Origin of the sequence: Kocuria flava (assembly GCF_001482365.1) — a bacterium.
Lineage (GTDB): Bacteria > Actinomycetota > Actinomycetes > Actinomycetales > Micrococcaceae > Kocuria > Kocuria flava.
On sequence record NZ_CP013254.1, the window covers coordinates 3254254 to 3484445 of the forward strand.

The window sequence follows — 230192 nt, forward strand, 5'->3', positions numbered from 1 at the left end:
AGGTCGTCATCGCGGCGGTGCCAGGGTGGGCCGCCGGCGGCGGGCACTCCCTGCACGTGGTCTGCGACCTCACGATCGCCTCGCGCGAGCACGGGATGTTCAAGCAGACCGACGCGACCGTGGGCTCCTTCGACGCCGGCTACGGCTCGGCGCTGCTGGCCCGCCAGGTCGGGCAGAAGTTCGCCCGCGAGATCTTCTTCCTCGCCCGCGAGCACGACGCCGAGGCGATGCACCGGATGGGCGCCGTCAACGCGGTCGTCCCCCACGCCGAGCTCGAGACCACGGCGCTCGAGTGGGCCCGGGACGTCACGGCCCAGTCCCCGCAGGCGGTCCGGATGCTGAAGTTCGCCTTCAACCTGCCCGACGACGGCATGGTCGGCCAGCAGGTCTTCGCCGGCGAGGCCACCCGCCTGGCGTACATGACCGACGAGGCCGTCGAGGGCCGCGACGCCTTCCTCGGCAAGCGGGAGCCCGACTGGTCGGCCTTCCCCTACCACTTCTAGGAGCGGACGTGGACGGACCGGCCGTGCCCGGCGACGCCGTGGTCCTCGACGGCCCCGTGGCCGGGGACCCGCTGCGGCTGCTGCCCGACCTGACCCGGGCGCTGGGGCGGCCGGGGCCCGCCGTCGTCGTGCGCACCTCCGGGTCCACCGGCCGGGCGAAGGCGACCGTGCTGTCCACGGACGCCCTGGCCGCGTCCTCCATGGCCACCGCCCGGCGCACCGGTGCCGTGGGCCAGTGGCTGCTGGCGCTGCCGGCCCACCACGTCGCCGGGCTGCAGGTGCTCGTGCGCTCCCTGTACGCGAGCACGACCCCCGTGGTCCTGGACCCGGCCGCCCGCTTCACCCCCGCGGCCTTCGCCGCGGCGGCCGCGGAGCTGGAGGACCCCGAGCGCCTCACGTCCCTGGTGCCCACGCAGCTGCAGCGGATCCTCGAGCCCGCCTCCGGGGTGCGCGACGGGGACGCCGTGGCCGCGCTGAGGAGCTTCCGGGCGGTCCTGCTCGGCGGCTCGGCCGCCCCGCCCCGGCTGCTCGCCGCCGCGCGGGAGGCCGGCGTGCGGGTCGTGACCACCTACGGGATGTCCGAGACCTGCGGCGGGTGCGTCTACGACGGCCTGCCGCTGGAGGGGGTGCGGGTCCACCTCGAGCGCACCCCCGGCGACGTCCCCGGCGAGGGGCCCGGCGGGGGTCCCGCGCGCGGGACGGGACCGGGGCGGATCTGGCTGGGCGGCGGCGTCGTCGCCGAGGGCTACGCGGACGACCCCGGGCTGACGGCCCGGCACTTCCGCACCGCCGGCGGGGTGCGCTGGTACCGCACCGACGACCTCGGGCAGCTCACCCCCGAGGGCGGGCTGCGGGTCCACGGCCGGGTCGACGACGTCGTGAACACCGGCGGGGTCAAGGTCTCCGCGGGCCTGGTCGCCGCGGTCCTCACGGCCAACCCCGGCGTGCGGCAGGCGCTCGTGCTCGGCGTGCCCGACCCCGAGTGGGGGCAGGCGGTCGGCGCGGTGGTGGAGCCCGCCCCCGGGGCGGACCCCGCCCTGCTGCGCGCCGAGCTCACCGGCGCCGTGCGCGCCGCCCACGGGCCCGCGGCGGTCCCCCGGCGCTGGGCGTGGCCCGCGGAGCTGCCGCTGCTGGCGACCGGCAAGCCCGACCGGGCCGCCGCCGCCCGGCTGCTGGAGGGCCGCGGCTGACCGGTCCCTGCCTCCGCCGGGGCGCGTCCGCCGCGCCGGCGGGTGCGTGAGACAATGACCGGCGGCCCGCCGCTCGGACGGGCCGCGCCCCGTGCGCGTCCCGCCCCGACCGGAGGTAGTTCCGTGGCCACGCCCGCCCAGTGGATCGAGGGGGCCCGGCTGCGGACCCTGCCCATGGCCCTCGCGCCGGTGCTCGCCGGCTCGGCCGCCGCCCAGGCGCTGCACTCCTTCGACCTGCTCCGCGCCCTCCTGGCCCTGCTCGTGGCCCTCCTGCTGCAGGTCGGGGTGAACTACGCCAACGACTACTCCGACGGGATCCGCGGCACCGACGACGACCGCGTCGGCCCCCTGCGGCTCACCGGCTCCGGCGCCGCGCGGCCCCAGCACGTGAAGGCCGCGGCGCTGCTGTGCTTCGGCCTCGCCGCCGTGGCCGGGGCCGTGCTCGTGGTGCTCAGCCGGCAGTGGTGGTTCGTCCCGGTCGGGCTCTCCGCCGTGCTCGCCGCCTGGGGCTACACCGGTGGGCGGATGCCCTACGGCTACCTGGGCCTGGGCGACCTGTTCGTCCTCGTCTACTTCGGCCTCGTCGCCGTGCTCGGCACGACCCTCACCCAGGCGGGGACCCTCAACGCCGAGGCGTGGGTCGCCGCGGCGGCCACGGGACTGATCGCGTGCGCGCTGCTGATGGCCAACAACGTCCGGGACCTGCCCACGGACCGCGAGGCCGGCAAGCGCACCCTCGCCGTGCGGCTGGGCGACCGCAGGGCCCGCGCGGTCTTCGCCGCCGAGATCGCGGTGGCCTTCGCCCTGGTCCTGCTGCTGGTGCCGGCCAACCCCTGGATGCTGCTGGTGCTGCTGCTCGTCCCGGCGGCGGTGCCGCCGGTGGCCACCGTGCTGCGGGCCGGGGACCGGCGCCTGCTCGTGCCGGTGCTCAAGCAGTGCGGGGTGCTCAACGTGGGGTGGGCGCTGCTGTTCCTGCTCGCGGTGCTGCTGCGGCAGTGGGTGTGACCGGGTCCGGTCAGGACTCGCGGCCCTCCTCGCGCAGCCGCCGGTCCACGTAGGCGTCCTCGACCTCCTGGTCCTCCAGCGCCACGCGGTTGCGCGGCCTCGGGGTGCGGGAGATCCAGCCGCGGAACTCGTCGCCGGCCGCGGCGTGCAACCGGGGGAAGAAGAGGTAGGAGACCGCGAAGGAGATCGCCACGGCGGCGATCCCGGAGAGGATCAGGCCCACCCCCAGCCACATGCTCAGCAGGAACACGGCCACGAGCACGGCGAGGCGGAGCAGGGAGTACGTCAGGAAGTGCACCCGCCCAGTCTACCGAGCCCGCCTGGGAGCCCGCGTGGAGCCGGTGCCCAGGCTGCTCCCCTAGGATTGTCGGCATGGGCCGAGCGATCCTCATCATCGGCGCCGCCGCCCTCGCGGTCGGCGTCATCGTCTACTCCCTCATCGAGTGCGCGCGCACCGACAGCGTCGCGATGCGGGGCCTGCGCAAGGGCGGCTGGATCGCCGTGATCCTGCTGCTGCCGCTCGTGGGCGCCCTGCTGTGGCTGTTCCTGGGCCGGCCCAGGGCGGCCCAGGAGACCGGCGGCCCGGCGCGCGCCAAGGGGCCCGACGACGACCCCCAGTTCCTGCGCAACCTCGAGGAGCGCCGCCGCCAGCAGCAGCAGGCGGAGAAGCTGCGCCGCTGGGAGGAGGAGCTGCGCCGCAAGGGCGGCCCGGCCGCCGGCGACGGCTCCGCGCCTCCCCCGGGCGGGCGGAGCCCCGCCCCCGGTGCGCCGGCGGACGGGGGCGGCTCCTCGGCCGCGGACCCCCGGGACTCCGGGGACGGGACCGGCGGCGCCGGGCACGGCGAGGACCGGGACGCCGGCGGCCGCCCTGGCCGCCCGCCGCGCCACGACTGACCCCGCCCCGCAGCGGCACACCGTCCCCACGCGGGGACCGTCGCCGCCCCACGACCGTCCCCGCCCCACGACCGTCCCCGCCCCACGACCGTCCCCGCCGCGGGACACCGCCCTCGTGAGACCCCACGGCGACGACGAGACCCCGTGCTGCACGCGCGGGCGGCACGGGGTCTCGTCGTCGTGATGGGATCTCGCGGGAGGGGCGGGTCGTGCGTCCCGCGGGCGGGTCAGAGGCCCGAGTAGGAGTGCAGGCCCGGGAAGACCGTGTTGACCACCGTGAAGTTGAAGACCACGCACAGGTAGCCGACGATCGACAGCCACGCCGAGCGGCTGCCGGTCCAGCCGCGGGTGGCGCGCGCGTGCATGTAGGCCGCGTAGACGACCCAGATCACGAACGTCCACACCTCCTTGGTGTCCCAGCCCCAGTAGCGGCCCCAGGCCTGCTCGGCCCAGATCGCGCCGGCGGCGAGGGTGAAGGTCCAGAACGCGAAGCCGACCGCGTTGAGCCGGAAGGACAGGTCCTCGAGCGCCCGGGCCGAGGGCACCGTGCGCAGGAACGCCGCGCCGGGCCGCTCCCCGGCCAGCAGGGCCCGCTCGCGCCGGGTCTGCAGCAGCTGCAGCACCGCCATCGCGAAGGTGAGGGTGAACACCCCGGAGGCGGCCACGGCGATGGACACGTGGATCACGAGCCACCAGGACTGCAGGGCCGGCTGCAGCGGGCCGACCGGGGTCGGGAAGCCGATGGTCGCCGCGCACAGCATGATGATCACGAGGCCGGTGACGAGGGTGCCGACGAAGCGCAGGTCGCGGCGCACCAGCGCCACGAGGTACACGCCGGCGACCACGAGGGCGCCGGTGGTGCAGAACTCGTACATGTTGCCCCACGGCACGCGCCCGGCCGCGACGGCCCGGGCGAGGACCGCGGCGGCGTGCACCACGAAGGCGAGGGCCATCACGGCCACGGCCACCCGGGCGGCGGGGCGGCGGCCGCCGGTGTAGCGCATCTCGTCATCGGCGACCTCGCCGGCCAGCGCGGCGCGCTCCGTCCCGCGGCCGGCGGCGGGGGGCGCGCCGGCACCCACGAGGGCCGGCTCGCGGTCCCGGGCCTGCCGGGCCCCGAGGACCCGGGAGTGGGCGGCCATGTCCCACGCGAAGGCCACGAAGCTCACCAGGTAGGTCATGGCGGCCAGGAGCATGAACAGCTGGCTCCAGGTGCCGAGGGTGTCGTTGACGGGCATGGGCCCTATCCTCTCACTCGTTGCCGGGCCGGTCGTCGGCCCGGGTCGTGCGCTGCGGGGCGCCGGCGGCCCGCGGGTCCTCGCCGGCCCAGTGCCCGGTCCACAGCTCCTGCAGGCGCTCGGCCTCGGTGCGGAGGCGGGGGTCCTCCCCGCGCGCCAGCAGCCCGTACTCGAGCACGGTCGCGGCGCGCCCGTCGTCGTCGGTCCCGGCCGTGGCGCGCACCCACACGCGGCGGCGCGCGATGAACATCGACATCAGCAGACCGGTGAACGCGGCCACGAAGGAGACGAACGCGGCGGTCTTGCCCGGGTCGTAGTGGACGTCCAGGCCCACGTAGCGCTTGACGTCGAGGAACTCGACGGCGCCCTTCCCGCCGGGCAGCTCGTGGCGCGGGTTCGCGGCGTCGAGCACGATCGCCCCGTTGGGGTTGTTCATGGCGTTGAGCTCGGTGAGCCCATCGACGTCGAGGACGAACACGTTCTGCGGCTCGCCGGTGTCCAGGCCGAGGTCCCCGTGGTAGGCGGAGAGGATCAGCCGCGGATTGGCGAGGCCGGGGTCCACGGACCGGGGCATCTCGCCCTCCCCGCCGACGGCCGTGGGCAGCAGCAGGCCCACGAAGCCGAGCTGGTCGGGGCGGGCGTCCGGGACCTTGAGCACCATCGAGGAGGTGTAGACCCCGTCGCTGGGGATGGTGACCACGGGGCCCTCGTAGGCGACCTCGCCGTCGCCGTCGGTGACCCGCACGACCGGGGCGTAGCCGTTGCCCACGAGGTAGGCCTTCGTCCCGCCCACGTCGAGCGGCTTGTTGACCTTCAGCACCTCCTCGCGGGGCTCCGCGCCGGGCTCGTCCCGGACGGTGACCTCGGCGGTGAAGTCCAGCGGGGCCCCGTAGTTCTCCGGCACGGCGGTGTCCCGGTTGAACTCCGCGTCGAAGCTGTCCAGGCGGACCGAGAACGGCTCGAGCCAGTCGGCGTCGTAGTTGGTCCCGGGGGTGAAGGAGTCGTAGCCGATGAGGGTGTTCACGAAGGACTCGCCCTCCACCACCACGCGCTGGCCCTTGTAGCCGAACAGGGAGCCCACGGCCACGGAGACGAGCACGCCCAGCAGCGCCAGGTGGAAGACGACGTTGCCGACCTCCTTCCACATCCCGCGCTCGGCGGCCACGGACGGGGCGCCGGAGCCCGCGTCGCGCACGGCGACGCGGTAGCCGCGCCGGCGCAGCAGCCGGGCGGCGTCGGCGACGACCTCGTCGGGCGCCGGCGCGTCCCCGCCGGCGGCCCCGAGGGCCAGCCGCCCGTGCTCGGGCAGCCGCTCGAGCCGGCGCGGGGTGCGCGGGGGCTCGGCCCGCCACGCCCGCCAGTGCTTCGCGGCGCGCGGCAGCACGCACCCGACGAGGGAGACGAACAGCAGGATGTAGACGGCCGAGAACCAGGCCGAGGCGAAGACGTCGAAGAACTGCAGCCGGTCCAGCCACTCCCCCAGGACGGGGCGGGAGTCGATGTAGTCCTGCACGGCCGCCGGGTCCTGGATGCGCTGGGGGAAGATCGAGCCCGGCACCGCCGCGACCGCGAGCAGCAGCAGCAGGAACAGGGCGGTGTTCATCTTCGTCAGCTGGGTCCACGCCCAGCGGGCCGTGCCCAGGGGCCCGAGGGCGGGCAGCTCGGGGTCCCCCCGCCCGGAGGGGCCCGGGGAGGCGGTGGAGGAGCCCGACGACGGGGGCGCTGGGGTGCTCATGCCGGCCTTTCGGTTGTCGGTGCGGGGGGCGCGGGCGCTCAGATCGGCATCACCCAGTCGGTGACGAGCTCGGCCTGCACCCAGGAGACGAAGGCGGTCCAGGCGCCGGTCATCATGAGCAGGCCCACGGCCACGAGCAGCCCGCCGCCGGCGCGCTGCAGGGCCAGGCGGTGCCGGCGGAAGAAGGCGGTGGCGCCCATGCCGCGGCGCAGCGCGAGGGCCAGCAGCAGGAACGGCACGCCGAGGCCGAGGCAGTAGGCGACCGTGAGCACCGCGGCCTTGCCGGTCGAGGCGCCGTCCACGTAGACGAGGGCCTGCACCGCGGCGAAGGTCGGGCCGATGCAGGGCGCCCAGCCGAGGCCGAAGGTGACCCCCAGCAGCGGGGCGCCCCACAGCCCGGGCGGGGGGCGGTGCTCGATCTTGCGGTCGCGCTGGAAGAAGGGGATCCCGCCGAGGAACACGACGCCCATCACCAGCACGAGGGCGCCGAGGACCACGGTCAGCCACCCCTGGCCCAGGAACCAGGCGTAGGCGCCCAGCTGGGCCAGCAGCACCGACATCAGCAGGAACACGGCCGAGAAGCCGAGGACGAACAGGCTGATCCCCGCGAGCACCCGCCCGCGGCGCTGCTCGCGCAGGTCCGCGCCGGTGAGCCCGGTGACGTAGCCGAGGTAGCCGGGCACGAGCGGGAGCACGCACGGGGAGGCGAAGGAGACCAGCCCCGCCAGCAGCGCCACGGGCAGCGCGGCGAGCAGGGACCCGTCGAGCACGATCTCGGCGAAGGGGTTGCCGCCGCTCATGCCGACGCGGCCACCGTGTCCTCGAGGAGCGTCCCGAGCACGGAGGGGTCGGCGATGCCGAGGATGCGGGCGGCGACCCGGCCCTCGGCGTCGAGCACGAGGGTCGTGGGCACCGCCTGCGGGGGCACGTACTCGCTCAGGGCCAGGAGCACGCCACCGTCCTTGTCCCGCACCGAGGGGTAGGGGATCTCGAAGGTGCGCTCGAAGGCCTCGGCGGTGGCCCGCTCGTCGCGCAGGTTCACCCCGTAGAACGCGACCCGGCCCTCGTAGCGCTCGGCGAACTCCTTGAGGTCCGGGGCCTCGACCCGGCAGGGGGCGCACCCGGCGTACCAGAAGTTCAGCAGCGCCGGCTTCCCGCGCAGGTCCTCGGCGCTGACCGTGGTGCCGTCGAAGAGCTCCCCGGTGAACTGCACGGGCTCCCCGCGCTCGCCGGCCGGGTACTCGGTCACGGAGCCGTCCCCGGCGATGTAGCCCTTCTGGTCCCCCGAGTTGGCCTGCTCGGCCAGGGAGTCCTCCTCGGCGCAGCCGGCGAGGGCGAGCCCGAGCACGCCCGCGGCGGCCAGGGACAGCACGCTGCGGCGCGACGGGCGGGCGGAGGAGTACGGGGAGGGCACGAGGAGATCACCTGGGAGGTCAAGGGGACGGACGACGGCGGGGCCCGGCCATTATGAACCGGGAAGCTGGTTGACCCCTGGGTAGTAGCGGGCGGCGGGCTCGCTGTAGCTCACCCGGGGCGGGCGCCCGGCGTCGAGGTCCTCGAAGACGAGCGAGGTCAGGGACGCGAGGTTGCACTGGCGCCGCCGCGGGTCGTGCGGCAGGGGCCGGCCCTCGGCGGCGAGGCGGGTCAGCCAGATGGGCAGCTGGTGGGAGACGAGCACGGCCTCGGCCCCGTCCCCGCCGGCGGCCACCGCCGCGCGACCGGCGTCGAGCACGGCCTCCGCCATGCGCGCGACCTGCCGCCGGTAGGGCTCGCCCCACGAGGGGCGCAGGGGGTTGAGCAGGTGCGGCCAGTGCCGGGGGCGCAGCAGCTGCGCGGCGTCCACGTGCAGGCCCTCGAAGTGGTTGTGCGCCTCGATGATCCGCTCGTCCGGGTGCACGGCCAGCCCGAGCTCCCGGGCGACGGGCTCGGCGGTCTCCCGGGCCCGCTGCAGCGGCGAGGAGACGAGGTGGACGATCCGCGCGCCGTCCCGCACCCGCCCGGCGAGCTCGTCCGCCGCCGCCTCGGCCATGCGGGCGCCCAGCTCGGTGAGGCCGTAGCCGGACATCCGCCCGTAGACGATGCGGTCGGGGTTGCGCACCTGGCCGTGGCGCAGCAGGTGGACGGTCGTGGAGGGCATGGCCCCCATGATCCCAGACGGGCGGGGCGGGCCCAAAAGCGGGCCGGCTCAGCCCGCGAGGCGCTCGCGCAGCAGCCGGGTCAGGCGCCGCTCGTCGATCTGCCAGAAGTCGCGGGGGACGCCGTCGACGAGCACCACGGGGATCTCCTCGGCGTGGCGGCGGGCGAGCTCGGGGTCCTGGTCGACGTCGAGCTCCGTCCACCCCAGGCCCAGGTCCCCGGTGACGCGGGCCACGGCCGCGCGGGCGGCCTCGCACAGGTGGCAGCCGGGGCGGGTCAGCAGGGTCACGGCGGGGCCGGCGGGAAGCGTGCTCATGGGCCCATGCTACGGCCGGGCACGCACCGGGGCCGCCGTCCTCGGGGAGGAGGTCGGCGGCCCCGGTGCTGCGCTCAGCGCGCGGTCACTTCTTGTTGCGGCGCTGGTGGCGGGTCTTGCGCAGCAGCTTGCGGTGCTTCTTCTTGGACATCCGCTTGCGGCGCTTCTTGATCACTGAACCCATAGGGATCCCTCGCATCTCGGTGTGTCGGTGGTGGCCCGGCCGCTGACGCGCGGCGAGCGGGGCCGGTGCCGGCCCCGGGAGGGGGCACGGCAGATGTTCAGGGAACACCCTACCGTCTCGAGCCCGCCGGACGGCAACCGGCGGCCCGGGCGGCGGGGCGGGCCCCGGTGTCCGGGCGGCTCAGGCGATGCGCGGGACGTCGCGCTGGTCCGGCCCGCCGGCCGGGTCCTCCTGCCCGGGGGCGGGCTCGAAGGCGTCCTCGGGCAGGGCGGTCGGCAGCTCGGTCGGGGCGTCCGGGGCCGGGCCCGGGGTGCGCTGCTCCTGGTCCGGGTCCACCCCGGCCTCCTGGTACTGGTACTCGACGTGCTCGGCGACGAGCCGGGCGGCGAGCGTGCGGTCCCCGGCCTCGAGGGCCGAGTAGATCGCCCGGTGCTCGGCGCGCAGCCGCTCGGAGGTCGCGCTCCACAGCGGGACGTGGCCCACGAGCGCCATCGTGTACTCGTAGATGGAGTCGCGCAGCGAGGACATCAGCGCGGAGACCACCGAGTTGCCGGCGGTCTTGCACAGGGCGATGTGGAAGCTGACCTCCAGGTGGTGGAACTCCTTGAGGGAGAGGTCCTCCCGGGCCATCTGCTCGAGCAGCCCGCGCAGCTCGGCCATCGCCGGGTGCTGCGGGTCGGCGCGCTCCAGCGCCCAGGTCTCGAGCAGCACCCGCGTCTGGACGATGTCGCGCAGCGGGTAGTCGGAGGTCGCCATGTGCAGCTGCAGGGCCGGGCCGGCGGAGGCCGCGGGCTCGCGCACGAGCATGGGCAGGATCGACTTGCGCGGCCCGTCGAAGAGCCGCACGATGCCCTGCGCCTCCAGCGTCTTCAGCGCCTCGCGCATGGTCGCGCGGGAGACGCGGTGGATCGCGGCGAGGTCGCGGTCCGACGGCAGTTGCTGCCCCAGCACGAGGTTGCCGTCGAACAGCTCGTTCTCCAGCCACTGCAGGACCTGTCGATGCGTTGCCATAGTCTCCAGGGTAGGACCTCGGGGACGGGTCGGGGAACCTCCGCCGCGCCGTCCGTGTGGCGGGTGCGCCTCCGCCCCCGCCGCGGCGGGGGCGGAGGCGGTGCGGGCACGGGGCCCGCGGGGATCAGATCAGGCCCTGGGCCACCATGGCCCCGGCGACCTTCATGAACCCGGCGATGTTGGCGCCGGCCACGTAGTTGCCCGGCATGCCGTAGTCCTCGGCCGTCTCGGCGCAGCTGTCGTGGATCGAGCGCATGATCTGCTCGAGCCGCTCCTCGGTGTACTCGAAGGTCCACGAGTCGCGCGACGCGTTCTGCTGCATCTCGAGCGCGGAGGTCGCCACGCCGCCGGCGTTGGCCGCCTTGCCCGGGCCGAAGAGCACGTCCGCCTCGCGGAACAGCCGGATCGCCTCGCCGGTGGAGGGCATGTTCGCGCCCTCGGCCACGGCCAGCACGCCGTGGCCCACGAGCTTCTTGGCGTGGGAGCCGTCCAGCTCGTTCTGGGTGGCGCACGGCAGCGCGACCGTGCCGGGGACGTCCCACACGGAGCCCTTGGCGATGAAGCGGGCCCGGCCGCCGCGGCGCTCGGCGTACTCGGCGATGCGGCCGCGCTCGACCTCCTTGATCTCGCGCAGCAGGTCCAGCTCGATGCCGTCGGGGTCGACCACGTAGCCGCTGGAGTCGGAGGCGGTGACCACGGTCGCGCCGAGGGCCTGGGCCCGGGCGATCGCGTAGATGGCCACGTTGCCGGAGCCCGAGACGAGCACGGTCTGGCCGTCGAAGGACTGCCCGCGGGTGCGCAGCATCTCCTCGGCGAACATCACGGTGCCGAAGCCCGTGGCCTCGGTGCGCACCAGCGACCCGCCCCAGGTCAGCCCCTTGCCGGTGAGGACCCCGGACTCGTAGCGGTTGGTGATGCGCTTGTACTGCCCGAAGAGGTAGCCGATCTCGCGCCCGCCCACGCCGATGTCACCGGCGGGGACGTCCGTGTACTCGCCGATGTGGCGGTAGAGCTCGGTCATGAAGGACTGGCAGAAGCGCATGATCTCGGCGTCGGAGCGCCCGCTCGGGTTGAAGTCCGACCCGCCCTTGCCGCCGCCGATGGGCATGCCGGTCAGGGCGTTCTTGAAGATCTGCTCGAAGCCCAGGAACTTCACGATCCCCAGGTAGACCGAGGGGTGGAAGCGCAGCCCGCCCTTGTAGGGGCCCAGGGCCGAGTTGAACTCGACGCGGAAGCCGCGGTTGATGTGGACGTTGCCCTGGTCGTCGGTCCACGGCACCCGGAAGATGATCTGGCGCTCGGGCTCGCAGACGCGCTCGAGCACGGCGGCGTCGAGCAGCTCGGGGTGGCGGGCGACGACGGGGCCGAGGGACTCGAAGACCTCGTCCACCGCCTGGTGGAACTCGTCTTCTCCGGGGTTGCGGGCGAGTACCGCCTGGCGGATCGGGATCAGGTCCTCGTGCATGGTGCTCCTCGTTCGGGTGTTCGGTCGGGCCGGTCACCTCCGCGCGTGCTTGCCGCGGCGGCGCAGGCCGGTCAGGGTGGAGAGCAGTCCCCCCGCGCCCCGGCCGGGGCGGACGGGTGCCGCCGCGGCCGGCAGCTCGGGGCCGGGCTCCGGGGCGGCCGCGGGTCCGGCCGCCGCGGGGACGGCGGGCGCCGCGGACTCCGGGGCGAAGGGCGCCACCGGCTCCGCGGGCACGGTCTCCGGGGGCACCGGCACGGTCCCGGTCCCCGGGTCCGGTCCGGCCCCGGGGGCCGTCCCGGTCCCCGCCGGGGTCCCGGTGGTCTCCGGGCTCGGCCGGGCCGCGCGCTCCACGCCGTCGGTCCCCGGGGTCCGCGGCCGGTCGGCCTGGCCCCCCACGACGTCCTGGACCCACTCGGTGACCACGGTCAGCGGCCCGGGCTCCACGGCGTAGAGACGCCGCTGGCCCTGCGCCTCCATGGACACCATACCGGCCTCGCGGAGGATCTTCAGATGCTTGGAGACGGTCGGCTGGGCGACCCCGAGCTCGGCGACGAGCTCCCCCACGGGTCGTTCGCCGTCCTTGAGCGCGGTGAGGATCGCCCGACGGGTCTTGTCGGCGATCACCGCGAACACGTCGGTGCTGCCCATACGATCACTGCCCATCCGATCACTGTAGACGCGGTGCGCGCCGGGTCCCCGCAGCGGCGCGGCTCCCTCCCCCGAGGCCCGGGGCCCGGGCGCTCAGTCGAACCAGGGGTCCAGGCCCCAGGTCGGGAAGACCTCCTTGCGGGTGGCCATGACGGTCCGGTCCGTCTCGTCGTTGGGGTCGAAACCGACCTCCCAGGACCGCCACCACAGGTCGACGTCGTCGCCCATCGTCCGGGGCGCCTCCACCCCGTAGGTCGCGAGCACGTGCTCCCGCCACGGCTGGGGCACGGCGGCGCCGACGGCCACCGGGTGCCCGGCGACGATCCCCACGAGGTGGGTCCAGGAGCGCGGGACCACGTCGTGGCAGTTGTAGCCGCCCCCGCCCGTGGCCAGCCAGCGGCCCTCGCACAGCTCGTCGGCGAGGCCCGCCAGGGACAGGGCCGCCTGCCGCTGCCCGTCGACGCTGACCCGCAGGTGGCTCAGCTCGTCGGCGAAGTGGGAGTCGCAGCCGTGCTGGGTGACGAGCACCTCGGGGCGGAACTGCCGCAGCAGCGGGGGGACCACGGCGTCGAAGGCCCGCAGCCACATGGCGTCGTCGGCCCGGGAGGGCAGGGCCACATTGACCGCGGTGCCCTCGGCCTCGCCACGTCCCGTCTCGTTGGCGAAGCCCGTGCCGGGGAAGAGGGTCATCCCCGTCTCGTGCAGGGAGATCGTCATCACCCGCGGGTCGTCGTAGAAGATCGACTGCGTCCCGTCCCCGTGGTGGCCGTCGACGTCGACGTAGGCGACCCGCCGCACCCCCTGGTCGAGCAGGTGCCGGACCGCGACGGCGCAGTCGTTGTAGATGCAGAAGCCGCTGGCCCGGTCGGCGTGGGCGTGGTGCATCCCGCCGCCGAAGTTCACCGCGCGCACGGCCTCCCCGGAGAGGATCGCGGCGGCGCCCTGGTAGCTGCCGCCGACCAGCCGGGCGCTGGCCTCGTGGGCGCGCGGGTAGGCGGGGGTGTCCTCCGTGCCGAGCCCGCTGCCGGGGCGCTCGGCGGTGGGGTCGGCACTGACGGCGCGCACGGCGTCGACGTAGGACTGCGGGTGGACGAGGTTGAGGACCGCGTCCGGGACCACCTCGGGGGCCTCGACGACGACGTTGTCCCGCCGGTCCAGCCCGAACTGCTGGACCAGGCGGTAGGTGACGTCCAGGCGCGAGGGGTGCATGGGGTGGTGGTCGCCGAAGTTGTACTCGAGCAGGGCCGGGTCCCAGTACAGTCGGGTGGGCCGGGAGCCACCGGTTGTCGCAGAGGTCACACGGCCATTAGACCACTTCCGGGCCCGGGAGCCCGGGCCGGGCCGGCCGCGCCGGGACCGTGTGACACCCTGCGGCCCGGGGCGGCAGTGGGATACTGTCAGCGGTCGCGGCACCCGCCGCCCCCGTCCCCGGCCGCGGGACGGCCCGCCGGCCAGGGAGGAGGCAGGGGCGTTGACCCTCTCGCAGCACCGCCCCTGGATGCCGCCCGGCGAGCGCGGGCGCTTCTGGCCGCTGACCGCGCTGCGCGACCTCGTCGACCGGATCGCGGCCGGCTCCCCCGCCCGTCTCGCGGTCTTCTCCTTCGCCGTGGTCGTCACCGCCTTCACCCTGCTCCTGCTGCTGCCGGTGGCCTCGGCACCGGGGGTCTCGACCACGCTCGAGGACGCGGCGTTCACCGCGACCTCGGCGGTGACGGTCACGGGGCTGACCTCGGTGTCCACCGCCGCGAACTGGTCCTTCTTCGGCCACGTGGTGATCGTCGTGGCGATGCAGATCGGCGGTCTCGGCACGCTGACCATGACCTCGATCCTGGCGCTGGCGATCGGGCGGAAGCTGGGACTGAAGTCGCGGCTGATCACGCAGGAGGCGCTGAACATCGGGCGGCTGGGCGAGGTCGGCTCGCTGCTGCAGATCATCGTGGTGATGTCCGTGACGATCGAGGCGGTGCTGGCCGCGGTGCTCACCGTGGGCTTCCTCGCGGCCGGGGAGCCGCTTCCGACCGCCCTGTGGCACGGGGTCTTCTACGCCGTCTCGGCGTACAACAACGGCGGCTTCACCCCGCACACGGACGGGCTCGTCCCCTACGACGACGCCCCGCTGATCCTGTTCCCCATCGCCCTGGGCGTGTTCCTGGGCTCGCTGGGCTTCCCCGTGGTGCTCGTGCTGCGCCAGGCGGGGCTGCGCTTCTCCCGCTGGAACCTCAACACCAAGCTCACGCTCGTAACGACCACGGTGCTGCTGGTCGTGGGCTGGGCGCTGTTCCTGGCCTTCGAGTGGGCCAACCCGCGCACGATCCGGGACATGGACGGCAGCCAGAAGGTCTTCGAGGGCTTCTTCCACTCCGTGATGGTGCGCTCGGGCGGGTTCAACCTCGTGGACATGAACGAGCTCGAGCCGGTGACGCTGCTGATGACCGACGCGCTGATGTTCGCCGGCGGCGGCCCCGCGTCCGTGGCGGGCGGGATCAAGGTGACGACGCTGGCCGTGGTGTTCCTCGCGATCCTCGCCGAGGCCCGCGGCGACCGCTCCGTGATCGCGTTCTACCGCACCATCCCCGAGGACGCGCTGCGGATCGCGATCTCGGTGATCATGATGGGGGCGACCGTGGTGCTCGTGGCCTCGGGGCTGCTGCTCTCGCTCACCGACGCCCCGCTGGACCGGGTGCTGTTCGAGGTGATCTCCGCCTACGCCACGTGCGGGCTGAGCGTGGGGCTGTCCGGGGAGCTGCCGCCGGCGGGCAAGTACGTGCTCGTGGCGACCATGCTCATCGGGCGCATCGGCACCACCACGGTCGCCGCGGCCCTCGCGCTGCGCTCCCGCCGCCGGCTGTACAACTACCCCGAGGAAAGGCCCATCATTGGCTGACCGTCCCGCCCACAACGTCCCGGTCATGGTGATCGGGCTCGGCCGCTTCGGCACCGCCACGGCCCTGCAGCTGGCCCGGCAGGGCCGCGAGGTGCTCGGCGTGGAGCGCGATGCGCAGCTCGTGCAGAAGCTCTCCGGCCAGCTCACCCACGTGGTCGAGGCCGAGGCCACCGACATTGACGCCCTGCGCCAGCTGGGGGCCGCCGAGTTCAGCGCCGCCGTGGTGGGGGTGGGCACCTCCATCGAGTCGAGCGTGCTGATCACCGCGAACCTGGTGGACCTGGGGGTGAGCCGGATCTGGGCGAAGGCGATCACCCCGGCCCACGGCAAGATCCTCTCCCGGATCGGCGCCCACCACGTGATCTTCCCGGAGGCCGACGCCGGGCGGCGCACCGCGCACCTGGTCTCGGGGCGGCTGCTGGACTACATCGAGTTCGACGACGACTTCGCGATCGTCAAGATGCACCCGCCGCGGGAGGTGCAGGGCTTCACCCTCGGGGAGTCCCACGTGCGCTCGAAGTACGGGGTGACGATCGTGGGCGTGAAGTCCCCGGGCGAGGACTTCACCTACGCCCGCCCGGAGACGAAGGTCACCTCGCGGGACCTGCTGATCGTCTCGGGCCACACGGACCTGCTGGAGCGCTTCGCGGCCCGGCCCTGAGGTCCCTGCGGGGGTCGGTGCGGACACCGTGCCGGCGCAGGGCCGCCCGCGTCCGGGTCCCGGCGCTCACCCGCCGCTGAGCTCCCGGGTCAGCTCCGCGGAGCGCTCGGCCGAGGCCCGGGCGGCCCGGGCGACGAGCTCCTCGAAGCCGTTGTCCTGGAAGGTGCGGATCGCGCGGTCGGTGGTGCCCTTGGGGCTGGTGACGGCCCGGCGCAGCGCGGCGGGGTCGGCCTCGGCCGGGCGCAGCAGCTCCCCGGCCCCGGAGACGGTCTCGCGGGCGAGCACGCGGGCGGTCTCCGCCGGCAGGCCCATCCGCTCCCCCGCCTGCTGGAGCGCCTCGGCGAGCAGGAACACGTAGGCGGGCCCGGAGCCGGAGACGCCCGTGACGGCGTCGACCTGCTCCTCGGGGACCTCGACGACGGTCCCGACGGCCTCGAGCACCCGGCGCACCGCGGCCGTCTGCTCGGGGGTGGTGGCGGAGCCGGGGGTCACGGAGACGACCCCGCGCCGCACGCTCGAAGGCGTGTTGGGCATGGTCCGCACGACCGGCTGCCCCTCGGGCAGGGCCCGCTCGAGGGCGCCCACGGAGATGCCGGCGGCGACCGAGGCCACGACCGTGCCGGGGCGCACCGCGGGGGCGATCTCGCGGGCGAGCTCGACGATGCCGACGGGCTTGACGCCCAGCAGCACGACGTCGGCCTCGGCGGCGGCGCGGCGGTTGGCCTCGGGGTCCTCCCCGGTGACGTAGGCGCGCACCCCGGTCTCCTCCTGGAGCCGGCGGGCGCTCCCGGCGGAGCGGACGGTGGCGCGGACCTGCTCGACGGGCACGCCGGAGGCCAGCACCCCCCGCAGGATCGAGCCGTTCATGGAGCCGCAGCCGAGGAAGGCGAGCACGGGGGTCATGGGGTCCTCTCGGGATCGGGGATCGGGTCCTGGGCGCCGGTGCCCGGGCGGGGGTCCTCCGGCGCGGTGGTGTGGCGGCGGGCGAACTCGAGGGACTCGGCCAGCCAGGCCGTGCGCTCCTCGGGGGTCTTCGCCCGGCGGGTGGAGACCTCCACGCCGATGACGCCCTGCCACCGAGTGGCGGCGAGGTGGTGGAGGGACTCGGCGACCGGCTGCACGCCGTGGCCGGGCAGCAGGTGCTCGTCGGCGGTGGTCTCCCCCGAGCCGTCGGTCAGGTGCACGTGCCCCAGCCGGGGGCCGAGCTCCCTGATCGCGGCCAGGGAGTCCATGCGGGCGGTCGCGGCGTGGGAGAAGTCCCACGTCACCCAGTCGTAGTCCTGGCCCAGCGGGCTGTAGTGGGGTGCGTAGACCACCGTGTCGCGGCCGCGGACCCGCCAGGGGTACATGTTCTCGACGGAGATCTTCACCCCGGTGGCCCGGGAGACCACGCGCACGCCCTCCACGAAGTTCGCGGCGTACTTGCGCTGCCACCGGAACGGCGGGTGGACGACCACGACCTCGGCGCCCACCTGCTCGGTGAGGGCCGCGGCCATCTGGATCTTCGTCCACGACTTGCCCCAGACCTGCTGGGTCAGCAGCAGGGTCGGGGCGTGGATCGTGGAGATCGGGAGCTGGTGGCGCTGCACGAGGTCCTGCAGCTGGTGGGTCAGCTGGCTCATCCGCTCGTGGGTGACGAGCACCTCGATGCTGTCGTAGCCCAGCTCCACGGCCGCCTCGAAGGTCTCGGGCACCCCGAGCGGGTACAGCGAGCTCGTGGACAGCGCCACGTGCGCCCGGTAGGGCCCCGCGGCGTCCGCCGGGGCCGAGGGCCCGGCGGACGGGTCCGGGGCCGCGGCCCCGTCCGGGGCGGTCTCCCCGGGCCGCCCGGGGTCGCGGGGGGCGCTCACGCGGCACCGACCAGCTGCTTGGGGTCCACGGTGCGGGTCTCGGCCCCGGTGCTGAGCCGGTCGAGGCGGCGCAGGATCAGCCCCTCGCGCAGGGCCCAGGGGCAGATGTAGAGCTTCTCCACCCCCCAGGCGTCCATCGCGGCCTCGGCGACGACCGAGCCGGCGAGGATCTGGCGGGCCCGGGCGGGCGAGACCCCCGGCAGCTGCGCGCGCTCGGAGACCGTCATCGCCTCCATCCGCCGGCTCCACAGCCGCAGGTCCTCGACGTGCAGGGTGCGCGGGACGTGCAGGCCCATCGCGTACGGGGCCGCCCCGCAGATCCGGGCCAGGGAGCGGAAGGCCTTGGAGGTCCCGACCACGAAGTCCGGCGTCCCGGCGGCGCGCACCCGCTCGACGGCGGGGCCCAGCGTGGTGCGCACGTGCTTGCGCATCGCCTTGACCTCCTTCGGGGTGGCGACGTCCCCGGCCACGAAGGCACGGGTGAGCCGCCCGGCGCCCAGCGGCACGGAGGTCGCGGCCGTGGGCAGGGCGTTGGGCCCGAGGGCCATCTCGAAGGACCCGCCGCCGATGTCGAGGTCGAGGACCGTGCCGGCGCCCCAGCCGAACCAGCGGCGCACGGCGAAGAAGGTGATCGCCGCCTCCTGGTCGCCCGCGAGCTCGGTGAGGGTGACCCCGGAGCGGGACTGGACGTGGTCGAGGACCGCCGCGCCGTTGCCGGCCTCGCGGATCGCGGAGGTCGCGAAGGCCAGCAGGTCCTCGGCGCCGTGCTCGACGGCGAAGTCCCGGGCCTCCACCACGAACGCCGTCAGGGCGTCCCGCCCGGCGTCGGTGATCCGGCCCTGCTCGTCCTGGTGCTGGACGAGCTGCAGCGGCATCTTGTGGGAGGCGTAGGGCTCCGGGCGCGAGCCCGGGTAGACGTCGAGCAGGAGGAGGTGGACCGTGTTCGATCCGACGTCGAGGACTCCGAGCCGCATGCTGTGGTGCTCCTTCGCGTTGCGCCGTCCGGCCCGCGGCCGAACGGTCCTCACTTCCCGGCGCGGGTCGGCTTCCGGGCCGGGGACTTCTTCGCGGTGGAGGACGTGGCCTTCGCCGCCGAGCGCGCCGCCGTCTTCTTGGGCGCCGGACCCTTGGCCCGCTTCTCCGCGAGCAGCTGGCTGGCGCGGGCGGCGGTGATCTGCTCGACCGTCTCCCCGCGCGGGACCGTCACGTTGGTCTCCCCGTCGGTGACGTAGGGGCCGAAGCGGCCGTCCTTGATCACCATGGGCCGCTCCGTGATGGGGTCGGCCCCGAGGTCGGCCAGCGGCGGCTTGGCCGCGCCGCGGCCGCGCTGCTTGGGCTGGGCGTAGATCGCCAGGGCCTCCTCGAGCGTGACCGTGAACAGCTGCTCCTCGGACTGCAGCGACCGGGAGTCCGAGCCCTTCTTGAGGTAGGGGCCGAAGCGGCCGTTCTGGACGGTGATCTCCTCGCCGTCCGGGGCGGTGCCCAGCGAGCGCGGCAGGGAGAGGATCTTCAGGGCGTCCTCGAGGGTGACGTCCTGGAGGGTCATCGAGGAGAGCAGGGAGCCCGTGCGCGGCTTCTGCTTGGCCGGCTTCTTCGGGGGCTTGGGCTTGCCGTTCTTGTAGTACTCGACGGGCTGGGCGGCGAGCTCCTCGGCGGTCGGCTCGGGGATCACCTCGGTGACGTAGGGGCCGTAGCGGCCGTCCTTGGCCACGATCGTGCGCCCGGTGCCCGGATCGGTGCCGAGCTCCCGGCCGTCGGCCTTGCCCACCTCGATGAGCTCCCGCGCCTTCTCGGGGGTGAGCTCGTCGGGGGCGAGGTCCTCGGGGACGTTGGCGCGCACCGGGTCGGTGAGCTCGCCGGTCTCCGGGTCCACGGACCCGGCCTGCTCGAGGTAGGGGCCGAACTTGCCCACGCGCAGGGTGATGTCCTCGGTGACGGGGATCGAGTTCACCGCGCGGGCGTCGATCTCCCCGAGGTCGTCGACGATGGGCTTGAGGCCGTGGTCCTGCTCGCCGGCGCCGAAGTAGAAGCCCTGCAGCCAGCCGGTGGAGTCCTCCTCGCCGCGGGCGATGCGGTCCAGGCCCTCCTCCATCTCCGCGGTGAAGTCGTAGTCCACGTAGTCGGAGAAGTGCTCCTCGAGCAGGCGCACCACGGAGAACGCGGTCCAGGACGGGATCAGCGCGGACCCGCGCACCCGCACGTAGCCGCGGTCCATGATCGTGGAGATCACGGCGGCGTAGGTGGAGGGGCGGCCGATGCCCAGCTCGTCGAGGGTCTTCACGAGCGAGGCCTCGGTGTAGCGCGGCGGCGGGGAGGTCCGGTGGCCGTCCGCGGCGACGCCGTCGGCCTCGAGCCGGTCGCCCTCCGCCATGCGCGGCAGCCGCTTGTCCCCGTCCTTGCTCTCGGCCGGCTCCTCGTCGCGGCCCTCCTCGTAGGCGGCGAGGAAGCCGCGGAAGGTGATGACGGTGCCGGACGCGGAGAACTCGGCGTCGTGCCCGGTGGACGAGGTCGCCCCGAGCCGCACGGTGGCCGTGGAGCCCTTGGCGTCGGCCATCTGGGAGGCGACGGTGCGCTTCCAGATCAGCTCGTAGAGCCGGTAGGCGTCCGCGGAGAGCTCCCCGCGGACCTGGTTCGGCGTCCGGAAGGAGTCCCCGGCGGGGCGCACGGCCTCGTGGGCCTCCTGGGCGTTCTTCGACTTCGAGCTGTACACGCGCGGGGAGCCAGGCACGGAGTCGGAGCCGTAGAGCTCCGCGGCCTGCCGCCGGGCGGCCGAGACCGCCTGGTCGGACAGCGCCACGGAGTCGGTGCGCATGTAGGTGATGTAGCCGTTCTCGTAGAGCTTCTGGGCCACCTGCATGGTGGTGCGCGAGGTGAACCGCAGCTTGCGGGCGGCCTCCTGCTGCAGCGTGGACGTGGTGAACGGCGCGGCCGGGCGGCGGGTGTAGGGCTTGGTCTCCAGCGACCGGACCGCGAACTCGGCGTCCTCGAGCCCGGCGGCCAGCTCCCGGGCGGCCGTCTCGTCCAGGTGCACGAGCTTGCCGGTGGCGCCCTTGAGCACGCCGTCGTCGCCGAAGTCCCGGCCCCCGGCCACCCGCTTGCCGTCCACGGTGGACAGCCGGGCGGCGAAGGCGGCGCCTGCGTCCTCGCCGTCGGTGCGGGCGAAGGTCCCGCTGAGGTCCCAGTAGTCGGCGGGCACGAAGGCCATGCGCTGGCGCTCGCGCTCCACGACCAGGCGCGTGGCCACGGACTGGACGCGGCCCGCGGACAGGCCGGAGGCGATCTTGCGCCACAGCACCGGGGAGATCTCGTAGCCGTAGAGCCGGTCCAGGATGCGGCGGGTCTCCTGCGCGTCGACCAGGTCCTGGTCCAGCTCGCGCAGCTCGCCGAAGGCGCGCTCGATGGCCTCGCGGGTGATCTCCGGGAAGGTCAGCCGGTAGACGGGGACCTTCGGCTTGAGCACCTCGAGCAGGTGCCACGCGATGGCCTCGCCCTCGCGGTCGCCGTCGGTGGCGAGGTAGAGGGCGTCGGCGTCCTTGAGCTTGCGCTTGAGCTCGGTGACCTTCTTCTTCTTGTCCGGGTTGACCACGTAGTAGGGCTCGAAGCCGTGCTCGACGTCCACGGCGAACTTGCCGTAGGGGCCCTTCTTCAGCTCGGCGGGCAGCTCGGAGGGCTGGGGCAGGTCCCGGATGTGCCCCATCGAGGACTCCACCTCGTAGGCGTCACCGAGGTACCCCGCGATGGTCTTGACCTTGGAGGGGGACTCCACGATGAGCAGGCTCTTGCCCGTTCCCGAGCTCTTGGGGGCCTTGGTTGGCACGGTACTCCTTGATGCGGTCCGCTGGCGGCCGCGGCGCTGCTGGACGTCGGTCCGGCGGGCCGGGCGCCCGCCGCTGCGCTCCACCATAACGCGTCGCCGCGGCGGGGCACCGCCCTCGTGCACCGCCGCGGCGGCCCCGGCCCCTGCCCGCCGCGGCGGCGGGGACCCGGGCCGGGGGCCGCACGGTCACACCGGGTAGCGCTCGGGCTCCTCCCCGATCGTGAACTCGCGGCCGGTGGCGGACTCGACGTCGATGACCACGAAGTTGTACTTCAGCGTGGGGGCCCACGGCTTCAGCGGCAGCTCCTCGGCGGCCTCGATCTCGGCGCGGGTCTCGAGCCGGCGGGCCCTGCCGTGGACGACCACCGAGCGCACGACGCTCTCCGGGCTGACCTCGTCGATCTCGAAGGCCACCTGGTCGTTGACCACGAGGCTCGAGAGCTTCGAGCCCTGGGCGGTGCGGAAGTAGAGCTTGTTCTGGTGGGCCACGTAGTTGACGGGGAAGATGTCGACGAGGCCCGCCGCTTCGGTCGCGAGCCGGCCGTAGGGGTGCTTCTCGAGCAGCTCCCACACGGCGGCCTTGTCGAGGGTCCTGACGGGGTGGACGGTTCCATCGGTGCTCATGGTCCCATTCTCCCACCTGCCGGCCCTGCGGCGCGCGCGCTCATCCGCCCACACGGGCCGCGCTCAGCCGGCGGTCCCGTCCTGCGCCGGGACCAGGAAGCCGTCGCGCACGAGGGCGCGGACCTCCTCCGTGAGCCGCTGCGCCTCGTCGCCGGTCCAGCCCAGCAGGCCCGCGAGCGCGGCGAGGACCTGCGCGGTGCTCAGCTCGCCGTCGCAGGCGCCCACGAGGCCGGCGGCCTCGCTCGTGAGCACGACCGTGCGGCGCAGCCCGGCCCCCTGCCGCAGGAGGATCACCCCGGGGTGCTCGGCGCCGGGGCGCTGGTGGCGCTCCTCGGTGACGTCCTCGGGGACCACGAGGTGCGCGCCGGTCCAGTCCCCGGCGCGGTCCTCGAGCCAGTCGGCGCGCCGCTCGGCGGCGGCGAGCACGGGGGCCAGGGGCTGCTGGACGGGGTGCGGGAGGTGCTCGAAGCGGCGCCGGCCCTCCCCCGCGGGACGCTCCGGCCCGGGGCGGCGCAGCCGGACCATGCCGAAGCCGACGGCCTCGACCCCGCGTGCGGCGAAGTCGTCGAGGTAGTCGCGGTAGGCCCGCTCGTAGCCCTCCGGGTCGCGGGACTCGGCGGCGTCGCGCAGCCAGGTCTCGGCGTACTCCTCGGGGGAGACGAGCTCGCGCTGGATCACCCACGCGTCCGTGCCCGGGGCCACCCAGGCCGCGGGCCGCTCGGCCCACCGGTCGGCGGCGGGCGTGCCGTCCCCGGAGCGGGGCACCTCCCAGTTGCCCAGCAGGTGGGCGGTGGCCCCGGGGGCCATCACCTGCGGCAGCGCGCCCACGAGGTCGGCGACGAGGCGGTCCCCGGGCAGGCCGCCGTCGCGGTAGGTCCAGCGCTGCTCCGCGGTCTCGCCGGGCCGGCGAGGGGTGATGACGAACGGGGGGTTGGAGACGACCAGGTCGAAGCGCTCCCCGGCCACGGGCTCGAGCAGCGAGCCCCGGCACAGGTCCACCCGGTCCTCGAGCCGCTCCGGGTCCAGGTCCAGGGCCGCGGCGTTGAGCACGAGGTTGAAGCGGGTGAAGCCCAGGGCCCGGTCGGAGACGTCCGTGGCGGTGACGTGGCGGGCGTGGGCGAGCAGGTGGAAGGTCTGGATGCCGCAGCCGGTGCCGAGGTCCAGGGCGCGGTCCACGGCCCGCCGGTCGGTGGTCTGGGCGAGGGTCAGGGAGGCCTGGCCGATGCCGAGCACGTGATCGCGGCGCAGCACGCCGGGGCGCTGGGAGGCGCCGAGGTCGCTGGCGACCCACAGCTCCGTGCCGTCGTCGGCGGCGTGCGGGCGCAGGTCCACGAGGGCGCGCAGCCCGCCGGGCACGGTCTCGGCCAGCCCCAGCCCCACGAGCTCGGCCGGGCCCAGCGGGGCCAGGGCCTGCGCCAGGGCGGCGGCGGGCGCGGTGCGCCCGAGGAGGAAGAGGACGACGACGGCGGCCAGGCCGCGCCCCGGCGCCGCCTCGTCGGCGAGCACGGGCTCGAGCACGCGCAGCGCGGGCACGGCCTGGTCGCGCTCGAGGGCGGACGTGGCGCCGGGGCCGAGCAGCCGGGCCACCCCGTCGTGGGTGAAGCCGCTGCGCCGCAGGGCGGCGGCCAGCCGGGCGAGCAGGGCGGCGTCGTCGGAGGCGGGGACGCCGGGGACGCGGGCGAAGGCCGGCACGGTCAGTGGCCGAGGCGGAAGAGCCGGCCGGTGACCTTCGTGGGCACGACCTCGACGTACTCGAGCTTCACGGTGTCCAGCCACGGCCGCAGCGGCAGCTCGTCCACGCGGCGGGTCTCCTCCGGGTCGGTGAGCAGCCGGGCGGTGCCGCGCACGATCACCGACCACGCCTCCCCGCCCTGGGCGTGGTCGACCTGCACGGCCACGCGGTCGTGCAGCAGCAGGTGGAGCAGCTTGGTGCCGGGGGCGGTGCGGAAGTAGATCCGCCCGTCGTCGGCCACGAGGTTGATCGGGGTGATCTCGATCTCGTCCCCGTCCATCGTGGCGATCCGCCCGAAGCGCGCGCTCGCGAGGTGGTCCCAGCACTGCTCCTGGGTCAGCTCCGTGACGGGCGGGCGTCCGGCCCGCTGCGCCTTCTCGGGGTTGTGCCCGGAGATGTTCATGGGGTTGCTCATGGCGTCATTCTGGCACGGGGGGCCCGGGCGGGCCCGGGTGCGCGGGGTTTCGTGACCGCCGCCCGCGCGGCGGCGCACCGCGCCCCCGGCGCACCCCGGTCCCGCCCGGCGCGACCGGCCGGGCGCTCCCCTCCCCGACCGGCCGGCCCGCTGACCGGGCGCGCCCCGTCCGCCCCGTGCCGGTGCGCACCCGGTCAGCGCACCCGGCCGGCGCCGTCCCCGGGGACCACGGTGAACGCGGCCGGGCGGCGCAGGCCGGCCGCGGCGAAGGCGCGCTCCACCGCGGCGGCGACCGCCCCGGCCCGCTCCGCCGGGACCAGGGCGATCGCCGAGCCGCCGAAGCCGCCGCCGGTCATCCGCGCCCCCAGGGCCCCGGCCGCCAGGGCGGTGTCCACGGCGAGGTCGAGCTCGGGGCAGGAGACCTCGTAGTCGTCGCGCAGGGAGGCGTGGGAGGCGGTGAGCAGCTCGCCCACGGACCGCACGTCCCCGGCGCGCAGCCGGGCGACCGCCGCGAGCACGCGGCGGTTCTCGGTGCGCACGTGGCGCACCCGCCGGGCGGTCTCCGGGTCGAGGACCCCCAGGTCGGCGTCGTCGGGGACCTCCCGCAGGGAGCCCGCCCCGAGGGCGGCGGCCCCGCGCTCGCAGGCGGCGCGGCGGGCGGCGTAGCCGCCGTCGGCGTGGGAGTGGGCGACCTTCGTGTCGACCACGACCACGGCCAGGCCCTGCTCGGCCAGGGGCAGGGGCACGGACTCGGCGGCGAGGTCGCTGCAGTCGAGGAACAGTGCGGCCCCGGCCCGGCCCAGCAGGGAGGCGGACTGGTCCATGATGCCCGTGGGCGCGCCCACGAACTCGTTCTCGGCCCGCTGGGTCAGCCGGGCCATGGCGGGCCGGTCCAGGCCCAGGCCCAGCAGCTCGTCCAGGGCCACGACCGTGGCGACCTCGACCGCGTGGGACGAGGACAGGCCCGCGCCGACCGGCACGGTCGAGTCGAGCAGCAGCTCGAAGCCGGGGACCTCGACGCCGCCGGAACCCGCGAGCACGTGCACGACCCCGGCCGGGTACGCCCCCCAGCCCGGCACGGCGCCGGGGGCCAGGCCGCCGGCGCGGAAGCGGACCCGGGAGAGCTCCTCCCCCGCGGGGGCCCAGGTGGAGGCCAGGTCGACGACGTCGCCCTCCGGGCCGCCGCCGCGGCGCAGCCGGACGGCCACGAGGGCCGAGCGGTCGATCGCGAAGGGCAGCACGAGCCCGTCGTTGTAGTCGGTGTGCTCCCCGATGAGGTTCACCCGGCCCGGGGCCCGCCACACGCCGTCCGGGGCGTGCCCGAAGACCTCGGCGAAGCGGGCCGCGAGCGCCCCGGCCCGGTCGTGCTCCCGCTGGTCCTGCGCGCTCATCGTGCGGCCTCCCTCAGGCGTGCGGCGGTCTGCTCGGCGGGCACGTCGTTGACGAACGCGCCCATGGCGGCCTCGGAGCCGGCCAGGAACTTCAGCTTGTCCTCCGACCGGCGGGGACTGGTCAGCTGCAGGTGCAGCCAGCCCGCCTCCCGGTCGGCGGCCGTGACCGGGGTCTGGTGCCAGGCGGCGATGTAGGGGGTGGGGGTGGTGTAGAGCCGGTCCACCCGCTGCACCAGATCGCGGTGGAGCACCGCCAGCTCGTCCCGCTCGGCCCCGGTGAGCCCCGCCAGGTCCGGGACCTGGCGGTGCGGGACCAGGTGGACCTCCAGGGGCCAGCGCGCGGCGTAGGGGACGTAGGCGGAGAAGTGCTCGCCCGCCAGCACCATGCGGTCCCCGGCGGCGGTCTCGTCGGCGAGGACCTCGCCCATCAGGGCCCGTCCCGTCTCCTGCAGGTGCGCTCTCGAGCGGGCCGCGAGCCGGGCGGCGTGCGGGGCCGGGTAGGGGTAGGCGTAGATCTGCCCGTGCGGGTGGTGCAGCGTCACCCCGATCTGCTCCCCGCGGTTCTCGAAGGGGAACACGTGGCGGATCCCCGCCATCGCGGACAGGGCCTCGGTGCGCTGGGCCCAGGCCTCCACCACGGTGCGGGCCCGCTCGAGGGGCAGAGAGGCGAAGGAGCCGCGGTGCTCGGGGGTGAACACCACCACCTCGCAGCGCCCGTACGCGGGGGACGGTGCGCCCCACAGCCTCCGCTCCGCCGCCGGTCCGGGTGCCGGGAGCTCCCCGAGCTCGGGGCCCAGGGAGGGGAAGCGGTTCTCGAAGACGACGACGTCGAAGTCCTCGGCGGGGATCTCGGACTCCCGGCCGCCCGCGGACGGGCACAGCGGGCACTGGTCGGCCGGGGGCAGGTAGGTGCGGGTCTGGCGGTGGGCGGCCACGGCCACCCACTCCCCCGTGAGGCGGTCGAAGCGCACCTCCCCGTGCCCCGAGCGGGGATCGAGGGGGCGCGGATCGCTCACCCGCTCGACCGGCGCGGCACCGCGGTCGGAGAAGAACACGGCCTCCCGCCCGTCGGCCAGGTGGTGGGTGCGGTGCGCGGGCACGGGCGTGGTCACGCGTTCGGCGGGGGCGGGAGGGGTCATCGGACGGGCTCCAGTCGCAGATCGGAGATGCATTGGCTCAAGGCGTCGCGGGCCGTGCCGTCGAGCCCGTCATCGGTCACGACGGTGTCGATCTCGTCCAGTCCGGCGATGCGGTAGAGGCCGGCCAGGCCCCACTTGGTGGAGTCGGCCAGCACCACGCTGCGGTCGCAACGCTCCAGGAAGAGGCGGTTGACCTCGGCCTCCATCATGTTCGGGGTGGTCAGCCCGTCCCGTTCGCTGATCCCGTGCACGCCCAGGAAGCACAGGTCCACGTGCAGGGTGCGCAGGGCGGCGGTGGCCAGCGGGCCCACCAGGGCGTCGGAGGGCGTGCGCACCCCGCCGAGGAGCACCACGGTCTGCCCCGGGGCGGGGGCGTCCTGGAGCACGTCGGCGATGCGCGGGGAGTTGGTGACGACGGTGATCCCCGGGACCCCGCGCAGGGCCCGGGCCAGCGCGAACGTCGTGGTCCCCGAGTTCAGCGACACCGACATCCCCGGCTCCACCATGGCTTCTGCGGCGGCGGCGATCGCCGCCTTCTCCGGCAGCTGCAGCTCCGACTTGTGCGCGAACCCCGGCTCGGCCGACGAGGAGCCGGGAGGAAGTCTGGCTCCACCGTGCACCTTCTGCAGCTCCCCGTCCCGGGCCAGCCGGTCCAGGTCCCGCCGCACGGTCATGTCCGAGACCTGCAGCTCCTGGGCCAGGTCGGCCACCCGCACCGCGCCGGCCGCCCGGACACGGTCGAGGATCTCGCGGCGCCGGCGGTCGGGCATCATCTCGGACATTCGGCTCTCCTGACTCGATGACAGGCCTCTGCGGCCACTGGGGAGTGACTGGGACCACAATACGAACATGTCGGTGTTATTTTCAACAGGGTTGATGTTCTCTTCTGTCGCTTCTAGTATGACATGCAACACATCGACCGCCGAGCCGGATCGAGTGCCCGGATCGCCCCCTCCCGATGACCGCCTAGGAGCCGACGTGACTGCTGTGACCCTCGAGCCGACGATCGTCCTCGACCCGACCGGACCGTGCCGCGTGCACCTGAGCGCCGGAGGCGTGTCGTTGCTGGTCGACCTCTCCGAGTCCCTGCTGCCCTCGGTGGTGCACTGGGGTGCGGCGCTGCCCGGTCTCGACGCAGCCGAGGCCGCCGTGCTGGTGGAGGCAGCGGTGGCCCACCGCACGGCCAACGGGCAGGACCTCCCGATGCGTCCCGACGTGCTGGGCAGTCAGCACACCGGATGGAGCGGGCGGCCGGGACTCGCCGGGGACCGGGACGGCACCGCGTGGACCCCGTTCCTGCGGGTGACGCAGGCCCGCCTGGAGGCGCTGGACGCCCAGGAGGTCCGCACCGACGGCGCCCTGGTGAGCGCCGGCGCGGCCCGCCTGCACGCGGCGGCGGAGGACACCGGCGCGGGTCTGCGCGTGGCGATCGAGCTGGAGCTCACGTCCTCGGGCCTGCTGCGGGCCCGCGCCACGCTGACGAACACCGCCGCCGGGTCCTACCGGGTGCAGGAGCTGGGCCTGATCCTCCCGCTGCCCACCCATGCCCGGGAGATCCTGGACTTCGCCGGGCACTGGGGCAAGGAACGGACCCCGCAACGCCGGGAGCTCACCGTGGGCACGCACCTGCGGGAGGGCCGCAAGGGACGCACCGGCGCCGACGCCGCCCACGTCCTGTCCGTGGGCGCACCGGGCTTCGGCTTCGCCGCCGGCGAGGTCTGGGGCCTGCACACCGGTTTCTCCGGCAACCACCGCACCTGGGCGGAGCGGCTCTACGACGGCCAGCAGGTCGTGGGCGGCTCCGAGCTGCTGCTGCCGGGCGAGGTCTCGCTCGGGCAGGGCGAGAGCTACTCCACCCCGTGGCTGTACGGCGCCTACGGGCGAGGACTCGACGAGCAGGCCGGCCGGTTCCACGACTGGCTGCGGGCCCGTCCCCAGCACCCGGCACGCCCCCGCCCGGTGACGCTGAACGTGTGGGAGGCCGTCTACTTCGACCACCGCCTGGAGAAGCTGATCGCCCTGGCCGACGAGGCGGCCGCCGCCGGCGTGGAGCGCTACGTCCTCGACGACGGGTGGTTCGGCGCCCGCCGCGACGACACCGCCGGCCTGGGCGACTGGGTGGTCTCCCCCGAGGTGTGGCCGGAGGGCCTGTCCCCGCTGATCGACCACGTCAACGACCTCGGCATGGAGTTCGGGCTGTGGTTCGAGCCCGAGATGGTCAACCCCGACTCCGACGTGGCCCGCGCCCACCCCGAGTGGATCATGGGCCCGGGCGGCCGCCTGCCGATCGAGTCCCGCCGCCAGCAGGTGCTCAACCTGGGCATCCCGGAGGCCTACGCGCACGTGCGCGACCAGATGGTGGCGCTGCTGGAGCAGCACCCGATCGCCTACATCAAGTGGGACCACAACCGCGACCTGCTCGAGGCCGGCTCCCACCCCGACGGCCGCCCCGGGGTGCACGCCCAGACCCTGGCCACCTACCGGCTGATGGCCGAGCTCAAGGAGCGGTTCCCGGACCTGGAGATCGAGTCCTGCTCCTCCGGCGGGGCCCGCGTGGACCTCGGAGTCCTGGAGCACACCGACCGGGTGTGGACCTCCGACGACATCGACCCCTTCGAGCGCCAGCAGATGCACCGCTGGACCCAGCAGCTGATCACTCCCGAGCTGATGGGCTCCCACATCGCCTCCGGCGCCTCGCACACCACCGGGCGGATGCACACCCTGCACTTCCGCGCCGGCACCGCCGTGTGGGGCCACCTGGGCATCGAGTGGGACCTCACCGAAGCCACCGAGCAGGAGACGGCCGAGCTCGCCGAGTGGGTGACCTTCCACAAGGACCACCGCCGGCTGCTCCACACGGGCCGCCTGGTCCGCCTGGACGCCTTCGACCCGGCCCTGCAGATCCACGGCGTGGTCAGCACCGACCGCTCCGAGGCCCTCTTCGCCGTCGTCGGCGCCGCCCTGCCCGACGTCGAGCCGGTGGGCCGGTTCCGCCTGCGCGGCCTGGACCCGAAACGCCGCTACCGGGTGCGCGACGTGACCCCCGGGGCCGCCCCGCACGGATTCCGCCGCCCGCCGTGGTGGCCCGGGGACGAGGGCGTGGTCCTGTCCGGCCGGGCCCTGCAGACCGTGGGCGTCCACGCGCCGTGGCTGGCCCCGGACACGCTGCGCATCCTGCGGCTCGAAGCCCAGGACACCACCCAGCTCGCGCCCCAGGATTGAGGTCATCCCATGTCGACCAGCACCCTCCCCCACGGGCGGGAGACGTCCACCGGCTCCGGACCCGCCCGGCGACCGCGTCGCACCGGCCGGCAGGACACCCGGACCGCGATGCTGTTCATCGCCCCGGCGGCCCTGGGCTTCCTCGTCTTCCTCGCCTGGCCCACCCTGCGCGGGATCTGGCTGAGCTTCACCAGCTTCAACCTGCTCACCCCCTCCGAGTTCGTCGGCCTGGCCAACTACCGGCGCCTGGTGCAGGACCCCATCTTCTGGGACTCCCTGCTGGTCACGGTCCAGTACGTCCTGCTCAACATCGGCATCCAGACAGCCCTGGCCCTGCTCATCGCGCTGATGATGCACCACCTGACCCAGTCGACCTTCCTGCGCGGGGTCGTGCTGGCCCCGTACCTGGTCTCCAACGTGGTCGCCGCGATCGTGTGGCTGTGGATCCTCGACACCCAGTTCGGGGTGGCCAACCAGGTCATCTCCTGGATCGGGCTGGACCGGATCGGCTTCCTCTCCGACGAGACCTGGGCCGTCCCCACGATCGCGCTCATCAACGTCTGGCGGCACATGGGCTACACCGCGCTGCTGATCTTCGCCGGCCTGCAGACGCTGCCGCAGTCCGTCTACGAGGCCGCGCGCATCGACGGGGCGAGCGAGGTCCGCACCTTCTTCACCATCACCCTGCCCCTGCTGCGCCCGATCCTGGCGCTGGTGCTGATCATGACCGTGATCGGGTCCTTCCAGGTCTTCGACACCGTCGCCGTGACCACCGCCGGCGGTCCGGCCAACGCCACCAACGTCCTCCAGCTCTACATCTACGACATGGCCTTCGGGCGCTTCCAGTTCGGCTACGCCTCGGCGATGTCCGTCGCCCTGCTCGTGGTCCTGGCCGTCATCACCTTCCTCCAGTTCCGCCTGACCCGCGCCGGGTCCACGGACCTGGCCTGAGCCCGAGGAGCTCCGATGAACCCGACACCCGCTCCCGCCCAGCCCGGAAGCGCCGCCCCCAGCCCCGCCGGTGCCGCAGCCCCGGTGGCCGCGGACCCGCGGGACACCGGCCCCGCCCGCCCGGGCGCCTCCCGCCGGCGGATCACCCCCGGCAGGATCCTCGCCTGGGCCTTCCTGCTCGCCGTCGTGCTGGTGACGCTGTTCCCGTTCTACTGGATGCTGCGCACCGCGCTGTCCACCAACCCCGGGCTGCAGGCCGAGCCCACCTCCTGGCTTCCCCCGGAGTTCACCTGGGGCGCCTTCGAGCGGGTCCTCGGGATGCAGTCCACCGAGGACGCCCTGGCCGAAGGAGGCTCCGGCACGGCCCTGAACTTCTGGCGCTACCTGCTCAACTCCGTGGTGGTGGCCACGCTCATCACCGCCGGCCAGCTGCTGTTCTCGGCCATGGCCGCCTACGCCTTCTCCCGGCTGACGTGGCCCGGCCGGGACAAGGTGTTCGCGCTGTTCCTGGCCGGGCTGATGGTGCCCACCATCTTCACCCTGCTGCCCAACTTCGTGCTCATCAAGGAGCTCGGACTCGTGGACACCATGCTCGGCATCGCCCTGCCGACGATGTTCATGACCCCGTTCGCGGTCTTCTTCCTGCGCCAGTTCTTCATGAACGTCCCGGCCGAGATCGAGGAGGCCGCCCTGCTGGACGGGGTCTCCAAGGTCGGCGTGTTCTTCCGGGTGATCCTGCCGATGTCGGCGGCCCCGATGGCCACCCTGGGCATCCTCACCTACATGACGGCGTGGAACGACTACTTCTGGCCGCTGATGGTCTCCTACACGGACGCCTCGCGGGTTCTCACGGTCGCCCTGGGCGTCTTCCGGGCCCAGTCGCCGCAGACCGGCACCGACTGGGCCGGCCTGATGGCCGCCACCCTCATCGCCGCGCTGCCGATGATGCTGCTCTTCGCAGTCTTCGCCAAGCGCGTCGTCAACTCCATCGGCTTCAGCGGCATCAAGTAGGAGCGCACCATGACACCCACCCCCGCACGAGACCGCCGCCACCGGCCCACCACCGGTGCCCGGGCACGCCTGGCCCTGGCCGCCTCCACCGTCCCGCTGCTGGTCCTCACCGGCTGCGCGAGCGACGCCGGCGCCGAAGCCGCGGCCACCGGGGTCGTCGACTACTGGATGTGGGACACCAACCAGCTGCCCGCCTACCAGAAGTGCGCCGAGATGTTCGAGGCCGAGCACCCCGACCAGGACGTGCGGATCACCCAGATCGGGTGGGGCGACTACTGGACCAAGCTCACCGCCGGGTTCATCGCCGGAACCGGCCCGGACGTGTTCACCAACCACGTCTCCAAGTACCCCCAGTTCGCCGAGCTCGAGGTCCTCGCACCCCTGGAGGAGCACCCCGCCACCGCGGCGCTGGAGCCCGCGGACTACCAGGACGGCCTGGTGGATCTGTGGACCGGCCCGGACGGGCACCAGTACGGCGTGCCCAAGGACTGGGACACCGTCGCGGTGCTCTACAACGAGGAGCTGGTGGCCGAGGCCGGCCTCTCACCCGAGGACCTCGAGGGCTGGCGCTGGAACCCCGAGGACGGCGGCAGCTTCGAAGACCTCGTCGCCCACCTGACCATCGACGAGAACGGCGTGCGCGGCGACGAACCCGGTTTCGACAAGGACCACGTCGCCGTCTACGGCCTCGGCATCTCCGAGGCCGGCGGGAGCACCGCCGGGCAGGGACAGTGGTCGGCCTTCGCCGCCTCCAACGGCTGGCGGGTCACCGACGAGCCGCTGTGGGGTGACCACTACAACGTCGACGACCCCGCCCTGCACGAGACCCTCGACTGGTACTTCGGGCTCACCGACAAGGGCTACATGCCCGCCTACGGACAGTTCAACGCCGCCGAGGGCGTCAACGCCCAGCTGGCCTCGGGATCAGCGGCCATGGTCCTGGACGGGGCCTGGATGATCAGCACCTACGCCGCCATGGACGACATCTCCGTGGGCACCGCCCGCACCCCGGTGGGTCCCGACGGCACCTCGACGTCCATGATGAACGGCCTGGCCGACTCCATCGTCAAGGACACCGACAACCCCGAGGGCGCAGCCCAGTGGGCGGCCTTCCTGGGCTCCGCGCAGTGCCAGCAGGAGGTCGCCCGCGCCGGCGTGGTCTTCCCCGCCCGCCAGGACGCCACCCCCATCGCCGCCGACGCCTACCGGCAGATGGGCATCGACCCCGAACCGTTCATCGCCCCGGTCGAGGAGGGCAGTACCGTCTACTTCCCCGTCACCAAGTTCGGCGCGGACGTCTCGGCCCTGATGACCCCGGCCCTGGAGGACATCTACGCCAACCGGGTACCGGCCTCGACCCTCACCGGGATCAACGACGCCATCAACGTCCTCTTCGAGACCGACGAGACCGAGGGCTCCTGACCCCGCACCGGACCCGGGGCACGTCCCGGGCCCCGGCACCCTCCCCGGTGCCGGCCCACCGCCACCACCTGCAGCCAGCCCGAGAGGAAACACCCACCATGTCCGCCGTGCGCTACGCCAACGTCACCTGCCAGTACCCCGGGGCCGAGCGCCCCTCGGTCACCGAGCTGAACCTCGAGGTCGCCGACGGGGAGTTCCTCGTGCTCGTCGGCCCGTCCGGGTGCGGGAAGTCCACCACCCTGCGGATGCTGGCCGGGCTGGAGGAGGTCACCGACGGGCAGATCTTCATCGGCGACCGCGACGTCACCGACGTCCCCTCCCGGGACCGCGACATCGCCATGGTCTTCCAGAACTACGCCCTCTACCCCCACATGAGCGTGGCCGAGAACATGGGCTTCGCCCTGAAGATCGCCAAGGTCCCCGCGGCCGAGCGCCGGGCGAGGGTGGAGGAGGCGGCCAAGATCCTGGACCTGACCGACTACCTCGACCGCAAGCCCAAGGCCCTCTCCGGCGGGCAGCGCCAGCGGGTGGCCATGGGCCGGGCCATCGTGCGCTCCCCCCAGGTGTTCCTGATGGACGAGCCGCTGTCCAACCTCGACGCGAAGCTGCGGGTGCAGACCCGCACCCAGATCGCCTCCCTGACCCGCCGGCTGGGAGTGACCACCGTCTACGTCACCCACGACCAGGTCGAGGCGATGACCATGGGCGACCGGGTCGCGGTCCTCAAGGACGGGGTGCTCATGCAGGTCGACACCCCCCGGGCGCTCTACGACCGCCCGGCCACGGAGTTCGTGGCCGGGTTCATCGGCTCCCCGGCGATGAACCTCTTCCGCGTGCCCGTCACCGAGGCCGGGGCCCAGCTGGGCACGGTGCGGGTCCCGCTGAGCCCCGCCCAGCGCTCCGCCCTGCGGGGGCCCCAGGTCACGGTCGGGATCCGCCCCGAGGACCTCGCCCCGGCCGGCGAGGGCACCGGGCTGCCGATCGTGGCCGACGTCGTCGAGGAGCTCGGCGCCGACGCCTTCGTCTACGGCCACCTCGCCCCGGTCACCGCGGCGAACACCGTGGTGCCCGTCGACGCCACCACAGGCGCCGCCGACGACCCGACCACCCACGAGTTCGTCGTGCGCGTGGAGGGCCGCACCCCGCCGCAGGCCGGGTCCACGGTCTGGGTGGCCCCCGATCTGGAGCACGTCCACCTCTTCGACACCACCTCCGGGACCCGCCTCCCCGACTGACCTGCAGGGCGCCGCCGCCCGCACGAGCCCACCCGACCCGACCCGGAGCACCCAGGCCCATGCACCCCAGCACCACCGCCCTCCACGCCGACCCCTGGTGGTTCACGCATCCCGACGGATCCCGCGGGTCGCTCCCCCCGCGGGCGCACCTCGATTCCGACCGGCCGGAGCTCTCCCTGGCCGGGGAGTGGGACTTCCGCTGGTTCCCCTCGGCGGCCGACGCCGTCGCGGACTGTCCCGACCCGACGGCGCCGGAGGCCGGCTGGCCGCACACGCTCCCCGTGCCCGGGCACTGGGTGCTCGAGCACCTCGACGGCGACCGCCGCTTCGGCACCCCCTGGTACACCAACGTCGTCTACCCCTTCCCCGTGGACCCGCCGCACGTGCCGGACGCCAACCCGACCGCCGACCACCGGACCACCTTCGACCTGGGCGAGCTCACGGACGACCGGGCCGGCCCGGGACTGCGCGCCGTGCTGCTGCGCTTCGAAGGGGTCGAGTCCGCCTTCCGGGTGTGGGTGAACGGGCGGTGGGCCGGGCAGGCGATGGGCTCCCGGCTCACCCACGAGTTCGACATCACCGGCCTCGTCCACGCAGGGGAGAACACCGTGGTGGTGCGGGTCCACCAGTTCAGCGCCGGCTCCTACCTCGAGGACCAGGATCAGTGGTGGCTGCCCGGGATCTTCCGCGACGTCCGGGTGATCGGCGAGCCGCACGGCGGGGTCGACGACGTCCACCTCACCGCCGACCGCGACCCCGCCACCGGCGGAGGAGTCCTCACCTGCCGCATCACGGCCCCGGCCGCGGCGTTCCCCGTCCGGGTGGACCTGCCCGCGCTCGGCTTCTCCGCCGTCGTGGACGGCCCGGAGACGGTCGAACTGCGCGTCGGGACGGTGCGCGCCTGGACCGCCGAGGACCCGCACCTCTACGACGTGCACCTGCACGCCCGGGGGCAGACGGTGACCCACCGCGCCGGGTTCCGCCGCGTGGCGATCTCCGCCGAGGGCGTTCTGCGGATCGACGGCGCCCCGGTGCGCTTCCGCGGCGTCAACCGGCACGAGTTCCACCCGCACCGAGGCCGCGCCGTGGACGCCGGCTCCACCCGCGACGGGTACCGCCGCATGCAGGAGCACCACATCAACGCGGTCCGCACCAGCCACTACCCCCCGGCCCACCACGCCCTCGACCTCGCCGACGAGATGGGGCTGTGGGTCATGCTCGAGGGCGACCTCGAGACCCACGGCTTCGTCCACCAGGGATGGGCGGGCAACCCCTCCGACGACCCCGCGTGGCGGGACGTCTACCTCGACCGCACCGCCCGGATGTGGCACCGGGACAAGAACCACGCCAGCGTCGTGGTGCTGTCCCTGGGCAACGAGTCCGGCACCGGGGCGAACCTGGCCGCGGCCGCCGAGTGGCTGCGCCGGCACGACGACCGCCCGGTGCACTACGAGGGCGACCACGACGCCGCCTACACCGACGTCCACTCCCGGATGTACCCCACTCCGCGCGAGACCCGCAGCATCGCCGCCGGTGAGCCGGTGCCCTCCACGGACGCCGCCGGTGCCGCGCGCATCGCCCGGATGCCGTTCGTGCTGTGCGAGTACGCGCACGCCATGGGCACCGGCCCCGGCGGACTGGCCGAGTACGAGGAGATCTTCCGGGCCCACCCCCGGTCCTGCGGCGGCTTCGTGTGGGAGTGGAAGGACCACGGGATCGCTTCCGCGGCACCGGACGGAACCCTCTTCACCGCCTACGGCGGCGACTTCGGCGAACCCGTCCACGACGGCACCTTCGTGCTGGACGGGCTGTGCACCGCCGACGGGACGCCGAAACCGGGTCTGCCCGAGTACGCGTCCGTGGTCGACCCGCTGCGCCTGGACGTGACACCGGGCACCGCCGTGGTGGGCAACGGCCACGACCACACCGTGCTCACCGGTCTCCGGCTGCGGTGGGCCGTGCGCACGTCCGCGGGGGAGGCGGTGCACACCGGCGGCGCCGTTCTCGACGACCTCCCCCCGCGCACGGAGCACCGGGTGCCGCTGCCCGGCGCTCCCGGGCCGGGGCAGCACCTGCTCGTGACGGTGGCGGCCCACGGACCCGCCGGGGCCCGGCGCACGCGCGACGTCCACCTCGACGGGCCGCCCGAGGACCTGCGCGGGCCGGCCGGCCCGCCGTCGTCCCCTCCCCCCGGCATCGGCGGTCCGGTGCTCGCCGTCCTCCGGGCCCCCACGGACAACGACGCCGGGTTCTACGAACCGACGCACGAGCTGTGGCGGGAGCCCCCGGCGGCGGGTGCGCCCGGGGCGGCCGACCGGTACCGCTGGACCGGCACGGATCCCCGCGACGCCACGGACCGTCCGGGCGTCGTCGTGCCCACGTCCCGTCGCTGGTCCGACCACGGCCTGCACCTCCTCGTGCCCCGCACGACCGCCCCCGCTCCCGGGGCCCCGCCGGGAGCGGTCCGCACGGTGTGGGCCGTCCCCGGCGCCGACGCCCGGCAGGTCCGGTTCGTCCTCACCCACCGGTGGAGCCGGACCGGCACGCCGGGCATTCGACGGCTGGACCTGGCCTGGGAGCTGCCCGCACTGCCCGTCCCGCTCGCGCGCATCGGCTGCGTCCTGACCGTTCCCGTGGACGCCGCCGGGGAGGTCTGCTTCGACGGCGACGGCCCGCACCCCTCCTACCCCGACGCCTGCGCCGCGGCCCGCCCCGGCCGGCACCGGCTCCCGGCGACAGCGCTGGCCCCGCCCGGCGCCCACCCCCAGGCCTCGGGCAACCGGTCCCGTGCGCACCGGATCGAGATCCCGCTGGCCGACGGGACCCGCCTGCGGCTGCGGACCCTGCACGTCGAGCTGGACGGGACGGCCGCACCGCGCGGGCTCCAGTGGACGCTGAGCCCGTACTCGGACGCGGAGCTCGCCGCCGCGGCCCATCCCCACGAGCTGCCGGACACCGCGGGACGCGACTGGCACCTGCACCTGGACGCCGGCCACCACGGGCTCGGCAGCCGCTCCTGCGGCGTCGACGTCGCGCCCGCGGCGCGGCTGCGCGCCAGCACGGCCGGGCTGTCCCTGCTGCTCGACCGGACGGGCGCGGACGGGACCGTCCTGCTGTGAGCCCGCGCGGGGGCGGCTGGGGCAGGATGGGGACGGAGCCCCCGCACCGGCCGGCGCGGGCCGGGTGGTCGGGCCCCGTCCGGCACGAGAGGAGCAGCCCCATGAGCAGCACGGACCAGCACCCGCGGGCGGACGCCCGCACGGCCCCCGCCTGGTGGACGGACGCGGTCGTCTACCAGATCTACCCCCGCTCCTTCGCCGACTCGGACGGCGACGGGATCGGCGACCTCGGCGGCGTCACCGCCCACCTGGACCACCTGCAGGAGCTGGGGGTGGACGTCCTCTGGCTCTCCCCCGTCTACCGGTCCCCCCAGGACGACAACGGCTACGACATCAGCGACTACCAGGACATCGACCCCGCCTTCGGCACCCTCGAGCAGTTCGACGAGCTGCTCGCGGCCGTCCACGCCCGCGGCATGAAGCTGGTGATGGACCTGGTGGTCAACCACACCTCCGACGAGCACCCCTGGTTCGTGGAGGCCCGTTCCTCCCCCGACTCCCCGAAGCGGGACTGGTACTGGTGGCGGCCCCCGCGCCGGGGCATGGCGGCCGGCGCACCCGGGGCGGAGCCGACGAACTGGGTCAGCTTCTTCTCCGGCCCCGCCTGGGAGCTCGATCCGGCCTCCGGCGAGTACTACCTGCACCTGTTCTCCCGCAAGCAGCCGGACCTCAACTGGGAGAACCCCGCGGTGCGGGCGGCCGTGCACGCCATGATGCGCTGGTGGCTGGACCGCGGGGTGGACGGCTTCCGCATGGACGTGATCAACATGATCAGCAAGGCCATCGACGACGACGGGGCCCTGCACGACGGGCCGCCGGTGGCCGGCACCCCGTACGGCGACGGGTCCGGGTCCTACCTCTGCGGCCCCCGCATCCACGAGTTCCTCCAGGAGATGCACCGGGAGGTCTTCGCCGGGCGGGACGCCGAGCTGATCACGGTGGGCGAGATGCCCGGGGTCACCGTCGAGCAGGCCCGGCTGTTCACCGACCCGGCCCGGGCGGAGGTGGACATGGTCTTCCAGTTCGAGCACGTCGGCCTCGACCACGGCCCCGGCGGGAAGTTCGACCCGCGCCCGCTGCGCCTGACGGACCTGAAGGCCTCCCTGGGCCGGTGGCAGGAGGGGCTGGAGGACGTGGGCTGGAACTCCCTGTACTGGAACAACCACGACCAGCCCCGCGCGGTCTCCCGCTTCGGCGACGACTCCCCCGAGCACCGGGTCGCCTCGGCCACGTGCCTGGCCACGCTGCTGCACCTGCACCGCGGCACGCCCTACGTGTACCAGGGCGAGGAGCTGGGCATGGCCAACGCCCCCTTCGGGTCGATCGAGGACTTCCGCGACATCGAGTCGGTCAACCACTTCCGCCACGCCGTGGCCGCCGGCGCCGACCCCGGCACGGTGCTGGACGGGCTGCGCCGGGCCGGCCGGGACAACGCCCGCACCCCGGTCCAGTGGACCGGCGGCGAGCACGCCGGGTTCACCACGGGCACCCCCTGGATCGGGGTCAACCCGGACCACGTCACGGTCAACGCCGAGGCCCAGCGCGCCGATCCCTCCTCGGTGCTGCACCACTACCGGCGCCTGATCGCGCTGCGCCACACCGAGCCCGTCGTCGCCCTGGGCGACTTCACGATGCTCGTGCCCGGCCACGAGCAGGTCTACGCCTTCACCCGCCGCCTCGGCGACGTGGAGCTGCTGGTCCTGTGCAACGTCTCCGGGCAGGAGGTCCGTCTCGACCTGCCCGGCGCCGACGGCTGGGCCGGCACCGAGATGGTGCTCGGCAACCGCGCCGGCGTCGTCGCCCCCGGCGACGAGGGGCGGCTGCAGTCGTGGGAGGCCCGCGTGCACCGGCGGGTCCTGGGCGGCCCGGACGGATGCTGAGCCGCCACCGCGGCCCCGCCCCGGGAGGGGCCGCGGTGGCACAATGATCCGGTGCCGTCCTCCGACCACGCCTCCCTGATCCCCCTGCTCGGCCGCGGCGACGCGCCCGAGCAGGTGCGCCACGTCCGGGAGCTGCCGGAGCGCGAGGCCGTGACGGCGCCCTGGCCGGAGCACCTGCACCCGGACGTGGTCGCGGCCTGGGAGCGGCTCGGCGTGCACCGGCCCTACCTGCACCAGGTCCAGGCGATGCTGGCGCCCCGCCACGTCGTCGTCGCCACCGGCACCGCCTCGGGCAAGTCCCTGGCCTACCAGGCCCCGGTCGCCGACGCGGTGCACCGCGGGCGCCTCGCCGCCCTCGCCCACCCCGGGGTCGTCCACCACCCCGACGAGGCGACCGCCCTGTACCTGTCCCCCACCAAGGCGCTGGCCGCCGACCAGCTCGGCGGGCTGCGCGCCCTCGGCCTGCCGGGGCTGCGCGCGGCGACCTACGACGGCGACACCGACCCCGCCGAGCGCCGGTGGGTGCGGGAGCACGCGGACGTTGTGCTGTGCAACCCGGACATGCTCCACCACGGGGTGCTGCCCAACCACGCCCGCTGGTCCCGGTTCTTCCGGCGGCTGCGCTACGTGGTCGTCGACGAGGCCCACTCCTACCGCGGGGTCTTCGGCTCGCACGTGGCGCTGCTGATGCGCCGGCTGCGCCGGGTCTGCCGCCGCTACGGGGCGGATCCCGTGTTCGTCGGCGCCTCCGCGACCTCCGCGGCACCGCACGCGTCCTTCGCCCGGCTGATCGGCGCCCCGGAGGCCGAGGTGACCCCGGTGACCGAGGACTTCTCCCCGCACGGGCCCGTGACCGTGGTGCTGTGGGAGCCCGAGCACACCGGCGGGGTCGGGGAGAACGACGCCCCCGTCCGGCGCACGGCCGTGGCCGAGGCCGCCGACATGCTCACCGACCTCGTGCTGCACCGGGTGCGCACCATCGCGTTCATCACGTCCCGGCGCGGGGCGGAGACGATCGCCCAGATCGCCCACCGCCAGCTCGAGGAGATGGACCCCTCGCTCGCCCACCGGGTCGCCGCCTACCGCTCCGGGTTCCTGCCCGAGGAGCGCCGGGCCCTCGAGCAGGCGCTGCGCGACGGGCGGCTGCTGGGGATCGCCAGCACCTCCGCGCTCGAGCTGGGCATCGACGTGGCGGGGCTGGACGCCGTCGTCGTCGCGGGCTGGCCGGGCACGCGGGCGTCCTTCTTCCAGCAGATCGGGCGGGCCGGCCGGGCCGGCCAGGAGGCGCTGGCGGCGTTCGTGGCCGGGGACGACCCGCTCGACACCTACCTGGTCAACCACCCGGAGGCGATCTTCGACACCGACGTCGAGGCGACCGTCCTGGACCCGACGAACCCCTACGTGCTGGCCCCCCACCTGTGCGCGGCCGCCGCGGAGCAGCCGCTGCGCGCCGAGGAGGTCGCCGCCTTCGGGCCGACGGCCCCGGAGGTCCTGTCCTCCCTCGAGCGCAGCGGCCACCTGCGCCGCCGCCCGACGGGGTGGTTCTGGACGGCCGCGGAGTCGGCCGCGGGGCTGGTCTCGCTGCGCTCGGGGGCCGGCGGCCCGGTCCGGATCGTCGAGACGGGCACGGGCACGGTCCTCGGCACGGTCGACGCGGGCCAGGCCCACTACCAGGCCCACCCGGGGGCGGTGTACGTGCACCAGGGCCGCACCTACGTCGTCGACGACCTCGACGAGGAGGGGGCCGTCGCGGCCGTCACCCGGGCGCACCCGGACTACTACACGACGGCCCGGGACCTCACCCAGGTCACCGTGGTCGCCGAGGAGCAGGCGCAGCGGTGGGGCGCCGTCACCGTCCACCTCGGCCGGGTGCAGGTGACCACGAAGGTGGTCTCCTTCCAGCGCAAGGCGGTCGTCTCCAACGAGGTGCTCGGCGAGGAGCCCCTCGACCTCGAGGCCCGCGACCTGTTCACCCGCTCGGTGTGGTTCACGGTGCCGCCGGCGGTGCTCGCGGGCGCGGGCGTCGAGGAGCCCGACGTCCCCGGGTCCCTGCACGCCGCCGAGCACGCCGCGATCGGGCTGCTGCCGCTCCTGGCCTCGTGCGACCGGTGGGACGTGGGCGGGCTCTCGACCGCCCTGCACGCGGACACGGAGCTGCCCACGGTCTTCGTCTACGACGGCCACCCCGGGGGCGCGGGCTTCGCCGAGCGCGGCTACGACACGGCCGCCACCTGGCTGCGGGCCACCCGGGACGCGATCTCCTCGTGCGAGTGCGAGCACGGCTGCCCCTCCTGCGTGCAGTCGCCCAAGTGCGGCAACCGCAACAACCCGCTCGACAAGCAGGGCGCGGTGCGCCTGATCGACGCCCTGCTGGCGGACGCCCCGGCCTGACCGCCGCGCGCCCCCGCCGGCGGTCACGGGAGGTGCTCCGGCGGGCCGGCGCGGGCCAGGCCGGTGGCCGGGCCGAGGGCCGCGGCGGGACCGCGCAGGGCCACGGTCGTGCGGACGTCGACGACGACGCGCTCCGGCTCGACCAGCCGGCACAGCACGAGCTCCGCGCCGTTCTGCCGGGCCACCCGCTGGGCGGTGCCGCAGGGGTCGCCCGGGGCGAGCCCGCGGGCGGTGTCGGCGGCCGCGAGCGCGGCGAGGTCCGCCGCCCGCCCGGCGCGGTGGGCGGCGGCGCCGGCCTGGGCCAGCAGGAGCACCGCGAGCAGCAGCACGGCGAGCACGGCGGTCAGGCCCAGGACGTGCACGGTGCCGCTGCCGCGGTCGTGCCGGCCGCGGCCCCGTCCGGCGCGACGTCCCGGGCGCGGGTCAGCCACCGGGGCTCCCGGCCGGGGGTGCGGTCTCGGTCGCGGCGGAGGCCTCGGCGCTGAGCCGCCACCCGCCCCACTGCCCGAGCACGCCGGGGGCCGGCCCGGAGACGGTGACGGTGGTGGTCCGGGCGTCCCGGGCGACGGCCACGGCGGCGCCGTCCCCGGCCAGGCGCAGGGCGGTGGTGCGGACCACCGCGGTGGACTCCCCGCGCGCGGCGGCGCGGGCGGAGGCCCGGGCGGCCTCCTCGTAGCGGATCAGGTCCACCCCGGCTGCCGCCGCCGCCAGGAGGACGGCCAGCAGCAGCACGAGCGCGGGCAGCAGCACGGCGGTCTCGGCCGTGACGGCGCCGGCCTCGGACCGCGCGCGGTGGGACCGGGCGCGGCGGAGGGGCGCACCGTCGGCCGGTGTACGGCGGGACGGGGCACGGCGGGACGGGACGCGGCGGAGGGGCGCGCACGGGGACGGCGCACGGCAGGGCCGCGCGCGGCGGGAGGCCGGCCGGGCGGGGCCGGCGGCGGGACGGGGACGGGCCACGGGAAGCTCCTCGGGGTGGGTTCGGCGGGTCGCCCGGACGGGAACCGCGCCCGGGGGCGGGTCCCCGTCCGGACGGGCTCAGACGCCCAGCGCCTTGGTGATCAGGGCGGTCAGCAGCTCGCGGACCTGGCCCGAGGCGAGCACGGCGGCCATGACGCCGCCGAAGGCCGCCGCGGCCAGGACGACCATGGCGTACTCCACGGTGCTGGCCCCGAGGTCGGGATCGGCCGCGCGCAGGGCGCGTCCGTGCGGCCGGTGCGGGTCGGGCCCGCCCCGGCCGGCCGGGGCCGCCGGAGGGGCCGGAGGACGGGAGGTGCGGGGGCTGAGGGACGTGGTGCGGGACATGACGGGTCCTTCCGGGAGGTGGTCGGCGGTGGCCGCGGTCGGTGCGGGCACCGGTGGTGCGGGTCGGCGGGCAGGTCGGTCGGTGCGCTCCGGACGGGGACGGCGGTCCCCGGCTCCGGGGCGCGGGGCGGGGCGGGCTCACCGGAGCACCTCCGGGACCAGCCCGAGCAGGACGGGCAGCACGCCCCAGCAGACGAACGCCGGCAGGGAGCACAGCCCGAGCGGGAGCACGAGGCGCACCGCCAGGGTCTCGGCGGCCCGCTCGGCGCGGCGGTAGGCCGCCCGGCGCACCTGGGCGCCCTGGGCCCGCAGCCCGCGGGCCGAGGGCGCCCCCGAGGTCGCGGCGAAGGCGAGGGCCCGGCGGTAGTCCTCGAGGTGCGGCGGCAGCTCCCCCGCGGCGGCCCACGCCGTCTCCCAGGGCAGGCCAAGGCGCAGCCCGGCGCCGGCGGCGCGCAGCGCGGCCCGGTCCGCCGGCCCGCCGGCGAGCACGTCCACGGCCTCGGCCAGCGGCAGCCCGGCGTCGAGCATCGCGGCGGTCAGCTCGACGAGCACGCCCGCGGACACGTGGGGCTGCGGGCCGCGGCCCGGCCCGCCCGTGCCGCGGTCCAGGCCGGGCAGGCGCGGGCGGGGCGGCAGCAGGGCCACGGCCGCGGCGGCGAGCAGCAGCGCTCCGGCGGCGGGGGCGGCGAGGGCGCTCACCGGGCCTCCACCGCCTCGGCGCGGACGATCAGGGCCCGGGTCCAGACCCGGCCGGCGGCGGTCAGCGCAGCACCGGCAACCAGCGCGGCCAGGCCCCACGGGGTGGTCAGCAGCGTCACGAGGGGGTCGGCACCCATCAGCGTGCCCAGGCCGAGGCCCAGCACGGGCAGCCAGGCCAGGATCCGCACGGTCGAGCGCGGCCCGGCCAGGGCGCTGGTGCGGGCGGCTTCGGCGTCGATCTCCGCCTCGAGGGCGCCGGCCAGCCCGCCGAGCAGCTGCGTGAGCGGGGCGCCGGTGCGCTCGGCGACGTCCCAGCACAGGGCGAGCTCGGCGGTGGCCGCGACCGCCCGCCGGTCGAGGTCGTGACGACCCAGTGCCGGGGCGGGAGCGGCGGCCAGGGCCGCCGAGACGGTCAGGCCCAGCCGGGCCGCGGCGGCGACGGCCGTGCACAGGCCGCCGACGTGCCGGGCGGTGGCCGTGGCCGCGGCGAGGGGTCCCGCGGCCTCGAACGCGGCGGCCGGGGAGCGCCCGGCCTCGAGCAGGGCCGCGAGCCGGCGCAGCAGCGCGGGCCACTCGGCGGCCTCGGCGGCCGGGTCCCGCAGCAGCCGGGCCCGCAGCCGGCGGACGGGCCCGGGCTCCCCCGCCGCGGCCGGGGCGGGGCGGAGCCTGCGCCGGGACGGACCGGCGAGCACGGCGGCGCCCAGGCAGCAGCCCAGCACGGCGCAGCCCAGCAGCACGGCGCTCACGACCGCGGCCCCCGGTCGGGCGGGGCGGGCTCGGCGGCGTCCCGGAGGGGCCGGTCCAGCAGCCGGCACAGGGCGTCCCACCCGGGGCCCGGCTCCAGCCGGGCCCCGGTCTGCACGGCCGCGGGCACCGTGCCCAGCACGCCGTCGCGCTCCCGCAGCAGCTCCAGGGAGCGCACCTCGCGCCGCCCGCCGGTGCGCTCGACGTGCACGACGAGGTCGAGGGCGCTGGCGGCCTGCAGGGCCACGGCCTCCCGGCTCATCCCGGCCAGCGCGCCCAGGGCCGCGAGGCGGGCGGGGACCGCGGCGGCGGAGTTGGCGTGGACGGTCCCCGCCCCCGCGTGGCCGGTGTTCAGCGCCGTGAGCAGCTCCCGGACCTCGGCCCCGCGGCACTCGCCGACGACCAGCCGGTCGGGGCGCATGCGCAGCGCCTCGCGCACGAGGTCGGCGAGGTCGATCCGCCCGGCCCCCTCCGCGTTGGCGTGCCGGGCCTGCAGCCCGACCACGTGGGGGTGGGCGGGGCGCAGCTCGGCGGCGTCCTCGATGAGCACGATCCGCTCGTGGGCGGGGCAGGCCGAGAGCAGGGCGTCGAGCACGGTGGTCTTGCCCGCCCCGGTCGCGCCGCTGACCAGGAAGCCGGCCCGGCAGCGCAGGGCCCCGAGCAGCAGCTCGGCGGTGCGGGGGTGGAGCGTCCCGGCGGCCACGAGGTCCTCGAGGCCCAGCCCGGCGGGGCTGCGGAAGCGCACGGAGAGCAGGGTGCCGCCGGTGGAGACGGGCGGGAGCACGGCGTGGACCCGGTACCCGGCGGCGGACTGGACGTCGGCGCAGGGGTGGGCGGCGTCGAGCCGGCGCCCGGCGGCGGTCACGAGGCGCACGGCCAGGGCCCGGACCTCGGCGTCGTCGGCGAAGGGCGAGGGCACCTGCCGGGTGCCCTCGGCGGTCTCGACCCAGACGCGGTCGGGGCCGTTGACGTAGACGTCGGTGAGGCCGCGGGCGGGCAGCAGCGGCTCGAGGGGGCCGAGGCCCGTGAGCTCCGCCCGCACCGCGCGGACGGCCCGCAGCGTCCCGGCGGCGCCGAGCACCCGCCCGCCGGCGCGCACGGCCGCGGCGATGTCGGCGTCCGTGACCGGTCCGGGCCGGGCGAGCAGGCGGTCGCGGACGTCGGCCAGGAGCGCGTCGTCCCCGGCGCTCACGCGAGCACCCCCGTCGCGCGCAGCAGGCGTGCGACGTCCCGGGCGGTGCGCCGGGCGCGGCCGGCCTCGAGCAGCCGTCCCGTCTCGGCGGCCCCGGGCACGGAGCCGGCGAAGCGCAGCGGCCCGGCGACCGCCAGCCCGGTCGTCGCGGCGGCGAAGGCGTCGTCGACGTCGGCGACGTCGAGCCCGGCGGGCACGAGCCGGGCGGGGACGGGGCCCAGCAGGGCCGCGGCGCGCCGGGCGGCGAGGACCCCGCGCACGGTGCGGGGCGCGACGACGAGCACCTCGTCGCACAGCGCCGCGGTGGCCGCGGCCTCCGGGGCGCACCGGCCCAGGTCGACGACGACGAGGCCCGCCGCCCGGCGCAGCGCCTCGAGGACGCCCGGGTAGGGGGCGGGGCCGTCCCCGGGGAGGGAGCGGTCCCACGAGAGCCAGCGCAGCGGCCCGGTCCGGGCCAGGGCCGGCCACAGCTGCTCGGCGTGCACGGGCCCGGCCACGCGCAGCAGGTCCGGCCAGCGCAGGCCGTCCTGCTCCTCCGTGCCCAGCAGCACGTCGATCCCGCAGCCCTCGCGGTCGGCGTCGACGAGCACGGCCGGGCGGGCCCCGCCCGCGGCGCCGTCCGCCAGCCAGCAGGCCAGGGTGGAGGTCCCCGCCCCGCCGACCGCGCCCAGCACCCCCAGGACGCGCCCGCCGCCGGGCCCGCCGCCCGCCCCGGGGTCGGCCCCGGCCACGCGCTCGGCGAGCCACCCCGCGGCCTCGGGCAGCACGGCCACGGGGCACCCGCCGAGCTCGGCCGCCCGGTCCCACAGCCCGGGGTCCTCGGACCGGCCCACCAGCACGGTGCCGGGTCGGGCCGGGCCCGCGGCGGCGCGGACGTCCAGCAGCTCCAGGTCCGCGGCCGGGCCGCCCTCCGGCGGGGCGCCCCCGGCCCCGGGGGCCGGCAGCAGCCGGGCCCCGGCGGCGGCGCAGACGTGCTCGACGACGCCGCGCAGGGCCTCGTCGTCGCCGGTCAGCCGGACGGTGCGGACCCGGTCGGGGCCCGCGGGACGGGACGGGGAGGCGGTGGCGGCGCTCGTGCTCATGGGGCCACTGTCCGGCCGCGGGCCGGGAGCCGGTGCGGGCCCGGACCCGGCTGTGGACGGGCGCCGGGAGCGCCCCGGGCCCGGGAACCGTGTGCAGTCCGGCCCCCGGGGCGCGCGCCTGTGATGACGGACCCGTGCAGGACAATGGGCGGATGCACATCGTGGTGGCGGCGGACGAGGCCGCCGGCGGGCACCGGCTCCAGGTGCTGACCGGCTCGGGCGAGCCGGACGGCGCCGAGCTCACCGTGCCCGCCGGCGGGCTGCCGGGCGTCGTCGCGCAGCACGAGGCGGCCGCCCGGCAGGCGGGCACGACCCCGCCGCGCTGGACCTGGGAGCGCACCGCGGCCGTCTACCCGGGGCTGCTGGCCGCCGGGGTGCGCGTGGAGCGCTGCCACGACCTGCGCCTGGTCCAGGCCGTCCTGGCCACCGCGGCCACGGCCCACGGCTCCGGGGCCGGCGGGCCGCTGCCCTACCTCCCCGTCCTCGGGCCGCTGCCCGCGGACGAGGCGCCGGGGCTGCTGCCGCCCCCGCGCCCGGGCCCCGAGCAGGCGGGGCTCTTCGACCTGCCCCGGGCCGCCGGGCCCGGGACCGCGGTGCTGGCCGCGGAGCTGCGGGCCCAGCTCGGGGCCGTGGCCGGGGCCGCCGACCCCCGCGGGCTGACCGTGCTGCTGGCCGCCGAGTCGCAGGGGGCGCTGGTCGCCGCCGAGATGCAGCACGAGGGCCTCCCGTGGCGGGAGGACGTGCACCGGCGGATCCTCGCCGAGGCCCTCGGCCCCGAGCCGGCCCCGGGGCGGCGGCCCGAGCGGATGGAGCGCACCGTCGAGCGGGTGCGCGAGGTCCTGCACGCCCCCGGGCTCAACCCGGACTCCCCGCAGGAGCTGCTGCGGGCCCTGCGCGCGGCCGGGGTCGACGTCGCGAGCACCCGCCAGTGGGAGCTGGTCGAGTGGGCCCGGTCGGTCCCGTCGCTGGCGGCCCGGCGGCAGGCGCTGATCGAGCCCGTCCTCGAGCACAAGAAGCAGGCCCGGCTGCTCGGGGCCAACGGCTGGCACTGGCTGGAGACCTGGGTGCACGAGGGCCGGTTCCACCCCGAGTACGTCGTCGGCGGGGTCGTCACCGGCCGCTGGGCCGCCCGCGGCGGCGGCGCCCTGCAGATTCCCCATGTGGTGCGCGACGCCGTGCGCGCCGATCCCGGCCGGGTGCTCGTCGTCGCCGACGCCGCCCAGCTCGAGCCCCGGGTGCTGGCGGCCCTCGCCGGGGACGACGCCCTCGCGGCGGCCTCCCGCGGGCGCGACCTCTACCAGGCGATCGCCGACCTCGGCGAGGAGCGCGGCTCGGAGCTCACCGAGCGCCCGCAGGCCAAGCTGGCGATGCTCGGGGCGATGTACGGGGCCACCACCGGGCAGTCCGGGCGGCTGATGCCCCACCTGGCCCGGATGTTCCCGCGCGCCGTGGACTACGTGGAGCGCGCCGCCCGGGTCGGGGAGACCGGCGGGCAGGTCCGCACCCACCTGGGCCGGTGGTCCCCGCCCCCGGGCCCGGAGTGGGACGCCGCCCAGCGGGAGACGGGCACCGCCGAGGGCGAGCGCCGCGCCGGGGCGCTGGCGCGCGCGCAGGGCCGGTTCACCCGCAACTTCGTGGTCCAGGGCACGGCCGCGGAGTGGGCGCTGTGCTGGCTGGGGAGCCTGCGCACGGCCCTGGTGCGGGAGGGCCTGGACGCGCGGCTCGTGTTCTTCCTGCACGACGAGATCGTGCTGCACTGCGCGCAGGCCGACGCCGACCGGGCCGCGCGGCTCGTGCGGGAGGCCGCCGCGCAGGCCGGCCGGATCGTCTTCGGCCGGATCCCGGTGGAGTTCCCGGTGACGGTCGCGGTCGTGTGCTCCTACGCCGAGGCGAAGTGAGCCCGGCGCCTCAGCACAGCGCCCGCGGGTCGGCGCCGGGGACGTGGCGGCGCCACTCCTCGTCGGTGATCGGGTCCCCGCGCGTGGCGCAGATGTGCTCGGCGGCCCGCTGCACGCCGAAGATCCAGCCGCGCACCGCGCCGTCGTCACCGGTGGCCAGCAGCCGGTCGCCGAGGAACTCGACGTCGTTCATCCGGTCCCCGGAGGCCGAGAGGGCGCCCACGACCTCGAGGCCGCCGTCCTGCCCCGGGCGCCACAGCCACACGTAGCGGTCCGCGGCCGCCCCGGCCAGCACCTCGCCGTCGGGCGAGAAGCGCAGCCCCTTCACGGAGGACAGCGCGTCCGCGGACGAGGACACCCGCCGCGGTGCGTCGGGGTCGGCGAGGTCCCACAGCTCGACGCCGCCGCTCTCGGTGCCCACGGCCACGCGCTCCCCGGAGGGGGCGAAGGCCAGGGCCGTGACGATGGAGTCCAGCTCGAGCGTCGCCGCCCGCCGGGGCTCCGGCCCGGTGAGGTCCCACAGCACGACGTCCCCGGTGCCGTCGGCGGTGGCCAGCACCCGGCCCGAGGCGGAGAAGCCGGCGGCCTCGGTCCCGGCCACGGGCAGCTGCGCGGTACGGCGCACGGCCCCGGAGGGCTCGCGCTCGAGCAGCGCGATGCGGGTGCCGACCTCGGACCAGACCACGATCGTGGTGCCGTCCTGGGTGGTGCGGGCACCGGTGACCCCGGCGTCCACGGCCGGGACGCGCACGGGCTCCCCGGGCCGGCCCTCCCGCAGCGGCCACACGAGCGCGTCGCCGTCCTCCGTGCCGCCGACCAGGAAGGAGGCGTCGGGGGCGAGCGCGCCGGCGAACCACAGCCGCTCCCCCTCGGGGGCCCGCGGGGCGGGCAGCTCGCGGGGCCGGTGCCCGGTGAGGTCCAGCAGCGTGATGACGTCCTCCCCGATCCCGACCACGCTCAGCAGCGTGTCGTCCTCGTCGGCGGAGAGCTGGTAGACCGGCTCGTCGCGGCGGTGGACCACGGGGCCGTGCCGGTCCCAGGCGCGCGTCGCCCCGTCCTGGGAGGCGGTGACCACGGTGTCGCCGCGGCCCACCGCGCTGGTGACGCGGGCCGGGGTCGGGTAGACCTCCACTCGGGTCCGGTCCGGGAGGCGGTGGACGTAGGCGCTCTGGTCGTAGCTGGCGGAGACGATGCGCTCGCCGCCGGGCACGAGGTCGACGTCGCTGACCCAGCTGTCGAAGCCGTCGAGGGAGCCGGCCGGCTCCGCCCGGCCGTCCTCCTCCAGCGTGAACAGCCGCACCTCGCGGGCGGCCAGGCCCGCGGCGAGCCGGTCGGCGTCGACGTCGAGGGAGAGCACGGGCCGCCCGGTGGGCAGGGGCTCCAGCCGCCGCACCTCGTCGCCGCCGGTCGCGAAGCGCTCGACGGCCTCGCCCGGCCCGGCCGCGTAGACGGTGCCGTCGGCCCCCGCGGCCAGGGCGGGGACGGCGCCGTCGCCGGCGAGCTCGAGGGGCGGCAGCCGGACGGGGGCGCGGGGGTCCTCGACGGCGAAGCGCAGCACCTGCCCCGCGCCGCCGGCCAGCAGCTGCTCCCCGTCCGGGGAGAGCACGACCGCCTCCACGGGGGTGCCGGCGCCGACCTCGAGCGCGGCCAGGCGCCGGGCCGGGGCCTGCGTGACGTCCCAGAGGCTCAGGTGGCCCTCCCCGCCGACGGCGGCGAGCACCCGCTCCCCCTGCCGGGCCAGGTCCACGTCCCGCAGTCCGGGCCGCCCCTCCACCACGGCGAGCTCCTCCCGGTCCTCCGCGAGCCGCCCGGCGCCCCGCCACACGGACAGCGTCCCGTCCTCGGCGGCGCGGGCCAGCACGGACCCGTCGTCGAGCGCGGCCAGGCGGGAGGCGCCCTCCGGGCCCAGCAGCCGCTCGGGGACGGCCACGGCGGTCGAGTCCAGCAGCGCGGAGGCCCCCTCCCGGGTGGGGGCCAGCCGGGAGGCCAGCAGCCCGAGCTGTGCGGCGAGGTTCGGCGACTCGGCCCGGATCCGGGAGGCCTCCAGGGCGGTCTGGCGCGAGAGCGCCTCGTCGCGGGCGGTCTCGGCCAGGTGCTGGAAGTTCTCGGCGCGCAGGAACAGGGCCCCGGCGACCACGGCCGCGCACATGGCCAGGGCCAGCAGGACCAGCCCGATCCGGCCGCTGCGCTCGATCTGGCGGGCGCTGCGCCGCTCCCGCTCGAGGGCGTCGTCGTAGTGGCGCTCGCTCTCCTCGAGGTACTCGCGCTCGGCCGGGCTCAGCAGCGCCTGCTGGCGCGGGTCCCCGGTCCAGTCGCGGAAGGACGCGAGCTGCCCGAGGGGGATCAGGGCCAGGGGGTCGCGGTCGTTGGCCAGCCACATGCGGGTCGCGCGCTGGAGCTGCTGGCGGACGTAGAGGTCGCGGCGGCTGTCCTCGATCCAGCGCCGCAGCCGCGCCCAGTGCTCGAGCAGCGCCTCGTGGGCGAGCTGGATCTCGTCCCGGTCCAGGGTCAGCAGCCGGGCCCGGGCGAAGTGCTCGACCACGGCCTCCCCGCCCACGGGCAGCTGGTCGCGCGGCACCGGGGTGCGCACCACCGTGCTGCGCGCGGAGCCCTCGCCCACGATCCGCACGAGCCCCAGGAACACGGCCCGGGCCGCCTCCAGCCCGTCGGGGCCCAGCCCCGCGAGCACCTCCTCGGCGCGCCGGTCCACGGCCTCGGTGATCCCGCCGGCCGCGTGGTAGTCGGCGACCGTCAGCTCCCGGCTGCGGGCGTGCTCCCACGTGCTCAGCAGCGCCTGGGAGAGCATCGGCAGCAGCCCGACGTCGGGGCCGGTCCCGCGCGGGGCGACGTCGCGCAGGATGACCTCGACGAGGTCCGGGGACACGCGCGCGCCCACGGCCTCGGCGGGGCCGACGACGATCCGGCGCAGCTGTTCCCGGTCCAGCGCCCCGAGCAGCAGAGGCCGCTCCAGGGCCGCGCGCAGCCCGGCGTGGCGGCTCGCCCGGCCGTAGAAGTCGGCGCGCAGGCCCACCACGACCACCCGGTCGCGGGCCGCCCCGGCCAGCCGGTCCAGGACCCGCCCGGGCCGTTGCGGGTCCTGGGAGTCCGTCCACAGCTCCTCGAGCTGGTCCACGACCAGCAGCCGCGGGTCCTGGTCGAGCGCCCGGTCCAGGCGCCCCTCCGGGTCCCGGCCCGGGGTGGTCGCCGTCGCGGTCCACCCGTGCAGGGGCCCGCCCGGGGCGCGCAGCCGGCCGAGCAGCCCGGCGCCCAGCAGCGAGGACTTCCCCGCCCCGGAGGCGCCCACCACGGCGAGCAGCCGCGGCCCCGGGGCGCCGGCCAGGGCCAGCACGCGCTCCCCGAGCTCGGCGACCTCGGCGGTGCGGCCGAAGAAGTGGGCCTCGTCCTCGGGGCGGTAGGCGCGCAGGCCCACGTAGGGGGTCGTCGCCGGCTGGGCCGGGGTGCGGGCGCGGGCCACGTCCGCCCACCACTGCTCGGCGGGGCGCTCCTCCGTCAGCCCCAGGGCCTCGAGCAGGGCGGTGAACTCGCGGCGCAGGCCCGGGCCGGGCAGGTGCGCGCCGCTGAGCCAGCCCTGGATCGTGCTGGCCGGCAGCCCCGAGGCGGCGGCCAGGGCACGCACCGACAGCCCGCGGCGGCGGCGGGCCGCGCTGAGCTGCTCGGCCAGCGGGGGCCGGCCGGGGTCGGACGGGCTCACCGGGCACCTCCTCGGATCGGTCGGGGGAGCTCCCACGGTAGTGGCCGCGGGCCCCCCGGTCGTGCCGGGGCCCGGCGCGCCGCCCGGCCGGTGGTGGCGGTGGAGGCCCTGGTCACAGCGGGGCCGGCAGCACCCGCCGGGTGTCCCACGGCACCGCCCAGCCCAGGGCGGTGAGCACCCGGTCCAGGAGCACGCCGGTGAAGCCCCAGACGGTGACCGTGCCGGAGGTGCCCGGCACCGGGACGGTGAACGCCGGCGAGCGGTAGGTCTGCGACCCGCGGGTCACCCCGGCGTAGTGGCGGTTGGCGGGGTCGAGCAGGTCCAGGACCGGCACCCGGAAGACCAGCGAGCTCTCGGCGTGGTCGACCACGTCCACCGGGGAGCTCTCGTGCCACCACGCGAGCACCGGGGTCACGAGGTGGTTGGAGACGGGCAGCGGGACGGGGGCCAGGGCGCCGAGCACCTCCACGCCCCGCGGGTCCAGGCCGGTCTCCTCCTCGGCCTCGCGCAGGGCGGCGCGCACGTGGGCGGCGCTGACCGTCCCGCCGGGCAGGTCCAGGCGCTCCTCCGGGTCGCCGTCCTCCGGGTCCAGGCGCCCGCCCGGGAAGGCCACCTGGCCGGGGTGGGAGCGCAGCGTCGCGGCCCGCTGCACGAGCAGCACGTCGAGGTCGCGGCCCACGCCCTCGGTCCCGCCCCGGGCCCGGGAGGGCAGCTCGTCGAGGGCACCGAAGAGGATGAGCACGGCCGAGCGGCGGTAGTCGGGCTCGATCCGCCCGATCCGCCAGGGCTCCCGGTCCTCCATGGTCAGCAGGTGGCCGCCGCGGGCCACCCGCAGCAGGTCCTGGTAGGCGTCGTGGGCGGGGCTCACGGGGCGAGCTCCCAGCCCTCGGCCCGCAGCTGCGCCCGGGTGCGCCCCGCGAGGTAGCCCTCGAGCAGCGCCTCGCGGCCGGGGGCGAACTCGTACTTCAGCAGCGCGGCCGCCTCGGCCGTGCCCGTGGGGCCCTCCCCGTAGGAGGGGCACAGGTCGGCGACCGGGCAGACCCCGCAGGCCGGGCGGCGGGCGTGGCAGACCCGGCGCCCGTGGTAGACGAGCCGCTGCGAGAGGTCCGTCCAGTCGCGGGGCTCGAACAGCTCCGCGACGTCGCGCTCGACCTTGACCGGGTCCTCCTCCCCGGTCCAGCCGAAGCGGCGGGCGAGCCGGCCGAAGTGGGTGTCGACCGTGAGGCCCGGCACCCCGAAGGCGTTGCCGAGCACCACGTTGGCGGTCTTGCGCCCGACCCCGGGCAGAGTCACCAGGTCTTCCAGCCGGCCGGGGACCTCGCCGTCGAAGTCGTCGACGATGCGCTGGGCGAGGGCGCGGATCGCCCGGGTCTTGGCCCGGTAGAACCCCAGGGGGCGCACGATCTGCTCCACCTGCGCCTCGTCGGCCTCGGCGAGCGCGCGCGGGGTGGGGCAGGCGGCGAACAGCCGGGGCGTGGTGGCGTTGACGCGCACGTCGGTGGTCTGGGCGGAGAGCACCGTGGCCACGAGCAGCTGGTAGGGGTTCTCGAAGTCGAGCTCGGCGACCGCGTAGGGGTAGGCCTCGGCGAGGACCGCGTTGATCCGGCGGGCCCGGCGCTTGCGCGCCAGCGGGGTCTCCGCGGCGCCGGTCCGCCGCCGCCGCGCGGCCCCGGCCCGGGCCCGGGCGGGGTCCACGGCGCGCAGGTGGGCGGGCGGGGGGACGGGGGTCGCGGCGGCCATGCCCCCGATTCTAGGCGGGGTGTGCCGGGCGGCTTCCGTGACCCCGTGCGGCGTGGCCGCTGTGGAAGCGCCCCGGTCCATCGTCTAGGGTGAAAAGCGACATTCTGTGAGCTGCGACACGGAGCCGGGGACCGTTCCGGCCCGTGCGCGGCGCGCCACGACGAAGGGACGCCAGATGGCATCGGAGACCGCTCCTGTCGAGACCACGACCTTTGCCCCCAGCCGCGAGTTCGCCGCGCAGGCCAACGCCGGCGCGGAGCTCTACGAGCAGGCCGAGGCGGAGGGCACCGAATTCTGGGCCCGCCAGGCCCGCGAGCTGCTGACCTGGTCCAAGGACTTCACCGAGGTCCTCGACTGGTCGAACCCCCCGTTCGCGAAGTGGTTCCAGGACGGCACCCTCAACGCCTGCTACAACGCCGTGGACCGCCACGTCGAGGCCGGCAACGGCGACCGGGTCGCCATCCACTTCGAGGGCGAGCCCGGCGACAGCCGCAGCTACACCTACGCCGAGCTCAAGGACGAGGTCTCGAAGGCCGCCAACGCGATGGCGGACCTCGGCGTGGTCAAGGGCGACCGCGTGGCCCTGTACCTGCCGATGATCCCCGAGGCCGTCATCGCGATGCTGGCCTGCGCCCGGATCGGCGCGATCCACTCCGTGGTCTTCGGCGGCTTCTCCGCCGACGCGCTGCGCTCGCGGGTGGAGGACGGGCAGGCGAAGCTGGTCGTCACCGCCGACGGCTCCTTCCGCCGCGGCAAGCCCTCGATGCTCAAGCCCGCCGTCGACGACGCCCTCTCCCGGGGCGGCTCCTCGGTGGAGCACGTGCTCGTGGTGCGCCGCAACGAGGCGGAGGTCGGGATGACCGAGGGCCGCGACGTGTGGTGGCACGACGTCGTCGACGCCGCCTCGACCGAGCACACCCCGTCCGAGCAGGGCGCCGAGGACCCGCTGTTCGTCCTCTACACCTCCGGCACCACCGGCAAGCCCAAGGGCATCATGCACACCACGGGCGGCTACCTCACCCAGGGTGCCTTCACCCACAAGTACGTCTTCGACCTCAAGCCGAAGACGGACGTCTACTGGTGCACCGCGGACGTCGGCTGGGTCACCGGCCACTCCTACGTGGCCTACGCGCCGCTGGTCAACGGCTCGACGCAGGTGATCTACGAGGGCACCCCCGACTCCCCGCACCGCGGCCGGTTCTGGGAGATCGTGCAGAAGTACAAGGTGTCGATCATGTACACCTCCCCCACCGCGATCCGCACCATGATGAAGTGGGGCGAGGAGATCCCGGCCGAGTACGACCTCTCGTCGCTGCGCGTGCTGGGCACCGTGGGCGAGGCCATCAACCCGGAGGCCTGGACCTGGTTCCACCGCGTCATCGGCGGCGGCCGCTGCCCGATCGTGGACACCTGGTGGCAGACCGAGACCGGCGCGATCATGATCTCCCAGCTGCCCGGGGTCACCGTCGCCAAGCCGGGCTCCGCGCAGGTGCCGATGCCCGGGATCAAGGTCGACGTGGTCGACGACGAGGGCAAGCCGCTGGGCAACGAGCAGTCGGGCCTGCTGGTGGTCCGGGAGCCGTGGCCGGCGATGCTGCGCACCATCTGGGGCGACGACGACCGCTACGTGGACACCTACTGGTCCCGCTTCGGCGACATGTACTTCGCCGGGGACGGTGCCAAGCGCGACGCCGACGGCGACGTCTGGATCCTGGGCCGCGTGGACGACGTCATGAACGTCTCGGGCCACCGCCTCTCCACCCCGGAGATCGAGTCGGCGCTGGTCTCCCACTCGTCGGTCGCCGAGGCCGCGGTCGTGGGCGCGACCGACGAGACCACCGGCCAGGCGGTCATCGCGTTCGTCATCCTCTCCGACCAGGCCGAGGCCGAGGGACGGGACAAGGCCGAGCTCGCCGAGGAGATGCGCGCGCACGTGGGCAAGGAGATCTCCCCGATCGCCAAGCCCAAGAAGGTCCTCATCGTCCCCGAGCTGCCCAAGACCCGCTCGGGCAAGATCATGCGCCGCCTGCTCAAGGACGTGGCCGAGGAGCGCGAGGTCGGCGACGTCTCGACCCTCGCCGACCAGACGGTGATGCAGCAGATCGTGGACTCGCTGGCCGAGTAGGCCCCGCGGGACCGCGCGGAGGGCGGGGAACCGGCCGGTTCCCCGCCCTCCGGCGCGTCCGGGGCGGGGCTCTGGCAGGATCGGGGGCATGCGCAGACCCATCTACGTGCTCAACGGCCCCAACCTGAACCTGCTCGGCACTCGCCGCCCGGAGGTCTACGGGACGACGACGCTGGCCGACATCGAGGCCGCCGTGCGCGCCCGGGCGGGCGCCGCCGGGTGGGACGTCGCCTTCCACCAGACCAACCACGAGGGGGTGCTCGTGGACCTGATCCAGGAGGCCCGCACGGCGGGGGCCGCGATCGTGATCAACCCGGCGGCCCTCACCCACTACTCGATCGCCGTCCACGACGCCCTCGAGGCCGCCGAGCTGCCCGTCGTGGAGGTGCACCTGTCCAACGTGCACCGGCGGGAGGCGTTCCGGCACACCTCCTACGTGTCGCTGCAGGCGGACGCCGTCATCGCCGGCGCCGGGGCGCAGGGCTACGAGCTGGCCCTGGACTGGCTGCTGCGCACCCTCGGGGAGCCCGCCGGGACCTGAGCCGCCGGTGTCCGGGCCTCCGCGGGCCGAGCCGGGCGGGCCGGAACGGGCCGCGGGATCAGGCGGCGCAGGTGCCGGGGACCACGGCCTGGGTCCGCCCAGCGGCGGCGTCGAGGGCGGCGCGCAGCTCCCCGAGGGTCAGGGCGTAGCCGACCTGCCCCTCGAGGGCCTTGGCGAAGACGACCCCGGCCACGGTGCCGTCCTGGGCGACGAGCGGCCCGCCGGAGTTGCCCTGCTGGACGTGCCCGGCGACCTGGATGATCTCCATGGTCCCGCCGCCGGCGCCGTCCTGCAGCGGGGCGAGGGCGGTGCCCTGCACCGTGGCGGAGCCGGCGCTGAACGGCCCGCCCAGGGGGTAGCCCATGAACGCGACGAGGTCGCCCGGGGCGGGGTCCTGGCCCAGCGGCAGCGGGCGCACGTCCAGGGTCGGGACGGAGAGCACCGCGAGGTCCGCGGCGGGGTCGTAATGGACGACCGAGGCGGTGTGCACGGTGCCGTCGCGGGTCTGCACGACCGGCTCCTGCACCCCGGCGACCACGTGGGCGTTGGTGACCACCTGGCCCGGCGCGGTGGGGAACCCGGAGCCCGTCTGGTTCTGCCGGCACTCCACGGCGGTGCCGTAGACCTGCACCACGGAGCGGCCCGCCTCCTGGAGGGCGGGGCCGTCCGCGCTCTGCTCGGGGGCCTCCTGGGCGGGGAAGAGCAGGGCGTCGAGCTCCCGGATGCCGGTGGCCCCGTCCACGGCCTCCCGGGCCTCGGTCACCGCCGAGCGCACGGGGCCGGGCGTGTGCTCGTCGATGGCCCGCAGCACGGCGGAGGAGGCGATCTGCTGGGACACGGACGGGATCCCGAGCTGGGCCACGAACGAGGCCAGCAGGGACAGCACGAGGGCGGCCACCGAGACGTCCAGCAGCGCCCCGGCCACCCGATTGAGCGGGCCCAGCCGCATCCGCTCGGTCACGGCCGACAGCGCCCGTCCCACGAGCCCGCCCAGCACCTGCCCGAGCACGAGCAGCACGAGCACCGCGGCCAGCACCGCGCCCACCCGGTACTGCGGGTCGACCTGGGCGCTGACCCACGGGGCCGTGGTGAAGGCCGCCACGGCCCCGACCACGAAGCCGGCCAGGGAGCCGAGGGAGTTGAAGAAGCCCCGGCGGAACCCGAAGACGAGGTAGCCCAAAAGCACGACGGCCAGCAGGACGTCGAGCAGGTTGAGGGTCGGGGACATCGGCTTCCTCCGCGGGAGGGGACGGACGGGACGGGACCCCAGCATAGGGAGCACCTCTGGGAGAACCGTGGACCGTCCCTGCCCCCCGTTCCGGGGGCTGCCCGGCCCGGGTGCCGCGGCGGCCCGCGGGCCCGGTCCTTGGGAATCGTGCGCCGGAGACACTACAGTGAACCGCAGGACAGTCAGGCCGCTCACACTCCCGTGCGGGGCGGCCCCGCCGCACACCTGCCCGCCGGCACCGCCCGGGGCGGGCGAGATCTTGAGGAGAACCATGGACATCGACGTCCTCCGCCGCGCCCCGCTCTTCGCGTCCCTGGACGACCAGGCCTTTTCCGCGCTGACCGAGGAGCTCACCGAGGTCGAGCTCACCCGCGGCTCGACCCTGTTCCACGAGGGCGACCCGGGCGACCAGCTCTACTTCATCGTCTCCGGCAAGATCAAGCTCGGGCGCACCGCGGCCGACGGCCGCGAGAGCCTCGTGGCGATCATGGGCCCGGGCGAGCTGTTCGGCGAGATGGCGCTGTTCGACCCCAGCCCCCGCTCCACCTCCGCGACCGCCGTCTCGGAGACCCGCCTGATGGGGCTCAAGCACGCGAACCTCAAGAAGGTCATCGAGCGCTCCCCCGACGTCTCGGCCCAGCTGCTCCAGGCCCTGGCCCGCCGCCTCCGCCGGACCAACGAGTCCCTGGCCGACCTCGTCTTCTCCGACGTCCCGGGGCGCGTGGCCAAGGCCCTGCTCGACCTCGCGGACCGCTTCGGCCGCCCGGCCACCGACGGCATCCTGGTCGCTCACGAGCTGACCCAGGAGGAGCTGGCCCAGCTGGTCGGCGCCTCCCGCGAGACCGTCAACAAGGCCCTCGCCGAGTTCGTCCAGCGCGGCTGGATCCGCCTCGAGGCCCGGGCCGTGGTGATCCTCGACCTCCAGCGACTCAAGCAGCGCAGCCGCTGACCGAGCGCACCGCAACGGCCCGGCCGTCCCGCGAGGGACGGCCGGGCCGTTCTCGTGCACGGGCCGCTTGCCGCGCCGATGCGGGCGCGCCGGGACCGGCGCGGAGGGGCAGGGCTCAGCCCAGGTCCAGACGCAGGACCGGCCTCCCCCCGTGCTCCTCGAGCACGGGGTTGAGGGTGGCGATCCGCCGTTTCTTCGCCAGGAACGCGATCGCGGAGGAGCACTCGGCCAGCGACTCGAGCGCGACCAGGCTGCCGGGGGCCAGCAGCTCGGCCGGGGGCCGCCCGAGGGTGTCCGGCCGGCCGACGAGGTCGCCCAGCCAGGTGCCGTGCGGGTCCGCCACGGCGCGGGCCGCGTCCACCCACCCGCACCACGTCCCGCGGGAGCCGAGCAGGGACGCCGTCTGGCCGTCGGGGACCACGGCGGTGAAGTAGTGCACGTCGTGGCGGCGGTGCACGAAGTCCGAGCTGACCCAGTGGGCCAGCGGCCGCAGCAGGTCCGAGCGCAGCACGAGCCGGCGCCGGCCGAGGACGTCCGCGAGGGACACGTCCCCCAGGGCGAGGGCCTCCCGGGAGCGCAGCCACTCGGCGCCCTCGACGGACTCGACGGTGCTCATCGGATCGGGGCCGGCCAGCAGCACCCCGACCTCCTCGAAGGCCTTGCGGGCGGCGGCGACGACGGCCCGGCGGGCCCGGCCGACGTCGTCGGTGCCCAGCCGCCGCGTCCACTCCAGGGGCGTGGGCCCGGCCCAGTCGAGGGGGTCGTCGTCGTGGGCCTCGACGGGCCCGCCGGGGAACCCGACGGGGCCCAGCGAGGAGCTGCCGGTGCGGTGGGTGAGCAGGGTCTCGACCCCGTGCTCGCCGTCGCGCACGAACACCACCGCGGCCGCCGGCACGGGGGTGCTGCCGGGGATGCCGGCGCCGCGCTCGAGCCAGGCCCGGGCGGCCTCGCGGTGGCGTTCGGGGACCTCGAAGAAGCGGACGGCGGGCAGCCGCCCGGTGCGCGGCGCGCGCTCAGGCGAGCTCGGCAACCAGTTCCACCTCGACCGGCGCGTCCAGCGGCAGCACGGCCACGCCCACGGCGGAGCGGGCGTGCACGCCGGCGTCGCCGAAGATCCGGCCCAGCAGCTCGGAGGCGCCGTTGACGACCCCGGGCTGGCCGGTGAAGGAGGGGTCGGAGGCCACGAAGCCCACGACCTTGACGATGCGCCGGACCCGGTCCAGGTTCCCGACGGCCTCGCGCAGGGCGGCGACCGCGTTGAGGGCGGCGCGCCCGGCCAGCTCCTGGGCCTGCTCGGGGGACACGGTGCCCGCCGCGCCCGAGGCGCTCACCTTGCCGGTGGCCGGCAGGGCCCCGTCCACGAACGGCAGCTGCCCCGAGGTCCAGGCCCAGGTCCCGGCCACCACGGCCGGCACGTAGGCGGCCACGGGGGCGGCGACGGGGGGCAGCTCGAGGCCGAGCTGGGCGAGACGGGCCTCGACGGCGCCGGTGCGGGGGTCGTTGCTCATGGTCTCCTCCGGGTCGGGGGCGCCGTCAGTTCTTGGGGCGCTTGAAGTAGGCGATCGGGTTGGTCTGCACGGGGGCGGTGACGTTGCCCGCGGGGACGTCGGCGGGGGTCGAGCCGGGCAGCACGGTCACGAGCTCCCAGCCGTCCTCCCCCCAGTTGTCGAGGATCTGCTTGGTGGCGTGGATCATCAGCGGCACGGTGGCGTATTCCCAGGTGGTCATGGCCCCAGCGTAGCCACCCGCGGGCCCGGACGCGGCACGGGTGACGGAGCGCACGGCCCGGGAGGCGGGGGTCCCGCTTGTAGACTGGCCCAATGGCCTCCCGCAAGAACCCTGCCACGCAGGCACCGTCGGCCCTGGGCAACGTCGTGGCGTTCATCGCCACCAGCATCGTTGCCGGCATCGTGGCCGCCGGACTCCTCGTGCCCCCCGCAGCCGCCACGGGTCTCGCCGCCAACGCCTCCATCGGGTGGTTCAAGGACCTCCCCGCCCAGATGGAGGCGGGGCCGATGTCCCGTGCCTCGACGGTGCTGACCCGTGACGGCACCGAGATCGCGACCTTCTACGCGCAGAACCGCACGCCCGTGGAGCTGGAGCAGATCTCCCCGCACATGAAGGACGCGCTGCTGGCCATCGAGGACCGCGACTTCTACGAGCACGGCGGCGTGGACCTCGGCGGCATCGTGCGCGCGCTGGGCAACAACATCGTCAACCCCTCGGCCCGCCAGGGCGCCTCGACGATCACGCAGCAGTACGTGAACAACCTGATCATCGACTCGCAGGTGCGCGCCGGCGAGGAGGCCACGACGATCGGCGGGGACAAGGGCTACGCCGACAAGATCAAGGAGATCAAGCTGGCCCTGTCCATGGAGCAGGAGCTGTCCAAGGACGAGATCCTCGAGGGCTACCTGAACATGGTGCTCTTCGGCGGGCAGAACTACGGCGTCGAGGCCGCCGCACAGTACTTCTGGGGCATCCCCGCCTCCGACCTGAGCATCTCCCAGTCCGCGGTGCTCGCGGGCATGGTGCAGTCCCCCAACTACTACGACCCCGCCGTGAACCCGGAGGCCGCCGAGGAGCGGCGCAACGTCGTGCTCGACACGATGCTGCTGACCGGGGCGATCACGGAGCAGGAGCACGCCGCGGCGGTCGCCGAGCCGATCCGGCTGGACCTGCACCCCACGAACTCCGGCTGCACCGCCGCGGAGGTCGCCCCCTACTTCTGCGACTACGTGCAGAACACCGTGCTGCAGAGCTCCGCCTTCGGCGACACGCCCGAGGAGCGGCTCAAGACCCTGCAGCTGGGCGGGCTCGAGATCACCACCACCCTGGACCTCGAGGCCCAGCGCAAGGCCGAGGAGGAGGTCAACCGCACGCAGCCGCGCGACGACAACCCCGACGGGGTCTCGACCGCGCTGGTCTCCCTCGAGCCCTCCAACGGCGACATCGTGGCGATGGCCCAGAACACCTACTACTCCACGGCCGAGGGCGACTCGAACACGACCTACAACTTCAACGTGGACTCGTGGATGGGCGGGGCCGGCGGCTTCCAGGTCGGCTCGACCTACAAGCCCCTGACCCTCGCCGCGTGGATCGACGCCGGCAACGGCGTCAAGGACGAGATCGACGCCTCCCAGACGAAGTGGCCGGCCGACCACCGCTGGCGCGCCTCCTGCCTGGAGAACGGGTACAAGATCGAGCCCGGCGACAACGGCGGGGGCTTCGAGATCCAGAACGCCTCCCCCGGCTACGAGCGGAGGATGCCCGTGGACTACGGGCTGTACAACTCCATCAACACCGCGATCTACGCGATGGCCGAGGAGATGGACCTGTGCAACATCGGGAAGATCTCCGAGTCCCTGGGCATCGTCAGCGGCAAGACCGGCGAGCCGGTGGACACCACGGTCCTGTCCTCGCTGCTGGGCGGCTCCGTGGACATCTCCCCCATGACCATGGCCCGGGCCTACTCGGCCTTCGCCAACCGCGGCGTGATGTGCGAGCCGCGCGCCCTGGAGAAGGTCACGGACTACACCGGCAAGGTCTACGACATCCCCGAGACCTCGTGCGAGCGGGTGATCAGCGAGGACGTGGCCGACGGCGTGAACTACACCCTCGAGCAGGTGTTGGTGCGCGGCTCCGGCTACAAGCGCGGCATCGACCTGCCCGGGGCCTCGGCGGCCAAGACGGGCACGACCGACAACTCCACCCAGACGTGGATGCTCGGCTACACCCGCGGCCTGGCCACCGCCTCGTGGGTGGGCAACTACGAGCTCGGCTCCCGCTCCCTCAACGACCTGAACATCGGCGGACGCACCGGCGGCTCCGACACCGACTGGGTCGACGGCTCGACCTACGCCGGTGAGCAGTGGCAGCGCTTCATGCGGGAGATCGCCCCGGACTACGACACCGACGACTTCGCGAAGCCCTCGGAGGACGTGCTCGAGGGTGAGAACGGCACCACGGAGATCGGCTAGGTGGCCGCCGCGGACCGGCCCGGCACCCCCGGCCGGGTGCCCGGACCGCTGCGCGCCGCCGCGGCCCTGGCCGGGGCCGGGCTCGCCGCGGGCGCGGGACTGGGCGCGTGGGGCGTCGTCGTCGAGCGCCGCCGCTTCCAGCTGCGCACCGAGCACCTGCGGCTGCTGCCGCCGGGCAGCGCCCCGCTGCGGATCCTGCACCTGTCCGACCTGCACGTGTGGCCCGGCCAGCGCGCGGTGCGCGAGTTCGTGCACTCGCTGGCCGCGCTGCGCCCGGACCTCGTGGTGGACACCGGCGACAACCTCTCCCACCCGGAGGCGCTGCCGGCGCTGCTGGAGATCCTCGAGCCGCTGCTGGCGTTCCGGGGCGCCTACGTGCCCGGATCGAACTGCTACTTCGGTCCGCGGCCGAAGAACCCCTTCCGCTACTTGTGGCGGGACACCTCCGGGGAGGGCCGCGACGAGGCCCCGCGGCTGCCCACCGGGGCCATGCACGCGGCCTTCGACGCCGCGGGGTGGACCCCCCTGATCAACCGGGCCGCGCGCCTGGAGGTCGCCGGGCACGTGCTGGACCTCTCCGGGGTGGACGACCCGCACCTGGGCTACGACCGTCACCCCGGCTTCCTGGACACCCCCGGGGCCGCGCTGCGCCTGGGCGTCGCCCACGCCCCGTACCTGCGCACCCTCGACCGGTTCGCGGCCGACGGCGCCGACCTCGTGCTCGCCGGCCACACCCACGGCGGGCAGGTCTGCCTGCCGGGCGGGCGGGCGCTCGTGAGCAACTGCGACCTCGAGCCCCGCCGCTGCAAGGGCCTGATCACCCAGGGCGGGGTCCCGGTCAACGTCTCGGCCGGCCTGGGCACCTCCCGCTTCGCCCCGATCCGGCTGTTCTGCCCGCCGGAGGCCGTCCTGCTCACGCTCACCGACTGAGTCCCGCGGGCACCGCGCGCCCCCGCGCACCGGGTCGGGTCAGGCGCCCGCCCCGCCGCGCGGACGCGGGACCAGGGCCTCGAGCACGGCGGGCAGCCGGAGCACCCCGTCCTCGGCGCAGAAGTGCCCCGCCCCCGGGACCACCTGCAGCCGGGCGCCCAGCCGCGCGGCGAGCTCCTCGGTGGCCGCCGCCGGGACGGTGGGGTCGTCGTCGGAGCGCAGGACAAGTCGGCGGCGGGTGCTCGCGCGCACGGCCGTGAGGTCGGTGTCCCCGGCAAGGAAGCCGTCCAGCAGCGGCACGGCCGCGAGCCGGCCCGTGAACCCCGCCACGAGCACGAGCCCGCCCAGCTCCCAGGGCCGCGGCAGCCGGGCGAGGTGGCGCAGCACGGTGACGCACCCGAGGCTGTGGGCCACCACGTGCGTGTGCGCGTCGACCGCGCCGACGGCCCGGCCCACCGCTTCCTGCCACGCCCCCGCCTCGGGGTACGAGGGCTCCGGCAGCTCGGCCGGGACCGTGCGGACGCCGTCGGCCTCCAGCCGCTCGCACAGCCAGGGGAACCAGTGGCTGCCGGGGGCGGCGTCGTAGCCGTGCACGACGACGACCCGCCGCACCTCCGGCTCCGCGGACCCGCTCACGCGCTGATCTCGGGCACCGCCACGATGATCCGGTGGTTGGTGCGCTCGCACAGGTACATCTCCACGGTGCCCTCGGGCACGGGCCCGCCCTCGGGCCACTGGTCCTCCGGCAGCCGGCGCAGCGTGCCGCCGCAGGACGGGCAGATGGGGTCCATGGTCTTCCTCCTCGCTTCGGCGCGGGCCCCGGCGTCCCCGGGCCCGTCCCGCCAGCATCCCGCAGATCCGCGCCCGTCACCATCCCCGCCCGGCCCCACCCCGCGACCGTGTGGTCATACCATAGGATGTGACCTGCGCCGCTCCGGCCAGACCCGTCCACCCGAGGAGGACCCATGACCGCTCCCGCCGCGCCGCGCCCGCACGAGGCGCTCCTTGAGGACCTGCGCACCCGTTGCGGGCGCACGGTGGTGGTCGACTCCGAGCTCGAGCACCGGGCCCTGGCCCACGACGCCTCCCACTACCTGCTCCAGCCGTCCGCGGTGGTCCGCCCGGGCACGGCCGAGGACGTCGCCGCGGTGCTGCGCACGGTCGCCCGGCACGGGGCGGGACTGACCTTCCGCTCCGGCGGGACGTCGCTGTCCGGGCAGGCGGTCACCGACCAGGTCCTCGTGGACGTGCGCCGGAACTTCCGGGCGGTCGAGGTCCTCGACGGCGGCCGGCGGGTGCGCGTGCAGCCGGGGGCGACCGTGCGCCAGGTCAACGCCCGCCTCGCCCCGCACGGGCGCCGGCTGGGGCCCGACCCCGCGAGCGAGAGCGCGTGCACGATCGGCGGGGTCGTGGCCAACAACTCCTCCGGCATGGCCTGCGGCACCGAGGCCAACACCTACCGCACCCTCGAGTCGATGGTCCTCGTGCTGGCCTCGGGCACCACGGTGGACACCGGCGCCGCCGACGCCGACCGGCGGCTGCGCGCCCTGGAGCCGGAGCTGCACGAGGGGCTGCTGCGGCTGCGCGACCGGGTGCGGGCGGACCCGGCCTCGGTGCGCACGATCGAGCAGCAGTTCGCCATGAAGAACACGATGGGCTACGGCCTGAACTCCTTCCTGGACCACGACGAGCCGGTGCGCATCCTCGAGCACCTGGTGATCGGCAGCGAGGGCACCCTGGGCTTCGTGGCGGAGGCGACCTTCCGCACCGTGGAGATCCTCCCCCACGTCTCGACCGGTCTGCTGGTCTTCCCGGACCTCTCCGCCGCGACCCGGTCGGTGCCGCAGCTCGTGGCGGCCGGCTCGGCCACGGTCGAGCTGCTGGACGCGACGTCCCTGCGGGTCTCCCAGCGCACCGGCACCGCGCCCGCCCGGATCCGGGACCTCGCCGTGGCCGGGCACGCGGCGCTGCTCGTGGAGTACCAGGGCCGCACCCGCGAGGAGGAGCAGGAGCGCTCCGCGGCCGCCGCCGGGGTCTTCCGCGGGCTCGAGCTCGCCGCCCCCGCCGAGCTCACCGACGACCCGGCGGAGCGGGCCGCGCTGTGGACCGTGCGCAAGGGCCTCTACACCGCCGTGGCCGGCAACCGCCCCTCCGGGGCCAACGCGCTGCTCGAGGACGTCGTCGTCCCCGTGCCCGCCCTGGGCGAGACCTGCGAGCAGCTCACGGAGCTGTTCGCCGCCCACGGCTACCGCGACTCGGTGATCTTCGGCCACGCCAAGGACGGCAACGTCCACTTCATGCTCAACGAGCAGTTCGGGGACCCCGCGCAGCTGGCCCGCTACGAGCGCTTCACCGAGGAGATGGTCGCCCTCGTCCTGGGCCACCGCGGGTCCCTGAAGGCCGAGCACGGCACGGGCCGGAACATGGCGCCCTTCGTGCGCCGCCAGTACGGCGACGAGCTCTACGACGTGATGGTGGCCCTCAAGCGCCTGGCCGACCCCCGGGGCGTGCTCAACCCCGGGGTGCTGCTCAACGAGGACCCCACCGTCCACGTGCGCGACCTCAAGACAGCCCCGGCCGTCGAGGAGGAGGTCGACCGGTGCGTGGAGTGCGGCTACTGCGAGCCGGTCTGCCCCTCGAAGGACCTGACCCTCACCCCGCGCCAGCGCATCGTGGGCCGCCGCGAGATCGCCGCGGCCGAGGCGCGCGGGGACGGGGCGCTCGCCGCGCGCCTGCGGGCCGAGTACGACTACGAGGGCCTGCAGACCTGCGCCGTGGACGGGATGTGCGTGACCGCCTGCCCCGTGCTGATCAACACGGGCGACCTCGTGCGCCGGCTGCGCGCCGAGGACCCGCACCCGGTCGCGGACGCGGGCTGGGGCCTCGCGGCCCGGGCGTGGGGGGCGACGACGACGGGGGCCGGGCTCGGGCTGACCGCCGCGAAGGCGCTGCCCCCGGCGCTGCCGCGGGCCGCCACGACCGCGGCGCGGGCCGTGCTGGGCGCCGAGCACGTGCCCCAATACAAGGACGCGCTGCCGGCCGGCGGCCCCGCGCGTCCGCGGCGCCACGACGAGCAGGCCGAGGCGGTGTTCTTCCCGGCGTGCATCAACACGATGTTCGGCCCCGCCGAGCCCGGCGGGCGCACCGCCTCCCAGGCGTTCCTCGCCCTGTGCGACCGGGCCGGTGTGCACGTCACCGTGCCCGAGGACATCGGCAGCCTGTGCTGCGGCACCCCGTGGAAGTCCAAGGGGCTGCGGACCGGCTACGCCACGATGTCCGAGCGGACGCTGGCGGCCCTGTGGGAGGCCTCCCGGCACGGGCGGCTGCCGGTGGTCTGCGACGCCGCCTCCTGCACGGAGGGCCTCGAGACCATGCGGGAGCTGGCCGCGGCCTCGCCGGCCCACCGCGGGCTGCGGTTCGTGGACGCGGTCGAGTTCACCGCCGAGCGCCTGCTCGGGCGCCTGCCCGTGACCCGGCCGGTCGGGTCGATGGCCCTGCACCCCACGTGCTCGAGCACCCACCTCGGGATCACCGGCGCCCTCGAGACCATCGCGCGGGCGATCAGCGACGACGTCGTCGTGCCCGTGGACTGGGGCTGCTGCGCCTACGCCGGGGACCGCGGGATGCTCCACCCGGAGTTCACCGCCTCGGCCACCGCCGCCGAGGCCCGGGAGGTGACCTCCCGCCGCTTCGACGCCTACGCCTCCCTGAACCGCACGTGCGAGCAGGGCCTGACGGAGGCCACCGGCCACCCCTACCGCCACGTCCTGGAGCACCTCGAGGAGGCGACCCGCTGAGCGCCCCGGGCCGGTGCGGGGCGCTCCGCAGCACCGGCCCGGGTCCGGGCAGCGCCCCACCGATTCAGGTTGTGCACAACCGGATTGCGTGCCACCATGGTTGACGTGCCCGCAGACCTCCGCCTCGACGCCCAGCTGTGCTTCGCCCTGCACGCGGCCTCGCGCGCCACGACGGCGGCCTACCGCGCCCCGCTGGCCGAGCTCGGCCTGACCTACCCGCAGTACCTCGTGCTGCTGGCCCTGTGGGAGGAGGACGGCCAGAGCGTCTCCGCCCTCGGGACCCGCCTGCGCCTGGACAGCGGCACCCTCTCCCCGCTGCTCAAGCGGATGGAGTCCGCCGGGCTGCTCGAGCGCCGCCGCGGCCACGCCGACGAGCGCCGGGTCACCGTCCACCTCACGGCGACCGGCGCCGGGCTGCACGAGCGCGCCCCGGCGGTCCAGCGCCGGGTGCTCGAGGCCTCCGGACTGGACCCGCAGGAGATGGCCGAGCTGCACCGGCTCGCCCGGAAGGTCGCCGCCGGCCCGGCGGCCGGCACCGGCTGAGCCGCGGCTGCCCCACGGCGGGCCCCGGCCGGGCCGCGCCGGCCCCCACCGCTTCCCGCCCCACCCCGACGTCCCGCCGGAACGACCGTCGGCACGACCCCTTCTCCACCGACCCGATCGGAGCACCGCATGAGCCAGAGCACCACCACCCGCCGCATCGTCCTGGCCTCCCGCCCGCAGGGCGCCCCCGCGCCCGGGAACTTCCGCCTCGAGGAGGCCGAGCTGCCGGCCCCGGAACCCGGGCAGGTCCTGGTCGCCAACCGCTGGATGTCCGTGGACCCGTACATGCGGGGCCGGATGAACGACGCGAAGTCCTACGTCCCGCCGTTCCGGGTGGACCACCCGCTCGACGGCGGCGCCGTGGGCGAGGTCATCGCCTCGGCCGCCCCGGAGGTGCCGGTGGGCACCACGGTGCTGCACGGGTCGGGCTGGCGCGAGCACGCCCTGCTCGAGGCCTCCGCGGTGACCCCGGTGGACCCGGACGCCGCACCGGCCTCCGCCTACCTGGGGGTGCTCGGGATGCCCGGGCTCACCGCCTACGCGGGGCTGCTGGGCGCGGCCCGCTTCACCCCCGGGGACACGGTCTTCGTCTCGGGGGCCGCCGGGGCCGTGGGCTCGCTCGTCGGACAGATCGCCCGGCTCTCCGGCGCCGCCCGGGTGATCGGCAGCGCCGGCTCCCCGGAGAAGGTCGCCCGCCTGCTCGAGCTCGGCTTCGACGCGGCCTTCGACTACCACGACGGCCCGGTGGTCGAGCAGCTGAGGGCGGCCGCCCCCGAGGGCATCGACGTCTACTTCGACAACGTGGGCGGCGAGCACCTCGAGGCCGCGATCTCCGTGCTGAACACCCGCGGCCGGGTGTGCCTGTGCGGGGCGATCGCCCAGTACAACGCGACCGAGCCGCCGGCGGCACCGCGCAACCTGGCGCTGGCGATCGGCAAGATGCTGACCCTGCAGGGCTTCCTGGTCGGCGGCTGGCAGGACATGGCCCCGGAGTTCCGGGAGCGGATGACCGGCTGGCTGGCCGCGGGCGAGATCCGCTGGGACCAGACGGTGCGCGAGGGCCTCGAGAACGCCCCGCAGGCGTTCATCGACCTGCTCGAGGGCGCCAACACCGGCAAGATGGTCGTCGCGCTCTGAGGCCCCCCGTGCGCGTCGTCGACCTCAGCCGCCCGGTGACCGCGGGGATGCCGGTGTTCCCCGGCGATCCCCCGGTGGAGACCCGTCCCGCGGCGACCGTGGCCGCCGACGGCTTCCGCGTCACGGCCCTGCACCTGGGCACGCACACGGGCACGCACGTGGACGCCCCCGCGCACCTGTTCGAGGGCGGGGCCGCGGTGGACGAGCTCGACCCCGCCGCCCTGGTCGGCCCCGCACGGGTCGTGGACGCGACCGGCCGCGCCCCGGGGGCCGTGATCGGCTGGGACGAGGTCGCGGAGCAGCTGGCGGACCTCGCCGCCGGGGAGGTCGTGCTCGTGCGCACGGGATGGGACGCGTGCTTCGGCACCGACCGCTACCTGGCCCCGCCCGTCCTGGACCCCGGGCTGGCCCGGCGGCTGGTCGCCGCCGGGGTGCGCGTGCTCGGCACCGACACCCTCAGCCCGGACCCCGTCCCGGACGCCGCCGGACCGGGGGCCCTGCCCGTGCACGAGGTCGTCCTCGGCGCGGGCGGGGTGATCGTGGAGAACCTCGCGGGCCTCGCGGCGGTGGACCGGCCGGGGGCGCTGTTCGTGGCGCTGCCGCTGCCGCTCACCGGTCTGGACGCCTCTCCGGTGCGGGCGGTCGCCCTGTGGCCGGGCACCGCCTGAGGCAGGCCCGGGCGGCTCAGGCGGCGCGGCGGGCGAGCGGGCTGCCGTCGAAGGCCTCGAGCAGGGCCTGCGGGTCGGCGTAGTACTCCACGGCGCCGGCCTCGCGCAGCTCGGCCTCGCTGATCCCGCCGCTGCCCAGCCCGACCGTGTCCATCCCGAGCCGGCGGGCGGCCACGACGTCCCAGCGGGCGTCGCCGACCACGACCGTCTCCTCGGCGCGCAGCCCGCCGGCCTCGAGCGCGGCGGCGAAGATGTCCGGCTCGGGCTTGCTGTGCTCGGCGTCGGTGGCCGTGGTGACGGCGGTGAGGACGTCGTCGACGTCGAGGGCCGTGCGCATCGCGGCGACCTCGGCGGCGTTCGACGACGACGCGAGCACGACGGCGAGGCCCTCCTCGGCGCAGCGGCGCAGCAGCTCGACCGCGCCGCGGGTGGGCGTGAGCCCGGGCCAGTGCACGGAGAACAGGCTGCCGTGGGCGTCCCCGATGGAGGCGTCCTGGTCCCGGTCGCGGTCGGCGGGCAGCAGCTCGTCGATCAGCTGCTCGGAGCCCATGCCGATCAGCCGGTGGATGCGGGACATCGGCACGTCCCAGCCCTTCTGGTTGAAGGCGTGCCACCACGCGACCGTGTGCAGGTAGCTGGAGTCGATGAGGGTGCCGTCGACGTCGAAGAGGACGCCGCGCGGGGATCCGGGGGTGCTCATGGTCCCCAGCATGCCACCGCGGACGGCTCAGCGGCCGGTGCGGCGCCCCCGGCGCAGGACGAGGAGGGTGAGCGCGGCGATCGCCCCGACGGCCAGGAGCCCGGTGCCGAGCGGCGCCAGCACGGCCCCGGCGGTGCGGCCGGTGAGCGCGTCGAGGTCGAGGACGTGCACGCGCCCGTCGTGGCCGCCGGCGAGCACGGCGTCATCGACGACGACGGGCCCGGCCGGGGCCAGGGGCTGGTCCGAGACCTGCTGCCGGCCCCGGGGCAGCCCGGTCGCGGCGTCGAGGGCGCCCACCGCGCCCGTGGTCGTCGAGTAGACGACCGCGCCGTCGACCACCGCCGGCGCGGCCTTGACGGGCCCGGAGCCGTGGGCCCAGCGCTGCCGGCCCGTGCGCAGATCCAGGGCGTGCAGCCGCTCGGTCGTGGGGCTGCCGACGTAGACGGTGCCGTCGGCGACCACCGGCGCCCCGGACTTGTTGTCGACCACGAAGGGCCCGTCCCCGAGCCGGGTCTCCCACAGCAGCTCCCCGGTCGCCGCGTCGAAGCCGTGCGCCCAGTGCTCGAGGTGCTCGAGCGGGCCGAGGTCGCGGTGGGAGGTCGTGACCACGATCCCCTCGGACACGGCCGGCGGCACGTCGTCGAGCCCGGAGTCCGCCTGCGGCACCGGGGTCTGCCACGCCGTCGTGCGGGCGGCCATGTCGTAGGCGACCACGCGGGGCTCGTCGTAGAGGCCCGCGGTGTAGAGGATCCCGTCCTCGGCCGCCGGGGCGGCCATGCTGACCACGGCCCCGATCTCGACGCGCTCGAGCAGCTCGCCCGTCGCGGCGTCGAGCACGTGCAGGTGCCGGTCGCCGGCTGCGGCGTGGATCCGGCCCCCGTGCAGGACGGGGGTGGGCATGACGTGGCCGTCCACGGCGTGCTGCCACCTCCGCTCGCCCGTGGCGGCGTCGAGGGCCAGGACCCCGCCGGGGCCGTCGCCGCGGATGCCGTCCGCGCGCTCCTCGCCGCGGTCGCCGTAGCCGACCCACACCGTGCCGTCCGCGACGATCATCTCGGAGTGGATCCAGTTGGGCGCCTGCGCCTGCCACAGCTGCTCGCCCGTGGCGAGGTCGAACGCGTGCAGCGTGCCGCTGCCGTGGGTGCCCACGTACAGCCGGTCGCCCACGACCACCGGGGTCGAGCGGACCTCGTCCGGCAGGGCGAAGCCGCCCGGGAACGGCTCGACCGACCCGTCCGTGGTGAGCACCGGGTTCTTCTCGGGGGTCAGGCGGTACTGCGTCCACTCCTGCGGGTCCTCGACGGGGGCCCGGTCGGCCGGCGCGGCGGTCGCGGCCGGGAGCGGGCCGAGCGCCAGGGCGGCGCCGAGGAGCAGGGTGGCGCGGGCGGTGTCCATGGCAGACCATTGTCCACCGCCGCGCCGTCGTCGTCCCCGGTCCGGGGACATTCACCCGATCCTCCCGGGAACGGCGGAACGACCCCGCCCGGACGCGGTGCGTCCGGGCGGGGCCGTGCGGTACGGGACCGGGTCAGCCGCTCAGGCGGTCGCCCTGTCGTGCCCGTGGCCGCGGCCGTGCTCGGAGTGCGGGCCGTGGCCGCGGTCCTTGCCCTGCGGGTGGCCCAGCGCGCCCTGGCCCTTCTGCTTGTAGGGCTCGCCCACGCCGTTGACGTCGTGGGTCGTGGTCGCGTAGCGCAGGACGACGGCGGCCGCCGCGTCCGCCATCTGCTCCATGCCCTCGAGGTTGACGTTGGAGAGGTCGTCGCACGCGGTGTGGTAGCACTCGTCGTAGGCGACCCCGGCCTGGCCGCCGAACAGCGCGGCCTGCTCCTCGGTCTTCACGCCCTCGGCTCCGGTGAACAGCCCGCCGGAGGGGACGTCCGCGGCGATGAAGGGCCCGTAGTCGCTGCGGCCGCTGAACTCCGTCTCCCCGGAGGTCAGGCCCACCTGGGCGAAGTGCTCGTGGAAGGCGGCCTCGATCGCCCCGGACCCCTCGGGGACGTTCGTGTCACCGGGGTCGAAGGCGGAGGCGTCGCCGTCGTAGACGAAGCGGCCGTAGTTTGGCGAGCCGATCATGTCGAAGTTCAGGTACAGCGCGATGTCCTCGAGGCCCTCGGGGTCGTTGTCCTGGAGGTCGCCCACGTAGTGCTCGGCGCCCAGCAGGCCCAGCTCCTCGGCGCCCCACCAGGCGAAGCGGACCTGGTTCTCCGTCCTCGTCTTGGCCATGGCCTCGGCGATCGCCAGGATGCCGGCGGAGCCGGTGCCGTTGTCGCTGATGCCCGCGCCCTCGGTCACGCCGTCGAGGTGGGCGCCGACCACGACCGTGTTCTCGGGGTCGCCGGTGCGGGTCTCGGCGAGCACGTTGGCGGTGGTGCGCAGCTCGGAGACGGTCTCGGTGCGCACGGTGACCGTGCCGGCGTCGAGCAGCCCGACGCCGGCCGCGTAGCTCAGCCCGACCGTCGGCAGGGTCGTGGCCTCCGGGGAGCCGAGGGTGCCGATGACGACGCCCTCGTTGCCGGGGGCGCCGCCGTTGAAGATCAGCACGGCGGTGGCGCCGGCGGCCTCGGCGTTGGCGGCCTTGTCCCCGAAGGGGCAGGTGCCGCGCTGGATCAGGGCGATGTTCCCGGGCACGAACCCGGCGAAGTCGCTCGCCTCGCAGCCGCTGGAGGAGGAACCCGCGGTGCCGTCGGTGTCCACGGCCTGGACCGTCCCGGTGACGGTCCCGGAGCCGGAGTAGGACATCACGGCGACGTCCTCGGCGGCGAGCGCGGTGCCGTCGGCGGTGACGGTCGCGGGGCTGAGCTCCTCGAAGTACGGGAACCGGAACTCCTGGACCCGGGGCTCGTAGCCGGCCGCGCGCAGCCGCTCGACGACGTAGTCGACGCTGGCCTGGTAGCCGGGCTGCCCGGAGGCGCGGTTGCCGCCGTTGGCGTCGGCGATCCGCTGGAACGCCTCGAGGTGGGTGGTGAGCGCGGCCTGCGAGACGGCCTGGGTGAGCTTGGCCGTGGTGTTGTTGTTGCTGTTCTCGCGCGTGGGTGCGGCCACGGCGGAGGTCGCCGTGAGGGTGAGGGCGCCGGCGAGGGCGGCCGAGGTGATCCAGCGACTGGGCATGCGGGGGGACATGGAACCTCCTGGGCAGGGGCCGGACGGAGGGATGCCCCTGCGCGGCCCGATTCACAGCTCCGCGCGGATGACGCGGATTTGCACATGCTCACAGCAGGGTTACTGAGGGGTCAACGACTTTCGTCCAGAGTTCGTGATCTGCCTCACAGGGCGGCGACACGCCCCGTGCATCCCGCCCGGATTTCGCGACGGCGGGAGGCCGTGGCTATGATGGAGCAGTTGTTTCCGGCCGAGGCCGGGGACCACGGGATGTGGCGCAGCTTGGTAGCGCGCGTCGTTCGGGACGACGAGGTCGCAGGTTCAAATCCTGTCATCCCGACCAGCTGTGAAAGGCCCCGGACCGCTTCGGTCCGGGGCCTTTCGCGTGCCCGCGCCCGCACGTCCGACGACGGGTACGGGCCGCGGCGGACTGTCCCCGCAAGAATCGACACCCCCCGCCCACAAAGTCGCAAATGCATGAATTAGACTCGCGGCAACGGGTCCGACCGCCCGGCAGCAGGGGGATCCGGGCGATCCACCGCTCCCCTGCCCCGCGGTCGCCGAGCCCGTGGCACGGGCGCCGGGGGCGTCCGGGAACCGATCGCTCCGGGGGGAGAACTTCATGGATACCGACATCGACCGCGTCCTCGACGCGACGGGCGACGGCGTGCTGGGCGCCGCGCTGCAGCTGTTCACGGACTGGTCCCTGTGGCTGGGCGTCGCCCTGATCGTGGCGGCCGTGGTCAGCTCCGCGCTGACGAAGAAGGTCCCGTGGACCCGCGAGGCCTCCGTGTGGCTGTACTCGATGGCCGCCACCGCCTGCTTCGCCGTGCACTGGGCGACCGGCTCCGTCTGAGCCGCGCACGCCGAGGGGCCGGGCCCCGCCGCACCCGGTGCGGCGGGGCCCGGCCCTTTCCCGTCCGTCCCTCGACCCCGGTCCGCCCCGACGGGTCCGGCCGGGGCGCGGGCTACTTCGCGCGGGCCGGGGCGAGGACCAGCGTCTCGTCCCCACCCTCGACGTCCCGGTCGGCCAGGGTCCACCCGGAGCGCAGGAGCTGCTCGGCGAGGTCCCCGGTGAGCACCGTGTCCGCGCCGGCCCGGCCCAGCTCCTCCTCGAGGGCGCGGGTGAGCGCCTCCTCGGAGAAGGGCCCGTCCGGTCCGGCCAGCTCCGGGTCCGCCAGGTCCTCGAGCACGCACAGCCCCTCGCAGGAGAGCTCGATCATCAGCCCGGCCTCGAGCCGGGTGGAGGTGGTCGTGGTGGTCGACGTCGTGGTCCGCTCCGTCAGCTGCCCGGAGAACTCCCCCGCGGCCGGTGCCGCCGGGGCCTGCACGGGCGCCTGCACCGGGACCTGGACGGGGGCCGCCACGGGAGCCGGGGCCGGGGCCGCCACGGCACTCGCCCCCTGGGACGAGCCGCCGCCGGACGCGGCGGGCGCGCCGCCGGAGCCGCCGGAGCCGCCGGCGGCCGCTCCACCGCCGCCCCCGGAGCCGGACGCCGGGGCCTCCGTGTCCGGGGCGGGCCGCGAGGTGGGCTGCGGCTCCGGGTCCGGGGACGGGGTCGCCGTGGTCAGGGGCGGGAGCGGCTCGTAGGTGTGCGCGGACCGGGCCTCGGCGGCGGCGCCGCCGCAGCCGGTGAGCGCCGCGAGCGAGAGCGCGGCCAGGGCGAGGATGCGGGTTCGCTGGGTCATCGGGTTCTCCAGGAGCGAGGGGGTCGGGACGCGGTCAGGAGGCCGGGTCGGGATCGGCGGGCCGGCGGCGGCGCAGCGCCCAGGACCCGAGGCCGGCGCCCACGGCGAGCAGCGCCAGGAGCCCGGTGGTCAGCTGCTGCGGGGCGGCGGCGGCCCGGACGCCCCCGGTGCCGGTGTCCGCCGTGACGGCCTCGGCGTAGGCGGCGCCGTAGCCCGCGCCGTACCCGGCGCCGGCGCTGCCGGCGACGGTCGTGGTCGTCTCGGTGACGGTTTCGGTGTGCGTGCTCGTCGACTCCTCGAAGAGCACGAAGGCCTCCAGGCTCGCCTGCACGCGCTGCGCGGCCTCGGGGGCGATCACCACGACCGGCACGGACCGCTCGGGCGCTGTACTACCCCCGTCTTCGGGGCCCGGCCGCACCGCGCCGTCCCCGGACGTCCCCTCCCGGGGTGCGTCGGCGCCGTCGGTGGTGTCCGGGTCCTCGGGGGTGCCCCCCTCCCCCGGAGTGGGGTCGGCGCCGGCGGTCGGCTGCGCCCCGTCGTCGTCGGCCCCGTCCCCGGCGGGCGCGTCGGGTGCCGCCGCGATCTCGAAGGCCGTGCGCGCGGACCAGCTCAGCTCGCGGTCTTGACCGGCGATGAACAGGTCGCGGTAGTCCTCGTCGGCGAGGACGGTGAGCTCGGTCGTGGGCGTCGTGGCGGTCACGGTCACGGCGAGCTCGCCCGCGGTGGTGCCGGCAGGGACGGCCAGGTCGAGCACCTGCCGGCCGCTCTCCGCGCGGAACGTCCGCTCGCGGGTCCCGTCGGCGAAGGCGACCGGCCCGTCGAGGGTCACGGTCGTGGCGTAGGCGATCTCCGGCAGCTCGACGAGCAGACGCTCGGGGCTGCCGTCGGGAGCGGTGTCCACCGAGATCGCCCCGTCCTCCTGGGCCTGGAGGACGGGCACGACGCGGCGGGCCTGCTCGAGCATCGCGGCGGCGCGCTCGAGGTGGGAGTCCTCGAGCCCGGACAGCTCCGGGTTCGGAGCCTCGGCCGTCGCCAGGGAGCGCACGGCCCAGTGGACGGCCCGCGCCTCGTGCGCGTCGTCGGTCGCGCCGAAGACGGAGAGCAGGTACCCGGCCAGGGCGGCACTGTCCCGCTCCCAGTAGACGGGGGTGCCGCCGGCCCTCTCGCCGACGACCTGCGTCCAGCCGCCGTCGGGGTCGTCGACGGGCTGGGTCACGGCGTAGTGCTCGTCGTCGAGCACCTCCTCGTCCAGCGGGGCCAGGGGCTGGTCCTCGTCGAGGCCGTAGCCGGTGTCCCCGTTGCTCAAAGAGACGGGGGTGAAGTAGTGCTCCGGCCCGGTGGCCGGGGTGCCCTCGGGGAGCTCCACCGCGGTGCCGTCGATCGCCACGGGCGCGGCGGCGGCCGGGGCCGCGGTCAGCAGCGGGCCGGCGACCGCGGTGGTGCCGGCGAGCACCGCGGCGGCGAGCAGCCGGGGGCGGCGGGCGGGCAGGGTGGAGGGCATGGAGGTCTCCTGGGGAGGGGCGGGAGGGGTGGTGCGCCGGGCGCTCCACCGTCGTTTACCAATGTAATTGCATGAGTTGCCGGCGTCTCGCGGAAGACGCCGTGCGACGGGCGGTGTACCCGCAAGAGCGGACAGTCCCGCGTCGCGGGCCGTCACGGGACCGGGGCCGTCTCGGGGTCGAGGGCGAGGTCGACCACGAGGTTGTTCGTGTAGGACCACGTGGGCGAGCCGTCGGGGCGGACGTAGTCGCCCGAGCACGTGACCAGGGACAGCCCGGGCTCGCCGGTGAGCTCGAAGACGTCCTGCGGCAGGGTCAAGCCCCCGGGAGTGGTGTAGCGATCCTTCGTGCGGGGATCAGGCGGTGAGGGCGGTCAGGGGGTCGGGGCTCACCTCGCTTCCGGTGTCGGCGACGGTGGTGAGCCGGCAGCGGGTGAGGACCTCCAGGCCGAGGTAGCGGCGGCCCTCGGCCCATTCGTCGGTCTGCTCGGCCAGCACCGCGCCGACGAGGCGGACGATGGCTGCGCGGTTGGGGAAGATCCCGACCGCGTCGGTGCGGCGCCGGATCTCCTTGTTCAACCTCTCGGCAGGGTTGTTGGACCAGATCTGCGCCCAGACGTCCTTGGGGAAGCTCGTGAAGGCGAGGATGTCCTCCCGGGCATTGGCCAGGTGCTCGGCCACCGCCGGGAGCTTCTCGGTGACGTAGTCGATGAGGCGGTCGAACTGGGCGTTCACGGCGGTGGCGTCGGGCTGGTCGTAGACGCTGTGCAGCATGGCTTTGACGGCCGGCCACATGCTCTTCGGGCAGATCGACATGAGATTGGCCGCGTAGTGGGTGCGGCACCGTTGCCAGGCGGCACCGGGCAGGTTCGCGGCGATCGCGTCCTTGAGCCCGGCATGGGCATCAGAGGTGACCAGCCGGACCCCGCCCAGTCCCCGGGCGACGAGGTCGGCGAAGAACTCGTTCCAGGCCGCCCCGGTCTCGGCCGTGGCCACCCGCATCCCGAGGACCTCCCGGTGGCCGTCGCCGTTGACCCCGGTGGCCAGCAGCACGACCGCGTTGACCACCCGCCCGCCCTCGCGGACCTTCATGGTCAGTGCGTCGGCGGCCACGAAGGTGAACGGCCCGGCCTCGCCCAGGGGCCGGTGGCGGAAGGACTCCACGTGCTCGTCGAGGTCGGTGGCCATTCGGGAGACCTGGGACTTCGACAGGGAGTTGATGCCCAGGGTCTTCACCAGCTTGTCCATCCGGCGGGTCGAGACCCCGGCGAGGTAGCAGTCGGCGACCACGGTGATCAGGGCGGATTCGGCCCGCTTGCGGCGCTCGAGCAGCCATTCCGGGAAGTAGGTGCCAGCGCGCAGCTTCGGGACGGCCACGTCGATCGTACCCATCCGGGTGTCGAGGTCGCGGTGCCGGTACCCGTTGCGCTGGGTCACCCGCTCGGGAGCGGGTCTGCCCCACTCGGCGCCGACCACCGCGTCCGCGTCGGCGGAGAGCAGCGCGTTGATCACTGTCTGCAGCAGGGTCCGCATCAAGTCCGGGGAGGCTTCGGTCAGGGCTTCGCCGAGCAGGCCGGCAGGGTCGACAATATGAGGAGCGGTCATCGTGATGATGTCCTTTCGAGGGTGCTGTGAGAGGTGAACTCGAAAGATCTCACGGTGGCCGCGCTCTCGTCCGGGACGACGAGCAGGGCCACCGCGCTACACCACTATCGGGGGCTCAACTTGCGGCAGAGCCTCACGCGGCGTGGGTTCCCGCACGGCGACCACCGTGTAGGAGTGCACCGCCCCGGCGCCGTCGGAGACCCACAGCTTCTGTCCCGGCCGCGCGGTGTGCAAGGTGCCCAGGGCGGGGGCCCCGGCGGGGTGGTCGACGTGGCCCGCCAGCACGGCGTTGCCCTGCGCGGCGCCGACCGGGGCCGACTCCTCGTACCAGCCGATCGCCGCCCGGTCCGCGTGGGTGGGCACGACCATGGCGCCGGCGCCGTCCGTGCCGACCGGCTCGAGGGCCGCGTCCACCCCGATCGACGGGGAGCACACCCGCGCCCGGGTGGTCAGGTCGCCGCAGGTCTCCGGGCCGGTGATCCCGGTGTGCGGGCCGGGGTCACCGGCCGCCCGGGCGTCGTCCGCCGACAGCGACGCGGCCCGGAGCGGACCGGGGGCGCTCACCGCGGCGGGGTCCGCGTGCTGGACGTCCCCGCCGACGACGACGGTCCCGCCCAGCTGCTGCTGCACGAGCAGGCCGGCCGCGGCGAGGGAGACGAGGGCGAGAAAAGTCGAAACAGACGACTTGCCAAATTTCATCCATTTAGTCTGCTTCATAATATTAGAGGAATGTATTCAAGACATTAATGACCGTCGGACCCAGAACAGCAATGAACAATACCGGCAGAATGAAAAGCATGAGAGGCAGAAGAATCTTGGTCGGAATTTTTTGAGCAGCCTCCTCAGCGCGCTGCTTACGTTTGATGCGCATTTCATTCGCCTGAGTCCGTAGCACAGAGGCGATAGAGATACCATAGGCGTCGGCCTGGATGACGGCGCGGGTGAACTGCCGCAGGTCGGGCACGTCGGTGCGCTGCTCGAGCGCCAAGTAGGCGTCGCGGCGCGGGATGCCCACGCGCATCTCTTGGAGGGTGCGCACGAGCTCCTCCGCGAGCGGGCCCTTGCCGTTGTGCCCGGCCCGGGCCATCGCGGACTCGAAGCCAAGGCCGGCCTCCACCGCGATCATCATCTGGTCGAGGGTGTCGGCGAGCTCGAGGCCGATCGCCTTCTGCCGCTCGATACCGCGGGAGTACAGCAGCAGCTCCGGCAGGAAGTAGCCCACCGGCACCATGACCACGGTCATCAGCAGGATCATGCCGTTGCCGCCGGTCAGGCTCAGCAGCAGCAGGCCCACGAGCAGCGCGGCGCCGAGGGCGTAGGTCTTGTACGCCAGGAGCCTCGGAATGGGCCAGCCGGCGGGCCGGCCGGCCTTGGAGTAGAGGGTCTCGAGCCGCTCCCGTCCCTTGCCGGTGGTGAGGCGCTGAGCCCAGCCGAAGTCCGGGGCTTCGCGAACGTCGGTCGAGGTAGCACTCAGGAGGCCGATGCGGAGATTCTCACGCACCATCCGATCCCCACCCCAACGGACACCGACAGCAAGCCAGATGGCCATGGCGGCGGCAGCAGCCAGAAGCAGTGGGCCGAGAAGCAGTGCAGTCATTGCATGTCCTTCACCAACAATTGAATCTTCCTAAAATTTTATTTTTACAACCTTCGACATCCAGAACCCGCCGATCGCGAACATAATCAGAGAAATTGCGATCATTCCGTAACCTAAAATCCCACTGGTGAAGAACAGCGAGACGTAATCCGGTCCTTCGGATTTAAGCGGGGGCGGCGCTGTTTCGCCAGGGCCGGTGGCCACCGGCGGCGAGCAGTGCTCGTAGCCGATAGTTGTCGAAGTTCCGGAACCCTCGGGCGACCCGTCGCATCGTCTCGATCACCCCGTTCACGGCTTCGACGGGCCCGTTCGAGGCTCCGGCGGTGTCGAAATAGGCCAGAATCGCCGCCCTCCACCGCCGTAGCGTTCTTCCGAGCCGGGCGATTTCCGGGATCGGGCAGGACGGGAACGAGGCGAGGACCTCGGCCACGAGCCGGCGCCCTTGCTCGGGGCGAGCATGGTAGACGGCTCGGAGCTTCTGATAGCAGTGCCAGGCCACAGTGACCTCGTGGTGCGGGTCCCCGGCCACCAGCTTCGCGTTCAGACGGGTGATCTGCTTGGGCGTGAGATGCTCGGCGCCGATCTGCAGGGTGCGCCGGATGCCGTAGAGCGGGTCCCCTGCCCTGCCGCGGTGGCCCAGGGTGTCCTGCTGCACGCGGCGACGCACCTCATCGACGACCTGCCCGCCGAGCTTGACCACATGGAACGCGTCGAGCACCGTGATCGCCTCCGGCAACTCGTCGCGGATCGCGTTGGCGTAGCCGTGGAACGGGTCCAGTGTGGCCGTGCGAATCCCGCTCGTGAACCCCAGGCCCTGGGTGGTGAGCCAGTCGGCGTAGACGGTTCCGGTGCGGCCCTTCACCAGGTCGAGCAGTCGCGCTCTGGGGCGGCCGTTCTCGTCGCGGGAGTGGTCCACGATCCCGGTGATGAGCCCGGTCCCGGGTGGACCCACATGGGACCAGACGTGCTCATCAACCCCCAGTGCGTCCACCCCTGCCAGCCGATCGGGCCGCTCGAGGGCTTCCTCGATCAGCGGCTTGGCGGCGTCCCACAGGGTGTGCCAGTCCACCCCAAGCATCTCGGCCAGGGCCGAGACGGCGATGTCGTGGGAACGCAGCTGCGCCACGGCCCAGGTGATGGCCCGGCGAGTCAGTTTCGCCCGCGGGGAGGCCAGCTCGTGGACCTCGCTGAACGTCATCACCTCGCAGGCGTCCTCCGGGCACCGGTAGATCCGCTTGCGCCAGAGCAGACGCACCGGCGCCCCGAAGCAGGGCAGATCGTGGACGAGGACCGACCGGCGACCCTTGGAAGCGGCTACGACCCCACACTGCGGGCATCCGGTCGGGCCCGGGGCGGTGGCCACGCCCAGCAGCAGCCCGTCCTCGGTCCTCACGACGGACTCGACGTGGATGCCGTCCACGCCCAGCATCGCGTCCGCGCGGACGCACCACCGCTCGGTGCAAGCAGACACGGCAAGGTCAGGGTCGGTACTCTCAGGCATGTCGGGGCTTTCTTCGGACGGGTTTGCTTGGTCGCTTCCCATCCAAGGAAGCCCTGACGCCTACCCGGTTCCCGACACGCCGAGAGCCCTGCTCACGGTGACGAGCCCAGCCCCCTCACCCCGCTCAAATCCGAAGGGCCCGTAATCCGGTGAGATAAACATCAGAAGGGCTGAGATGAATAGGGGCAAAGCCATCAGAATGTAGGCCGACAACTTGCCTTCCGCCGACAATGTTCTGACCTGTCGCCGTATCTGGTTTCTTTCACGAATCGTTCCAGCCACGCGGTCTAGAACCTCCGCCAGATCGCCGCCCACCTCACGGTGGATGCCAATGGCTTGGGCAACCCAGGAAAAATCCTCGGACCCCATGCGCTTGGCAACTTGACTCATGGAGGTGTCGAGGTCCATGCCGAGCCGAGTTTCGTTGACGATCCGAGTCAGCTCCTCGGAGGTTGGCACCTCGGACTCCTTCGCCACCGCGTCGACCGCGCGCAGGAGCGAGTGGCCGGCGCGGAGGGATCCGGAGAACAGCTGGAGCGTGTTGTCGAGTTGATCGGCGAAGACCCGTTTGCGCCGATTCGTCAGAAATCCGACCACGACCTTCGCGACAACCGGCGCGGCCAGCAGGAACAGGACGCCCAGCAGAAAGCCCCCGGCGATCGTGCCGATCGCCGCGGCCGCGGCCGCCCCTGCGGCGACCAGGACGAGGAAGTCGGCCGGCGAGGCCTTGATGCCGGCGTTCTCCAGGGCGGCGGCGATGCGCCGGGTCCACCCGCGCTCCTCCAGGAACTCGGAGACCGCCTCGGTGGTCACCCCGGTGAGCCGGGACAGCTGCGAGGTCTCCTGCTCCCGAGGGCTCCGCGGGGGCCGGCGGCGGTCCATGGGCAGGCGCGGGGTACGGGAGCGGAAGACCACGAAGAGCCCGAGCAGCCCCGCGAGGACGAGCAGCCCGAACCCGGTCAGCAGCGGCGCCATCAGTGCCGCCCCGGATCGAAGACGGAGGGGTGGAGCTTGATGCCGTAGTCCTCGAACTTGTCCACGAAGCGCGGGCGCACCCCGGTGGACCGGGTCGTGCCGCGGAACCGGCCGGTGCGCGGGTCCACGCCGGCGTCCCAGTCGAAGAGGAACGCGTCCTGCAGCGTCACGGTCTCGCCCTCCATGCCCTGGATCTCGGTGATGTGGGTGACCCGGCGGGTGCCGTCGCGCAGGCGCGAAAGCTGGACGACCACGTGAATGGCCGAGGCGATCTGCTCGCGGATCGCCCGCTGGGGCAGGTCCATGCCGGCCATCATCACGAGGGTCTCGAGGCGCGAGATGGTGTCGCGCGGGGAGTTGGCGTGGATGGTCGAGAGCGACCCGTCGTGGCCGGTGTTCATGGCCTGGAGCATGTCCAGGGCCTCACCGCCGCGGCACTCCCCCACCACGATCCGGTCGGGGCGCATGCGCAGGGAGTTCTTGAGCAGGTCCCGGATAGAGATCTCGCCCTTGCCCTCGATGTTGGCCGGCCGGGACTCGAGCTGGACGACGTGCTCCTGCTGCAGCTGCAGCTCCACGGCGTCCTCGATGGTCACGATGCGCTCGCCGTGCGGGATGAAGGAGGAGATGACGTTGAGCATCGTCGTCTTGCCGGTGCCCGTGCCGCCGGCCACGAGGATGTTCAGGTGCGCCTCGACGCAGGCCCGCAGCAGGTCGGCCATCTGTGGGGAGACCGAGCCGAAGCGGATGAGGTCCTCGATGGTCAGCGGGTCCTTGGCGAACTTGCGGATCGTCAGGGACGAGCCCTTGACCGCGAGCGGCGGGATGACGGCGTTGACGCGCGAGCCGTCGGGCAGGCGTGCGTCGACCAGGGGCGAGGACTCGTCGATGCGCCGGCCGACCTGGGTGACGATCTTCTCGATGACGTGGCGCAGGTCCTGCTCGGTGGCGAAGGTCGCCTCGGAGAGGAACACCTTGCCCTTCTGCTCCACGAAGATCTGGTTGGGCCCGTTGACCATGATCTCGGTGACGGAGTCGTCGTCGAGCAGCTCCTGGAGCGGGCCGTAGCCGAGCACGTCGTCGCTGACCGAGCGGATCAGCCGGATCCGCTCCTCGGAGGACATCGGCACCTGCTCCTCGGCGACGATGCGCGTGAGCTCCTTGGTGGCGAAGTCCTTGAGCTGGACGTCAGTAAGGCTCGAGTCGGACTGACGGGAGCCGATGCGGTCGAGCAGCTCCTGCTTGACCCGGTGCTTGAGCCCGGCGAGGGCGTCGAACTTCCCGACCTGCACCCGCGGGGCAGGCTCGGCCGGGGCCTCCCGCGCCGGGAGCACGAGAGCGCTGAGGTCCGGTCCGTCGTCGGCTATGTGGGAAAAACCTTCGGCGCCTGCGGGTACGGACTCCGGCGCGGGCGGCTGAGCGAAGTCATCTCCGGGCGCCGCCGCGGGAGCGTCCGAAGTCGGGGGGATGATCTCGCCGCGGGCGGCGGCGAGGCGTTCGGCGAGCTTCATGAGCGGACCAGAGCCTTCCGGCGCAGACCGCGCCGGGGGGTGGGGCGGTCGGGGGCGAAGGAGTCGATGAGGGTCTGCAGCTGCCGCGCGGCCTTGTCCTTGGGCGCGTGCAGCAACAAGGGTTCCCCGCGGTTGGTGGCGTACGGGGCCAGACGGGACCGGGGCACCACGAGGTCGACCGAGGCGCGGATCGTGGCCTCGATGTCCTGCACCGACAGTCCGGAGTTCCGGTCGGCGGCGTTGACCACGACCTGCGCACTGGGCGGGACGAGGTCGATCTCGCCGAGCAGGTCCATCTGCTTGCGCAGCCCGCGCACGCCGGGGACGTCCATGCCGGTGAGGAAGACGACGTCGGTGGCCGCCTCGAGCGCGGCGAGCGCGTGCTCGCCCATGCCCGGGGCGGTGTCGACGACGACGTACTGGAACTGTCCCGAGAGCTGCTCGAGCAGGTGGGCGACCTGGGCGCCGCCCACGAGCTCGCCCTCGGCCGGGTTGGCCGGGGTGCACAGGGCGTAGATCGAGGCGGGGTGGACGGTGAGGAAGGTCTTGAGCACCAGGGCGTCGTCGACGGCAGGGCCCGTCACAGCCTCGGTCAGCGAGTGCTCGGGAGCCAGCCGCAGCGCGGCGGCGACGTCGCCGAACTGGACGTCCAGGTCCACGATGACCGTGTTCATGGGCGCAATCCGCCCCAGGCCCACGGCGAGGTTCGTGGCGACCGTGGTCTTGCCGACCCCACCTTTGGGCGAGGTCACCACGATCGTGCGGGAGTCGTCGCGCGGAGCCGCCGGCACCGCGGGCAGCACCCCGGTCGCGGGGCCGCCGTGCGGCAGCACGCGGCGCCGGGACTCCGCGGCGTCGAGGACGCGGGAGAGCGTGGCGAGGATGCCGTCGGCGTCGGCGTCGAGGTCGAGCACGTCGCGGAACCCGGCGCGCATCGCGGCCACGGCGAGCGACATGTCCGGCGGCACGACCAGGATGAGAGCGACCTCGGGCCGTTGGATGTCGAAGACACCACCCAGGTGCAGGGCGTCGTGGAGGTCGAGGCCGGGCCCGAGCACCACCACGGTGGGCAGCTCGCCGACGGAGCGGCCGAGCAGCTCGTCCGGGGTGGCGGGCAGCGCGGTGCCGAGAACGGTCTGCACCTCGCCGGGCAGCCGGCCCTGGACGGCCTGGCGGAAACGGGAGTCATAGGCGGGGTCGCCGGTGACGAGCAGCAGGCGGCTCATGAGAAGTCCTCTCTGGTGGCGCCGTTGGCGTTCTCCTCGGCGTCCTCGGGCTCGAGCGAGAGCCAGATCCGGCCGAACTCGGAGGCGTAGACGATCTTCTCGGCGGTGTCGGCGTTGACGGCAAAGGTGACGAGCATGGTCCCCTCCGGTACGGCAGGGGTCTCGGACCCCGTGGTCTCGGCTCCGCCCTCACTCTCGGCCGATGTCGCCGTGGAGGGTGCACCCTGCACCGCGGTGACGAGGACCTTGTCCAGGTCCTTGGCGGTCCGGGAGACCCGGGCGTCGTCGCCCTCGAAGGAGACGAAGAACCCGACCCGGTCCCCGGCGGCCAGCTGGCCGCCGATCACGCGAGGCGCCTCGAGCTGGATGGTCACCTCTTGGAGACCCGCCGGGACTGGGACGGTGCCGGGCGCCTCGAGAGCCTGGCGGTCGACCAGCCTAGAGCTGAGCAACTGCTCCCCCGGCTGCAGGTCGACGCCGGCGACCTTGCCGCTCTGGCCGTCGAAGGAGGACAGCGCGCCGTCGGGCACCACGGCGGCGGGCACCGTGTGCAGGGCGACGGACTCGCCGAACTCGCCGACGGGCGTGCCCTCGGGGATCGGCGCGGTGACGAGGTAGACCTCTCGCGGCTCCTGGTCGTCGAGGGCGCGGGCGTCGGCTGTGCCGACGTAGGTGGTGACGAGGACCAGGCCGGCGATGGCCAGGACTGCCATCACGAAGCCGGCGAGAATTCGGGTCTTCACGGGAGTGTCATCCTCACGGGGTGAGCAGAGCAGGATCGGTGGAAATAAAGAGATTCAGTCGGTGAGCTCGACGACGGCCAGACCGTTGGACGGCGGCTGCGTCGAGAGCTCGTAGTCGTCGAGGGTCACGTACTCGACGAAGCGGCCGTAGATGCCCTTGTTGCAGTAGTTCGAGGACCCGGTGCAGGCCGGGTAGTTGTACTCCTCGTTCGAGGTGAACTTCCAGCCCAGGACCTCGAAGGCCACCCACGCCGTGATGGTGTACTCGGCGTTGGCGCCGGTGCCGCTGACGTTCTGGTACACGGGGAAGAGGAGGATGTTGTCGAGTGCACCGCTCTTGATCTGGGCCAGGATTTCGTCGCACACGCTCGGCAGGTTGGAACCTGTGTCGGCGGCCACGACCACCGAGACCGAGACGTCGGCGCCGCAGGCAGGATCGCTGTCGTTCTTGGCGAGCTTGTACCAGCCGAAGCCGCCGGCGGAGCCGGCCGTCCCAGAGGGGCATCCCGCCGAGTTCGAGTTGTCCTGCATGCCGATGACCACCGGTCCGTCGTCGAACTTTGCGTCGACCTCGCACTGGGCGAAGGCGATGGACAGCTGCGCCGGCCCCTTCTGCACCGCACCCCACTGTGCCCCCGAGGAAGCGCCCACGGTCGCAGTGTCCTGCCCGAGAAATCGGGCGAAGGCGAGCGACAGCGACCCCACACCGCTCTCGTCGCCTGTTGCGAGGCGGACAGCGACGCTCTGCGCCGCCATGTCGACGGAGGCCTCGGCGACGGCAGCCGCCTCGTCCTTCGCGTTGGCGTTGGCCAGCGCTTGGGCGGTGTCGGTCGGAGTCGCGCAGTCGGCACGATTCACCGCACAATCCTGCGCGATGGCCAGCGCCGCGGCATCGGCTCCCGACTGCAACTCGGCGCGCTCCTCGTAGAGCATGCCGACGTCGATGGCGAGTGCTGCGAAGCCGAGAATTACAACGAGAGAGACGGCTGTCATGACGGATACGGCTCCGCGCTCGCCATTCTCGCGATGCATCGCCCGGGCGTCGAGAAGGTGATCGATCAGCCGCCGCATCGCATGGCCGCCTCTCCGGTCAGGGTCAGACCGCCCGCGATACCGGTGAGCGTCTCGAGTTCGTGGGAGACGGTGACCGAAATCTGCTGGCCAGGAGCGCAGGTCGCCGGCGCTGCGGCAAAATTGGTTGCCTCGAGGTCGACGGCCGGGGCGGCTGTCGTTCCGCGGCTCACGGCGTCGGCCCACACGTTGCCGACCGCCATGGTTCGAGCAGTCTCCCGGGCGGCGTGAGTGAGGCTGATCTGCACGTTGTACGCCCGGCCGAACTCGATGATGCCCAGCAGAAGGGCTATGAGGATCGGCACAATGAGCGCGAACTCTACGGCAGCTGCACCACGCTCGGACCTCCATGCGTTCATGAGCCAAACCTTCCGCCACAGGACTTACGACTACGTGTTCTCCAAGCAAAGCGCCGCGGCCTCCCAGTGGGACGCCGCGGCGCTTCAGCGTTTCGGCGAGACCGATCAGGTCGCGGGGGTCTCCTCGCCGCCACCGAGCTGGCCGACCACGCCCTGGATCATTTCGCGCAGCGGATCGTTCAGCAGCGTGAGCGCGCCGATGACGACAATGGCGAGAAGGCCGACGATCAGGCCGTACTCCACGGCGGTGGCGCCCTTCTCGTCCTTCTTGAGGCGCTCGCCGGCGGCGAAGAAGACGTTCTGGATGGTGATGAGCAGAGGCAGCATGGCAGGATCCTTTGAGAGAAGGGGGTAAGAGCTCGCGCGGATAGGAGGACAGGCCCGGAGGCAACGATTCCCCGCTGCTAGCATGTGCAGCATGTCAGGCGCTTCGAGCTCGGCCGCTTGCGCGGCAGTGACCAGGACGTCCCGCTAGCGGCGGGACGTCCGGCACACAGCAACACCTCACCTGGAACGTCCAGCCGCTTCGTGATCAGACCGGAGCGGCCCTTCGTGCTACTCGGTAACTCTTCAGAGCGACGGAGCAATTGATGCTTTCAGGCACTTCCACCACTTCACGCGGGACCGGTCCCGCCCCCGTGCGCGCATGGCTCGTGCTGTGCGCGATGTCGATGCTGCAGTTCTTCATCGCGGTCGACGTGACCGTGGTCAACATCGCGCTGCCCTCGATCGGCGCGGACCTCGGCGTCGCGGGACACTCCCTCACCTGGGTCGTGGTCGGCTACACCATCACCGGCGGCGGGCTGCTGATGCTCGGCGGCCGGATCGGTGACCTTCTCGGCCGCCGCCGCACCCTCCTGGTCGGCACGAGCGTCTTCGGCGCGGCCTCCCTGCTAGCGGGCCTGGCCCCGTCCTTCCCGGTCCTGGTCGCAGCCCGCCTGCTCCAGGGTGCGGGCGAGGCCGTCGCGCTGCCAGCGGCGATGGCGACCATCGTGCTGCTCTTCCCCGAGGGGCCGCGCCGGTCGCGGGCCCTGAGCGTGTGGGCGGCCGTGGCCAGCTGCGGCCTGGTTCTCGGGTTCGCCCTGTCAGGGATCATCACCGCCCACCTGGGCTGGCGCTGGGTCTTCCTGGTCTCGGTGCCCTTCATCCTGGTCGTGATCGTGACCGCGCTGCTCCTGGTCCCAGCCGACCGGCCCGCGTCTGGCGGACGGGTCCGCCTGGACCTTCCCGGTTCACTCCTGCTGACCGCGTGCCCGCTGCTGTTCGTCTACGCCGCGGTCGAGGCGGGCGAGCCTGCCACCGGCCTGTGGGTCAGCGGGGTCGCGCTGCTGTGCGCGGTGCTGGCTGCCGCCGGGTTCGTGAGGGTCGAGTCGAGGTCGCCGAACCCGCTGGTCCCGCTGACCTTCTTCGCCGACCGCGCCCGGCTGCGGGCGAACCTGACGACGATGCTGCTCAGCGGTGCGTTGTCGACGTCGTTCCTGCTGTTCACGTTCTACCTGCAGGACAGGCTCGGCATCGGGCCTCTGGGGGCAGGCCTGACGATGCTGCCCCTCGCCGTGGCACTGATCGTGGCCTCGGTGCTCGTGCCCCGGCTGCTGGGACGCTGGGGCGCACGCGCCTGCGTGCTGGTCGGCCTGGGGGCTGCTGCCGGCGCAATGGGCGTGGTCGCGCTCGTGGCCGTCCTGGGCAGCGGAGCGACGTGGCTGCTCCCGGCGATGCTTCTGATCGCAGCGGGCATGGGCTTCGGGCTCGTGGGTCTGCAGTACATCGCCGTCAGCGGTACCACCGAGGAGGACGCCGGGATCGCCTCCGGCGTCCAGCGAGCATCCGACCAGCTCGGTGGAGCAGCCGGTGTAGCCGTCTACGTCGGCCTAGGGTTCGCACCGGCCCTGCACGCCGACGCCGGGGACCCGTTTGTGGTCGCTGCGGTGCTCGCCGTCGTCGGGCTGGTCGTCGGTGCCGTGGTCATCTCCCGCTCGCCGTCCACCGCGGCGGGGCAGCCGCAGGCCGGGTAGCAGGACCGGGGCTGCCGCGCCGCGCCCAGACGGGTACGCCGCGGCAGCCCCGCCCGTCTCCCGACGACGACGATCACAAGATCACGTGCCCGTCCTGCCCGGCTTCATCGCCGACCCTCTGTGGGAGCAGTTCCAAGCCCTGCTACCCGAACGCAACATCAACCACCCTCTGGGGTGCCACCGCCCGCGCATCCCAGACCGGGTCGTCTTCGACAAGCTTCTGGCCCGCCTCGTCCTGGGCGGCACCTACCAGCAGCACGCCGACGAGACCTGCTCGGCGACCACGATGCGAGCCCGCCGAGACGAGTGGATCCGTGCCGACGTGTTCGAACAGCTCCACCACCTGGCGCTGGAGGCCTACGACCAGGCTGTCGGCCTCGACCTGAACAACCTCGTGGTCGACGGATGCATCGTCAAGGCACCATGCGGAGGAGATAACACCGGCCACAGCCCTGTCGACCGCGGCAAATCGGGTCTCAAGAGATCGGTGCTCGTGGACGGCGGCGGGATTCCGGTCGGATGGGTGCTGGCCGGGGCCAACAGGAACGACTCTCCGCTCCTGCGACCGACGCTAGAAACCCTCGCCGTGCTCGGATTCAGGCTTCCTGAGGTCATCACAGTCCACCTGGATGCAGGCTATGACTCGGCTCGGACCCGGGATCTGCTCTCCGAGCTGGGCTGCACCCCGAACATCACTCCCAAGGGGGCCTTCCTACCTATCAGCCACACTCGTCGATGGGTCGTCGAGCGGACCAACTCATGGCACAACAGAGGGTTCTCGGCGCTGGCAAGGGTGACCGACCGGCAAGGGTGCGTGCAGAACGCCTGGGTGGCGCTGGCCAGCGCGATCATCATCATCCGCCGTCTGGTCCGGCAGTCCTGGAAGCGCTACCGGTGGGACTCTCGCCCTGCCCGGTGCCCCTGACCCATACGCGGTCCTATCCGCGCAACCTCTAAGGAAAATGGGTCCGTCAGCTCTGTCGGTATGTGCCTCGCGGCTCTCCCCGTACCGGGCTACTGACCTGCAAGAAGATTAGACTTTGCTCCAGCAAAGACACAACCATTCGTATGCATGCTCTTTGGGGGACGTCAAAGTCCGACGTAATACCTGGTCGGAGACTCCATGCATGCGCATCGAGGCGTCCGCGGACGATCCTGTCCCCCGAACGGGGTCAGTACAGGCCCGGCAGAAGGTGGTTGCGTGCGATCTGCTCGCCCCAGACCACGGCCACGAGGGCGCCGGCGAGCATCGACGGCCCGAACGACACGTCGCTGCGCAGCCCGCCCCGCCGGCTCGCCAGGACGGCCAGTCCCACGAGCGCGCCGACCACCGAGGCGAGGACCGCACCCACGAAGAGCGCACCCCAGCCCTGGTAGCCGAGGAACAGGCCCAGCACGGCGGCGAGCTTGACGTCGCCCATGCCGAGTCCGGCCGGCGAGATGAGGGCCAGCACGAGGTAGAGCGCGAAGAGCACCACGGCGCCCAGCACGGCCCGGACCAGCGCTCCCCAGATGCCGTCCACCGCGGCAGCACAGGCCAGCAGCACGAACCCGAAGCCCAGGGCGGGCAGGACGACAGCGTTGGGCAGAAGGTGGTGGCGCAGGTCGATCACGGTGAGCACGACCGCGGTCGCGGCGAGGAACAGGTGCGCCGGCAGCTGCCAGGACAGGCCGAAGACGAAGGCTGCGGCCGTGAAGAGCACCGCAGTGACCACCGCGAGGAGCGCTGAAGAATCGACACTGGAAGCAGGGGATTCAGCATCGGACGCGGAACCGTCGGGCAGCACGGGGGCGGGGCTGTGACGGCGGATCACCCGGGGCAGGAAGGCCCCCACGAGCGCCCCGGCGAGAGCGGCGACCAGCAGCAGCCAGAGGGGGGCGGCGCCCACGACGGTCTCCACGCATCAGCTCCTGCGGGACGGGGGCGCATCGGGGGACGCCCGGGGTCGGAGCCGTCCCCACTCCTGGGGGACGAACGGCACCGACACTAGCCGAAGGACCGGACCCGAAAGTGTCGCGGCACGTCGGACGGCATTTTGGAAGTGTCTCGGAAAGGTCCACCAAAAAGCACTGTCAAATCCTTCCTCACCATTGTGATTTCCGGAATACCGAGTTCCGTCATTCCACGGCGAAAGGCGGCACAATCAGCAGAATTGTCCTTTCCCGGACATGCCGGAGACGTGCGGCTGACCACGAGACGCGGGCCCTGGCCGGCACCTCTCCGGCCGGCGGTTCAGGCGGCGGCGAGCGCTGCGTCGTCGAGGACGGTGTCCTGCTCGGTCCAGCCGGTCTCCGGCGGATGCGCCAGGTGCCAGCGGACGGACTCGGCCACCCGTTCCGCCGGGTCGCCGGGCGCCCAGCCGAGGACCTCCTGCGCCCGGTGCACGGAGGACAGCAGGTGCTGGGCAGGCGCGCCGGTGAGCACGAGCTCGGGCGGCAGCGCCGCGTCGGGCACCCGGACCAGCTCGAGGGACGCGCCGGCGGCCTCGACGATCTGCTCGAACCATGCCCGGATCGGCAGGACGGCCGGCTCGGCGAGGTTGAACGTCGCCCCGGCCGCGGCGGGGGTGTCCAGGGCGGCGAGCACGCCGGTGGCGACGTCGTCGACGTGGGCGCGCGACCACAGCAGGTTCCCGGCTCCGATCGGCATGCGGGTGCGCCCGGCGCGGATCCGCCGCAGCACCACGTCCTCGCGGTGCTGCGCGTCGTGCGGGCCGTAGACCATGGGCAGGCGCAGGACCACGGCCCCGCGCCCGGCCCAGGCCTCCTCGACGTCGAGCTTCTCGTAGTCCTCCGGGATCCCCGGCAGGCCGGCACCGCGGTACGGGCAGCGCTCGGCGCGCAGCGGGGCCTGCTCGTCGAGCGGCACCGCCGCGGTGCAGCGGCCGGTGCGCAGCCCGGTGTAGGCCTCGTAGACGTCGTGGCTGGAGAGCACCACGGTGGGCACCTCGGGGAGCGCGTCGAGCACCGCGGTCACGTCGGCGCGGGTCAGGGCGTAGGCGTCCACGACGGCCGTGGGCGCGAACTCGCGGATCCGGTCGGTGTGCCGGGCGAGATCGCGCCGGTCGGTGTGCAGGTGGCCCACCGGCACCCAGGGGCGCGGTTCGTGCCCGCCGCGGTGCACGACGAGCACGCGGTCCCCCCGCGCGTGCAGCCGCTCGACCACCCGGCGGCCGATGAAGGTCGTCCCGCCCAGCACCAGCACCCGCATGCCCACGCCTCCCGCGCTCCGCTCCGGTCCTGCTGTGCGCCAGTGTCCCAGAGGAGCGGGCGGGCCGTCACGGGTGCGCCGGCAGGTCCTCCAGCACCGCGAGCGCCGCGGCGAGCCCGTCCTCCTGACGGATCCGCTCCCCCACCTCCTGGGCCCTGCGGCGGCAGCCGAGCGCCTCGCCGACGGCCGCGGTGAGCGCCGTCGTCGTCAGCCTGCGCCGCGACAGGGGCGCGGGGCCGAGGCCCCGCGCGTGGACCTGCCGCCCCCAGAACGGCTGGTCGGCCAGGAAGGGGACGACGACGGCGGGCACGCCCGCCCGCGCCACCGCGTGCACGGTGCCGGCGCCGCCGTGGTGGACGGCCGCCGCGGCGTGCGGGGCCAGCAGGTCCAGCGGCGCCCCGGCCCGCACGAGCACGTCCGGGCCGGCGCAGTCCTCGGACAGGGCGAGCCCGCCCCAGCCGGTGAGCAGCAGCGTGCGCAGCCCGTGGGCCCGGGCGGCCCCGACCACGGCACGTCCCCGGGCGAGCGGGTCCCCGGCGGCCATCGAGCCGAAGATCGCGAGCAGGAAGGGCCCGCTGCGGGCGAAGTCCTCGACGGCGGGCTCCAGCGCCGCTCCGGGCGAGGAGTCGTGCCAGGCGCCGGTGAGGTGGACGCTCGCCGGCCAGTCGGCGGGCCGGGCCAGCAGCTGGGGGCTCGCGGCCACGAGCGTCGCGGTCGGCGGCGCCAGGGCGGCCGCCACGGCGCCGGTGTTCCCGCCCGGCAGCGAGGCGCACGCGCGGAGGAGATCGCGGCGGAACATCCGGGTGGCGCCGCGGCCCACGGCGTAGGTGGACCGGTTGAGAGGCCCGAGGTCCCGGTGCACCACGCCGGGCGCGGGGAACTCGCCGGTCGGGGTGAGCACGGGCACCGCCTCGACGAGCACGTGCGGCACCCCGAGGGCCCGGGCCGCGGCGGGTGCGGTGAGGACCTTGGCGTGGTGGACCACCGCGTCGGGCCGGAAGGCGAGGGTCTCGCGCACCGCGGCGGCCAGCATCCGCCGCATGCCCGGGCCCACCTCGCGGCGGAAGTACCGCACGGCCGTCCACGGGGAGATGCCGTGCTCGGCGACCAGCCGGTGGAAGTCGACGTCGAGGCCGACCGCGTCCAGCCCGGCGAGGTCCACCCCCGGGTTCTCGGGGACGCCGAGGCGGACCTCGTGGCCGGCGGCGGTCGCGCGGTGGGCCAGCGCCGCGAAGGGCTCGACGTCCCCGCGGGTGCCCGAGGTCAGCAGCAGCAGTCGCACGGTCCCAGTGTGCTCCTCCCCCTCCGCCGCGGCACGGAACGTCCGCGCCGGGATGTGACGGAGCCGCCGTTAGCGCGTCCGGGGCGCTTCCTAGCATGAGGAGTGTCGGGGGTCACACCGGCCGGCGCGGCCTCCCGGCACATCCATCCCGAACGTGAGCAGCACTGCGGAGGACGATCGTCATGACCACGCACTCGAACCCCTGGCCCGCCGGCACGCCCTGCTGGGTGGACCTGATGGCCACCGACCTGGAGCGGACCCAGGCCTTCTACCGCGACGTCCTCGGCTGGGACTACACCGCGTCCCAGCCCGAGTACGGCGGCTACTGCAACGCCCAGGTCGGCGGCGAGATGGTCGCGGGCCTCTCCCCCACGATGGAGGGCATGGAGTCCGCCCCGCACGCGTGGTCGGTCTACCTCGCGACCGGCGACATCGCCGCCCACGCCACGACGGCCGTGGAGGCTGGCGCCACGCAGGTCTACGAGCCGATGGAGGTCGGGCCCTTCGGCTCGATGGCGATACTCACGGACCCCACCGGGGCGACCTTCGGGCTGTGGCAGGCCAAGGAGCACGTCGGCTTCACTCGCACCGAGGAGCCGGGCGCGGTGGCCTGGTGCGACCTGATGACCGCCGACCCGGCCGCGGCCCGGGACTTCTACGGCCGGCTCTTCGGCTACGAGTACCAGGACATCGGCGGCGAGTCGATGCCCTACGCCCTGTTCACGGTCCCCGGCGGGGACCGGCCGGCCGGCGGGATCGGCGGCCCGGACCCGAACGCCGGGGCCGCCCAGCCCGGGTGGGGCGTGGCCTTCCAGGTCGAGGACGTCGACGCCGCCGCCGAGCGGGTGCGCACCGCCGGGGGCACGGTCAGCTCGGAGCCCTCGGACTTCGAGTACGGGCGCATGGCGGTGGCGGCCGGCCCGGACGGCGAGGTCTTCGTCATCATGACCCCGTCGGAGTCGATGTAGCCGCCCGGGGACGGCCGCCGGCGGGCCGGGGCGAGGCGCCCCGGCCCGTTCGGCCGGGCTCAGCCGAGCAGGATCACGTCCAGCCGGCGCGGGCCGTGGACGCCCTCGACGCGCTCGAGCTCGATGTCCGAGGTCGCCGAGGGGCCGGAGATCATCGTGACCGGCGCGGTCGGCTCGATCCGGGCCAGGGCCTCGGGGATCAGCTCCACCACCGTCTCCAGCGGGACGATGCAGATGTGGTGGTCGGGCACGAGGCTGATCGCCCGCCGGCCCTCGTCGGGGCGGCCGGTGAGGAAGATCGTGCCGGTCTCGGCGCACGAGACGGTGGAGGAGGTGACCACGGCGTCGACCGCGTTGAGCTCGCGCACCCCCAGGGCCGAGGGCGTGCGGGCGTCGTTGGGGTCGGCGATCGCCCGGCGGGCGGCGGTCTCCTCGGGCAGCCACGCCGTGTCGATCCCGGCGGGGACCACGTAGCGGGCCGAGGCGCCGAGCAGCTCCGCGATCCGCCCGGGCAGGGACTCGGGCGTCTCGCGGTGGACCCCGGCCTTGTAGTCGACCAGCCGGTCCTCGAGCATCTCGATGACCTCGGCGCCCGCCCGCCCGGAGGTCCTCCGGTAGGTGCGGGCCGCCGGGGCGGGCGCCGGGGCGTCGTGCAGGGCCCCGCGGATGCGCGCCAGGATCTCGGCCTTGGCCTCGGTGTGCGCGGTGCTCATCGGTCCTCCTCCGGGCGGTCGTGCGGGGCGTCCACGGGCTGGGCATCCCCGGGGCGGTCGTGCGGGACGTCCGCGGGGCCTGCCGCCCCGTCGGCGGCCAGGCGCTGGTCGGTCTCGCCGGCGTGGCCGGCCCACCAGTTGCGGAAGGACTCCCTGGGCGGGGCGGGGATGTCCCGCTCGTCGGTCCAGCCGCCCACCACCCCGGGCAGCCAGGAGATCGCCCGGTCCTTCCCGGCGACGACCCGCCCCAGGGGCAGGCCCTTCTCGGCGAGCGCCATCCGCCGGCCGGAGGACATGACGAAGGAGGCGCCCTTCATCAGGAGGTCCATCTGGGACGGGGCCTTGGGGGTGCGCCGGGTCCGGGCCGGTGCGGCTGCGGCGCCGTCGTCGGAGCGCTCCCCGTGCTGGGTGCGCACGTCCTCGTCGCGCAGGTGGACGAGGATCTCGGGGATGTTGATCTTCACCGGGCACACGTCGTAGCAGGCCCCGCACAGCGAGGACGCATAGGGCAGGGAGGCGTTCTGCTCGGAGGTGATGCCGGTCAGCTGCGGGGAGAGGATCGCGCCGATGGGCCCCGGGTAGGTCGAGCCGTAGGCGTGACCGCCGGCCTGCTCGTAGACCGGGCAGACGTTCAGGCACGCCGAGCAGCGGATGCAGTGCAGCGCCGAGCGGCCCTTCGGGTCGGAGAGCACCGCGGAGCGGCCGTTGTCCAGCAGCACCACGTGCACGTCCTGCGGCCCGTCCCCGGGGGTGACCCCGGTCCACATCGAGGTGTAGGGGTTCATCCGCTCCCCCGTGGAGGAGCGCGGGAGCAGCTGCAGGAACACCTCGAGGTCCTCGAAGGTGGGCACGATCTTCTCGATGCCCATCACGGTGATCAGGGTCTCGGGCAGGGTCAGGCACATGCGTCCGTTGCCCTCGGACTCGACCACGGTCAGCGTCCCCGTCTCGGCCACGCCGAAGTTCGCCCCGGAGATCGCCACGGAGGTCGAGAGGAACTTCTCGCGCAGGTGCTTGCGGGCCGCCTCGGCGAGGTCGCGCGGCTCGGCCGTGAGGCTCTCGTCGGTCTCGGGCATCTGCTCGAGGAAGATGTCGCGGATCTCGTGGCGGTTCTTGTGGATCGCCGGCACGAGGATGTGCGAGGGCCGGTCGTGGCCCAGCTGGACGATCAGCTCCGCCAGGTCGGTCTCGGTCGCGGTGATCCCGTGGGCCTCGAGGTGGTCGTCGAGGGCGATCTCCTGGGTGGCCATGGACTTGATCTTGATGACGTCCGTGGAGCCGGTGGCCTGGACGAGCCCGGTGATGATCCGGTTGGCCTCCTCGGCGTCGCGGGCCCAGTGCACGGTGCCGCCGCGGGCGGTGACGTTGGCCTCGAACTGCTCGAGCAGCTCGGGCAGGTGCGCCATCACCTGCTCCTTGATCGCCGAGCCGGCGCTGCGCAGCTCCTCCCAGTCGGGCAGCTCCTCCACGACCCGGGCGCGCTTGCCGCGGATCGTGTGGGTGGCGTGGCGGATGTTCGCCCGCATCTGCGTGTTGCCCAGCTCGGCCTCGGCGGCCTCGGGGAACGGGACGGCGGTGTGCAGCCGGCCGTGCCCGTGCACGGGCCTCACGGCGGGCATGCCCAGGGCGGTGCGGCTCATCGGGGACCTCCTGCGGTCTGGGTCGGGACGGACGACGACGGGCGCGCCGGCCGCCGCGGGATGGACAGCTCCACCGGCCCGGAGACCTCCAGCGGGTTCCGGCGGGTGGAGGCGAGGATCTCGGCGAAGTGGACGGTGCCCACCCCGGTGCCCCGGCGGGCCATGGCCCCGCCCAGGTGCATCAGGCAGGAGGCGTCCCCGCCGGTGCACAGCTCGGCGCCGGTGGCCTCGATGTTGCCGATCTTCTCCTCGGCCATCGCCGCGGAGACGTCCGGGTTCTTGAAGGAGAAGGTCCCGCCGAACCCGCAGCACTCCTCGGCGTCGGGCAGCTCGACGAGCTCGACCCCGGCCACCGAGGCCACCAGGTCCTTCTGCCGGTCGCCCAGGCGCAGCAGGCGCATCCCGTGGCAGGAGGGGTGGTAGGTCACCGTGTGCGGGAACCACGAGCCCAGCTGGGCCGCGGCGTCGGTGACGCCCAGGACGTCGGTGAGCAGCTGGGAGAGCTCGTAGGTGTTCCCCGCGACGGCCTCGGCGGCGGCCGCGAGCTCCTCGTCCCCGCCGGCGCGGGCGACCATCGGCTGCTGGTGGCCCAGCGAGGCCACGCAGGACCCGGAGGGGGCCACGGCGACGTCGTAGTCGGCGGCCGTGAAGGCCTTCACGTGGTTGCGCACCACGGGCAGGGCATCGGCCAGGTACCCGCTGTTGACGTGCATCTGCGAGCAGCACCCCTGGCCGGGCGGGAAGACGACCTCGTGGCCCAGGCGCTCGAGCACCCGCACGGTGGCCAGGGCCACGCGGGGGTACATCGCGTCCACGATGCACGTGGCGAACAGGGCGATTCTCATGCGACCTCCGGGTCCGGGACGACGACGGCGGGGCGCACCGGCCCCTGTGGTCTGACCATAGTAGACCAGTGAGATCCACCCCACAATCGCCCCTCCGGGAGGCGGCGCAACGGACCGGCACGGAGTTGCCCTGTGATGCAGGTCATGTATCCTACGTGGTCAGACCACTGTGGTCCGACCATAACGGACCGCGCCCTCCTGTCCACCCCGAACCCCGGGAGTCCGAGTGACCACCTTCACCTCGACGACGGACGCCGTCGGCGGGAGCGTCGCGCTCTCCGCCCTCGTCGGCACCGTCCCCCTGCTCACCTTTTTCGTCATGCTCCTCGGCGTGAAGGCCCGCGCCTACCTCTCCGGCGCGACCGCGCTCGTGGTGGCCGTCGTCGTCGCCGTCCTGGCCTTCGGCATGCCGCTGGGACTGGCGGTGCTCTCCGCGACCCAGGGCGCGGTCTTCGGCTTCTTCCCGATCGTGTGGATCGTGGTCATGGCGCTGTGGTTCTACCAGGTGACCGTGCTCAGCGGCCGCTTCGAGGACATGCGCACGATCTTCGACACCATCGGCGGCGGGGACCTGCGGATCCAGGCGATCCTCATCGCCTTCTGCTTCGGCGGCCTGCTCGAGGCCCTCGCCGGCTTCGGCGCCCCGGTGGCGATCACCGCGACCATGATCCTGGCCCTGGGGCTGAAGCCCCTGAAGACCGCGACCGTGGTGCTCATCGCCAACACCGCGCCCGTGGCCTTCGGCGCGGTGGCCATCCCGATCACCACCGCCGGCGTGCTCACCGGCCTGGACCCCGCCCGGATCGGCGCGGTCGTGGGCCACCAGGCGCCGTTCTTCGCGCTGCTGGTGCCCTTCATCCTGCTGCTCATCATCGACGGCGCCCGCGGGCTCAAGGAGGCCTGGCCGGCCGCCCTCGTGATCGGCGGCTCCTTCGCGATCGCCCAGTGGTGGTGCGCCACGTACTTCTCCTACGAGCTCACCGACGTCGTCGCCTCCCTCGTGGGCCTGGCCTCGGCCGTGGTGCTGCTGCGCTTCTGGCGACCCAAGGGCGCCGAGGGCGTGCGCACCCGCCTGGGCGTCGAGAAGCCGCCCGCACCCGAGGGGCTGACCCCGGCGCGCGTGTGGATGGCCGTGCTGCCCTACGTGCTCGTCGTGGCCGTGTTCGGCATCGCCAAGCTGTGGACCCTCGGCGCCGACGTCCCCGCCGCCCTGGCCGCCACCGACGTGGCCGTGCCCTGGCCCGGGCTCGACGGGCGCCTCGTCGACGGCGCCGGCGAGCCGATCACCAGCACGGTCTACAAGTTCCAGTGGCTCTCCAGCCCCGGCACGCTGCTGCTGATCACCGGTCTGCTCGTGGCCGTGATCTACTCCGTGTTCACCGCCAACGGCCGCTTCAAGCTCTCGGTCGGCAACGCCGTGGCGGAGATCGGCCGGTCCTTCTGGAAGATGCGCTTCTCGGCACTGACCATCATGAGTGTGCTCGCCCTGGCCTACGTCATGAACTTCTCCGGCCAGACCATCGCGATCGGCACCTGGGTCGCCGGCCTCGGCGCGGCCTTCGCCTTCTTCTCCCCCGTGCTCGGCTGGCTCGGCACCGCCGTGACCGGCTCGGACACCTCGGCCAACGCGCTGTTCTCCAACCTGCAGAAGACCGCCGCCGAGGGCACGGGCCTGGACCCGCACCTGATGACCGCCGCCAACACCTCCGGCGGCGTGGTCGGCAAGATGATCTCCCCGCAGTCCCTGGCCATCGCCGCGACGGCCGTGGGCATGGAGGGCAAGGAGTCCGCCATCTTCCGCTCGGTGATCTGGTGGTCGGTGGGCCTGCTCGTGCTGCTGTGCACCCTGGTGTTCCTGCAGTCCAACGTGCTGGCCTGGATGCTCCCGACCTCCTGACCCGCCGCCTCCCCTCATCCCCTCGCAACCCGCGAGATCCCCTCGACCGCACGAGCCCCCACGCCCCGGCGCATCCGGCGTGGGGGCTCGTCGCCACCGTGGGTTCCCGCGGGGACCCTGCGGACGCCTCGCGGACGGGCGGCCGCGGGGTTCCTAGAATGGACCGTTGACCCCCGACCCCAGGAGCGGCCCGTGCCCGCGCCATCGCGCACCTACACCGTCGTCCTCGACTGGCTCGAGGACCGCCTGCGCTCCGGGGGGATCGCCGTGGGCGACAAGCTGCCGGGCGAGCGGGCCCTCGCCGAGGAGTTCGGCATCTCGCGGGCCTCGGTCCGCGAGGCCATCCGCATCCTCGACGCCATGGGCCTGGTCCGCTCCTCGACCGGCTCCGGCCCGAACGCCGGGGCGATCGTGATCTCCGAGCCCTCGGCCGCGCTGGCCTGGGCGCTGCGGATGCACGTGGCAACCCGGTCCCTGCCCGTGCGCGACCTGGTGCAGACCCGCCTGCTGCTCGAGACCCAGTCCGCCCACGAGGCCACCGCCGTGCCCGACGGGCCCGAGCGCGATGCCGCGCTCGGGCGGGCCGCGGAGCTGGTGGCGGCCATGGACGACCCCGGGCTGCCCGACGAGGACTTCCACGCCCGCGACGCCGAGTTCCACGTGGTGCTCGCCTCCCTCGCCGGCAACGTCGTCGTCGGCACGATCATGGCCTCGCTGCGCCAGGCGATGATCGGCTACGTGCAGGAGACGGTCGCCGGCCTCGACGACTGGCCGGCCGTGCGCCGCACCCTCCAGGAGCACCACGAGGCCATCCTCGCGGCGTTCCGGGACCGCCGGGGCGAGGACGCCGCGGCCGCCCTGCGGGAGCACATCACGTGGTTCTTCGGCCTGCGCGTGGAGCAGGAGGAGCAGCAGCGGCAGGGGCGCGCGGCACGCGAGGTGCGGGTCCGGCCGAGCGCCGGCACGCCCTCCGCCTCCGGCGGCTCCTGACCCAGCGCCCGCGCCCCGGCCGCGGACAGCACGACGGCGGCCCCACCGGACTCCGGTGGGGCCGCCGTTCTCGCCACGAGGTGCACGCGGGGGGTCGTGCCGGGCAGATGCACGGTAGGGGGCCCTGGGCCGAGGGGGGGGGTGCAAGGTGATCCAGGCCTTGCGCGGCCGTTCCGGGACCGGGGGGACGGGTCCGGGGCGGCCCCCTACCGTGAGCAGGTCGGTGGACCATCCGGTCCTGCGCGCAGCCGTTCGTGGGGGGACTCGGGCCGCGCGCCGGGCGGATGTCTCTCACCCATCCACCGACGTTCTTTCTCTGCTCGCACTGACGAGTCTGCCCCAGTGCACGATGTGTTTGAATGCACTTTCGTCTACACCTCCGCTGGACGCAGGTCCAGGGGCGGCGACCGGCGGCACCGCCTCAGACGTCGCGCAGCTGCGGCTCCACGAGACCGCTCTGATAGGCCTTGATCAGCGCCTGGACCCGGTCGCGGACCCCGAACTTCTCACAGACCCGCCCGAGGTAGGCCTTCACGCTCCCCTCGGAGACGTGCATCTGCGCGGCGATCTCCCGGTTGCTCAGGCCCTGGGCCAGGAGGGTGACCGTCTCCATCTCCCGGTCGGTCAGCAGGGACCGCAGGTTGTCGTCGGCGGGACGCGACTGGGTGTCCGGGACCGAGATGACGTTGTCGGCCAGCGCCCGGGCGATCGCCGGCGAGAGCGCGATCTCGTTGTCCATGACCTGGTGGACAGCGGTGATGATCTCCTCCGGCCGGGCGTCCTTGACGAGGTAGCCGGCGGCGCCGGCGCGCAGCGCGGGGACCACGAACTCCAGGGTGGAGAAGGTGGTCAGCGCCAGCACCTTCGAGCGCGGGCTGTGCCGGGTGATGAGGCTCGTGGCCTCGATGCCGTCCATCACGGGCATCTTCATGTCCATCAGCACCACGTCGGGGTCCAGGGCCGCGCAGCGGTCGACCCCCTCCTTGCCGTTCGAGGCCGTGCCGATCACCTCGAACCCCGGCTCGGCGGAGAAGAAGGACTTGAGGGCCTCCAGCATCAGGGGTTGGTCGTCCACGACCAGGACTCTGCAATCACTCACGCCGACCAGTCTCTTTTCCATGCAGGGTCATGCGCAAGGGGTAACTTTCGACAATAGTCACGCGAGCACTGGACAAAGGTGGCTGGATGAAGGTAGTTCGCGTTGGCAAAGTAGTGGACATCAGGGCAGCACACCCCCCCTGGCGGCAGGAACGACTCTCCCCCGACGGTTCCCGCCGCTCCCCCCGATCCGGTGCTGCACTGCCGATCCACAGGAGCCCCCCATGAACATGAAGAAGCTGACCACCGCTCTCGCCTCCGCCGCTCTCGCCGCGTCCTTCATCGTGGCGCCGGTCGCCCCCGCGAACGCCGCCGGCGTGATCATCCCCATGGGCCCCCGCGCCACGATCTGCTACTACGTTCCGTTCTGGTGCTGAGCCACGGTGACCGTGTGCTAGACCTCTCCTAGTGAGCACGACAGCCGAGCGACAAGCACAAGCGCCGCGCGCAGCCCGGAAGATCCCCTTCTTCCACTCCGAGCCCCTGGCTCGGTGGCTGCGCACGGTGCTTTTGCTTATTGCGACGTTTGCAGTGCTCGACGACCTGCGTGACATCTTCCAGGCGTGGCTGGACGGAAGCATCGACGCGGACCACATCGAGTCCGCGATCGACAGTGTCCTCGCCTACGTCGCGATCGGGATGCTGGCCAGCCGTCCGACATGGGCAGCAGTGGTGTCCCTCGGGTGCCTGGCCTTCTCACTCCACATCGACCAGTACCCCATGGCCGCGCTCACGGCGACGGTCATCACCACGGCGGTCGTGGCGACGGCGACGCGGCGCTTCGTCACCGTTCACCTGTCGGTGTACGGCGCGTGGATCCTTTTCGCCGCGGTGAAGCACCCGGACGAATCCATCATCTTCTGGAGTCTGAGCGCGGTGACCATCGTCGGCGCGCTGATCGGTTCCGCGATCCGCTACTTCGGGGCCCAGCGTCGGCGCGCGGAGGAGCGGGTCCGGGACCTCGAGATCCTCAACGAGCGGCTGCGGGAGGACGAGCGCCAGGCGCTGGCCCGGGACCTGCACGACGTCGTCGCCCACGAGCTGACCCTCATCACGATGCAGACGATGAGCCGGCGCCGCTCGGAGGACCTCCAGGAGCTGCACGGCGTGCTCGAGACGGTCGAGGGCGCGGCGCGCTCGGCGCTGTACGAGCTGCGGGTGCTCCTGCGGCTGCTGCGCAACGAGAACGACGGCGAGCACCCCCGCGACGTCACGGGCGCCGGCTTGGCCATCGGCAGCCTCGAGCACGTGGTCACCTCGCTCGCGGCGAGCCTGACCGACCTGCGCTTCGCGCCGCAGGTGGTCATCACGGGCGACCTCGAGGCGATGCCGACCACGGCCCGCGGCACCGCGGCACGGATCCTGCAGGAGGCGGTCACCAACATCATCAAGTACGCCCCGCGCGGCGCCGACTGCCGGATCGAGGTCACGGCCGCCGACCACGAGCTGCACCTGCGCGTCACCAACCCGCTCCCCCGCACGGGAACCAAGACCCGGGGCGGCGAGCTGTCCTCGGGCCTGGGCCTGCGCGGGATCACCGAGCGCGTCTCGCTGCTCGGCGGCCGGGCCGAGGCCGGCCCGGAGGACGGCCGGTGGGTCGTGGACGTGGTCCTGCCCGGGGACGGGCCCGACGCGCTGTGACGGCACCGGGCGAGCTCGCCGTCCGGGTCGCACGGATCGTCGCGGCGATCCCGGCCGGGCACGTGCTGACCTACGGGGACGTCGCCGAGCTCGCGGAGTGCCGCTCCGCGCGCCTCGTGGGCACGCTGATGGCCCGCAACCCCACCGGCGCGGACCTGCCCTGGTGGCGGGTGGTCACGGCGCAGGGCACGCTGCCGCCCCACCTGCGCCCCGAGGCCCGCGAGCGCTGGCGGGACGAGGGCACGCCCGTGCGGGGCTCCGGGGACGGGGACGTGCGCGTGGACCTGGCCCGCGCCCGCTGGACCCCGGAGGACGGTGTGCCCGAGCCCGGGCAGGACCCCGGTGCCGACGGCTTGGGCGCCGACCGGCCGGACCGCGACGACCCGGACGGCAGCTGAGCGCCGGCACCCGCCGGGGACGGGCCGCCGGCGGCGCCGTGCGGGTCAGAACTCCGCGGGTCCGGAGACCTCGAAGAACCCGCCCGCGGGGTCGAACGTGCGGCCGGTGAGCCGCTCGAAGGCCTCGACGTAGCGGGCCCGGGTCTTCTCGACCACGTCCTCGGGCAGCTGCGGCACGGGGCCGGCGCCGTCCCAGCCCGAGGCGTCGGAGCGCAGCCAGTCGCGCACGTACTGCTTGTCGAAGGAGGGCTGGGGCCGTCCCGGCTCCCAGGTCCCGGCGTCCCAGAACCGGGAGGAGTCGGGGGTGAGGACCTCGTCGCCGAGGGTGATGGCCCCGCGGTAGGAGTCGAGACCGAACTCGACCTTGGTGTCGGCCACGATGATCCCACGGTCCCGGGCGATCTCCTCGGCCGCGGTGTAGATCTGCAGGGTGAGCTCGCGCAGCCGGTCCGCCACGGCGTGGCCGACCACGTTCGCCATCTCCGGGAAGGTGATCGGCAGGTCGTGCTCGCCGACGTCGGCCTTGCCGGTGGGGGTGAAGATCGGCGGCTCGAGCCGGGAGCCGTCCACGAGCCCCGGCGGCAGCCGCAGCCCGGAGACTTCCCCGGACTCCCGGTAGTCCTTCAGCCCGGAGCCGGTGAGGTAGCCGCGGGCGATGCACTCGACGGGGAACATCGAGAGGTTCTTGCAGATCACGGCCCGCCCCCGCACGGACTCGTGGACGTCCGTGCTGAGCACGTGGTTGGGCACCGCGGCCAGCTGCTCGAACCACCACAGGGACAGCTGGGTGAGGATCGTGCCCTTGTCGGGGATCTCGGTCGGCAGGATCTCGTCGAAGGCGCTGATCCGGTCGGTGGCGAGCACGAGCACGGACCCGGCGCGGTACTCGGCGTTGTCGGTGATCGCGACCCCGGTCGCGCGCAGGCTCGACTCGTCGGGCACGTAGAGCTCCCGGACCTTGCCGGAGTAGACGTGGGTCCACCCGGGGATCTCGGGCGGGCGTCGGGTGCTCTGCTCGGTCATGCCTGCTCCTGGGGGGACGCGGGGACGGTGGGGACGGCGACCTCGCCGCGGGCGGCCCGCAGCGCGATGTCGGTGCGGTGCTGGGAGCCGGCCAGGCGCACGAGCCCGACCCCGCGGTAGGCGCGCTCGCGGGCGGCGTCGAGGTCCGCGCCGAGGCCGACGACGGCGAGCACCCGCCCGCCGGCCGAGACGGTCGCCCCGGCGTGCCCGGCGCCCTCGGGGGCCACGGCGGTGCCGGCGTGGACCACGTGCACGCCCTCGAGGGCCTCGGCCTCGGCGAGCCCCTCGAGGGGGTCGCCCGTGCGGGGGGCGTCGGGGTAGCCCTGCGCGGCGACGACGACGGTCACCGCCGACTCCGGGCGCCAGCGCAGCCGCTCGGCCTCGTCGAGCCGGCCGGTGGCGGCGTCCAGCAGCAGCCGCCCCAGCGGGGTGGTCAGCCGGGCCAGGACGGCCTGGGTCTCGGGGTCCCCGAAGCGGGCGTTGAACTCGATCACGCGCAGCCCGCGGGAGGTCATGGCGAGCCCGCAGTAGAGCACGCCCACGAACGGGGTGCCGCGCCGGCGCAGCTCGTCGACGGTGGGGCGGGCCACGCGCTCGAGGACCTCGTCGACGAAGCCGGCGGGCAGCCAGGGCAGCGGCGTGTAGGCGCCCATGCCGCCGGTGTTGGGGCCCTCGTCGCCGTCGAAGATGCGCTTGAAGTCCTGGGCGGGGCTCAGCGGCACCACGCGGGTGCCGTCGGTGAGCACGAACAGGGAGACCTCGGGGCCGTCGAGGTACTCCTCGACCACCACGGACCCGCCGGCGGCGAAGCAGGCCTCGGCGTGGGCGAGGGCTGCGGCGCGGTCCGCGGTGACCACGACGCCCTTGCCGGCGGCCAGCCCGTCGTCCTTGACCACGTAGGGGGCGCCGAAGGCGTCGAGGGCGTCGGCGGCCTGGCCCGCGTCGGTGGCCACGCGGGCCATCGCGGTGGGCACGCCCGCGGCGGCCATCACCTCCTTGGCGAAGGCCTTGGAGCCCTCGAGGCGGGCGGCCTCGCGGGAGGGCCCGAACACGGCGAAGCCGGCCTCGCGCAGAGCGTCGGCCACCCCGGCCACGAGCGGGGCCTCGGGGCCGACGACGACGAGGTCGACCGCGAGCTCGCGCGCCAGCCCGGTGGCCGCCGCCGGGTCGTTGGCGTCCACGGCGTGGACCGGGACGAGCTCGGCGATCCCGGCGTTGCCCGGCGCGCTGTGCACCTGCTCCACCTCCGGGTCGGCCAGCAGAGCGCGGATGATGGCGTGTTCGCGGCCGCCGGGGCCCAGTACGAGAACCTTCACGAGCCCCAGGCTAGTTCTCGGCGGGCGGGATTGGCACATCAGCCCCCGCGCGCACCCGCGCGGGCGGGCCGGGGCGGGCCCGGTCCGGGGGTGCCCGGCTGACATACTGGGGCCCATGCAGACCTTCACCTCCGAGCGCGCCGTGGACCTCGCCGTGGTCGAGCGCAGCGGCTTCGTCGAGTCCCGCCACCGCGGCTCCGCCGTCGTCCTCGACCCGGACGGGCGCACGGTCGCGGCCCTCGGGGACGTCGAGGCGCCGACCTTCCCGCGCTCCACGCTCAAGCCGTTCCAGGCGATCGCGGCCATGAAGGCCGGGGTCCCGCTGCGCGGGGCGCAGGTCGCCATCGCCGCGGCCTCCCACACCGGCGCCGCGGAGCACCTCGCCGCGGTGCGCTCGATCCTGGCCGCGGCCGGGTTGGACGAGGACGCGCTGCGCTGCCCGCCGGACTGGCCCGAGGACGAGGACACCCGCACGGAGCTGGTGCGCGGGGGGCGGGGCCGGCAGCGGATCTGCATGAACTGCTCGGGCAAGCACGCGGCGTTCCTGTGGGCGTGCACCGAGAACGACTGGCCCACGGCGACCTACCTCGACCCGGAGCACCCGCTGCAGCGCACCGTCCTGGAGACGGTCGCCGAGTTCGCCGGCGAGCCGGTCGCCCACGTGGGCGTGGACGGGTGCGGGGCGCCGCTGGCGGCGATCTCCCTGACCGGCCTCGCCCGGGCCTACTCGACCCTGGGCCGGGCCGCCGGCAACCTCGACGCCGACGCCCGCGCCGCGACCGTGGCCCAGTGCATGCTCGACTACCCCGAGTACGTCCAGGGCCGCGGGAAGTACAACACCGTGGTGATGGAGGAGCTGGACGTGGTCGCCAAGCTCGGCGCCGAGGGCGTGCTCGCGCTCGGCACCCGCGACGGGTGGGCCGTGGCCCTGAAGGTCCTCGACGGCGGCTCCCGCGCCAACGCGCTGATCGGGCTGAGCCTGCTCGCCCACGCCGGGGCCGTCCCGGACGCGGCCGCCGCGGCCGTCCTCGACCGGGTCGTGCGCCCGGTCATGGGCGGGTCCGAGCCCGTGGGCCGGCTGCGGCTGGCCGAGCCCGTGGTGGAGCTGCTGGGCCCCGAGCGCGCCGCCGCCCTCGGGCAGGCCTGAGGCCGTGGCCCGCCGCCGCATCGACCCCGCCGAGGGCGCCCGCGCCCTGGACGCCTGGCGCGCCGCCCCGGAGGAGACCCCCCGGCCGGTGCTCGCCACCGCCGTGCGCCACGCCCTCGAGGAGCTCGCCGAGCGCGCCCCCGGCAACAGCGTGGAGGTGCGCGTCCCGCCCTTCGGCGTCACCCAGTGCGTGGCCGGGCCCCGGCACACCCGCGGCACCCCGCCCAACGTCGTCGAGACCGACCCCGCCACCTGGCTGGGCCTGGTCACCGGTGCTGTGGCCTGGCCGGAGGCGGTCGCCGCGGGGCGGGTTGTGGCCTCGGGCACACGCACCGACCTCGCGCAGGTGCTGCCCCTCTTTCCCCGGTAACCTGGACGCCATGAGCTCCGCCCCCTCGCCCTCCTCCCCGCGCCCGCCCCGGCGGACGTCCCGGCGCCGGCAGGAGGCCGCGTCCCCCGCCCTCGCCGGGTCCGGCACCCAGCCCATGCTGCTGCGCCGGGCGCCCAACGTGTGGGCCTTCGTCGTCCTCGGCGGCCTGCTGGGCGCGGCGGCCGGGCTCGCCGCGGGCCTGCTCGGCGCCGGCAGCGCGCAGTACACGCAGGGCGCCGTCGTCCTGTTCATGGTCTCGGTCGGCGTCGTCGTCGGCCTGGCCCTCGGAGCGGTCGTGGCCCTGGTCCTCGACCGGATCTCCGTGGCCCGCGCCCGGGCCGTCACCACCGAGGTCGTGGCCGGGGAGACCCCCGCCGGACCCCCGAGCACGAGAGAAGGCTGATCCGAGTGGTCCGACCCGACGGCACCCTCAGCCACGACCTGCTCCCCGGCGAGAAGGGCCCCCAGGACGCGTGCGGCGTCTTCGGCGTCTGGGCCCCCGGCGAGGACGTCGCGAAGCTGGCCTACTACGGCCTCTACGCCCTCCAGCACCGCGGGCAGGAGTCCGCCGGCATCGCCGCCTCCAACGGCGAGCGCATCGCCGTGTACAAGGACATGGGCCTCGTCTCCCAGGTCTTCGACGAGACGACGCTCACCACCCTCACCGGCCACCTGGCCGTGGGCCACTGCCGGTACTCCACGACCGGGGGCTCCTCGTGGGCCAACGCGCAGCCGACCCTGGGGGCGACCCCGCACGGGACCGTGGCGCTCGCGCACAACGGCAACCTGACCAACTCCGCGGAGCTCTTCGACCAGCTCGTGGACAAGTCCGGCTTCCCCTCCAGCGGCGAGATGGCCCAGGGCAACACGACCGACACCGCGCTGGTCACCGCGCTGCTGGCCGAGCACCCGCACGGCTCCCTCGAGGAGGCGGCCATGCACCTGCTGCCGCAGCTGGTGGGCTCCTTCTGCCTGGCGTTCATGGACGAGCACACCCTCTACGCCGCCCGCGACCCGCAGGGCATCCGCCCGCTGGTGCTGGGCCGGCTCGACCGCGGCTGGGTCGTGGCCTCCGAGACCGCCGCCCTGGACATCGTCGGGGCGTCGCTGGTGCGGGAGATCGAGCCCGGGGAGTTCGTGGCCATCGACGAGAACGGCCTGCGCACCCAGCGCTTCGCCGAGACCCGCCGGGCCGCGTGCGTGTTCGAGTACGTCTACCTGGCCCGCCCGGACACGACCATCAACGGCCGCTCGGTCTACGAGTCCCGGGTCGAGATGGGCCGCCGGCTCGCCCGCGAGCACGTGGTCGAGGCCGACCTCGTGATGCCGACCCCCGAGTCCGGCACGCCCGCGGCGATCGGCTACGCCGAGGAGTCCGGGATCCCCTTCGGCAACGGCCTCGTGAAGAACGCCTACGTGGGCCGGACCTTCATCCAGCCCTCGGACACCATCCGCCAGCTCGGCATCCGGCTCAAGCTCAACCCGCTGCGCTCGGTCGTGGCCGGCAAGCGGCTGATCGTCATCGACGACTCGATCGTGCGCGGCAACACCCAGCGGGCCCTGATCCGCATGCTCCGGGAGGCCGGGGCCGCGGAGATCCACGTGCGGATCTCGTCCCCGCCCATCAAGTGGCCGTGCTTCTACGGCATCGACTTCGCCTCCCGGGCGGAGCTGATCGCCAACGGCCTGGGCGTCGAGGAGATCCGGGCGTCCCTGGGGGCCGACAGCCTCGGCTACATCTCCGAGGAGGGCATGGTCGCCGCGACCCGCCAGGAGCGCGGCGAGCTGTGCACCGCGTGCTTCTCGGGCTCCTACCCCACCCGCCTGCCCGACGCCGACAAGCTCGGCAAGGACGTGGTCGAGTCCCGCCGCCGCGCCTCCGGCGGGCCGGCCCGTCCCCCGCGGCGGCCCGAGCACGCCTCGGCCGTGTCGATCGACACCCACCCCTCCGCCGCGGAGGGCCTGGCCCCCGGCGTGCACGAGGACGCGTGCATCTCCGACGCCGACCCGGGCGTGCACCAGGGCTCGACCGGGTGCGACCCCGGCCCGGACGCCGACCTCGAGGACGTCCTGCTGCCCGAGGACCGCGAGCCGGCCCGCGCCGCGACGGGCCCGTCCGCCGCGGGCACCCGCGCCCCCGCCACCGATCCCGCCGCCGAGACCCCGAAGGACGCCTGACCCATGGCCCAGCAGCCCGCCCCCGAGAACCGCACCGTCACCTACGCCAGCGCGGGCGTGGACGTCGAGGCGGGCGACCGCGCCGTCGAGCTTCGGCGGGGTGGGCGGGTTCGCCGGCCTCTACGACGTCTCGGAGCTGCTGTCCTACCGCCGGCCCTACCTGGCGACCTCCACCGACGGGGTCGGCACGAAGGTCGCCATCGCCCAGACCCTCGACGTCCACGACACCATCGGCTACGACCTCGTGGGCATGGTCGTCGACGACATCGTGGTCGTCGGGGCCCGCCCGCTGTTCATGACCGACTACATCGCCACCGGCAAGGTCGTGCCCGAGCGCATCGCCGACATCGTGCGCGGCATCGCGGGCGCCTGCGAGCAGGCGGGCACCGCGCTCGTGGGCGGGGAGACCGCCGAGCACCCGGGGCTGCTGCGCCCCGACGAGTACGACGTCGCGGGCGCGGCCACCGGCGTCGTGGAGGCCGACGAGCTGCTGGGCCCCGACCGGGTGCGCGCCGGTGACGTCGTGATCGGCATGGCCTCCTCCGGGCTGCACTCCAACGGCTACTCCCTGGTGCGCAAGGTCGTCAACGTGGCCGGCTGGTCCCTGGACCGCCAGGTCTCCGAGCTGGGCCGGACCCTGGGCGAGGAGCTGCTCGAGCCGACCCGCGTCTACGCCGCCGACGTCCTCGACCTCGCCGCCGCCTTCCCCGTCAACGGCCCCGACGGCACGACCGGCCACGGGGTGCGCGGGTTCAGCCACGTCACCGGCGGCGGGCTCGCCGCGAACCTCGCCCGCGTGCTGCCGGCCGGGCTCGAGGCCACGGTCGAGCGCTCCACCTGGGAGCTGCCGGCGGTCTTCCAGCTCGTGGCGCAGCTGGGCAGCGTCCCGCTGCCCGACCTCGAGCGCACCCTCAACCTCGGCGTGGGCATGGTCGCGGTCGTGGACCCCGCCGTGGCCGACGACGCCGTCGCCCGCCTCACCGACCGCGGCGTGAGCTCGTGGGTCATGGGCGAGGTGGGCCCGCTCGATCCCGACGCCGACCCCGCGGACCCCGACCGGGTCCAGGGCGCCAAGGGCGTGGACGGCGGCGCGGTGCGCATGACCGGCGCCTACGCCGGCTGAGGGACCCGCTCCCCCGCGCGCCCGCCCCGGCCCTGACGGGTCCGGGGCGGGCGCGCGGGAACGGGCACGACGAACGCCCCGCCGACCGGTGGTCGGCGGGGCGTTCGCGCGCTCCCACGAAGAAGGTGCCCGACCTGCGTGGGCACCCCGTGCGGCTGGAGCCGGTGGAGACGGGCGGAGGGACCGGCCGCGTCAGCGGCGGTCGTCGCCGTAGTCGTCGGCGTACTTGTCGAGGTAGACGGAGTAGTCGTCCTCGTCCGCCGCGAAGCGCTCCTCGGCGGGTTCCTCCAGGGCCGGGCTGCGCTCGCCGCCCCGGAGCTCCTTCTGCAGTGCGGTCAGGTCCGTCTGCGGGCTGAAGTACTTCATCTCCCGCGCCTGCCGTGTCGCCTTAGCCTTCTGACGGCCGCGCCCCATGGCGTGACCCCCTCTGTCTCTTGGTCCGGGCGGCGGTACGTAGGCACACAGTACGGCCCCGGAATGTCATGGAAATGGTTCGTGGGTCCAGGGTACATGCTTTGCCCGGGCGGCGCGCTCCGCGGCCGCTCTGCACAGGCGGCTGTCGCCGATCTCACGGCCGGCGCCCGGGAAGCGCCCGGGCAGTGCCCCGGAACCGGGGACACCGCCCGCGCCCGGCGGCGCGCCCCTCCCCGGCTCCACGTCCGGCGGGCGGGCCCGGTGTCCCCGGACCCGCCCGCCGCCCTCGGCCCGGTCAGCCGGCCGTGGGCTGGGGCTCGCGCACCGCGGTGACGGTCAGCCCGTCGGCCACGACGTCGGCGTTGACGTCCACCCGCACGGCGTCCCCGTCCACGACCGCCCCGGAGAGGATCGCCTTGGCGAGCTTGTCCCCGATCTCGCGCTGGACGAGCCGGCGCAGCGGGCGGGCGCCGAAGGCGGGGTCGTAGCCGGTGATGCCCAGCCACTCGGTCGCCGCCGGGGTGACCTCCAGGCTCAGTCGGCGCTGGCCCAGCCGCTCGGCGAGGTGCGCGACCTGGATGTCGACGATCCGCGCGAGGTCGGCCGTGGACAGCGGGTCGAAGAGGATGACGTCGTCGAGCCGGTTGAGGAACTCGGGCTTGAACGAGGCGTTGACCACGTTCATGACGGCCTCCCGCTTGGCCTCCTGGTCGATCGTCTGGTCCACGAGGAACTGGCTGCCCAGGTTCGAGGTGAGGATCAGGATGACGTTGCGGAAGTCCACGGTGCGGCCCTGCCCGTCGGTGAGCCGGCCGTCGTCGAGCACCTGCAGGAGGATGTCGAAGACGTCCGGGTGGGCCTTCTCGATCTCGTCGAGCAGGACCACCGAGTAGGGCCGGCGCCGGACCGCCTCGGTGAGCTGGCCGCCCTCCTCGTAGCCGACGTAGCCCGGAGGGGCGCCGACGAGCCGGGAGACGGTGTGCTTCTCCCCGTACTCCGACATGTCGATGCGCACCAGGGCGCGCTCGTCGTCGAACTGGAACTCGGCCAGCGACTTCGCGAGCTCGGTCTTGCCCACGCCGGTGGGGCCGAGGAACAGGAACGAGCCGATCGGCCGGTCCGGGTCGGCGATCCCGGCCCGGGAGCGGCGCACGGCGTCCGCGACCGCCTGCACGGCCCGGTGCTGGCCGATCAGGCGCCGGCCGAGCACCTCCTCCATGTGCAGCAGCTTCTCGGTCTCGCCCTGGAGCATGCGCCCGGCGGGGATGCCCGTCCAGGCGGAGACCACCTCGGCGACGTCGTCGGCCGTGACCTCCTCGGAGACCATGGTGTCGTGCACCTCGGAGGCGTCCTCCTGCTCCTGGGCGGCGTCGAGCTCCTTCTGCAGCGCCGGGATCTCGCCGTAGAGCAGGCGGGAGGCCTCGGCGAGGTCGCCCTGGCGCTGGGCCATCTCCGCCTGCGAGCGCAGGTCGTCGATGCGGGCCTTGAGGTCGCCGACCCGGTTCAGGCCGGCCTTCTCGGCCTCCCACCGGGCATTGAGGGCGTCGAGCTCGGCCCTGCGGTCGGCCAGCTCGGCGCGCAGGGCCTCGAGCCGCTCGACCGAGGCGGGGTCGCTCTCGCCCTGCAGGGCGAGCTCCTCCATGGTCAGGCGGTCGACGACGCGGCGCAGCTGGTCGATCTCCTCCGGGGCGGAGTCGATCTCCATGCGCAGCCGGGACGCCGCCTCGTCGACGAGGTCGATGGCCTTGTCCGGCAGCTGCCGGCCCGGGATGTAGCGGTGGGACAGGGTCGCGGCCGCGACGAGGGCGGCGTCGGCGATCTGGACCTTGTGGTGGGCCTCGTAGCGCTCCTTGAGCCCGCGCAGGATCGCGACGGTGTCCTCCACGGAGGGCTCGCCGACGTAGACCTGCTGGAAGCGGCGCTCGAGGGCGGCGTCCTTCTCGATGTTCTCGCGGTACTCGTCGAGGGTGGTCGCGCCGATCAGGCGCAGCTCGCCGCGGGCGAGCATGGGCTTGAGCATGTTGCCCGCGTCCATGGAGCCCTCGGCGGCGCCGGCGCCCACGACCGTGTGGAGCTCGTCGATGAAGGTCACGATCCGGCCCTCGGAGGAGCGGATCTCCTCGAGCACGGCCTTGAGCCGCTCCTCGAACTCGCCGCGGTACTTCGCCCCGGCCACCATGGAGCCGAGGTCGAGGGAGATCAGGGCCTTGTCCCGCAGGGACTCGGGGACGTCCCCGGCGACCATGCGCTGGGCCAGGCCCTCGACGACGGCAGTCTTGCCGACGCCGGGCTCGCCGATGAGCACGGGGTTGTTCTTGGTGCGCCGGGACAGCACCTGGACCACGCGCCGGATCTCGGAGTCGCGGCCGATGACCGGGTCGAGCCTGCCCTCGCGGGCGCGGGCGGTGAGGTCGGTGCCGTACTTCTCGAGCGCCTGGAAGGTGCCCTCGGGGTCGGGGGTGGTCACCCTGCGGTCTCCTCTCACGGACGGGACGGTGGTCTTCAGCTGCTCGGGCCCGGCGCCGGCGGAGCGCAGGATCTCGCCGGTCCTGCCGTCGAGCTGGGCGAGGCCGTAGAGCAGGTGCTCGGTGGAGATGTACTCGTCGCCCAGGGACGTCGCGAACTGCTCGGCGGCCTGGATGACCTGCAGGGAGCCGCGGTCGAACTGCGCCTGGGCGGTGGAGGCCCCCGAGGCCGAGGGCAGGGCCTTGATGGCGGCGGAGGCCTGGGCCGAGACGGCGTCGACGTCGGCGCCGGTGGCCTTCAGCACGGCGACGGCGACGCCCTCGCGCTGGTCCATGAGGGCCTTGAGGAGGTGGGCGGGCTCGACCTGGGGGTTGCCGGCGGTCGAGGCGTTGGTCGAGGCCGCGGCGAGCGCCTCCTGCGACTTGGTGGTGAACTTGGTCTCCACGGGAGCTCCTTGTGGTTCGGGACGAAGCGGGTGGAACAGGCCGGACCCGGCCGGCACACTCTTGGTGCGCACCGGCACGTCAGCTAACCTGAGTCTATCCCACTCAACCCGAGAGGACCAGGGATTGTTCCCACGAACGGGCGGCGCCCCCGCGGGCGGCCCCTGTAGGTTCCGGGATAACTTGTCCGATTCCAGGTTTCTTGTCACCCCTGTGTCACACTTCCTGATTTCTTGTCGCCGGAGGACCATGAGGGGATGGACCTGACCCACTTCCAGGTGCAGTACCGCCGGGAAGCTGAGAGTGAGCTCGTCACGACAACGCTGGCTGAGGTGAACAGCGCCGAAGTGTTGCGCGGTGTCGCGGTGCGGGTACCTCCCTCATTTGTGTCGCAACGTCACTACCCCGGCGACTTCTGGTCGGCCACGACCGGCCGGACACACGTCTACGAGAGTCTGCTGGAGCTGGACCGCCTCTGGTTGGCGGACTTCGATACGCACACCACAGCTCTGCTGACCCAGCCGTTCCGAGTCACCGGTCCAGACGGCAGCAGGTTACGCCGGCATGTTCCAGACCTCCTGCTGGCTACCGACAACGGCGGAACTGTACTCGTGGACGTGAAGTCGAAGTCGATGCTCGAGAAACCGGAGGTCCAGGAGCAGTTCGCGTGGACGGCCCGGTGGTGCCGGGCAATGAGTTGGCGCTACGAAGTGTTCAGCGGTGGGGATCCTGTAGTGCTGCGCAACATCAAGTACCTCAGCGAGGGTCGGCGCCTCGGCCTCATCCCTCACGGCGCGGTTAAGCAGGTCCACGAGGTCGGTTCCTCGGGCATGACACTCGGCGCGTTGGAGACGACAGGCAGTTTGGCATCACTGCCCGGTCCGGCCCTCCGTCAGGCGTGCTTCTGCCTGTTGTGGTTTGGGAGGTGGCGCACCGATCTTCGCCGTCCCATCGGGCCCGGCTCCGTCATCCACTGTGGGGATGCCCTATGAACGAGCACGTACTCGACCTCAGCGTCAGTGCCACCGTGTGGTTCGAGGGACAGGTGTGGCAGGTCGTGGAGCACCAAGCCAACGCGGTGATCCTCCAATGCGGGACGGAACTGCGCAAGATCCATGCCCCCTCGCTACTGGGCCGGGCGGAGTCCGTGGTGTCGCACGATCGGGATCGTCCTGCCGACGATGAGCTCGGCGCGATCGTCCTCAGCGCCCTGACGCCCAACCAGAGGGCCAAGGTCGAGGCGCATGCCAAAGTTGTCCGACGACTGTTGGAGCCCGACATAGGGTTCCCGCACGTCCGGGAGCAGTACACGGCTGCGGCTGCGGAGCTTGGTGCCGACCTCAGAACCTTGCAACGAATGCTGAACCGCTACCGCGCCCAAGGGGTGGCCGGGCTGGTCGACGCCCGCCTTCTGAAGTCCACCCGCCGGTCCGTGGACCCGCGGTGGGACGCCTTCTGCGTCTCAGTGCTGGCGTCCTACCGCAATGCGTCGAATCCCACTATCAAGGCCGTTATCGCTCGCACCAACGCTCTGTACTCCTCCGCTCACCCTGGTCTTCCCCTGCCGTCCCAGTCGGTGGCGTACGAGCGAGTGCACGAGCTCGACAAGGGCCGCCACACGTTCGACTCGGCGAAGACGCGCAGAACCAGCACCAGTGCTTCGCAGGAGCAGTTGGGACGTCTCCGAGCGGACCGCCCGGGGCAGTACGTGGTGCTGGACACCACGCGGCTGGACGTGTTCGCGATGGAGCCCGTGACGCTGCGGTGGCTCAACGTCGAGTTGACCGTGGCCATGGATCTGTACTCCCGGTGTATCATGGGCGCGACCCTGCGCGCCGTTGCCGCCGCCTCCCCCGACGTTGCGGCCGTGCTGTACCAGACCATGACTCCCCAGCGGTGGGGCCCGGCAGAGGACACTCCTGACGGGCCGTACGCCGGTGTTCCGGAGGCCTTGGTGGTGAAAGAGACGGGCGCGGTGCCGGACACCATCGTGGTCGACCACGGCAAAATCTACATGTCCCAGCATGTGCGGGGCTTGTGCCACCGGTTCGGCATCAACATCCAGCCGGCCCGGCCCGGAGTCGGTTCCGACAAGCCGACCGTGGAACGGTTCTTCCGCACCCTCCGGCAGCAGCTCCTGGAACACCTGCCCGCCTACAAAGGCCCTGATGTGCACTCCCGGGGCAAGGACGTGGAGAAGCAGGCGTTCCTCTACGTCGCCGAGCTGGAGCAGATCATCCGGGAATGGATCGGCATCTATCACCACACCCCGCATGATGGGCTCCGGGATCCCCGGCTCCCCGAGGTGGACTTGTCGCCGATCGAGATGTTCTCCCGCGGGAGGGCTACCTCCGGCGTTTTGCTCCTTCCCGCTTCCGAAGATCTCGTCAGGGAGTTCCTGCAGGTCGAATGGCGGACCATCCAGCACTACGGAGTGGAGATCCATGGCCGGCGGTACGACGGCCCGGGCTTGAACCTGCATCGAGGCCGCAAGTCCCACTACGGGGGCGCTCATGCGAGCAAGTGGCCCTTCATGGTCGACCCCGATGACGTGCGCTGGGTCTACTTCAAGGACCCCGACACCGCCTCATGGCATCGCTTGGAGTGGGAGCATGCCCACTACATCGATGCTCCGTTCTCCCAGGACGCCGCGGAGTACACCCGTCGGCTGAGCGTGCAGGCGAACCGGCACGTCGATCCGGCCCAGGCTCTGCAGGATCTGCTGCGGGACTGGTCGGAGCAGCAGGTCACCGACCGGCGCGCCAAGAACCTCGCCCTGCGGTTGAGCACCCAACGAACTGTTGTCGGGCCGGACACCGACCGCTCCGCCCGTGAGATCGCCTCCGACCCCGGCGTCATCGACTTCTTCTCCCACCGGAAAAGCCGGATGGACGCGGCGGAGCTGACCGATGACCTGGACGTGTTCGACAAGTACTACGCTGAGCACCCTGACGCCGAGGGCCTGGAGGTGTTCGACGAGTGAGCAACCTTGGGGCCGCCTGGCTACAGGCCAACGACACCCAGCCTTACCAGCTGTCCCGCAAACAAGGTTGGGACGCCTTCGTCAACAGCATTCCGCGCACCGAGTTGGAGGTCCTCTCCCGCGCCCAGATGGACCGGCTGAGCGAGGAGGAGCTGGCCGACTACAACGAGGCGCGGATCGTATGGCACGCCAATCCCCCCACGGTCAAGACGCCCCAATTGGCCAGGGCGTACCAGGTCATCGACGAGGTCATGGCTTCCAGCCGCCGCGATGGCAGCAAGCTGCGGGGCTCCGTGGTGATCGATGCACAACCTGGTCTGGGCAAGACCACGATCGCCACCCGCTACGCCCGGGACTTCCACCTCCGCACCTACCGGCGGCACGGCCCGTTGACCGAGCAAGGACACCAGCGCCTGCCGGTGGCCTTTGTGCCGTTGAGCGCCGGCACCACCCTGAAGGGTTTGAACGAGAAGATCCTGGAGTTTTTCGGGCATCCGGCTACTGGCCGGGCTACCAGAACCGACCTCACCCGACTGGTCGTCGACTGCGTCACCAGCTGTGAGACGAAGCTGATCGTGATCGATGACCTCCACTTCGTCGACTTCCGGCACCGCAACGGAGTCGAGGTTTCCAACCACTTGAAGGGTCTCGCCAACGAGCTGCCCGCCACCTTCATCTACATCGGTGTCAACCTGGCAGACAAGCAGTTCTTCGACGAAGGATTGATCGGCGAGCAAGCCGTCTACTCCCAGACCAGCCGCCGAGCGACCCGATGCCCCGTCGCGCCGTTCCAGATCAACACCGACGCCAGTATGCGCGCATGGCTTGAGCTGTTGACCACCATGGAGCGCCATTTGAAGCTCGCCGACGCGCGTCCAGGAATGCTGGTCGATCACAGCAAGGAGATCTTCCGACGTACCCAGGGTTACATCGCCTCCCTGACCACTCTCATCGACCGTGTGAGCTATCGGGCCATCACCAGCGGCGCGGAGACGATCACCAAAGAGATCATCGACGACGTGGTCATCGACAATGCGGCCGAACTGTCACAGCCTTCCGAGTGATCCGTGGCAGCAAGGCGGCCGGCGCAGACGCCTTCAGGAGGTCTTCTCCGGATACGACATCGAACGCTGGCCCATTTCCGTGCCCCCGCACCCGGATGAGCCTCTGCGCAGCTGGGTCAGACGGCTGAGCTACCGCTACGGTCTTACCCCTCGTCAGCTCAACCAGGCGCTAGGACTCCCGCAGGACTCCCAACGAAATCCCCTGACCGTTCTTCTGGAAGGCGCCCAGGACGCCAGTGCGGCTCTCGGGGTAGACCCGCGAGACATCGCCCAGAACTTGCCGGCCGACAACAAGTGGCGTCCCGATCTCGCCGCCTGCTTCTACCCAGACGCCGGCTTCTACCCGGACACCGGCCGGTTCTGCCCTCAGTGTCTGGCAGAAGACAGCACCTGGCGTCTGGAATGGGAAAGTCGATGGTCTCTGGCCTGCCCCCGGCACCACACGCTCTACCAGAGCCGGTGCCCGTCGTGTGGTCAGCGCCCCTGGCGATCACGTTCGTGGTACAGCCAGTCGGCCGCCTCGCACCAGTGCACCGAACGCCAACGCACCGATCCATCCCCGGCCCGGCGGCGGGTCCGTTCATGGTGTCTCGGCGACCTCCGGCTCGCCCCCGAAGTGCCGGCGTCGCCCGACCTCCTGGCCGCGCAGGACACCATTCGCGACAGGTTCGCCGACACCTCCACACACCAAGGAGGCACGGAGTCCTTCGGTCCGTTCACGCTCGACCCGACCTCGGCAAACGACCTGTTGGCCACACTGCTGCGAGAGGCCATCCGTTACTACGAGCCCCAGCGCGGTGGGGTTGGACTACCGGAGCGGGTGCTGCTGGCCTACCACGCTTTCCTCGACCTCCACGTCTGGGAAGACGAGGCCCCAGCGCTCGACGAGCTACTAGGGTCTGATAACGTGCACCGGCTCCTGCACCCCTCCACTTGCACTGATGCTGCGCTGGGCGAGCCCGTGATCTTGGCCTGGTACATCAACCGCCATCGCGGACGCCTGTCCTACCGGATGCAACTGGCGTGCCGGACGGAGCGTGCGGCCCCCTCCCTGCCCGCCCAGTCACGAGAGGCCTGGGAACCCCTACCGGCTACGCTGGTCGAGCACGGCAGCGAACCGGCTCGGCCCCCCGCGGAGTGGATCCCTCAACTCATGCCCCCGCAGGTCCTCGCCCTCCCCTGGGCTTCAGACCCGCTAGGACGAGCCCTGGGCTCGATGTGCTTCTTGAACCTGGGCCGAGGCAATCCCTGGTCTCACGCCGCCGTCGAGCTCGGCCTCCCCCGCCGGCTCCAGCACCATGTTGCAGGACGACTCAGACGCGTCCACCAACGACAGTGGAGCGACCTCCTGAGGTCCATGGAGGACTACTTCAACCAGCTCCTCCACGACCCACCGCCCATCAACTACCGAGCCCGACGACTGGTCGCCAACGACCCGCTCCTGCTACAGACCCTGCTGGCCGAGCAGCTCGGCACAGAGACAAACACCCCGCTGGCCGTCCTGCGCCTGGTGTTCTGGGAACAGTACACGGGGGGCCACGCGCTCTTCGCGCCACCCCGGATTGCCATAGGACAGAACGCAGATCCCGGCCCGGCTTACCCCAACCTGCGAGAAGACGCCCTGCAACAGTGCCACGAGGGCTTCGAACACTTGGCAGAGGAGCTGGACCAGCGTGCGGAAATCCTTCTCGCGCCAGGAACGAGGGTAGAACCCCCATGAGGAGACGCGTCCCATTTCAAATCCGCTGAAATGGCGCCCCACAACATCGGCCAGGCGTACCACCTGCTCGATCTGCTGCTGCCCAACGACATCCGGATGGCGCGCCCATTGTGGGGGTCCATGACGCCTGGGCAGCAAATGAGACACCAGCTTGAGCAGGCACGGCCCTGCACGAAGCGGCTCCTGGCCGCCGCAGGCATCGACACCTCACCCGACTCCCTCAGATGGAAGGACTTCGCTGAGCTCGGGTGGTGTGCAGATCCGGCGCTCAACCAGCCCGCCAAGATGTCCTCAGCGCGGGACAGCATGGAATAGCGAAATTCTCTCACCACGTCACGTGCCGGTTGAAACCCTGAACTTCCTCACGAGCTTGCTGCACCGACAGCGGCGGCCATGACCACCGGCCGTACCAGCGGGCGGCACGGCTCCCCAGGCCAAGTGCGTCCTGCGGTGGTACCGCGACGCCACCCGCGCGGTGAACTGGGCCACGCGATCACGGCCTCTCCTGTCGGTTCCGCTCGAAGTTTGAGCTGTTTGTCCGTGTGAAAAGTGAGCACCTCTTGGGGTTGTTCTAGTCTGCCGGTCCGGTCTCGGTGACGGAAGGCAGGGTCTCGATGCTGGTGTGCCGGATGCGGTAGCTGGTGCCCTTGGTGGTGATGATCTCGGCGTGGTGGACGATGCGGTCGATCATCGCCGCGGCGATCGTGGTGTCGCCGAAGACCTCGCCCCATCTCGAGAAGGGCAGGTTCGAGGTGATGATCAGCGAGGCCTTCTCGTAGCGGGTCGAGACCAGCTGGAAGAACAGATTCGCGACCTCGGCCTCGATCGGAACGTAGCCCAGCTCGTCGATGATGACCAGCGGGATCCGGGCGATCTTGGCCAGTTCCGCTTCCAGGCGCCCGGTGGCGTGGGCGGTGTGCAGGCGGGTGATCCAGCCGGTGGCGGAGTTGAACGCGACTCGGTGCCCGGTCTGGGCCGCGGCGATCCCCAACCCGGTGGCCACATGGGTCTTGCCGGTGCCCGGGGGCCCGAGCAGCACCACATTGCCGGCCTGCACCAGGTACGCCCCGGCTTCCAGGCGCGCGATCACACCGCGGTCCAGGGAGGGCTGGGCGGTGAAGTCGAAGTCGGTGAGCGTCTTGATCGCCTCGAATCCGGCGGCCTTGATCCGCAGTGCGGCCCCCGAGGCGGCCCTCGCGGCGGCCTCGGTCCCCAGTACCGCGGCGAGGTACTCCTCCAAACTCCACTGCTGGGCCCGGGCGGTGTCAGCGATCCGGGCGTAGTCGGCAGCGATCCTGGGGGCCTTGAGTTGACGGGCGTGGTGGAGGATCTGCTTGTCCGCATCCGTCAGCGTCCGCCCAGCGGGCTCGGTGGCCGGTCGCATCAGGCGACCTCGATCCCGAAGAGCCGGTCGTAGACCCCGAGATCGGCGACCTCGACCTGCCCGCCGGCAGCGCCCTCGGTACGGGGCTGCTGGTGAGTCCGGCGCATGAGGGCCGCGGCGGCCACGTGGACCGGGTCCGTGACGGTGGCCCCGGATCCCCAGGCCCGCTGGTGGGTGGCCACCGTGCGCCCAGCACAGGTCACGGTGACGGTGTGCAGGTCCACGACCACCTCGACCAGGCGCCCGATCACGCCCGGGTGCACGGAGTAGGCGGCCCCGGCGGCGGTGACGTAGTAGTCCCGGGGCAGGCGCGTGGTGAAGCGGTGCCCGATCACCGGGTCCACCGGCGGCAGGGGCCCCATCGCCTCCCGCTCGGTGGTCATGGCCTCAACCGGGCGGGTGCGGGTGGTGCGGTGGGTGCGCTGGTTGGCGGTGATCAGCCAGTCGGTGAGCTGGGCCTGGAAGTCGACCGGGGCGGTGAAGGTGCGCCCGGGCAGGAACGAGGTGGCCAGGTACCCGTTGAACCGCTCGACCACACCCTTGGTCTCGGGATCGTAGGGGCGGGCCTGCACCAGGCGCACCCCGAGTGCCCCGCAGAAGGCGGCCACGCCCTCGGCGAGCTTGCCGCCGCGGCCGATGCCGGCCTCGTTGTCCCACAACAGCTGCCGCGGTACCGCCCCGAAACCCTCGGCCACACACCACCACATCCCCGCCAGCAGGTCCCCGGTCCTCCGGCTGGGCAGCACCGCGGCCACCGCGTAGCGGGAGTGAGAGGCGACCATCACCAGCACCGGGAAGTCCCGCACCACCCCGGCATGATCCGGGATCAGCCGGCCCGGGAACCACAGATCGCACTGGATCTGCTCCCCGGCATGATGCACCAGCCGGTCCGCCGGATCCGCCACCCGGTAGCCCGGGCGCAACCGGGCCACGTTGGCGTAGAACCACGACCTCGACCCCTCCCAGCCGACCCGCTCGGCGAGCACCGCGGTGGGCATCGACGGGAACCGGCCCAGCAGATCCCGCACCGCGGCCTCGACCTCGCTGAACGCCCCCTCCACCGGCGGACGCGGTGAATAGGACGGCGGGTCCGTGGAACGGAGCGCCTTCGCCACCGTGTTCCGCGACAGCGACAACCTCCTGGCAATCGCCGCCTGCGACAAGCCCTCCACCCGATGCAGCTGACGGATCAGCGCCCAATCCTCCACAGTGATCACTCTCCAATCGTTGGACGAGCTGCTCACTTTTCGACCGGAACTTCAGCTACCTATTCGACCGGAACCGACATCTCCCCACCCACCGCCTACCGATACCTCACCGAGGGAATCGAGGTGATGGTCGGGGGAATTGTCGCTCCAACTGTGTAAGAGGCAGTTTCCATTCTCAGTGGTTCTTCGCCGCGGGTAAGTAGCTCGGCGACGGTGATGGTGAAGGCGTTCAGCGCCGGTGTCGGTTCCGGTCGAATAGGCACGAACTCCGCCCACGTACTGCGCCCCCCCGGGGGGGGATGATCGCCGGGTACCGAAAACCCCACTTCTCCTCCAGTGCCTTCAGGGCGGCCTCGGTGGCAGCCGCGGTCGGGGTGGTCCTCACGCCTCAGTGCCCTACGTATCAATGGTCAGGAGCTCGTCTCACAGGACTTGCGGGCGATGAAGCGAAGTACTCGACCGCCGAAGGAGTACTTCAGGCTGAGCGTCTCGAGACCGACTTGTCGTAGGACCGGTTCGAGGGCCTCTGGTTCAATGAGTCGGTGTGGAGAACGGTCGATCCGGTGCAACCACCATGTTGTGCGGGAGGCCATCAGGTCGTATCCCACGAAGGACCCGCCCGGTCGCAAGACGCGCGCCACCTCGCCCACCGCATGTTCCCAGGCGATCACGTGATGAAGCATCAGGAAGCTCACAACCGCGTCGAAGGAGGCGTCCTCGAAGGACAGATGCCTGGCATCGGCCTGGCGCGCCTCAGCCCGCGAAAACCCGGCAAGTCGTTGACGGGCGGCGCTGACCATCGCGGGATCGGGGTCGGTGGTGGTCATCCGGACCTGATGGTTGGTCCGCACGATTTCTTCGGCTATTGCCCCGCTGCCACCGCCGATCTCGAGTACGTCTCCCGTGAGCGCGAATCCCTGCGTCGCCCAGGAGACGATTCGACGCGCCAGGAGATTCCACGGTGCGCTGCGACAGAACGACGCTTCCAGGTAAGACATCGGCGGCATGGTCCCAACCTCTCGGGCCTGCTCGGGGCTCAGGCGAGCCTTGTGGCGGGATGGATAGCTTGGTGGACACGGACCTGATCCACCACGGCGGGTCTGGTGCGCTCTCGATCGACCCGCCCCGGTGGCTCAGGTCTGCGGAGATGTCGCGTCCGACCGAACAGAATTTGGGCGGAGCAGCCCGCGAATGACGGCCGGGCGGTTGGCGAGTCGGGTCGAGTACCAAGGATCGGTGGGCGCCCTTACTGGTCCCAGAGCAGCCAAGGGGACGTTCACCGGGGTTCAGTGCGCGTGTTCTTCCATTTGATCCATCTTCTGGGTGGCTGCTCCTGAGGGCTCCGGGATGTCGAGCGCTATGGAGGGTGCGTTCGCTTCGGCCGGTGGGCGGGAGGAGAAGCTGACGCCGTTGGGCATGTCTCCCACCGGCACAGTCTCCAACACCTCGAGGGCGTCGAGGTCGACGACGGAGACGGTGTCGTCGTAGATGTTCGTGACCCAGGCCTTGGCCCCCGTGGTGTCGATGACGACGCCATGGGGCCCGGAGCCGGTGCGCACCGTGCCGCGGACGGTCATGTCGGTCGGGTCGATCACGGACAGGGTGTTCCCGGGCTCGGCCTCGGTGCCCTGGTCGGCCGAGAGCAGGGTGCGACCGTCGGGTGCCAGATACACCTGGACGGGCGGGGCCGAGACCGCGACAGTGCCCACCACTTCTTGTGCGGCGAGGTCGATCTTCACCACCGAGGCCGGCTCGGTGATGCTGGCGTAGGCGTAGGTCCCGTCGGCGTCGACGGCGACCTGGACAGGGGGACATCCGACGGGCACCGAGGCGGTCTTGGTGTCGGTGGCCGGATCGATCAGATCCACCGCACCGGACTCGGTGTTGGCGACCGCGATGATCGATCCGTCGGCTGCTGGGCGCAGACCGTGGGGCATCCCCCCGAGGTCGACGGTCCCGGTCGGCTCCAGACCGGGTGCACTGTAGACCGAGACGGTGCCGTCACCGGCGTTGGTGGTGTACACCTTGGTGCCGTCGGCGGTGTCGATCACGTGCGCGGGAGCCGGTCCACTGGGGGCGGCGGCGGACACCTGGTAGTTTTCCGCGTCGATGGCGATGGTCGTGTTGTCGTGGCCGCTGACGGCGTATCCGACCGCACCGTCGGCCCCGGCCTGCACGTTGTGCGGGGACTCCACCCCGGTCAACGTCGTGACCACCTCGTTCGTGGCCGCATCCAGGACAGTGAGGCTGTTGCCCTCCTCGTTGGCCACCCACACCGTCCCGGCGATGCCCTGGCGGGCAGACGATGAGGGCGCCGTCGCCGTGACGCCCTGAGGCGTGTCACTGGAGCAGGCTGCCAAACCGGCCGTCGTCAAGACTGCGAGGCTGGTGACGGCGAGCCGTCGTTTCATCGAGATCATCGTCAGACCTTTCGGTGTGAACCGTAGAGGAAGACCCGCTACGACCAGCTCCGTTCCACGAGAGGGTGCCGGCTGCGGGATTCAGCGCAGTTCCATGGTGGTCGGTTCCCAGCCCTGATTCACCGCCACGGGCCCATTTCGCCGCGGATCTTCGCCGAATCTTCACGAGCTTCCCTCTCCGAGCCCGGTGACCAGCACAGAATGCGCGGCCTTCCACGACGACCTGCCCGCCGTCCAGCTTCATGAAAACTTCACCGTTACCCTGCTGGCACTCGTGTTCGTCCAACCTAGACTGGCCTCATACCCGTCGGGGGTATGGAGGAGGCGGAGTGATGACTGTCCAGGATTGGGTGTTGGTGGCAGCGGCGGTAGTCGTGAGTGTCGCGCTGCTGTGGTTCTTCTTCGGCCCGAAGAAGACTCGCCGGGCCGAGCTGGAGGCCGGGGTGCAGACGGTCACGGTGACCGTCAAGGGCGGGTACAGCCCCGACCTGATCCAGGTGGCCCCCGGGGTGCCGGTCCGGCTGGTGTTCAACCGGCAGGAGACCGGGGACTGCTCCTCCCGGGTGGTCATCCCGGATTTCCAGATCAACCAGCCGTTGCCCGCCTATGCACGCACGGCCGTGGAGTTCACTCCCACCGAGCCGGGCGAGTACGGCTTCGCGTGCGGGATGAACATGCTGCACGGCCGCCTACGCGTCGTCGACGAGCACGACAGCGCCTCGCCGGCCCCGATCTCGTCGGCGCCGGCTCACGCCGCGGGCACGGCCAACCCCGGCGACGCCGCTGCCACGGGGTCGGCGCGCGCCGCCGTGGCGGAGGTGACCCACGCCCGGATGGACCACGGTGCGCAGACCGCGCAGCTGAGCATCCGCGGGGGCTACCACCCCCAGCTGCTGCGCGTGGCGGCCGAGGTGCCGCTGCGGCTGGAGCTGCTGCGACAGGAGGACGGCGCGTGCTCGGAACGGTTCGTGGTGCCCGCTGCCGGGGTGGACACCGCGGTCCCGGCCTTCGGCAGCACCGTGGTCGAGATCCCCGGGCTACCGGCCGGGCGCCATGAGGTCAGCTGCGGGATGAACATGTTGCACGGCACCCTCGAGGCCGTCGAGGGCTCAGCCGACGTCGAAGGCTCTGCTGGCGGGGCTGGTGAGCACTCCCACGACCATGTCGTGGTCCAGGAGGATACCCGAACCTCCACGGCCCCACTGCCGGGGCAGGAGCCTCCGCGCGGACACGGCCCGGTGGAGGAGCCGGAGGACACCGAGGCGAAGGAGCGGGCGGCGGAGATCGCCGATCTGCGCCGCCGGGTGATCGTCGGGGCCGTGCTGAGCCTGCCGGTGGTGGTGGCGGTGATGGCCATGGAGCTGTTCGGCATGGCCTGGGTGCCGCCGGTGCTGATGAATCCGTGGCTGCAGCTGGCGCTGATCACCCCGGTGATGCTCTACACCGGTTGGCCCATCCACAAGACCGGGTGGTTGGCGCTGTCCCACCGCACCGCGGACATGAACTCTCTGATCACCCTGGGCACGATCGCTGCCTACGGCTACAGCCTGGTCGTCACCATCGCCCCCGGCCTCGTGCCGGCCGAGGCCCGGTACGTCTACTACGAGGCGGTCGGGGTGATCATCACCTTGATCCTGCTCGGGCGCCTGCTGGAGACCAAGGCCAAGGCCGGGACCGGGGAGGCCATCCGCACCCTGATCGGGCTCCAGCCGCACACCGCCCGGGTGGTGCGCGACGGGCAGGAGCGGGAGATCCCCCTGGGAGAGGTCGTGGTCGGCGACGTCGTCGTGGTGCGCCCCGGGGAGAAGCTGGCCGTGGACGGGCAGGTGCTGGAGGGCACCTCGGCGGTGGACGAGTCGATGGTCACCGGTGAGCCCATCCCGGTGACCAAGACCGCCGGGGACACCGTGATCGGCGCGACCATCAACCAGACCGGGTCCTTCCGCTACACCGCCACCAAAGTCGGCTCGGACACCATGCTGGCTCAGATCATCTCCCTGGTCCGGCAGGCCCAGGGCTCCAGGGCGCCGATCCAGCGGCTGGCCGATCAGGTCTCCAGCTACTTCGTGCCCGCGGTGATCCTCATCGCCCTGTGGACCTTCGTGGTCTGGGCGCTGGTCGGTCCGCCGCCTGCGGTGGTCTTCGCCCTGGTGGCCGCGGTGTCGGTGCTGATCATCGCCTGCCCGTGCGCGCTGGGGCTGGCCACTCCGCTGTCGATCACCGTGGGCACCGGCAAGGGGGCCACCGCCGGGATCCTCATCCGCTCGGCCGAGGCCCTGGAGACGGCCCACAAGCTGGACACCATCGTGCTGGACAAGACCGGCACGATCACCAAGGGGGCTCCCGCCCTGACCGACGTGCTGCCCGCCCCGGGCTTCACCGACGCCGAGGTGCTGGCTCTGGTGGCGGCGGTGGAACGCTCCTCGGAGCACCCGCTGGCCACCGCCATCGTCGCCGGGGCGCAGGAGCGCGGGGTGGCCGCGCCCGAGGCCACCGCCTTCGACTCCGTCACCGGCCAAGGGGTCCGCGCCCTGGTGGGCGGACGGGAGGTGCTGGTGGGCAACCGGCGCCTGCTCACCGGGGCGGGCATCGACGCCGAGGGGCTCACCGCCCCCGCCCAGGAGCTGGCCGCGGACGGGAAGAGCCCGATGCTGGCCGCCGTCGACGGGCGCCCGGCCGGGGTGATCGGGGTGGCCGACACCCTCAAGGAGGGGTCCGTGGGGGCCGTCGCCGCCCTGCGCGACCGCGGCATCGAGGTGGTGATGATGACCGGGGACAACCGGGCCACCGCCGCGGCCATCGCCCGCCAGGTCGGCATCGACCGGGTGGTGGCCGAGGTGCTGCCCGAGCACAAGGCCAGCGAGGTCAAGCGCCTGCAGGAGGAGGGGCGCGTGGTGGGGATGGTCGGGGACGGCATCAACGACGCCCCCGCCCTGGCCCAGGCCGACGTGGGCTCGGCCATCGGCACCGGCACCGACGTGGCCATCGAGGCCTCTGACATCACCTTGATCTCCGGGGCGCTGTCCGGGGTGGTCACCGCCGTGGACCTGTCCCGGGCCACCATGCGCAACATCCGCCAGAACCTCGTCTTCGCGTTCGTCTACAACGGCATTGGCATCCCCATCGCCGCCGGTGTGCTGTACCCGTCCCTGGGCTGGACGCTGAGCCCGATGATCGCCGCCGCCGCGATGGCCCTGTCCTCCCTGTCGGTGGTGGCCAACGCCAACCGGCTGCGCGCCTTCACCCCCCGCCCCGTCCCCGATCTCGCCCACGCCCCCACTGCCACCGACCCGGTGGTGGAGGTCGGACGCGAGGACGCCGCAGACCCCGGAACACCCCCTCAGGAGGAAGCCGTGTCCGAGAACGCCACGACGGTCGTCGATCCGGTCTGCGGGATGAGCATCGACCCGGCCACCGCGGCCACCAGCGCCGAGCACGAGGGCCGCACCTACTACTTCTGCTCGACCCGCTGCGCCGAGTCCTTCCGGGACGACCCGGCCAAATACATCAGCTCCACGTGAAGCAGGTTGCGCCCGCCCTCCTGGGCCGCGGACGCAGCCTGGGTTCATCACCCACCAGGAATCGCTATGGAAATCACCACCGACACGGCAGCTGTGGTGCGGCGCCTGAACCGCATCGAGGGACAAGTCCGCGGCATCACCCGGATGGTCGAGCAAGACCGGTACTGCATTGATGTTCTCACCCAGGTCGCTGCGGTGTCCGGGGCGCTGCACGAGGTGGCGCTGGCCTTGCTGAAGGGCCACGTGAGCCGCTGTCTCGTCCAGGCCGCCGGCACCGGTGGCCCCGAGCAGGAAGCCAAGCTCCAAGAAGCAGTGGAGGCCATCGCCCGGCTGGTCCGTCGCTGAGGAAGGACCACTGATGAGGGTCGAAGACGAGGCTCCAGGCCGGTATGCGCCCGTGGCACCACGCAGGAGGCGGCCACTGGTCGCGGAACTGGACCCCGACGCCCTGCAGAGATGGCCGCGTCCGCAAAAGCGCCGGCCAGAGCCTTCCGGAGCGGCCCGGCCCGGGCGATCGACCCAAAGCTCAGCTTGACTGCTCCGGCGTAGACCACCTGGGGAGGACGCCCACAGACAACGAGATATAGAACACCCCGCAACGATTCGGACTTCGAGAGGAAAGCACAGGATGAGCGAGCACGAGACCACGGCCGTCATGGAGGTGAAGGGGGTGCGCTGGGCCTCGTCGAAGGCCGTCGCTGAAGCCGCGCTGTCGCGCCGACCGGGGGTGCTGCGGGTGGAGGCCAATCCTGTCTCCCAGACCGCCAATGTCACCTACGATCCTGGTCGGACCTCGATCAAGGATCTGACCGGGTGGGTGCGCGAGTGCGGCTATCACTGCGCCGGCCAGTCGGTGCCCGACCACGTGTGCGACCCGCTCCAGGAGGACGGAACCGCCGCTGGGCGGACCGGTCACCGGGGCACCGGCGACCGGTCCGGGTCGGGGCTGGATCCTGCCGACCATGGCACCAGGGTAGTGAAGGCCTCACCGGCCCCCGCTCATGCCGAGGGCACACATGGTGACACCCCGGCGCGTCCTGGTCAGGACGCTCCCGCCGGGCACGGGCAGCACGGTGTTCGTGACGCCCAGGAGGTCATGGGTCATGGCGGCGGGGGCATGTCGATGGAGGCGATGATCCGCGACATGCGCAATCGGTTCCTGGTGGCGGCGATCCTGTCGGTGCCGATCACCTTGTGGTCCCCGATCGGGCGGGAGGTCTTGGGGTTCACGGTCCCGGCCCCGTTCGGATTACGCGATGACGTCTTCGCGCTGATCCTCTCCCTGCCGGTGATCTTCTACTCGGCCTGGATCTTCTTCGACGGCGCCTACCGGGCGCTGAAGGCCCGCACCCTGGACATGATGGTCTTGGTGGCCGTGGGGGTCGGCGCCGGCTGGGTCTACAGCCTGATCGTGACGTTGACCGGTGGCGGGGAGGTGTTCTACGAGGCCGCCACCGTGCTGGCCACCTTCGTGCTGTTGGGGCACTGGGTGGAGATGCGGGCCCGGGGCGGGGCCAACGACGCGGTCCGCACCCTGCTGGAGCTGGCACCGTCCAAGGCGCTGGTGATCCGCGACGGGGATACCGTGGAAATCCCCACCGCCGAGGTCATGCCCGGGGATCTGATGCTGGTACGCCCCGGTTCGAAGGTCCCCACCGACGGTGTGGTCGAGGACGGCGAGTCGGAGATCGACGAGTCCATGGTCACCGGCGAAAGCCTGCCGGTGGCCAAGTCCGCTGGCTCGGAGGTCATCGGGGCCTCGGTGAACACCACCGGGACCTTACGGGTGCGGGCGACGAAGGTCGGGGCGGACACCGCCCTGGCGCAGATCGTGGCGCTGGTCCAGGAAGCCCAGAACTCCAAGGCACCCGGGCAACGTCTGGCGGACCGGGCCGCGTTTTGGCTGGTGTTCGTGGCGCTGATCGGCGGATCCGGCACCTTCCTCGTCTGGTGGTTGGCCGGGGCCAGCATTGCCCAGGCGATCCTGTTCGCCATCACCGTGGTGGTCATCACCTGCCCCGATGCCCTGGGGCTGGCCACCCCCACCGCGATCATGGTGGGAACGGGGTTGGGCGCCAAACGAGGCGTGCTGTTCAAGAACGCCACCGCCTTGGAAACGGCCGCACGGATCGACACGGTCGTGATCGACAAGACCGGGACCCTGACCAAGGGCGAGCCGGAGGTCACGGACTTCATTACCCACGGGATCGGCGAGGACGAACTCCTGGGCCTGGTGGCGGCCGTCGAACGCGAATCTGAGCACCCGTTGGCCGCCGCGGTCGTGAACTACGCCGAGGACCGCGGCGTCCCGGCCCTGACTGCCAGCAATTTCCGCAACGTCCCGGGCCACGGCGCCGGGGCCACCGTGAACGGGCGGCAGGTTTTCGTGGGCAACCGCAAGCTGATGGTGGCCGAGAGCGTCGACATCACCCCGGTGGCCGAACAGCGCGAGGCCCTGGCCTCGACCGGGCGCACCGCGGTGCTGGTGGCCGTGGACGGGGCGGCCGCTGGGGTGATCGCCCTGGCTGATGCCGCCCGGGAGACCGCCGCTCCCGCGGTGGCCGCGATGCACGAGGCAGGGGTCGAAGTCGTCATGCTGACCGGTGACAACGAGGCGACCGCGAAGCGGATCGCCGCCCAGCTGGGCATCGACACCGTTATCGCCGAAGTCCTACCCGAGGACAAATCCGCCAAAGTGGCGGAACTGCAGGCGGCGGGCAAACGGGTCGCCATGGTCGGGGACGGCGTCAACGACGCCCCGGCCCTGGCCAAGGCCGACCTGGGCATCGCCATCGGCGCCGGCACCGATGTGGCCATCGAGACCGCCGACGTGGTGCTGATGCGCTCCGATCCGTTGGACGTGCCGATCGCCCTGCGGATCGGCGCTGGCACCGTGCGCAAAATGCGCCAGAACCTCACCTGGGCCATCGGCTACAACGTGGTCGCCCTGCCGATCGCCGCCGGGGTCTTCTACCCGGCCTACGGCATCATGCTCAGTCCGGAAATCGCGGCGATCTCGATGTCGGGCTCCAGCGTCATCGTGGCGGTGAATGCCTTGCTGTTGAAGCGGCTGCGGCTGCCGGAACCGCCGGAGTCGACGTCGGCAGCCCGGGTCCAACCGGACCTGGCCCCCGCGGGAAGCCGGTAGGACAGCTCCGGCGCCTGGCGATGACCATGCACTGTTCGTGCGAGAGGAAGAGGAAGAACCTGATGACGACTCCTAAGACAACGCTCCCTCCCCCGGTGGCACGGGCACCGCTGAGCGAGGAGGAACTGGACCGGCTGGACGCGTGGTGGCGGGCGGCGAACTACCTGTCGGTGGGGCAGATCTACCTTCTGGACAACCCGCTGCTCAAGGAGCCGCTGGCCCTGGAGCACATCAAACCCCGGCTGCTGGGCCACTGGGGGACCACCCCGGGGCTGAATCTGATCTACGCGCACCTGAACCGGGTGATCAAGGCCCGGGCCCTGAACGCGATGTACGTGACCGGACCCGGCCACGGGGGCCCGGGGCTGGTGGCCTGCGCGTACCTGGACGGGACCTACAGCGAGGTCTACCCGGACATCGGCCGGGACGCCGACGGGCTGCGGCGCCTGTTCCGGCAGTTCTCCTTCCCCGGGGGGATCCCCAGCCACGTGGCCCCGGAGACCCCCGGGTCCATCCACGAGGGCGGGGAGCTGGGCTACTCGCTGATGCACGCCTACGGGGCGGCCTTCGACAACCCGGATCTGCTGGTGGCCTGCGTCATCGGCGACGGGGAAGCCGAGACCGGGCCGCTGGCGGCCAGCTGGCACTCCAACAAGTTCCTCGACCCCGTCCACGACGGAGCCGTCCTGCCGATCCTGCACCTGAACGGCTACAAGATCGCCAACCCGACCGTGCTGGCCCGCATCCCCGAGGAGGAGCTGATGAGCCTGCTGCGCGGATACGGGCACGAACCGTACCTGGTCAGTGGGAGCGATCCGGCCCAGGTGCACCAGCAGTTCGCGGCCGTGCTCGACGAGGTCCTCGAGAACATCAGTGACATCCAGGACCAGGCCCGGGGGGGCACCGCCACGGACCGCCCGCGGTGGCCGCTGATCGTGCTGCGCACCCCCAAGGGCTGGACCGGCCCGGCAGAGGTGGACGGGTTGCCCACCGAGAACACTTGGCGTTCCCACCAGGTGCCCCTGGCCGGCCTGCGGGAGAACCCGCAGCACCTGCGCCAGCTGGAGGAGTGGTTGCGTTCCTACCGGCCTGAGGAACTTTTCGACGCCGACGGGGCGCTGGTCCCGGAACTGGCCCAGCTGGCCCCGGCGGGGGCCCGCCGGATGAGCGCGAACCCGGTCACCAACGGCGGCACCGTGCTGGAGCCCCTGCGCCTGCCCGATGTCCGGGACTACGCCGTCGACGTCCTGTCCCCGGGTACGACGGTGCACGAAGCCACCCGGGTGCTGGGCACCTGGTTGCGGGACGTGATCCGGAACAACCCGCGCACCTTCCGCCTGATGGGACCCGACGAGACGGCCAGCAACCGGCTCAGCGCGGTCTTCGAGGCCACCGACCGGGTCTGGGAGGCGCAGATGCTGCCCACCGACGAGGGGCTGGGGCGCTCCGGGAGGGTCATGGAGGTGCTCTCCGAGCACCTGTGCCAGGGCTGGCTGGAGGGATATCTGCTCACCGGTCGGCACGGATTGTTCTCCTGCTACGAGGCGTTCATCCACATCGTGGACTCCATGGTGAATCAGCACGCCAAGTGGTTGAAGGTCGCCGGGGAGATCCCGTGGCGCCGGCCGATCGCCTCGCTGAACTACCTGCTGACCTCGCACGTGTGGCGCCAGGACCACAACGGCTTCTCCCACCAGGACCCCGGCTTCATCGACCACCTGGTCAACAAGAAAGCCGAGATCGTGCGCGTTTACCTGCCCCCGGACGCCAACACGCTGCTGTCGGTGGCCGACCACTGCCTGCGCAGCCGCGACTACATCAACCTCATCGTCGCCGGCAAGCAACCGGCCCTGTCCTATCTGTCCGTGGACGAGGCCGCATTGCACTGCCGACGTGGTGTGGGCATCTGGGAGTGGGCCGGCAACGAAGCGTCAACCTCTCCCGGCACCGCCCCATCCGCAGGCAACCAGCCGGGCAGCGCCCCGGTGCTGCCCGATGTGGTGATGGCCTGCGCCGGGGACATCCCGACCTTGGAGACTCTCGCAGCCGTGGACCTGCTGCGCCAGCACCTGCCGCAGCTGAGCGTGCGCGTGGTCAACGTGGTGGATCTGATGCGCCTGCAACCGGCCAGCCAGCACCCGCACGGGCTGCCCGAGGCGGAGTTCGACGCGATCTTCACCACCAGCCGCCCGGTGGTCTTCGCCTATCACGGCTACCCGTCGCTGATCCACCGGCTGACCTACCGCCGGAGCAACCACGGCAACTTCCACGTGCGCGGCTTCCAGGAGGAAGGAACGACGACCACCCCCTTCGACGTGGTCATGCTCAACGACCTGGACCGGTTCCACCTGGTCATCGACGTCATCGACCGCGTCCCGGGCCTGGCCGAAGCCGCCGCCCCGCTGCGGCAACGCATGGTCGAGGAACGGCTGCGGGCCCGCGCCTACACCCGGGCCCACGGAGAGGACGACCCCAGGATCAGCAACTGGCGCTGGCCCTACGCCCCGGCCAGCTCCAGCGCCTTGTCCGCGGAGAGGGACAACTGATGCATCTGGAGCACCTTCCCCCGGCCCCGGCGCGCACGGACGAGGGATACCGCGCGGTCATCTTCGACATGGACGGGGTCATCACGGACACCGCCGGGGTGCACGCCCGCGCCTGGAAGGCCCTCTTCGACGAGGTCCTTCCCGTCCTCTCCCCCACGGGGCAGGCGCCCTTCGACGTGGACGGGGACTACCGGGCCTTCGTCGACGGGCGGCCCCGCCAGGACGGGGTGCGCACGTTCTTGGCCGCCCGCGGGATCAGCGTGCCCGAGGGCGGGCCCGGTGACGGTGCGCAGCTGCGCACCGTCCACGGGTTGTCCGCCCGCAAACAGGAGCTCTTCGACGCGGAGCTGGCCCGTCACGGGGTGTCGGTGTTCCCGGATGCCCTGCTGGTCCTGCGCGCCCTGGTGTCCCGGGGCGTGGCCACGGCTCTGGTGACCTCCAGCACCAACAGTGCCGCGGTGCTGGAGGCGGCCGGGGTGGGACACCTGTTCACGGTGCGCGTCGATGGAACCGATGCGCAGCAGCTGGGGTTGCCGGGCAAACCGGATCCGGGCGTCTTCCTGGAGGCGGCCCGCCGTCTGGAGGTGGCACCGGCCGAGGCCGTGGTGATCGAGGACTCCACCGTCGGGGTCACGGCAGCCGTCGCCGGGGGGTTCGGCCAGGTGGTGGGGGTGGATCGCGCCGGGGTGGGGGCCGAGCTGGTGTCCGCCGGCGCCCACCCCGTGGTCAGAGACCTCAGGGAGGTGCCACTGGCCTCCCCTCCCGAGGAGGATCTCGAGGCGACACGGCCTGGTTCCTGGTGCGGCGGGGCGGTCACCGCCGCGACCGACGGGTGGCGACTGGTCTACGACCGGTTCGACCCCGCCGAGGAAGGCACCCGGGAGGCCCTGTGCACGCTGGGTAACGGATATTGGGCCACCCGCGGGGCGGTGCCGGGCAGCACCATTGATGGGGTCCACTACCCCGGCACCTACCTCGCCGGCGTCTACAACCGCCTCACCACCGATCTGGCAGGACGCAGCACCGAGGTGGAACACCTGGTCAACGCCCCCGACTGGACGTACCTGAGGGTGCGCCCGGCGGACGGTGCCCCCTTGCACCCCGGTGGCCCGGAGATGCTCCGTCACCAGCAGGTCCTGGATCTGCGCCACGGGGTGCTGACCCGCACCAACCGGTACCGTGACGCCGCTGGGCGCACGACCCGGGTCACCTCGCGGCAGCTGCACCTCCTGGCCGACCCGCAGGTGGCCGCTGTGGAGGTCACCGTGGAGGCCGAGGACTGGTCCGGGGAGTTGCTCGTCGAATCCGCCGTCAACGGCGCGGTGGCCAACCGCAACGTGATCGCCGATCGTGGGCTGGCCAGCGAGCACTGGGCTTCGGTCGAGTCCAGGGAGCTGGACGCGGAAACGGTGCTGCACGAGGCGGTCACCACCCAGTCCGGGATCCGGGTGGCCACGGCCGCCCGCACCCGGGTTGGTCCCCGGCACGTGCAGGCCGGCCGGCGGCTGGTGACCGACCACGGCCTCGGCCACGAGATCACCGTGGTGGTGCGCCCCGGGCACCCGGTGACGTTCGAGAAGACCGCGGTCGTGGCCACCTCCCGGGACCGCGCCATCTCCACCCCCGCCCTGGACGCCGCACAGCGCATCAGGGAGGTCCCCGCGTTCTCCTCCCTGTTGGTGGCGCAGGAGAGGGCCTGGGCGCAGCTGTGGGATCGCTTCGGCGTCGACCTGGACGCCGGGGCCACCCAGGAGCTGGCGCTGAACCTGCACATCTTTCACGTGCTGCAAACGGTCGCAGCAGCGGGCCCGGACCTGGATGCGGGTCTGCCCGCCCGTGGCCTGCACGGCGAGGGATACCGCGGCCACATCTTCTGGGATGAGCTCTTCGTCTACCCCATGCTCACCCTGCGCCGACCCGAACTGACCCGGGCCTTCCTGCTCTACCGCCACCGACGCCTCGGGGCGGCCCGGACCGCGGCCCGTCAAGCAGGGCTGGAGGGGGCGCTGTTCCCGTGGCAGTCCGGCAGCGACGGCCGAGAAGAGACCCCGGAGGCGTTGCTCAACCTCCGCAACGGGCAGTGGATGCCGGACAACTCCCATCGACAGCGCCACGTCGGGCTGGCCGTGGCCTACAGCGTGTGGCAGTACTACCAGGCCACCGCCGACATCGGCTTCCTCACCGACTACGGCGCGGAGCTGATCATCGAGGTGGCCCGGCTGTTCAGCAGCCTGGCCGTCCACGACCCCGTCGATGATCGGTTCGACATCACCGGGGTGATGGGCCCGGACGAATACCACGACGGCTACCCCGACGCCCCGGGCCAAGGGCTGCGCAACAACACCTACACCAACGTCCTGGCCGCCTGGGTCCTGGCTCGCGCCGGGGAGATCGTCGAGCTGCTGGCCGGCCACGACTGCGACCCGTTGTGGCGCCAGCTGCACCTGCAGCACCAGGAGATCGACCGCTGGGACCGGATCAGCCGCCGCGTGCGCATCCCCTGGCACGCGGACGGGATCATCAGCCAGTTCGAGGGCTACGAGGACCTGGAAGAGTTCGACTGGCAGACCTACCGTGCCCGCTACGGCAACATCGGCCGGCTGGACCTCATCCTCCAGGCCGAGGGCGACTCCACCAACCGCTACAAGCTCTCCAAGCAGGCCGACGTGCTGATGCTCTTCTACCTGTTCTCCGCCGAGGAGCTGCGCGGTCTCTTCGCGCGCCTGGGCTACGACCTGCCCCCAGAACTCATTCCCCGCACCATCCGCTACTACCTGGCCCGCACCAGCCACGGGTCGACCCTGAGCCGGCTGGCCCATGGCTGGGTGCTGGCCCGCACCGATCGGGCCCGGTCCTGGGCCCTGTTCGCACAAGCCCTGCAAGCTGACCTCGCCGACACGCAGGGCGGGACCACCCGCGAAGGCATTCACCTCGGGGCCATGGCCGGGACCGCCGACATGGTGATCCGCTGCTACGGGGGCGTGGAGACCCGGGCGGATGCCCTGTGGCTGCACCCGGTGCTGCCCGAGGGGCTGACCGCGGCCTCCTTCCAGCTCAGGTACCGGGGTCAGCCGATCAGCATCAGCCTCAGCCGGCACACCATGGCCATGCGCCTTCATCCCTGCTCGGCGGCACCCATCCGGGTGTGCGCCGAAGGCCTGGAGAGGACGCTGCGCCCCGGCCAGCTCTGGAAGGTTCCACTCACCCCAGCTCCGTCCCCGGCCCAGCCTGGCGGTTCCAGCGGGCGCACCACCTCTCCTAGTAAGGAGCTGAGGCCATGACCGACCATCGCGTCGAGCGGTACCGGCAGATCACCGAGATCTTGGCTCGTCACGGACTGGGCTTCCTGGTGGGGGCGGCGGGCCTGCAACGGTGGGTGCCTTTCGAGCGCGGTCTGCTGGGGCACGACCAGCGCGCGGAACCGTACACGAATCCCGAGCACCTGCGCCTGGCCCTGGAACAACTGGGGCCGGTGTTCGTCAAGCTCGGGCAGGTGCTGTCGACCCGCCCTGATCTGCTGCCCGAACCGTACCGGCAGCAACTGTCCCTGCTACAAGACTCGACCCCGCCGGTGCCCGGGCGGATCATCACGGAGGTGATCGCGGGCGAGCTCGGCGCCGCCCCGTCGGAGGTGTTCGCCGCCTTCGATGAGGATCCTCTGGCCACTGCCTCACTGGGACAAGCGCATGCTGCCCGGCTGGCCGACGGCACCGAGGTCGTGGTCAAGGTGCGCCGGCCCGGGGTCACCGCCCAGGTCCGAGAAGACCTGGAGATCCTGCAGAACGTGGCCGCACGCGCCAGCCGCCAGTGGGCGGCCGCCGCCGACTACGACCTGACGGGCATCGCCGAGGAGTTCGCCGCCACGTTGCGCGCGGAACTGGACTACCTCACCGAGGGGCGCAACACCGAACGCTTCGCGGCGAACTTCGCCGACAACGACGACATCCACGTCCCGCGGGTCTTCTGGGAGACCACCACCTCCCGGGTACTGACCCTGGAACGGATGCACGGGCTGAAGATCAACGACCTGACGGGACTGGATGCCGCCGGGATCGACCGTGCGGCCCTGGCGGCGCGCGCAACCGGTGCGGTGGCCCAGATGGTGTTCCGGGACGGCTTCTTCCACGCCGACCCGCACCCGGGCAACCTCTTCGTGGAACCCGACGGGCGCATCGGCCTGATCGATTTCGGCATGGTCGGGACCATCGACGAGCAGCTGCGTGACCGCCTCGGGGCCCTGCTGCTGGCCCTGGTACGCCAAAATCCCCGGCGGATCGCCGCCGCCCTGGCCGAGCTGGCCACCTCCCGCCACCGCGTTGACCTCCCCGCCCTGGCCAGGGATCTGGGCCCCGTGGTGGCCCTCTACGCTGGCCGGGCGTTGGGCGAGGTCCAGGTCGGGGAGCTCATCAAGGTAGTTCTCGCGGTCCTGCGCCGCCATCACCTGCAGTTGCCGCGGGAGTTCTCCTTGTTGCTGAAGATGCTGTTGATGGCCGAGGGCATGGGAACGATGCTGGACCCCCGGTTCCAGCTGGGTGTAGTCCTCCGGCCGTACGCCCACGGGTTGCTGCTGGAGCGCTACTCCCCCTCCGCAGTGGCCGGACGCCTCTCCCAGACAGGGACCGGGTTCCTGGATCTGGCCGCCGAGCTCCCCGACCAGGTGCGCCGCGTCCACGCCATGCTCGAGGCCGGGGGCCCCGAACTGCACCTGCGCACCGCGGAACTGGACCCCCTCGTCGACCGCATCGAATCGGCCGCCCAACGCCTGGGCCTGACGATCCTGGCGGCCGCGTTCGTGCGCGGCCTCGGGGATGTGGCCGCCACGGACCCGGCGCGGCGCCGAGCCTGGCAGCTACCGCTGCTGAGCACGGGCCTGGGCGCGACCGGCTCCCTGGGCGCCTACCTGGCCTGGTCGGCGCACCGGACACGACGGCGCCGCCCCTGACCCCGGACCAGTACCTCTCCACACCACCGACCACCAGCAATCCCTTCCCTGAAAGGAACGATCATGGACCAGACCATACGAGTGGGCGTCAACGGCTACGGGGTCATCGGCAAACGCGTGGCCGATGCGGTCACCGCCCAACAGGACATGGAACTGGTCGGGGTCAGTGACGTGATCTCCGACTACCGGCTCACCACCGCCGTCTGCCGCGGCATCCCCGTCTACGCCTCCACCACCGAAGGGGCCGCGGCGATGCGCTCAGCAGGCATCACCCTGGCGGGGGAACTGCACCAGCTCCTCGACGCCGTGGACGTGATCGTGGACTGCACCCCGGCCAAGATCGGGGCGAGCAACCTCGAGCACTACCGGGCCCACGGGGTCAAGGCCATCTTCCAGGGCGGGGAGAAGCACGCCCTCACCGGCCACTCCTTCGTCGCCCACGCCAACTACGCCACGGCCCTGGGCCGGGACACCACCCGGGTGGTCTCCTGCAACACCACCGCCACCGTCCGGACCCTCACGGCGCTGAAGGACGCGGGGCTGCTGGCCAAGGCGCGCGGGGTGCTCATCCGCCGGGCCACCGACCCCTGGGAGTCCGATCACTCCGGGATCATGAACACCGTCGTGCCCGAAGCGGCCATCCCCAGCCATCAGGGACCGGACGCCCAGACCGTCGTCCCGGATCTCGACGTCGTCACCATGGCCGCGAAAGGCTCGCACACCCAGAACCACCTGCACTACTGGACCGTCGAACTCACCCGGCCCGCCGCCCAGGAGGAAATCCTCGACGCCTTGGAGGCCATGCCCCGGATCGCCCTGGTTCGCCGGGCCGATGGGATCGTGGCGCTCAACAGCACCATCGAGCTGATGCGGGATCTGGGCCGGCCCCGCGGGGACATGTACGAGGTCGCCGTGTGGGCCGATATCCTCACCGTCCACGGCACCGAACTGTTCTACACCTACACCGTCGACAACCAGGCGGTGGTCATCCCGGAGAACATCGACGCGATCCGCGCCCTGACCGGCACCGTGCGTGACGGGGCCGAATCCATCCGCCGCACCGACGCCGCCCTGGGAGTGCGCGCCGAGTTCCTGACGCCCGCCCAGCGCCCTGTCGGAGCCCAGACCACGGCCCACGCTTTTGAAGGGCCACGGTCGTGACCGCCGCAGAGGCCTTCCGCATCGTGGTCGGGGTGGACGGCTCCCCCGAATCGCGGAGGGCTCTGGAGTGGGCCGCCACCGAGGCCCGGTTGCGACACGGGACGGTGCACGTGGTGACCGCCTGGCAGCACCCGGCCGTGGTGGTCGGATACAACGACGACCTGGACCGGGATCCGGACACGTACCGGTCCAGGGCCCAGCGCCTCCAGGACGACGCGCTCCGGGCCGTGCGCGTCGAGGACGTGGACATCACCGGCGAGGTGGTCCAGGGGCACCCGGCCGCCGTGCTGCTGGAGGCCTCCCACGAGGCCGATCTGCTGGTCGTGGGCGCCCACGGCTACGGAGGCTTCACCGGCCTGCTGCTGGGCTCCATCTCCAACCAGGTCGTCCACCACGCCCATTGCCCCGTCCTGGTCGTCAAACCCAGGCACCAGGCCCGCCTGTAGAGCCCGGCGCCGCCCCATGGCCGTCTCCGATGGTCGCCCCCGGGTGCTCAGAGGCGGTGAGGGATCCTGGCTGGCGTTCGGCGTCCACGGTGTGGCCGGTCACGGTCCCGGGTGAATCTCCCCGGGACCGTGACCAGCGCCCTCGACGCCACACGATCACCGTTCCCAGCGCGGCTCACCCGATGGACTGCGGCGGCGACGACGCCTTGGGTGTCCTCCGCGCTGTGGGCGCCGACCGCGATCCCACTCGCCACACCGGCTGACATCGCGGTGACGATCGCCCCAAGAGCTACAACATGCCGGGGTGGGCGGCCACCGGATCACGGCACCGTCGGGGCGGTGATGACCGGGCGGTGGTCGGGGTGGACAGCATGGGCAGTTGCCCACTGATCCTCTCCGTCCCTGGGGAGCCCGTCCTCGACGCTTTTCCTTGGGTACCGGCGGATGCCCTCGATCGAGCTGCATAACGTGGTGCAGCCCGTGCAACTGAGCTAGGGTCTGTCCGGTGACGTGGGCCAGGAAGCAGGCGGTGACCACATCGTGCTGGCCCATCACCTTGCGCCGACACAGCCCCCCGGCCCGTGATGCTGTCGCTCCGAGCGGCCATCCAGGGAAGCCGGTGGTGGGGCCGATCGGCCCGGTCGGTGCCTGAAGCTACTGCTCAGCCGGGTGGGCCGGTTCCTCGCCGGGGCGGGACGCGACGTGCTCGGGTCCGGCGGCCACGTCCTTGACCGCGTGGCCGCCGAACTGGTTGCGCATCGCCGCGATCATCCGCATCGCCGGGGACTCGTCCTGCCGGGAGACAAAACGGGCGAACAGGGCGTTGGCGATGTTCGGCACCGGCACCGCCAGATCGAGGGCGGCCTCGACCGTCCACCGGCCCTCCCCGGAGTCCTCGGCGTAGCCGGCGAGCCGCTCCAGGTGCTCGTCCTCGTTCAGGGCGTTCACCGCCAGGTCCAGCAGCCACGACTTGATCACCGAGCCCTCGCGCCAGGAATTGAAAGTCTCCCGCACCGAGCTCACGTGGCCGGCGGCCTCCAGCAGCTCCCAGCCCTCGGCGTAGGCTTCCATGATCGCGTACTCGATGCCGTTGTGCACCATCTTGGCGAAGTGCCCGGCCCCGTGCCCGCCGGCGTGCACGAAGCCGAACTCACCCGCCGGCTTGAGGGAGTCGAAGATCGGCCGGACCTTGACCACGGTTCCTTCCTCACCTCCGACCATCAGCGCGTAGCCCTGGGTGATGCCCCAGACGCCCCCGGAGACCCCACAGTCGAGGTACTCGATGCCCGCCCGCGCCAGCATCTGCGCCCGCGGGCCGTCATGGGTCCACTTCGAGTTACCGCCGTCGATGATCACGTCGCCGGTCCCCAGCAGTCCGGCCAGCTCGGCGACCACGGCGTCGACGACCCGGTCCGGCACCATGACCCACACGACCCGGGGACCGGTGTCGAGCCGCTCCACCATGTCCGCGAGGCTCTCGGCATCGGAGAGCTCAGGATCAGTGTCGAACCCGATCACGGTGTGACCGGCCAGGCGCAGACGTGCGCGCATGTTCCCGCCCATCTTGCCCAGCCCTACCAGTCCCATCTGCATGGTGCGCTCCATCGTCGGTCCTGCGCCGTTCCGGGGCAACGGCTGGTTGTTCGTCCTGGAGAGGAGACTACCCGGCAGAAGCAGTCGCATCCGGTGGGGGGGCCAGCAGGAGATCACGGACGTGATGGTCAACCGCACGGTGCCGGAGCACAGTAACAACTTGCTGGGGTGGGCCCGCCGCAGGGGCGTCCCGGCGTGCCTGTCTCCGATCCCCGGGAACAGGGGGCCGCCGCAGGTGCCCATCTCACTACCGGGCCTGCACGGAGACCCCGGTGGCCAGGACCGGCGTCCCGCCCTGGGCTAGCTCCGGCTCAGCGACGACCGGGATCCGCCGAGGCGCCGACCACCGCTCGTCCAGCCGCGCGAGAGGCCATGGCCACCACACGTTCCAGAGGTCCCTGCCCGGCGGCGCGCTGCCAGGCCATCGCGAAGACGGCGGCCGCCACCAGATAGGCGAGGAACCACAGTTCGGGCTGGTCGTAGTGCAGCTCGAAGGAGAGCAGCACCAGCTGGGTGGAATAGAGGGTCAGGGTCATCGCCCCCATCGCCGACAGGGGCAGCAGCCACGGACCGACCTTGCGGGCCAGCAGCAGGAACGCCCCGAGCACGGCCAGGCTCACCCCCAGACTCCAGGCGATGGCCAGGGGCATGTTGGTGTGCGGGGTGGTGATGGCCAGCCACCACCAGGAGCCCGCGGGCAGCGCGTCGTCGGGGCCCCAGATCAGGATCCCGTCCAGGGTCTCCTCGTCCAAGGACGCGGCGTGGGTGAGCTGGTGGTAGCCGCCGAAGATGTAGAGCACCAACCAAGAGGCCAGCTGGGCTGTGACCGCCAGGCCCGCCCCGATCGCCAGCAGACGGGTTTGGATCTCGATGTGGTGCAGGTGCAGGCGTCCGATGCCCAGTCCCACCAGCAGGTAGGTCAGGTAGGGCAGGGCCGGGTAGGTGCCGGTGAGCAGCAATTGGGCGAGGGTGGCGCCGGGGTCGGTGAGCACGTCGATGACGGTGGGATTGCCGGAGGAGAATTCCGGGACCTGGTCGCCCAGCTCCAGCATCAGGACCGGGGCCGCCACCGCGAAACCCGCAGCGCTGAGGAACAGCGTCCGGGCGGGCAGGTGCAGGAAGGGGATGGTCAGCACGAAGAAGACGCCGTAGTAGGTGAGGATGTTGAACGCCGGTGGGTCCTCGGGCATCAGGGAGTTGATCGCCACCCCGAGGGCGAAGATCAGCAGGGCCCGCACCGCCACGCCCACCCGCGCTCCCGTCATCCGTCGGCCTGTTCGGGGGTGTCGGCCACCGGTGGAGAAGGCCAGGCCCACCCCTGCCAGCAGGGCGAACAGGGCGGCGGAGTCTCCGGAGAACAGGGTCCAGCTCAGCGTCGCCTCGTGGGTCTGTTCGTTCTCGGCGGGCAGGAAATGGATGGCGGTCAGCCCGATCAGCGCCAGCCCGCGCGCCGCGTCGATGCCGGGCAGCCGTTTCCGCGGGACACGTCCGGCTTCCACCGGCACCGCGGCATGGGCGGCTTTCTGATGTCCAGGATCGTCGCTCATGGTGTCCCCCCTAATCCTCTGGTCCATGGCATGTTCTCCACCGTGGGTTCTCATCGGTCGTGTCGTTTCGAACAGTCGTGTTCACAGCAGTTGCTCCGTCGTGGCTCCACCGTCCAGGCTCCGCAGCACCCGGGTGCCCTCCACCAGCAGCGCCTCGACCTCCCCGCCGTCGGTCAGACCTGCTCCCAGGGCTACGACCTCGCCGACCGGGTCCCGACTGGCTGTCCAGGTGTCCCCGGCGTCACGGCTGGTCAGCAGGCGCCCGTCGATGCCGGCGCCCACCATCGTTTCGTCGTCGGCCCAGGCCACCCGGGATATCAGCTGCGGGGTGTCCACCGTCGTCCACGTCGTGCCGTTGTCGGAGGAGCGCAGCAGGCCGTCCTCGGTGGTGGCCAGCACTGTGCCCGTACCCGGGGCGACCGCCAGAGAAGCGGGGGCGGAGGGGATGGCGGCGGTGTCCCAGTTGCGGCCGTCGGCGCTGATGCGCAGCTGCCCGTCGAAGCCGATGACCCCGTTCGGGCCGGCGGCCAGGGCGTGGAAGTCCGATTCCCCGGCCCGCGAGAGCACTCTCCAGCTCTCACCGGCGTCGGTGGACTCGATCAGTCCGACCGGTTCGGGCAGGTCCACGCCCAGACCCGGGTGGCCGGAGGCGAGGTAGCGCCCCTCGCCGGTGGTGGTGAAGCCCATCAGGTCCACCACCGGGCCGACCTGGGTCAGGTCCTGGTCGTCCAGGCGGAACAGGCCTTCGTGGGTGGCCAGCAGGATCGTCCCGGCCGCATCGCGGGTGATGGCGTGGACGTGGGTGATGGCGGTGCCCGTGCTGGAGGCCGGGGCGGTGGAGTTCCCGGACTGTGGGGAGCAGGCGGTGACGGCCAGTCCGGTGCCGGCGACCAGGCCGAAGGTGAGCAGGGAACGGCGGGAGAGGGTGGTCATGGGCGGTATCTCAGTTCGGTCGTCATGCCGGCTTCGGCGTGGTAGATGTTGTGGCAGTGGATCAGCCAGTTCCCGGGGTTGTCCGCCTGCACGTCGATGGCCATCGACTGCATCGGGGCGATCAGGACGGTGTCCTTGCGCAGGCCGTTGGGCAGCGCGAAGGTGTGCCCGTGCAGGTGCAAGGGGTGGGCCATCATCGTGTGGTTGGCCACGGTCAGCCGCACCCGCTGTCCCTCCTGGATCTGCACAGGATCGTGCTGCCCGTAGGGTGCCCCGTTGAATCCCCACTCGTAAGGGTTCATCTGCCCGGTCATGGCCAGGTCCAGGGACACGTCGGGGTCCCGGGCCTCCAGCCGGGCGCTGTCCGCTGGTGTCAGGTCGGCGCCGATGAGCACGGATCTGTCCAGTTCCGCCGGTCGTACTGACGACGGCGGTGGATTGCCGGCCCCGGTGCGCACCAGGGCCATGGCCTGCCCGTCCTTGCCCAGCGGGGCGGCCACGAAGGGGAAGACCCCTTCGGCCAGGGTGACGGTCGCGTCGTAGCGTTCTCCCATGCCCAGGTAGAGGGCATCGGTGTCCTGCGGCTGCACCGGGAACCCGTCGGTGTGCGTGACGGTCATGCGGTGCCCGCCCAGGGCGACCGTGAAGATGGTGTCCGCGGCGGCGTTGATGATCCGCAACCGCACTTTCTGGCCCGGCTTCGCCGTGAGCACCTCCGGGTCCGCGGGAACTCGCCCGTTGACCAGGTAGTGCGGGTAGGCCACGTCTCCGGCGTCATCGCCGTACGGGGAGTCCCCGGCGCTCATCGCCCCGTGGTCCATCCCAGCCATGCCCTCCGAGGAGCCGGAGGACATGTCCATGCCCTCCATACCACCCATGCTGCCGTGGTCCATCCCGGGCATCCCGCCGTTGTCCCGGGAGGAGGTCAGGGCGGCCAGGACCTCATCGGGGGTACGGCCGGTGCCGTCGACCCAGTCGTCGAGGACGAGGATCCACTCGTGGTCGTAGGCGCCGGGTTCCCGGGGGTCGTCGATGATCAGCGGGGCGTACAGACCGCGGTCCAGCTGCACCCCGACGTGCGGGTGGTAGAAGTAGGTCCCCGGGTCCGGGGCGGTGAAGTCGTAGGTGTAGGTCGCCTCGGCGGCGATCGGATCCTGGGTCACCCCGGGCACCCCATCGGCGCCATTGGCCAGGGCGATGCCGTGCCAGTGCACGGTGGTGTCCGCCGGCAGGCGGTTCTCGACCCGGATGCGCAGCCGGTCCCCGGCGGTTGCGCGGATGAGCGGACCGGGGAGACTGTCGCCGTAGGCCCACGTCGCCACCGTCGATCCGCCCAGATCGAGCGTGACCGGCCGGGCGGTGAGCGCCGTGTCCACGATGCGCTGACCGGCTCCGGCGGAGGCCGTCCCGGCCCCCACCCCTGCTGGGAGGGACGGGGCAGGTGAGGAGCAAGCCGCCAGGGCGCCGGAGCCGAGCAGGCCGAATCCGGCGACGAGCAGGCTTCTACGGGAAAGGGTGTCCATGATTCCTTTTCGGGTCACCAGAAAATGCGGGGGTTGAGAACCATTCTGGGCGGGCCACCGGCAGGCGGGAGCCCAGATTCCTTGAAGGTTTGGCGAAGATTGCGGATCATCCGGCCCTCGAGTGGCTTCTACGTCGGGACGGCGGGACACACTGGGATCATGGTGATCTCCGCAGACAGGGATGCGTCCTCGGCCGGGCGGGTGCTGGTGGTCGACGACGAAAAGCCTCTGGCGCAGATGGTCGCCACCTACCTGTCCCGCGCCGGCTACGCCGTCGCCCAGGCGCACACCGGCCCCGCCGCCCTCGAGACCGCCCGCACGGAGCACCCGGACGTCGTGGTCCTGGATCTGGGGCTGCCGGGGCTGGACGGGGTCGAGGTGTGCCGGCGGCTGCGGGCCTTCTCGGAGTGCTACGTGCTGATGCTCACCGCCCGCGGGGACGAGGAGGACAAGCTGGCCGGGCTGGCCGCCGGGGCCGATGACTACCTCACCAAGCCCTTCAGCGTGCGCGAGCTCGTCGCCCGGGTGGCCGCGGTGCTGCGCCGGCCCCGCACCACCGTGGCCCCGGCCGAACCGGCGCGGGTGTTCGGGGACCTCGTCATCGACCTGACCGCCCACGAGGTGCGGGTGGGCGGGGATCCGGTGGCGCTCACCCGCACCGAGTTCGACCTGCTGGCGGCCCTGTCGGCCCGCCCACACCAGGCGTTCTCCCGTCGTCAGCTCATCGACATCGTGTGGGACCCGGCCTGGGTGGGCGACGAGCGGATCGTGGACGTGCACATCGGCCACCTGCGCCGCAAGCTGGGCGAGGAACCGACCGCCCATATCGACACGGTGCGCGGGGTCGGCTACCGGATGGGGGCCCGATGACCCGACGCCCCCGGGGGCTGGTCTCCCGGTTCCTGCTCGCCCAGCTGCTGGTGGTGGCCGCCAGCCTGCTCGCCGCGGTCGTGGTGGCCTCGGTGGCCGGCCCGGCGATCTTCCACGAGCACCTGATCATGGCCGGGCACCCCGAGAACTCCCCGGAATTGCTGCACGTGGAGCAGGCCTACCGCGACACCAACCTCATCACCCTGGGCGTGGCCCTGGGCACCGCCCTGGTCTGCGCCCTGCTGGTCAGCGCCTGGTGCTCCCGTCGTATCCGGGGGCCGTTGGAACGATTGACCGAGGCGGCCCAGGGCATGGCCCACGGCCGCTACGACACCCGGGTCCCGGCGATGGGCGCCGGGGCGGAGGTCGAGGCCCTTGCCTCCTCGTTCAACACCATGGCCGCCCGTCTGCAGAGCACCGAGGACACCCGCCGGCGAATGCTCTCGGACCTGGCCCATGAGATGCGCACCCCCATCGCGGTGCTCACCGTCTACTGCGAGGCCCTCCAGGACGGGGTCACCCACTGGGATGAGACCACCAGTGAGCTCATGAGCGAGCAACTGGCCCGACTGACCCGGCTGGTGGACGACATCAACGACGTCTCCCGCGCCGAGGAGGGCCGGATCGACCTGGACCGCACCGAGCAGCCCGTCGGTGAGCTCCTCCGGAGTGCCGTGGAGGCCCACCGGGAGGGCTACGCCGCCAAGGGCGTAGCCCTGGAGCTCGACGTCGACGAGTCGGCCGGGACCGTGGACGTGGACCGGCAACGGATGGGCCAGGTACTGGGCAACCTGCTCACCAACGCCCTGCGCCACACCCCGCTGGGCGGAAAGGTGATCCTGATGGCGGCCCGGCAGGGTCCCGGGCGGATCGCCATCCACGTGGCCGACACCGGTGATGGCATCAGCGCCGAGCACCTGTCCCACGTCTTCGAACGCTTCTACCGCGGGGACACCGCCCGCGACCGCGACCACGGCGGCTCCGGGATCGGCCTGACCATCTCCCGCGCCCTGGTCGAGGCCCACGGCGGGTCCCTCACCGCCACCTCCCCCGGACCCGGTCAGGGTGCGGTGTTCACCATGGAGCTGCCCACCTGTCACCGCGTGGGTTACCCGGCAGCAGAGGTCACCGGATGACCCACTTGCTTTATACCCCCATGGGGTATATACCCTAGAGCGGTAGGGATCCTTTGGGTCCCTGCGGTATCGCATGACCCGATCGAAGGAGCTCCAGATGACCCCCGAGACCCGTCAGCCGTTGCCGATGGCTTCCACCGGCTGCGCCTGCTGCACCCCCGCCCCGGCCTCCGACCAGACGGCTCCCGCCGCCGAAGCGGCCCCCTCGGCCGGCACGTCCGCCACGTATCAGGTGGAGGGCATGACCTGCGGCCACTGCGCGACCAGCGTCACCGAGGAGATCACCGCCCTGGAGGGTGTGACCGATGTGCGCATCGACCTGGTGGCCGGTGGCCTCTCCACTGTGACTGTGAGCGGTATGGCAACCCCGGAGGCCGTGCGGGCCGCGGTCGAGGCGGCCGGTTACGCCGTCGTCGCGGCCTGAGTAACCCCACCGCCGTACCGACCAGCCAACCATCTTCGCGGAAGGAGCATCATGAGCACCCCGCATCATGACCACGGCCACCCGCACGCCGACCCCGACGCCGTGCAACCCATGGACCACAGCGGCCACGCCGGTCACGGGCAGCACGGCGATGCCGATACCCACGGGCAGGCCATGCCGCACGGGCACGCCCACTCCGCCCTCGACGAGGACCACACCGTCCACACCCACGGCGAACATGCCGGGCACTCCACGGCGATGTTCAAGAACAAGTTCTGGTTCTCCTTGGTGCTGGCGGTCCCGGTGGTGGTGTTCAGCCCCATGGTCGGGCACCTGCTGGGCTACCACATCCCCGAGTTCCCCGGGTCGGCTTGGATCGCTCCGGTGCTGGGCACGGTCATCTACTTCTACGGCGGGATGCCGTTCCTCAAGGGCGGGCTCACCGAGCTCAAGAGCCGGCAGCCGGGGATGATGCTGCTGATCAGCATGGCCATCACGGTCGCGTTCGTGGCCTCCTGGGTGACCACCCTGGGGATCGGCGGGTTCGAGCTGGACTTCTGGTGGGAGCTGGCGCTGCTGGTGGTGATCATGCTGCTGGGGCACTGGATGGAGATGCGGGCGCTGGGGGCGGCCTCCTCCGCCCTGGACGCCCTGGCGGAACTGCTGCCCGACGAGGCCGAGAAGATCGTGAACGGCAAGACCGTCACCGTGCCGATCGCCGAGCTGGCGATCGGGGATGTGGTCCTGGTCCGATCCGGGGCTCGGGTTCCGGCCGACGGGCAGATCGTCGACGGCGCCGCGGAGTTCGACGAGTCCATGATCACCGGCGAGTCCCAGCCCGTCTCCCGGGGGCCCGGGGAGACGGTGGTGGCGGGGACCGTGGCCACCGACAACGCGGTCCGGGTCCGCGTCGACGCGGTGGGCGAGAACACGGCCCTGGCCGGGATCCAGCGGATGGTCGCCGACGCCCAGGCCTCCTCCTCCCGCGCCCAGGCCCTGGCCGACCGGGCCGCCGCGTGGCTGTTCTGGTTCGCCCTGGCCGCCGGCGTGCTCACCGCCATCACCTGGACCCTGCTGGGCAGCCCCGACGACGCCGTGGTCCGTACCGTCACGGTGCTGGTGATCGCCTGCCCCCACGCCCTGGGCCTGGCCATCCCGCTGGTGATCGCGATCTCCACCGAGCGCGCCGCGAAGGCCGGGGTGCTGATCAAGGACCGGATGGCCCTGGAGCGGATGCGCACCATCGACGTGGTGCTCTTCGACAAGACCGGCACGCTGACCGAGGGCGCGCACGCCGTTACCGGTGCTACGCCGGTGCCCGGCACCTCCAAGGCCGAGCTGCTCGCCGTGGCGGCGGCCGCCGAGGCCGACAGCGAGCACCCCGTGGCCCGGGCGATCGTGACCGCCGCCGCCCGCAGCGCCGAAGCACAACGGCTGGGCCTGCGCGGCACCGGCTTCACCGCGGCCGCCGGCCGCGGTGTGAAGGCCACCGTCGACGGGGCCGAGATCGTCGTGGGCGGGCCGAACATGCTGCGCGAGTTGGCTCTCGACACGCCCGCTCCGCTACGCGCCACCGTGGCCGAGTGGACCAACCGCGGCGCCGGTGTGCTCCACGTCGTCCGGGACGGGCGGATCATCGGCGCCCTGGCTTTGGAGGACAAGGTGCGCCCCGAGTCCCGCGCCGCCGTGGCGGCGCTGCAGGAGCGCGGGGTGAAGGTCGCCCTCATCACCGGCGACGCCCGCCAGGTCGCCGAGGCGGTCGGGGCGGATCTGGGCATCGACGAGGTCTTCGCCGAGGTGCTCCCGCAGGACAAGGACACCAAGGTCACCGAGCTGCAGTCCCGCGGGATGACGGTGGCGATGGTCGGTGACGGGGTCAACGACGCCCCGGCCCTGGCCCGGGCCGAGGTCGGGATCGCCATCGGCGCCGGCACCGACGTGGCCATGGAGTCGGCCGGGGTGGTGCTGGCCGGCAACGACCCGCGCGCGGTGCTGTCCATGATCGAGCTGTCCCGGGCCAGCTACCGGAAGATGATCCAGAACCTTGCCTGGGCCACCGGCTACAACATCATCGCCGTGCCCCTGGCCGCCGGTGTGCTCGCCCCGGTCGGGATCGTGCTGTCCCCGGCGGTCGGGGCGGTGCTGATGTCGGTCTCCACCATCGTGGTGGCGCTCAACGCCCAGCTGCTGCGCCGGCTCGACCTGGACCCCGCCCACCTGGCCGCCACCAGCACCGAGGACCGCCGGCCCGCCGAGCAACCCGCGACCGTCCCCACCTCCTGAGCCACTCTTTCCCCAACCCCTCAACAAGAAGAGAAGGACACACTGTGAAGCGTTCCACCACCCTCATCACCCTCGCCCTGGCCTCGGCCCTGGCCCTGGCCGGCTGCGGCACCAACGGCGAGGAGAACACCGGGGCGGCCTCCGAGGCCGCTACGTCTGCGGCGGCAGGTGCCGGAAGCACCGAGACCACCGGCACGACCGCCCCCTCTGGCTCCTCCTCCGCCCAGGAAATCTCGGAGGAGCACAACGACGCCGACGTGATGTTCGCCCAGATGATGATCCCCCACCACCAGCAGGCCGTTCAGATGAGTGAGATGCTGCTGGCCAAGGACGGCATCCCGGCTGACGTGCGTGAGTTCGCCCAAGGGGTCATCGACGCCCAGGGCCCGGAGATCGAGCGCATGAACGCCATGCTCACCGCCTGGGGCCAGGAACCCACGAGCGAGTCCGGCGGCATGGAAGGCATGGACCACGGCTCCGGTTCGGGAATGAGCGGGATGATGACCGAGGAGGACATGCAACAGCTGGAGGACGCCCAGGGCACCGAGGCCGCCCGGCTGTACCTGGAACAGATGACCGCCCACCACCGCGGCGCCGTGGACATGGCCAAGGAGGAGGTCGCCAACGGGACCAACCCGCAGGCCGTGGCCCTGGCACAAAAGGTCATCGAGGATCAGGAAGCCGAGATCCAGGAAATGGAGACCATGCTCCAGGAGCTCTAAGCGCAGCTCTTGGGCGCCCTCCGGGGGCCCCGCCTCGCCGGCGGGGCCCCGGCATCACACCATCACCGAGTAAATGACGCCTTGATGCACGGCGATGGCATGTGGGGGCGTGGGCTGGATGCGGATCTTGTGACCCCTGCTGGTCCCGAGCGCGGCTCTGCTGGTACTCGTGCTGGTCACGGCATTCGCCGGCAACACCAGCGGCAACGAAGGGACCCGAAAGCTGGCCCGCGCCCTCAGGTGCGGGGCAGGATCGGGACGGGCCCGTCCGCTCCGTGAGGAAGGCTAGGTCTAAAACTGACAGAGGTTGTTGACACTCGGGTCTTCCGATTCTAGGAAGATTGCCATGACTCGAGACGACCTTGCACGTCAACGTCAGGCCAACCACCGGCTGGCCATCATCCGGCACGTAGAGGAGGTCAGCGGCAACGTCGCGGCCACCTGCCGGTACTACGGCATCAGCCGGCCCACCTACTACACCTGGCTGCACCGCTACGAAGAGGAGGGGTTGAAGGGGCTGGAGGACCGCTCCAGTGCCCCGCACCACATGCCCACCGCCACCCCGGCTGAAGTGGTGGAGAAGGTCCTCTGGCTGCGCCAGCAGTACCATTTCGGCCCCGAGAAGATCTCCATGTATCTGCAGCGGTATCACGACGTCACGATCAGCGTCTCCGGGGTCTGGCGGATCCTGCATAAGGCCGGCATCAGCCGGCTGCCGGCCTCCCAGCGCCACAAACGCACAGAGACCCGGTGGAAGCGCTACGAGAAGCAGCGCCCCGGCCACCAACTACAGGTGGACGTGAAGTTCCTCGAGCCTCTGGGACAGGCTGGGAAGGCGAAGAAGTACTACCAGTACACCGCCATCGATGACTGCAGCCGGCTGCGGGTCCTGCGTGCATATCCGCGCAATGACCAGAAAACCGCCATCCAGTTCATTGACTACGTCCTGGCCAAGCTGCCCTTCGCCGTGGAACGGATCCAGACCGACAATGGACAGGAGTTCGGCTCGGCCCTGCACTGGCACATCCTCGACAAGGGCATCGGCCACATCTACATCAAGCCCCGTACCCCGCGGCTCAACGGCAAGGTGGAACGCTCCCATCGCATCGACTCGGAAGAGTTCTACCGTTTGCTCGAGGGGCAGGTCATCGACGACGCCCAGCTGTTCACCGAGAAGCTCCAGGAGTGGGAGGACTACTACAACTATCGACTTATGTTCAGGGCAGCAGCAGGTTCCCGGGGTAGCTTCCCGGGGCTTACTGTCAGGGGGCCGGAGGCGGTTGGCTCGACAACTATCTGTCGCCCCTCGCAGGACTGACTCGTCGATGGTCTGGTCACCGTCCTGGCTCCCGCTGCGGCCTGACTCAACAGAGGGATGACCACACCAGCCCACAGGAGGTCTGGAAGTCGGCTTGTCGACCGCGGTGACCCCACCCGCGCACGACGAGAAAGATCCTCAGATGATCATCATCGGAGTCGACCCGCACAAGACCACGCACACCGCCACGGTCCTCGAGGGGGCCACCAGCACCGAGCTGGGCACCCTGCGCATCACCGCGTCCCTGGAGGACTATCAGCGCCTGCTGGCCTGGGCCGACGCCTGGGCGCCACGGCAATGGGCGATCGAGAATGCCGAGGGGTTGGGCCACCATCTGGCCCAGTGGTTGCTGGCCCACGGCGAGGAAGTCCTCGACGTCCCTCCCACCGCAACCGCCCGGTTCCGCAGCCTTTCGCGCGGCGGGCGACGGAAGAACGACCGTATCGACGCGGCGGCAGCTGCCGGCTCGGCAGCCGTCCACGGTGACAGTCGTCGCGTGTTCCCAGAAGGCCATGCTGACGCCTTGGCCCTGCTCGCCGAACGTCGTCAGAGTCTCAGTCAGCACAGGACCCGCCTGTTGAACCAGTTGCACGCCCTGCTGCGCGAGCTGGTCCCCGGCGGTGCGCCCCGATCCTTGACCGCCACCAGGGCTGCGCAACTGTTGCGCCGGGTGCGCCCGATCAGCACGGCCGACCGCATCCGCCGCCAGCTGGCCCGCGACCTGATCGCCGAGGTCCGACACCACGACCGGCTCGTGGCGACGAACACGGAGCAGATCCAGGAGCTGCTCAGCGAGCAGCCCACGACGCTGACCGAGATTGTCGGCATCGGCCCTGTCCTGGCCGCGCGCATCCTGGCCGGTACCGGGGATCCGCGGCGATTCCCTACCGCGGCGGCCTTCGCCAACTACAGCGGCACCGCACCGATCCAGATCGCCAGTGCCGACCACAGCCGCCACCGGCTCTCCCGCTATGGCAACCGGGACCTGAACTCCGCCATCCACTCCGTGGCCATCATCCAGATCCGCACCCGCTCCAGCGCCGGACACGCCTACTACGCCAAGAAACGTGCTGAAGGGAAAGCGCCGCGAGAAGCCATCCGCTGCCTGAAACGTCAGCTGGCCAGCACCGTCTGGCGGACCATGATCAAAGATTGCTCTGCGCGTTCGACCCAGGTTCCCGAGACGGTCGCCCTGGCCGCTTGACAATACAGAGGGACCACCGCCCCCATGGAGCCCTGGGTGGTCAGACACCCTACGAACGACTACGCCAGAAAACCCAAGACCCACTGTCATAAGCCTCCGTCAGTTGCACAGCTAGGCCCGGGGGAGGCCAGCGCTGAGGGGTTCCGCGAACAGCTGCGCTCCCTCGTGGAAGGCCTACCCCGGCCTCACGGGTCCCACGGCGATTACTGGCCCAGGGCCCACACCAGGCGCACCTTGCCCAACCGAGTACGGTCGAGGTTCGCCACCACATTTACCTGCACCGGAGTGTCCACCATACCGGCTTCCGCCAGGACCGCAGCGACCCTCTCCCTCATCGACTCGGTGGTATGTCCCGGTGCCAGGCCCACCGACTGCACCTGCAACCGGCCAGGGTGCTGGACGACTTGCCACCCGCCCCCGACACTTCGTCGAGGACCCGGTGGAAGACGTTGGGGTGGACCTGGGTGCGCCCCGATGTCGTGGGCAGTTCCAGGACGTCCTCTTGGCGACCTTCCACAGCGGCGAGCTGGCGGAAGGACCGGCCGCAGGGGCACCTCCTTTCCGCAAGAGCGACTCGGTCCGAGAGTTCGTAGCGGATCAGCGGCAACGGTCGGGCGAACAGCACCGTCACCAGCAACCGGGTCCCCACGGTGCCCGGCGGCACAGGACTCCCATGCTCGTCGACGGGTTCGACGATGACCAGGTCCTCGTAGACGTGGCGGGTGCGGTACCGGCACGGGGAGGCGATCCCTGCTGTCTCGGTGGCCGCATAGACGTCGAAGGGGCGTTCCCCCACGCGGCGTCGATGTCGGCGGCCGCGGTGGCGGAGAGCACTTCCGCGGCGTCCATCACCGCCTGTGGGGCGATCATCAGGCGCCCGGCTTGCTGTTCAGCAGCCAGGGGTCCCAGCACGGAGGGATAGCCCACCAGCAGGCGCGGTTGAAAGGCGTTGAGCGCGGTCACGATCTCGGACAGGGGGCTGGCGGCGTCCAGGCGCAGGGTTGGCACCAGCGGGGACTGCATCGAGGCCCCCACCACCGCCGACTGGTGAGTGGGCACCCGGGAACTGGCCACGGCCATGCGCAATGGCCTGGTCAGCCCCGCCGGGATCTCCGCCCAGGTGGTGGCCCTGGCGTAGGAGGCCAGCACCGTGGCCCACTCGGTGCGGTCCCACACGAACACTCCGGGGGTGCCGGTGGTCCCGGCCGTGGCCGTAGCCCACCACCGTCCCCGCCAGGGCACCCCCCGGGTTGCCGTCACCGCCGGCCAGGGGGGTCAGGTGCGCTTCGAGGTCGGTGCGCTGCAATCCGGGGACGGTGACCGCCTCATCGAAGTGCTCCATCAGATCGCTCTTGGTGACTGGGGGCAAGGCCTCCAACGGAGCGTGTAGGAGACCGGCGTGATGACGACGATAGAACGCAGATCGGGCATAGGTTTCAGCTCGCACCCGGGCCAGGGCGTGCGACCGGTGGGACACGATCCGTGCCGCGTCCCACCGGTCCCTCTGCCGCCAGATGGCTCGCAGGAACAGCACATGAGCGAGCAACCGGGCATTCACCGCCATGACTTCTCAGCCCTGTGCGCCCCCGGCGTCCGAGGGTCAGACGTTTCCATCCTGGCCGGCGAGCCAGGTACGGAAGTCGGCGACCTGAGCCTGCTGGGTGGTGATCCCGGCGGTGGAGGCCACCCGCAATTCTGCGTGCGGTGCCCGGGCCTGGGGCTCGAGGAACTCGATGATCCCGCTGGAGTGGTGCGGGATCATCTTCTGCACGAAGGCGACGTCGAAGCCCTCACCGGCTTCCACCGCCAGCAATTCCTCGTGCATCATCTGCATCTCCTCCTCCATGGTCGCCATCTCCTGGCGGGCCTCCTCCGGGGCCTGGGCCTTGGCTTCGTCCGGGGTCAGTCCGTACCACTGATCCAGCCACCGGGTGAACTGCTCGATCTGGTGCTGCTGGTCGGCGATGATGTTCTCCGCATGCGTGCGGATGTCGGGGCTGGTGCCGCGCTCCAGCTCCAGTTGGGCCATCTCGATGGCGCCCTGGTGGTGGCCGATGATCTCGGCCAGGAAGGTGATCTCCAGCTCCTCGCCTTCGAGGCCGGCCAGGGTCTCGCCGAACTCATAGGCCGTCGGGGAGGTGGGCTCGGGCTGGAGAGTCTCGGTCTGGGTATGGGCAGAGACCGGGGTGGCCTCCCAGTGGGCAGAGGCCGGGGCGGTCGCCCCGCCCAGCAAGGCGGTGGCGGCGACGATAGTGGCGGCAGCCGTGCGGCGGCCACGGAATGGGGTGCAATACATGACGATGTCTCGCTTCCACGACGAGGGAGCTCGACCCTGAGGTGCCGGCTCGGTGATCACCCCGCCGCCTGGGTGGGAACGATCCGCGCGGGCGGGGCTGTGCTAATGAGATACGGGGGGAAGAGTGAACCCCGCCTCCAGAGGTGCCCGGTCAGCGGATCAAATTCCTCTTTCACCGACGAAGGCCCACCAAGGGCGTCCGTAGGTCAGCATCGGCCTTCAGAAGAGGCTCGGTCCCGTTGAAGAACATTTCCACGGGCTCAGTCAGCCCAGCATCACCCGGGCGGCGGGTGCGTCATGGCGGCGGCCTGTAGCCCACAGGGGCAGACTCGCCCGCGGCCCCGATCCCACCGGCCACGGGCCTTCTCACTACCCCCGCCGCCCGAGTGATGGGTCAGCGCGGTCGGGCTCAGCCCAGGGCAGCGACCAGCTCAGCACAGGCGGCCTCGCAGCGCCGGCAGGCCTCGGCGCAGATCCGGCAGTGCTCGTGCATGTCCGCGTGGCGTTCGCACTCATCGGCGCAGGCCTTGCAGGCCATCTGGCAAGCCCGGATCGCATCCAGGGTGATGTTGGCGTCGTAGCCGGTGTGCCGGGAGAGCACCCGCCCGGTGGCCTCGCACAAATCCGCGCAGTCCAGGTTGGTGCGGATGCACTTGGTCAGCTCCGCGACCATGTCCTCGGACAGGCACGCATCGGCACAGGCGGTACAGGTCTGGGCGCACTCGAAGCAGGCTTCGATACAAGCCGCCAATTTGCCCTGGTCCACCCCACCCAGATCCTTCGGGTAGGCCTCCAGCATCGCGCTCACGTGGTGGGTCATGGCGTGCTCCTTCGTCGGTCCGATGGGAGACGAACCGACCGGAGCCAGCCCGCCATGGAATCGACAGTAGACTGCGGACCCGACCGGATGAAGCCCTCAATCGTGAAGATTCCATGAAGATGCGCCGCAGGCTGAGGTGGTCAGCATTCGTATCAGTGTTCCGATACGCGACGGATTCCCCGGGATTATGAAGATTGAATGAAGAAATATCGTCTCGTCCGGCGGTGAAGCACCGAAGTACCTCATGGCGAACTGGAGGTTTCCCGAGCTTTTCCTTGAGGTACTCGGATGTCAGCGTGGGCTGCGCGCCGGTGGCCTCCTCCTTCCTCCTGGTGGAGGGCCACAGCTTCAGCCGCGGATTCCCGGGGAGAACCGCAGGTCAAGGCGGGTCAGTCCGTGGTTTCGGGGTCCGCTGCGGAGCGCGCGGGGACCCCTGGAGGATCCTCTCAGCCCTGCGTCTCTTCCGTCCTGGCGCTCTTCGTCGAACGGCCTCAAGAGCCGGAATGAACCCGTAATCGGAATGTGACGTTTTCGTTATCTCTTCGCTACTGTCATCTGCGTGCCGATCGCCGATCCGGTCGGCATCCCCGTGCACATCGCCGAATTCTGCCGGTGCCCGGGGTCCCAAACACAGAAATCGCTTGGCAGAAGCGGGGGAACCACATGCGGTCCCGTCCACCGGGACCTAGGGGTTAAGTCGTTCGGAGCGCGTGCGCTCCGCGGCCGGGTGTCTCCCACCCGCATCCGACAGCTCACCTCGTAGGCAAAGGGAGGAACACACGCTCATGGCTTTCTTCAAGCACAGCTCTGCCCGCCACCGTGCCGAGACCACCTCGCACGCCGTGCGCAACACCACCATCGCCGCCGCCGCCGGCGCCGCGATCCTGGGCTCCGTGGCCCCCGCCCAGGCCTACGCAGAGGTCCCCGCGGCCTCCGGCGCCGTGTCCTCGGCCCCCGCCCCCGCCTCGCTGGCGAACTACACCTCGTACACCTACGAGGCCCCCGCCGCCCCGGCTGCCGCTCCGGACGCCGCCGCGACCACGGCCGAGCAGGCTCCGGCCGCGCAGCAGAGCGCGTCCACCGCGGGGCTGTCCACGCAGTCGGTTTCCACCCAGTCGCTCTCGTCGGCCGGTGGCCTCGTCGGCACGGCCATGAAGGGCCTCGGCGGGGCCTACGTCTGGGGTGGCACTACGTTCGGTGCCTGGGACTGCTCCGGTTTCACCAAGTGGGTCTACGCGCAAAACGGTATCGACCTGCCGCGCACCAGCCAGGAGCAGTGGGCGGCCGGCACCCCGACTACCAACCCGCAGCCCGGCGACCTCGTCGTCCAGAACGGTGGCGGTCACATCGGCATCTACCTCGGTGGCGGGAAGATGATCTCCGCTCTCAACCCCACCCAGGGCACCTTCATCCACGACGTGAACGCGATGCCCGTGGTCGGCTACGTCACCTTCCGTTGATCCGCACCCGCCGCCCGCGACGGCCTCGGTCGTCGCGGGCGGTCTTCCAGATCCCGGATAGGTCGTCCTGGCAGCTACCGGTCCAGCCGGGGTTTCCGCGGGCTGCGGCTTGTACTGCCCTCCGCGATGTTCCGGTGGATTTGCTCAACCCAGCAGAACGCTCCTGAACCTCTCATGGCTCGTGACCTGACCTCCTCGAACGGCATCGGCTCCTTCTTCACCGGCAAGGCCCGCACCGTGGCCGCCGTCGCCGCCTTCTCCGGCCTGGCCCTGGCCACCACCGTGTCCGTGCAGGCGGCCCCGGCCCAGGACGGCACCGCCGACGCCCCGCTGACGGCCCTCGCCGCCGCGTCCCCGTCGGCGGCCCCGGCCGTCTCCCTCGAGCCGGTCGCCCACGTGACCAAGGCCGAGAAGAAGGCGCAGCCCCGGGCCGAGCAGAAGGCCCCGGCCGCCATCGCCGCTCCCACCATCCCGGCCCCGGTGGCCGCACCCGTCCCGGATATCGAGGCCCCAAAGCCCGCTGCCCCGGCGCAGGCCGTGGCCACCCCCGGGCCGCACCCGTGGCCCAGGCCGCCCCGAAGCCCTCCCCGCAGATCGAGGCCCCCACCCCGAAGCCCGATGACCCGGCGCAGGTTGTGGCTGCCAAGGCTCAGCCTGTTGCCCAGGCCGCCCCGAAGGTGGCTTCGAAGACCGCAGAAAGAATCACGCCCCAGGTGTCGGCTTCGGGCCAGGGCGCGACCATCGCCTCCGCGGCGAGGGGCCAGCTCGGCGTGGGCCAGGACTGCACCGCCCTGGTGACCAACGCCCTGCGTGCCGCCGGCATCAACTTCCGCGGCTGGCCGGCTGACTACTTCAAGCTGGGTGCCCCGGTCACCGCGGGCCAGGCCCAGCCCGGTGACCTCGTCTACTACGCCGACGGCGGCATGGGCACTCCGCACATCGGCGTCTACGTCGGCGGCGGCAAGGCCGTCCACGGTGGCTGGAACGGTGGGTCCACCGTCTTGGACAGCGTCAACGTCGGCTCCGGACCGGTCTATATTCGCGTGCGCTGAACCCACGCGAGCACACACTCCGGGTGCGTGGAACCTGTTCGACCAGACGGGGACCGCGCACCCGCTTTTTCAGCATTTCAGTGGACGACACATCGTGGGTGGCTGCGGTGATGGCCTTGAGCGTGCAGATTTCGTGCTGGGGCAGGCCAGCGGCGGCGACCAGCGCAGAACGGCTCCCAGGACAAGCTCAAGGTGGAAACTATAGATCGCACAGCAGGCCCGTGCGGCCGTGGTTGCGTTGACGGGCGTCGTCGTGGGCGGCGGTACCACGGTCAATTGTCCTTGCCGCACCGGGACGGTTCGCTGTATCCAGCAGAATGTCCCATCCGACGATGAAGGAACCCGAATGTCTGCACCTCTCCCTGGCCGGATCCTGGTGGTCGACGACGAAGCCGACCTCACACAGCTGATCGAGGGTTATCTGCGCAAGGCCGGGCTGGAGGTCGCCGTGCGCCATGGCGGTCTGGAAGCGGTGGCAGCGGTGCGGGATTTCAGCCCGGATGTGCTGGTGCTCGACCTCGGTCTACCCGGAATGGATGGGATTGAGGTGTGCCGTCAGGTGCGGACCTTCTCGAACTGCCATGTGCTGATGCTCACCGCTCGTGACGACGAGGTGGACAAGATCGTGGGTCTGTCGGTGGGTGCTGATGACTACGTCACTAAACCGTTTAGTACTACAGTCGCGCTTGTGAAGGGGTTGTGGCCCGGCTCATCATGGTGTGATGAGCGAGGACGTGGCGGTGGCCGAGGTTCGGCAGTGGGCCGAGGGTCTGGAGGAAGTCGCGGAGCTGATCGGTGGGCGGTTCGCGAGGGCGGAGCCGCGGGCCAACGCGATGGCCTACCTGCAGGGGTTGCTCTCAGGTGCGGAGCGGAAGAACTCGTGGACGATCTCGGAGCAGGCCGGCCACGCCACCCCGGATGCGATGCAGCGGTTGCTCTCGACCACGGACTGGGACCCGGACGCGCTGCGCGATGACCTGCGCGCCTACGTGGTGTCCTATCTCGGGGACTCGGACGGGGTGCTGGTGGTGGACGAAACAGGGTTCCTCAAGAAAGGAACCCGCTCGGCCGGGGTCGCCCGGCAGTACTCGGGCACGGCAGGGCGGACGGAGAACTGCCAGGTCGGGGTGTTCCTCACCTACGCCACCCAGTCCGGGCGGACGTTCCTGGACCGGGAGTTGTATCTGCCCAGGGCCTGGACCGAGGACTCCGACCGTTGCGCTGCCGCGGGCATCCCGGAGGAACGGGGCTTCGCCACGAAGCCGGAACTGGCCGCGACCATGCTGGAACGGGCGGTGGCCGCCCATGTACCGGCCGCATGGGTGACCGCCGATACCGTCTACGGCCAGGCCTGGGCCTTCCGCCGGGCCGTGGAGGAGACCGGGCTGCACTACGTGCTGGGCGTGCCGGCCAGCCAGGCCGTGTGGCCGAAGGCCGGGCCCCTGGCCTTCCACCAGGTGCGGGCCAGGGAGCTGATCGCGTCCTTGCCGGCCCAGACTTGGCGGGTGCGCGCGGCCGGGGACGGCGCCAAAGGGCCCCGCCGCTACGGATGGGCCCGGGTGCGGGTCAACGGGATGCTCGACCCGGTCGGTGAGTACTGGCTGCTGGCCCGCCGGTCTCTCACGGATCCCACCGAGCTCGCCTACTACCTGTGCTTCGCCCCGCCCAGGGTGAGCCTGGCCGAACTGGCCCGGATCGCCGGAACCCGGTGGGCCATCGAGGAGACCTTCCAGACCGCCAAGGGCCAAACCGGACTCGACCAGTACCAGGTGCGCCAGTACACCGGGTGGTACCGCCACATCACCTTGGCGATGCTCGCCCACGTTTTCCTCACCGTCACCCGCGCCCGGGCAGCGGCAAAAAGGGGGGCCACCCCGGCGGAGACAGCCAGCTCATCGCCTTGAGCCTGCCCGAAATCCGGCACCTGCTCGTCCTGCTGATCTGGGCCGCACCACCAGAACCACAGATCGTCCTGAACCGTTCCCGCTGGCGCCGCAAACACCAGCATCGCGCCAAAGAACACCACTACAGAGCGCACGGCCATGCCTCACAAGTGCGACTGTAGTATTAGACCTGGTCTCAAAACCTGATCGGTCGTTGCCCACCTGCCTGGGAACGGTCCACAGTGCCTGCATGACGACGAGGACGCAGTCGTGGATGGTCGATGACCGTCTGTGGGAGCTGATCGCCCCGCTGATCCCACCCCAGCCACCACCTCGAGGGCCCGGGGGGCGACCCCGGATCGAGGACCGGGCGGCACTGGAGGGGATCCTGTTCGTGCTGCACACCGGGTGCCGTTGGCGGGACCTGCCCCCGGCCCTGGGCTGCGGGTCCGGGCACACCGCCTGGCGCCGGCTCAGGCAGTGGCAGGGGGCCGGGGTGTGGGAGAAGCTGCACCGGGCAGTGCTCGAGGAGCTCTCCGAGCAGGAGATCCTCGACTGGTCGCGGGCCAGTATCGACGCGGTGTCCGTACGTGCCAAAAGGGGGGCGAGCTGACCGGCCCGAACCCCACCGACCGCGGGAAACCGGGGACGAAGTACCACCTGCTCACCGACGCGGCCGGGCTGCCCCTGCATGTGCTGGCCTCAGCCGCAAACGTCCACGACAGCAAACTCTTCGAGCCGTTGCTGGAGACCAACCCGAGTGTGCGTGGCCGGCGAAGGCGTCCGGGGCGGCCCCGCCGCCGGCCGGAGAAGCTGCACGCGGACAAGGGCTACGACTACCCGAGGTGCCGCCGCTACCTGCACCGGCGAGGCATCAAGGTCCGGATCGCCCGGCGCGGAATCGAGGCCAAGACCCACCTGGGCCGGCACCGCTGGGTCGTGGAGCGCACCATCTCCTGGGTCCTGCGGTTCAAGCGTCTCGGGATCCGTTACGACCGCACTGCAGCCACGCTGCTCCCGCTGCTCTTGCTCGCCGTCACGCTCATCAACTTCCGCCGACTGCGTCAGGTAGAAGAGTTATGAGACCAGGTCTTAGCCCGCGCGAGCTCGTGGCCCGCGTGCAAGCCATGCTGCGTCGGGCGCGTACCGAGGCGCCAGAGCCCCACGGGCAGATCCTCGTCATCGGGGACCTGGTGGTGGACGCGTCCTCCCGGCAGGTCCATCTGGCTGGGGAGCCGGTGGTGTTGACCCGGATCGAGTTCGACCTGTTGGCTTCTCTGGCCGCCCGTCCCCAGCGGGTGCTGTCTCGCCGGCAACTGGTGGAGATGGTTTGGGACACCCACTGGACTGGGGACGCCCACCTGGTGGATGTGCACATCGGGCGGATCCGCAAGAAGCTCGGCGACGAGGCTTCCAACCCGCGGTTCATCCACACTATCCGCGGGATCGGCTACCGGATGGGCACCGGGCGATGAGCACCGTCTCGGACCGTCCTCAGCCCTGGAGCCCCCTGACTGTGCGGCTGATGCTGGCCCAGACCGCCGTGCTGCTGGTCGGTCTGGTCATCGTGGTGATCACCGCGGTCATGGTCGGCCCGTCGATGTTCTACCACGAGCTCATCCGGGCGGGCCACGCCGATGAGGCCTCCGGGCTGATGCACCTGGAAGATGCCTTCCGCTCGGTGAGCCTCACCGCCTTGGCCATCGGCGGGATCCCCGCTCTTTACATCGCCGGGCTGCTCAGCTTCTACCTCTACCGCACGATCGGGAAGTCCCTGGCCTCCTTCACCACCGCCGCCGGCGAGGTGGCCGCCGGCAACTACGGCGTCCGCGTCACCTCCCCCAAGCTGGGCCCGGAGTTCGACTCCCTGGCCGCCTCCTTCAATGACATGGCCGCCAAGCTCAACGCCGTGGACACCACCCGGCGCCAGATGCTGGCCGATCTGGCCCATGAGATGCGCACCCCCCTGACCAGCCTCAAGGGCCACCTGGAGGGCATCGAGGACGGGGTCGTGGATCTGGACGAACGGACCACCGCCATTCTGCACGCCCAGATCACCCGGTTGGAGCGGCTGGCCCGCGACATCCGCCAGCTGACCCAGGCGGAGGAGGGCATGACCCATCTCCAGCTCACCCTTCAGGACCCCGACCAGTTGGCGGCCCAAGCCGTCGACGCCGTCGAACAGGCCGCGGTCGACAAGAACGTCTCGGTGACCAACATCAGCACCGGCAGCCCGGTGGCACCCGTGCTGGTGGATCGAGAACGGATGGGACAGGTACTGGGCAACCTGCTGGAGAACGCCCTGCGCCACACCCCACCCGGAGGTGCCATCACGGTGCACACCGACCACCGCCCGACAGAAGTCACCTTCACGGTCACCGACACCGGAGAAGGCATTCCTGCGGCCAGCCTGGCGCACGTCTTCGAGCGTTTCTACCGCGCCAACACGGGCCGTGAAGCTCAGCGCGGCGGGTCAGGACTGGGGCTGGCCATCAGCAAGGCCCTCGTCGAGGCCCAGGGCGGGACACTGGAGGCGACCAGTCCCGGACCCGGGCGGGGGGCCAGCTTCCGGATCCGTCTGCCCCGGCGCGCGGCCTCGGGCTGATCCCACAGCGGCCACTGGCAAGCTCCCATCGATAACAGGCTGTACCCGCGACCGCGTATGGTCTGCGGTAGCGGGCACTGCCCCGTCAACACATCTGTCTACTCCCGGGGGCTTCCGGAGGATCCCGCCAGCATCAGTCGTCGGATGGCCTTCACGCTGGTGCTGACCACCCGTTCCAGCGGACCCTGCCCCAGCGCCCGCTGCCAGGCCACCGCGAACAATGCCGCCGCCGCCAGGTTGATCACGAACCACAGGTAGGGCAGATCGTAGTGGACCTCGAAGGAGAGCCCCACCAAGTGAGCCGTGTACAGGGTCAGGGTCATCGCACCCATCGCCGACAACGGCAGCAACCACGGCCCGATCTTCTGGCCGATCAGCAAGAACACCCCCAGCACCGCCAGGCTCATTCCCAGACTCGCCGCGATGGCCAGTGGGGTGTTGGTGTGCGGGGTGGTGATCGCCAGCCACCACCCCGTGGTCGTCGGCAGCACGTCCGGTCCCCAGATCAAGGCCTCCTCCAGGTCGTGCTCGCTCATCGAGGCGCTGTGCAGCAACCGCTCGTAGCCGCCGAAAGCGTAGAGCAGGACATACGAGGCGACCCGAGCGAAGATCACCAGCCCGATCCCCACCACGAGCACACGGACCTGGACCTCGATCCTGCGCAGGTTCAACCGCCCCAGCCCCAGTCCCACCAGCAGGTAAGTCATGTACGGCAAGGCCGGATAGGTGCCGGTCAGCAGCAACTGGGCGGCTACGGCCCCCGGCTCGGTCAGCAGGTCCGTGAAGGTGGGGTTGTAGGAGACGAACTCGGGCAAGGAGTTCCGCAGCCCCTGCATCAGCAGCGGAGCCACAACCCCGGAGACCGCCGCGGAGGCGAACAACGCCTTTGGGCCCAGGTGCAGGAACGGAATGGCCAAGAGGAAGAACACCCCGTAGTAGATCAAAATGTTGTACGCCGGCGGATCCTCGGGCATCAAGGTCCCGATCCACAACCCCACCACGGCGATCAATACCGCCCGCACCACCAGCCCCACGCGGTCGGCGGCCATTGTTCTGCCCTCATGCGGGTGACGACCCCCGGAAGTCAGGGCCAATCCCACCCCCGCCAGCAGGGCGAACAGCGCCGCCGAGTCCCCCGAGAACAGGATCCACGACCAACTCGCCTCACCGGTGTCCTCATCCCATGCCGGCAGCAGGTGAATGGCCATCAGCCCGATCAAGGCCAGCCCCCGAGCGGCGTCGATGCCCACCAGCCGCCTCGTCGGTCTGATGATCACCTGGCCGAGGTCCAGCCGGGCGGAACCTCCCGCCCTTGATGTCCTACTCATGGTTCCCCCTGATGTACTGGGCCCGGCCAGTGGCCGGGCCCGATGTCCCGGCACATCCGGGATCACCTGTACTGAGGGTGTCCGCTGCAGTTCGAGCCCACGTCGAGCAATCCTCAAGATTGAATGAAGATCGCCGTGCCTCATCCACCAAAGGCGACACAGGCCGTCTCCGAGGAGCAAAGCGGGAAGTCCCGCGATCGCCGCACCCCTTCTTCCCCACCCGCCGCAGTTTCCCTCTCTCACCCGTTGACACAGGTACCCCAGGGGGGTATATCTATGTACAGATATACCCCCACGCCGTAGACGATGAGAAGGGCATGAGCATGACGACTACTCAATTCCAGGTGACCGGGATGACCTGCGGACACTGCGAGATGTCCGTGCGCGAGGAGGTCCAGGAGGTGGCGGGCGTGACCGGCGTCGAGGTCAGCCACCAGAGCGGGCAGCTGGTCGTCACCAGCGCCGAGCCGGTGGACGAGGCGGCGGTCATCGCCGCGGTCGAGGAGGCCGGCTACCAGGTGGTGCGGTCGGCGTGAACGCCGCCGCACGACTGGGGCTCTATGCGGCGGGGCTGGCAGTGATCTTCACCGCGGCCTTCGCCACGGCCGGAGCCGTGGTGCCGGAGGAGACGGTGACGGCCTGGACACAGCGGGCAGAAGGAGCCCGCACGAGCCAGCACACCGACGGCGGGCACGACGACAATCCGGTCGACACCGCGGCCAGCGGTCACAACGACTACTGATCCACCACTGACCGAGCGCGACCGGACCGGTTGCACTCACCTCGGGAAGAAAGAAGTATCGCATGTCTGCATCCGCGGCCCAGCCACAGGTCCTGGGCACCGACCTCGAGCTCGAGATCGGCGGGATGACCTGCGCCTCGTGCGCCAACCGGATCGAGCGCAAGCTCAACAAGCTCGACGGCGTCACCGCCACGGTCAACTACGCCACCGAGAAGGCCCACGTTAGCGCCCCGGCCGGCTACGATCCCGCAGCGCTGATCGCCGAGGTGGTCAAGACCGGCTACACCGCTGCCCTGCCCGCCGAGAAGCAGGTCGCCGGAGACGGTACCGGCGATGACGACAGAGCGCCGGATACCGAGCTGGTGAGCCTGCGCCATCGGCTCATCGCCTCCGTCGTGCTCACGGTGCCCGTGATCGCGATGGCCATGATCCCGGCGCTGCAGTTCACCTACTGGCAGTGGGCGTCCCTGACGTTGGCCGCACCGGTGATCCTGTGGGCGGCGTGGCCGTTCCACAAGGCGGCGTGGGTCAATCTGCGCCACGGTGCTGCGACCATGGACACGCTCATCTCGATGGGCACGCTGGCAGCCTTCCTGTGGTCGCTCTACGCGCTGTTCTTCGGCACGGCCGGAGTCCCGGGGATGACCCACGCCTTCGAGCTGACCGTCGCGCCCACCGACGGGGCCGGCAACATCTACCTGGAGGTCGGTGCCGGGGTGACGATGTTCATCCTGGCCGGGCGCTACTTCGAGAAGCGCTCCAAGCGGCAGGCCGGCGCCGCCCTGCGCGCCCTGCTCGAGCTCGGGGCCAAGGACGTCGCGGTCATGCGCGGTGGGGCCGAGGTGCGCATCCCGGTCGAGGAGCTGGCCGCGGGCGACGAGTTCGTGGTCCGTCCCGGGGAGAAGATCGCCACCGACGGCGTCATCACCTCGGGCACCTCGGCGGTCGATGCCTCGATGCTCACCGGCGAGTCCGTGCCGGTCGAGGTCACCGCCGGCGACCCGGTGACGGGTGCGACCGTCAACGCCGGCGGCCGCCTGCTGGTCCGCGCGACCCGGGTGGGCTCGGACACGCAGCTGGCGCAGATGGCCCAGCTGGTGGAGGACGCCCAGTCCGGCAAGGCCGAGGTGCAGCGCCTGGCCGATCGGGTCTCCGGGGTGTTCGTCCCGGTCGTCATCGCGATCGCCGTCGCCACCCTGGCCGCCTGGCTGGGCGCCGGCTTCCCCGCCTCCGCCGCCTTCACCGCCGCGGTGGCGGTGCTGATCATCGCCTGCCCCTGCGCCCTCGGGTTGGCCACCCCCACCGCGCTGCTGGTGGGCACCGGCCGCGGCGCCCAGCTGGGCATCCTCATCAAGGGCCCGGAGGTCCTGGAGTCCACCCGCAAGGTCGACACCATCGTGCTCGACAAGACCGGCACCGTCACCACCGGCAGGATGACGGTCGTCGACGTCATCACCGCCGAGGGCGTCGACCGCCGGGAGCTACTGAGGCTGGCCGGGGCGCTGGAGAACTCCAGTGAGCACCCCATCGCCCAGGCCATCGCCCGCGGCGCCACCGGGCGGGTCGAGACCCTACCCACCCCCGAGTCCTTCCAGAACCTGGCGGGCCAGGGTGTGCAGGGCGTGGTCGAGGGCCACCTGGTGGCCGTGGGCCGGGAATCCCTGTTGGCGGAGTGGGCACTGGCCATGCCCGCCGAGCTGGCCGCGGCCAAGGCTGCCGCGGAGGCCGGCGGGCAGACCGCCGTGGTCGTGGCCTGGGACGGGTCAGTCCGCGGAGTGCTGGTGGTCGCCGATGCGATCAAGGACACCAGTGCCGAGGCCATCGCCCAGTTCCGCGCCCTAGGCTTGACCCCGGTGCTGCTCACCGGGGACAACCAGGCCGCGGCCAAGGAGGTCGCCGCCCAGGTCGGCATCGAGGAGGTCATCGCCGAGGTGATGCCTGAGGACAAGGTCCGGGTGGTCACCGAGCTGCAGGCCCAGGGCAAGGTCGTGGCCATGGTCGGTGACGGCGTCAACGACGCCGCGGCCCTGGCCCAGGCCGACCTGGGCCTGGCGATGGGCACCGGCACCGACGCGGCCATCGAGGCCGCCGACCTCACCCTGGTGCGCGGGGACCTGCGTGCGGCCGCCGATGCGATCCGCCTGTCCCGCAAGACCCTGTCCACGATCAAGACCAACCTGTTCTGGGCCTTCGCCTACAACATGGCCGCGATCCCGCTGGCCGCCCTCGGGCTGCTCAACCCGATGCTCGCCGGCGCCGCGATGGCCTTCTCCTCCGTCTTCGTGGTCGGAAACAGCCTCCGCCTGCGCACCTTCACCAGCCAGGCGACCACCCCGTCACCGGCCGCCTCCCGCCCCCGGGCGCGGCAGCCGATCGACGCCTGAACCCACCCCCACCTATCGAGAGGAACACCCTCATGTGCCACCACGACCAGCACGGTCATCACCATGGACTCGCGGACGACGACCACCAGGCCGGATCCTCCAGCGACGAGGTTGCCGAGTGCCCGGTGATGCCCGGCAATCAGGTCGTCAAGGCCGAGGCCGAGGCCAAGGGCTACTACCGCGATTACGAGGGTCAGCGATACTGGCTCTGCTGCGCCGGATGCGGCCCAGCCTTCGACGCCGACCCCGCCAAGTACACGGCGGCCTGATCCCACCCAGCGCCCCCTTGCGCCGGCGGTCCCGGACCAGCCCCACGGCTGGCCCGGGACCGCCGACCCATACAACACCCACCGAAAGACGACACCACCACCATGGACGCCACCTCTGTCCCCGAGACCACCAACGAGTGCCACACCGCCCACGGCTACATCAGCGACAAGGACCGGTACCTGGCCCGCCTCAAGCGCATCGAGGGCCAGGCCCGAGGCATCCACCGCATGATCGACGAGGAGCAGTACTGCATCGACATCCTCACCCAGATCTCCGCCCTGACCTCCGCGCTGCGCAACGTCGGACTGGGATTGCTCGACGACCACATGAAGCACTGCGTCCTGGACGCAGCACAGCTCGGCGACGCCGCCGCCGAAGCCAAGATCAAGGAAGCCTCCGACGCCATCGCCCGTCTCGTCCGCTCCTGACACAGAGCTGCCCCCGTCCGCAGGTGCCCTGAACCGGCCTGGGTCTAGTACTACAGTCGCACTTGTGAGGCATGGCCGTGCGCTCTGTAGTGGTGTTCTTTGGCGCGATGCTGGTGTTTGCGGCGCCAGCGGGAACGGTTCAGGACGATCTGTGGTTCTGGTGGTGCGGCCCAGATCAGCAGGACGAGCAGGTGCCGGATTTCGGGCAGGCTCAAGGCGATGAGCTGGCTGTCTCCGCCGGGGTGGCCCCCCTTTTTGCCGCTGCCCGGGCGCGGGTGACGGTGAGGAAAACGTGGGCGAGCATCGCCAAGGTGATGTGGCGGTACCACCCGGTGTACTGGCGCACCTGGTACTGGTCGAGTCCGGTTTGGCCCTTGGCGGTCTGGAAGGTCTCCTCGATGGCCCACCGGGTTCCGGCGATCCGGGCCAGTTCGGCCAGGCTCACCCTGGGCGGGGCGAAGCACAGGTAGTAGGCGAGCTCGGTGGGATCCGTGAGAGACCGGCGGGCCAGCAGCCAGTACTCACCGACCGGGTCGAGCATCCCGTTGACCCGCACCCGGGCCCATCCGTAGCGGCGGGGCCCTTTGGCGCCGTCCCCGGCCGCGCGCACCCGCCAAGTCTGGGCCGGCAAGGACGCGATCAGCTCCCTGGCCCGCACCTGGTGGAAGGCCAGGGGCCCGGCCTTCGGCCACACGGCCTGGCTGGCCGGCACGCCCAGCACGTAGTGCAGCCCGGTCTCCTCCACGGCCCGGCGGAAGGCCCAGGCCTGGCCGTAGACGGTATCGGCGGTCACCCATGCGGCCGGTACATGGGCGGCCACCGCCCGTTCCAGCATGGTCGCGGCCAGTTCCGGCTTCGTGGCGAAGCCCCGTTCCTCCGGGATGCCCGCGGCAGCGCAACGGTCGGAGTCCTCGGTCCAGGCCCTGGGCAGATACAACTCCCGGTCCAGGAACGTCCGCCCGGACTGGGTGGCGTAGGTGAGGAACACCCCGACCTGGCAGTTCTCCGTCCGCCCTGCCGTGCCCGAGTACTGCCGGGCGACCCCGGCCGAGCGGGTTCCTTTCTTGAGGAACCCTGTTTCGTCCACCACCAGCACCCCGTCCGAGTCCCCGAGATAGGACACCACGTAGGCGCGCAGGTCATCGCGCAGCGCGTCCGGGTCCCAGTCCGTGGTCGAGAGCAACCGCTGCATCGCATCCGGGGTGGCGTGGCCGGCCTGCTCCGAGATCGTCCACGAGTTCTTCCGCTCCGCACCTGAGAGCAACCCCTGCAGGTAGGCCATCGCGTTGGCCCGCGGCTCCGCCCTCGCGAACCGCCCACCGATCAGCTCCGCGACTTCCTCCAGACCCTCGGCCCACTGCCGAACCTCGGCCACCGCCACGTCCTCGCTCATCACACCATGATGAGCCGGGCCACAACCCCTTCACAAGCGCGACTGTAGTACTAATAGAGGGCATGATCTAACCAGGAGAGGATCATGCCACCACCACGGAAGTGCGATCAGGAGACCCAGGCGCGGGCCGGGAGGATGTACGCTGACCGGCTCCCCGAAGCCGTGATCTCGCAGCTAAAGGCCCGCCAACAAGTAGGTGAGCTGCTCGGAATCAACCCCGCCACACTGCAGAACTGGTTCCGCCGGGCGCAGGGGAAAGGCACCACGCCTGTGGCTGGCAAGCCCCGCGATGAGGAGCACGCCCGGTTACGACGCGAGGTCGCCCAGCTGAAACGGACCAACGAGATCCGTTGAATCCACCCGGCGATAGGGGTCAATTTTCACTCGGCGTTGATAGGAATCGTCGCGTCCGCCCAGTACTTGCCCGTCGTCGGCAGCTCCAGCGCGCCGAGTACTCGAATACATGTTCTGAGCTTCGGAAGGGGGTAGCCTCCAAATCATGGCTGACCGTAGCGGCATCGAATGGACCGAAGTCACGTGGAACCCTGTCACAGGGTGCGACCGCGTGTCTCCGGGCTGTGATCACTGCTATGCCCTCACACTTTCCAAGCGGCTGAAAGCCATGGGCGCGCCAAAGTATCAGAACGACGGCGACCCGCGGACATCGGGGCCCGGCTTTGGAGTGACCGTGCATCCGACGGCCCTGCAGCAGCCTCAGTCCTGGGCGGCCCCGCGCCTCGTGTTCGTCAACTCCATGAGTGACCTCTTCCACGCCCGCGTTCCGAAAGAGTTCGTGCGCGATGTATTCGACGTCATCGCGAACACTCCCCGTCACACTTATCAGTTGCTCACCAAGAGACCAGCGCGCGCCCGCAAGATGGCCGATCAGCTCCCATGGCCTGACAACCTTTGGCTCGGCGTTTCAGTTGAGACGCAGGACTACTTCAACCGGGTCGAGGAGTTGCGCGCCATTCCAGCAGCGGTCCGTTTCCTCTCCTGCGAACCGTTGCTCGGCTCTCTCAAAGGCATCGATTTGTCCGGTATCGACTGGGTGATCGCCGGCGGAGAGTCCGGTCCGCACTACCGTCCGATGGAGGTCTCGTGGGCGCGCGACATCCGCGATGCCTGCCTCGGGGCGCAGGTACCGTTCTTCTTCAAGCAGTGGGGCGGTCGCACGCCGAAGAAACTGGGACGGGAGCTCGACGGACGTACCTGGGAGGAGTACCCCGACGCATACGCGATCTGATGCTCAGCTCCTCGGGAAGAACTCCACCAAGGATCCGTCAGGATAAGACCCCTTCCGCTTCCGGCGATGGCCGATGAGCAACTGATCGTTCTCCATCGGTTTCAACGTTCGGGTCTTTACGTGGCTCGAGTGGTAGGGCGTTTTGGTGACCGCGAAGTCGATCACCGACTGAATAGGCACGGTTCGGCCGCCGAATTCGTCTAACAAGGCCTTCCGCAAAGGGGTCATATCGGGCTCATCCCCGAACAGGACGGTTTGCCCTGCGAGTACGTCCGAGAACTCAAACTCCCCCTTGGGATCGACCTTCCACATAGCCTGCTTCATCTTGTCCAAACCAGTGATGCTCCGTGATGCGAAGACCATGTGGTTAGAGTTGATATTTTTGCCGTTGCGCATCCGAAACGACTGCACGTGGGGAAAATTCGCGACGTCCTGCAGCTGCCGCTCGAAGAGGCTCACCAAGAAGGGAGTGCGCTTCGGGTCACCCGCAGGCGGCGCCTGCTTGAACTCGTCCGTTCCATACAGCTGCTCGAGCAACGGATCGACGTTGCCGGCAGTGCTGAAGCGATTCAGATGGTTGGTCGCCAGGTAAATGAATGCCTCACTCCGTTGGGAGGAGAGCAGCTCTGCGATCTGCTGCATCGACACGTCCTTGTAGCCAAACGGATCGATGAAGGCGAACGTTGGAGCCATCGGTTGTCCTGCTAGCTTCCGTTGCTGGATGAGCGTGTCGGCCAGTTCGCCGAAGGGTCCATGACGGAGTTGGACTTTGACGTTGGGTGGCCACCCGCCTCTCCGAGCCCTCGTTTGTTCAACGACCCTTTCCAAGGCTCGGAAACGCTCCGGATCCCGCTCGTTGAAGAGAAAGACGAACTCGCACCGCAACATCTTCTCTAGATGGTTGTGGTCCAGGAGGCATTCCAGGGCGATCAACGGAGAACCAGCCTGTCCGTCGGAGTAGACACCCGGGCCTGCGAAACCGTCGAAGAAGATGGCTCGGCCGTCCGTGTTGCCAAAGATGGCGAACCACGCATCGAGGTACCCGCGCAAAATGTGGTGTTTTGCCGCAGTGTGCGCTTCTCGAGACCAAATCGTCTTGTCGGGCATGCTGACATTGTGCCCTGACGGGGCGTGTTTCCCCTCTATACACGCGGCCGTAGCGCTGATCTTTCCATTCCGACTCGCCTGGACGTGTGCCTTGGACGAACGTACATGACCGTGCGGGCCGGACCTGAGTCGAATCCATGCGTGTGAACCTCCGACTCGGGAGGGATCACCGTGACCCCTCCCGCAACAATCGGGCCTTCCAGGCGATCACTACATATTTCTAATCCTTGATCCGGGCGCGAGCGGCCTCGGCTGCCCTCTGGATCTGGTCGCGCACCCGGGCCTGCCGTACCGCAGCGTGGCCGGCTTCCACCGTACCGCTGTCCACGACGTCCTTGAACAGCCGCTCCACCTGCTCGGTGGGAGTCGTGCCATTCTTGTACCAGTCGATCTGGGCGTCCAGCTGAGCGGCTCCAGCGTGGCGCAGGGACGGGTCGCCGTTGGTGATATCGGCCAGCAGGTGCAGGGCCGCGATCTGCTCGCCGATGCCCACTGTGTCCTCGCCCGAGCCAGCGTAGCCGTGGGCGCGGCGGCTGACCTCCATGAACATCTTGTAGTGCTCGATTTTCGTCCGCAGCCCCAAGTCCCGGCTGTTGTGCCAGAAGGCGAGGCCACCGACGATCACGGTTGCCAGGGCGCCGAGCAGGCCACCAGTGATGAAAGTTCCCCAATCCATACCCCGGACCCTACCGGCCCCGACCCGAGCGTTCAGGGGCCACTGATCCGCTAGGGTCTCTGTCCGCGGAATCGGCCATCAAAGCCTGGCACATTCCTCCCTGGACGATGTGCGTCCTATACGGACTCCATACGCCGGGTGTCCTTTCTGCGAGGATGGCCCCATGGACACGAAGAAACCCCCGCTCGGCGAAGACCATCTTCAAGAGATCTTGACCGCTGTAGTCGACCGCGGAGATGTCCTGGAGAGCGACTACCTCGAGATCAAGCTGGAGGTCGATTTCGGGAGACCAGCAGGGAAGGCGAAGCTGGCGAAGTTCATCCTGGGGGCCGCCAACCGTCTGCCCGAAGTCGCCCAGCGGCACTTCGGCGGGTACGCCGTCATGGTCATCGGAGCCGCACAGGGACAAGCTCCGGGTGTGGAGCCCGGGATGGAGATTCTGCACATCCGGCAGGCAGTCGAGCCCTATCTTGGTCCGGAAGGTCCTCGCTTCACACTGAATCGGCTACGCCTAGAGACCGGCCAGGAGGTGCTGTTCCTGATCGTCGAGCCCCCGCAGCAGGGCGACCCCATGCATCTCTGCCATCGAGCGTACGACGCTGACCGCAAATCCGGGTCGCTGGCCGACGGCGGCATCTACGTCAGGGACGACGGGAACACCGCCCCGGCAAAGACCGCCCAGATCAAGGCCCTCCTGCGTCGGATGCAGGTCGAGCCGGCACTGGACCTGAGTCTGGAGATTGAGGGCCTGGCCTACAGCCTGGTCAGCTCGGCCGTTGGCCGGGACAGATACCTGGATCGCCTCGCCGAACGGTACCGCGAATCGATGAGAGCCCAGGCAGGACGTCCTCGACCATTCGCGCTGCTGGGCATGGGCGTCAGCCCGCTCGACCCCAGTGCAGAAGCAGTAGAGGATCGGCTGGAAGCGTGGCGCCCCAAAGCTGTTGCGGGCTGGCCGGAGACTGAGGACAAGCTGCTCGGACTGCTGGGCGACGGCCTGCGCTTCCACATATCCAACAACGCGGACAGCTTCCTCGAGAAGGTCACCGTGATCATCACATTCCACGGGGCCCAAGGGGTGAAGTGGCGCGACAGGAACGACCGGGATGAGTGGAAGAACGATCTGGTGGAGCCGATCGGCAATCAGCGCCACCCCTGGGATTTCCAGCCCATCATCAACACGGACTTCAAACTCGTCGGCTATCCCGTCGATTGGGAGAACAAGGACGGAAGCCTGGTCGTCACCATCAACCTCGACTCGCTACCGCCGGAACCCACTTGGGGGAGCGAGAACGATGATGTCGTCCTCGTGCGCAGTACGGATGATCAGGGCCCGGTCCGAGTGGCATGGACGGCCACAGCAGCCGGTTACGGATCCGTGTTCCGGGACGAGTTGATCGTGGCAGCCGCGAGGCCGTTTGACCCGACAGGTACGGAGCACAGCACCGACTCGGCGCAACGGTAATCACACCGACCTACCAAGCCAGCTCACCGATTCGCGGAGCAGGCTCTAGCACAGGTGGAACACTGCTGGCCCAGGACCATACGGTCCTGGGCCAGCAGTGGCTTGACCGGAAATTCCGACAAGATAGTGAGAATCTGTCCATGAGAGCTCCGGTAGAGCCACAGGTCAGGGCGGGGTACCTATGACAAGTTCCGCGAGAACCTACAGCCCCGCACGCGGCGCCGCCCGGGATGGGGTAGTGTTTTCCCGCGTGCTCCTCGAACGAGGCGCGCATGCGGCAGTAGCTCAGCTGGTAGAGCGCCACCTTGCCATGGTGGAGGTCGCGGGTTCGACTCCCGTCTGCCGCTCTTTCCATGCCCTCCTCCCCCGCCCGGCGGGAGCCGCGCCCCGTCCGTCCGGCGGGGCGCGAGTCATATCACAGCCCTTCCGATCTGTCCAAGATCACACCGCCCGGGGCTTGGCGGCGCGCGTCACGGCCCGTAACGTCGTGCGTTCATCCGGTTCGGCCCGACGACGCGCTGTTCCACCGCACCCCGTCCGTCCCCGGAAGGAACCACCATGTCCGCACCCCGCACCGCCGTGCTCGAGGTGATCGACCCGCCCGGCCGCGCCGGCACCCGCCTGGCCCTGTTCGCCCTCGCCCTGGGCGGCTTCGGCGTGGGCACCACCGAGTTCGCCTCGATGGGCCTGATCCCCTTCATCGCCGAGGACCTCGGCGCCTCGATCCCCTCCCTCGGCCACGCCATCTCGCTCTACGCGCTGGGCGTCGTGGTCGGCGCCCCGCTGATCACCGCCCTGGCCGCCCGCCTCGAGCGCAAGACGCTGCTGCTCGGGCTCATGGGCGCCTTCACCGCCGGCAACGCCTTCTCGGCGGCCGCCCCCTCCCTCGACCTGCTCTACGCCGCCCGGTTCCTCTCCGGGCTGCCCCACGGCGCCTACTTCGGCGTCGCCGCCGTGGTCGCCTCCTCCCTCGTGCCCCGCGAGCGCCGCGGCACGGCCGTGGCCCGGGTCGCCCTCGGGCTGACGGTCGCCAACATCGTGGGCGTGCCCCTGGCCGCCGCCCTGGGCGGGGCCCTCGGCTGGCGGGCCGGCTACGGGCTCGTCGTCGTCATCGGCGTGCTGACCGTCGCCGCGCTGGCCGTGTGGGTGCCCCGCACCCGCAGCGAGGGCGGGGTCTCCGTGGCGCGGGAGGTCCGCGCCCTGGGCCGCCCGCAGGTGGCCCTGACCCTGACGGCCGGGGCCGTGGGCTTCGGCGGGATGTTCGCCGTCTACACCTTCGTCTCCCCCACCCTCACCGAGCTCAGCGGCCTCGACCTCTCGGTCGTGCCGTGGGTGCTGGCGATCTACGGCGTGGGCATGACCCTGGGCTCACTGCTGGCCGGGCCGCTGCTGGACCGCTCGGTCGGCCGCACGGCCGTCGGCGCGGGCGTGGTCTCCGCCGCGACCCTGGCCTTCTTCGGGCTCTTCGCCCACCTGCCCGTCGCGGCCGTGCTGGGGGTCTTCGCGATCGGCGCGCTGGGCGCGCTGTTCTCCACCGCGCTGCAGATGCGCCTGCTGCGCGAGGCCAAGGACGCCCCGTCCCTGACCGCCGCCATGAACCACGCGGCGTTCAACTTCGCCAACGCCGTGGGCGCGTTCCTCGGCGGGGCCGTCATCACCGCGGGCTGGGGCTACCGTGCCCCGGCGTGGGTGGGCGTCGGCCTCGCCCTCGCCGGGCTGCTCGTCCTGGGCCACGCCGTGCGCCGCCAGCGCGAGGGCACCGACGCGACCCCCGCGCCCGTGCGTGCCCCGGCCGGCTGGACCTCCCGCGCCCTCGGCTCGCTCGTGGTGCTGCTGCCCGAGGCCCTGACCCCCGAGCCCGCCGCGCCGCGCGGTGCCCGGCCGGCGACGACGGGCCTGCTCCTCGGCGCCTCCTGAGCCCGCCGCGCGGCCCCGGGGCCGCCCCGCACCCCGGGCACGCGCACCGTCCGGTCCCGCGCCCCGCGCCCCCGCTCCCCGGCGGCGCGGGGCGCGGGCCTGCCCGCCGTGCCGGCTCAGCCGCCGCCGAGCAGCGAGCGCAGCGCGAGGGCGTTGCGCACGGCGTAGCCGTGGCCGTCGTTGTTGAAGTAGACGAAGACCTCCCGCCCGGCCGCGTCCCACTCCCGGATCCGGTCGGCCCACCACCGCAGGTCGGCCTCCGGATAGGAACCGGCGTAGAGGTGGTGGTGGTCGGGCCCGTGCAGCCGGACGTAGACGAACCCCGCGGTGGCCTCGAGCACGCACGGCAGCCCGGCGCCGCTCATCACGCAGTAGGCGGCCCCGTGCCGGCGCAGCAGGGCGAAGACCCCGGGGTGCACCCAGCTGTCGTGGCGGAACTCCACCGCCACCCGCAGCCAGGGCGGCAGCCCGGCCAGGAAGTGCTCCAGGCGGGCGTCGTCCCGGCCCAGCGCCGGGGGCAGCTGGACGAGCAGGACCCCGCGCCGGGCGCCCAGCTCGTGCCAGGCACCGGCGATCCGGCCGGTCCACGCCTCGGAGGCGTAGAGCTTCTTCGCGTGGGTGAGCCCGCGGGGCGCCTTGACCGAGAGCAGGAAGCCCTCCGGCAGCCGCTCCCGCCAGCCCGCGAAGGTCGCGTCCCGCGGCCACCGGTAGAAGGAGGCGTTGAGCTCCACGGTGCCGAAGGTGCGGGCGTAGAGGGCCAGGCGGCGGGCCGGGGGCGTGCCGGGCGGGTGCAGCACGTGCTCCCAGTGGTCGTAGCTCCACCCGGAGGTGCCGATGTGCCAGCCCATGGGCCCAGGCTAGACGTCCGGCCCGGCACCCCGCCGCCCGTCACCGGGGCGTCATATGTTCCCGGTGCGTCACGGTCCGGGCGCGGGCGCCCGCCGCCTCGCTAGCGTGGGGGCCGGGACCCCCACCGCCCGAGCGGCGGACCCCGTACGGCCGGCGTGGACGACCGGCCCCGTCCGGAGGAGCCGGACAGCCATGAGACCCGGAACCTCCCGCGCGACCCCGCGACGGTGCTCGGCGCCGCGACGGTGGCCGACGGCCAGAGCCTCACCCCCGAGCAGTACGACCTGGGCGGGCTGCACCGGGTCGTGGCCACGGTGACGGACCACGAGGTGGTCCTCTACGGCGAGTTCCGCGTGGACGCCGCCCTCCTGGACGGCCGCGACCCCGCCGAGGTGCCGCACTGGGGCGGGGCGCTGTCGGGGATCGTGGAGGACTGGCAGCCGGAGGGGACCGGGCAGGTGACGCTGTGCGCATTCGTCCACGCGGAGACCCACGAGCACGGGCCGCTGGGCCTGACCCTGGCGGAGGCGGTGGCGCAGCTCGAGGACCTGCGGGTGCGCTGCCTCGCGTGGCTCAGGAGCTCCCCGGCCGCCTGACCCGGCCCCGCCCGTCCCGGGGCGCGGGCGGCGCCTGCCGGCCCGCGGCCTGGCGGACGTACTGGACGCCCGCGACCAGGTGCAGCACGGCGGCGACCTGCACGAGCACCCGGCCGACCTCGGTGACGGCCGTGCTCTCCCACGCCGGCCCGGCGAGGATCAGCACGGAGCCGACCATGAGCGTGGCCGTCTTGACCTTCCCGGCCCTCGTCACCCGCAGCACGCCCAGCGACCGGTGCCGCAGCGCGACCGCGCCGACGACGAGGTCCACGCCCACGACGACGACGAGCACCCACCACGGGAAGAGCCCGACGACGCTCGCGGCGACCGCGATCGCCACGGTGCCGAGCCGGTCGGCGATCGGGTCCATGACCTCCCCGACCCGGCTGCGCTGGTCGAGGGCCCGGGCGAGGACCCCGTCGACCCAGTCGGTGAGGGAGAAGGAGGCCACGAGCACGAGGGCGGCCACCGGGTGCTCGTGGATGCGCAGCACCGCCAGCACCGCCGGGACGATCAGGCTGAAGCGCAGCACCGAGACCACGTTCGGGACCGTGAGCCAGCGGTGGTAGTACGGCGGCGCCGGCTCGGCCGTGTGCTGGTCCTGCATGGTGCGTCCCTCGCCCTCCTCGCGTCCGGGGCGGCGGCCGGAGCCCGTCCGCGCCGCCCGTGCACGAGCCTATGCCATCGGCCGCGCCCGGCCGGGGCCCGCCCGGGCCCGGCTCAGCCCAGGCGGGACTCGAGGACGCGCAGGAACTCGTCCGCGCGGCGGACCTGCTCCGCGAGGCGCTCGCGGCGGGCGCGCGCGTCCGCCAGGAGCGCCTCGAGCTGCTCCCGGGCCTCGCGCCGGGCCTGCTCGGGGCCGGTCCCCTCGGCCACGTCCAGCAGCCGCAGCAGCTCGCCCATCTGCGCGGTCGAGTAGTCGAGGGCCTTCATCCGCTTGATCGTCATCAGCCGGCGCAGGTCCTCCGGGGTGTAGACCCGGTAGCCGCCCTCGGTGCGCCCGGAGGGCGGCAGCAGCCCGAGCGCGTCGTAGTGGCGCAGCGTGCGCAGGGACAGCCCGCTGCGCTCGGCCATCGCGCCGATCTGCAGGAGCTCCTCCGCGGCGGGGCCGTCCTGCGGCGGCGCGGGCGCGTCGTGGCCGGACCCGCCGGGCGGGGTGCCGTCGTCGTCGGCCGGGCGCGGGGAGCCCTCCGTGCCCGCGCCCCGCCGCGGGGCCGTCCGCCCCGTCCTCGTCCTGGTGCCGTCCATGCCGTCCGCCGTCGCCTCGCCGTGCTCGTTGTCGACAACCCTGACGCTGCGTTAGGGTTGCGGGGGCCGGTGCGCCGCTGCGCCCTCGTGCCCTCTTCCTCTTCACCGGTCCCCGCGGGACCGTCTTCCCCCAGGAGCTTACGCATGTCCACCGTCGCCGAGGGCCGCCCCGCGGGCCGCAGCACCGCCGCCACCCCCGAGGAGCGCGGCTCCGTCCGGCTCGCCCTGCGCAACCCGCGGTGGCTCAAGACGGAGGTCCTGGCCGGGCTCGTCGTGGCCCTGGCCCTGATCCCCGAGGCCATCGCGTTCTCGATCATCGCCGGGGTGGACCCGCGGCTCGGGCTCTTCGCCTCCTTCACGATGGCGGTGACCACCGCGGTGCTGGGCGGGCGCCCCGCCATGATCTCCGCGGCCACGGGGGCCGTCGCCCTCGTCATCGCCCCGCTGGTCGCCTCCCACGGCATCGACCACTTCCTCGCCGCCGTGATCCTCGCCGGGATCTTCCAGGTGGTCCTGGCCCTCGTGGGGGCCGCGCGGCTGATGCGCTTCGTCCCCCGCTCGGTGATGGTGGGCTTCGTCAACGCGCTGGCGATCCTCATCTTCAGCTCGCAGGTCCCCGAGCTGCTGGGCGTGCCGTGGGCCGTGTACCCGCTGACGGCCCTGGGGCTGCTCGTCGTCTTCCTGCTGCCGCGGCTCACCACCGTGGTCCCGGCCCCGCTGGTCGCGATCGTCGTGATCACCGCGCTCGTGGTGGCCCTCGGCACGGACGTGCCCACGGTGGGCGACAAGGGCGAGCTGCCCGAGTCGCTGCCGGTGCTGCTGCTGCCCGACGTGCCCCTGACCCTGGAGACCTTCCGGATCATCGCCCCGTTCTCCCTCACCATGGCGCTCGTGGGCCTGATGGAGTCGCTGATGACCGCCAAGCTCGTCGACGACATCACCGACACCCGCTCGGACAAGACCCGCGAGTCCTGGGCGCAGGGCGTGGCCAACACCGTCACCGGCCTGTTCGGCGGCATGGGCGGGTGCGCGATGATCGGCCAGACCATGATCAACGTGAAGGCCTCCGGGGCCCGCACCCGGATCTCGACGTTCCTGGCCGGCGTGTTCCTGCTGGTGCTGGTGGTCAGCCTCGGCGACGTCGTCGCCGTGATCCCCATGGCGGCGCTGGTGGCGATCATGATCTTCGTCTCCTGGGCCACCTTCGACTGGCACTCCGTGCGCCCCTCGACCCTGGGCCGGATGCCGCTGCCCGAGACGCTGGTGATGGTCTCGACGGTCGTGGTCACGGTCTGGACCCACAACCTCGCCCTGGGCGTGGTCGTGGGCGTGCTCGTGGCGATGATCGCCTTCGCCCGCCGCGTGGCCCACCTCGTCCGCGTGGACCGCGAGGTCGTGGCGCAGGACGGCGAGCCGGTCGCCCGGTACACCGTGCACGGCGAGCTGTTCTTCGCCTCCTCCAACGACCTCTACACGATGTTCGACTACGCAGGGGATCCCCAGCGGGTCGTGATCGACTTCGAGGACTCCCACCTGTGGGACGCCTCGACGGTGGCGGCGCTGGACGCGGTCACCGACAAGTACGCGCACTACGGCAAGGACGTCCGGATCACCGGGCTCAACCAGGCCAGCCGCCGGATGCGCGTGCGGCTGGGCGGCCTGCTCAACCAGGACCACTGAACCCCCGAGGACCGCTCCCCGTGGCACTGCTGACCCCCGCCCGCCCGCACGCCCCCCGCACGGGGACCGCCCCGCCGCGCAGCCCGTCCCTCCAGGGGCTGCGCGGGGTCGCGGTGCTGCTCGTGGTGGCCTTCCACGTGTTCACCGACCGGGTCTCGGGCGGGGTGGACGTCTTCTTCGTCCTCTCCGCGTTCCTGCTCACCGGCACGTTCGTGCGCCGGGCCGAGGCCGGCCGGCCGCTCGAGCTGCGCGCGTACTGGCTGCGGACGTTCTCCCGCCTGCTCGGTCCGCTCGCGGTGGTGCTGCTGGCCGTGCTCGCGGCCGTGCTCGCCCTGTTCCCGCCCAGCCGCTGGGAGGAGCTGTTCGGCCACGCGTGGGGCAGCCTGCTGCACGTGCAGAACTGGGTGCTGGCCGCCGAGGCGGTCGACTACTACGCGGGCGGCGGCGCGGCCTCCACGCCGCTGCAGCACACCTGGTCGCTGTCCCTGCAGGGACAGGTGTTCCTCGTGTGGCCGCTGCTGCTCGCCGGGACCGCCTGGGCCTCCCGCCGCACCGGTCTGCCCTTCCGCCGGCTGGCCGCCGCCCTGTTCGGGGCCCTGTTCGCCGCCTCCCTCACCTGGTCGGCCGCCTCGACCGCGGCCGAGCCGCAGGGCGCCTACTTCGACTCGTTCGCGCGGGTGTGAGAGTTCGCCCTCGGGTCCCTGGCCGCGCTCGCGGTGGCCGCGCTCCCCCGGCCCGCGGAGGGGGCGGGCCCGCTGCGCCGCCACGGCGCGGCGGCCCTGGGCTGGGCCGGTCTCGGCACGGTCGTGGCCACCCCGTTCCTGGTCGACGCGCACACGCGCTTCCCCGGCACCGCAGCCCTCGCCCCGACCGCGGGTGCGGCCGCGGTGCTGCTGGCCGCCGCCCTGGCCCCGCGCACCGGCTGGGGTGCGGACCGGCTGCTGGCCGCCCCGGTGCTGACCTGGTTCGGGGACCGGGCCTACGGCATCTACCTCTGGCACTGGCCGCTGCTGGTCACCTACGCGCTGGTCCTCTTCCGGGAGGACGTGCCGGTGCTGCACGGGGTCGGGATCCTCGCGGCGTCCCTGCTGCTGACCCGCCTCACCGGCCCGCTCGTGCGGCTTCCCGGTCTGCTCGCGCCGCTGCTGCGGGCGCGGCTGCGCCGGCCGGTGACCGGTGAGCTCGCCCGGCTGGTGACGGCCCTCGCCCTCGTGGCCGTGCCGGTGGGCGCCGCCCAGGCCGGCAACACGGTGCGCGTCGCCCAGCAGCAGGCCGTGGAGCGGGCCCCGCAGAACTATCCGGGGGCGGCCGTGCTCCGCGGGGAGGCCGAGGCCCCGGCGGGGGTGCCGCTGATCCCCACCGGGGCCGAGCGGGAGTCGGAGTGGGGCGAGACCGGGCTGCCGTGCTCCCCGGAGGAGGGGGCCGAGGCGCTCGCCGGGCTCGGCGACTGCTGGTCCGTCGGGCCCACGGACGGCTCGGCCCCCACCCGCACGCTCGTGGTCATCGGCGACTCCCACGCGATGCAGCTGCTCACCCCCGTCACCCGGGCCGCCGAGCGGCAGGGCTGGTCCGTGGTCAGCTACCTGCGGATGGGCTGCCGCTACACGGGACCGGCGGCACCGGTCGACGAGGACTGCGCCGCGTTCAACGCGGCCGCCCGGGACGCGGCCCTGGCCCGCGACCCGGACGCCGTGGTCACGGTCGGCACCCGCAGCCTGCCCGCGGCCCCGCACGAGGAGCTCGTGGAGGGCTGGGAGGAGGGCGCCGCCCCGTTCCTGGACGCCGGGGTGCCGGTCGTGGCGTTCCGGGACAACCCGCGCTTCCCCTTCGACATGTTCGAGTGCGTCGAGACCTACGGCGCGGGCCACCCCCGCTGCAACGTCCCGCGCGAGCAGGCCCTGCAGGGAACCGACCCGCTGCTCGAGGTCGCCGCACGGCACGAGGACGTGCGGGTCGTGGACCTCACCGACCGGCTGTGCACCGAGGACGTCTGCCCGGCGGTGGTCGGCAACATCGTCGTCTACCGCGACCTCGACCACCTCACGTCCACGTACGCGGCGACCCTCACCCCGGACGTCGAGCAGCGCCTGCGCGCGGCCCTGGGCTGGTGACGGGGCGGGGCGGCCGGGTCCCGTAGCATCGGGGGCCCCGGGCCCGGCGCGGGCCCGCAGCACCACGCCCCGGAGGCCGCCATGGACCAGCACGTGCACGTCGTCACCCTCGCCACCCCGGACCTCGACGCCGCCCGCGCCTTCTACGCCGGGGGCCTCGGCTGGGAGCCGCTGCTCGACGTCCCCGGCGAGATCCTGTTCTTCCGGATCGCGCCCGGGACGGTGCTGGCCCTCTTCGAGGCGGCGAAGTTCGCGGCCGACCTCGGCCTGCCCGCCCCGGTCGCGCCGGCGGGCCTGACCCTGGCGCACAACGTGGCGGACCCCGACGGGGTCCGCCGGCTCGCCGCGGACATGGCGGCCGCGGGCGGGACGGTCCTGACCCCGCCGCAGGACGGGGCCTTCGGCGGGGTCTTCCACGCGCTCGTGGCCGACCCCGGCGGGGTCGTGTGGGAGATCGCGCACAACCCCGGCTGGCGCGTCGACGACGACGGGACCGTGCACCTGGGCTGAGCCCGGCCCGCCGGGCCCGCCCGGGACGGGAGGGGCGGCTCAGCCGCGGACGTCGGCGCGCAGGTGGTGCTCGACGTCGTGCAGGAAGTACTTCGCGAAGCTCGCGACCGTGAAGGCCTTGCCGTCGCCGCGGCGGCCGGGACGCTCCCACCGGTCCTCCTCCACCGCGTCGAACGCGTCGGCGGTCGCGCGCAGCTCCTGCGCCAGCTGCCCGGAGACCTCGTAGGGGTCCTGCAGGTTGTAGCGGTCCTGCACCGCGGCGGCGTCCTGGTCCCAGTCGGGGAAGACCGGGTCGTCCTCCTCGAGCATCAGCCGCAGCCGCTCGCGGAACACCCGGCACAGGTCCCGCACGTGGCAGCCGTACTCCAGGGGCGACCACGTGCCCGGCCGCGGCCGCTCGGTCAGCCCGCGGCGGTCCAGCGCCGCGTTCCAGGCCTCGACGGTCTCCCGGGCCCGGTCGCCCGTGGTGCGCACGTCGTAGTCGGGGTCGAAGCCGCACTCGGCGCAGCCGCCGTCGAGGACGGCCGTCCAGTCCTTGGTCTCCGGCGGCACGGGCGAGATGTCCGGGGTGGCGTCGCTCATGCCGCCGATGCTACCGCTCCGGTCCCCGCACGACCCGGCGGGCTCCCGGCCCGGGCGTGGTCACAGGCCCTGCCGGTCGAGGATCTCGTCCTCGCTCAGCGGCTCCCCCCGCTGGATCCGCCGGGTGCGCCGCAGGTCGGTGGCGGCCAGGGCCAGCGCGGCGCCGGCGGTGACGGCCGAGAGGATCCCGAGGGTGTTGGCGAAGCCCGCCGAGAGCCCGAGCAGCCCGGGCCCGGCCAGCTCGGTCAGCAGGGAGGCCCCGCGCCCGTCGACCCGGTCGGGCAGCACCGCCCCGAAGGCCAGCACCACCGCCCACGCCCCGGCGGTCGTCAGGCACGCCCGCAGCGACGCGCCGGCGGGCACGTGGGCGCGCGCGTCGCGGCGCAGCACCACGGCTCCGGCGCCCAGCAGGACCCCCAGCGGCAGGGCCAGGGCCGTGGCGTGCACGGGCACGAGCTCCCCGGCGGCGCCGGCGAGGCCGCGGCCGGCGGCGACCCACAGGGCGAGCAGCACGGCGGCGGACGGGGCGAGGGCGGGCACGAGCCGCTGCACGGGGGTGCTGCGGCCCGGGACGGGAGCGAGGGCGTCGGGCACGGCCGCCAGTCTACGGCGGCCCGCAGCGGCCGGGGCCCCGGCCGATAGGCTGGTGACCATGTCGTCCCCCGGATTCCCCAGCGCCGTCCTGTTCGACCACGACGGGACCCTCGTCGACACCGAGCCCCTGTGGGAGCGGGCCAAGCAGAACCTGGCCGCCGAGCACGGCGCCGTGTGGACGGCCGAGGACACGGACGCGACCCTGGGCCGACCCGTCGCCGCGACGCTCGAGCGGCTGCGGCGGATCGGGGTGCGGCTGGGCGACGACGACCTGTTCGCCGCGGTCTTCGAGCACAGCGTCCGGGTCCTCGAGGGCGAGCGGCTGGAATTCATCGACGGGATCGGCGCGCTGCTCGACGAGCTGGCCGCCGCCGGGATCCCCGCGGCGATCGTCACGAACGCGAGCTCGGCGATGGCCCGGCACACCGCCTCCGCCGCCCCCGAGGACCTCTTCCGGGTGGTCGTCGGCACCGACGAGTACGCCGAGGGGGTCCGCCCGAAGCCCGACCCCGACGCCTACCTCACCGCGGCCCGGCGCCTGGGCGTGGACCCGGCCCGGTGCGTCGTGGTGGAGGACTCCCCCGCCGGCGCCGCGGCCGGGGTGGCCGCGGGCATCCCCGTGGTCGTGGTCCCCGGCGCGCAGCGCGTGGCCCCGGGCCCGGGCATCACCCACGTGGCCCGCCACCGGGACCTGACCCTCGAGCTGCTGCGCTCGCTCGCGGCGCGGCAGCCGTCGTCGTCCCCGGAATCGGCCGGGGTGCCGGCCGCGGTGTGCGTCCCGGCGCGGGAGGCCTGAGCCGTGGCCGGGCACCCCGAGGACCGCGCCCCCGCCCTGCCGGCCGCCGTCCTGTTCGACCACGATGGCACGCTCGTGGACACCGAGCCCCTGTGGGCCGTGGCCAAGCGTGCCGTGGCCGCCCGCCACGGCACGACGTGGCACGAGGCCGACGACCTCGCCACCCTGGGCCGCACCGTGCCCGAGTCGGCCCGGCTGATGCTCGAGCGCGGCGCCGACGGGACCGTCGAGGGCCTCACGGCCGAGCTGGGCCGCGAGGTCGCCGCCGCGCTGACCGGGGAGGTGCCGTTCCTCCCGGGCGTGCGGGCGCTGCTCGACGAGCTGGCCGCCGCGGGCGTCCCGGGGGCGGTCGTGACGAACGCGCTCACCGTCGTCGCCCGGGGCACCGCCGCGGGGGCGCCCGAGGTGCTGCGCGAGGTGGTCTCGCAGGAGGACGTCGAGCACCCGAAACCGCACCCCGAGCCCTACCTGCTGGCCGCCCGCCGGCTGGGTGTGGACCCGGCCCGGTGCGTGGCCGTCGAGGACTCCCCGACCGGCGCCGCCAGCGCGGCCGCCGCGGGCATGCCCGTGGTCGTGGTCCCCGGCGACGTGCCCGTGACCCCCGCGCCCGGCCTGCACCTGGTGGACGCGCACACGGACGTCACCCTCGACCTGCTGCGCTCGCTGCTGCCGCCCGCCTGACACCGGCCCTCCCGTCGACGCGACGAGGGCGCGGCCCGTCCGTGCTGCCCGGAGGCAGGAACGGACGGGCCGCGCCCTCGTGGGTCCCGGAGCGGGACGCGGGTCAGCGGGTGGCCGCGCCCTGGGGAGCCGTGGCCCGGCGCGGGCCGCGGCTGCGGCGGCGCGCGGCGGCGGCCTGGGTGGCGCGGTCCGGGGCGGACTGCGTCGTGTAGGCCGGCGCGGAGGCCGCGGAGCGGGCCGTGGCCCGGGGCGCGGAGCCGGCGCGGGCGCCGCCGCGGCCCGAGGCCGCGGGACGCTGCTCGCGCCCGCCGCGGGGCTGGTCCTCGCGGGAGCGGCCCGGACCGGACTGGCCGGCACGGCCCTGGCCGTCGCGGGACGGCCCGCCGCGGCCCTGGCCGTCACGGGTGCGGCCGGGGCCGGACTGGCCGTCCCGGCCCTGACCGCCGCGGCCGCGGCCGCCGGTGCCGCCGCCCTGCTGCTGGACCGGCGGGGCCGTCCAGGCGACCTTCTCGGCGCGCTCGCCCACCAGCTCGGCCACGGCCGGGGAGGTGACGGTCACGGTCTCGAACTCGGCCGTCACGCCCGCCGCCTTCATGAGCTGGGTGACCTCGCGGCGCTCCTCGCGGGTGGCCACCGTGACCACGGAGCCGGAGGCGCCGGCGCGGGCGGTGCGCCCGGAGCGGTGCAGGTAGGACTTGTGCTCGGTGGGCGGGTCGACGTGGACGACCAGCTCCACCTCGTCGACGTGCACGCCGCGGGCGGCGACGTCGGTGGCCACGAGCACCCGCACGTCCCCGGAGGAGAACTGGGCGAGGTTGCGGTCGCGGGCGTTCTGCGAGAGGTTCCCGTGCAGGTCCACCGCGGGGATCCCCGACTGCGTGAGCTTGCGGGCCATCTTCTTGGCGCGGTGCTTGGTGCGCGTGAACATCACGCGGCGGCCCGTGCCGGAGGCCAGGGCCTCGACGAGCTCCTGCTTCTCGTCCGCGTCCACGACGAGCACGTGGTGCTCCATGGTGGACACGGCCGCCTGCGGGGCGTCGACGGAGTGCTTGACCGGGTTGGACAGGAACTGCTTGACCAGCTTGTCCACGCCGCCGTCGAGGGTCGCGGAGAACAGCAGCCGCTGACCGCCCTGCGGGGTGCGCTTGAGGATGCGGGTGACCACGGGCAGGAAGCCCATGTCGGCCATGTGGTCGGCCTCGTCGATGACGGTCACGCGGACGTCGTCGAGGGTGAGGACACCCTGTTTGAGCAGGTCCTCGAGCCGGCCGGGGCAGGCGATGACGATGTCCGCGCCGCGGGCCAGGGCCTTCTCCTGGTTCTTCTGCGACACGCCGCCGAAGATCACGGTGGTGCTCAGCCCGGCGGCCTCGGCGATGGGGGCCACGGTGCGGTCGATCTGGGTCGCGAGCTCACGGGTCGGTGCGAGCACCAGACCGGTGGGCCGGTTGGCCCGGCGTGCGGCGCGGGCGCCGTTGCCGGTCATCCCGGCGAGCCGGGAGACCAGCGGGAGCGCGAACGCCACGGTCTTGCCGGAGCCCGTCCGGCCGCGGCCGAGCACGTCGCGGCCGGCCAGCGAGTCGGGGAGGGTCTTCTCCTGGATGGGGAATGCCTGGTCGATGCCCTGCTGGGCGAGGACGGCGGAGAGGGCCTCGGGCACGCCGAGGTCGGTGAAGGTAGTCAAAACGGGGGATACGTCTTTCGATCGTCGTCCCGGCGGGAAGTGTGTCGACGCCGGGTGCGCCGAAGAACTCCTGGAGCCCCTGCGAGCGGGCTGAGACCGTCTGGGACGGTGCCGCGCTGGACAAAGAAACGGGGGGTGCTCGACGCCTGCCTGCGTCCCCGTCGTCGGGGAGCAGTGCCATGTGCAATGACCCCACCCTACAGCACCGGGCGTGCGGGACGGCCGTGGTGTGGCGGAGCACACCGCAGCGGGGCGGGCAGCGCGTTGCCGGAGCGCACGGGACGGCGCCGCCCCGGGGCCGGGGCGGCGCCGGCCCGTGCTACTTGAGCAGCCGGCGGAGCAGGTCCCCCACCCCGATCGTCGTCCGCCGGTGGACCGCGTTGTGGGCGGCCCGCCGCGGGTCGCGCACCCAGCCGGTGCCGGGGCGGCCGTAGCCGGGGACGACCGCCCGCTTGATGCTGCGCTTGACCCGCCCGGTCGTGCGGGCCCGCAGCGAGCTCAGCGGGCGGGGCCTGCGGATGCCGAACGTCACCATGGGATCCTCCTGGACTCCGGGGCCATCAGGCTACAGCGCGGTGTACCCGCCGTCGACGAGGTAGTAGCCGCCGGTGAGGAAGGACGCCTCGTCGGAGAGCAGGAAGGTCACGAGCGCGGCGACCTCCTCGGACCGGCCGAGACGGCCCATCGGGTGCCGTGCGACCAGGGCCTCGCGCACGGCGGGCTCGATGCTGCTCAGCAGCGGGGTGTCGATGTAGGCGGGACCCACGGAGTTGATCCGCACCCCGCGCTGGCCGTAGTCCACGGCCGCCTGCTTCGTCAGCCCGACCACCCCGTGCTTGGCCGCGGTGTAGGCGCTGTTGCCCAGCGCGGTGGCCACGGTGCCGTGGATCGAGGCCATGTTGACGACGGCCCCGCCGCCGGCCTGCTCGATCGCCGGCAGCTGGTGGCGCATGCCGTACATCACCGAGTGCAGGTCGATCTCCACGGTGCGCCGCCAGGCGTCGAGGTCCGTCTCCCCGACCGCGTCGGTCTGCCCGCCGACCCCGGCGTTGTTGACCGCCAGGTGGAGGCCGCCGTAGGTCTGCTGGGCGAACTCGACGGCCGCCCGGTTCTCCTCGGCGTTCGCGACGTCGAGGCGGAACCCGGCGGCGTCCCCGCCGGCGGCCATGATCGCCTGGACGACGTCGTCGATCCTGTTCGTGTCGATGTCGGTGACCACGACCTTGGCGCCCCGGGCCGCGAGGTCCTTGGCGCAGGCCTCGCCGATGCCGGAGGCGGCGCCGGTGACGAGGGCGACCTTGCCGGTGAGATCGGTCATCAGATGCTCCTTCCCCGGGGCCCCGCAGGTCCCCGGCGGTGATCCGCGGACGGTCCGCTGCCCCCAGTCTGGCCGGCCGCGGCCGCGTTGGGGAGAGCACGCGCCGCCGGGGGCGGGTCGGCCGGACGCCCGGTCGGCGGTGGGCCGGGTGCCGCTCCCGGCCGGGCCCGGCACCCGGCCCGCTGATAGGGTGATTGACGACTCAACCATCCCCTCCTCCCCGAAAGGACCGACCATGAGCCTCTCCAACGCGATCCTCCGCGGCGTCTCCGGCGCCTACCTGCTCCAGTCCGGCTACGGCAAGAAGGACCTGCCCGTCGAGGCCGCCGAGGGCCTGAAGCAGTTCGCCGCCACCGGCGTGCCGCAGTTCCAGGAGTGGGACTCCGCGACCTTCGGCAAGTTCGTGGCCTGGTCGGAGATGGGCATCGGCGCGGCCCTGCTCACCCCGTTCGTCAACAAGCGCGTGGCCGGGCTGGCGCTGGGTGCCTTCTCCGCCGGTCTGCTGGCGATGTACTTCCGCAACCCGGAGATGACCCAGGAGGACGGCGTCCGCCCGTCCGAGGCCGGCACCGGCCTGTCCAAGGACCTCTTCCTCGCCGCGATCGCCGGCGCCCTGGTGACCTCCCGCTAGGTCCGGCCTGCGCTCCGCCGCCGCGTGCCGCCCCTCCTCCGGGAGGGGCGGCACGTCGCGTTCCGGGACGCGCGTGCGTGCGGTGCTCCGGCCCCGGGGGCGCCTCACGGCCGGGAATCCCGCTGCGCGTCCCGGGTGCTGCGGCGGGCCCGGGGCCCGGCCGGCGCGGCTCCGGGACCGCGCCCCGGGTTCGGCGGCTCCCGGGGGCGGGACGGCACCGGTCGCGCCGCGGTCCGGTCACCTCTGCGCGGGCCCGCTTACGGTGTCCGCGGCGGCCGGGAGAATGGGGCCATGACGACGACGGCGCACCGCCGCTCCCGTCCCGCTCCGGGTCCTGACGTCCCCTCCCCCGCCGGGGGAAGGGCGCCGGAGCACGGTCCCGCTCCCCAGGCCGCGGACCTGGTGCAGGACCTCGTCGACTCCGCGGCCCGTGAGGCGCGGGAGGCCGGGCACCAGCTGCGCGTGCTGCACCGTCTCTGGGTGCTGGCGCGGACGGAGCAGCGAGCCCGCGGCGCAGCCGGCACGCGCGCGGCCGAGCGCGAGGCCGTGCTCGACGTCGCCGACGAGATCGGTCCCGCCCTGCGCCTCTCGGCCGGCGCGGCCGTGGCGCGGGTGCGCGAGGCGGTGGTGCTCGGCGGGCTCGAGGCGGGCCGTTTCGGCTCCCGGCACGCCGCGGTGCTGGCCGAGCAGTGGCGCGAGCTCGTCGAGGACGCCCCGGAGGCGGAGCGGGCGCCCGCCGAGCTCGTCCGCCGGCTCGTGGCGGAGCTCGCGGAGCGCGCCCCGGAGAGCACCCCGGCGCAGCTGCGGGCGTGCGCGCGCCGGCGCCGGGCCGCGCTGCTCGCGGAGACCGTGGCCGTGCGCCACCGCAGGGCGCGGGAGCAGCGGCGCGTGTGGGTCGAAGCGGACGAGGACGGCATGGCGTGGTTGCACGCGCTGCTGGACGCCCCGACCGCTCTCGCGGCCGCGGACCGGCTCGACGCGCTCGTGGAGCGGCTCTCCCCGCCGGGTCCGTCAGGACGTACCGGCCTGCCCCGTGCCGGCCTGCCCCGTGCCGTGGTCCCGGCCGGCCCGCCGGATCCCGCCGTCGGGCGCCGCGCCGCCGTCGTCGTGCGTCCGGGGAGCCACACCGTGCCCGGGCCCCAGGCTGTCGTGACGGGGCCCTGCGGCCCGGCCCGCGGACGGGCGGACGGAACGGGCGGCCGTCTCGCCCCGGAGGAGCCCGAGTTGCCGGCGCGCACCCCGGCGCAGCGGCGGGCCGACGTCCTCGCCGACCTCCTGTTGGCCGGCGAGGTGCCGGACGACCCCTCGTTCCCGCGGGACGTGCGAGGACAGGTGACGGTGACGGTCCCGGCGCTGACCCTGCTGGAGGCCGCCCGGGGGCCCGGTGGTTCCCCGACCGCCCATGCTCCCGGCAGTCCGCCGGCGGCCGGAGGACCCGCGGACCTGCCGGCGGTCGTGCGGGGAACGGCTGCAGCCGTCCTCGCGGGCCACGGCCCGATCGACGCCGACGTCGCCGCCCGGCTCGCGGCCGGCGCCCCGTCCTGGCACCGGATCCTGGTGCACCCGGTCACCGGGGTGGTCCTCGACCACGACCGCACGACCTACGCGGTCCCTGCGGACCTGCGCCGCAGGCTGGTCCATCGCGACGTGACCTGCCGCTTCCCCGGCTGCCGCCGCCGGGCCGAGCGCTGCGACCTGGACCACACGGTGGCGTGGCAGGACGGCGGGACCACCGCCGCCGGCAACCTCGCGCACCTGTGCCGGCACCACCACCTCGTCAAGCACCGGGACGGCCCGCTGGGCCGCTGGACCGTGCGGCAGCTCGGCCCCTCTCCCGGCGGCGGCGTGCTGGAGTGGACCTCGCCTGCCGGCCGGATCCACCGCACGGTCCCCGAGAGAACCGGGTCACCGGTGGAGACCGGGGACCCCTGTGCCCTCCCGTCCGTCCCGCCTCCGGCGTCGGAGCGCGAGGGGACGCACTCCGCCGTCACGTGTGCCCGGGGCACCGCGGCACGGCCCGGTTCGCGCGCCCGGGCCACCGGCGGGCGGGACCGTTCACCGTCGCACGCGACCGCCGCGACCGCCGCGACCGCCGCGGCCCACGCGGCGGGTGCGGCACCTGCGGCCAGTGCGGCCAGTGCGGACGAGGACCCGCCACCGTTCTGAGCCTGGGTCCTCGTCCTCGTCCGGGCCCTCGTCTTCGTCCGCGGCATCGCCCCCGTGGCCGGGATTCGCCGTCCCGTCCGGAATCTCACCTTCTCGTCCGGGCACGCCCGTGCTCGTCCGGGAACGTCCGGGCACGTCCGGGAACGTCCGGGAACGTCCGGGCACGTCCGGGCACGTCCGCGCTCGTCCGGGAACGTCCGGGAACGTCCGCGCTCGTCCGGGTCCGGACGTCCCCGATCGAGCTCGAGCCCGCCCGCTCTCGACCAGGTCTTTCGGCGTCCGCCGGACCTCCCGACCTCGCCCGGGCCTCAGGCCGGGGACGCGCCCGGATCGCCGGGGAGCGTCTCGACAGCCACGCGGTAGCCCATCGTGTGGGTCTCCTCCGGCTCGAGGTGCACCGCGTTCCCCTGGACGTTGGCGCCCTCGACGCACACGAAGCCGCTCCACCCGTCCGCACCGACGTCGGGCAGGCCGGCGGCCTTCTCGGCCCAGGGGTTCCACACGACCGTCGTCGCCGAGCCGCGCTTGCGGATGCGCAGCGCCCGCCCCAGCACCGGGTCCACGACCCTGACGTCGGCCGAGGACTCGTACACGCGGTCGGTCTCCGCCGCCGGCTCGAGCGGCCCCTCCTGCAGGCAGCCGTCCCGGTCCGTGACCTTGTCCCGGTAGCGCGCGCCGTCGAGGCCCTCGATCCGGATCCTCCGCACGTCGCCGACGACGAGGTACGCGTGCAGCGCCTCCTCGAAGTCGAACCCGTGCTCGTCGGTGTTGGTCACGCTCAGCTCCAGCTCCAGCTCCGGGCCGAAGCGCACCACGTACTCCGCCTCGAACCGGTGCGGGAAGAGCGCGCGCAGGGCGGGGTCGGGCACGTCCTCCTCCGTGAAGCGGTACACCGCCACGGCCTCGTGGTCTGAGGACTCGAAGCTCTGCATCTCCCACGGGAGCGTGCGCACGAAGCCGTGCTTGGGCTCGAGGTCGCCGGAGGGGCCCTCGGCGAACCACGGGAAGCAGATCGGCACGCCCCCGCGCACCGCCCGCCCGCGCTCGAGCGCCGTGCTGGGCGAGAGCCACAGCACCGGCGCGTGCCCCGTGGGGATCCAGTCGACGACCTGCGCCCCCTGGTCGTGGACCAGGCCGGTCGCGTGCCTGCAGGAGAAGCGGCGGGGTGCGGGAAGTTCGCTCATGGCCCCAGGCTAGACCGAGGGCCCGGTCCCCGCGGGGAACCGGGCCCTCGCTCCGGCACGGGGCCGGAGGGCAGCGGGGTCAGCGGCCGGTGCGCTCGTAGGAGTCGATCGCCCCGGGGTGGCCCTCCATGAACGCCTCGACCTGCTTGCGGTCGGCGTGCAGCTTCGGGTCGTTGTCGAGGTAGTGCTTGGTCTCGCGGGCGATCAGCCCCGACAGGAGGAGCAGGCCGATGAGGTTCGGGATCGCCATGAGACCGTTCATCACGTCGGCGAAGTTCCACACCACGGCCAGCGGGACGGTGCAGCCCACGAACACCACGAGGGAGAACACGACCCGGTAGGGCATCACGGCCGGGCGCCCGAACAGGCGCTCCATGCAGCGCTCGCCGTAGTAGGCCCACCCGAGGATGGTCGAGTAGGCGAACATCACGAGGCCGACGGTCACGATGTAGTGCCCCCACTGCCCGGGCAGCCCGGAGCTGAAGGCGTCGCCGGTCATCGTGGCGGCGAAGTCGGCGCCCCTCTCCCAGACGCCGGTGGTGATGAGCACCAGTCCCGTGAAGCTCACCACGACGAGGGTGTCGATGAACGTCTGCGTCATGGAGACCAGGCCCTGGCGGACGGGGTGGGTGGTCTGGGCGGCGGCGGCCGCGATGGCCGCCGAGCCCATGCCCGACTCGTTGGAGAACAGGCCGCGGGCCACGCCCATCTGCACGGCCATCATGATCGCCGAACCGGCGAAGCCGCCGACGGCCGACGTGCCGGTGAAAGCGTCGGTGAAGATGAGGGCGATCGCGGCCGGCAGCTCCGCCACGTTGACGACGAGGATGAACAGCGCACCGAGCACGTAGAAGATGATCATGATCGGCACGAAGGCCGCCGTCACCCGGCCGATGGACTTGATGCCGCCCACGAGCACGGCGAAGGTGAACGCCGTCAGGACGATGCCGGTGAGCCAGGTGGGCAGGCCGAAGGAGCTCTCCACGTTGGAGGCGATGGAGTTGCCCTGGGTCATGTTGCCGATCCCGAAGGCGGCCAGGGCCGCCGCGACGGCGAAGAAGAGCGCCAGGAACTTCCCGAAGCCGCTGCGGATGCCGCGCTCGAGGTAGTACTGCGGGCCGCCCGAGATCTCGCCCTTGGCGTCGGTGGTGCGGTAGCGCACGGCCAGGAACGCCTCGGAGTACTTGGAGGCCATCCCGAGCAGGCCGGTCACCCACATCCAGAACAGCGCGCCGGGGCCGCCGATCGAGATGGCGGTGGCCACGCCCACGATGTTGCCGGTGCCCACGGTGGCCGCGAGCGCCGTCGTGAGGGCCTGGAACTGCGAGACGTCACCGCCGGAGGCCTCGGCGTCCTTGCGCTCGAACAGGGCCAGGCGCAGGGCGGAGCCGAGCTTGCGGAACTGCAGCCCGCCGAGCCGGACGGTCAGGTACAGGCCGGTCAGCAGCAGCAGGGGGATGAGGACGTAGGGCCCCCAGATGATGCCGCCCAGCGTGCCGAGGGCGGATTCGATGGACTGGAGCATGTGGTCTCCCGGGGATGTCGGGCCGATGAGGAAGCGGACACGGGCCGGCGGGTGTGACCGCCGTCTCGGCCGGAGGCATTGAATCACAGGTTGCCGTCCCGGGCGTGCATCCGCACGTCCCCGGGCGCCCCCGGGGACGTGCGGGACGGGCACGCCGTCGCCGGTGGCGCACAATGACGGCATGAGACTTGCCGTGTACACCGGGGCCTCCCTCGGCACCGATCCCCGCTTCGCCCGGGCCGCCCACGACTTCGCCGGCGAACTGGCCCGGCGCGGGGTCGGGATCGTCTACGGCGGCGGGCACGTGGGCCTGATGGGCGTCGTCGCCGACGCCGCGCTCGCGGCCGGCGGGGAGGTGATCGGGGTGATGCCCCGCTCCCTGGTCGACGACGAGACCGCCCACACCGGCCTGACCGAGCTGCGGGTGGTGAGCGGCATGCACGAGCGCAAGGCGCAGATGGCCGAGCTCGCCGACGGGTTCGTCGCACTGCCGGGCGGGCTGGGCACGCTCGAGGAGATCTTCGAGGCGTGGACCTGGATCCAGGTGGGCGTGCACGCGAAACCGGTCGGCTTCCTCGACGTCGCCGGCTACTGGCGGCCGCTGCTGGACGCCGTCGCCTCGATGTCGGAGGCCGGCCTGGTGCGCCCGCAGTACCGCGACGCCGCCGTCGTCGCCGAGGACGCCGGGGAGCTGCTCGCCCGCTTCGCCGCGTGGCAGCCGCCGCGGCGCCGCTGGGACCCCGCCGGGCAGCGGGCCTGAGCACCCGCGGGCGCGGCTGAGGGGCCCCCGCGCCCCGGGCCGGACCGGCCGCACCGGGCACGACGGCGGGCCCGCCGACGGCACCGCTGGCGGCGGGGCCGGGCGGACCGGCGCGAGCGGTGCCGGCGGCGGGCCCGCACCGGGAGCGGCAGCGCCACCAGTGCCGTGTTCGAGGTCGTGGCGGCGGGGCCCGCGCGGGCCCCGCCGCCACGACCTCGAACACGGCACTGGTGGCGCTGCCGCTCCCGGTGCGGGCCCGCCGCCGGCACCGCTCGCGCCGGTCCGCCCGCACAGGCCCCGCCGCCACCGCCCGCTCCTCGGTCCCGCGGGCGCCGCCGCTCCCGGTCCGGTCGGGGAGCCGGCGGCGCGCCGCCTAGGATGGTGGCGATGAGCGAGCAGACCTCCCCCGCAGAGCCCCCGCAGGACCCCGGCGCGCCCGAGGCGTTCCACCGGCGCCCGTACTCGTTCGTGCGGCGCGGCGACCGCCTGACGGCCCGCCGGCAGAAGGCGTGGGACGAGTGGGCGCCGACCCGCGTCCTCGAGGTCCCGCGCACCCACGCCGACACCTCCGTGCACCCCGACCACGACTTCGACGCCGTGGCCGCCTTCGGCCGCGAGGCCCCGCTGGTCGTGGAGGTCGGCTCCGGGCTCGGGGAGGCCGTCGTCGCGGCGGCCGCCGCGCACCCGGAGCAGGACTACCTGGCGGTCGAGGTGTACAAGCCCGGCATCGCCGACCTGCTGCTGAAGGCGGGGCAGGCCGGCGTCGACAACGTCCGCGTGGTCCAGGCCAACGCCCCCGAGGTGCTCGAGCACATGCTCGCCCCCGCCTCGGTGGACGAGCTGTGGGTGTTCTTCCCGGACCCCTGGCACAAGAAGCGCCACCACAAGCGCCGGCTGGTCTCCCCCGGGTTCGCCGAGCTCGCCGCCCGCGTCCTGCGCCCGGGCGGGCTGTGGCGGCTGGCCACCGACTGGCAGGAGTACGCCCTCGCGATGCGCGAGGTGCTGGACGCCGCCCCCGGGTTCGAGAACGTCCACCCCGGCCCCCTCGCCGACGACGAGCACCCCGGCACGGGCTGGGCCCCGCGCTGGGAGGGGCGCGTCCTGACGAGCTTCGAGCGCAAGGCGCAGGAGGCCGGCCGCACCCCGCGCGACCTCACCTACCGCCGGCTGCCGTGAGCGCGACCCCGGGCACGCCCGGTGCGGGCGACCGCGACCGGGACGACCGCGCCGGCCGGTACGGCGTCGTCGCGGTGGTCCCCGGGGACCCGCTGCTCGCACCGCTGCTGCAGGGCCTGCACCGGGAGTACGCCGAGCGCTACGGCCCCGCGATCGGCGCGGACGAGATGGCGGAGCACCCGGTCGCGGACTTCACCGCGCCCTCCGGCGGGATCGTGCTGCTCGTGGCGGACGGGTGCACGGTGGCGGGCGGCGCGTTCCGGCGCCACGACGACGCCACCGCCGAGCTCAAGCGCGTGTGGACGGCCCCCTCGCACCGCCGCCGGGGCCTGTCCCGGCGGGTGCTCGCCGAGCTGGAGCAGCGCGCCGCCGCCGCAGGGTACCGGCGGATCCGCCTGACCACCGGCAACCGCCAGCCGGAGGCCGAGGCCCTGTACCTCGCCGCCGGCTACGAGCGCCTGCCCGGCGTGGCGAGGGTCTACCCCGGCGGCGTCCACGACGTGGCCTTCGAGAAGCGCCTGGGCTGAGCCCCGGCGGGGCCGGGCCCGCCGCCGGCACCCCCGTTCAGCCCTCCTAGCGGAACGGGGGCCGGTAGAGCACCACGGCCTGGGAGACCTGCCGCCGCCGGGGCCGGGAGCCGCGGGCCATCCGCACGACGTCGCCGCCGGCGCCCGCGGCGAAGATGCGGGTGGACTCCTCGGCGCGCTCGCGGGCCTCCTCGAGCTCGCCGCTGAGCTCCGCGATCCGCGCCTGCAGCGCCGCGACCTGGTTCTCGAGCTGGAGGATCCGGCGGATGCCCTCGAGGGAGACGCCCTGCTGGGAGAGCACCTGGATCTGCTGGAGCTTCTCGATGTCCCGCTGCGAGTAGCGCCGGGCCCGGCCCGGGGCCCGCGAGGGCTTGACCAGGCCGAGCCGGTCGTACTGGCGCAGCGTCTGCGGGTGCATCTCGGCGATCTCCGCCGCCACGGAGATCACGAACAGGGGCTGGTCGGCGTCGAGGGCCATCGTCAGAGCCTCGCCTTCTCCCTCAGGGAGGCGCGCGGGTCCTGGCCGGCGGTGGCCTCGGCGTAGGCGCGCACGGCCGCCTGCGCCGACTCGTCCAGGTCGGCCGGGACGTGCACCTCCACGGTCACGATGAGGTTGCCGGTCCCGCGGGAGGTCTCGATGCCGCGGCCCTTCACGCGGAAGCGCCGCCCCGAGGACGTGCCCGCCGGGACCTTCAGCCGCACGGTGGCCCCGTCGAGGGTCGGCACCTCGACCGTGGCGCCCAGGGCGGCCTCGGGGAACGTGATCGGCACCGTGACCTCGACGTCGTCCGTGCCCTCCACCCGGGTGAAGAACGGGTGCGGGCGCACGTGGACGGTCACGTACAGGTCCCCCGCCCCGCCGGGGCCCGAGTGGCCCTTGCCGGCGAGCTTGAGCTTCTGCCCGTCGCGCACCCCCTTGGGCACGCGCACCGTGGTCTCCTGGCCGTTGCCGCGGCGCAGACGCACGGTCGTGCCCTGCACGGCCGAGCGGAACGGGATGGTGGTCTCCGTGCGGATGTCCTCGCCGCGCGCCGGCGGGGCCTGGTAGCCGCCGTAGCCGCCGCCCGCGCCGCCGAACTGCGTGAACAGGTCCTCGAACCCGCCCCCGCCGCCGAAACCGCCGCCGGGCCCGCCGGTGGTGAACGTCGTGCGCCGGCGACCGCCGCCACCGCCGAAGATGTCGCCGAAGATGTCCTCGAAGTTCGCCGATCCGCCCGCGCCGCCGGGCCCGCCCGCCGTGAAGCGGGCGCCGGAGCCCATCGCGCGGATGGCGTCGTACTGCTTGCGCTCCTCCGGGTCCGAGAGCACGGAGTGGGCCTCGGTGATGTCCTTGAACCGCTGCTCGGCGGCCGCGTCCCCCGGGTTCTGGTCCGGGTGGTACTGGCGGGCGAGCTTGCGGTAGGCCTTCTTGACGTCGGCCTCGGACGCGTCCTTGGAGACGCCGAGAATGCTGTAGAAGTCCTTGTCGATCCAGTCCTGGCTGGCCATGACGCCTCCTCTCTGCGGGGCCGGTCGGGGTCCGGGGCGGCCCGTGCGGGCAAACGGGGTGTGCCCCGGGGACGGGGTGCGCGGGGACGGCGAGGGGAGGCCCGTCGGACGGACCTCCCCTCGCCGTCCCCCGTGTCAGGCCGCGGGCGGCCTCACTCGGCGACCGCGACGGCGACCTGGGCGGGCCGCACGACGCGCTCACCGATGCGGAAGCCGGAGCGCAGCACCATCGCGATCTGGTCGGGCTCGACCTCGCTCGTGGGCTGCTGCAGCACGGCCTCGTGGACGGCGGGGTCGAACGTCTCCCCGACCGCGCCGATGCGGGACAGGCCCTGGCGCACCAGGATCTCCTCGAGCTTGTTCGCGATGGACGCGAACGGGCCCTCGGTGAGGTCCCCGGCCCCGCGGGCCGCGTCGATGTCGTCGAACACCGGCAGCAGCGCCTGGAGCAGGTCGCCGGTCACGTAGGTGCGCAGCTGCTCCTTCTCCCGCGCCGTGCGGTGCTTGAAGTTCACGAACTCGGCCTGCAGCCGGCGCAGCTCCTCGAGCCGCTCCGCGGCCAGCGCCTCCGCCTCGGACGGGGCCTGCCCGGCCCCGGGCTCCCCGGTGTCCGCCGAGCCTGCGTCGGTGGACTGGGGGGTGCCCAGGATGTCGTCGACGGTCAGGCCCTCCGGGCCGGCACCGTCCTGCGGGTCGGTGCCGGCGCCGGGCTCCTGCGCCGTGCCGGGCTCGGTCCCGCCGGCGGCCCCGTCGGCGGCCGGGCGGGCCGCCTCCTGCTCGGGGCCGCCCGCGTCGCCGGGCTGCTCCGCCGGGTTCCGGTCGGGATCAGGGGTGGGGTCGGCCATGCTCACTTCTTCTCGTTCTCGTCGTCGACGACCTCGGCGTCGACGATGTCCTCGTCACCGGTCGCCGCGCCGGACTCCCCGGCGGCGCCCGGGGCGCCCTCCGCGCCCTCGGCACCCGCCTGGGCGTAGAGCGCCTCGCCCAGCTTCGTCTGGGACTGCTGGAGCTTCTCGTAGGCGCTCTTGACGGCGTCGTCGTCCTGGCCCTCGAGCGCCTGCTTCAGGGCGTCGACGTCGCCCTGCACCTCGGACCTGACGTCCTCGGGCAGCTTGTCGTCGTTGTCCTTGAGCAGCTTCTCGATGGAGTAGGCGCTCTGCTCGGCGTTGTTGCGCAGGTCGGCGGCCTCGCGGCGCACCCGGTCCGCCTCGGCGTTGGCCTCGGCGTCCTTGACCATGCGGTCGATGTCCTCCTTCGACAGCGAGGTGCCGCCGGTGATGGTCATCGACTGCTCCTTGCCGGTGCCCTTGTCCTTGGCGGAGACGTGCACGATGCCGTTGGCGTCGATGTCGAAGGTCACCTCGATCTGCGGCATGCCGCGCGGGGCCGGGGCGATGCCGGTCAGCTCGAACGTGCCCAGGTTCTTGTTGTCCCGGGTGAACTGGCGCTCGCCCTGGAAGACCTGGATGGACACGGACGGCTGGTTGTCCTCCGCCGTGGTGAAGGTCTCGGACCGCTTGGTGGGGATGGCCGTGTTGCGCTCGATGAGCTTGGTCATCACCCCGCCCTTGGTCTCGATGCCCAGCGACAGCGGCGTGACGTCGATCAGCAGGACGTCCTTGCGGTCGCCCTTGAGCACGCCGGCCTGGATCGCGGCGCCGACGGCCACGACCTCGTCCGGGTTCACGCCCTTGTTCGGCTCCTTGCCGGCCAGGCGCTGGACGGTCTCGGCGACGGCGGGCATGCGGGTCGAGCCGCCGACGAGGACCACGTGGTCGATGTCGGACACGGAGATCCCGGCCTCGGCGATGACGTCCTTGAACGGCTTCTCGGTGCGCTCGAGCAGGTCGCGGGTGAGCTCCTCGAACTTCGCGCGGGTGAGGCGCTCGTCGAGGTGCACGGGGCCCTCGGCGGTCACGGAGAGGTACTGCAGGGAGATGTTGGTGCTGGTCGCGGAGGACAGCTCCTTCTTGGCCTGCTCGGCGGTCTCCTTCAGGCGCTGCAGGGCGATCTTGTCCTTGGACAGGTCCGCACCGGTCTTGGACTTCACCTGCTGCAGCAGCCAGTCGACGATCCGCTGGTCCCAGTCGTCGCCGCCGAGGCGGTTGTCGCCGGCGGTCGCGCGGACCTGGATGGTGGAGAAGTCGTCCTCGTCCTTGCCGACCTCGAGCAGGGAGACGTCGAAGGTGCCGCCACCGAGGTCGAAGACCAGGATGAGCTCGTCCTCCTTGCCCTTCTCCAGGCCGTAGGCCAGCGCCGCGGCGGTGGGCTCGTTGACGATGCGCAGCACGTTCATGCCCGCGATCTCGCCGGCCTCCTTGGTGGCCTGGCGCTCGGCGTCGTTGAAGTACGCCGGGACCGTGATCACGGCGTCGGTGACCTTGTCGCCCAGGTAGGACTCGGCGTCCGTCTTGAGCTTCATGAGGATGCGGGCGGAGATCTCCTGCGGGGTGTACTTCTTCTCGTCGATCTCCTTGGTCCAACCGGTGCCCATGTGGCGCTTGACCGAGGCGATCGTGCGCTCCACGTTGGTCACGGCCTGGCGCTTGGCGATGTCGCCCACCAGGGTCTCGCCGTCCTTGGAGAAGGCGACGACGGACGGGGTGGTCCGGTTGCCCTCGGCGTTGGCGATGACGGTGGGCTCGCCGCCCTCGAGCACCGCCACGCAGGAGTTGGTGGTGCCGAGGTCGATTCCTACTGCACGGGACATGCGCGTGTTCTCCTTCGTGTCGAGCGGGACCGGCGGACCGCGGGGGCCCCGCCGGAGGTCTCTGGTCTTGAGTTGTCCTGGCTCAAGTCTGCCACATGAGCCGCGAGTGTCAAGTGAAGTTGAGCCGCATCCGCTCAACTGTGGGGCACGGTAGCGCCCGCCCCTGTGAGATCGCCCCCACGGGCCTGACTGCCGGCCGACCCCTCGGTAAGGTGGAGCACCGTGTCCGCACGCCGGGGCCCCGCCGCCCGGCCCGACCCGCAGGAACGCCGAACCAGCACCGCACACCCCCGATCCGAGGAGCCCCCGTGAGCACGACCCCCACCCCCTCCAGTCCGCCCGGACAGGGCGAGCGCGGCGCGACCGCGCAGCGCCAGCACCGCCGCCGCTCCGGCTACCCGGGTGGCGTCCACCCGGCACTGGTGCCCGGGGTCGCCGTCGAGGACCGCAACCTGCGCTACGGCACCGACCGCGTCGTGCTGGTCGTCACCGGTGCCCTCATCGCCGGTTTCGTGGCGTGGGGCCTGCTCTCCACCGAGTCCCTCACCGCGGTCTCCTCCACCGCCCTGACCTGGGTCACGACCAACACCGGCTGGTTCTTCACGCTCCTGTCGACCGCCGCCGTGATCTTCATGCTGGTCGTCGGCTTCGGCCGCACCGGCCGGATCCCGCTCGGGCTCGACGACGAGCAGCCCGAGTTCGCCTTCTTCTCCTGGCTGGCGATGCTCTTCGCCGCGGGCATGGGCATCGGCCTGATGTTCTACGGCGCCTCCGAGCCGCTGAGCCACTTCGGCGCCGGCGTCCCCGGCTTCGCCGCCGAGGCCGGCACCGAGGAGATGACCGTGCGCGCCCTCGTGCAGACGGCCTTCCACTGGGGCCTGAACCCCTGGGCCATGTACGCCGTGGTGGGCGCCGCCATCGCCTACGGCACCTTCCGCCGCGGCCGCGCCCCGCTGATCAGCCGCATCTTCGTCCCCCTGCTCGGCCGCAAGCGCGCCGAGGGCGGGCTCGGCCGGCTCATCGACGTCTTCGCGATCTTCGCGACCCTCTTCGGCACCGCCGCCTCGCTCGGCATCGGGGCGCTGCAGATCTCCCGCGGCCTCGAGATCGTCACCGGGTGGAGCGCGACCGGCAACGCCGCGCTCGTGGGCATCATCGCCGTCCTCACCGCCGCCTTCGTGGTCTCGGCGGTCTCCGGCGTGGCCCGGGGCATCCGCTACCTGTCCAACACCAACCTCGTGCTCGCCCTCGTGCTGGCGCTGTTCGTCTTCGTGGCCGGCCCGACCGTGCTGATCCTCGACCTCGTCCCCGCCGTGTTCGGCACCTACCTGCAGGACTACCTGCGGATGACCGGGCACACGGGCGCCTGGGGCGCGGCGACCGCCGACTTCACCGGCGCGTGGACGGTCTTCTACTGGGCCTGGTGGCTGTCCTGGTCGCCGTTCGTGGGCATGTTCATCGCGAAGATCTCCCGCGGGCGCACCCTGCGCCAGTTCGTGACCGTCGTGCTCGTGGTCCCCTCCTCGATGTGCGTGCTGTGGTTCGTGGTCATGGGCGGCACCGCCCTGCACGTCCAGCGCACCGGCACCGACCTCCTCGGCGCGGGCGGGCAGGAGGCGGCCCTGTTCGGCATGCTCGACGCCCTCCCCTGGGGGGCCCTCACCTCCGTGCTGGCCATGGTGATCATCGGCATCTTCTTCGTCACCAGCGCCGACTCGGCCTCGATCGTCATGGGCACCCTCTCCCAGCGGGGGAACCCGGAGCCGCACCGCGGCGTCGTCACCTTCTGGGGCCTGTGCCTCGGCGCGATCGCCGTGGTCATGATGCTCGCGGGCGGGGACGACGCCCTGGCCGGCATGCAGAACCTCGTGACCGTCTCGGCCCTGCCCTTCGCGATCGTGGTGTCCTTCCTCATGGTCGCGTTCTACCGCGACCTGCTCAACGACCCGGCCCTGATCCGCGACCGGTTCGCCCGCTCGGCCGTGCGCAAGGCCGTCATCCACGGCATCCACCAGCACGGGGACGACTTCGCCCTGCGCGTCGAGCACGCCCCCGGCAACCGCGCCGCCGGCGACGAGTTCGACTCCCACGCCCCGGCCATCACCGAGTGGTACCGCGGCACCGAGGGGATCGAGTCCCTCGGCGGCCAGCGCCCGGACGGCACCCACCGCCGTGACGGGGCCGGGTCCGTCCACCCCGCCGACGACGACGCCACCGCCTCCGGAGCCGGCTCCGGTGACGCCGAGGGGCAGCAGCGGCCGGGCGGCGGCGCTCCCCGCGGCTGATCCGCCGTCGCGGCCGGGACGGCGTCCCCGCCGCGACCGCGGCCCGCGCCGGCACGAGGGCCCGGCGGGAACCCGGACGGTTCCCGCCGGGCCCTCGTGCCTCCCCCGGGCCGGGAGCCTCTGCCCCCTTCCTCCGCCGGGCGGCCCCACGGCCCCGCCGCACCCCACCGCGCCCGCCGGCCGCCACGGACGGGCTCGCGCCCGCACTTCCCGGCGGCGCGCGGGCCCGCATAGAATGCCCCTCATGTATCCGATCGCAACCGCGGGTGCGGGCCGTCGTGCGGCGCGCCCGCCGGTCGCCCACCACCGTTCCGCCCTCCGGTCCCGGAGGCGCGTCCTCGGGTGATCGACGTCGACCTCCACCTGGACCCCGCGACCGCGGCGGCCAACCCCTCCGGCACGAGCCTCGCCCGGCTGCTCCCCCTGCCCGTCCACCGCCCCTTCCTGGTCGGCATCGACGGCCGTTCGGGCGCCGGCAAGACCACGCTCGCCGAGCAGCTGTGCACCGTGCTGCGCCCCGTGCGGGACGTGACCGTGTTCCACCTCGAGGACCTCTACCCGGGCTGGGACGGCCTCGCGGCGGGGATCGAGGAGTACGTGGCGGACGTGCTCGTGCCGCTGCGCGAGGGCCGGGACGCCCACTGGACCGCCTGGGACTGGGTCACCGGCGCCCCCGGCACCCCACGGCTGACCCGCGTCGCCGAGGTCGTGGTGCTCGAGGGCGTCGGGGCCTGCAGCTCCGCCGCGCGCGAGCTGCTCGACGTCTCGGTGTGGGTCGAGCTGCCCACCGCCCTCCGCCTCGACCGCGCGATCGCCCGCGACGGCGAGGCCTACGCCCGCCACTGGGACCGGTGGGCCGCCCAGGAGGACGCCTATCTGGAGGCCGACCCCGTCTGGGACCGGGTCGACATCCTGCACCCCGGTCCCGTCTGCTGACCCGCGCCGCCAGGAGGACCCCGTGACCAGCACCGTCGTCGTCCTCGACGCCGAGCGTCCCGAGGGCGCGCTCGTCGACCCCGCCGTCCCGCTCGTGCACATCGACGACCAGGGCCTGACCCGCGGCGACGGGGTGTTCGAGACCCTGCGCGCCGTCGACGGGCAGGTGCGGAAGTTCCCCGCCCACCACCGCCGGCTCACCTCCTCCGCCCGCCTGGCCCAGCTGCCCGTCCCGGACGCGGAGCGGTGCCTGCGCGCCGTCGAGCTCGCCCTCGCCCACGCGGGACCGGGCGGGCGGGGCGAGCTGGGGGCCGAGCACAGCGTGCGGATCACGATCAGCCGCGGCACCCCCGAGGGCGGGCCCTGGTCGTGGGTCACCGTGAACCCCGTCCCGGAGTCCACGTTCCGCCAGCGCCGCGAGGGCGTCGACGTCGTGCTCCTGCCGCGCGGGCACGACCCCGCCCTGGACGCGGGCTACCCGTGGCTGCTGCCGGGGGCCAAGACGCTGTCCTACGCCGTGAACATGGCCGCCCAGCGCCACGCCCGGACCCTCGGCGCCGACGACGCCGTGTTCACCGCCGAGGACCGCCGCGTGCTCGAGGGCGCGACCTCCTCCGTGGTCTGCGCCCGGGTCCGCGGGGACCGGCGCGAGCTGGTGACCCCCGAGCCCTCCCGCGGGGTCCTGCCGGGCACCACCCAGGCGGCGATCTTCACCGCCGCCCGCGCGGACGGCTGGGAGCTGGGCTACGGCCCCCTCTACCCGGCCGACCTGCTCGCCGCCGACGGCGTCTGGCTGGTCTCCAGCGTGCGGCTGGCCGTCCCGGTGCGGCGGCTCGACGCCCAGCCGCTGCCGGTCAACCCGCAGCTCACGCGCCTCGTCACCGGCTGGGTCGCCGGCGCCTGAGCCGCGGGCCGGCGACCGGGACGCGCTCCGGCCGGCAGGAGGGGTCCCGTCGGGGCGGCACCCCGGCGGTGCCGGGGCCGGACGCTCCGGCCCCGGCGCCCCGGGCGCCGCAGGCCCGCAGCCGCCCGGGACCGGTCCGTCCGGAGGCGCGCGGGGCCGCCGGTCAGGACCAGATGAACCGGTGCTGGCCCGCCAGCACCGCCACGACCGGCCCCGCCGCCGCGAGCGCGGCGCACGCGGCGAGCACGGCCGCGTCCCGCCAGGACCGCCGGGGCACCCGGGCCCACGTGCGCGGTCCGGCCCCGAAGCCGCGGGCCTCCATGGTCACGGCCAGCCGGGTGGCCCGGCGCAGCGACTGCACGAGCAGCGTGAAGACCTGACCGCCGAACTCGCGCAGCGCCGCGAGCGGGCCGCGGCCGCCGCCGGCGCCGCGGGCCCGCCGGGCCGTCGCGAGCGTGTCCCACTCCGCGGCCAGCACGCCCACGAGCCGCAGCGCCGCGAGCGAGGCGAGCACGAAGCGGGCCGGCAGGCGCAGGGTCTGGGCGAGGCCGTCGGCGAGGTCCGCGGGGTCCGTGGTGAGCAGCACCAACAGCCCCGGCAGGGCCAGGGCCAGCCCGCGCAGGGCGATCGCGGCACCGGCGGCCACGGCCCCGGCGGACAGCTGCGTGAGGCCCAGGTCCAGCAGCACCGGTCCGGAGTCCTCCGCGAGCAGCGCGGTGCCCCAGCCGCTGACCAGCGCGGCGAGCACCAGGGGCCAGGCGCGCACCAGCAGGGCCAGCGGCCGCTGGCCCGCCAGTCCCAGGAGCACGAGCTCCCCCGCCAGGACGACGCCGGAGGTCACGGGGTCGGCGCTGACCACGAGCACCGCCGTCAGCAGCAGGGCCCCGGCCAGCTTCACGAGCGCGTCCGTGCGGCCCAGCAGGGAGCGCCGGGCCGCGGGGGCGAGGGCGAGGGCGTTCACCGCCGTGCTCCTGCCGCCGGGCGGGCCAGGTCCAGGGCCTCGGCGCCGATCGCGCGCACGAACTCGGCGTCGTGGGTGACCGCGAGCACGGACGTGCCCGCCTCGACCAGCTCGAGGAGCAGCTCCACGAGCTCGGCCCAGGTCAGGGCGTCCTGGCCGAAGGTGGGCTCGTCGAGCACGAGCACGTCGGGGGCGGTGGCCAGCACGGTGGCCACCGACAGCCGGCGCTGCTCCCCGCCGGAGAGGGTGAACGGGTTCGCCTCCGCCACGTGGGCCAGCCGCAGCCGCGCCAGCAGCCCGTCGGCCAGGCGGCGGCGCTCCTGCGGGTCCGCGCCGGCGAGGCGGGGCCCGTGCTCGAGCTCCTCGCGCACGGTGGGGCGCAGGAACTGGTGCTCGGGCTCCTGGAAGACCGTCCCGATCCGGGCCACGAGCTCGCGCCCGCGCCACGCGAACGGGTCGGGCCCGGCGCCGCGGGCCAGTCCGGGGGCGGCCTCGACCCGCCCCCGGACCGGGGGCAGCAGCCCCGCGAGGGTCAGGGCGGTCGTGGACTTGCCCGCGCCGTTGGGGCCGGTCAGCGCGAGCACCCGCCCGCGGCGGAGCACGGCGTCCACCCCGGCGGCCGCCGTGGGCAGGTCCCGCCCGGCGGCCGCGTCGTCCACCGGGCGGCCGGTGCGCGCGGCCCGGCGGCGGGCCCGCAGCTGCCGCCGGGTCGGGCGGGTGCGCGAGACGGCCAGGTCCTCCCCCGTGAGCAGGGGCTCGGGTTCCGGCGCCCCGGGGGCCGGCCGCGGGGCCGGGCGGGTGGGCGGCACCCAGCCGGGCACCCACACGCCGGCCGCGCGCAGTTCGTCGCCGGCGGCGCCGAAGACCTCCGCGGGCGGGCCGTCGTGGCTGATCCCGCCGTCGCGGCCCAGGACGACGACGCGGTCCACGGCGTCGGCCCACACGGCGGTGCGGTGCTCGACGACCACGAGGGTCGCGCCGCTGCGCTCGAGGCACGCCAGGACGGCCTCCCGGACCTGCCGCACGCCGTCGGGGTCGAGGTTGGCGGTCGGCTCGTCGAGCAGCAGCAGGCCGGGGTCCGTGGCGACGGCGCCGGCGAGCGCGAGCCGCTGCTTCTGCCCGCCGGACAGGGCCGCGGTGGGGTGGTCCAGGGGCAGGTCCAGCCCCACCCGGTCGAGGGCCTCCCGCACCCGGGGCCAGATCTGCTCCCGGGGCACGGCGAGGTTCTCGAGGCCGAACGCGGTGTCGTCGCCCACGCGCGAGAGCACGACCCCCGACTCGGGGTCCTGCTGCACGAGCCCGGCCCGGCCCCGGGCGTGCTCGGGGTCCGTGCCGTCCACGAGCAGCTCGCCGAGGCGGGTCTGCCCGTCGTCGTCGTGGAGCACGCCCGCGAGGGCGTGCAGGAGGGTGGACTTGCCCGCGCCCGAGGGCCCGAGGAGCAGGACCCGCTCCCCCGGTTCCAGGACGAGGTCGATCCCGTGCAGGGAGGGCTCCGCCCGCCCGGGGTGGTGCCAGCCGAAGCCCCGGGCCTCGACCCGGGCGCCGCGGGCGGCGGGCCGGGCGCGGGCGGACGCGGCCGCGGTGGCCGTCACCGGCGCGCGGCCCGGCCGGAGGCGAGGCCGTCGAGCACGCCGGTGCGCGCGAGCGCCCGGACCGCGGCCCACATCAGCGCCCCCGCGAGCACGGCCCCGGAGAGCACGGCGAGGACGGCGTAGACGACCTGGTGGGAGAGGGCCCACTCGTAGTTGTAGATCAGGTTCTCGCTCACGCCCAGGAACAGCCCGCTGACGGCCCCGGCCAGGACGGCCACCAGCACGTCGAAGCGGCGGTAGCGCCACGCGGCGAGGACGAGCTCCGCGCCCAGGCCCTGGATCAGGCCGGAGAGGATCACGGTCCAGCCGAAGTGGGTGCCGAGCAGGCCCTGCAGCACGGCCGCGAGCAGCTCCACGAACAGCGCCGCGCCCGGCTTGCGGATCACGAGCCCGCCGAGCACGCCGGCCACGAGCCACCCGCCGGTGATCAGCCCGGTCGCGGGCGGGTAGGCCACGGCGGCGGCGGCCACGGCGGGGTAGAGCAGGTTGGACCAGGCCCAGAACACGACCGCGCACACGGCGGCGAGGACGGCGGCGACGACGATGTCGACGACCCGCCACGAGAGCCGGCGCGCGGGGCGGGTGCGGTCCGTGGGACGGTGGACGGTGGTGTTCACGGCGGTTGCCTCCTGGGCTCAGCGAGCCGATCGGTGCCAGGAGGGGAGGACGGCACGGCGCGCCGTGGCGCGCACGACCGTCCCGAGGTGCTCGACTCCCTTCGCCGGTGCTAACCGGAGCAGGTTCGAGGGTCTGCGGTGATCCGCACTCTCAGCGCTGTGCCGCCGTCGCCGGCGGGGTGCGCTCCCCTGTCGTTCAAGTGCCGCCCAGTCTACTGTGCCGGGGCCGCCGCCGGTACCCGGGCCGGTCGCGCGCGGGACCGGGGTGCTCTGGACGGGAGGCCCGGGACCGGTCTGCGCGGGACGGGGCTGCGCGGGACCGGGGCGCCCGGATCGGTGTGCGCCCGGGCGTGCGCGAGGGCGGGGCCCCGCTCCCGGTTCCCCGGGACGGAGGCCCCGCCCTCGCGCGCCGGCGGCGGGCTCAGACCTCGGAGCCGCTGGTGGCCTTCGGCTTGTTCTCCAGCTCGTAGACCTTGCGGCTGACGGCGACCTTGATGACCGTGCCGACGAGACCGGTCATCAGCGCCCAGATGATGATCCCCGTCCAGGCCTCGTCCGGGTCCGGGTTCTTGGCCGGGGGCTCCTGGCCCGTGACCTTCTTCCAGCCGGCGGCCAGGACCTTGTTCGTCAGGGCCACGCCGCCGAGGGAGGCGCCGGTGCCGAGCAGGTGCAGGATCTTGGTGTTCATGGGCGGGTGCTCCTTCTGGGTCGCGGGCCGGGGCGGGGGCCCCTGGGATCCGTCCCAGCCTAGCGCGTCCGCCCGGGGCCGTCAGTGTGCTGTCCGTCGGGGCCCACGCGGTTGAGCACCTCCTGCAGGTCGTCCTGGGTGAGGGTGTCGCGGTTGAGGTGCTTGGTGCGGTAGGTCGAGCGCCCCACCATGTGCGCCGAGACGGGAACCGTGAGCAGCTGGAACACCCACCCGAGCACGATCAGCGGGATCATCCACGCGTTGCGGCTGCCCAGGGCGACCGCGGTGAGCATCAGCAGCAGCCCGAATACCTGGGGCTTGGTGCCGGCGTGCATGCGGGTCAGCAGGTCGGGGAAGCGGACGAGGCCGACGGCCGCGGCCAGCGACATCAGGGCGCCGACCACGAGGCACACGGCCGTCGCGGCGTCCAGGACGGTCTCGGTCACGGGGCTCACCGCCCGTGCTCCGCGGTCTGGGTCGCGAAGCGGGCGACCGTCACGGAGCCGATGAAGCCCACGAGCGAGACGATGACCATGAGCACCAGGTTGTCCAGGTGCCCGTGGTAGGCCATGTCCACCGCGAGGGCGGCCGCGACGATCGCGAGCAGCACGTCGGTGGCCACGACCCGGTCCAGCAGGGACGGCCCTTTGGCGAGGCGGTAGAGGGTGCCGGCCGCGCCCAGGCTCAGCAGCACGGCGGCGATGCCCACGGCGATCTCCATCACGGGCGGTCCTCCTCTGTCCCGGGCACGGCCTGCCCGGCGGGTCGGTCGGTGGTCTCGGCCGCGGCCCCGTCGTCGTCGCCCCGGCCCCGCACGATCTGCTGCTGGGAGGTGATGGGGGCGCGGATCGCGGCGCTGTCCTGGGCCCTGCCCGTCCCGGGGCGGCGCTCCGCGCGCAGGGCCGCGAGCTCCTCCCGGGTGCCCATGATCCGGATCCAGGCCGCCTCGATGCGCAGCACGGCGCGGCGGAAGTCCTCGGCCTGCTCGGGGGTGCGGACGTTGAGGGCGTGGAAGTACAGGGTGCCGTTGGCCCGGTCGACCTCGATCACGAGGGATCCGGGGATCAGCGTCATGGTGTGCCCGGTCGCGGTGAGCAGCAGGTCGGAGCGCGTGCGCAGCTGTACGCCGACCACGGCGTTGCGCGTGCGCGGTCCCACGAGCAGCGCCACGAGCAGCACCTCGAAGCTGGCCTTCGCGACCTGCCACACGAAGGTGGCCGTGAACAGCGCGAAGTGCACGGGGTTGAACCGCCCGGAAAGCTGGACCGGCGGCAGGTAGAGCACCCAGGTGACGAGCAGGGCCAGCAGCGCCCCGAAGACCAGGTTGCCGGCCCGGAAGTCGCCCCACAGGGCGCCCCAGACGAGCACGAGCCACACCAGCAGGGGCAGCTCGACGAGCAGCGGGTTCCGGGGCCGGGTCACGGGGCCTCCTCCACCACGGGCTGCGGTCCCGTGGACAGGTCCAGGACCGCGCCGACGTAGCGCTCGGGGCGCACGAGGTTCTCCGCGGCGTTGTCCGCGAGCTGGAACAGCGGTCCGGCGAAGACGGTCAGGGCCACCCCGACGGCCACGAGCGCGGAGGTCGCCCCGAGCATCGACGGCGACATCAGCCGGACGTCGCCCTTGCCGCCGAAGCGGCCCGCCTGGTCGTCGACCCCGCCGGAGGTCAGCAGGAACCGGGAGCCGGCCGGCACGGGGGCCATCAGGATCGGGTCGGGGTACTCGGCGTCCTCCGGGGCGCGCAGGAAGGCGCGGTTCCACACGCGGATCAGCGCCATCAGCGTCAGCAGGGACACGAGCACGGCGCCGGCCACGAGGACGTAGGAGAGCCAGTCCCCGCGGGCCACGCCCGCCTGGAGCAGGCCCGCCTTGCCGAGGAACCCGGAGAACGGCGGGATCCCGCCGAGGTTGAGCGCGGGCACCAGGTAGAGCAGGCCCAGCAGCGGGGAGATGCGGGCCAGGCCCGCGAGGCGGTCCACGTTCGTGGACCCGCCGCGGCGCTCGATCAGCCCCGCCACGAGGAACAGGCTGGTCTGGATCACGATGTGGTGGGCCACGTAGTACACGGTGGCCGCGAGCGCCTCGGCGGTGCCGACGGCCACCCCGAAGATCATGTAGCCGATGTGGCTGATCAGCGTGAACGAGAGCATGCGCTTGATGTCGATCTGGGCGAGGGCGCCCAGGATGCCCACGACCATCGTCAGCAGCGCGACCGTCATCAGCAGCCCGTCGATGCGCTCGGCCGGGAACAGCAGGGTCTCGGTGCGGATGATCGCGTACACCCCGACCTTCGTCAGCAGGCCCGCGAACACGGCGGTGACGGGTGCGGAGGCCGTGGGGTAGGAGTCGGGCAGCCAGAAGGACAGGGGGAAGACGGCGGCCTTGATCCCGAAGGCGATCACGAGCATCAGGTGCAGCTGCAGCTGCGTGCCCACGGGCAGCTCGGCGAGCTTCACCGACAGGTCCGCCATGGTGATGGTGCCGGTGGCCCCGTAGATCATCGCGATGGTGATGAGGAACAGCACCGAGGAGATCACCGAGACGACCACGTAGGTGACGCCGGTGCGGATGCGTTGGACCGTCCCGCCCATCGTCATCAGCACGTAGGAGGCCACGAGCAGGATCTCGAAGCCGACGTAGAGGTTGAACAGGTCCCCGGCCAGGAAGGCGTTGGAGACCCCCGCCACGAGGATGAGGAAGGAGGGGTGGAAGATCGAGATCGGCCCCTCGTCGTCGCCGTCGGCCACGCCCTGGCCGGTCGCGTAGACGAGCACGGACAGCGAGACGACCGTGGAGACGACCAGCAGCAGGGAGGAGAGCTGGTCGACGACCATGACGATGCCCCACGGCGCCTCCCAGCCGCCCAGGTGCACGGCCTGGGGGCCGAGGTCCCAGGTGCCGACGAGCACGACCGTCTCGACGACGAGGCTGAGCACGAGCGCGCCGATCGCCACGGTCCGCTGCAGCCGGTTGCGCCGCAGCAGCAGCAGGTTCAGGGCGGCGCCGAGGAACGGGATGATCACGGCCAGCGGGGCCAGCTGCGCGGGGTTGAGGGTCATCGGGTCCCCTCCCGCCCGGCCGTCGGCGCGCCCGGGGCCTCGACGTCCTCGTCGGGGTCGCGCCCGGCCGCCTCGTCGCCGGGCGAGGTGTCGAACTCCGTGGTGTCGGCGGGGATCTCGGCGTCGTCCTCCACGTCGTAGGAGGACTGGCGCGCGACGCGGCGGTCCTCGACGTCGTCCTGGATCTCGTCGCGGCGCCCGAGCACCCACGAGCGGTAGATCATGCCGAGCAGGAACGCGGTCACGGCCAGGGAGATCACGATCGAGGTGAGGATCAGCGCCTGGGGCAGCGGGTCGCTGTAGTCCTCCCCCGCCAGGGCGGAGTCGTAGAGGGGCGCGGCGCCGGGGCGCCCGCCGGTGTGCAGGATCAGCAGGTTCGTGCCGTTGGTCAGCAGCACGATCCCGAGCAGCACGCGGGTCAGGGAGCGCTCGAGCAGCAGGTACACGCCCACGGTGTAGAGCACGCCCATCACGAGCAGCAGGGTCAGGTTCACGCTCACCGGGACCGCCCCCCGTCCTCGCCGGCCGGCGCTCCCGCCGTGGCCGGGCGCGACCCGGCGCGCGGCACGGGGGTGGCCCGGCGCCCGGAGAGCCGGATGCGCGTGCCGCCGGTGCGGCGGCGCCGGCGCACGGCGTCCTCCTCGACGCGCTCGTCGATCCGCCCGCCCAGGGAGCGGAGGATGTCGAGGATCAGGCCCACCACGATCAGGTAGACGCCGATGTCGAAGACGATGGCGCTGACGAACTTCTGCGGCCCGAACAGGAGCAGGTCGACCTCCCAGGTGTAGCTCTGCATGACGGACCCGCCGAGGAAGACCGGGGTGACCGCGTACAGCGCGGTGATCGCGAGCCCGGCACCGAGCATGGCGCCGGCGTTGATGGGCGTGGCCTGCTCGAGCTCGTAGCGCCCGCCGGCGAGGTAGCGCACGGCGAGGGCGAGCCCGGCGAGCAGGCCCCCGGCGAACCCGCCGCCGGGATCGTTGTGCCCGGCCACGAGCAGGTAGAGCGAGACCATCATGAAGGTGTGGAAGAGCAGGCGCGTGACGACCTCGAAGACGATCGAGCGCCGCTCGGGGGCCAGGGTGTGCCCGGCCAGCAGGAAGGGGTCCTCCTCGGCCGCGCCGGAGCGGGCGAAGCGGCGCGCGAGGGTCAGCTCCGCCTCCCGGCCCGTGTCGTCGAGGGCCTCGGCGCTGCGGGTGCGCAGCACGCGCATCTGCCCGGTGTCCGGGCCGGAGCGCACGATCCGGTCCCCGCGGCCGGTGACGAAGATCAGGGAGGCCACGCCGGTCGCGGCGAGCACGAGCACGCTGATCTCCCCGAAGGTGTCCCAGGCGCGGATGTCCACGAGGATCACGTTGACCACGTTCTGCCCGTCGCCGAGCTCGTAGGCCATCCGCGGCAGCTCGAGGGAGATCGGGTCCGCGGAGCGGGAGGAGATGCTGAAGGCCGCGAGCGCGGTCATGAAGACCCCGAAGGCCACGGCGATCCCGGCGCGCAGCGCCCGGTGACCGGTGGGGTTGCGGTGCCACAGCGGGGCGGGCAGGGAGCGCAGCGCGAGCACGAAGGCGATCAGGGAGACGGTCTCCACGAGGGTCTGGGTCAGCGCGAGGTCCGGGGCGCCCTGGAGCGCGAAGATCAGCGCCAGCCCGTAGCCGGTGACCGACACGAGCAGCACGGCCAGGAACCGCTTGCGCGCCAGCGGCACGAGCAGCGCCGCCACGACCATCACGACGCCGGCCACGAGCTGGCCCGGGCCGTCCGCCCAGTGGACCGCCGCCAGCGGCGGGGTCTCGGCCGCGAAGAGCACGATCGCCGGGACGACGATGGCGGTCAGCAGGATCACGGAGAGGTAGAAGGACAGCGACCCGCGCTGGGTGCGGCCGGTGACCCACACGGCGAACAGGTCCAGGACGTTGATGGTGCGCCGGTACAGCAGCTCTCCGGGCGGCAGCGCGGGCAGGGCCCGCTGCAGGTCGCTGACCGGCTGCCTGGCCAGGTACAGCGCGGTGCCCGCGGCGAGCACGAGCGCCGAGAGCCCGAGCGCGGGGGTGAGCCCGTGCCACAGGGCGAGGTAGAACTCGTGGCCGGTCACGGGCGGGAACTGGGCCACGTACGGCTGCAGCATGGCGTCCACCGGCGCGGGCCACAGCCCGTAGACCACGGTGAGGACCGTCAGCAGCGCGGGGGCGGCGAGGAAGGACGGCTCGACGCGGTCGACGTCGCTGATCACCGACCGGCCGCCGACGCCCTCGTCGAGCTCGGAGAAGTGCGCGGACTTGTGCGCGAAGCCGCCCCACACGAAGCGGGCGCTGTAGGCGAAGGTCAGCACCGAGCCGGCCACCAGGCCCGTGAGCACGAGCGTGCCCCACGGCTCGCCGGTGGCGTGCACGAAGGCCGTGAGCACGGCCTCCTTGGTCACGAACCCGGCCAGCGGCGGGACCCCGGCCATCGAGGCGGCGGCCACGAGCGCGACGCCGAAGAGCACGGGCACCCTGCGGAACAGCCCCGACAGGCGGCGGATGTCGCGGGTCCCGGCCCGGTGGTCGATGATGCCGACCACGAGGAAGAGCGTGGCCTTGAACAGCCCGTGGGAGAGCAGCATCGCCATCCCGGCCTGGGCGGTGTCCGCCGAGCCCCAGCCCACGACCACCACGAGGAAGCCGAGCTGGCTGACGGTCCCGTAGGCGAGGATCAGCTTGAGGTCGTACTGCTTGAGCGCGGCCCACCCGCCGAAGAGCATCGTGGCCAGGCCCAGGACGACGACGACGGGCTGCCACAGCGCCGTCTCGGCGTAGCCGGGGGCGAAGCGGGCCACGAGGTAGACCCCGGCCTTGACCATCGCCGCGGCGTGCAGGTAGGCCGAGACGGGGGTGGGGGCGGCCATCGCGGCCGGCAGCCAGAAGTGCAGCGGGATCAGCGCGGACTTGGTCGCGGCGCCCACGAGCAGCAGCAGCACCGCGACGTCCACCACGGTGCCGGCCTGCGCGAGCTCGGGGGCCCGCTCGAGCAGCGCGGAGATCCGGTAGGTGCCGGCGGTCTCCCCCAGCATGATCATCCCGACCAGCATCGCGAGCCCGCCGGCGGTGGTGACCACGAGCGCCTGCAGGGCGGCCCGGCGGGCCGAGAGGCGGGTGCGGCTGTAGCTGATGAGCAGGAAGGACAGGACGGTGGTGATCTCCCAGAAGACGAACAGCAGCAGCAGGTCGTCGGCCGTCACCAGCCCGAACATGGCCCCGGCGAAGGCGAGCAGCTGGGCGCCGAAGCCGCCGACGCCCTCGGCGCCGGACTTGAAGTACCGGGCGCAGTAGAAGAGCACGAGCGAGCCGACGCCGAGCACGAGCAGGGACATCACCCACGCGAGGGCGTCCATGCGGAACGTGATCCCGAGGTCGAGGGACGGGATCCAGGTCCAGGACTCGGTCCAGCCGCCCCCGGGGCCGTAGACGCGGGGGGCGGCGGCCAGCAGCCAGACCAGCCCGGCCAGCGGCACGGCGGCCAGGACGTAGAAGGCGCTGCGGCCCAGGCGGGGGAAGAGGAGGGGCGCGACCGTCGCCGCCACTGCGTGGAGCAGGAGCACGACGGTCATGGGGCGCCTCCAAAGGGTCGTGGGGCGGGGTGCTCCCCCGCGGAGAGACCACCCTATCAAAACGGGATTCCCGCCCCGTTGCGCGCTCGCCGCGCCGTTGCGCGCAGCGCGCCCCGGTCCGGCCCGGCGCGCCGCCTAGCTGTACCCGGTCAGGACGTTGGTAGCAGGAGGGTGTTGACGTGAGGAGAGCCTCCGGGTGGGGTGTGGCTTGTCTAAGGCCCACATCCACCACGGAGGCTCCCGTGTCCCACCGTAATGCCCGCACCACCGTCCACGGCAGGCTGCTCATCGTCTCCCGGCACCGTTCCGGGATGCCGAAGTCCCACATCGCCAAAGCCATGGGGATCTCGCGCAAGTGTGTGTCTCACTGGATCGCCCGCTACGACACCGAGGGCGAGACCGGTCTGCAGGACCGGTCCTCCCGCCCGCACACCACCCCGACCCGCACCTGCCCGAGCACGGAGCAGCGGGTCCTGGCGCTGCGCGCCAGGACCCGGCGGGGCCAGGACTGGATCGCAGGTGAGCTGGGCATCCCGGCACGCACGGTGGGGCGGATCCTGGCCCGCCACCAGGTCCCGTACCTGCGGGAGCTGGACCCGCTCACCGGTGCGGTGATCCGGTCCTCGAAGACCACCGCGGTGCGCTACGAACGCGAGCACCCCGGGGAGTTGGTGCACATGGACGTGAAGAAGCTCGGGCGGATCCCTGATGGTGGCGGCTGGCGTGCCTTGGGGCGTGCGAACGCGGTCAGAGATCGACGCCATGGGCCCGGCTTCGACTACGTGCACTCGGTGGTCGACGACCACTCGAGGCTGGCGTACTCGGAGATCCACGCCGATGAGAAGGGCGCCACCTGCGCGGAGTTCCTGGCCCGGGCGGCCGTCTACTTCGCCGGCCACGGGATCCCGAGGATCGAGCGGGTGATGACCGACAACGCCTTCGCCTACCGTCATTCCGCGGCCGTGCGGGAGGTGGTCGCGGCCCTGGGTGCCAAGCAGATCTTCATCCGCCCGCACTGCCCGTGGCAGAACGGCAAGGTGGAGCGCCTCAACCGCACCCTGGCCACCGAGTGGGCCTACCGGCAGGTCTTCATCAGCAACGACGAACGCACCGCCGCCCTTGCCCCCTGGATCGAGCACTACAACACTGAAAGACGCCACAGCGCACTCGGCGGACACCCACCGGTCAGCCGCCTGCGACCAACCTCATGACCGGGTACACCTAGCATGACGGCATGGACGCCCCTCCCCCCGCCCCCGCACCGGCCCGCACGGACGCCGCCCCCGACCGCCGCCGGGTGTGGGCCTGGAGCCTGTGGGACGTGGGGTCGGCGGCGTTCAACGCGGTGATGACCACGTTCGTGTTCACGGTCTACCTCACCGGCGAGGCCTTCGGCGGGGAGAACCGGGCCTCCGCCGCGCTGGGCTGGGGCATGGGCGCCGCCGGCGTCGTCGTGGCCCTGCTGGCCCCGGTGGTGGGCCAGCGCAGCGACGGCACCGGGCGGCGCCGGTTCTGGCTGGGCACGAACACGATGCTCACGGCGCTGCTCACGGGCCTGTGCTTCTTCGTGCTGCCCGATCCGTCCTACCTGTGGCTCGGCGTGGGGCTGCTGGCGCTGGCCAACGTCTTCGACGAGTTCGCCGTGGTCAACTACAACGCGATGCTGCCGGGCCTCGCCGGCCGGGAGCACATCGGGCGGGTCAGCGGGCAGGGCTGGGCGATGGGCTACTTCGGCGGGATCCTCGCCCTGGCGATCGTCCTGTTCGGCTTCGTCAGCCCCGGGCTGCTGGGGCTGCCCGAGGAGGACGCCCTCAACGTCCGGGCCGTGGCCCTGTTCTCGGGGCTGTGGATCGCGGCGTTCTCCGTCCCGGTGCTGCTGGCGGTGCCCGACGCGCCGCCGGCCCACCGCGGCCCCCGGCCCTCCGTGCTGCGCTCCTACCGGCAGCTGGGGCGGACCCTGCGGGAACTGTGGCGCGACGCCCCCGACACCCTGCGCTTCCTGCTGGCCTCCGCCGTGTTCCGGGACGGGCTCAACGCGGTGTTCACCTTCGGCGGGGTGATCGCCGCCGGCACGTTCGGCTTCGGCCTCACCGACGTGATCGTCTTCGCGATCGTCGGCAACGTCGCCGCGGGCCTCGGCGCGCTCGTGGGCGGGCGCCTCGACGACCGGCTCGGCCCGAAGCGGGTGATCCTCGGTGCGCTGCTCGGGGTGCTCGCCGCGGGGACCCCGCTGCTGTTCCTGGAGAGCACGGCCGCGTTCTGGGTCTGCGGGCTCGCGCTGTGCCTGTTCGTGGGCCCGGCGCAGTCGGCCTCCCGCACGTTCCTGGGCCGGCTCACCCGGCCCGGCGGCGAGGGCGCCCTCTACGGCCTCTACGCGACCACGGGGCGGGCCGTGAGCTTCCTGGCCCCGACCCTCTTCGCGGTGTTCGTCTCGGCGCTCGGGGCCCAGCGCTGGGGGATCCTGGGGATCCTGCTCGTGGTCCTCGCCGGCACCGTCCTGCTGCTGGGCGTGCGCCCGCCGGCGGCCCGGGACCGCTGACCCGGCCCGGGCGGGCCCGCGCGGAGGGGCCGGTCCGGGGCTCAGATGCGGGTGCGCGAGAAGTTCAGGTGGCTGCGCGAGGCGGTGGGGCCGCGCTGGCCCTGGTAGCGGCTCGCGTAGGCGGCGTCCCCGTAGGGGTGCTCGGCCGGGGAGCTGAGCCGGAAGAAGCACAGCTGGCCGACCTTCGAGCCGGGCCACAGCTTGATCGGCAGGGTGGCCATGTTCGACAGCTCGAGGGTGACGTGGCCGGAGAACCCGGGGTCGATGAACCCCGCCGTCGAGTGGGTCAGCAGCCCGAGCCGGCCCAGCGAGGACTTGCCCTCGAGCCGGGCCGCGACGTCCTCGGGCAGGGTCACCTTCTCCCAGGTCGAGCCCAGGACGAACTCTCCCGGGTGGAGCACGAACGGCTCGTCGGGGTCGACCTCGACCAGCCGGGTGAGGTCGGGCTGCTCGACCGAGGGGTCGATGTGCGCGTACTTGTGGTTGTCGAACAGGCGGAACCAGCGGTCCAGGCGCACGTCGACGCTGGCGGGCTGGACCATGGCGGGGTCGTACGGCTCGAGGACGACCCGTCCCGCGTCGAGCTCCCGGCGGATGTCGCGGTCAGAGATCAGCACGGACCCCAAGGTAGCGCACCGTGCGGGTGCCGGGTGGCGGGCCCCGCAGGGTCGTGTACAGTGTTCGGTGTCCCGCCCGGCGCACCCGCCGAGCGGAACGAGGACGCGCGGCCGTAGCTCAATGGTAGAGCGCACGCTTCCCAAGCCTGATACGCGGGTTCGATTCCCGTCGGCCGCTCCGCGCGAGGAACGCCCTGTGCCGCACGGCACAGGGCGTTCGTCGTCCCCGCCCCTGCCCCGCGGCCGCCGCCTCCGGTAGAATCGCACCCGGCGCCCGCTCGGGCGACCGTCCCCGCCGCCTCCCAGGAGCACCGCTCACGTCATGCTGCGCACCATGTTCAAGGCCAAGATCCACCGCGCGACCGTGACCCAGGCCGACCTGCACTACGTCGGCTCCGTCACCGTCGACCAGGATCTGCTCGACGCCGCCGACATCCTCCCGGGCGAGCTGGTGGCCATCGTCGACGTCACCAACGGCGCGCGGCTGGAGACCTACACGATCGCCGGCGAGCGCGGCTCGGGCGTGATCGGCATCAACGGCGCCGCCGCCCACCTCGTCCACCCCGGCGACGTCGTCATCCTCATCAGCTACGCGCAGATGGACGACGCCGAGGCCCGCGCCCACGTGCCCTCCGTGGTGCACGTCGACGGGCGCAACCGGATCGTCGAGCTCGGCTCCGACCCCGCGGAGGCGCTGCTCGACGGCGTGGCCCGTCCCCCGCACGCCCGCGACCTCGCCGCCGCCCGGGCCGAGCTGCCCGCCGGCTGAGGCGCAGCCCCTCCCGCCGCGGCCGAGGACCCCGCCCCCGATGGGGTAGAACGGTAGGGGCCCGGACCCGCGGGCCCCGCAGTGCGAGGAGGGCTCCGTGGCCGGTGTGTTCTCGGGGTTCTTCATCGTCTGGGCGATCATCCTCACCGGCTGGTTCGTGGGCCGGCGCGGGATCCTCGGCCCGCAGGGGCAGCTGGTGCTCAGCAAGTTCGCCTTCTACGTCGCCAGCCCCCCGCTGCTGTTCGTCACCATCGCGGAGGCGGACGTCGCCCGGATGCTCTCCGCCCCCCTGCTGGTCGCCGCCGTCTCGGCGTGGACGACCACCCTCGTCTACGCCGGGCTGTCCCGGTGGGTGCTGCGCCGCGACCTCGCCGCGACCGTGATGGGCGCCCAGGCGGCCTCCCAGGTGAACTCCGCGAACCTGGGCATCCCGATCGCCGCGTTCGTGCTCGGCGACGCCACCCAGGTGGTGCCGGTGATCCTCTTCCAGCTGGCCCTCAACACCCCGGTCTACCTCACCGTGATGGACACCCTCACGGACGGGCGCCGCCCCAGCCCCGTCACGGTCCTGGGCAACGTGGTGACCAACCCGATGATCGTGGGCTCCGGTCTGGGGATCCTCTTCGGGGTGACCGGCTGGCAGCTGCCCGAGGTCCTGCAGCAGCCGGTGGAGCTGATCGCGGGCGCCTCCATCCCGGCGATGCTGCTGGCCTTCGGGATCTCCCTGGTGGGGGCCACGCCCCTGCGCCGCGGCGAGAGCCCGCGGCGGGACGTGCTGCTGGCCTCGGCCTGCAAGCTGCTGCTGCACCCGGTGCTGGCCTTCCTGCTGGCCCGGTTCGTGCTGGGACTGGACGGGCACCTGCTCTACGCCGTCGTCGTCATGGCCGCCCTGCCCACGGCGCAGAACATCTACGTCGCGGCCGTCCGCTACGGGCGCTCCGAGCTGCTGTGCCGCGACACCGTGCTGCTGACCACCGTGCTGGCCATGCTCACCATGGCCGCCGTGGCCCTGCTGCTGGCCTGAGCGCCGTCCCCCGATGTGACACGACTGCGAATGGCCAGGTTACTGGTCTGTGAGGTGTGCCACCCATAGACTGAAGTTCCGCGGGAGGACGGCACCGGCCCCACAGGCCCGGCCCTCCCCTCCCCGGAGCGTCGCACCGTCGAAGGGGAGGAACAGACCGTTGACCACCACCTCACACGCCCAGCAGGCCCGCGGGCGAGGGCGGCGCGGCACGGCCGCGGCCCTCGGCGCCGTGGGCGCTCTGGTCCTCACCGGGTGCGGCGGCGCCGACGCCGGTGGCACCCCGACCCTGACCTGGTACATCAACCCCGACGCCGGCGGGCAGGCCGAGCTGGCCCAGCAGTGCACGGAGCAGTCGGGCGGGCGCTACCGCATCGAGACCTCGCTGCTGCCGCGCGATGCGGCCTCGCAGCGGGAGCAGCTGGCCCGCCGCCTGGCCGCCGGGGACAGCTCCATGGACATCATGAGCCTGGACCCGCCGTTCATCCCCGAGCTCGCGGAGCCCGGCTTCCTGGCGGCGCCCCCGCAGGAGGTCGTGGACGCGACGACCCAGGACGTGCTGGACGGGCCCCTCGAGGGCGCCCGGTGGAACGACGAGCTGGTGACCATCCCCTTCTGGGCCAACACCCAGCTGCTGTGGTACCGCGAGTCCGTGGCCGAGGCCGCCGGACTGGACATGGACCGGCCCGTGACGTGGCAGCAGATCATGGACGCGGCCCGCCGGCAGGACAAGTACCTGGGGGTGCAGGGCACGCAGGGCGAGTCGATGACGGTGTGGGTCAACGGGCTCGTGAAGTCGGCCGGCGGGGAGATCATCGAGAACCCCGAGGCCCCCGCGGACGAGATCTCCGTGGGCCTCGACTCCGAGGCCGGGCGCCAGGCCGCCGAGATCGTGGGCACGATCGGGCGCGACGGCCTCGGCGGGCCGGGCCTGCCCACCAGCGACGAGAACGCCTCGATGATCCAGTTCCAGTCCGAGCAGGGCTCGTTCATGGTCAACTGGCCGTTCATCTACGCCGCGACCGCCGCGGCCGTGGAGGACGGCACGGTCGAGGCCTCCGTCTACGAGGACATCGGCTGGGCCCTGTGGCCGCGCGTGGACGCGGACACCCCCTCCGCCCCGCCCCTGGGCGGGATCAACCTCGGCGTGGGGGCGACCTCCGAGCACCAGGACCTCGCGTGGGAGGCGGTGGAGTGCATCGTCCAGCCGGAGAACCAGGCGCACTACTTCGTCACCAACGGCAACCCGGCGGCGTCCGAGGCCGCCTACGAGGACCCGGAGGTGCGCGAGGCGTACCCGATGTACGCGACGATCCGGGAGTCCCTCGACCAGGCCGCCCCGCGACCCCAGACCCCGTTCTACAACGAGGTCTCGACGGCGATCCAGCAGGAGTGGACCCCGCCGGCCTCCGTCACCGAGAGCACGCCCCGGAACACCGCCGAGTTCATCGAGGCCGTCCTGAGAGGAGACCGTCTGCTATGAGCACCGTCGCCAACCCCAACGCCCCGGGCACCGAGACGACGGCCGGTCAGCGCCCGCCCTCGGGCCGGCGCAGCGCAGGGCCCGTGCTCTCGGACCGCGCCCGCTCCGAGCGCAAGCTCGGGTGGATGCTCGCCGGGCCGGCGTTCGTGATCATGCTCCTGGTCACGATGTACCCGATCCTGCAGGCGCTCTACGACTCGATGTTCTCGTTCCGCCTCACGGCCCCCGACGAGAAGTCCTTCGTCTTCCTCGGCAACTACGCCACGGTCCTCACCGACCCGGTGTTCCTGCGGGACCTGTGGGTGACCGTGCTGATCACCATCATCACCGTGCTCGTGGAGCTCGTGCTGGGCTTCGCCCTCGCCCTCGTGATGAACAACGCCATCCGCAACACCCGGGGCCTGCTGCGCACCGCGATCCTCGTGCCCTACGGCATCATCACCGTGGTCTCGGCCTTCGCCTGGTTCTACGCGTTCGACATCACCACCGGCTACGTCAACAACTGGTTCTCCTGGGTGCCGGGCATCGGGCCGGACTTCAACTGGTTCTCCTCCCAGTGGCCGGCCCTGTTCGTGATCATGGCCTCGGAGATCTGGAAGACCACCCCGTTCATCTCCCTGCTGCTGCTCTCGGGCCTGGCCCAGGTGCCGAGCGAGTACACGGAGGCGGCGAAGGTCGACGGCGCCACGTGGTGGCAGCGGATGTCGAGGGTGATCCTGCCGAACATGAAGGCCGCGATCATGGTCGCGGTGGTGTTCCGCGCGCTGGACGCCTTCCGCATCTTCGACAACATCTTCATCATGACCCAGGGCCAGTACGGCACCGAGACGCTGTCGCTGCTGGCCTACCGCACCTCGATCGGGCGCCTGGAGATCGGCCTCGGCTCGGCGGTGTCCGTGATCCTGTTCGTGTGCGTGCTGCTGATCGCCTTCATCGCCATCAAGGTGTTCAAGGTCGACCTCGCCGGCTCCGGGAAGGGAAGGTAGTCCCCCATGTCCACCAAGCAGAAGCTCGGCTGGGCCGTGGTCTCGGTCCTCGTGCTGGTCTACGCCCTGTTCCCCGTGGCCTCGATCCTCATGACGTCGTTCAAGTCCCCCTCGGACCTCACCTCCGGGAAGTTCCTGCCCACCCGGTGGGTCGGGGAGAACTACGAGATGATCTTCGTCGGCTCGGCCCGCGACCTGTTCGTCCCGGCGCTGATCAACTCGATCGGCATCTCCCTGATCGCCACGTTCATCGCCGTGGTGCTGGCGACGTTCTGCGCCTACGCGATCGCCCGCCTCGACTTCCCGGGCAAGAAGCTGATCCTCACCGTGGCGCTGGCCGTCTCGGTGTTCCCGGTGATCTCCGTGGTGACCCCGCTGTTCAACCTGTGGCGCCAGATCGGGCTCTACGACACCTGGCCCGGCCTGATCATCCCCTACCTCTCGCTGACCCTGCCGATCTCCATCTGGACGCTCACGGCGTTCTTCCAGCAGATCCCGTGGGACCTCGAGCGGGCGGCGCAGGTGGACGGCGCCACGACGTGGCAGGCCTTCCGCAAGGTCATCGTCCCGCTGGCCGCGCCGGGGGTGTTCACCACCGCGATCATCGCGTTCTTCATCGCGTGGAACGACTTCGTCTACGGCATCGGCCTGACCTCCACGGAGGCCGCCCGCCCCGTGCCGGCGGCGCTCGCGTTCTTCACCGGCGCCTCGCAGTTCGAGGACCCGGCGGGGGCGATCTCCGCGGCCGCGATCATCGTGACCATCCCGGTGGTGCTGCTGGTGCTGCTCTTCCAGCGCCAGATCGTCTCCGGCCTGACCCAGGGCGCGGTCAAGGGCTGAGCCCGGCCGCCCACGCACCTCCCGATCCGACACGAAGGACTGAGTCCCAGATGGCATCCATCACCCTCAAGAACCTCGTCAAGAAGTACGGCGACGGGTTCCCCGCCGTCAACGACGTCTCGATCGACATCGCCGACGGGGAGTTCCTCATCCTGGTGGGCCCCTCCGGCTGCGGCAAGTCGACCCTGCTGCGCATGATCGTGGGCCTCGAGGACATCACCTCCGGGGACCTGCTCATCGACGGCCAGCGGGTCAACGAGAAGGAGCCCCGCGAGCGCAACCTCTCGATGGTCTTCCAGAACTACGCGCTCTACCCGCACCTGACGGTCTACGAGAACATCGCGTTCCCGCTGCGGCTGTCCAAGGGGAAGTTCTCCCAGGAGGAGATCGACCGGAAGGTCCGCCACGCCGCCTCGACCCTGGACCTCGACGAGCACCTCGAGCGCAAGCCGGCGAACCTCTCCGGCGGCCAGCGCCAGCGCGTGGCGATGGGCCGGGCGATCGTGCGGGACGCCGACGCGTTCCTCTTCGACGAGCCCCTGTCCAACCTGGACGCGAAGCTGCGCGGCCAGATGCGCACCGAGATCGCCCAGCTGCAGCGGCGGATGGGCATCACCTCGATCTACGTCACCCACGACCAGACCGAGGCGATGACCCTCGGCGACCGGGTGGCCGTGCTGAAGAAGGGCGTGCTGCAGCAGATCGCGTCCCCGCGGGAGCTCTACGAGCAGCCCGTCAACCTGTTCGTGGCCGGGTTCATCGGCTCGCCGTCGATGAACTTCATCCCGGCGCACGTGCGCGGCGGGGTGTTCGTGACGCCCCTGGGCGAGATCGCCGTCCCCGAGCAGGCCGCCGGCAGGCTGCCCGCCGACGACTCGATCGTGCTGCTGGGCGTGCGCCCGGAGCACTTCGAGGACGCGAAGTTCGTGGACGAGGCGATCGCCGCGCGCGGGACGACCTTCGACGCCCGCTTCACCCACACCGAGTGGCTGGGCAACCAGCAGTACGGCTACATCCGCTACCAGCCCGACGAGGCCGTGCAGTCGAAGCTCAACGAGCTCGCCCGCGACCTGGACGCCGACGAGATGACCCCGCAGCTGGTGGTCTCCCTCGACGCGTCCTCGCGCATCCGCGGCGGCACGGAGGGCCGGATCTGGCGGGACACCCGCCGGATGCACGTCTTCGACCCGGAGACCGGCGAGAACCTCACCCGCGACGCCGAGGCCGGGGCCGAGCTGACCCGCGAGGCTGCCGAGGAGCGCACGGCCGAGATCGAGCGGGCCCGCCAGGAGCAGGCCGCGGCCGGGTGAGCCCCGCGCCGGCCGGCCCGGCGCACGGCAGGCAGGTCCGAGGAGCCCGCCCCCGTCCCGGGGGCGGGCTCCTCCCCCGTTCCCCGGCCCGGGGGCGGGCTCCTCCCCCGTTCCCCGGCCCGCCCGCGGCGGCGCGCCGTGCGGGGCCCCGGCCCGGGGTACCGACGCGGCGGCCGGGCCGGCGGGACCTCCGCGCCCCGGGAGGCTCAGGCGCCGGCCTGCTGGGCCCAGGGCAGCCACAGGACCAGGCCGACGACGGCCAGCAGCACGGCGGCCGTCGCAGCGGAGCGCACCCGCGGGTGGCGCAGCCGCCAGGGCACGAGCCGGGGCCACCGGGCGGCGAGCTCGGGCGCGGTCGCGGACGGCACCCGGGTGCAGGGCCGCCCCAGCGACTCCGCGAGCTCCCCGAGGGTCCGGGCGTCCCACACCGGGCCGTCGAGGGCCAGCACGCGGCGCCCTCCGCGCCCGGCGGCCCACAGGTGCGCGGTGGCGCCCCCGCGCGGGGCGTCGGGCGCGCGGCGCAGGGCCTCGACGAGCACCACGTGCTCGATCCCGTCCAGGGGCGCGGCGGCGAAGCCCACGGTGCGCGAGCGCAGCACGTGGGTGTCGGTGCGCACGGCCAGGGCGGGGCGCAACCGGCTCCAGCACGCGGCGGCCGCGAGCACGACGAGGACGAGCACCAGAAGACCGGTCCCGCCCGGGGGCCGCCGCCAGAACAGCAGCAGCACCCCGGCGACGGCGACCGCGAGGGCCGGCAGGCACGCGAGCACCCTCCGGCCGTAGGCGCCCAGTCGCGGGCGGAAGGCCCGGCGCGCGGGACCGTACTGGGCGGGGACCTGCCGGAGGGCGTCGGCCACGGGGGAGCTCCTGACGGGGGTTCGGGGACGGTGCGGGGCGCGGCGGGCCGGAACGTGGCGGCACCGGCCCGGCCCGGGCGGCGGCAGGGGAAGCGTACCCGCCGCGGGTGGACGCGGGGTGGACGGGCCGGGATCGGATAGCGTGAGCGGATGGACTCGAACACCCGCGTGCTCAAGGCCGTCGGGGCCTGGCTGTTCCTGCTCGTGCTCGCGGTGGCCGCCGCCGCCGTCACGATCGCCCTGGTCAACAAGTACCTCTACGGCCCCACCACGGACGTGCGCGCCTACGTCGAGGACCTGCGCGACGGCGAGGGCGGGGAGGCGCTGGGGCTGCTCAACGCCGAGGTCCCGGAGGCCGACGCCGCGATGCTCGACGGCGCCCCGCTCGAGGCCGCCGCCGGCTCCCTCGAGGACGTCGAGGTGAGCACCGTCGAGGACAGCGGGGACGGCGGCGCCGCGGTGCGCGCCGAGTACGTCCTCGACGGGCAGCAGCACAGCTCGCAGTTCGACCTGCACCCGGTGGACACCCAGTGGGGTTTCTTCACGGTGTGGGCCTTCGACGGGTCCCGCCTGCCCGTCGTCGAGGTGAGCCTGCCCGGCGCCTCCTCCGTCGACCTCAACGGCACGGCGGTGGCCCTGCCCGGGTCCTCGGGCGAGTTCGCGGTGTTCTACCCGGGGGTCTACACCGCCTCCTACGACTCCGAGCTGGTGCGCGCCGAGCCGCGGACCGCGGTCGTGACCGGGCCGGGCCAGCGGGCGCGGATCGAGCTCGAGGCGGAGCCGACCGACCGGCTGCGCGAGGAGGTCGACCGGCAGCTGCGCGAGCACCTCGAGGGCTGCGCGGAGCAGGACACGCTCTACCCCGCCGGCTGTCCCTTCTCCTACGAGTTCGACGGCCGGGTCGCCGGCGAGGTCGAGTGGAGCATCGTCGAGCACCCCGAGCCGGAGATCGTCGTGGGCACCCGCGGCGGGGGCGGCTGGGGCCTGGAGCCGGCGCGGGGCACGGCGCGCATCGCCTTCGACTCCCTGGACCTGTTCACGGGGGAGGTCGAGCGGGTCGAGCGCGAGGTGCCCTTCGAGGTCTCGGCCGACCTCGCGGTCGACCGCTCGACCGTGACGGTCACCCCGCGCGGCTGAGCCCCCGGGCCGCGGGCCGCAGCGGCCGGCGGCCCGGCGTGCTCCGGGGACCCGGCGGGGACCACCCCGCCGGGTCCCCGGAGCCGCGGGCGCAGCTCCGGGGCCGGCGGCCCCGGAGGGGGCCTCAGCTGACCCCGCGCAGGTCCAGGACGAGCTCGTCGTCCCCCTCGGGGTCCAGCACGAAGGGGATGCCCCAGTCCTGCTGGTAGAGGTGGCAGGCGGCGTGGTCGGGGATCTCCCCGCCCGGCTCGCCGTCGCAGGCCGCGGCGCGCGCGGTGATGTGCAGGACCCCCTCGCGCACCCCCTCGGCGAGCACGAGCTCCCGGCGCAGCCCCTGGGCCGTGCCCGCCCCCTGGCCCAGCGCCTCCTCCGGGGAGGCGGAGATCTTCAGCTGCGTCGGGTCGCCCCACCGGTCGTCGAGCTTCTGGCCCGTGGGGGCGCTGAAGCGCACGTCGACCGTCAGCGCGCCGGGGGCCAGCCTCGTGCGGGGCCGCTGCGTCTGCGCGGCGCCCTCGTCGACCCGCTGGGCGGCCGCCGGGACCGGGACCCGCACGAGGCGGTGGGCGTTGGCCTCCACGACCACGAGCAGCGGCTGCTCCCCCGAGACGTCGAGCAGGACGTCGGAGGGCTCGGCGAGGCCGCGGGCCAGTGTCGCGACCTGGCCGGTGCGCGGGTCGTAGTGGCGCACGGCGCCGTTGTAGGTGTCGGCCACGGCCACGGAGCCGTCGGGCAGCTGGGCCACGCCGAGGCAGTGCTGCATCCGGGCCTGCGCGGCGTCGCCGTCGCGGAAGCCGAAGTCGAACAGTCCCTCGCCCACGGCGGTCTCGACGGCCGCGGCGCCGTCGTCGTCGAACCGGACCACGCGCAGGGCGGAGGTCTCGGAGTCGGCGACCCACACGTTGCCGTGGTGGTCCTCGGCCAGCCCGGA

At 72.9% G+C, this 230192-nt stretch carries 201 protein-coding genes, 3 tRNA genes, 4 pseudogenes and 2 riboswitches (2 of these 210 only partly in view); of the genes and pseudogenes, 100 read left to right on the top strand and 108 right to left on the bottom strand.

Features of this window, described 5'->3' with window-relative positions:
* From AS188_RS14545 to AS188_RS14555, 3 genes are all read left to right on the top strand, one after another.
* Positions 1-503: the 3' portion of a 1,4-dihydroxy-2-naphthoyl-CoA synthase gene (locus tag AS188_RS14545; RefSeq protein ID WP_058859444.1), read on the top strand. It extends 463 nt beyond the left edge of the window; the window shows 503 of its 966 coding nt (coding positions 464-966); its start codon lies off the left edge, out of view; its stop codon occupies positions 501-503.
* Between the two features lie 8 nt (positions 504-511).
* Positions 512-1693, top strand: coding sequence for an AMP-binding protein (locus AS188_RS14550; RefSeq protein WP_058859445.1), 1182 nt, complete (start codon positions 512-514; stop codon positions 1691-1693).
* Between the two features lie 123 nt (positions 1694-1816).
* Positions 1817-2698: a 1,4-dihydroxy-2-naphthoate polyprenyltransferase gene (locus tag AS188_RS14555; RefSeq protein ID WP_058859446.1), complete on the top strand. Its 882-nt coding sequence runs from the start codon at positions 1817-1819 to the stop codon at positions 2696-2698.
* Between the two features lie 10 nt (positions 2699-2708).
* Here the strand turns inward: AS188_RS14555 and AS188_RS14560 are convergent, their stop codons facing one another.
* A complete protein-coding gene (locus tag AS188_RS14560; protein WP_058859447.1) occupies positions 2709-2996 on the bottom strand; it encodes a DUF4229 domain-containing protein in 288 nt (95 codons plus the stop codon).
* Positions 2997-3070: 74 nt separating this feature from the next.
* Between AS188_RS14560 and AS188_RS14565 the strand changes: the two genes are divergently transcribed.
* Positions 3071-3592, top strand: coding sequence for a PLDc N-terminal domain-containing protein (locus tag AS188_RS14565; protein ID WP_083529483.1), 522 nt, complete (start codon positions 3071-3073; stop codon positions 3590-3592).
* Between the two features lie 227 nt (positions 3593-3819).
* Here the strand turns inward: AS188_RS14565 and ccsB are convergent, their stop codons facing one another.
* From ccsB to AS188_RS14615, 11 genes are all read right to left on the bottom strand, one after another.
* Complete coding sequence (gene ccsB, locus AS188_RS14570; protein WP_058859448.1) at positions 3820-4830, bottom strand: c-type cytochrome biogenesis protein CcsB; 1011 nt, start codon at positions 4828-4830, stop codon at positions 3820-3822.
* Positions 4831-4843: 13 nt separating this feature from the next.
* Positions 4844-6565 carry a cytochrome c biogenesis protein ResB gene (resB, locus tag AS188_RS14575; protein ID WP_058859449.1) on the bottom strand — a complete coding sequence of 574 codons (1722 nt, stop codon included), beginning with the start codon at positions 6563-6565 and terminating at the stop codon, positions 4844-4846.
* A 38-nt stretch (positions 6566-6603) separates the two neighbouring features.
* Positions 6604-7365 carry a cytochrome c biogenesis CcdA family protein gene (locus AS188_RS14580; protein ID WP_058859450.1) on the bottom strand — a complete coding sequence of 254 codons (762 nt, stop codon included), beginning with the start codon at positions 7363-7365 and terminating at the stop codon, positions 6604-6606.
* The gene (locus tag AS188_RS14585; protein WP_058859451.1) at positions 7362-7979 is read right to left on the bottom strand and encodes a TlpA family protein disulfide reductase; all 618 of its coding nucleotides are present in this window, start codon (positions 7977-7979) and stop codon (positions 7362-7364) included. Before AS188_RS14585 ends, AS188_RS14580 begins: the two co-directional genes overlap by 4 nt.
* Positions 7980-8030: 51 nt before the next feature.
* Complete coding sequence (locus tag AS188_RS14590) at positions 8031-8702, bottom strand: histidine phosphatase family protein (protein ID WP_186815328.1); 672 nt, start codon at positions 8700-8702, stop codon at positions 8031-8033.
* Between the two features lie 48 nt (positions 8703-8750).
* Positions 8751-9017: a glutaredoxin family protein gene (locus tag AS188_RS14595; RefSeq protein ID WP_058859453.1), complete on the bottom strand. Its 267-nt coding sequence runs from the start codon at positions 9015-9017 to the stop codon at positions 8751-8753.
* 85 nt (positions 9018-9102) lie between these two features.
* Complete coding sequence (locus AS188_RS16650; RefSeq protein ID WP_005504750.1) at positions 9103-9201, bottom strand: 30S ribosomal protein bS22; 99 nt, start codon at positions 9199-9201, stop codon at positions 9103-9105.
* 180 nt (positions 9202-9381) lie between these two features.
* Complete coding sequence (locus AS188_RS14600) at positions 9382-10212, bottom strand: FadR/GntR family transcriptional regulator (RefSeq protein ID WP_058859454.1); 831 nt, start codon at positions 10210-10212, stop codon at positions 9382-9384.
* 124 nt (positions 10213-10336) lie between these two features.
* Positions 10337-11677: an NADP-specific glutamate dehydrogenase gene (gene gdhA / locus AS188_RS14605; RefSeq protein ID WP_058859455.1), complete on the bottom strand. Its 1341-nt coding sequence runs from the start codon at positions 11675-11677 to the stop codon at positions 10337-10339.
* A gap of 33 nt (positions 11678-11710) precedes the next feature.
* The gene (locus AS188_RS17585) at positions 11711-12340 is read right to left on the bottom strand and encodes an ArsR/SmtB family transcription factor (RefSeq protein WP_236944998.1); all 630 of its coding nucleotides are present in this window, start codon (positions 12338-12340) and stop codon (positions 11711-11713) included.
* A gap of 78 nt (positions 12341-12418) precedes the next feature.
* Positions 12419-13624, bottom strand: coding sequence for an acetoin utilization protein AcuC (locus tag AS188_RS14615; RefSeq protein WP_058859457.1), 1206 nt, complete (start codon positions 13622-13624; stop codon positions 12419-12421).
* Positions 13625-13823: 199 nt separating this feature from the next.
* On the opposite strand from AS188_RS14615, the gene AS188_RS14620 reads away from it, so the two are divergent.
* Positions 13824-15209 carry a TrkH family potassium uptake protein gene (locus tag AS188_RS14620; protein WP_058859977.1) on the top strand — a complete coding sequence of 462 codons (1386 nt, stop codon included), beginning with the start codon at positions 13824-13826 and terminating at the stop codon, positions 15207-15209.
* A gap of 25 nt (positions 15210-15234) precedes the next feature.
* Entirely contained in the window at positions 15235-15870 is a 636-nt protein-coding gene (locus AS188_RS14625; protein WP_058859978.1) for a potassium channel family protein, read from the top strand.
* Between the two features lie 66 nt (positions 15871-15936).
* On the opposite strand, the gene proC is transcribed toward AS188_RS14625, so the two are convergent.
* The 10 genes from proC to AS188_RS14675 all read right to left on the bottom strand — a co-directional run bounded on the left by proC (position 15937) and on the right by AS188_RS14675 (position 27620).
* A complete protein-coding gene (gene proC, locus AS188_RS14630; RefSeq protein ID WP_058859458.1) occupies positions 15937-16773 on the bottom strand; it encodes a pyrroline-5-carboxylate reductase in 837 nt (278 codons plus the stop codon).
* The gene (locus AS188_RS14635; RefSeq protein WP_058859979.1) at positions 16770-17600 is read right to left on the bottom strand and encodes a sugar phosphate isomerase/epimerase family protein; all 831 of its coding nucleotides are present in this window, start codon (positions 17598-17600) and stop codon (positions 16770-16772) included. Before AS188_RS14635 ends, proC begins: the two co-directional genes overlap by 4 nt.
* Before the next feature lie 116 nt (positions 17601-17716).
* Complete coding sequence (locus AS188_RS14640) at positions 17717-18694, bottom strand: Ppx/GppA phosphatase family protein (protein WP_058859459.1); 978 nt, start codon at positions 18692-18694, stop codon at positions 17717-17719.
* Between the two features lie 50 nt (positions 18695-18744).
* The gene (gene topA / locus AS188_RS14645; RefSeq protein WP_058859460.1) at positions 18745-21537 is read right to left on the bottom strand and encodes a type I DNA topoisomerase; all 2793 of its coding nucleotides are present in this window, start codon (positions 21535-21537) and stop codon (positions 18745-18747) included.
* Between the two features lie 186 nt (positions 21538-21723).
* Positions 21724-22161 (bottom strand): pyridoxamine 5'-phosphate oxidase family protein, encoded by a 438-nt coding sequence (locus tag AS188_RS14650; protein WP_058859461.1) that lies wholly within the window; start codon positions 22159-22161, stop codon positions 21724-21726.
* A gap of 63 nt (positions 22162-22224) precedes the next feature.
* Positions 22225-23853, bottom strand: a complete 1629-nt coding sequence (locus AS188_RS14655; RefSeq protein ID WP_236944999.1) for a DUF7059 domain-containing protein — start codon at positions 23851-23853, stop codon at positions 22225-22227.
* A gap of 2 nt (positions 23854-23855) precedes the next feature.
* A complete protein-coding gene (locus AS188_RS14660) occupies positions 23856-24308 on the bottom strand; it encodes a pyridoxamine 5'-phosphate oxidase family protein (protein WP_230781260.1) in 453 nt (150 codons plus the stop codon).
* 194 nt (positions 24309-24502) lie between these two features.
* On the bottom strand, positions 24503-25699 hold the full coding sequence (galK, locus tag AS188_RS14665; protein WP_058859463.1) for a galactokinase: 1197 nt from the start codon (positions 25697-25699) through the stop codon (positions 24503-24505).
* Positions 25696-26838, bottom strand: a complete 1143-nt coding sequence (gene galT / locus AS188_RS14670; RefSeq protein ID WP_058859464.1) for a galactose-1-phosphate uridylyltransferase — start codon at positions 26836-26838, stop codon at positions 25696-25698. The genes galK and galT overlap by 4 nt, the downstream gene beginning before the upstream one ends.
* The gene (locus AS188_RS14675; protein WP_186815327.1) at positions 26835-27620 is read right to left on the bottom strand and encodes a DeoR/GlpR family DNA-binding transcription regulator; all 786 of its coding nucleotides are present in this window, start codon (positions 27618-27620) and stop codon (positions 26835-26837) included. The genes galT and AS188_RS14675 overlap by 4 nt, the downstream gene beginning before the upstream one ends.
* A gap of 196 nt (positions 27621-27816) precedes the next feature.
* Between AS188_RS14675 and AS188_RS14680 the strand changes: the two genes are divergently transcribed.
* The 8 genes from AS188_RS14680 (at position 27817) to AS188_RS14715 (ending at position 42069) form a co-directional block, all read left to right on the top strand.
* Positions 27817-30060 (top strand): alpha-galactosidase, encoded by a 2244-nt coding sequence (locus tag AS188_RS14680; RefSeq protein WP_236945000.1) that lies wholly within the window; start codon positions 27817-27819, stop codon positions 30058-30060.
* A gap of 9 nt (positions 30061-30069) precedes the next feature.
* Complete coding sequence (locus AS188_RS14685) at positions 30070-31011, top strand: carbohydrate ABC transporter permease (protein WP_058859465.1); 942 nt, start codon at positions 30070-30072, stop codon at positions 31009-31011.
* A 15-nt stretch (positions 31012-31026) separates the two neighbouring features.
* On the top strand, positions 31027-32022 hold the full coding sequence (locus AS188_RS14690) for a carbohydrate ABC transporter permease (protein WP_083529486.1): 996 nt from the start codon (positions 31027-31029) through the stop codon (positions 32020-32022).
* Between the two features lie 9 nt (positions 32023-32031).
* Complete coding sequence (locus AS188_RS14695; RefSeq protein ID WP_083529487.1) at positions 32032-33444, top strand: ABC transporter substrate-binding protein; 1413 nt, start codon at positions 32032-32034, stop codon at positions 33442-33444.
* Positions 33445-33542: 98 nt separating this feature from the next.
* Complete coding sequence (locus AS188_RS14700; protein WP_058859466.1) at positions 33543-34679, top strand: ABC transporter ATP-binding protein; 1137 nt, start codon at positions 33543-33545, stop codon at positions 34677-34679.
* A gap of 59 nt (positions 34680-34738) precedes the next feature.
* The gene (locus AS188_RS14705) at positions 34739-37798 is read left to right on the top strand and encodes a glycoside hydrolase family 2 TIM barrel-domain containing protein (protein ID WP_058859467.1); all 3060 of its coding nucleotides are present in this window, start codon (positions 34739-34741) and stop codon (positions 37796-37798) included.
* Positions 37799-37899: 101 nt separating this feature from the next.
* The gene (locus AS188_RS14710) at positions 37900-39678 is read left to right on the top strand and encodes a glycoside hydrolase family 13 protein (RefSeq protein WP_058859468.1); all 1779 of its coding nucleotides are present in this window, start codon (positions 37900-37902) and stop codon (positions 39676-39678) included.
* Between the two features lie 51 nt (positions 39679-39729).
* On the top strand, positions 39730-42069 hold the full coding sequence (locus AS188_RS14715; RefSeq protein WP_058859469.1) for a DEAD/DEAH box helicase: 2340 nt from the start codon (positions 39730-39732) through the stop codon (positions 42067-42069).
* Between the two features lie 23 nt (positions 42070-42092).
* Here AS188_RS14715 and AS188_RS14720 read toward each other — a convergent pair whose 3' ends face one another.
* The 7 genes from AS188_RS14720 to ssd all read right to left on the bottom strand — a co-directional run bounded on the left by AS188_RS14720 (position 42093) and on the right by ssd (position 47091).
* Positions 42093-42500, bottom strand: coding sequence for an Rv3654c family TadE-like protein (locus AS188_RS14720; protein ID WP_058859470.1), 408 nt, complete (start codon positions 42498-42500; stop codon positions 42093-42095).
* A complete protein-coding gene (locus AS188_RS14725) occupies positions 42493-42819 on the bottom strand; it encodes a TadE family type IV pilus minor pilin (protein ID WP_058859985.1) in 327 nt (108 codons plus the stop codon). Before AS188_RS14725 ends, AS188_RS14720 begins: the two co-directional genes overlap by 8 nt.
* Positions 42820-43107: 288 nt before the next feature.
* Positions 43108-43374 (bottom strand): DUF4244 domain-containing protein, encoded by a 267-nt coding sequence (locus AS188_RS14730; protein ID WP_058859471.1) that lies wholly within the window; start codon positions 43372-43374, stop codon positions 43108-43110.
* Positions 43375-43512: 138 nt separating this feature from the next.
* Complete coding sequence (locus AS188_RS14735; protein WP_058859472.1) at positions 43513-44073, bottom strand: type II secretion system F family protein; 561 nt, start codon at positions 44071-44073, stop codon at positions 43513-43515.
* Complete coding sequence (locus AS188_RS14740) at positions 44070-44819, bottom strand: type II secretion system F family protein (RefSeq protein ID WP_058859473.1); 750 nt, start codon at positions 44817-44819, stop codon at positions 44070-44072. Before AS188_RS14740 ends, AS188_RS14735 begins: the two co-directional genes overlap by 4 nt.
* The gene (locus AS188_RS14745; protein ID WP_058859474.1) at positions 44816-46009 is read right to left on the bottom strand and encodes a TadA family conjugal transfer-associated ATPase; all 1194 of its coding nucleotides are present in this window, start codon (positions 46007-46009) and stop codon (positions 44816-44818) included. The genes AS188_RS14740 and AS188_RS14745 overlap by 4 nt, the downstream gene beginning before the upstream one ends.
* Positions 46006-47091 (bottom strand): septum site-determining protein Ssd, encoded by a 1086-nt coding sequence (gene ssd / locus AS188_RS14750; protein ID WP_058859475.1) that lies wholly within the window; start codon positions 47089-47091, stop codon positions 46006-46008. Before ssd ends, AS188_RS14745 begins: the two co-directional genes overlap by 4 nt.
* Before the next feature lie 152 nt (positions 47092-47243).
* Here ssd and AS188_RS14755 point away from each other — a divergent pair, with 152 nt between their 5' ends.
* A complete protein-coding gene (locus tag AS188_RS14755; RefSeq protein ID WP_058859476.1) occupies positions 47244-48989 on the top strand; it encodes a bifunctional 3'-5' exonuclease/DNA polymerase in 1746 nt (581 codons plus the stop codon).
* Between the two features lie 10 nt (positions 48990-48999).
* Here the strand turns inward: AS188_RS14755 and AS188_RS14760 are convergent, their stop codons facing one another.
* From AS188_RS14760 to nth, 3 genes are all read right to left on the bottom strand, one after another.
* Positions 49000-52701, bottom strand: coding sequence for an nSTAND1 domain-containing NTPase (locus AS188_RS14760; protein ID WP_058859477.1), 3702 nt, complete (start codon positions 52699-52701; stop codon positions 49000-49002).
* A gap of 112 nt (positions 52702-52813) precedes the next feature.
* Positions 52814-53503, bottom strand: coding sequence for an NUDIX hydrolase (locus AS188_RS14765; RefSeq protein ID WP_083529608.1), 690 nt, complete (start codon positions 53501-53503; stop codon positions 52814-52816).
* A 62-nt stretch (positions 53504-53565) separates the two neighbouring features.
* The gene (nth, locus tag AS188_RS14770) at positions 53566-54441 is read right to left on the bottom strand and encodes an endonuclease III (RefSeq protein ID WP_058859478.1); all 876 of its coding nucleotides are present in this window, start codon (positions 54439-54441) and stop codon (positions 53566-53568) included.
* 175 nt (positions 54442-54616) lie between these two features.
* Here nth and acs point away from each other — a divergent pair, with 175 nt between their 5' ends.
* Together acs and aroQ are read left to right on the top strand one after the other, a co-directional pair.
* Entirely contained in the window at positions 54617-56566 is a 1950-nt protein-coding gene (gene acs, locus AS188_RS14775; RefSeq protein ID WP_147050318.1) for an acetate--CoA ligase, read from the top strand.
* An 88-nt stretch (positions 56567-56654) separates the two neighbouring features.
* Entirely contained in the window at positions 56655-57107 is a 453-nt protein-coding gene (aroQ, locus tag AS188_RS14780) for a type II 3-dehydroquinate dehydratase (protein WP_058859480.1), read from the top strand.
* A 58-nt stretch (positions 57108-57165) separates the two neighbouring features.
* Here the strand turns inward: aroQ and AS188_RS14785 are convergent, their stop codons facing one another.
* Complete coding sequence (locus AS188_RS14785; RefSeq protein ID WP_058859481.1) at positions 57166-58335, bottom strand: MarP family serine protease; 1170 nt, start codon at positions 58333-58335, stop codon at positions 57166-57168.
* Between the two features lie 271 nt (positions 58336-58606).
* On the opposite strand from AS188_RS14785, the gene AS188_RS14790 reads away from it, so the two are divergent.
* On the top strand, positions 58607-59284 hold the full coding sequence (locus AS188_RS14790; RefSeq protein WP_058859482.1) for a Crp/Fnr family transcriptional regulator: 678 nt from the start codon (positions 58607-58609) through the stop codon (positions 59282-59284).
* A gap of 115 nt (positions 59285-59399) precedes the next feature.
* Here AS188_RS14790 and AS188_RS14795 read toward each other — a convergent pair whose 3' ends face one another.
* From AS188_RS14795 to AS188_RS14805, 3 genes are read right to left on the bottom strand one after another with little or no spacing between them, the layout of a single operon-like run.
* Positions 59400-60314: an NUDIX hydrolase gene (locus AS188_RS14795; protein WP_236945001.1), complete on the bottom strand. Its 915-nt coding sequence runs from the start codon at positions 60312-60314 to the stop codon at positions 59400-59402.
* Complete coding sequence (locus AS188_RS14800; RefSeq protein WP_058859483.1) at positions 60298-60792, bottom strand: RidA family protein; 495 nt, start codon at positions 60790-60792, stop codon at positions 60298-60300. The genes AS188_RS14795 and AS188_RS14800 overlap by 17 nt, the downstream gene beginning before the upstream one ends.
* A 25-nt stretch (positions 60793-60817) precedes the next feature.
* Positions 60818-61012, bottom strand: a complete 195-nt coding sequence (locus AS188_RS14805) for a DUF4177 domain-containing protein (RefSeq protein ID WP_058859484.1) — start codon at positions 61010-61012, stop codon at positions 60818-60820.
* A 92-nt stretch (positions 61013-61104) separates the two neighbouring features.
* On the opposite strand from AS188_RS14805, the gene AS188_RS14810 reads away from it, so the two are divergent.
* Positions 61105-63264 (top strand): transglycosylase domain-containing protein, encoded by a 2160-nt coding sequence (locus tag AS188_RS14810; RefSeq protein WP_058859485.1) that lies wholly within the window; start codon positions 61105-61107, stop codon positions 63262-63264.
* Positions 63265-64194, top strand: a complete 930-nt coding sequence (locus AS188_RS14815; RefSeq protein ID WP_147050316.1) for a metallophosphoesterase — start codon at positions 63265-63267, stop codon at positions 64192-64194.
* 39 nt (positions 64195-64233) lie between these two features.
* Here the strand turns inward: AS188_RS14815 and AS188_RS14820 are convergent, their stop codons facing one another.
* Together AS188_RS14820 and AS188_RS17275 are read right to left on the bottom strand one after the other, a co-directional pair.
* On the bottom strand, positions 64234-64830 hold the full coding sequence (locus tag AS188_RS14820) for an RBBP9/YdeN family alpha/beta hydrolase (protein WP_083529489.1): 597 nt from the start codon (positions 64828-64830) through the stop codon (positions 64234-64236).
* The gene (locus tag AS188_RS17275; protein WP_180814649.1) at positions 64827-64985 is read right to left on the bottom strand and encodes a hypothetical protein; all 159 of its coding nucleotides are present in this window, start codon (positions 64983-64985) and stop codon (positions 64827-64829) included. The genes AS188_RS14820 and AS188_RS17275 overlap by 4 nt, the downstream gene beginning before the upstream one ends.
* A 174-nt stretch (positions 64986-65159) precedes the next feature.
* On the opposite strand from AS188_RS17275, the gene AS188_RS14825 reads away from it, so the two are divergent.
* From AS188_RS14825 to AS188_RS14840, 4 genes are all read left to right on the top strand, one after another.
* Complete coding sequence (locus tag AS188_RS14825; RefSeq protein WP_058859487.1) at positions 65160-67991, top strand: FAD-binding and (Fe-S)-binding domain-containing protein; 2832 nt, start codon at positions 65160-65162, stop codon at positions 67989-67991.
* Between the two features lie 96 nt (positions 67992-68087).
* Positions 68088-68534 carry a MarR family winged helix-turn-helix transcriptional regulator gene (locus tag AS188_RS14830; protein ID WP_058859488.1) on the top strand — a complete coding sequence of 149 codons (447 nt, stop codon included), beginning with the start codon at positions 68088-68090 and terminating at the stop codon, positions 68532-68534.
* A gap of 129 nt (positions 68535-68663) precedes the next feature.
* Positions 68664-69671: an NADP-dependent oxidoreductase gene (locus tag AS188_RS14835; RefSeq protein WP_058859489.1), complete on the top strand. Its 1008-nt coding sequence runs from the start codon at positions 68664-68666 to the stop codon at positions 69669-69671.
* A gap of 8 nt (positions 69672-69679) precedes the next feature.
* Positions 69680-70339, top strand: a complete 660-nt coding sequence (locus AS188_RS14840) for a cyclase family protein (protein WP_058859490.1) — start codon at positions 69680-69682, stop codon at positions 70337-70339.
* A gap of 16 nt (positions 70340-70355) precedes the next feature.
* Here AS188_RS14840 and AS188_RS14845 read toward each other — a convergent pair whose 3' ends face one another.
* From AS188_RS14845 to AS188_RS14855, 3 genes are all read right to left on the bottom strand, one after another.
* Positions 70356-71039 (bottom strand): HAD family hydrolase, encoded by a 684-nt coding sequence (locus tag AS188_RS14845; RefSeq protein ID WP_058859989.1) that lies wholly within the window; start codon positions 71037-71039, stop codon positions 70356-70358.
* A 27-nt stretch (positions 71040-71066) separates the two neighbouring features.
* Positions 71067-72434, bottom strand: coding sequence for an outer membrane protein assembly factor BamB family protein (locus tag AS188_RS14850; RefSeq protein WP_058859491.1), 1368 nt, complete (start codon positions 72432-72434; stop codon positions 71067-71069).
* A gap of 141 nt (positions 72435-72575) precedes the next feature.
* A complete protein-coding gene (locus AS188_RS14855) occupies positions 72576-74159 on the bottom strand; it encodes a M28 family peptidase (protein WP_058859492.1) in 1584 nt (527 codons plus the stop codon).
* Positions 74160-74404: 245 nt separating this feature from the next.
* On the opposite strand from AS188_RS14855, the gene AS188_RS14860 reads away from it, so the two are divergent.
* Both AS188_RS14860 and AS188_RS14865 read left to right on the top strand, forming a co-directional pair.
* Positions 74405-74481, top strand: a tRNA-Pro gene (locus AS188_RS14860).
* A gap of 279 nt (positions 74482-74760) precedes the next feature.
* Positions 74761-74994, top strand: a complete 234-nt coding sequence (locus tag AS188_RS14865) for a hypothetical protein (RefSeq protein WP_058859493.1) — start codon at positions 74761-74763, stop codon at positions 74992-74994.
* 112 nt (positions 74995-75106) lie between these two features.
* Here the strand turns inward: AS188_RS14865 and AS188_RS14870 are convergent, their stop codons facing one another.
* The 14 genes from AS188_RS14870 to AS188_RS14930 all read right to left on the bottom strand — a co-directional run bounded on the left by AS188_RS14870 (position 75107) and on the right by AS188_RS14930 (position 88239).
* A complete protein-coding gene (locus AS188_RS14870; RefSeq protein ID WP_058859494.1) occupies positions 75107-75826 on the bottom strand; it encodes a hypothetical protein in 720 nt (239 codons plus the stop codon).
* Positions 75827-75860: 34 nt separating this feature from the next.
* Entirely contained in the window at positions 75861-77327 is a 1467-nt protein-coding gene (locus tag AS188_RS14875) for a hypothetical protein (RefSeq protein ID WP_058859495.1), read from the bottom strand.
* A gap of 152 nt (positions 77328-77479) precedes the next feature.
* Entirely contained in the window at positions 77480-77644 is a 165-nt protein-coding gene (locus AS188_RS16985; RefSeq protein WP_157570930.1) for a sortase family protein, read from the bottom strand.
* A gap of 37 nt (positions 77645-77681) precedes the next feature.
* Positions 77682-78929 carry an IS256 family transposase gene (locus AS188_RS14880; protein ID WP_058857610.1) on the bottom strand — a complete coding sequence of 416 codons (1248 nt, stop codon included), beginning with the start codon at positions 78927-78929 and terminating at the stop codon, positions 77682-77684.
* Positions 78930-79025: 96 nt separating this feature from the next.
* Positions 79026-79646, bottom strand: a complete 621-nt coding sequence (locus AS188_RS14885; protein WP_083529491.1) for a class F sortase — start codon at positions 79644-79646, stop codon at positions 79026-79028.
* A gap of 4 nt (positions 79647-79650) precedes the next feature.
* On the bottom strand, positions 79651-80526 hold the full coding sequence (locus AS188_RS14890) for a type II secretion system F family protein (RefSeq protein ID WP_058859497.1): 876 nt from the start codon (positions 80524-80526) through the stop codon (positions 79651-79653).
* 163 nt (positions 80527-80689) lie between these two features.
* Complete coding sequence (locus AS188_RS14895) at positions 80690-82027, bottom strand: ISL3 family transposase (RefSeq protein WP_236945002.1); 1338 nt, start codon at positions 82025-82027, stop codon at positions 80690-80692.
* A 60-nt stretch (positions 82028-82087) separates the two neighbouring features.
* Positions 82088-83002: a type II secretion system F family protein gene (locus AS188_RS14900; protein ID WP_058859498.1), complete on the bottom strand. Its 915-nt coding sequence runs from the start codon at positions 83000-83002 to the stop codon at positions 82088-82090.
* Positions 83002-84513 (bottom strand): TadA family conjugal transfer-associated ATPase, encoded by a 1512-nt coding sequence (locus tag AS188_RS14905; protein WP_058859499.1) that lies wholly within the window; start codon positions 84511-84513, stop codon positions 83002-83004. Before AS188_RS14905 ends, AS188_RS14900 begins: the two co-directional genes overlap by 1 nt.
* Entirely contained in the window at positions 84510-85739 is a 1230-nt protein-coding gene (locus AS188_RS14910; protein ID WP_058859500.1) for a CpaE/TadZ family protein, read from the bottom strand. Before AS188_RS14910 ends, AS188_RS14905 begins: the two co-directional genes overlap by 4 nt.
* Positions 85736-86482 (bottom strand): Flp pilus assembly protein CpaB, encoded by a 747-nt coding sequence (cpaB, locus tag AS188_RS14915; protein WP_058859501.1) that lies wholly within the window; start codon positions 86480-86482, stop codon positions 85736-85738. Before cpaB ends, AS188_RS14910 begins: the two co-directional genes overlap by 4 nt.
* Before the next feature lie 54 nt (positions 86483-86536).
* Positions 86537-87553, bottom strand: coding sequence for a pilus assembly protein TadG-related protein (locus AS188_RS14920; protein ID WP_058859502.1), 1017 nt, complete (start codon positions 87551-87553; stop codon positions 86537-86539).
* Positions 87541-87912, bottom strand: a complete 372-nt coding sequence (locus AS188_RS14925; protein ID WP_058859503.1) for a TadE/TadG family type IV pilus assembly protein — start codon at positions 87910-87912, stop codon at positions 87541-87543. Before AS188_RS14925 ends, AS188_RS14920 begins: the two co-directional genes overlap by 13 nt.
* Positions 87913-88017: 105 nt before the next feature.
* On the bottom strand, positions 88018-88239 hold the full coding sequence (locus AS188_RS14930) for a Flp family type IVb pilin (protein ID WP_058859504.1): 222 nt from the start codon (positions 88237-88239) through the stop codon (positions 88018-88020).
* A 311-nt stretch (positions 88240-88550) separates the two neighbouring features.
* On the opposite strand from AS188_RS14930, the gene AS188_RS14935 reads away from it, so the two are divergent.
* Both AS188_RS14935 and AS188_RS14940 read left to right on the top strand, forming a co-directional pair.
* Complete coding sequence (locus AS188_RS14935) at positions 88551-89927, top strand: MFS transporter (protein ID WP_204356396.1); 1377 nt, start codon at positions 88551-88553, stop codon at positions 89925-89927.
* 85 nt (positions 89928-90012) lie between these two features.
* Positions 90013-90852, top strand: coding sequence for an IS5 family transposase (locus AS188_RS14940; protein ID WP_058859505.1), 840 nt, complete (start codon positions 90013-90015; stop codon positions 90850-90852).
* Between the two features lie 247 nt (positions 90853-91099).
* Here the strand turns inward: AS188_RS14940 and AS188_RS14945 are convergent, their stop codons facing one another.
* The 3 genes from AS188_RS14945 to AS188_RS14955 all read right to left on the bottom strand — a co-directional run bounded on the left by AS188_RS14945 (position 91100) and on the right by AS188_RS14955 (position 94420).
* Positions 91100-91828: a prepilin peptidase gene (locus AS188_RS14945; protein WP_058859506.1), complete on the bottom strand. Its 729-nt coding sequence runs from the start codon at positions 91826-91828 to the stop codon at positions 91100-91102.
* A gap of 332 nt (positions 91829-92160) precedes the next feature.
* Positions 92161-93138, bottom strand: a complete 978-nt coding sequence (locus AS188_RS14950) for an NAD-dependent epimerase/dehydratase family protein (RefSeq protein ID WP_147050494.1) — start codon at positions 93136-93138, stop codon at positions 92161-92163.
* 67 nt (positions 93139-93205) lie between these two features.
* Entirely contained in the window at positions 93206-94420 is a 1215-nt protein-coding gene (locus AS188_RS14955) for a glycosyltransferase (RefSeq protein ID WP_058859508.1), read from the bottom strand.
* Positions 94421-94602: 182 nt separating this feature from the next.
* On the opposite strand from AS188_RS14955, the gene AS188_RS14960 reads away from it, so the two are divergent.
* Entirely contained in the window at positions 94603-95388 is a 786-nt protein-coding gene (locus AS188_RS14960) for a VOC family protein (RefSeq protein WP_058859509.1), read from the top strand.
* Positions 95389-95447: 59 nt separating this feature from the next.
* On the opposite strand, the gene AS188_RS14965 is transcribed toward AS188_RS14960, so the two are convergent.
* Genes AS188_RS14965 through AS188_RS14975 form a run of 3 tightly spaced genes read right to left on the bottom strand, consistent with a single transcriptional unit; the run spans position 95448 to position 98586 of the window.
* Positions 95448-96101: a LutC/YkgG family protein gene (locus tag AS188_RS14965; RefSeq protein ID WP_058859510.1), complete on the bottom strand. Its 654-nt coding sequence runs from the start codon at positions 96099-96101 to the stop codon at positions 95448-95450.
* Positions 96098-97741, bottom strand: coding sequence for a LutB/LldF family L-lactate oxidation iron-sulfur protein (locus tag AS188_RS14970; RefSeq protein ID WP_236945003.1), 1644 nt, complete (start codon positions 97739-97741; stop codon positions 96098-96100). Before AS188_RS14970 ends, AS188_RS14965 begins: the two co-directional genes overlap by 4 nt.
* Positions 97738-98586, bottom strand: coding sequence for a (Fe-S)-binding protein (locus AS188_RS14975; protein WP_058859511.1), 849 nt, complete (start codon positions 98584-98586; stop codon positions 97738-97740). Before AS188_RS14975 ends, AS188_RS14970 begins: the two co-directional genes overlap by 4 nt.
* 226 nt (positions 98587-98812) lie before the next feature.
* Here AS188_RS14975 and AS188_RS14980 point away from each other — a divergent pair, with 226 nt between their 5' ends.
* Positions 98813-100483 carry an L-lactate permease gene (locus AS188_RS14980; protein ID WP_058859512.1) on the top strand — a complete coding sequence of 557 codons (1671 nt, stop codon included), beginning with the start codon at positions 98813-98815 and terminating at the stop codon, positions 100481-100483.
* A 192-nt stretch (positions 100484-100675) separates the two neighbouring features.
* Entirely contained in the window at positions 100676-101473 is a 798-nt protein-coding gene (locus AS188_RS14985) for a FadR/GntR family transcriptional regulator (RefSeq protein ID WP_058859513.1), read from the top strand.
* Positions 101474-101894: 421 nt separating this feature from the next.
* On the opposite strand, the gene AS188_RS14990 is transcribed toward AS188_RS14985, so the two are convergent.
* Positions 101895-102548 (bottom strand): response regulator, encoded by a 654-nt coding sequence (locus tag AS188_RS14990; RefSeq protein WP_261766167.1) that lies wholly within the window; start codon positions 102546-102548, stop codon positions 101895-101897.
* Positions 102549-102795: 247 nt separating this feature from the next.
* On the opposite strand from AS188_RS14990, the gene AS188_RS16990 reads away from it, so the two are divergent.
* The 3 genes from AS188_RS16990 to AS188_RS15000 are packed head-to-tail and all read left to right on the top strand — an operon-like array spanning position 102796 to position 104610.
* Positions 102796-102948 carry a hypothetical protein gene (locus AS188_RS16990; RefSeq protein ID WP_157570931.1) on the top strand — a complete coding sequence of 51 codons (153 nt, stop codon included), beginning with the start codon at positions 102796-102798 and terminating at the stop codon, positions 102946-102948.
* Positions 102949-102979: 31 nt separating this feature from the next.
* Entirely contained in the window at positions 102980-104212 is a 1233-nt protein-coding gene (locus AS188_RS14995; RefSeq protein ID WP_147050491.1) for a sensor histidine kinase, read from the top strand.
* Positions 104209-104610: an MGMT family protein gene (locus AS188_RS15000; protein WP_186815348.1), complete on the top strand. Its 402-nt coding sequence runs from the start codon at positions 104209-104211 to the stop codon at positions 104608-104610. Before AS188_RS14995 ends, AS188_RS15000 begins: the two co-directional genes overlap by 4 nt.
* 45 nt (positions 104611-104655) lie before the next feature.
* Here AS188_RS15000 and AS188_RS15005 read toward each other — a convergent pair whose 3' ends face one another.
* Positions 104656-105633 carry a phosphoribosylaminoimidazolesuccinocarboxamide synthase gene (locus AS188_RS15005; RefSeq protein WP_058859516.1) on the bottom strand — a complete coding sequence of 326 codons (978 nt, stop codon included), beginning with the start codon at positions 105631-105633 and terminating at the stop codon, positions 104656-104658.
* On the bottom strand, positions 105630-106949 hold the full coding sequence (gene purD, locus AS188_RS15010) for a phosphoribosylamine--glycine ligase (protein ID WP_058859517.1): 1320 nt from the start codon (positions 106947-106949) through the stop codon (positions 105630-105632). Before purD ends, AS188_RS15005 begins: the two co-directional genes overlap by 4 nt.
* Before the next feature lie 115 nt (positions 106950-107064).
* On the opposite strand from purD, the gene AS188_RS15015 reads away from it, so the two are divergent.
* The 5 genes and pseudogenes from AS188_RS15015 (at position 107065) to purM (ending at position 111767) form a co-directional block, all read left to right on the top strand.
* On the top strand, positions 107065-108096 hold the full coding sequence (locus AS188_RS15015) for an asparaginase (protein ID WP_058859518.1): 1032 nt from the start codon (positions 107065-107067) through the stop codon (positions 108094-108096).
* 4 nt (positions 108097-108100) lie between these two features.
* Positions 108101-108466 (top strand): sterol carrier family protein, encoded by a 366-nt coding sequence (locus AS188_RS15020; protein WP_058859519.1) that lies wholly within the window; start codon positions 108101-108103, stop codon positions 108464-108466.
* Between the two features lie 10 nt (positions 108467-108476).
* The gene (locus tag AS188_RS15025; protein WP_058859520.1) at positions 108477-108869 is read left to right on the top strand and encodes a hypothetical protein; all 393 of its coding nucleotides are present in this window, start codon (positions 108477-108479) and stop codon (positions 108867-108869) included.
* Between the two features lie 5 nt (positions 108870-108874).
* Positions 108875-110644, top strand: coding sequence for an amidophosphoribosyltransferase (gene purF / locus AS188_RS15030; protein WP_083529493.1), 1770 nt, complete (start codon positions 108875-108877; stop codon positions 110642-110644).
* Positions 110645-110647: 3 nt separating this feature from the next.
* Positions 110648-111767, top strand: a pseudogene (purM, locus tag AS188_RS15035) (phosphoribosylformylglycinamidine cyclo-ligase).
* 192 nt (positions 111768-111959) lie between these two features.
* On the opposite strand, the gene AS188_RS15040 reads toward purM, so the two are convergent.
* Positions 111960-112181, bottom strand: coding sequence for a DUF3073 domain-containing protein (locus AS188_RS15040; RefSeq protein WP_058859521.1), 222 nt, complete (start codon positions 112179-112181; stop codon positions 111960-111962).
* Positions 112182-112476: 295 nt separating this feature from the next.
* Positions 112477-115092, bottom strand: coding sequence for an ATP-dependent chaperone ClpB (gene clpB / locus AS188_RS15045; RefSeq protein ID WP_058859522.1), 2616 nt, complete (start codon positions 115090-115092; stop codon positions 112477-112479).
* 255 nt (positions 115093-115347) lie between these two features.
* Between clpB and AS188_RS15050 the strand changes: the two genes are divergently transcribed.
* From AS188_RS15050 to AS188_RS17590, 5 genes and pseudogenes are all read left to right on the top strand, one after another.
* Positions 115348-116082 carry a TnsA-like heteromeric transposase endonuclease subunit gene (locus AS188_RS15050; RefSeq protein ID WP_058859523.1) on the top strand — a complete coding sequence of 245 codons (735 nt, stop codon included), beginning with the start codon at positions 115348-115350 and terminating at the stop codon, positions 116080-116082.
* Entirely contained in the window at positions 116079-118073 is a 1995-nt protein-coding gene (locus AS188_RS15055) for a helix-turn-helix domain-containing protein (RefSeq protein WP_058859524.1), read from the top strand. Before AS188_RS15050 ends, AS188_RS15055 begins: the two co-directional genes overlap by 4 nt.
* On the top strand, positions 118070-119137 hold the full coding sequence (locus AS188_RS15060) for an AAA family ATPase (protein WP_058859525.1): 1068 nt from the start codon (positions 118070-118072) through the stop codon (positions 119135-119137). The genes AS188_RS15055 and AS188_RS15060 overlap by 4 nt, the downstream gene beginning before the upstream one ends.
* Positions 119106-119522 (top strand): annotated as a pseudogene (locus AS188_RS17875) (TniQ family protein); the annotation flags it as partial. The gene AS188_RS15060 and the pseudogene AS188_RS17875, both read left to right, overlap by 32 nt.
* Before the next feature lie 972 nt (positions 119523-120494).
* Positions 120495-120857, top strand: coding sequence for a hypothetical protein (locus tag AS188_RS17590; RefSeq protein WP_236945004.1), 363 nt, complete (start codon positions 120495-120497; stop codon positions 120855-120857).
* A gap of 571 nt (positions 120858-121428) precedes the next feature.
* On the opposite strand, the gene istB is transcribed toward AS188_RS17590, so the two are convergent.
* The 4 genes from istB to AS188_RS15090 all read right to left on the bottom strand — a co-directional run bounded on the left by istB (position 121429) and on the right by AS188_RS15090 (position 125869).
* Positions 121429-122241 (bottom strand): IS21-like element helper ATPase IstB, encoded by an 813-nt coding sequence (istB, locus tag AS188_RS15075; RefSeq protein ID WP_058858798.1) that lies wholly within the window; start codon positions 122239-122241, stop codon positions 121429-121431.
* On the bottom strand, positions 122241-123449 hold the full coding sequence (gene istA, locus AS188_RS15080; protein WP_058859879.1) for an IS21 family transposase: 1209 nt from the start codon (positions 123447-123449) through the stop codon (positions 122241-122243). The genes istB and istA overlap by 1 nt, the downstream gene beginning before the upstream one ends.
* 410 nt (positions 123450-123859) lie before the next feature.
* Positions 123860-124447, bottom strand: coding sequence for a class I SAM-dependent methyltransferase (locus AS188_RS15085; RefSeq protein ID WP_236945005.1), 588 nt, complete (start codon positions 124445-124447; stop codon positions 123860-123862).
* Between the two features lie 288 nt (positions 124448-124735).
* Positions 124736-125869, bottom strand: coding sequence for a YVTN family beta-propeller repeat protein (locus AS188_RS15090; RefSeq protein ID WP_147050500.1), 1134 nt, complete (start codon positions 125867-125869; stop codon positions 124736-124738).
* Positions 125870-126201: 332 nt separating this feature from the next.
* Between AS188_RS15090 and AS188_RS15095 the strand changes: the two genes are divergently transcribed.
* The 8 genes from AS188_RS15095 to AS188_RS15130 all read left to right on the top strand — a co-directional run bounded on the left by AS188_RS15095 (position 126202) and on the right by AS188_RS15130 (position 141633).
* Complete coding sequence (locus AS188_RS15095) at positions 126202-129390, top strand: heavy metal translocating P-type ATPase (protein WP_236945006.1); 3189 nt, start codon at positions 126202-126204, stop codon at positions 129388-129390.
* Between the two features lie 66 nt (positions 129391-129456).
* Positions 129457-129735 (top strand): metal-sensitive transcriptional regulator, encoded by a 279-nt coding sequence (locus tag AS188_RS15100; RefSeq protein ID WP_058859529.1) that lies wholly within the window; start codon positions 129457-129459, stop codon positions 129733-129735.
* A 283-nt stretch (positions 129736-130018) separates the two neighbouring features.
* Positions 130019-132538: a heavy metal translocating P-type ATPase gene (locus AS188_RS15105; protein ID WP_058859530.1), complete on the top strand. Its 2520-nt coding sequence runs from the start codon at positions 130019-130021 to the stop codon at positions 132536-132538.
* A gap of 62 nt (positions 132539-132600) precedes the next feature.
* Positions 132601-135084: a phosphoketolase family protein gene (locus AS188_RS15110; RefSeq protein ID WP_058859531.1), complete on the top strand. Its 2484-nt coding sequence runs from the start codon at positions 132601-132603 to the stop codon at positions 135082-135084.
* Positions 135084-138365: a beta-phosphoglucomutase family hydrolase gene (locus AS188_RS15115; protein ID WP_058859532.1), complete on the top strand. Its 3282-nt coding sequence runs from the start codon at positions 135084-135086 to the stop codon at positions 138363-138365. Before AS188_RS15110 ends, AS188_RS15115 begins: the two co-directional genes overlap by 1 nt.
* The gene (locus AS188_RS15120) at positions 138362-140026 is read left to right on the top strand and encodes an ABC1 kinase family protein (RefSeq protein WP_058859533.1); all 1665 of its coding nucleotides are present in this window, start codon (positions 138362-138364) and stop codon (positions 140024-140026) included. Before AS188_RS15115 ends, AS188_RS15120 begins: the two co-directional genes overlap by 4 nt.
* A 63-nt stretch (positions 140027-140089) precedes the next feature.
* A complete protein-coding gene (locus tag AS188_RS15125; RefSeq protein ID WP_058859534.1) occupies positions 140090-141187 on the top strand; it encodes a type II glyceraldehyde-3-phosphate dehydrogenase in 1098 nt (365 codons plus the stop codon).
* Positions 141184-141633 carry a universal stress protein gene (locus tag AS188_RS15130; protein ID WP_058859535.1) on the top strand — a complete coding sequence of 150 codons (450 nt, stop codon included), beginning with the start codon at positions 141184-141186 and terminating at the stop codon, positions 141631-141633. Before AS188_RS15125 ends, AS188_RS15130 begins: the two co-directional genes overlap by 4 nt.
* Before the next feature lie 654 nt (positions 141634-142287).
* Here AS188_RS15130 and gnd read toward each other — a convergent pair.
* From gnd to AS188_RS15150, 4 genes are all read right to left on the bottom strand, one after another.
* Complete coding sequence (gene gnd / locus AS188_RS15135; protein ID WP_236945008.1) at positions 142288-143238, bottom strand: phosphogluconate dehydrogenase (NAD(+)-dependent, decarboxylating); 951 nt, start codon at positions 143236-143238, stop codon at positions 142288-142290.
* A gap of 299 nt (positions 143239-143537) precedes the next feature.
* On the bottom strand, positions 143538-144773 hold the full coding sequence (locus AS188_RS15140) for a heparan-alpha-glucosaminide N-acetyltransferase domain-containing protein (protein WP_058859536.1): 1236 nt from the start codon (positions 144771-144773) through the stop codon (positions 143538-143540).
* 81 nt (positions 144774-144854) lie between these two features.
* Positions 144855-145706 (bottom strand): F510_1955 family glycosylhydrolase, encoded by an 852-nt coding sequence (locus tag AS188_RS15145; protein ID WP_058859537.1) that lies wholly within the window; start codon positions 145704-145706, stop codon positions 144855-144857.
* Positions 145703-147229: a multicopper oxidase family protein gene (locus tag AS188_RS15150; protein ID WP_058859538.1), complete on the bottom strand. Its 1527-nt coding sequence runs from the start codon at positions 147227-147229 to the stop codon at positions 145703-145705. The genes AS188_RS15145 and AS188_RS15150 overlap by 4 nt, the downstream gene beginning before the upstream one ends.
* A 159-nt stretch (positions 147230-147388) precedes the next feature.
* Between AS188_RS15150 and AS188_RS15155 the strand changes: the two genes are divergently transcribed.
* The 7 genes from AS188_RS15155 (at position 147389) to AS188_RS15185 (ending at position 155186) form a co-directional block, all read left to right on the top strand.
* Positions 147389-148099 carry a response regulator transcription factor gene (locus tag AS188_RS15155; RefSeq protein WP_058859539.1) on the top strand — a complete coding sequence of 237 codons (711 nt, stop codon included), beginning with the start codon at positions 147389-147391 and terminating at the stop codon, positions 148097-148099.
* Positions 148096-149235 carry a HAMP domain-containing sensor histidine kinase gene (locus AS188_RS15160; RefSeq protein ID WP_058859540.1) on the top strand — a complete coding sequence of 380 codons (1140 nt, stop codon included), beginning with the start codon at positions 148096-148098 and terminating at the stop codon, positions 149233-149235. The genes AS188_RS15155 and AS188_RS15160 overlap by 4 nt, the downstream gene beginning before the upstream one ends.
* 97 nt (positions 149236-149332) lie before the next feature.
* Positions 149333-149659, top strand: coding sequence for a heavy-metal-associated domain-containing protein (locus AS188_RS15165; protein WP_058859541.1), 327 nt, complete (start codon positions 149333-149335; stop codon positions 149657-149659).
* A gap of 51 nt (positions 149660-149710) precedes the next feature.
* A complete protein-coding gene (locus tag AS188_RS15170; protein ID WP_058859542.1) occupies positions 149711-151942 on the top strand; it encodes a copper-translocating P-type ATPase in 2232 nt (743 codons plus the stop codon).
* Between the two features lie 44 nt (positions 151943-151986).
* The gene (locus AS188_RS15175; RefSeq protein WP_058859543.1) at positions 151987-152664 is read left to right on the top strand and encodes a DUF305 domain-containing protein; all 678 of its coding nucleotides are present in this window, start codon (positions 151987-151989) and stop codon (positions 152662-152664) included.
* 346 nt (positions 152665-153010) lie between these two features.
* Entirely contained in the window at positions 153011-153982 is a 972-nt protein-coding gene (locus AS188_RS15180) for an IS481 family transposase (protein ID WP_211268305.1), read from the top strand.
* A 142-nt stretch (positions 153983-154124) separates the two neighbouring features.
* Positions 154125-155186: an IS110 family RNA-guided transposase gene (locus tag AS188_RS15185; RefSeq protein WP_058859544.1), complete on the top strand. Its 1062-nt coding sequence runs from the start codon at positions 154125-154127 to the stop codon at positions 155184-155186.
* A gap of 627 nt (positions 155187-155813) precedes the next feature.
* Here the strand turns inward: AS188_RS15185 and AS188_RS17595 are convergent.
* From AS188_RS17595 to AS188_RS15200, 3 genes are all read right to left on the bottom strand, one after another.
* Positions 155814-156368, bottom strand: a complete 555-nt coding sequence (locus AS188_RS17595) for a hypothetical protein (protein ID WP_236945009.1) — start codon at positions 156366-156368, stop codon at positions 155814-155816.
* Between the two features lie 418 nt (positions 156369-156786).
* The gene (locus AS188_RS15195; protein WP_058859545.1) at positions 156787-157482 is read right to left on the bottom strand and encodes a DUF305 domain-containing protein; all 696 of its coding nucleotides are present in this window, start codon (positions 157480-157482) and stop codon (positions 156787-156789) included.
* Positions 157483-157891: 409 nt separating this feature from the next.
* Positions 157892-158302, bottom strand: coding sequence for a four-helix bundle copper-binding protein (locus tag AS188_RS15200; protein ID WP_058859546.1), 411 nt, complete (start codon positions 158300-158302; stop codon positions 157892-157894).
* A gap of 619 nt (positions 158303-158921) precedes the next feature.
* Positions 158922-159080, top strand: a riboswitch (cyclic di-AMP (ydaO/yuaA leader).
* 7 nt (positions 159081-159087) lie between these two features.
* Between AS188_RS15200 and AS188_RS15205 the strand changes: the two genes are divergently transcribed.
* The 7 genes and pseudogenes from AS188_RS15205 to AS188_RS15240 all read left to right on the top strand — a co-directional run bounded on the left by AS188_RS15205 (position 159088) and on the right by AS188_RS15240 (position 165302).
* Positions 159088-159762 carry a C40 family peptidase gene (locus tag AS188_RS15205; protein WP_058859547.1) on the top strand — a complete coding sequence of 225 codons (675 nt, stop codon included), beginning with the start codon at positions 159088-159090 and terminating at the stop codon, positions 159760-159762.
* 713 nt (positions 159763-160475) lie between these two features.
* The gene (locus tag AS188_RS15215; protein WP_307725722.1) at positions 160476-160814 is read left to right on the top strand and encodes a C40 family peptidase; all 339 of its coding nucleotides are present in this window, start codon (positions 160476-160478) and stop codon (positions 160812-160814) included.
* Positions 160815-161160: 346 nt separating this feature from the next.
* Positions 161161-161487, top strand: a pseudogene (locus AS188_RS16670) (response regulator); the annotation flags it as partial.
* 49 nt (positions 161488-161536) lie between these two features.
* A complete protein-coding gene (locus AS188_RS15220; RefSeq protein WP_058858988.1) occupies positions 161537-162718 on the top strand; it encodes an IS701 family transposase in 1182 nt (393 codons plus the stop codon).
* Between the two features lie 253 nt (positions 162719-162971).
* Positions 162972-163780, top strand: a protein-coding gene (locus tag AS188_RS16675; RefSeq protein ID WP_371212492.1) for an IS5 family transposase whose coding sequence is annotated in 2 segments (ribosomal slippage) — positions 162972-163293 and positions 163293-163780 — 810 coding nt in all. Because the reading frame shifts where the segments join, the coding sequence is not laid out codon by codon here.
* A 44-nt stretch (positions 163781-163824) separates the two neighbouring features.
* Positions 163825-164172 carry a winged helix-turn-helix domain-containing protein gene (locus tag AS188_RS15235; RefSeq protein WP_236945141.1) on the top strand — a complete coding sequence of 116 codons (348 nt, stop codon included), beginning with the start codon at positions 163825-163827 and terminating at the stop codon, positions 164170-164172.
* Positions 164169-165302, top strand: coding sequence for a sensor histidine kinase (locus AS188_RS15240; protein ID WP_058859549.1), 1134 nt, complete (start codon positions 164169-164171; stop codon positions 165300-165302). The genes AS188_RS15235 and AS188_RS15240 overlap by 4 nt, the downstream gene beginning before the upstream one ends.
* A gap of 98 nt (positions 165303-165400) precedes the next feature.
* Here AS188_RS15240 and AS188_RS15245 read toward each other — a convergent pair whose 3' ends face one another.
* Positions 165401-166552, bottom strand: a complete 1152-nt coding sequence (locus tag AS188_RS15245; RefSeq protein WP_236945010.1) for a heparan-alpha-glucosaminide N-acetyltransferase domain-containing protein — start codon at positions 166550-166552, stop codon at positions 165401-165403.
* Positions 166553-166947: 395 nt separating this feature from the next.
* Between AS188_RS15245 and AS188_RS15250 the strand changes: the two genes are divergently transcribed.
* From AS188_RS15250 to AS188_RS15270, 5 genes are all read left to right on the top strand, one after another.
* On the top strand, positions 166948-167166 hold the full coding sequence (locus AS188_RS15250; RefSeq protein WP_147050713.1) for a heavy-metal-associated domain-containing protein: 219 nt from the start codon (positions 166948-166950) through the stop codon (positions 167164-167166).
* A complete protein-coding gene (locus AS188_RS17280; RefSeq protein ID WP_058859551.1) occupies positions 167163-167372 on the top strand; it encodes a hypothetical protein in 210 nt (69 codons plus the stop codon). The genes AS188_RS15250 and AS188_RS17280 overlap by 4 nt, the downstream gene beginning before the upstream one ends.
* Positions 167373-167434: 62 nt before the next feature.
* Positions 167435-169756 (top strand): heavy metal translocating P-type ATPase, encoded by a 2322-nt coding sequence (locus AS188_RS15260; RefSeq protein ID WP_058859552.1) that lies wholly within the window; start codon positions 167435-167437, stop codon positions 169754-169756.
* Between the two features lie 32 nt (positions 169757-169788).
* Positions 169789-170025 carry a YHS domain-containing protein gene (locus tag AS188_RS15265; RefSeq protein ID WP_058859553.1) on the top strand — a complete coding sequence of 79 codons (237 nt, stop codon included), beginning with the start codon at positions 169789-169791 and terminating at the stop codon, positions 170023-170025.
* A 102-nt stretch (positions 170026-170127) separates the two neighbouring features.
* Positions 170128-170454 carry a metal-sensitive transcriptional regulator gene (locus AS188_RS15270; protein WP_058859554.1) on the top strand — a complete coding sequence of 109 codons (327 nt, stop codon included), beginning with the start codon at positions 170128-170130 and terminating at the stop codon, positions 170452-170454.
* Positions 170455-170665: 211 nt separating this feature from the next.
* Here the strand turns inward: AS188_RS15270 and AS188_RS15275 are convergent, their stop codons facing one another.
* Positions 170666-171847 carry an IS701 family transposase gene (locus AS188_RS15275; RefSeq protein WP_058858988.1) on the bottom strand — a complete coding sequence of 394 codons (1182 nt, stop codon included), beginning with the start codon at positions 171845-171847 and terminating at the stop codon, positions 170666-170668.
* 499 nt (positions 171848-172346) lie between these two features.
* Between AS188_RS15275 and AS188_RS15285 the strand changes: the two genes are divergently transcribed.
* Entirely contained in the window at positions 172347-173093 is a 747-nt protein-coding gene (locus AS188_RS15285; protein ID WP_058859556.1) for a DUF5131 family protein, read from the top strand.
* Between the two features lie 3 nt (positions 173094-173096).
* Here the strand turns inward: AS188_RS15285 and AS188_RS16680 are convergent, their stop codons facing one another.
* Positions 173097-174200, bottom strand: coding sequence for a three-Cys-motif partner protein TcmP (locus AS188_RS16680; RefSeq protein ID WP_083529500.1), 1104 nt, complete (start codon positions 174198-174200; stop codon positions 173097-173099).
* A gap of 220 nt (positions 174201-174420) precedes the next feature.
* Complete coding sequence (locus AS188_RS15295; RefSeq protein ID WP_058859558.1) at positions 174421-174876, bottom strand: hypothetical protein; 456 nt, start codon at positions 174874-174876, stop codon at positions 174421-174423.
* 163 nt (positions 174877-175039) lie between these two features.
* Between AS188_RS15295 and AS188_RS15300 the strand changes: the two genes are divergently transcribed.
* The 3 genes from AS188_RS15300 (at position 175040) to AS188_RS15310 (ending at position 178258) form a co-directional block, all read left to right on the top strand.
* Positions 175040-176341: a hypothetical protein gene (locus AS188_RS15300; protein ID WP_058859559.1), complete on the top strand. Its 1302-nt coding sequence runs from the start codon at positions 175040-175042 to the stop codon at positions 176339-176341.
* Between the two features lie 274 nt (positions 176342-176615).
* Positions 176616-176688: transfer RNA gene (locus AS188_RS15305), tRNA-Gly, on the top strand.
* A gap of 211 nt (positions 176689-176899) precedes the next feature.
* On the top strand, positions 176900-178258 hold the full coding sequence (locus AS188_RS15310; RefSeq protein WP_083529501.1) for an MFS transporter: 1359 nt from the start codon (positions 176900-176902) through the stop codon (positions 178256-178258).
* A 116-nt stretch (positions 178259-178374) separates the two neighbouring features.
* On the opposite strand, the gene AS188_RS15315 is transcribed toward AS188_RS15310, so the two are convergent.
* Positions 178375-179106 carry a DUF72 domain-containing protein gene (locus AS188_RS15315; RefSeq protein WP_058859560.1) on the bottom strand — a complete coding sequence of 244 codons (732 nt, stop codon included), beginning with the start codon at positions 179104-179106 and terminating at the stop codon, positions 178375-178377.
* A 156-nt stretch (positions 179107-179262) separates the two neighbouring features.
* On the opposite strand from AS188_RS15315, the gene AS188_RS15320 reads away from it, so the two are divergent.
* A complete protein-coding gene (locus tag AS188_RS15320) occupies positions 179263-179703 on the top strand; it encodes a hypothetical protein (RefSeq protein WP_058859561.1) in 441 nt (146 codons plus the stop codon).
* On the opposite strand, the gene AS188_RS15325 is transcribed toward AS188_RS15320, so the two are convergent.
* Positions 179681-180310, bottom strand: coding sequence for a CDP-alcohol phosphatidyltransferase family protein (locus tag AS188_RS15325; RefSeq protein WP_058859562.1), 630 nt, complete (start codon positions 180308-180310; stop codon positions 179681-179683). The two genes, AS188_RS15320 and AS188_RS15325, sit on opposite strands and share 23 nt — an antisense overlap.
* Positions 180311-180423: 113 nt before the next feature.
* On the bottom strand, positions 180424-180951 hold the full coding sequence (locus tag AS188_RS15330; protein WP_307725703.1) for a MerR family transcriptional regulator: 528 nt from the start codon (positions 180949-180951) through the stop codon (positions 180424-180426).
* Between the two features lie 144 nt (positions 180952-181095).
* Between AS188_RS15330 and AS188_RS15335 the strand changes: the two genes are divergently transcribed.
* The 4 genes and pseudogenes from AS188_RS15335 (at position 181096) to AS188_RS15350 (ending at position 185252) form a co-directional block, all read left to right on the top strand.
* Positions 181096-182631, top strand: a complete 1536-nt coding sequence (locus AS188_RS15335; RefSeq protein ID WP_058859563.1) for a SulP family inorganic anion transporter — start codon at positions 181096-181098, stop codon at positions 182629-182631.
* Between the two features lie 137 nt (positions 182632-182768).
* A pseudogene (locus AS188_RS17785) lies at positions 182769-183665 on the top strand (acyltransferase family protein); the annotation flags it as partial.
* 462 nt (positions 183666-184127) lie between these two features.
* Entirely contained in the window at positions 184128-184742 is a 615-nt protein-coding gene (locus AS188_RS17790) for an SGNH hydrolase domain-containing protein (RefSeq protein ID WP_335339151.1), read from the top strand.
* Positions 184743-184823: 81 nt separating this feature from the next.
* Complete coding sequence (locus AS188_RS15350; protein ID WP_058859566.1) at positions 184824-185252, top strand: VOC family protein; 429 nt, start codon at positions 184824-184826, stop codon at positions 185250-185252.
* Between the two features lie 39 nt (positions 185253-185291).
* On the opposite strand, the gene AS188_RS15355 is transcribed toward AS188_RS15350, so the two are convergent.
* Both AS188_RS15355 and AS188_RS15360 read right to left on the bottom strand, forming a co-directional pair.
* Positions 185292-185834, bottom strand: coding sequence for a DinB family protein (locus AS188_RS15355; protein WP_058859567.1), 543 nt, complete (start codon positions 185832-185834; stop codon positions 185292-185294).
* A gap of 60 nt (positions 185835-185894) precedes the next feature.
* On the bottom strand, positions 185895-186428 hold the full coding sequence (locus AS188_RS15360) for a hypothetical protein (RefSeq protein WP_083529502.1): 534 nt from the start codon (positions 186426-186428) through the stop codon (positions 185895-185897).
* A gap of 58 nt (positions 186429-186486) precedes the next feature.
* Here AS188_RS15360 and AS188_RS15365 point away from each other — a divergent pair, with 58 nt between their 5' ends.
* Positions 186487-187224, top strand: coding sequence for an HAD family hydrolase (locus AS188_RS15365; protein ID WP_058859568.1), 738 nt, complete (start codon positions 186487-186489; stop codon positions 187222-187224).
* A 3-nt stretch (positions 187225-187227) separates the two neighbouring features.
* Positions 187228-187905, top strand: coding sequence for an HAD family hydrolase (locus tag AS188_RS15370; protein WP_058859569.1), 678 nt, complete (start codon positions 187228-187230; stop codon positions 187903-187905).
* Between the two features lie 103 nt (positions 187906-188008).
* Here AS188_RS15370 and AS188_RS15375 read toward each other — a convergent pair whose 3' ends face one another.
* From AS188_RS15375 to AS188_RS15385, 3 genes are all read right to left on the bottom strand, one after another.
* Positions 188009-189589, bottom strand: coding sequence for a DEAD/DEAH box helicase (locus tag AS188_RS15375; RefSeq protein ID WP_058859570.1), 1581 nt, complete (start codon positions 189587-189589; stop codon positions 188009-188011).
* Positions 189590-189908: 319 nt separating this feature from the next.
* Positions 189909-190124, bottom strand: coding sequence for a hypothetical protein (locus tag AS188_RS15380; RefSeq protein ID WP_058859571.1), 216 nt, complete (start codon positions 190122-190124; stop codon positions 189909-189911).
* A gap of 30 nt (positions 190125-190154) precedes the next feature.
* On the bottom strand, positions 190155-190907 hold the full coding sequence (locus tag AS188_RS15385) for an SDR family NAD(P)-dependent oxidoreductase (protein ID WP_058859572.1): 753 nt from the start codon (positions 190905-190907) through the stop codon (positions 190155-190157).
* A 235-nt stretch (positions 190908-191142) separates the two neighbouring features.
* Here AS188_RS15385 and AS188_RS15390 point away from each other — a divergent pair, with 235 nt between their 5' ends.
* Both AS188_RS15390 and AS188_RS15395 read left to right on the top strand, forming a co-directional pair.
* A complete protein-coding gene (locus AS188_RS15390) occupies positions 191143-191538 on the top strand; it encodes a hypothetical protein (RefSeq protein ID WP_058859573.1) in 396 nt (131 codons plus the stop codon).
* 291 nt (positions 191539-191829) lie between these two features.
* Positions 191830-193704 carry an HNH endonuclease signature motif containing protein gene (locus tag AS188_RS15395; RefSeq protein WP_147050405.1) on the top strand — a complete coding sequence of 625 codons (1875 nt, stop codon included), beginning with the start codon at positions 191830-191832 and terminating at the stop codon, positions 193702-193704.
* Positions 193705-194012: 308 nt separating this feature from the next.
* Here AS188_RS15395 and AS188_RS15400 read toward each other — a convergent pair whose 3' ends face one another.
* Positions 194013-194888, bottom strand: a complete 876-nt coding sequence (locus AS188_RS15400) for a D-hexose-6-phosphate mutarotase (RefSeq protein WP_083529503.1) — start codon at positions 194886-194888, stop codon at positions 194013-194015.
* Between the two features lie 79 nt (positions 194889-194967).
* A complete protein-coding gene (locus AS188_RS15405; RefSeq protein WP_058859575.1) occupies positions 194968-196413 on the bottom strand; it encodes an alanine/glycine:cation symporter family protein in 1446 nt (481 codons plus the stop codon).
* Positions 196414-196594: 181 nt separating this feature from the next.
* On the opposite strand from AS188_RS15405, the gene AS188_RS15410 reads away from it, so the two are divergent.
* The 3 genes from AS188_RS15410 to AS188_RS15420 all read left to right on the top strand — a co-directional run bounded on the left by AS188_RS15410 (position 196595) and on the right by AS188_RS15420 (position 198876).
* Positions 196595-197173, top strand: coding sequence for an LOG family protein (locus tag AS188_RS15410; RefSeq protein ID WP_058859576.1), 579 nt, complete (start codon positions 196595-196597; stop codon positions 197171-197173).
* Positions 197174-197560: 387 nt separating this feature from the next.
* Positions 197561-198349, top strand: coding sequence for a tRNA (guanosine(46)-N7)-methyltransferase TrmB (gene trmB, locus AS188_RS15415; RefSeq protein ID WP_083529504.1), 789 nt, complete (start codon positions 197561-197563; stop codon positions 198347-198349).
* Positions 198346-198876, top strand: coding sequence for a GNAT family N-acetyltransferase (locus tag AS188_RS15420; protein WP_083529505.1), 531 nt, complete (start codon positions 198346-198348; stop codon positions 198874-198876). Before trmB ends, AS188_RS15420 begins: the two co-directional genes overlap by 4 nt.
* Before the next feature lie 46 nt (positions 198877-198922).
* On the opposite strand, the gene AS188_RS15425 is transcribed toward AS188_RS15420, so the two are convergent.
* The 4 genes from AS188_RS15425 to dnaK form a co-directional block, all read right to left on the bottom strand.
* Positions 198923-199354 carry a heat shock protein transcriptional repressor HspR gene (locus AS188_RS15425; RefSeq protein WP_058859578.1) on the bottom strand — a complete coding sequence of 144 codons (432 nt, stop codon included), beginning with the start codon at positions 199352-199354 and terminating at the stop codon, positions 198923-198925.
* Between the two features lie 2 nt (positions 199355-199356).
* Entirely contained in the window at positions 199357-200364 is a 1008-nt protein-coding gene (locus AS188_RS15430) for a DnaJ C-terminal domain-containing protein (RefSeq protein WP_058859579.1), read from the bottom strand.
* Between the two features lie 152 nt (positions 200365-200516).
* Positions 200517-201209, bottom strand: a complete 693-nt coding sequence (locus AS188_RS15435; protein ID WP_083529506.1) for a nucleotide exchange factor GrpE — start codon at positions 201207-201209, stop codon at positions 200517-200519.
* 2 nt (positions 201210-201211) lie between these two features.
* On the bottom strand, positions 201212-203074 hold the full coding sequence (dnaK, locus tag AS188_RS15440; protein WP_058859580.1) for a molecular chaperone DnaK: 1863 nt from the start codon (positions 203072-203074) through the stop codon (positions 201212-201214).
* A gap of 308 nt (positions 203075-203382) precedes the next feature.
* Here dnaK and AS188_RS15445 point away from each other — a divergent pair, with 308 nt between their 5' ends.
* The 3 genes from AS188_RS15445 (at position 203383) to AS188_RS15455 (ending at position 207199) form a co-directional block, all read left to right on the top strand.
* Positions 203383-205359: a BCCT family transporter gene (locus AS188_RS15445; RefSeq protein ID WP_083529507.1), complete on the top strand. Its 1977-nt coding sequence runs from the start codon at positions 203383-203385 to the stop codon at positions 205357-205359.
* A gap of 342 nt (positions 205360-205701) precedes the next feature.
* Positions 205702-206295: a uridine kinase family protein gene (locus tag AS188_RS15450; protein WP_058859581.1), complete on the top strand. Its 594-nt coding sequence runs from the start codon at positions 205702-205704 to the stop codon at positions 206293-206295.
* Positions 206296-206317: 22 nt separating this feature from the next.
* A complete protein-coding gene (locus AS188_RS15455; RefSeq protein ID WP_058859582.1) occupies positions 206318-207199 on the top strand; it encodes an aminodeoxychorismate lyase in 882 nt (293 codons plus the stop codon).
* A gap of 163 nt (positions 207200-207362) precedes the next feature.
* On the opposite strand, the gene AS188_RS15460 is transcribed toward AS188_RS15455, so the two are convergent.
* From AS188_RS15460 to AS188_RS15505, 10 genes are all read right to left on the bottom strand, one after another.
* Positions 207363-208160, bottom strand: a complete 798-nt coding sequence (locus tag AS188_RS15460) for an energy-coupling factor transporter transmembrane component T family protein (RefSeq protein WP_058859583.1) — start codon at positions 208158-208160, stop codon at positions 207363-207365.
* Positions 208157-209752, bottom strand: a complete 1596-nt coding sequence (locus AS188_RS15465) for an ABC transporter ATP-binding protein (protein WP_058859584.1) — start codon at positions 209750-209752, stop codon at positions 208157-208159. Before AS188_RS15465 ends, AS188_RS15460 begins: the two co-directional genes overlap by 4 nt.
* Positions 209749-210369, bottom strand: a complete 621-nt coding sequence (locus AS188_RS15470; RefSeq protein ID WP_058859585.1) for an ECF transporter S component — start codon at positions 210367-210369, stop codon at positions 209749-209751. The genes AS188_RS15465 and AS188_RS15470 overlap by 4 nt, the downstream gene beginning before the upstream one ends.
* Positions 210370-210448: 79 nt before the next feature.
* Positions 210449-210570, bottom strand: a riboswitch (TPP riboswitch).
* Between the two features lie 220 nt (positions 210571-210790).
* A complete protein-coding gene (locus AS188_RS15475; RefSeq protein ID WP_058859586.1) occupies positions 210791-211057 on the bottom strand; it encodes a DUF4235 domain-containing protein in 267 nt (88 codons plus the stop codon).
* Positions 211058-211116: 59 nt separating this feature from the next.
* Positions 211117-211446, bottom strand: a complete 330-nt coding sequence (mnhG, locus tag AS188_RS15480) for a monovalent cation/H(+) antiporter subunit G (RefSeq protein WP_230781321.1) — start codon at positions 211444-211446, stop codon at positions 211117-211119.
* Between the two features lie 62 nt (positions 211447-211508).
* Positions 211509-211778 (bottom strand): MrpF/PhaF family protein, encoded by a 270-nt coding sequence (locus tag AS188_RS15485; protein WP_255667557.1) that lies wholly within the window; start codon positions 211776-211778, stop codon positions 211509-211511.
* A complete protein-coding gene (locus tag AS188_RS15490) occupies positions 211778-212479 on the bottom strand; it encodes a Na+/H+ antiporter subunit E (RefSeq protein WP_083529509.1) in 702 nt (233 codons plus the stop codon). The genes AS188_RS15485 and AS188_RS15490 overlap by 1 nt, the downstream gene beginning before the upstream one ends.
* The gene (locus tag AS188_RS15495; RefSeq protein ID WP_058859589.1) at positions 212476-214116 is read right to left on the bottom strand and encodes a Na+/H+ antiporter subunit D; all 1641 of its coding nucleotides are present in this window, start codon (positions 214114-214116) and stop codon (positions 212476-212478) included. The genes AS188_RS15490 and AS188_RS15495 overlap by 4 nt, the downstream gene beginning before the upstream one ends.
* The gene (locus AS188_RS15500) at positions 214113-214616 is read right to left on the bottom strand and encodes a Na(+)/H(+) antiporter subunit C (RefSeq protein WP_058859590.1); all 504 of its coding nucleotides are present in this window, start codon (positions 214614-214616) and stop codon (positions 214113-214115) included. The genes AS188_RS15495 and AS188_RS15500 overlap by 4 nt, the downstream gene beginning before the upstream one ends.
* Complete coding sequence (locus tag AS188_RS15505) at positions 214613-217702, bottom strand: Na+/H+ antiporter subunit A (RefSeq protein ID WP_058859591.1); 3090 nt, start codon at positions 217700-217702, stop codon at positions 214613-214615. The genes AS188_RS15500 and AS188_RS15505 overlap by 4 nt, the downstream gene beginning before the upstream one ends.
* Positions 217703-217944: 242 nt before the next feature.
* Between AS188_RS15505 and AS188_RS15510 the strand changes: the two genes are divergently transcribed.
* Both AS188_RS15510 and AS188_RS15515 read left to right on the top strand, forming a co-directional pair.
* Positions 217945-218913, top strand: a complete 969-nt coding sequence (locus AS188_RS15510) for an IS481 family transposase (RefSeq protein ID WP_147050849.1) — start codon at positions 217945-217947, stop codon at positions 218911-218913.
* A gap of 23 nt (positions 218914-218936) precedes the next feature.
* Positions 218937-220241 (top strand): MFS transporter, encoded by a 1305-nt coding sequence (locus AS188_RS15515; RefSeq protein ID WP_058859592.1) that lies wholly within the window; start codon positions 218937-218939, stop codon positions 220239-220241.
* Positions 220242-220282: 41 nt separating this feature from the next.
* Here the strand turns inward: AS188_RS15515 and dcd are convergent, their stop codons facing one another.
* Complete coding sequence (gene dcd, locus AS188_RS15520) at positions 220283-220858, bottom strand: dCTP deaminase (RefSeq protein WP_058860000.1); 576 nt, start codon at positions 220856-220858, stop codon at positions 220283-220285.
* 107 nt (positions 220859-220965) lie between these two features.
* Here dcd and AS188_RS15525 point away from each other — a divergent pair.
* The 7 genes from AS188_RS15525 to AS188_RS15555 all read left to right on the top strand — a co-directional run bounded on the left by AS188_RS15525 (position 220966) and on the right by AS188_RS15555 (position 227270).
* Positions 220966-221036, top strand: a tRNA-Gly gene (locus AS188_RS15525).
* 144 nt (positions 221037-221180) lie between these two features.
* Positions 221181-221627 (top strand): aspartate 1-decarboxylase, encoded by a 447-nt coding sequence (gene panD / locus AS188_RS15530; protein WP_058859593.1) that lies wholly within the window; start codon positions 221181-221183, stop codon positions 221625-221627.
* A gap of 97 nt (positions 221628-221724) precedes the next feature.
* On the top strand, positions 221725-222651 hold the full coding sequence (locus tag AS188_RS15535; RefSeq protein WP_058859594.1) for an AEC family transporter: 927 nt from the start codon (positions 221725-221727) through the stop codon (positions 222649-222651).
* Between the two features lie 160 nt (positions 222652-222811).
* On the top strand, positions 222812-224134 hold the full coding sequence (locus AS188_RS15540; protein ID WP_058859595.1) for an extracellular solute-binding protein: 1323 nt from the start codon (positions 222812-222814) through the stop codon (positions 224132-224134).
* Positions 224131-225120: a carbohydrate ABC transporter permease gene (locus AS188_RS15545; protein WP_058859596.1), complete on the top strand. Its 990-nt coding sequence runs from the start codon at positions 224131-224133 to the stop codon at positions 225118-225120. The genes AS188_RS15540 and AS188_RS15545 overlap by 4 nt, the downstream gene beginning before the upstream one ends.
* 6 nt (positions 225121-225126) lie before the next feature.
* Positions 225127-225960, top strand: a complete 834-nt coding sequence (locus AS188_RS15550; RefSeq protein ID WP_058859597.1) for a carbohydrate ABC transporter permease — start codon at positions 225127-225129, stop codon at positions 225958-225960.
* Positions 225961-226010: 50 nt separating this feature from the next.
* Positions 226011-227270 (top strand): ABC transporter ATP-binding protein, encoded by a 1260-nt coding sequence (locus tag AS188_RS15555; protein WP_058859598.1) that lies wholly within the window; start codon positions 226011-226013, stop codon positions 227268-227270.
* Positions 227271-227476: 206 nt separating this feature from the next.
* Here AS188_RS15555 and AS188_RS15560 read toward each other — a convergent pair whose 3' ends face one another.
* Positions 227477-228127: a hypothetical protein gene (locus AS188_RS15560; protein WP_058859599.1), complete on the bottom strand. Its 651-nt coding sequence runs from the start codon at positions 228125-228127 to the stop codon at positions 227477-227479.
* A 150-nt stretch (positions 228128-228277) separates the two neighbouring features.
* On the opposite strand from AS188_RS15560, the gene AS188_RS15565 reads away from it, so the two are divergent.
* On the top strand, positions 228278-229264 hold the full coding sequence (locus tag AS188_RS15565) for a hypothetical protein (protein WP_058859600.1): 987 nt from the start codon (positions 228278-228280) through the stop codon (positions 229262-229264).
* Between the two features lie 124 nt (positions 229265-229388).
* Here the strand turns inward: AS188_RS15565 and AS188_RS15570 are convergent, their stop codons facing one another.
* Positions 229389-230192: the end of an NHL domain-containing thioredoxin family protein gene (locus tag AS188_RS15570; protein ID WP_186815347.1), read on the bottom strand. 1089 nt of this gene lie beyond the right edge of the window; 804 of the gene's 1893 nt are visible here — the last part of the coding sequence; the start codon falls outside the window, past its right edge; the stop codon is at positions 229389-229391.

Coding starts and splice junctions, on each gene's coding strand:
- AS188_RS14805 (WP_058859484.1), bottom strand. CDS start 61,012: ATGACCACCTGGGAATACGCCACCGTGCCGCTGATGATCCACGCCACC.
- AS188_RS15315 (WP_058859560.1), bottom strand. CDS start 179,106: ATGGGCTGGCACATCGGCACCTCCGGGTGGAGCTACGACCACTGGGAG.
- AS188_RS15295 (WP_058859558.1), bottom strand. CDS start 174,876: ATGGATTGGGGAACTTTCATCACTGGTGGCCTGCTCGGCGCCCTGGCA.
- AS188_RS15005 (WP_058859516.1), bottom strand. CDS start 105,633: ATGACCGAGCAGAGCACCCGACGCCCGCCCGAGATCCCCGGGTGGACC.
- AS188_RS15400 (WP_083529503.1), bottom strand. CDS start 194,888: ATGAGCGAACTTCCCGCACCCCGCCGCTTCTCCTGCAGGCACGCGACC.
- AS188_RS14920 (WP_058859502.1), bottom strand. CDS start 87,553: ATGCGGCGGCTGATCGATCACCTTCTCGACGCCCGGGCGATGCATCGC.
- AS188_RS15160 (WP_058859540.1), top strand. CDS start 148,096: ATGACCCGACGCCCCCGGGGGCTGGTCTCCCGGTTCCTGCTCGCCCAG.
- AS188_RS15165 (WP_058859541.1), top strand. CDS start 149,333: ATGACCCCCGAGACCCGTCAGCCGTTGCCGATGGCTTCCACCGGCTGC.
- AS188_RS14625 (WP_058859978.1), top strand. CDS start 15,235: ATGGTGATCGGGCTCGGCCGCTTCGGCACCGCCACGGCCCTGCAGCTG.
- AS188_RS15140 (WP_058859536.1), bottom strand. CDS start 144,773: ATGAGCGACGATCCTGGACATCAGAAAGCCGCCCATGCCGCGGTGCCG.
- AS188_RS14755 (WP_058859476.1), top strand. CDS start 47,244: ATGCACATCGTGGTGGCGGCGGACGAGGCCGCCGGCGGGCACCGGCTC.
- AS188_RS15120 (WP_058859533.1), top strand. CDS start 138,362: ATGACCGACCATCGCGTCGAGCGGTACCGGCAGATCACCGAGATCTTG.
- AS188_RS14905 (WP_058859499.1), bottom strand. CDS start 84,513: ATGAAGCTCGCCGAACGCCTCGCCGCCGCCCGCGGCGAGATCATCCCC.
- AS188_RS14685 (WP_058859465.1), top strand. CDS start 30,070: ATGTCGACCAGCACCCTCCCCCACGGGCGGGAGACGTCCACCGGCTCC.
- galT (WP_058859464.1), bottom strand. CDS start 26,838: ATGACCCCTCCCGCCCCCGCCGAACGCGTGACCACGCCCGTGCCCGCG.
- AS188_RS14590 (WP_186815328.1), bottom strand. CDS start 8,702: ATGCCCTCCACGACCGTCCACCTGCTGCGCCACGGCCAGGTGCGCAAC.
- AS188_RS14785 (WP_058859481.1), bottom strand. CDS start 58,335: ATGTCCCCGACCCTCAACCTGCTCGACGTCCTGCTGGCCGTCGTGCTT.
- AS188_RS14600 (WP_058859454.1), bottom strand. CDS start 10,212: ATGGCAACGCATCGACAGGTCCTGCAGTGGCTGGAGAACGAGCTGTTC.
- AS188_RS14965 (WP_058859510.1), bottom strand. CDS start 96,101: ATGAGCACCGCGCACACCGAGGCCAAGGCCGAGATCCTGGCGCGCATC.
- AS188_RS14580 (WP_058859450.1), bottom strand. CDS start 7,365: ATGAGCGGCGGCAACCCCTTCGCCGAGATCGTGCTCGACGGGTCCCTG.
- AS188_RS14855 (WP_058859492.1), bottom strand. CDS start 74,159: ATGTCCCCCCGCATGCCCAGTCGCTGGATCACCTCGGCCGCCCTCGCC.
- AS188_RS15410 (WP_058859576.1), top strand. CDS start 196,595: ATGAGACTTGCCGTGTACACCGGGGCCTCCCTCGGCACCGATCCCCGC.
- AS188_RS15405 (WP_058859575.1), bottom strand. CDS start 196,413: ATGCTCCAGTCCATCGAATCCGCCCTCGGCACGCTGGGCGGCATCATC.
- AS188_RS14925 (WP_058859503.1), bottom strand. CDS start 87,912: ATGAACGCATGGAGGTCCGAGCGTGGTGCAGCTGCCGTAGAGTTCGCG.
- AS188_RS15285 (WP_058859556.1), top strand. CDS start 172,347: ATGGCTGACCGTAGCGGCATCGAATGGACCGAAGTCACGTGGAACCCT.
- AS188_RS15085 (WP_236945005.1), bottom strand. CDS start 124,447: ATGTCTTACCTGGAAGCGTCGTTCTGTCGCAGCGCACCGTGGAATCTC.
- AS188_RS15330 (WP_307725703.1), bottom strand. CDS start 180,951: ATGGACGGCACCAGGACGAGGACGGGGCGGACGGCCCCGCGGCGGGGC.
- AS188_RS14845 (WP_058859989.1), bottom strand. CDS start 71,039: ATGAGCACCCCCGGATCCCCGCGCGGCGTCCTCTTCGACGTCGACGGC.
- AS188_RS15365 (WP_058859568.1), top strand. CDS start 186,487: ATGTCGTCCCCCGGATTCCCCAGCGCCGTCCTGTTCGACCACGACGGG.
- AS188_RS14885 (WP_083529491.1), bottom strand. CDS start 79,646: ATGAAGCAGACTAAATGGATGAAATTTGGCAAGTCGTCTGTTTCGACT.
- AS188_RS15430 (WP_058859579.1), bottom strand. CDS start 200,364: ATGGCCAGCCAGGACTGGATCGACAAGGACTTCTACAGCATTCTCGGC.
- AS188_RS14850 (WP_058859491.1), bottom strand. CDS start 72,434: ATGGACACCGCCCGCGCCACCCTGCTCCTCGGCGCCGCCCTGGCGCTC.
- AS188_RS15025 (WP_058859520.1), top strand. CDS start 108,477: ATGAGCTCCGCCCCCTCGCCCTCCTCCCCGCGCCCGCCCCGGCGGACG.
- AS188_RS15265 (WP_058859553.1), top strand. CDS start 169,789: ATGTGCCACCACGACCAGCACGGTCATCACCATGGACTCGCGGACGAC.
- AS188_RS15435 (WP_083529506.1), bottom strand. CDS start 201,209: ATGGCCGACCCCACCCCTGATCCCGACCGGAACCCGGCGGAGCAGCCC.
- AS188_RS14835 (WP_058859489.1), top strand. CDS start 68,664: ATGAGCCAGAGCACCACCACCCGCCGCATCGTCCTGGCCTCCCGCCCG.
- proC (WP_058859458.1), bottom strand. CDS start 16,773: ATGACCCCCGTGCTCGCCTTCCTCGGCTGCGGCTCCATGAACGGCTCG.
- gnd (WP_236945008.1), bottom strand. CDS start 143,238: ATGGAGCGCACCATGCAGATGGGACTGGTAGGGCTGGGCAAGATGGGC.
- AS188_RS14870 (WP_058859494.1), bottom strand. CDS start 75,826: ATGACCCAGCGAACCCGCATCCTCGCCCTGGCCGCGCTCTCGCTCGCG.
- AS188_RS15485 (WP_255667557.1), bottom strand. CDS start 211,778: ATGGAGATCGCCGTGGGCATCGCCGCCGTGCTGCTGAGCCTGGGCGCG.
- AS188_RS17585 (WP_236944998.1), bottom strand. CDS start 12,340: ATGGGCAGTGATCGTATGGGCAGCACCGACGTGTTCGCGGTGATCGCC.
- AS188_RS15095 (WP_236945006.1), top strand. CDS start 126,202: ATGACTGTCCAGGATTGGGTGTTGGTGGCAGCGGCGGTAGTCGTGAGT.
- AS188_RS14565 (WP_083529483.1), top strand. CDS start 3,071: ATGGGCCGAGCGATCCTCATCATCGGCGCCGCCGCCCTCGCGGTCGGC.
- AS188_RS14875 (WP_058859495.1), bottom strand. CDS start 77,327: ATGCCCTCCACCCTGCCCGCCCGCCGCCCCCGGCTGCTCGCCGCCGCG.
- AS188_RS14710 (WP_058859468.1), top strand. CDS start 37,900: ATGAGCAGCACGGACCAGCACCCGCGGGCGGACGCCCGCACGGCCCCC.
- AS188_RS15015 (WP_058859518.1), top strand. CDS start 107,065: ATGCAGACCTTCACCTCCGAGCGCGCCGTGGACCTCGCCGTGGTCGAG.
- AS188_RS14910 (WP_058859500.1), bottom strand. CDS start 85,739: ATGAGCCGCCTGCTGCTCGTCACCGGCGACCCCGCCTATGACTCCCGT.
- AS188_RS17590 (WP_236945004.1), top strand. CDS start 120,495: ATGGAGGACTACTTCAACCAGCTCCTCCACGACCCACCGCCCATCAAC.
- ccsB (WP_058859448.1), bottom strand. CDS start 4,830: ATGCCCGTCAACGACACCCTCGGCACCTGGAGCCAGCTGTTCATGCTC.
- AS188_RS15220 (WP_058858988.1), top strand. CDS start 161,537: ATGAGCGAGGACGTGGCGGTGGCCGAGGTTCGGCAGTGGGCCGAGGGT.
- AS188_RS15545 (WP_058859596.1), top strand. CDS start 224,131: ATGAGCACCGTCGCCAACCCCAACGCCCCGGGCACCGAGACGACGGCC.
- AS188_RS14730 (WP_058859471.1), bottom strand. CDS start 43,374: ATGTCCCGCACCACGTCCCTCAGCCCCCGCACCTCCCGTCCTCCGGCC.
- AS188_RS14960 (WP_058859509.1), top strand. CDS start 94,603: ATGACCACGCACTCGAACCCCTGGCCCGCCGGCACGCCCTGCTGGGTG.
- AS188_RS15185 (WP_058859544.1), top strand. CDS start 154,125: ATGATCATCATCGGAGTCGACCCGCACAAGACCACGCACACCGCCACG.
- AS188_RS14650 (WP_058859461.1), bottom strand. CDS start 22,161: ATGAGCACCGATGGAACCGTCCACCCCGTCAGGACCCTCGACAAGGCC.
- resB (WP_058859449.1), bottom strand. CDS start 6,565: ATGAGCACCCCAGCGCCCCCGTCGTCGGGCTCCTCCACCGCCTCCCCG.
- panD (WP_058859593.1), top strand. CDS start 221,181: ATGCTGCGCACCATGTTCAAGGCCAAGATCCACCGCGCGACCGTGACC.
- dnaK (WP_058859580.1), bottom strand. CDS start 203,074: ATGTCCCGTGCAGTAGGAATCGACCTCGGCACCACCAACTCCTGCGTG.
- AS188_RS15100 (WP_058859529.1), top strand. CDS start 129,457: ATGGAAATCACCACCGACACGGCAGCTGTGGTGCGGCGCCTGAACCGC.
- AS188_RS15195 (WP_058859545.1), bottom strand. CDS start 157,482: ATGTATTGCACCCCATTCCGTGGCCGCCGCACGGCTGCCGCCACTATC.
- AS188_RS15055 (WP_058859524.1), top strand. CDS start 116,079: ATGAACGAGCACGTACTCGACCTCAGCGTCAGTGCCACCGTGTGGTTC.
- AS188_RS14640 (WP_058859459.1), bottom strand. CDS start 18,694: ATGCGGCTCGGAGTCCTCGACGTCGGATCGAACACGGTCCACCTCCTC.
- AS188_RS15090 (WP_147050500.1), bottom strand. CDS start 125,869: ATGATCTCGATGAAACGACGGCTCGCCGTCACCAGCCTCGCAGTCTTG.
- AS188_RS15355 (WP_058859567.1), bottom strand. CDS start 185,834: ATGAGCGACGCCACCCCGGACATCTCGCCCGTGCCGCCGGAGACCAAG.
- AS188_RS14690 (WP_083529486.1), top strand. CDS start 31,027: ATGAACCCGACACCCGCTCCCGCCCAGCCCGGAAGCGCCGCCCCCAGC.
- AS188_RS14705 (WP_058859467.1), top strand. CDS start 34,739: ATGCACCCCAGCACCACCGCCCTCCACGCCGACCCCTGGTGGTTCACG.
- AS188_RS15565 (WP_058859600.1), top strand. CDS start 228,278: ATGGACTCGAACACCCGCGTGCTCAAGGCCGTCGGGGCCTGGCTGTTC.
- AS188_RS14620 (WP_058859977.1), top strand. CDS start 13,824: ATGCCGCCCGGCGAGCGCGGGCGCTTCTGGCCGCTGACCGCGCTGCGC.
- istB (WP_058858798.1), bottom strand. CDS start 122,241: ATGCGACCGGCCACCGAGCCCGCTGGGCGGACGCTGACGGATGCGGAC.
- AS188_RS15250 (WP_147050713.1), top strand. CDS start 166,948: ATGAGCATGACGACTACTCAATTCCAGGTGACCGGGATGACCTGCGGA.
- AS188_RS15380 (WP_058859571.1), bottom strand. CDS start 190,124: ATGGTGACGTTCGGCATCCGCAGGCCCCGCCCGCTGAGCTCGCTGCGG.
- AS188_RS15300 (WP_058859559.1), top strand. CDS start 175,040: ATGGACACGAAGAAACCCCCGCTCGGCGAAGACCATCTTCAAGAGATC.
- mnhG (WP_230781321.1), bottom strand. CDS start 211,446: ATGTCGCTGGCCGCGGCCGTCGGCCTCGTCCGCTTCCCCGACCTGCTG.
- gdhA (WP_058859455.1), bottom strand. CDS start 11,677: ATGCACGAGGACCTGATCCCGATCCGCCAGGCGGTACTCGCCCGCAAC.
- AS188_RS15425 (WP_058859578.1), bottom strand. CDS start 199,354: ATGGCCCTCGACGCCGACCAGCCCCTGTTCGTGATCTCCGTGGCGGCG.
- AS188_RS15150 (WP_058859538.1), bottom strand. CDS start 147,229: ATGGACACCCTTTCCCGTAGAAGCCTGCTCGTCGCCGGATTCGGCCTG.
- AS188_RS15205 (WP_058859547.1), top strand. CDS start 159,088: ATGGCTTTCTTCAAGCACAGCTCTGCCCGCCACCGTGCCGAGACCACC.
- AS188_RS15125 (WP_058859534.1), top strand. CDS start 140,090: ATGGACCAGACCATACGAGTGGGCGTCAACGGCTACGGGGTCATCGGC.
- AS188_RS15350 (WP_058859566.1), top strand. CDS start 184,824: ATGGACCAGCACGTGCACGTCGTCACCCTCGCCACCCCGGACCTCGAC.
- AS188_RS14930 (WP_058859504.1), bottom strand. CDS start 88,239: ATGCTGCCTCTGCTCATCACCATCCAGAACGTCTTCTTCGCCGCCGGC.
- AS188_RS14865 (WP_058859493.1), top strand. CDS start 74,761: ATGGATACCGACATCGACCGCGTCCTCGACGCGACGGGCGACGGCGTG.
- AS188_RS14895 (WP_236945002.1), bottom strand. CDS start 82,027: ATGCCTGAGAGTACCGACCCTGACCTTGCCGTGTCTGCTTGCACCGAG.
- AS188_RS15325 (WP_058859562.1), bottom strand. CDS start 180,310: ATGCAGGACCAGCACACGGCCGAGCCGGCGCCGCCGTACTACCACCGC.
- AS188_RS14950 (WP_147050494.1), bottom strand. CDS start 93,138: ATGCGGGTGCTGGTGCTGGGCGGGACGACCTTCATCGGCCGCCGGGTG.
- AS188_RS15105 (WP_058859530.1), top strand. CDS start 130,019: ATGAGCGAGCACGAGACCACGGCCGTCATGGAGGTGAAGGGGGTGCGC.
- AS188_RS14595 (WP_058859453.1), bottom strand. CDS start 9,017: ATGAGCACGCTTCCCGCCGGCCCCGCCGTGACCCTGCTGACCCGCCCC.
- AS188_RS14975 (WP_058859511.1), bottom strand. CDS start 98,586: ATGAGAATCGCCCTGTTCGCCACGTGCATCGTGGACGCGATGTACCCC.
- aroQ (WP_058859480.1), top strand. CDS start 56,655: ATGCGCAGACCCATCTACGTGCTCAACGGCCCCAACCTGAACCTGCTC.
- AS188_RS15475 (WP_058859586.1), bottom strand. CDS start 211,057: ATGAACACCAAGATCCTGCACCTGCTCGGCACCGGCGCCTCCCTCGGC.
- AS188_RS15170 (WP_058859542.1), top strand. CDS start 149,711: ATGAGCACCCCGCATCATGACCACGGCCACCCGCACGCCGACCCCGAC.
- AS188_RS15050 (WP_058859523.1), top strand. CDS start 115,348: ATGGACCTGACCCACTTCCAGGTGCAGTACCGCCGGGAAGCTGAGAGT.
- AS188_RS15040 (WP_058859521.1), bottom strand. CDS start 112,181: ATGGGGCGCGGCCGTCAGAAGGCTAAGGCGACACGGCAGGCGCGGGAG.
- AS188_RS14675 (WP_186815327.1), bottom strand. CDS start 27,620: ATGTCCGAGATGATGCCCGACCGCCGGCGCCGCGAGATCCTCGACCGT.
- AS188_RS14830 (WP_058859488.1), top strand. CDS start 68,088: ATGGTTGACGTGCCCGCAGACCTCCGCCTCGACGCCCAGCTGTGCTTC.
- AS188_RS15555 (WP_058859598.1), top strand. CDS start 226,011: ATGGCATCCATCACCCTCAAGAACCTCGTCAAGAAGTACGGCGACGGG.
- AS188_RS16650 (WP_005504750.1), bottom strand. CDS start 9,201: ATGGGTTCAGTGATCAAGAAGCGCCGCAAGCGGATGTCCAAGAAGAAG.
- AS188_RS14700 (WP_058859466.1), top strand. CDS start 33,543: ATGTCCGCCGTGCGCTACGCCAACGTCACCTGCCAGTACCCCGGGGCC.
- AS188_RS15115 (WP_058859532.1), top strand. CDS start 135,084: ATGCATCTGGAGCACCTTCCCCCGGCCCCGGCGCGCACGGACGAGGGA.
- AS188_RS15155 (WP_058859539.1), top strand. CDS start 147,389: ATGGTGATCTCCGCAGACAGGGATGCGTCCTCGGCCGGGCGGGTGCTG.
- AS188_RS15515 (WP_058859592.1), top strand. CDS start 218,937: ATGGACGCCCCTCCCCCCGCCCCCGCACCGGCCCGCACGGACGCCGCC.
- ssd (WP_058859475.1), bottom strand. CDS start 47,091: ATGAGCACGAGCGCCGCCACCGCCTCCCCGTCCCGTCCCGCGGGCCCC.
- AS188_RS15395 (WP_147050405.1), top strand. CDS start 191,830: ATGACGACGACGGCGCACCGCCGCTCCCGTCCCGCTCCGGGTCCTGAC.
- AS188_RS15180 (WP_211268305.1), top strand. CDS start 153,011: ATGACTCGAGACGACCTTGCACGTCAACGTCAGGCCAACCACCGGCTG.
- acs (WP_147050318.1), top strand. CDS start 54,617: ATGGCATCGGAGACCGCTCCTGTCGAGACCACGACCTTTGCCCCCAGC.
- AS188_RS17275 (WP_180814649.1), bottom strand. CDS start 64,985: ATGGACCCCATCTGCCCGTCCTGCGGCGGCACGCTGCGCCGGCTGCCG.
- AS188_RS15275 (WP_058858988.1), bottom strand. CDS start 171,847: ATGAGCGAGGACGTGGCGGTGGCCGAGGTTCGGCAGTGGGCCGAGGGT.
- AS188_RS15270 (WP_058859554.1), top strand. CDS start 170,128: ATGGACGCCACCTCTGTCCCCGAGACCACCAACGAGTGCCACACCGCC.
- AS188_RS15260 (WP_058859552.1), top strand. CDS start 167,435: ATGTCTGCATCCGCGGCCCAGCCACAGGTCCTGGGCACCGACCTCGAG.
- AS188_RS15385 (WP_058859572.1), bottom strand. CDS start 190,907: ATGACCGATCTCACCGGCAAGGTCGCCCTCGTCACCGGCGCCGCCTCC.
- AS188_RS16990 (WP_157570931.1), top strand. CDS start 102,796: ATGAACATGAAGAAGCTGACCACCGCTCTCGCCTCCGCCGCTCTCGCC.
- AS188_RS14810 (WP_058859485.1), top strand. CDS start 61,105: ATGGCCTCCCGCAAGAACCCTGCCACGCAGGCACCGTCGGCCCTGGGC.
- trmB (WP_083529504.1), top strand. CDS start 197,561: ATGAGCGAGCAGACCTCCCCCGCAGAGCCCCCGCAGGACCCCGGCGCG.
- AS188_RS14660 (WP_230781260.1), bottom strand. CDS start 24,308: ATGAGCAACCCCATGAACATCTCCGGGCACAACCCCGAGAAGGCGCAG.
- AS188_RS14890 (WP_058859497.1), bottom strand. CDS start 80,526: ATGACTGCACTGCTTCTCGGCCCACTGCTTCTGGCTGCTGCCGCCGCC.
- AS188_RS14790 (WP_058859482.1), top strand. CDS start 58,607: ATGGACATCGACGTCCTCCGCCGCGCCCCGCTCTTCGCGTCCCTGGAC.
- AS188_RS15235 (WP_236945141.1), top strand. CDS start 163,825: ATGCTGCGTCGGGCGCGTACCGAGGCGCCAGAGCCCCACGGGCAGATC.
- AS188_RS15110 (WP_058859531.1), top strand. CDS start 132,601: ATGACGACTCCTAAGACAACGCTCCCTCCCCCGGTGGCACGGGCACCG.
- AS188_RS14800 (WP_058859483.1), bottom strand. CDS start 60,792: ATGAGCAACGACCCCCGCACCGGCGCCGTCGAGGCCCGTCTCGCCCAG.
- AS188_RS15495 (WP_058859589.1), bottom strand. CDS start 214,116: ATGACCCTCAACCCCGCGCAGCTGGCCCCGCTGGCCGTGATCATCCCG.
- AS188_RS15550 (WP_058859597.1), top strand. CDS start 225,127: ATGTCCACCAAGCAGAAGCTCGGCTGGGCCGTGGTCTCGGTCCTCGTG.
- AS188_RS14900 (WP_058859498.1), bottom strand. CDS start 83,002: ATGGCGCCGCTGCTGACCGGGTTCGGGCTGCTCGTCCTCGCGGGGCTG.
- AS188_RS14880 (WP_058857610.1), bottom strand. CDS start 78,929: ATGACCGCTCCTCATATTGTCGACCCTGCCGGCCTGCTCGGCGAAGCC.
- AS188_RS15390 (WP_058859573.1), top strand. CDS start 191,143: ATGAGCCTCTCCAACGCGATCCTCCGCGGCGTCTCCGGCGCCTACCTG.
- AS188_RS15335 (WP_058859563.1), top strand. CDS start 181,096: ATGTCCACCGTCGCCGAGGGCCGCCCCGCGGGCCGCAGCACCGCCGCC.
- AS188_RS14825 (WP_058859487.1), top strand. CDS start 65,160: ATGACCGCTCCCGCCGCGCCGCGCCCGCACGAGGCGCTCCTTGAGGAC.
- AS188_RS15505 (WP_058859591.1), bottom strand. CDS start 217,702: ATGACCGTCGTGCTCCTGCTCCACGCAGTGGCGGCGACGGTCGCGCCC.
- AS188_RS14765 (WP_083529608.1), bottom strand. CDS start 53,503: ATGGAGGACCGGGAGCCCTGGCGGATCGGGCGGATCGAGCCCGACTAC.
- AS188_RS14695 (WP_083529487.1), top strand. CDS start 32,032: ATGACACCCACCCCCGCACGAGACCGCCGCCACCGGCCCACCACCGGT.
- AS188_RS15200 (WP_058859546.1), bottom strand. CDS start 158,302: ATGACCCACCACGTGAGCGCGATGCTGGAGGCCTACCCGAAGGATCTG.
- nth (WP_058859478.1), bottom strand. CDS start 54,441: ATGGCCGCCGCGACCCCCGTCCCCCCGCCCGCCCACCTGCGCGCCGTG.
- galK (WP_058859463.1), bottom strand. CDS start 25,699: ATGAGCGCGCAGGACCAGCGGGAGCACGACCGGGCCGGGGCGCTCGCG.
- AS188_RS15240 (WP_058859549.1), top strand. CDS start 164,169: ATGAGCACCGTCTCGGACCGTCCTCAGCCCTGGAGCCCCCTGACTGTG.
- AS188_RS16680 (WP_083529500.1), bottom strand. CDS start 174,200: ATGCCCGACAAGACGATTTGGTCTCGAGAAGCGCACACTGCGGCAAAA.
- AS188_RS14970 (WP_236945003.1), bottom strand. CDS start 97,741: ATGAGCCGCACCGCCCTGGGCATGCCCGCCGTGAGGCCCGTGCACGGG.
- AS188_RS15310 (WP_083529501.1), top strand. CDS start 176,900: ATGTCCGCACCCCGCACCGCCGTGCTCGAGGTGATCGACCCGCCCGGC.
- AS188_RS15145 (WP_058859537.1), bottom strand. CDS start 145,706: ATGACCACCCTCTCCCGCCGTTCCCTGCTCACCTTCGGCCTGGTCGCC.